220 protein-coding genes and 4 tRNA genes (2 of these 224 cut by a window edge) are annotated in these 225,473 nt (G+C 61.6%); 79 read left to right on the top strand and 145 right to left on the bottom strand.

The genetic code is table 11. The annotated features are described in order from the left end of the window. Window positions 1-292, top strand: partial view of a DUF6279 family lipoprotein gene (locus tag H621_RS0109415; protein ID WP_028943148.1) — the 3' end only. It extends 566 nt beyond the left edge of the window; only the last 292 of its 858 coding nucleotides appear in the window; its start codon lies beyond the left edge, outside the window; its stop codon occupies window positions 290-292. A gap of 59 nt (window positions 293-351) precedes the next feature. Here H621_RS0109415 and aceK read toward each other — a convergent pair whose 3' ends face one another. Further along, window positions 352-2,067 carry a bifunctional isocitrate dehydrogenase kinase/phosphatase gene (gene aceK, locus H621_RS0109410; protein ID WP_028943147.1) on the bottom strand — a complete coding sequence of 572 codons (1,716 nt, stop codon included), beginning with the start codon at window positions 2,065-2,067 and terminating at the stop codon, window positions 352-354. Between the two features lie 184 nt (window positions 2,068-2,251). Here aceK and H621_RS0109405 point away from each other — a divergent pair, with 184 nt between their 5' ends. Continuing rightward, complete coding sequence (locus tag H621_RS0109405) at window positions 2,252-3,136, top strand: DMT family transporter (protein WP_028943146.1); 885 nt, start codon at window positions 2,252-2,254, stop codon at window positions 3,134-3,136. Window positions 3,137-3,174: 38 nt separating this feature from the next. Here H621_RS0109405 and H621_RS0109400 read toward each other — a convergent pair whose 3' ends face one another. From H621_RS0109400 to cysK, 4 genes are all read right to left on the bottom strand, one after another. Continuing rightward, on the bottom strand, window positions 3,175-4,065 hold the full coding sequence (locus H621_RS0109400) for a DMT family transporter (protein ID WP_028943145.1): 891 nt from the start codon (window positions 4,063-4,065) through the stop codon (window positions 3,175-3,177). Window positions 4,066-4,174: 109 nt separating this feature from the next. Then, complete coding sequence (locus tag H621_RS29095; RefSeq protein ID WP_256585889.1) at window positions 4,175-4,306, bottom strand: hypothetical protein; 132 nt, start codon at window positions 4,304-4,306, stop codon at window positions 4,175-4,177. Between the two features lie 101 nt (window positions 4,307-4,407). Continuing rightward, window positions 4,408-5,343 carry an aspartyl/asparaginyl beta-hydroxylase domain-containing protein gene (locus tag H621_RS0109395; protein WP_028943144.1) on the bottom strand — a complete coding sequence of 312 codons (936 nt, stop codon included), beginning with the start codon at window positions 5,341-5,343 and terminating at the stop codon, window positions 4,408-4,410. A gap of 163 nt (window positions 5,344-5,506) precedes the next feature. Further along, complete coding sequence (cysK, locus tag H621_RS0109390) at window positions 5,507-6,481, bottom strand: cysteine synthase A (RefSeq protein WP_028943143.1); 975 nt, start codon at window positions 6,479-6,481, stop codon at window positions 5,507-5,509. A gap of 133 nt (window positions 6,482-6,614) precedes the next feature. Here cysK and H621_RS0109385 point away from each other — a divergent pair, with 133 nt between their 5' ends. The 3 genes from H621_RS0109385 to H621_RS0109375 all read left to right on the top strand — a co-directional run bounded on the left by H621_RS0109385 (window position 6,615) and on the right by H621_RS0109375 (window position 9,867). Next, entirely contained in the window at window positions 6,615-7,688 is a 1,074-nt protein-coding gene (locus H621_RS0109385; RefSeq protein WP_028943142.1) for a DUF748 domain-containing protein, read from the top strand. Window positions 7,689-7,825: 137 nt separating this feature from the next. Then, a complete protein-coding gene (locus H621_RS0109380; protein ID WP_028943141.1) occupies window positions 7,826-8,671 on the top strand; it encodes an AAA family ATPase in 846 nt (281 codons plus the stop codon). A gap of 17 nt (window positions 8,672-8,688) precedes the next feature. Next, window positions 8,689-9,867 carry a vWA domain-containing protein gene (locus tag H621_RS0109375; RefSeq protein WP_028943140.1) on the top strand — a complete coding sequence of 393 codons (1,179 nt, stop codon included), beginning with the start codon at window positions 8,689-8,691 and terminating at the stop codon, window positions 9,865-9,867. 148 nt (window positions 9,868-10,015) lie between these two features. On the opposite strand, the gene H621_RS0109370 is transcribed toward H621_RS0109375, so the two are convergent. Genes H621_RS0109370 through H621_RS0109355 form a run of 4 tightly spaced genes read right to left on the bottom strand, consistent with a single transcriptional unit; the run spans window position 10,016 to window position 13,695 of the window. Continuing rightward, window positions 10,016-10,933: a 5-oxoprolinase subunit C family protein gene (locus tag H621_RS0109370; RefSeq protein WP_028943139.1), complete on the bottom strand. Its 918-nt coding sequence runs from the start codon at window positions 10,931-10,933 to the stop codon at window positions 10,016-10,018. Continuing rightward, on the bottom strand, window positions 10,930-11,634 hold the full coding sequence (gene pxpB, locus H621_RS0109365) for a 5-oxoprolinase subunit PxpB (protein WP_028943138.1): 705 nt from the start codon (window positions 11,632-11,634) through the stop codon (window positions 10,930-10,932). The genes H621_RS0109370 and pxpB overlap by 4 nt, the downstream gene beginning before the upstream one ends. Further along, complete coding sequence (locus H621_RS0109360) at window positions 11,631-12,383, bottom strand: 5-oxoprolinase subunit PxpA (protein WP_028943137.1); 753 nt, start codon at window positions 12,381-12,383, stop codon at window positions 11,631-11,633. Before H621_RS0109360 ends, pxpB begins: the two co-directional genes overlap by 4 nt. 25 nt (window positions 12,384-12,408) lie before the next feature. After that, complete coding sequence (locus H621_RS0109355; protein ID WP_028943136.1) at window positions 12,409-13,695, bottom strand: MFS transporter; 1,287 nt, start codon at window positions 13,693-13,695, stop codon at window positions 12,409-12,411. A gap of 142 nt (window positions 13,696-13,837) precedes the next feature. On the opposite strand from H621_RS0109355, the gene H621_RS0109350 reads away from it, so the two are divergent. Beyond that, window positions 13,838-14,749 (top strand): LysR family transcriptional regulator, encoded by a 912-nt coding sequence (locus tag H621_RS0109350; protein ID WP_028943135.1) that lies wholly within the window; start codon window positions 13,838-13,840, stop codon window positions 14,747-14,749. On the opposite strand, the gene H621_RS0109345 is transcribed toward H621_RS0109350, so the two are convergent. From H621_RS0109345 to H621_RS0109335, 3 genes are read right to left on the bottom strand one after another with little or no spacing between them, the layout of a single operon-like run. Beyond that, the gene (locus tag H621_RS0109345) at window positions 14,746-15,267 is read right to left on the bottom strand and encodes a DUF2937 family protein (protein ID WP_028943134.1); all 522 of its coding nucleotides are present in this window, start codon (window positions 15,265-15,267) and stop codon (window positions 14,746-14,748) included. The genes H621_RS0109350 and H621_RS0109345 overlap by 4 nt on opposite strands. A 10-nt stretch (window positions 15,268-15,277) precedes the next feature. Further along, window positions 15,278-16,051, bottom strand: a complete 774-nt coding sequence (locus H621_RS0109340) for a class II glutamine amidotransferase (protein WP_028943133.1) — start codon at window positions 16,049-16,051, stop codon at window positions 15,278-15,280. 23 nt (window positions 16,052-16,074) lie between these two features. Further along, window positions 16,075-16,563, bottom strand: coding sequence for a hypothetical protein (locus tag H621_RS0109335; protein WP_028943132.1), 489 nt, complete (start codon window positions 16,561-16,563; stop codon window positions 16,075-16,077). Window positions 16,564-16,647: 84 nt separating this feature from the next. Here H621_RS0109335 and H621_RS0109330 point away from each other — a divergent pair, with 84 nt between their 5' ends. After that, a complete protein-coding gene (locus H621_RS0109330) occupies window positions 16,648-18,702 on the top strand; it encodes a S9 family peptidase (RefSeq protein WP_028943131.1) in 2,055 nt (684 codons plus the stop codon). 122 nt (window positions 18,703-18,824) lie between these two features. On the opposite strand, the gene H621_RS28010 is transcribed toward H621_RS0109330, so the two are convergent. Then, the gene (locus H621_RS28010; RefSeq protein WP_084167943.1) at window positions 18,825-19,097 is read right to left on the bottom strand and encodes a hypothetical protein; all 273 of its coding nucleotides are present in this window, start codon (window positions 19,095-19,097) and stop codon (window positions 18,825-18,827) included. A gap of 118 nt (window positions 19,098-19,215) precedes the next feature. On the opposite strand from H621_RS28010, the gene H621_RS0109325 reads away from it, so the two are divergent. From H621_RS0109325 to H621_RS0109315, 3 genes are all read left to right on the top strand, one after another. Then, window positions 19,216-19,587: a YajD family HNH nuclease gene (locus H621_RS0109325; protein WP_028943130.1), complete on the top strand. Its 372-nt coding sequence runs from the start codon at window positions 19,216-19,218 to the stop codon at window positions 19,585-19,587. 72 nt (window positions 19,588-19,659) lie between these two features. Further along, window positions 19,660-20,130: an RNA methyltransferase gene (locus tag H621_RS0109320; protein ID WP_010223125.1), complete on the top strand. Its 471-nt coding sequence runs from the start codon at window positions 19,660-19,662 to the stop codon at window positions 20,128-20,130. A gap of 67 nt (window positions 20,131-20,197) precedes the next feature. Next, window positions 20,198-20,557, top strand: a complete 360-nt coding sequence (locus H621_RS0109315) for a YgaP family membrane protein (protein WP_028943129.1) — start codon at window positions 20,198-20,200, stop codon at window positions 20,555-20,557. Here the strand turns inward: H621_RS0109315 and H621_RS0109310 are convergent. Together H621_RS0109310 and H621_RS0109305 are read right to left on the bottom strand one after the other, a co-directional pair. Continuing rightward, entirely contained in the window at window positions 20,554-21,768 is a 1,215-nt protein-coding gene (locus tag H621_RS0109310) for a hypothetical protein (RefSeq protein ID WP_028943128.1), read from the bottom strand. The genes H621_RS0109315 and H621_RS0109310 overlap by 4 nt on opposite strands. A gap of 56 nt (window positions 21,769-21,824) precedes the next feature. After that, a complete protein-coding gene (locus tag H621_RS0109305) occupies window positions 21,825-22,274 on the bottom strand; it encodes a YcgN family cysteine cluster protein (protein ID WP_028943127.1) in 450 nt (149 codons plus the stop codon). Between the two features lie 145 nt (window positions 22,275-22,419). Here H621_RS0109305 and H621_RS0109300 point away from each other — a divergent pair, with 145 nt between their 5' ends. Beyond that, entirely contained in the window at window positions 22,420-23,013 is a 594-nt protein-coding gene (locus H621_RS0109300) for a nitroreductase family protein (RefSeq protein ID WP_028943126.1), read from the top strand. A 63-nt stretch (window positions 23,014-23,076) separates the two neighbouring features. Here the strand turns inward: H621_RS0109300 and H621_RS0109295 are convergent, their stop codons facing one another. From H621_RS0109295 to H621_RS0109275, 5 genes are all read right to left on the bottom strand, one after another. Further along, complete coding sequence (locus H621_RS0109295; RefSeq protein ID WP_028943125.1) at window positions 23,077-24,009, bottom strand: D-2-hydroxyacid dehydrogenase; 933 nt, start codon at window positions 24,007-24,009, stop codon at window positions 23,077-23,079. A 77-nt stretch (window positions 24,010-24,086) separates the two neighbouring features. Continuing rightward, window positions 24,087-24,380 (bottom strand): YcgL domain-containing protein, encoded by a 294-nt coding sequence (locus H621_RS0109290; RefSeq protein ID WP_028943124.1) that lies wholly within the window; start codon window positions 24,378-24,380, stop codon window positions 24,087-24,089. Continuing rightward, entirely contained in the window at window positions 24,377-25,510 is a 1,134-nt protein-coding gene (rnd, locus tag H621_RS0109285; RefSeq protein WP_028943123.1) for a ribonuclease D, read from the bottom strand. Before rnd ends, H621_RS0109290 begins: the two co-directional genes overlap by 4 nt. A gap of 99 nt (window positions 25,511-25,609) precedes the next feature. Then, a complete protein-coding gene (locus tag H621_RS0109280) occupies window positions 25,610-27,244 on the bottom strand; it encodes a phosphoethanolamine transferase (RefSeq protein ID WP_028943122.1) in 1,635 nt (544 codons plus the stop codon). Window positions 27,245-27,400: 156 nt separating this feature from the next. After that, window positions 27,401-27,781, bottom strand: a complete 381-nt coding sequence (locus tag H621_RS0109275; RefSeq protein WP_028943121.1) for a 5-carboxymethyl-2-hydroxymuconate Delta-isomerase — start codon at window positions 27,779-27,781, stop codon at window positions 27,401-27,403. A gap of 118 nt (window positions 27,782-27,899) precedes the next feature. On the opposite strand from H621_RS0109275, the gene H621_RS0109270 reads away from it, so the two are divergent. Continuing rightward, entirely contained in the window at window positions 27,900-28,127 is a 228-nt protein-coding gene (locus H621_RS0109270) for an HP1242/YdcH family protein (RefSeq protein WP_028943120.1), read from the top strand. 66 nt (window positions 28,128-28,193) lie between these two features. On the opposite strand, the gene H621_RS0109265 is transcribed toward H621_RS0109270, so the two are convergent. Next, window positions 28,194-28,997, bottom strand: coding sequence for a phytanoyl-CoA dioxygenase family protein (locus H621_RS0109265; RefSeq protein WP_028943119.1), 804 nt, complete (start codon window positions 28,995-28,997; stop codon window positions 28,194-28,196). A 205-nt stretch (window positions 28,998-29,202) separates the two neighbouring features. On the opposite strand from H621_RS0109265, the gene H621_RS0109260 reads away from it, so the two are divergent. Beyond that, window positions 29,203-30,606: an amino acid permease gene (locus H621_RS0109260; protein ID WP_028943118.1), complete on the top strand. Its 1,404-nt coding sequence runs from the start codon at window positions 29,203-29,205 to the stop codon at window positions 30,604-30,606. Between the two features lies 1 nt (window position 30,607). On the opposite strand, the gene H621_RS0109255 is transcribed toward H621_RS0109260, so the two are convergent. The 3 genes from H621_RS0109255 to H621_RS0109245 form a co-directional block, all read right to left on the bottom strand. Continuing rightward, window positions 30,608-31,504 carry a LysR substrate-binding domain-containing protein gene (locus tag H621_RS0109255; protein WP_028943117.1) on the bottom strand — a complete coding sequence of 299 codons (897 nt, stop codon included), beginning with the start codon at window positions 31,502-31,504 and terminating at the stop codon, window positions 30,608-30,610. 92 nt (window positions 31,505-31,596) lie between these two features. After that, window positions 31,597-33,039, bottom strand: coding sequence for an alanine/glycine:cation symporter family protein (locus H621_RS27000; protein ID WP_051270488.1), 1,443 nt, complete (start codon window positions 33,037-33,039; stop codon window positions 31,597-31,599). Between the two features lie 268 nt (window positions 33,040-33,307). Continuing rightward, window positions 33,308-34,090: an AraC family transcriptional regulator gene (locus H621_RS0109245; protein WP_028943116.1), complete on the bottom strand. Its 783-nt coding sequence runs from the start codon at window positions 34,088-34,090 to the stop codon at window positions 33,308-33,310. Window positions 34,091-34,282: 192 nt separating this feature from the next. Here H621_RS0109245 and H621_RS28460 point away from each other — a divergent pair, with 192 nt between their 5' ends. From H621_RS28460 to H621_RS0109215, 7 genes are all read left to right on the top strand, one after another. Continuing rightward, window positions 34,283-34,465, top strand: a complete 183-nt coding sequence (locus H621_RS28460; protein WP_156905605.1) for a hypothetical protein — start codon at window positions 34,283-34,285, stop codon at window positions 34,463-34,465. A 124-nt stretch (window positions 34,466-34,589) separates the two neighbouring features. Continuing rightward, complete coding sequence (locus H621_RS0109240; protein ID WP_028943115.1) at window positions 34,590-36,218, top strand: APC family permease; 1,629 nt, start codon at window positions 34,590-34,592, stop codon at window positions 36,216-36,218. 17 nt (window positions 36,219-36,235) lie between these two features. Beyond that, window positions 36,236-37,249: an Ldh family oxidoreductase gene (locus H621_RS0109235; RefSeq protein ID WP_028943114.1), complete on the top strand. Its 1,014-nt coding sequence runs from the start codon at window positions 36,236-36,238 to the stop codon at window positions 37,247-37,249. A 28-nt stretch (window positions 37,250-37,277) separates the two neighbouring features. Further along, window positions 37,278-38,204, top strand: coding sequence for a 4-hydroxyproline epimerase (locus H621_RS0109230; RefSeq protein WP_028943113.1), 927 nt, complete (start codon window positions 37,278-37,280; stop codon window positions 38,202-38,204). Window positions 38,205-38,278: 74 nt separating this feature from the next. Further along, on the top strand, window positions 38,279-39,226 hold the full coding sequence (locus H621_RS0109225; protein WP_028943112.1) for a dihydrodipicolinate synthase family protein: 948 nt from the start codon (window positions 38,279-38,281) through the stop codon (window positions 39,224-39,226). 83 nt (window positions 39,227-39,309) lie between these two features. Then, a complete protein-coding gene (locus tag H621_RS0109220; RefSeq protein ID WP_028943111.1) occupies window positions 39,310-40,887 on the top strand; it encodes an aldehyde dehydrogenase (NADP(+)) in 1,578 nt (525 codons plus the stop codon). Window positions 40,888-40,890: 3 nt separating this feature from the next. Then, window positions 40,891-42,144: an NAD(P)/FAD-dependent oxidoreductase gene (locus H621_RS0109215; RefSeq protein ID WP_028943110.1), complete on the top strand. Its 1,254-nt coding sequence runs from the start codon at window positions 40,891-40,893 to the stop codon at window positions 42,142-42,144. Window positions 42,145-42,445: 301 nt separating this feature from the next. Here H621_RS0109215 and H621_RS0109210 read toward each other — a convergent pair. The 5 genes from H621_RS0109210 to dapA all read right to left on the bottom strand — a co-directional run bounded on the left by H621_RS0109210 (window position 42,446) and on the right by dapA (window position 46,139). Further along, window positions 42,446-42,535 (bottom strand) — tRNA-Ser (locus H621_RS0109210). 93 nt (window positions 42,536-42,628) lie between these two features. Continuing rightward, window positions 42,629-43,339 (bottom strand): phosphoribosylaminoimidazolesuccinocarboxamide synthase, encoded by a 711-nt coding sequence (purC, locus tag H621_RS0109205; protein ID WP_028943109.1) that lies wholly within the window; start codon window positions 43,337-43,339, stop codon window positions 42,629-42,631. A gap of 29 nt (window positions 43,340-43,368) precedes the next feature. Then, window positions 43,369-44,127, bottom strand: a complete 759-nt coding sequence (locus H621_RS0109200) for an MBL fold metallo-hydrolase (protein ID WP_028943108.1) — start codon at window positions 44,125-44,127, stop codon at window positions 43,369-43,371. Beyond that, entirely contained in the window at window positions 44,128-45,243 is a 1,116-nt protein-coding gene (gene bamC / locus H621_RS0109195) for an outer membrane protein assembly factor BamC (RefSeq protein WP_028943107.1), read from the bottom strand. Window positions 45,244-45,260: 17 nt separating this feature from the next. Further along, window positions 45,261-46,139 carry a 4-hydroxy-tetrahydrodipicolinate synthase gene (gene dapA, locus H621_RS0109190; protein WP_028943106.1) on the bottom strand — a complete coding sequence of 293 codons (879 nt, stop codon included), beginning with the start codon at window positions 46,137-46,139 and terminating at the stop codon, window positions 45,261-45,263. Between the two features lie 260 nt (window positions 46,140-46,399). On the opposite strand from dapA, the gene H621_RS0109185 reads away from it, so the two are divergent. Together H621_RS0109185 and H621_RS0109180 are read left to right on the top strand one after the other, a co-directional pair. Continuing rightward, entirely contained in the window at window positions 46,400-46,960 is a 561-nt protein-coding gene (locus H621_RS0109185; protein WP_028943105.1) for a glycine cleavage system transcriptional repressor, read from the top strand. Between the two features lie 10 nt (window positions 46,961-46,970). Further along, entirely contained in the window at window positions 46,971-47,444 is a 474-nt protein-coding gene (locus H621_RS0109180; protein ID WP_028943104.1) for a peroxiredoxin, read from the top strand. A gap of 42 nt (window positions 47,445-47,486) precedes the next feature. On the opposite strand, the gene H621_RS0109175 is transcribed toward H621_RS0109180, so the two are convergent. Together H621_RS0109175 and H621_RS0109170 are read right to left on the bottom strand one after the other, a co-directional pair. Beyond that, window positions 47,487-48,557 carry an AI-2E family transporter gene (locus H621_RS0109175; protein ID WP_028943103.1) on the bottom strand — a complete coding sequence of 357 codons (1,071 nt, stop codon included), beginning with the start codon at window positions 48,555-48,557 and terminating at the stop codon, window positions 47,487-47,489. Between the two features lie 25 nt (window positions 48,558-48,582). Then, the gene (locus H621_RS0109170; RefSeq protein WP_028943102.1) at window positions 48,583-48,822 is read right to left on the bottom strand and encodes a sulfurtransferase TusA family protein; all 240 of its coding nucleotides are present in this window, start codon (window positions 48,820-48,822) and stop codon (window positions 48,583-48,585) included. A gap of 109 nt (window positions 48,823-48,931) precedes the next feature. Here H621_RS0109170 and H621_RS0109165 point away from each other — a divergent pair, with 109 nt between their 5' ends. Next, window positions 48,932-50,362: a M48 family metalloprotease gene (locus H621_RS0109165; protein ID WP_028943101.1), complete on the top strand. Its 1,431-nt coding sequence runs from the start codon at window positions 48,932-48,934 to the stop codon at window positions 50,360-50,362. A gap of 77 nt (window positions 50,363-50,439) precedes the next feature. Here the strand turns inward: H621_RS0109165 and nadA are convergent, their stop codons facing one another. From nadA to H621_RS0109145, 4 genes are all read right to left on the bottom strand, one after another. Continuing rightward, complete coding sequence (nadA, locus tag H621_RS0109160; RefSeq protein ID WP_028943100.1) at window positions 50,440-51,498, bottom strand: quinolinate synthase NadA; 1,059 nt, start codon at window positions 51,496-51,498, stop codon at window positions 50,440-50,442. A 238-nt stretch (window positions 51,499-51,736) separates the two neighbouring features. Next, a complete protein-coding gene (locus H621_RS0109155; RefSeq protein WP_028943099.1) occupies window positions 51,737-53,236 on the bottom strand; it encodes a YdgA family protein in 1,500 nt (499 codons plus the stop codon). Between the two features lie 52 nt (window positions 53,237-53,288). Then, complete coding sequence (locus H621_RS0109150) at window positions 53,289-54,158, bottom strand: isocitrate lyase/PEP mutase family protein (protein ID WP_028943098.1); 870 nt, start codon at window positions 54,156-54,158, stop codon at window positions 53,289-53,291. A gap of 92 nt (window positions 54,159-54,250) precedes the next feature. Next, window positions 54,251-55,162 (bottom strand): helix-turn-helix domain-containing protein, encoded by a 912-nt coding sequence (locus tag H621_RS0109145; protein WP_028943097.1) that lies wholly within the window; start codon window positions 55,160-55,162, stop codon window positions 54,251-54,253. Between the two features lie 174 nt (window positions 55,163-55,336). Between H621_RS0109145 and H621_RS0109140 the strand changes: the two genes are divergently transcribed. From H621_RS0109140 to H621_RS0109065, 16 genes are all read left to right on the top strand, one after another. Next, on the top strand, window positions 55,337-56,695 hold the full coding sequence (locus H621_RS0109140; RefSeq protein WP_028943096.1) for a glutamine synthetase family protein: 1,359 nt from the start codon (window positions 55,337-55,339) through the stop codon (window positions 56,693-56,695). Between the two features lie 45 nt (window positions 56,696-56,740). Next, window positions 56,741-57,829 (top strand): polyamine ABC transporter substrate-binding protein, encoded by a 1,089-nt coding sequence (locus tag H621_RS0109135; protein WP_028943095.1) that lies wholly within the window; start codon window positions 56,741-56,743, stop codon window positions 57,827-57,829. Between the two features lie 14 nt (window positions 57,830-57,843). Next, window positions 57,844-59,139, top strand: a complete 1,296-nt coding sequence (locus H621_RS0109130) for an NAD(P)/FAD-dependent oxidoreductase (RefSeq protein ID WP_028943094.1) — start codon at window positions 57,844-57,846, stop codon at window positions 59,137-59,139. 105 nt (window positions 59,140-59,244) lie between these two features. Further along, a complete protein-coding gene (locus H621_RS0109125; protein WP_051270486.1) occupies window positions 59,245-59,655 on the top strand; it encodes a hypothetical protein in 411 nt (136 codons plus the stop codon). Window positions 59,656-59,686: 31 nt separating this feature from the next. Beyond that, window positions 59,687-61,090: a DUF1254 domain-containing protein gene (locus tag H621_RS0109120; RefSeq protein WP_036989613.1), complete on the top strand. Its 1,404-nt coding sequence runs from the start codon at window positions 59,687-59,689 to the stop codon at window positions 61,088-61,090. 27 nt (window positions 61,091-61,117) lie between these two features. Next, a complete protein-coding gene (locus H621_RS0109115) occupies window positions 61,118-62,011 on the top strand; it encodes a transporter (protein ID WP_028943091.1) in 894 nt (297 codons plus the stop codon). A 9-nt stretch (window positions 62,012-62,020) separates the two neighbouring features. Further along, a complete protein-coding gene (locus H621_RS0109110; protein WP_028943090.1) occupies window positions 62,021-62,998 on the top strand; it encodes an AAA family ATPase in 978 nt (325 codons plus the stop codon). Window positions 62,999-63,008: 10 nt separating this feature from the next. Next, window positions 63,009-63,959 carry a DUF58 domain-containing protein gene (locus H621_RS0109105; RefSeq protein WP_028943089.1) on the top strand — a complete coding sequence of 317 codons (951 nt, stop codon included), beginning with the start codon at window positions 63,009-63,011 and terminating at the stop codon, window positions 63,957-63,959. Beyond that, the gene (locus H621_RS0109100; RefSeq protein WP_028943088.1) at window positions 63,956-64,447 is read left to right on the top strand and encodes a DUF4381 domain-containing protein; all 492 of its coding nucleotides are present in this window, start codon (window positions 63,956-63,958) and stop codon (window positions 64,445-64,447) included. Before H621_RS0109105 ends, H621_RS0109100 begins: the two co-directional genes overlap by 4 nt. Then, window positions 64,434-65,438: a vWA domain-containing protein gene (locus H621_RS0109095; protein ID WP_028943087.1), complete on the top strand. Its 1,005-nt coding sequence runs from the start codon at window positions 64,434-64,436 to the stop codon at window positions 65,436-65,438. The genes H621_RS0109100 and H621_RS0109095 overlap by 14 nt, the downstream gene beginning before the upstream one ends. After that, window positions 65,428-67,005 carry a VWA domain-containing protein gene (locus H621_RS0109090; protein ID WP_028943086.1) on the top strand — a complete coding sequence of 526 codons (1,578 nt, stop codon included), beginning with the start codon at window positions 65,428-65,430 and terminating at the stop codon, window positions 67,003-67,005. The genes H621_RS0109095 and H621_RS0109090 overlap by 11 nt, the downstream gene beginning before the upstream one ends. After that, window positions 67,002-68,303, top strand: a complete 1,302-nt coding sequence (locus H621_RS0109085; RefSeq protein ID WP_028943085.1) for a BatD family protein — start codon at window positions 67,002-67,004, stop codon at window positions 68,301-68,303. Before H621_RS0109090 ends, H621_RS0109085 begins: the two co-directional genes overlap by 4 nt. Continuing rightward, the gene (locus H621_RS0109080) at window positions 68,300-69,304 is read left to right on the top strand and encodes an HAD family hydrolase (RefSeq protein ID WP_036989611.1); all 1,005 of its coding nucleotides are present in this window, start codon (window positions 68,300-68,302) and stop codon (window positions 69,302-69,304) included. Before H621_RS0109085 ends, H621_RS0109080 begins: the two co-directional genes overlap by 4 nt. Before the next feature lie 91 nt (window positions 69,305-69,395). Further along, window positions 69,396-70,982, top strand: a complete 1,587-nt coding sequence (locus tag H621_RS0109075; RefSeq protein WP_028943083.1) for an arylsulfatase — start codon at window positions 69,396-69,398, stop codon at window positions 70,980-70,982. Between the two features lie 159 nt (window positions 70,983-71,141). Beyond that, window positions 71,142-73,664: a fused MFS/spermidine synthase gene (locus H621_RS0109070; RefSeq protein ID WP_028943082.1), complete on the top strand. Its 2,523-nt coding sequence runs from the start codon at window positions 71,142-71,144 to the stop codon at window positions 73,662-73,664. Between the two features lie 66 nt (window positions 73,665-73,730). Further along, entirely contained in the window at window positions 73,731-76,082 is a 2,352-nt protein-coding gene (locus tag H621_RS0109065; protein WP_028943081.1) for a tetratricopeptide repeat protein, read from the top strand. 2 nt (window positions 76,083-76,084) lie between these two features. On the opposite strand, the gene H621_RS0109060 is transcribed toward H621_RS0109065, so the two are convergent. Further along, window positions 76,085-76,771: a peptidoglycan DD-metalloendopeptidase family protein gene (locus H621_RS0109060; protein WP_028943080.1), complete on the bottom strand. Its 687-nt coding sequence runs from the start codon at window positions 76,769-76,771 to the stop codon at window positions 76,085-76,087. A gap of 246 nt (window positions 76,772-77,017) precedes the next feature. Here H621_RS0109060 and H621_RS0109055 point away from each other — a divergent pair, with 246 nt between their 5' ends. Beyond that, window positions 77,018-79,231, top strand: coding sequence for a TonB-dependent receptor (locus H621_RS0109055; RefSeq protein ID WP_028943079.1), 2,214 nt, complete (start codon window positions 77,018-77,020; stop codon window positions 79,229-79,231). A 126-nt stretch (window positions 79,232-79,357) separates the two neighbouring features. Here the strand turns inward: H621_RS0109055 and H621_RS0109050 are convergent. The 18 genes from H621_RS0109050 to H621_RS0108965 form a co-directional block, all read right to left on the bottom strand. Next, window positions 79,358-79,433, bottom strand: a tRNA-Lys gene (locus tag H621_RS0109050). A gap of 61 nt (window positions 79,434-79,494) precedes the next feature. After that, window positions 79,495-80,169, bottom strand: a complete 675-nt coding sequence (gene queC / locus H621_RS0109045) for a 7-cyano-7-deazaguanine synthase QueC (RefSeq protein WP_028943078.1) — start codon at window positions 80,167-80,169, stop codon at window positions 79,495-79,497. A 14-nt stretch (window positions 80,170-80,183) separates the two neighbouring features. After that, window positions 80,184-80,831, bottom strand: a complete 648-nt coding sequence (queE, locus tag H621_RS0109040; protein ID WP_028943077.1) for a 7-carboxy-7-deazaguanine synthase QueE — start codon at window positions 80,829-80,831, stop codon at window positions 80,184-80,186. A 159-nt stretch (window positions 80,832-80,990) separates the two neighbouring features. Beyond that, the gene (gene ybgF / locus H621_RS0109035; RefSeq protein ID WP_028943076.1) at window positions 80,991-81,800 is read right to left on the bottom strand and encodes a tol-pal system protein YbgF; all 810 of its coding nucleotides are present in this window, start codon (window positions 81,798-81,800) and stop codon (window positions 80,991-80,993) included. Between the two features lie 6 nt (window positions 81,801-81,806). Then, a complete protein-coding gene (pal, locus tag H621_RS0109030; protein WP_028943075.1) occupies window positions 81,807-82,304 on the bottom strand; it encodes a peptidoglycan-associated lipoprotein Pal in 498 nt (165 codons plus the stop codon). Between the two features lie 52 nt (window positions 82,305-82,356). Then, window positions 82,357-83,601, bottom strand: a complete 1,245-nt coding sequence (gene tolB / locus H621_RS0109025) for a Tol-Pal system beta propeller repeat protein TolB (RefSeq protein ID WP_051270484.1) — start codon at window positions 83,599-83,601, stop codon at window positions 82,357-82,359. A 53-nt stretch (window positions 83,602-83,654) separates the two neighbouring features. Further along, the gene (tolA, locus tag H621_RS0109020) at window positions 83,655-84,731 is read right to left on the bottom strand and encodes a cell envelope integrity protein TolA (RefSeq protein ID WP_036989608.1); all 1,077 of its coding nucleotides are present in this window, start codon (window positions 84,729-84,731) and stop codon (window positions 83,655-83,657) included. Then, window positions 84,731-85,183 carry a protein TolR gene (gene tolR, locus H621_RS0109015; RefSeq protein ID WP_028943072.1) on the bottom strand — a complete coding sequence of 151 codons (453 nt, stop codon included), beginning with the start codon at window positions 85,181-85,183 and terminating at the stop codon, window positions 84,731-84,733. Before tolR ends, tolA begins: the two co-directional genes overlap by 1 nt. A 14-nt stretch (window positions 85,184-85,197) precedes the next feature. Continuing rightward, window positions 85,198-85,893, bottom strand: a complete 696-nt coding sequence (tolQ, locus tag H621_RS0109010; protein WP_010223192.1) for a protein TolQ — start codon at window positions 85,891-85,893, stop codon at window positions 85,198-85,200. Between the two features lie 2 nt (window positions 85,894-85,895). After that, window positions 85,896-86,351, bottom strand: a complete 456-nt coding sequence (ybgC, locus tag H621_RS26995; protein WP_051270482.1) for a tol-pal system-associated acyl-CoA thioesterase — start codon at window positions 86,349-86,351, stop codon at window positions 85,896-85,898. Between the two features lie 126 nt (window positions 86,352-86,477). Beyond that, window positions 86,478-87,533 (bottom strand): Holliday junction branch migration DNA helicase RuvB, encoded by a 1,056-nt coding sequence (gene ruvB, locus H621_RS0109000; RefSeq protein ID WP_028943071.1) that lies wholly within the window; start codon window positions 87,531-87,533, stop codon window positions 86,478-86,480. Then, window positions 87,534-88,142: a Holliday junction branch migration protein RuvA gene (gene ruvA / locus H621_RS0108995; RefSeq protein WP_028943070.1), complete on the bottom strand. Its 609-nt coding sequence runs from the start codon at window positions 88,140-88,142 to the stop codon at window positions 87,534-87,536. It abuts the gene before it with no gap. A gap of 108 nt (window positions 88,143-88,250) precedes the next feature. Then, complete coding sequence (ruvC, locus tag H621_RS0108990; protein ID WP_028943069.1) at window positions 88,251-88,775, bottom strand: crossover junction endodeoxyribonuclease RuvC; 525 nt, start codon at window positions 88,773-88,775, stop codon at window positions 88,251-88,253. Between the two features lie 117 nt (window positions 88,776-88,892). Beyond that, window positions 88,893-89,639: a YebC/PmpR family DNA-binding transcriptional regulator gene (locus H621_RS0108985; RefSeq protein ID WP_028943068.1), complete on the bottom strand. Its 747-nt coding sequence runs from the start codon at window positions 89,637-89,639 to the stop codon at window positions 88,893-88,895. A 122-nt stretch (window positions 89,640-89,761) separates the two neighbouring features. Then, window positions 89,762-91,537 (bottom strand): aspartate--tRNA ligase, encoded by a 1,776-nt coding sequence (gene aspS, locus H621_RS0108980; RefSeq protein WP_028943067.1) that lies wholly within the window; start codon window positions 91,535-91,537, stop codon window positions 89,762-89,764. A gap of 94 nt (window positions 91,538-91,631) precedes the next feature. Further along, window positions 91,632-91,853 carry an FmdB family zinc ribbon protein gene (locus tag H621_RS0108975; protein WP_028943066.1) on the bottom strand — a complete coding sequence of 74 codons (222 nt, stop codon included), beginning with the start codon at window positions 91,851-91,853 and terminating at the stop codon, window positions 91,632-91,634. Between the two features lie 92 nt (window positions 91,854-91,945). Next, entirely contained in the window at window positions 91,946-92,272 is a 327-nt protein-coding gene (locus tag H621_RS0108970) for a ribbon-helix-helix domain-containing protein (RefSeq protein ID WP_036989604.1), read from the bottom strand. A gap of 238 nt (window positions 92,273-92,510) precedes the next feature. Beyond that, on the bottom strand, window positions 92,511-92,984 hold the full coding sequence (locus tag H621_RS0108965) for a Dps family protein (RefSeq protein WP_028943064.1): 474 nt from the start codon (window positions 92,982-92,984) through the stop codon (window positions 92,511-92,513). A gap of 322 nt (window positions 92,985-93,306) precedes the next feature. On the opposite strand from H621_RS0108965, the gene H621_RS29090 reads away from it, so the two are divergent. Then, window positions 93,307-93,894 carry a cold-shock protein gene (locus H621_RS29090; RefSeq protein WP_028943063.1) on the top strand — a complete coding sequence of 196 codons (588 nt, stop codon included), beginning with the start codon at window positions 93,307-93,309 and terminating at the stop codon, window positions 93,892-93,894. A gap of 67 nt (window positions 93,895-93,961) precedes the next feature. Here H621_RS29090 and H621_RS0108955 read toward each other — a convergent pair whose 3' ends face one another. Beyond that, complete coding sequence (locus H621_RS0108955; protein ID WP_028943062.1) at window positions 93,962-94,168, bottom strand: SlyX family protein; 207 nt, start codon at window positions 94,166-94,168, stop codon at window positions 93,962-93,964. Between the two features lie 3 nt (window positions 94,169-94,171). Further along, complete coding sequence (locus H621_RS0108950; protein ID WP_028943061.1) at window positions 94,172-94,597, bottom strand: HIT family protein; 426 nt, start codon at window positions 94,595-94,597, stop codon at window positions 94,172-94,174. Between the two features lie 817 nt (window positions 94,598-95,414). Here H621_RS0108950 and H621_RS0108945 point away from each other — a divergent pair. The 3 genes from H621_RS0108945 (at window position 95,415) to H621_RS0108935 (ending at window position 99,543) form a co-directional block, all read left to right on the top strand. Beyond that, window positions 95,415-96,686 (top strand): OprD family porin, encoded by a 1,272-nt coding sequence (locus H621_RS0108945; protein WP_028943060.1) that lies wholly within the window; start codon window positions 95,415-95,417, stop codon window positions 96,684-96,686. Between the two features lie 169 nt (window positions 96,687-96,855). Further along, on the top strand, window positions 96,856-98,571 hold the full coding sequence (locus H621_RS0108940) for a proline--tRNA ligase (protein ID WP_028943059.1): 1,716 nt from the start codon (window positions 96,856-96,858) through the stop codon (window positions 98,569-98,571). 18 nt (window positions 98,572-98,589) lie between these two features. Next, a complete protein-coding gene (locus H621_RS0108935) occupies window positions 98,590-99,543 on the top strand; it encodes a hypothetical protein (RefSeq protein WP_028943058.1) in 954 nt (317 codons plus the stop codon). 45 nt (window positions 99,544-99,588) lie between these two features. Here the strand turns inward: H621_RS0108935 and dinB are convergent, their stop codons facing one another. Further along, entirely contained in the window at window positions 99,589-100,653 is a 1,065-nt protein-coding gene (gene dinB / locus H621_RS0108930; protein WP_028943057.1) for a DNA polymerase IV, read from the bottom strand. A 223-nt stretch (window positions 100,654-100,876) separates the two neighbouring features. On the opposite strand from dinB, the gene H621_RS0108925 reads away from it, so the two are divergent. The 4 genes from H621_RS0108925 to H621_RS0108910 all read left to right on the top strand — a co-directional run bounded on the left by H621_RS0108925 (window position 100,877) and on the right by H621_RS0108910 (window position 105,299). Next, window positions 100,877-100,953: transfer RNA gene (locus tag H621_RS0108925), tRNA-Met, on the top strand. Between the two features lie 133 nt (window positions 100,954-101,086). Continuing rightward, window positions 101,087-101,163, top strand: a tRNA-Met gene (locus H621_RS0108920). A gap of 198 nt (window positions 101,164-101,361) precedes the next feature. After that, window positions 101,362-104,004 (top strand): bifunctional lysylphosphatidylglycerol flippase/synthetase MprF, encoded by a 2,643-nt coding sequence (gene mprF / locus H621_RS0108915; protein WP_028943056.1) that lies wholly within the window; start codon window positions 101,362-101,364, stop codon window positions 104,002-104,004. After that, window positions 104,004-105,299, top strand: a complete 1,296-nt coding sequence (locus H621_RS0108910) for a virulence factor family protein (RefSeq protein ID WP_028943055.1) — start codon at window positions 104,004-104,006, stop codon at window positions 105,297-105,299. Before mprF ends, H621_RS0108910 begins: the two co-directional genes overlap by 1 nt. 80 nt (window positions 105,300-105,379) lie before the next feature. Here the strand turns inward: H621_RS0108910 and H621_RS0108905 are convergent, their stop codons facing one another. Then, window positions 105,380-107,278 (bottom strand): potassium transporter Kup, encoded by a 1,899-nt coding sequence (locus H621_RS0108905; protein WP_028943054.1) that lies wholly within the window; start codon window positions 107,276-107,278, stop codon window positions 105,380-105,382. A gap of 201 nt (window positions 107,279-107,479) precedes the next feature. On the opposite strand from H621_RS0108905, the gene rimO reads away from it, so the two are divergent. The 5 genes from rimO to tsaA all read left to right on the top strand — a co-directional run bounded on the left by rimO (window position 107,480) and on the right by tsaA (window position 111,425). Beyond that, a complete protein-coding gene (gene rimO / locus H621_RS0108900; protein WP_028943053.1) occupies window positions 107,480-108,817 on the top strand; it encodes a 30S ribosomal protein S12 methylthiotransferase RimO in 1,338 nt (445 codons plus the stop codon). Between the two features lie 89 nt (window positions 108,818-108,906). Then, a complete protein-coding gene (locus H621_RS0108895) occupies window positions 108,907-109,377 on the top strand; it encodes a GNAT family N-acetyltransferase (protein ID WP_028943052.1) in 471 nt (156 codons plus the stop codon). Window positions 109,378-109,507: 130 nt separating this feature from the next. Continuing rightward, a complete protein-coding gene (locus H621_RS0108890) occupies window positions 109,508-110,218 on the top strand; it encodes an rRNA pseudouridine synthase (RefSeq protein WP_028943051.1) in 711 nt (236 codons plus the stop codon). A 48-nt stretch (window positions 110,219-110,266) separates the two neighbouring features. Continuing rightward, window positions 110,267-110,728 (top strand): YehS family protein, encoded by a 462-nt coding sequence (locus H621_RS0108885; protein ID WP_028943050.1) that lies wholly within the window; start codon window positions 110,267-110,269, stop codon window positions 110,726-110,728. 7 nt (window positions 110,729-110,735) lie between these two features. Beyond that, a complete protein-coding gene (tsaA, locus tag H621_RS0108880; protein WP_028943049.1) occupies window positions 110,736-111,425 on the top strand; it encodes a tRNA (N6-threonylcarbamoyladenosine(37)-N6)-methyltransferase TrmO in 690 nt (229 codons plus the stop codon). Between the two features lie 76 nt (window positions 111,426-111,501). Here the strand turns inward: tsaA and fpr are convergent, their stop codons facing one another. Then, on the bottom strand, window positions 111,502-112,281 hold the full coding sequence (gene fpr / locus H621_RS0108875; protein ID WP_028943048.1) for a ferredoxin-NADP reductase: 780 nt from the start codon (window positions 112,279-112,281) through the stop codon (window positions 111,502-111,504). A 119-nt stretch (window positions 112,282-112,400) separates the two neighbouring features. Between fpr and H621_RS0108870 the strand changes: the two genes are divergently transcribed. Continuing rightward, entirely contained in the window at window positions 112,401-113,327 is a 927-nt protein-coding gene (locus H621_RS0108870; protein ID WP_028943047.1) for a LysR family transcriptional regulator, read from the top strand. Here H621_RS0108870 and H621_RS0108865 read toward each other — a convergent pair. From H621_RS0108865 to H621_RS0108855, 3 genes are all read right to left on the bottom strand, one after another. Then, entirely contained in the window at window positions 113,324-113,689 is a 366-nt protein-coding gene (locus H621_RS0108865; protein WP_028943046.1) for a diacylglycerol kinase, read from the bottom strand. The two genes, H621_RS0108870 and H621_RS0108865, sit on opposite strands and share 4 nt — an antisense overlap. 76 nt (window positions 113,690-113,765) lie before the next feature. After that, a complete protein-coding gene (gene erdR / locus H621_RS0108860; protein ID WP_028943045.1) occupies window positions 113,766-114,416 on the bottom strand; it encodes a response regulator transcription factor ErdR in 651 nt (216 codons plus the stop codon). A gap of 264 nt (window positions 114,417-114,680) precedes the next feature. Beyond that, the gene (locus tag H621_RS0108855; RefSeq protein WP_028943044.1) at window positions 114,681-115,391 is read right to left on the bottom strand and encodes a tRNA-uridine aminocarboxypropyltransferase; all 711 of its coding nucleotides are present in this window, start codon (window positions 115,389-115,391) and stop codon (window positions 114,681-114,683) included. A gap of 237 nt (window positions 115,392-115,628) precedes the next feature. On the opposite strand from H621_RS0108855, the gene H621_RS0108850 reads away from it, so the two are divergent. After that, window positions 115,629-116,045 (top strand): quorum-sensing-regulated virulence factor family protein, encoded by a 417-nt coding sequence (locus H621_RS0108850; protein ID WP_028943043.1) that lies wholly within the window; start codon window positions 115,629-115,631, stop codon window positions 116,043-116,045. A gap of 2 nt (window positions 116,046-116,047) precedes the next feature. On the opposite strand, the gene H621_RS0108845 is transcribed toward H621_RS0108850, so the two are convergent. Continuing rightward, window positions 116,048-116,248, bottom strand: a complete 201-nt coding sequence (locus H621_RS0108845; RefSeq protein WP_028943042.1) for a hypothetical protein — start codon at window positions 116,246-116,248, stop codon at window positions 116,048-116,050. 400 nt (window positions 116,249-116,648) lie between these two features. Here H621_RS0108845 and H621_RS0108840 point away from each other — a divergent pair, with 400 nt between their 5' ends. After that, window positions 116,649-117,767 carry an LOG family protein gene (locus H621_RS0108840; protein ID WP_028943041.1) on the top strand — a complete coding sequence of 373 codons (1,119 nt, stop codon included), beginning with the start codon at window positions 116,649-116,651 and terminating at the stop codon, window positions 117,765-117,767. Window positions 117,768-117,780: 13 nt separating this feature from the next. Here the strand turns inward: H621_RS0108840 and recX are convergent, their stop codons facing one another. From recX to H621_RS0108715, 23 genes are all read right to left on the bottom strand, one after another. Beyond that, window positions 117,781-118,248 (bottom strand): recombination regulator RecX, encoded by a 468-nt coding sequence (recX, locus tag H621_RS0108835; protein WP_028943040.1) that lies wholly within the window; start codon window positions 118,246-118,248, stop codon window positions 117,781-117,783. 8 nt (window positions 118,249-118,256) lie between these two features. After that, window positions 118,257-119,327, bottom strand: a complete 1,071-nt coding sequence (gene recA / locus H621_RS0108830; RefSeq protein ID WP_028943039.1) for a recombinase RecA — start codon at window positions 119,325-119,327, stop codon at window positions 118,257-118,259. 103 nt (window positions 119,328-119,430) lie between these two features. Next, window positions 119,431-119,913: a CinA family protein gene (locus H621_RS0108825; RefSeq protein ID WP_028943038.1), complete on the bottom strand. Its 483-nt coding sequence runs from the start codon at window positions 119,911-119,913 to the stop codon at window positions 119,431-119,433. A gap of 59 nt (window positions 119,914-119,972) precedes the next feature. Beyond that, window positions 119,973-120,473, bottom strand: a complete 501-nt coding sequence (locus tag H621_RS0108820; protein WP_028943037.1) for a lysis system spanin subunit — start codon at window positions 120,471-120,473, stop codon at window positions 119,973-119,975. Beyond that, window positions 120,470-121,021 (bottom strand): glycoside hydrolase family 19 protein, encoded by a 552-nt coding sequence (locus H621_RS0108815; RefSeq protein ID WP_028943036.1) that lies wholly within the window; start codon window positions 121,019-121,021, stop codon window positions 120,470-120,472. The genes H621_RS0108820 and H621_RS0108815 overlap by 4 nt, the downstream gene beginning before the upstream one ends. A 22-nt stretch (window positions 121,022-121,043) precedes the next feature. Then, the gene (locus tag H621_RS0108810) at window positions 121,044-122,087 is read right to left on the bottom strand and encodes a phage late control D family protein (RefSeq protein ID WP_028943035.1); all 1,044 of its coding nucleotides are present in this window, start codon (window positions 122,085-122,087) and stop codon (window positions 121,044-121,046) included. A gap of 68 nt (window positions 122,088-122,155) precedes the next feature. Beyond that, window positions 122,156-122,362 carry a tail protein X gene (locus H621_RS0108805; protein ID WP_028943034.1) on the bottom strand — a complete coding sequence of 69 codons (207 nt, stop codon included), beginning with the start codon at window positions 122,360-122,362 and terminating at the stop codon, window positions 122,156-122,158. Beyond that, window positions 122,337-123,182: a phage tail protein gene (locus H621_RS0108800; protein ID WP_028943033.1), complete on the bottom strand. Its 846-nt coding sequence runs from the start codon at window positions 123,180-123,182 to the stop codon at window positions 122,337-122,339. Before H621_RS0108800 ends, H621_RS0108805 begins: the two co-directional genes overlap by 26 nt. A gap of 10 nt (window positions 123,183-123,192) precedes the next feature. After that, entirely contained in the window at window positions 123,193-124,755 is a 1,563-nt protein-coding gene (locus H621_RS0108795; protein WP_028943032.1) for a hypothetical protein, read from the bottom strand. 141 nt (window positions 124,756-124,896) lie between these two features. Next, the gene (locus H621_RS0108785) at window positions 124,897-125,199 is read right to left on the bottom strand and encodes a phage tail assembly protein (protein WP_028943031.1); all 303 of its coding nucleotides are present in this window, start codon (window positions 125,197-125,199) and stop codon (window positions 124,897-124,899) included. 9 nt (window positions 125,200-125,208) lie between these two features. Further along, entirely contained in the window at window positions 125,209-125,718 is a 510-nt protein-coding gene (locus tag H621_RS0108780) for a phage major tail tube protein (RefSeq protein WP_028943030.1), read from the bottom strand. Window positions 125,719-125,730: 12 nt separating this feature from the next. Continuing rightward, the gene (locus tag H621_RS0108775; protein WP_028943029.1) at window positions 125,731-126,897 is read right to left on the bottom strand and encodes a phage tail sheath subtilisin-like domain-containing protein; all 1,167 of its coding nucleotides are present in this window, start codon (window positions 126,895-126,897) and stop codon (window positions 125,731-125,733) included. Window positions 126,898-127,361: 464 nt separating this feature from the next. Further along, window positions 127,362-127,826 (bottom strand): hypothetical protein, encoded by a 465-nt coding sequence (locus H621_RS0108765; protein ID WP_028943027.1) that lies wholly within the window; start codon window positions 127,824-127,826, stop codon window positions 127,362-127,364. Window positions 127,827-127,835: 9 nt separating this feature from the next. After that, entirely contained in the window at window positions 127,836-128,606 is a 771-nt protein-coding gene (locus H621_RS0108760; protein WP_156905604.1) for a hypothetical protein, read from the bottom strand. Between the two features lie 6 nt (window positions 128,607-128,612). Continuing rightward, window positions 128,613-129,299: a phage tail-collar fiber domain-containing protein gene (locus tag H621_RS0108755; RefSeq protein ID WP_028943025.1), complete on the bottom strand. Its 687-nt coding sequence runs from the start codon at window positions 129,297-129,299 to the stop codon at window positions 128,613-128,615. After that, window positions 129,296-130,018 carry a phage tail protein I gene (locus H621_RS0108750; protein ID WP_028943024.1) on the bottom strand — a complete coding sequence of 241 codons (723 nt, stop codon included), beginning with the start codon at window positions 130,016-130,018 and terminating at the stop codon, window positions 129,296-129,298. Before H621_RS0108750 ends, H621_RS0108755 begins: the two co-directional genes overlap by 4 nt. After that, complete coding sequence (locus H621_RS0108745; protein ID WP_028943023.1) at window positions 130,015-130,995, bottom strand: baseplate assembly protein; 981 nt, start codon at window positions 130,993-130,995, stop codon at window positions 130,015-130,017. Before H621_RS0108745 ends, H621_RS0108750 begins: the two co-directional genes overlap by 4 nt. After that, window positions 130,992-131,318, bottom strand: a complete 327-nt coding sequence (locus H621_RS0108740) for a GPW/gp25 family protein (RefSeq protein ID WP_028943022.1) — start codon at window positions 131,316-131,318, stop codon at window positions 130,992-130,994. Before H621_RS0108740 ends, H621_RS0108745 begins: the two co-directional genes overlap by 4 nt. 4 nt (window positions 131,319-131,322) lie before the next feature. Then, window positions 131,323-131,526 (bottom strand): hypothetical protein, encoded by a 204-nt coding sequence (locus H621_RS26990; protein WP_036989599.1) that lies wholly within the window; start codon window positions 131,524-131,526, stop codon window positions 131,323-131,325. 43 nt (window positions 131,527-131,569) lie between these two features. After that, window positions 131,570-132,130: a phage baseplate assembly protein V gene (locus H621_RS0108730; protein WP_028943021.1), complete on the bottom strand. Its 561-nt coding sequence runs from the start codon at window positions 132,128-132,130 to the stop codon at window positions 131,570-131,572. Further along, window positions 132,127-132,645 carry a hypothetical protein gene (locus H621_RS0108725; protein WP_028943020.1) on the bottom strand — a complete coding sequence of 173 codons (519 nt, stop codon included), beginning with the start codon at window positions 132,643-132,645 and terminating at the stop codon, window positions 132,127-132,129. Before H621_RS0108725 ends, H621_RS0108730 begins: the two co-directional genes overlap by 4 nt. Window positions 132,646-132,647: 2 nt before the next feature. Next, window positions 132,648-133,007, bottom strand: a complete 360-nt coding sequence (locus H621_RS0108720; protein WP_028943019.1) for a phage holin family protein — start codon at window positions 133,005-133,007, stop codon at window positions 132,648-132,650. Between the two features lie 470 nt (window positions 133,008-133,477). After that, on the bottom strand, window positions 133,478-134,221 hold the full coding sequence (locus H621_RS0108715) for a LexA family transcriptional regulator (RefSeq protein ID WP_028943018.1): 744 nt from the start codon (window positions 134,219-134,221) through the stop codon (window positions 133,478-133,480). A gap of 159 nt (window positions 134,222-134,380) precedes the next feature. On the opposite strand from H621_RS0108715, the gene mutS reads away from it, so the two are divergent. Then, window positions 134,381-136,948 carry a DNA mismatch repair protein MutS gene (mutS, locus tag H621_RS0108710; protein ID WP_028943017.1) on the top strand — a complete coding sequence of 856 codons (2,568 nt, stop codon included), beginning with the start codon at window positions 134,381-134,383 and terminating at the stop codon, window positions 136,946-136,948. Between the two features lie 140 nt (window positions 136,949-137,088). After that, window positions 137,089-137,412 carry a ferredoxin FdxA gene (gene fdxA, locus H621_RS0108705; protein WP_003252355.1) on the top strand — a complete coding sequence of 108 codons (324 nt, stop codon included), beginning with the start codon at window positions 137,089-137,091 and terminating at the stop codon, window positions 137,410-137,412. Between the two features lie 529 nt (window positions 137,413-137,941). Here fdxA and rpoS read toward each other — a convergent pair. The 8 genes from rpoS to H621_RS0108665 form a co-directional block, all read right to left on the bottom strand. Then, window positions 137,942-138,949 (bottom strand): RNA polymerase sigma factor RpoS, encoded by a 1,008-nt coding sequence (rpoS, locus tag H621_RS0108700; protein ID WP_028943016.1) that lies wholly within the window; start codon window positions 138,947-138,949, stop codon window positions 137,942-137,944. A gap of 106 nt (window positions 138,950-139,055) precedes the next feature. Continuing rightward, window positions 139,056-139,874 carry a peptidoglycan DD-metalloendopeptidase family protein gene (locus H621_RS0108695; RefSeq protein WP_413694608.1) on the bottom strand — a complete coding sequence of 273 codons (819 nt, stop codon included), beginning with the start codon at window positions 139,872-139,874 and terminating at the stop codon, window positions 139,056-139,058. Between the two features lie 238 nt (window positions 139,875-140,112). Next, complete coding sequence (locus tag H621_RS0108690) at window positions 140,113-140,769, bottom strand: protein-L-isoaspartate(D-aspartate) O-methyltransferase (RefSeq protein ID WP_371919697.1); 657 nt, start codon at window positions 140,767-140,769, stop codon at window positions 140,113-140,115. 20 nt (window positions 140,770-140,789) lie between these two features. Then, window positions 140,790-141,539 (bottom strand): 5'/3'-nucleotidase SurE, encoded by a 750-nt coding sequence (gene surE / locus H621_RS0108685; RefSeq protein WP_028943013.1) that lies wholly within the window; start codon window positions 141,537-141,539, stop codon window positions 140,790-140,792. After that, on the bottom strand, window positions 141,527-142,585 hold the full coding sequence (truD, locus tag H621_RS0108680; protein WP_028943012.1) for a tRNA pseudouridine(13) synthase TruD: 1,059 nt from the start codon (window positions 142,583-142,585) through the stop codon (window positions 141,527-141,529). The genes surE and truD overlap by 13 nt, the downstream gene beginning before the upstream one ends. Continuing rightward, complete coding sequence (gene ispF / locus H621_RS0108675; RefSeq protein ID WP_028943011.1) at window positions 142,582-143,055, bottom strand: 2-C-methyl-D-erythritol 2,4-cyclodiphosphate synthase; 474 nt, start codon at window positions 143,053-143,055, stop codon at window positions 142,582-142,584. The genes truD and ispF overlap by 4 nt, the downstream gene beginning before the upstream one ends. Window positions 143,056-143,131: 76 nt before the next feature. Next, the gene (gene fghA, locus H621_RS0108670) at window positions 143,132-143,980 is read right to left on the bottom strand and encodes an S-formylglutathione hydrolase (protein WP_028943010.1); all 849 of its coding nucleotides are present in this window, start codon (window positions 143,978-143,980) and stop codon (window positions 143,132-143,134) included. 8 nt (window positions 143,981-143,988) lie between these two features. Then, the gene (locus H621_RS0108665) at window positions 143,989-145,101 is read right to left on the bottom strand and encodes an S-(hydroxymethyl)glutathione dehydrogenase/class III alcohol dehydrogenase (RefSeq protein ID WP_028943009.1); all 1,113 of its coding nucleotides are present in this window, start codon (window positions 145,099-145,101) and stop codon (window positions 143,989-143,991) included. A 109-nt stretch (window positions 145,102-145,210) separates the two neighbouring features. Between H621_RS0108665 and H621_RS0108660 the strand changes: the two genes are divergently transcribed. Further along, the gene (locus H621_RS0108660) at window positions 145,211-146,104 is read left to right on the top strand and encodes a LysR substrate-binding domain-containing protein (RefSeq protein ID WP_167332100.1); all 894 of its coding nucleotides are present in this window, start codon (window positions 145,211-145,213) and stop codon (window positions 146,102-146,104) included. Between the two features lie 45 nt (window positions 146,105-146,149). Here the strand turns inward: H621_RS0108660 and ispD are convergent, their stop codons facing one another. The 23 genes from ispD to rpsB all read right to left on the bottom strand — a co-directional run bounded on the left by ispD (window position 146,150) and on the right by rpsB (window position 172,056). Next, complete coding sequence (gene ispD, locus H621_RS0108655; protein WP_028943007.1) at window positions 146,150-146,854, bottom strand: 2-C-methyl-D-erythritol 4-phosphate cytidylyltransferase; 705 nt, start codon at window positions 146,852-146,854, stop codon at window positions 146,150-146,152. After that, complete coding sequence (ftsB, locus tag H621_RS0108650; RefSeq protein ID WP_028943006.1) at window positions 146,851-147,129, bottom strand: cell division protein FtsB; 279 nt, start codon at window positions 147,127-147,129, stop codon at window positions 146,851-146,853. Before ftsB ends, ispD begins: the two co-directional genes overlap by 4 nt. A 163-nt stretch (window positions 147,130-147,292) precedes the next feature. After that, on the bottom strand, window positions 147,293-148,582 hold the full coding sequence (eno, locus tag H621_RS0108645; RefSeq protein ID WP_028943005.1) for a phosphopyruvate hydratase: 1,290 nt from the start codon (window positions 148,580-148,582) through the stop codon (window positions 147,293-147,295). A 154-nt stretch (window positions 148,583-148,736) separates the two neighbouring features. Further along, on the bottom strand, window positions 148,737-149,582 hold the full coding sequence (gene kdsA, locus H621_RS0108640) for a 3-deoxy-8-phosphooctulonate synthase (RefSeq protein ID WP_028943004.1): 846 nt from the start codon (window positions 149,580-149,582) through the stop codon (window positions 148,737-148,739). A gap of 3 nt (window positions 149,583-149,585) precedes the next feature. Next, a complete protein-coding gene (locus tag H621_RS0108635) occupies window positions 149,586-151,214 on the bottom strand; it encodes a CTP synthase (RefSeq protein WP_028943003.1) in 1,629 nt (542 codons plus the stop codon). 271 nt (window positions 151,215-151,485) lie between these two features. Further along, on the bottom strand, window positions 151,486-152,778 hold the full coding sequence (tilS, locus tag H621_RS0108630; protein ID WP_028943002.1) for a tRNA lysidine(34) synthetase TilS: 1,293 nt from the start codon (window positions 152,776-152,778) through the stop codon (window positions 151,486-151,488). Window positions 152,779-152,830: 52 nt separating this feature from the next. Then, window positions 152,831-153,778 carry an acetyl-CoA carboxylase carboxyltransferase subunit alpha gene (locus tag H621_RS0108625; protein WP_028943001.1) on the bottom strand — a complete coding sequence of 316 codons (948 nt, stop codon included), beginning with the start codon at window positions 153,776-153,778 and terminating at the stop codon, window positions 152,831-152,833. A 98-nt stretch (window positions 153,779-153,876) separates the two neighbouring features. Beyond that, window positions 153,877-157,398, bottom strand: a complete 3,522-nt coding sequence (dnaE, locus tag H621_RS0108620; RefSeq protein ID WP_028943000.1) for a DNA polymerase III subunit alpha — start codon at window positions 157,396-157,398, stop codon at window positions 153,877-153,879. 99 nt (window positions 157,399-157,497) lie between these two features. After that, complete coding sequence (gene rnhB, locus H621_RS0108615) at window positions 157,498-158,127, bottom strand: ribonuclease HII (protein ID WP_028942999.1); 630 nt, start codon at window positions 158,125-158,127, stop codon at window positions 157,498-157,500. Next, entirely contained in the window at window positions 158,128-159,255 is a 1,128-nt protein-coding gene (gene lpxB, locus H621_RS0108610; protein ID WP_028942998.1) for a lipid-A-disaccharide synthase, read from the bottom strand. A 1-nt stretch (window position 159,256) separates the two neighbouring features. Next, window positions 159,257-160,033: an acyl-ACP--UDP-N-acetylglucosamine O-acyltransferase gene (gene lpxA, locus H621_RS0108605; protein WP_028942997.1), complete on the bottom strand. Its 777-nt coding sequence runs from the start codon at window positions 160,031-160,033 to the stop codon at window positions 159,257-159,259. Beyond that, a complete protein-coding gene (gene fabZ, locus H621_RS0108600) occupies window positions 160,030-160,470 on the bottom strand; it encodes a 3-hydroxyacyl-ACP dehydratase FabZ (protein ID WP_028942996.1) in 441 nt (146 codons plus the stop codon). The genes lpxA and fabZ overlap by 4 nt, the downstream gene beginning before the upstream one ends. Before the next feature lie 111 nt (window positions 160,471-160,581). Beyond that, window positions 160,582-161,637 carry a UDP-3-O-(3-hydroxymyristoyl)glucosamine N-acyltransferase gene (gene lpxD / locus H621_RS0108595; RefSeq protein ID WP_028942995.1) on the bottom strand — a complete coding sequence of 352 codons (1,056 nt, stop codon included), beginning with the start codon at window positions 161,635-161,637 and terminating at the stop codon, window positions 160,582-160,584. A 2-nt stretch (window positions 161,638-161,639) separates the two neighbouring features. Further along, window positions 161,640-162,143, bottom strand: coding sequence for an OmpH/Skp family outer membrane protein (locus H621_RS0108590; protein WP_010224837.1), 504 nt, complete (start codon window positions 162,141-162,143; stop codon window positions 161,640-161,642). 41 nt (window positions 162,144-162,184) lie between these two features. Next, window positions 162,185-164,533 (bottom strand): outer membrane protein assembly factor BamA, encoded by a 2,349-nt coding sequence (bamA, locus tag H621_RS0108585; protein WP_028942994.1) that lies wholly within the window; start codon window positions 164,531-164,533, stop codon window positions 162,185-162,187. Between the two features lie 74 nt (window positions 164,534-164,607). After that, on the bottom strand, window positions 164,608-165,960 hold the full coding sequence (rseP, locus tag H621_RS0108580) for an RIP metalloprotease RseP (RefSeq protein WP_028942993.1): 1,353 nt from the start codon (window positions 165,958-165,960) through the stop codon (window positions 164,608-164,610). Window positions 165,961-166,014: 54 nt separating this feature from the next. Continuing rightward, on the bottom strand, window positions 166,015-167,205 hold the full coding sequence (gene ispC, locus H621_RS0108575) for a 1-deoxy-D-xylulose-5-phosphate reductoisomerase (protein WP_028942992.1): 1,191 nt from the start codon (window positions 167,203-167,205) through the stop codon (window positions 166,015-166,017). Then, window positions 167,202-168,017, bottom strand: coding sequence for a phosphatidate cytidylyltransferase (locus H621_RS0108570; protein WP_028942991.1), 816 nt, complete (start codon window positions 168,015-168,017; stop codon window positions 167,202-167,204). The genes ispC and H621_RS0108570 overlap by 4 nt, the downstream gene beginning before the upstream one ends. After that, entirely contained in the window at window positions 168,017-168,772 is a 756-nt protein-coding gene (uppS, locus tag H621_RS0108565) for a polyprenyl diphosphate synthase (RefSeq protein WP_028942990.1), read from the bottom strand. The genes H621_RS0108570 and uppS overlap by 1 nt, the downstream gene beginning before the upstream one ends. A 17-nt stretch (window positions 168,773-168,789) precedes the next feature. Next, a complete protein-coding gene (frr, locus tag H621_RS0108560) occupies window positions 168,790-169,347 on the bottom strand; it encodes a ribosome recycling factor (RefSeq protein ID WP_028942989.1) in 558 nt (185 codons plus the stop codon). Then, window positions 169,344-170,087: a UMP kinase gene (gene pyrH, locus H621_RS0108555; protein WP_008094912.1), complete on the bottom strand. Its 744-nt coding sequence runs from the start codon at window positions 170,085-170,087 to the stop codon at window positions 169,344-169,346. The genes frr and pyrH overlap by 4 nt, the downstream gene beginning before the upstream one ends. Before the next feature lie 181 nt (window positions 170,088-170,268). After that, window positions 170,269-171,132, bottom strand: a complete 864-nt coding sequence (gene tsf, locus H621_RS0108550; protein ID WP_028942988.1) for a translation elongation factor Ts — start codon at window positions 171,130-171,132, stop codon at window positions 170,269-170,271. A 189-nt stretch (window positions 171,133-171,321) separates the two neighbouring features. Then, complete coding sequence (gene rpsB, locus H621_RS0108545; protein ID WP_028942987.1) at window positions 171,322-172,056, bottom strand: 30S ribosomal protein S2; 735 nt, start codon at window positions 172,054-172,056, stop codon at window positions 171,322-171,324. A 340-nt stretch (window positions 172,057-172,396) separates the two neighbouring features. On the opposite strand from rpsB, the gene map reads away from it, so the two are divergent. Genes map through dapC form a run of 3 tightly spaced genes read left to right on the top strand, consistent with a single transcriptional unit; the run spans window position 172,397 to window position 177,116 of the window. Beyond that, window positions 172,397-173,179: a type I methionyl aminopeptidase gene (gene map, locus H621_RS0108540; protein ID WP_028942986.1), complete on the top strand. Its 783-nt coding sequence runs from the start codon at window positions 172,397-172,399 to the stop codon at window positions 173,177-173,179. Window positions 173,180-173,200: 21 nt separating this feature from the next. Further along, complete coding sequence (locus H621_RS0108535) at window positions 173,201-175,900, top strand: [protein-PII] uridylyltransferase (protein ID WP_028942985.1); 2,700 nt, start codon at window positions 173,201-173,203, stop codon at window positions 175,898-175,900. A gap of 22 nt (window positions 175,901-175,922) precedes the next feature. Further along, complete coding sequence (gene dapC, locus H621_RS0108530) at window positions 175,923-177,116, top strand: succinyldiaminopimelate transaminase (protein WP_028942984.1); 1,194 nt, start codon at window positions 175,923-175,925, stop codon at window positions 177,114-177,116. Window positions 177,117-177,168: 52 nt separating this feature from the next. Here the strand turns inward: dapC and H621_RS0108525 are convergent, their stop codons facing one another. Further along, complete coding sequence (locus H621_RS0108525; RefSeq protein WP_028942983.1) at window positions 177,169-178,815, bottom strand: Na+/H+ antiporter; 1,647 nt, start codon at window positions 178,813-178,815, stop codon at window positions 177,169-177,171. Window positions 178,816-179,045: 230 nt separating this feature from the next. On the opposite strand from H621_RS0108525, the gene H621_RS0108520 reads away from it, so the two are divergent. The 4 genes from H621_RS0108520 to H621_RS0108505 are packed head-to-tail and all read left to right on the top strand — an operon-like array spanning window position 179,046 to window position 182,152. Next, the gene (locus tag H621_RS0108520) at window positions 179,046-179,408 is read left to right on the top strand and encodes an ArsC family reductase (protein WP_028942982.1); all 363 of its coding nucleotides are present in this window, start codon (window positions 179,046-179,048) and stop codon (window positions 179,406-179,408) included. 42 nt (window positions 179,409-179,450) lie between these two features. Continuing rightward, on the top strand, window positions 179,451-180,485 hold the full coding sequence (gene dapD / locus H621_RS0108515) for a 2,3,4,5-tetrahydropyridine-2,6-dicarboxylate N-succinyltransferase (protein WP_028942981.1): 1,035 nt from the start codon (window positions 179,451-179,453) through the stop codon (window positions 180,483-180,485). A gap of 54 nt (window positions 180,486-180,539) precedes the next feature. Further along, the gene (locus tag H621_RS0108510) at window positions 180,540-181,745 is read left to right on the top strand and encodes an aminotransferase class V-fold PLP-dependent enzyme (RefSeq protein WP_028942980.1); all 1,206 of its coding nucleotides are present in this window, start codon (window positions 180,540-180,542) and stop codon (window positions 181,743-181,745) included. Continuing rightward, the gene (locus H621_RS0108505; RefSeq protein ID WP_028942979.1) at window positions 181,742-182,152 is read left to right on the top strand and encodes a SufE family protein; all 411 of its coding nucleotides are present in this window, start codon (window positions 181,742-181,744) and stop codon (window positions 182,150-182,152) included. The genes H621_RS0108510 and H621_RS0108505 overlap by 4 nt, the downstream gene beginning before the upstream one ends. Here the strand turns inward: H621_RS0108505 and tcdA are convergent. Beyond that, a complete protein-coding gene (gene tcdA, locus H621_RS0108500; RefSeq protein WP_084167946.1) occupies window positions 182,131-182,955 on the bottom strand; it encodes a tRNA cyclic N6-threonylcarbamoyladenosine(37) synthase TcdA in 825 nt (274 codons plus the stop codon). The genes H621_RS0108505 and tcdA overlap by 22 nt on opposite strands. 290 nt (window positions 182,956-183,245) lie before the next feature. Here tcdA and H621_RS0108495 point away from each other — a divergent pair, with 290 nt between their 5' ends. The 4 genes from H621_RS0108495 (at window position 183,246) to H621_RS0108480 (ending at window position 188,382) form a co-directional block, all read left to right on the top strand. Then, window positions 183,246-185,837: a glycosyltransferase gene (locus tag H621_RS0108495; protein ID WP_028942977.1), complete on the top strand. Its 2,592-nt coding sequence runs from the start codon at window positions 183,246-183,248 to the stop codon at window positions 185,835-185,837. Between the two features lie 186 nt (window positions 185,838-186,023). After that, window positions 186,024-187,175 (top strand): succinyl-diaminopimelate desuccinylase, encoded by a 1,152-nt coding sequence (gene dapE, locus H621_RS0108490; protein WP_028942976.1) that lies wholly within the window; start codon window positions 186,024-186,026, stop codon window positions 187,173-187,175. After that, the gene (locus H621_RS0108485) at window positions 187,175-187,987 is read left to right on the top strand and encodes a putative RNA methyltransferase (protein WP_028942975.1); all 813 of its coding nucleotides are present in this window, start codon (window positions 187,175-187,177) and stop codon (window positions 187,985-187,987) included. The genes dapE and H621_RS0108485 overlap by 1 nt, the downstream gene beginning before the upstream one ends. A gap of 17 nt (window positions 187,988-188,004) precedes the next feature. Beyond that, a complete protein-coding gene (locus H621_RS0108480) occupies window positions 188,005-188,382 on the top strand; it encodes a hypothetical protein (RefSeq protein ID WP_028942974.1) in 378 nt (125 codons plus the stop codon). 88 nt (window positions 188,383-188,470) lie between these two features. Here the strand turns inward: H621_RS0108480 and H621_RS0108475 are convergent, their stop codons facing one another. Continuing rightward, a complete protein-coding gene (locus H621_RS0108475; RefSeq protein ID WP_028942973.1) occupies window positions 188,471-188,680 on the bottom strand; it encodes a cold-shock protein in 210 nt (69 codons plus the stop codon). A 222-nt stretch (window positions 188,681-188,902) separates the two neighbouring features. On the opposite strand from H621_RS0108475, the gene plsB reads away from it, so the two are divergent. The 3 genes from plsB to H621_RS0108460 all read left to right on the top strand — a co-directional run bounded on the left by plsB (window position 188,903) and on the right by H621_RS0108460 (window position 192,594). Beyond that, window positions 188,903-191,389 (top strand): glycerol-3-phosphate 1-O-acyltransferase PlsB, encoded by a 2,487-nt coding sequence (gene plsB, locus H621_RS0108470; RefSeq protein ID WP_028942972.1) that lies wholly within the window; start codon window positions 188,903-188,905, stop codon window positions 191,387-191,389. Window positions 191,390-191,473: 84 nt separating this feature from the next. Beyond that, window positions 191,474-191,872, top strand: a complete 399-nt coding sequence (locus H621_RS0108465) for a YbaY family lipoprotein (RefSeq protein WP_028942971.1) — start codon at window positions 191,474-191,476, stop codon at window positions 191,870-191,872. Window positions 191,873-191,904: 32 nt separating this feature from the next. Next, entirely contained in the window at window positions 191,905-192,594 is a 690-nt protein-coding gene (locus tag H621_RS0108460; RefSeq protein WP_028942970.1) for a DUF4197 domain-containing protein, read from the top strand. Window positions 192,595-192,636: 42 nt separating this feature from the next. Here the strand turns inward: H621_RS0108460 and H621_RS0108455 are convergent, their stop codons facing one another. Together H621_RS0108455 and H621_RS0108450 are read right to left on the bottom strand one after the other, a co-directional pair. Then, window positions 192,637-195,702, bottom strand: a complete 3,066-nt coding sequence (locus H621_RS0108455; protein ID WP_028942969.1) for an efflux RND transporter permease subunit — start codon at window positions 195,700-195,702, stop codon at window positions 192,637-192,639. Window positions 195,703-195,708: 6 nt separating this feature from the next. Beyond that, complete coding sequence (locus H621_RS0108450; RefSeq protein WP_028942968.1) at window positions 195,709-196,809, bottom strand: efflux RND transporter periplasmic adaptor subunit; 1,101 nt, start codon at window positions 196,807-196,809, stop codon at window positions 195,709-195,711. A gap of 192 nt (window positions 196,810-197,001) precedes the next feature. Here H621_RS0108450 and H621_RS0108445 point away from each other — a divergent pair, with 192 nt between their 5' ends. Beyond that, a complete protein-coding gene (locus H621_RS0108445) occupies window positions 197,002-197,637 on the top strand; it encodes a TetR/AcrR family transcriptional regulator (protein ID WP_028942967.1) in 636 nt (211 codons plus the stop codon). Here H621_RS0108445 and H621_RS0108440 read toward each other — a convergent pair whose 3' ends face one another. Further along, entirely contained in the window at window positions 197,638-198,420 is a 783-nt protein-coding gene (locus H621_RS0108440; protein ID WP_028942966.1) for a class I SAM-dependent methyltransferase, read from the bottom strand. 95 nt (window positions 198,421-198,515) lie between these two features. Between H621_RS0108440 and H621_RS0108435 the strand changes: the two genes are divergently transcribed. Further along, window positions 198,516-199,136 (top strand): hypothetical protein, encoded by a 621-nt coding sequence (locus tag H621_RS0108435; protein WP_028942965.1) that lies wholly within the window; start codon window positions 198,516-198,518, stop codon window positions 199,134-199,136. Between the two features lies 1 nt (window position 199,137). Here H621_RS0108435 and H621_RS0108430 read toward each other — a convergent pair whose 3' ends face one another. From H621_RS0108430 to ppc, 7 genes are all read right to left on the bottom strand, one after another. Further along, window positions 199,138-199,827 (bottom strand): extensin-like domain-containing protein, encoded by a 690-nt coding sequence (locus H621_RS0108430; RefSeq protein ID WP_028942964.1) that lies wholly within the window; start codon window positions 199,825-199,827, stop codon window positions 199,138-199,140. Between the two features lie 6 nt (window positions 199,828-199,833). Continuing rightward, window positions 199,834-200,664, bottom strand: coding sequence for an isocitrate lyase/PEP mutase family protein (locus tag H621_RS0108425; RefSeq protein WP_028942963.1), 831 nt, complete (start codon window positions 200,662-200,664; stop codon window positions 199,834-199,836). A gap of 33 nt (window positions 200,665-200,697) precedes the next feature. Continuing rightward, a complete protein-coding gene (locus H621_RS0108420; protein WP_028942962.1) occupies window positions 200,698-201,567 on the bottom strand; it encodes a DUF72 domain-containing protein in 870 nt (289 codons plus the stop codon). Between the two features lie 3 nt (window positions 201,568-201,570). Beyond that, a complete protein-coding gene (locus tag H621_RS0108415; RefSeq protein ID WP_028942961.1) occupies window positions 201,571-201,858 on the bottom strand; it encodes a hypothetical protein in 288 nt (95 codons plus the stop codon). A 130-nt stretch (window positions 201,859-201,988) separates the two neighbouring features. Next, a complete protein-coding gene (gene tsaB, locus H621_RS0108410; RefSeq protein ID WP_028942960.1) occupies window positions 201,989-202,663 on the bottom strand; it encodes a tRNA (adenosine(37)-N6)-threonylcarbamoyltransferase complex dimerization subunit type 1 TsaB in 675 nt (224 codons plus the stop codon). An 87-nt stretch (window positions 202,664-202,750) separates the two neighbouring features. After that, complete coding sequence (gene adk / locus H621_RS0108405) at window positions 202,751-203,401, bottom strand: adenylate kinase (protein WP_028942959.1); 651 nt, start codon at window positions 203,399-203,401, stop codon at window positions 202,751-202,753. A gap of 254 nt (window positions 203,402-203,655) precedes the next feature. Further along, a complete protein-coding gene (gene ppc / locus H621_RS0108400) occupies window positions 203,656-206,283 on the bottom strand; it encodes a phosphoenolpyruvate carboxylase (RefSeq protein ID WP_028942958.1) in 2,628 nt (875 codons plus the stop codon). Window positions 206,284-206,417: 134 nt separating this feature from the next. Here ppc and H621_RS0108395 point away from each other — a divergent pair, with 134 nt between their 5' ends. The 3 genes from H621_RS0108395 (at window position 206,418) to lptF (ending at window position 208,287) form a co-directional block, all read left to right on the top strand. After that, window positions 206,418-206,762, top strand: coding sequence for a hypothetical protein (locus H621_RS0108395; protein ID WP_028942957.1), 345 nt, complete (start codon window positions 206,418-206,420; stop codon window positions 206,760-206,762). A 272-nt stretch (window positions 206,763-207,034) separates the two neighbouring features. Beyond that, window positions 207,035-207,448: a DUF4398 domain-containing protein gene (locus H621_RS0108390; RefSeq protein WP_028942956.1), complete on the top strand. Its 414-nt coding sequence runs from the start codon at window positions 207,035-207,037 to the stop codon at window positions 207,446-207,448. 50 nt (window positions 207,449-207,498) lie between these two features. Continuing rightward, window positions 207,499-208,287 carry a lipotoxin F family OmpA-related lipoprotein LptF gene (lptF, locus tag H621_RS0108385; protein ID WP_028942955.1) on the top strand — a complete coding sequence of 263 codons (789 nt, stop codon included), beginning with the start codon at window positions 207,499-207,501 and terminating at the stop codon, window positions 208,285-208,287. 71 nt (window positions 208,288-208,358) lie between these two features. On the opposite strand, the gene H621_RS0108380 is transcribed toward lptF, so the two are convergent. The 15 genes from H621_RS0108380 to H621_RS0108310 all read right to left on the bottom strand — a co-directional run bounded on the left by H621_RS0108380 (window position 208,359) and on the right by H621_RS0108310 (window position 224,354). Continuing rightward, on the bottom strand, window positions 208,359-208,685 hold the full coding sequence (locus H621_RS0108380) for a PA3694 family proteiin (RefSeq protein ID WP_028942954.1): 327 nt from the start codon (window positions 208,683-208,685) through the stop codon (window positions 208,359-208,361). Continuing rightward, window positions 208,682-209,605: an alpha/beta hydrolase gene (locus H621_RS0108375; RefSeq protein WP_028942953.1), complete on the bottom strand. Its 924-nt coding sequence runs from the start codon at window positions 209,603-209,605 to the stop codon at window positions 208,682-208,684. The genes H621_RS0108380 and H621_RS0108375 overlap by 4 nt, the downstream gene beginning before the upstream one ends. Beyond that, entirely contained in the window at window positions 209,577-210,854 is a 1,278-nt protein-coding gene (locus H621_RS0108370; RefSeq protein WP_028942952.1) for a flavohemoglobin expression-modulating QEGLA motif protein, read from the bottom strand. The genes H621_RS0108375 and H621_RS0108370 overlap by 29 nt, the downstream gene beginning before the upstream one ends. Before the next feature lie 24 nt (window positions 210,855-210,878). Then, entirely contained in the window at window positions 210,879-211,424 is a 546-nt protein-coding gene (locus H621_RS0108365) for a hypothetical protein (RefSeq protein WP_028942951.1), read from the bottom strand. Between the two features lie 28 nt (window positions 211,425-211,452). Then, on the bottom strand, window positions 211,453-212,157 hold the full coding sequence (locus H621_RS0108360) for a TetR/AcrR family transcriptional regulator (RefSeq protein ID WP_028942950.1): 705 nt from the start codon (window positions 212,155-212,157) through the stop codon (window positions 211,453-211,455). Between the two features lie 102 nt (window positions 212,158-212,259). Beyond that, window positions 212,260-213,762 (bottom strand): lysine--tRNA ligase, encoded by a 1,503-nt coding sequence (gene lysS, locus H621_RS0108355; RefSeq protein ID WP_028942949.1) that lies wholly within the window; start codon window positions 213,760-213,762, stop codon window positions 212,260-212,262. Window positions 213,763-213,869: 107 nt separating this feature from the next. Continuing rightward, window positions 213,870-214,965, bottom strand: a protein-coding gene (gene prfB, locus H621_RS28455; RefSeq protein WP_105641187.1) for a peptide chain release factor 2 whose coding sequence is annotated in 2 segments (ribosomal slippage) — window positions 213,870-214,892 and window positions 214,894-214,965 — 1,095 coding nt in all. Because the reading frame shifts where the segments join, the coding sequence is not laid out codon by codon here. 102 nt (window positions 214,966-215,067) lie between these two features. After that, window positions 215,068-216,072, bottom strand: coding sequence for a response regulator (locus H621_RS0108345; RefSeq protein ID WP_028942947.1), 1,005 nt, complete (start codon window positions 216,070-216,072; stop codon window positions 215,068-215,070). Window positions 216,073-216,123: 51 nt separating this feature from the next. Next, window positions 216,124-217,137, bottom strand: a complete 1,014-nt coding sequence (cheB, locus tag H621_RS0108340) for a chemotaxis response regulator protein-glutamate methylesterase (RefSeq protein WP_028942946.1) — start codon at window positions 217,135-217,137, stop codon at window positions 216,124-216,126. Beyond that, window positions 217,134-219,425 carry a hybrid sensor histidine kinase/response regulator gene (locus H621_RS0108335; protein ID WP_028942945.1) on the bottom strand — a complete coding sequence of 764 codons (2,292 nt, stop codon included), beginning with the start codon at window positions 219,423-219,425 and terminating at the stop codon, window positions 217,134-217,136. The genes cheB and H621_RS0108335 overlap by 4 nt, the downstream gene beginning before the upstream one ends. Further along, the gene (locus tag H621_RS0108330) at window positions 219,422-220,084 is read right to left on the bottom strand and encodes a chemotaxis protein CheW (RefSeq protein ID WP_028942944.1); all 663 of its coding nucleotides are present in this window, start codon (window positions 220,082-220,084) and stop codon (window positions 219,422-219,424) included. The genes H621_RS0108335 and H621_RS0108330 overlap by 4 nt, the downstream gene beginning before the upstream one ends. After that, window positions 220,081-221,331 (bottom strand): CheR family methyltransferase, encoded by a 1,251-nt coding sequence (locus H621_RS0108325; protein WP_028942943.1) that lies wholly within the window; start codon window positions 221,329-221,331, stop codon window positions 220,081-220,083. The genes H621_RS0108330 and H621_RS0108325 overlap by 4 nt, the downstream gene beginning before the upstream one ends. Beyond that, complete coding sequence (locus tag H621_RS0108320) at window positions 221,328-221,864, bottom strand: chemotaxis protein CheW (RefSeq protein WP_028942942.1); 537 nt, start codon at window positions 221,862-221,864, stop codon at window positions 221,328-221,330. Before H621_RS0108320 ends, H621_RS0108325 begins: the two co-directional genes overlap by 4 nt. Window positions 221,865-221,870: 6 nt before the next feature. After that, entirely contained in the window at window positions 221,871-223,493 is a 1,623-nt protein-coding gene (locus H621_RS0108315; RefSeq protein WP_028942941.1) for a methyl-accepting chemotaxis protein, read from the bottom strand. Window positions 223,494-223,622: 129 nt separating this feature from the next. Further along, window positions 223,623-224,354 (bottom strand): tellurite resistance TerB family protein, encoded by a 732-nt coding sequence (locus tag H621_RS0108310; RefSeq protein WP_028942940.1) that lies wholly within the window; start codon window positions 224,352-224,354, stop codon window positions 223,623-223,625. Between the two features lie 216 nt (window positions 224,355-224,570). On the opposite strand from H621_RS0108310, the gene ydcS reads away from it, so the two are divergent. Beyond that, on the top strand, window positions 224,571-225,473 hold the 5' portion of the coding sequence (gene ydcS, locus H621_RS0108305; RefSeq protein WP_028942939.1) for a putative ABC transporter substrate-binding protein YdcS. 249 nt of this gene lie beyond the right edge of the window; only the first 903 of its 1,152 coding nucleotides appear in the window; the start codon lies at window positions 224,571-224,573; its stop codon lies off the right edge, out of view.

Raw genomic sequence — 225,473 nt, 5'->3', positions numbered from 1 at the left:
ACAGAACCGCCAGTGGATCGCCAACCGGGCCAACTGGCAGGCGCACTTCAGTGCCGCGATGGACCAGCGCCACACTGACGCCTTCGAGCCACAGTTGGTACGCCTGCTCAAGAACCGGGAAAGCCTGTGGACACCGGAATACCGCCAGGCCTACCAGCGCACGGAAAAAGCTGCCCGGCAATTGCTTGTGGACCTGATGGCCCAGAGCAGCGAGCAGCAACGTACGCACCTGGAACAAAAGCTGGACCAGGTGCGCAAGGACTTCAGTGAGTTGAAGTGCATGAAAGGCTGATTGGGGAGGTGGTTTGCTGCAGGAGCGGCGGTGCGACGTCTCCTACAGTAAGCCAGCGCCTACCGGGCCTTGCGCCGGTAGGGGAACACGTCGATCACCTTGCCGCCGCGAATCGCGTCCTGCAGGCTTTTCCAGTAGTCGGCGTCGTACAGTTCGCCATGTAACTGGCTGAACAACCGCCGCTGGCCGCCGTCGGCAAACAGGAACGGCGGAAACTCCTCGGGGAACACGTCGTGCGGCCCGATCGAATACCAGGGCTCACCGGACATTTCGTCCTCCGGATAGCGAGGCGGCGGGATGTAGCGGAAGTTGACCTCGGTAAGAAAACAGATTTCGTCGTAGTCGTAGAACACCACCCGACCATGGCGGGTAACGCCGAAGTTCTTCAGCAGCATGTCGCCCGGAAAGATGTTCGCCGCCGCCAACTGCTTGATGGCCAGGCCGTAGTCTTCCAGGGCCTCGCGCACCTGGGCATCGTTGGCATTCTCCAGATAGAGGTTCAGCGGCGTCATGCGCCGCTCGGTCCAGCAGTGTCGCACCAGCACCGTGTCGCCATGCACTTCCACCGTCGAGGGCGCCACCTCCAGCAACTCGGCCAGGCATTCGGGCTCGAACTTGCTCAAGGGAAAGCGAAAGTCGGAGAACTCCTGGGTATCGGCCATGCGACCGACCCGGTCGACACTTTTCACCAACCGGTACTTTTCGATCACCGTGGCTCGGTCGACGGTCTTGGACGGCGAGAATCGGTCCTTGATGATCTTGAACACGGTATTGAAACCCGGCAGGGTAAACACGCTCATCACCATGCCACGCACTCCGGGGGCCATGATGAAGCGATCGTCGGTTCCAGCCAGGTGATTGATCAGCGCCCGGTAGAACTCCGACTTGCCATGCTTGTAGAAACCGATCGAGGTGTACAGCTCGGCAATGTGCTTGCCTGGCAGGATGCGCTTGAGAAAACCGACAAACTCGGCCGGCACCGGCACATCGACCATGAAATAGGAACGGGTGAACGAGAAGATGATCGACACATCGGCTTCGTCGGTGATCAGCGCATCGATCTCGATCCCATGGCCTTCGCGGTGCAGCAGCGGGATCACCAGTGGCCATTGCTCGTCCTGGGTGAACAGCCGCCCCACCAGGTAGGCCCCCTTGTTGCGGTAAAGCACCGGCGAAAACAGTTCCACCGCCAGGGCCGGGTCCTTGCAGACCCAGTCGGGCAGGCTTTCGCGCAGCTGCGCCTGGAGGCGGACCAGATCGCCTTGCAAGTCACCGTAGGGCACATCGAAACCGTAGTCGGCAAAGATCTGCCCCAGCACGCTGCCCAGGCTGCCCTGGGGGCGGTAAGTGCGGGTTTGCGCCGCGCGCTCGTGACTGCGCAGCGACGGCCGAGTGGTGTGGATGAACATGCAGCCGTCGCTGATCAGGTCATGGCTGAACAGGCTGCAGAAGATCGAGTTGTACCAGGTTTCCGACAGTTCATCGTCCAACCGTGGGTCGATGAGGCTGATGTAGGCGCTCTTGACCAGCGGCCAGAGCGACACGTCCAGCAGCACGTCGGCCTCGAATGCCTGGCGTAGCCAGCCACTGACCTCGCTGACCTTTTCTTCGTAGAGGTTGATCCGTGCGGCCGAAGCACTCTGGATCTGCTGCCACTGCGCCTGCTCGAAGCGGGCGCGGGCGCCGATGGTGATCTGGCGAAAATGCTCACGGTAATCGTCGAAGCCATCGAGGATCATCCGGGCGATATCGGCGGCCGGCCATTGCTGGGGCATACATCAGACCTCTGCGGGAATGTCGAAGCCTGAGCTTAGCCAGTCGCCGATGCCAGGGAAAGCCTGTTGGCCCGTCTGTATCGGCCAAATTCTCCCCGGCGCAATTCAAGCGCAAGAAAGGGAGAGAGGCGGCCAAAGGTTCTGGCGTAAACTCGCGCCCTGCCCAAAAGGACCCGGATAGCCCATGACCCCCATCGCCATTACCCGCCTGTTGATTCTTGCCGCTGTCTGGGGCGCAAGTTTCCTGTTCATGCGCATCATCGCACCCGTGCTCGGCACACTGCCCACGGCCTTCTTTCGCGTGTCCATCGCCTGCGCCGGGTTGATGGTGATCCTCGCCCTGCTGCGCGTGCGTTGGGACTTCAACGGCAAGCTCAAGGCCTGCCTGGTGCTGGGCATGATCAATTCGGGGATTCCGGCCACGCTGTATTCCGTCGCGGCGCAAGTGCTGCCAGCCGGTTACTCGGCCATCTTCAATGCCACGACGCCCTTGATGGGCGTGTTGATTGGCGCGCTGTTCTTTCGTGAACCCATGACTCTGGCCAAACTCTGCGGCATCTTCCTCGGTCTGTTCGGCGTCGGCATTCTCAGTGGCGCGGGGCCGGTGGCATTTGACCAAAGCCTGCTGCAAGGCGCGATCTCGTGCCTGGCGGCGACCACCTGTTATGGCTTTGCCGGCTTTCTGGCCCGGCGCTGGCTTGACCAGGCGGGCGGCCTGGACAGTCGCCTGTCGGCGTTGGGCAGCATGTTGGGCGCAACCCTGCTGCTGTTGCCGTTGTTTGGCTACAGCGTGCTGACTGCCCCGCCTGCGAGCTGGGGTGGCTGGGATGTATGGCTATCGCTACTGGGGTTGGGGCTGGTCTGCACGGCGTTTGCGTACATTCTGTACTTCCGCCTGCTCAGCGAGATTGGTCCGGTCAAGGCCACCACTGTAACCTTCATGATTCCGGCCTTTGGTGTGTTGTGGGGGGCGTGGTTGCTGGATGAACCATTGTCGATGGCACACCTGTGGGGTGGGTTGTTGATTGCGGTGGCGCTTTGGTTGGTGCTCAAGCCAGCCAGTAAATGAAGATCGCGGGGCAAGTCGATACCTGCCCCGCGAACAGCTCAATCGGCCTGCAGTTGCCCGGCACTCAGCGCCGACTTGCGAAACACAAACAGCAAGCCGATCACGATCAGCGCCATCCCCAGCACGCTCAATGCCGCCAGGCGGTTACCGAAGATCAGGTAGTCCTTCACCGCCGTCACCGCCGGTACCAGGTAGAACAGGCTGGTGACATTGACCAGGTTGCCTCGGGCGATCAGCCGGTACAACAGCAAGGTCGCCAGCAACGACACCACCAGCCCCATCCACAGCAAGGCGCCAATGAAGCCGGCCGTCATTTCCACCTGCAGTGGCTGGAAGGGTGCAAACAACGAACACATCAGCAACCCGGCCATGTATTGCAACGGCAAGGTGCCCATCGGGTTGTCGGTGATGCGCTTCTGCATGATCGAGCCAAACGTCATGCTCACCAGCGCCAACAAGGCAAACAGCATCCCGGCCAGGGAAATGCCGCCCAGGCCGATGCCCTGGTAGACCACCATGATCAACCCGCTCAATCCCAGACCCAGGCCGAACAGCCGGCTCCAGGAACGCTGGCGCTCCATCAGTACCACGGTGAGGATCGGCTGCACGCCCATGACCGTAGCCATGATGCCGGGGGTCACCTGGGTGTTCAGCGCCAGCAGGTAGAAAATCTGGTAGGCGCCCAGCAGTACGGCACCGGTGGCCAGTGCCTGCAACACCCCGCCCCGTCCGCGCGGCCAGCGCAGTTTGAGCAACGGCGCCAGCAGCAACAGGCCACACAGGGCCAGGGCCGAACGCAGCAACAAAAAGGCAAAAGGACTGGCATGGGCAAGGCCCAACTTGGAAACGATCGCCCCGCTACTCCAGAGCAGGACAAACAGGCTGGTGGTGGCCGCCGAGGCCACGGATTCTTTCGATAGAGCAAACATGAGTGCCACCTGTAATTCGGGCAGAAAAGCCGAACGGTGCTGCCCGCTACGGGCAGTCAACCGTGTTCAGTAGAGGATGCAGGTGTGATGGGACGCAGCGATTGGCCGCTCAGCCCAGCACTACCACGCTACTGACAGGTGGTGGGTAGTGGCTGATCATGGCCGGCTGCTGATTCCCACGCACGACTACAACCGCGTCGGGCGCGGTGGCAAATACAGTGGTGAGCGGGGAAGCTGGCATGGGCAGGTCTTCGGTGAGGTGAACTGTGTCTGAATATAACGGCGACTTCATCGCGGGGCAAGCCCGCTCCCACAGTGGGAACGGCGTGCCCCGCGATGCGATCAGAACAACCAGTGATACAGCAGGTAGGCCACCACCACCGCCAACACCGGACGCAATACCCGGTAGGCCTTTGGATTGGCACGTTTGAACTGCTTGACCCGGCTGCTGATGACAGTGCTGAAGCGCTTGCTCCAGGCATAGGCCTGGTTGATCCCGCCGACGCGCTCATCGTCGGTGTTCTGCGGCGCCGTGGCACGGCCCAGGAAAGCACTGACCTTGCGGTTGATACGGGTCATCAGCGGGCTGCTGAGCGGGCGTTCGACGTCACAGAACAGGATCACCCGGGTAGTCTCGGTTTCGTTCTTCACCCAGTGAACATAGGTTTCATCGAACATCACGTCTTCACCGTCGCGCCAGGCATAGGGCTGGCCGTCGACGTAGATCCTGCAGTGATCGGAGTTGGGCGTCGAAAGCCCCAGGTGATAGCGCAGGGAGCCGGCAAACGGATCACGATGCGGGTTCAGGTGGCTGCCACCCGGCAGCAAGGCAAACATCGCACCCTTGACGTTGGGGATGCTGTTGACCAGCTCGACCGTCCTGGGGCACAACGCCTCGGCCGACGGTAGCGCTTTGTCGTACCACTTGAGGTAAAAGCGCTTCCAGCCCTTCTTGAAGAACGAGCCAAAGCCTGCGTCGTTGTCTTTCTCCGCAGCGCGGATGTAACCCTCGTCGAACAGGTGCATGGCCTCTTCGCGGATCACTTGCCAGTTGTCCTTGAGCACATCGAGCTCGGGAAAGCGGGTGCGGTCCAGGTAAGGCTTGGACGGTACGCCGGAGAACAGGTACATCAAGGCGTTGTACGGGGCGAACAGCGCCGAATGATTGACGAATTGGCGCAACATTGGCAAACGCGCCTTGCCGCGCAGGTGAACATACAGCGTACTGCCGAAAAACAGCAGCAATACACCTGCCTTGGCGACAAAGGAAACAGTCATGCAACACTCCTTGGAATTTCGATCAGGCCATCACTGCCGGATTAATCGAGCATCATAAACCGATCCAGCCCCGGTAAAAATAACCGGGGCCAGCATTCAGTGTTAAGGATTGTGCAACAAAGCACGCGGGGCACTTATTGTCCCGAGTCAGCGCCAAGGCGCTTTATTGCTGGTTCTCCTGGTCGGTGAACAGGTCACTGAAGAGCATGCTCGACAAGTAACGCTCACCCGAGTCGGGCAGGATCACCACGAGGGTCTTGCCCTGCATCTCGGGTTTTTCCGCCAGGCGCACGGCCGCTGCCATCGCCGCACCACTGGAGATACCACAAAGGATCCCCTCCTCCTGCATCAGGCGCAGGGCCATGGCCTTGGACTCATCGTCACTGACCAACTCGACCTGGTCGACCAGCGACAGGTCGAGGTTCTTCGGCACGAAACCGGCACCGATACCCTGGATCTTGTGCGGGCTGGGCTTGATCTCTTCACCGGCGCGGGCCTGGGTGATGACCGGCGACGTGATCGGCTCCACGGCCACCGACAGGATCGCCTTGCCCTGGGTCTGCTTGATGTAGCGCGACACACCGGTGATGGTGCCACCGGTACCGACGCCGGCCACCAGCACATCCACGGCGCCGTCGGTGTCGTTCCAGATCTCGGGGCCGGTGGTTTTCTCGTGGATCGCCGGGTTGGCCGGGTTATCGAACTGGGCAGGCATGAAGTACTTGGCCGGATCGTTGGCGACGATCTCGCCAGCCTTTTCGATGGCACCTTTCATGCCCTTGGCCGGATCGGTCAGCACCAGGTCGGCACCCAGCGCCTTGAGCACTTTGCGGCGCTCGATGCTCATCGAGGCCGGCATGGTCAGCTGGAGCTTGTAGCCACGGGCGGCGGCGACGAAGGCCAGGCCAATGCCGGTGTTGCCCGAGGTCGGCTCGACGATGGTCATGCCTGGCTTGAGTTTGCCGCTGCTTTCGGCATCCCAGATCATGTTTGCGCCGATCCGGCACTTGACCGAGTAGCCCGGGTTACGGCCCTCGATCTTAGCCAGGATGGTCACGCCACGAGGGGCGATGCGATTGATCTGCACCAGCGGCGTATTGCCGATGGAGTGCGCGTTGTCAGCGAAGATACGGCTCATGGCAGGGGTCCTTAATTATGCAGCGGACGGAAAACTTCAAGGGTAAGCCCGCCGCGCCAGTGCGTCCACATACAACGAACCGACGCGATCGACAGGAGTCAATCGATCTATACCCCTCATGGAAATACCGCCAATGAAACGCCGCTATCGCTGGCCCTTGTGGGGGCTGCTCGCCATTGTGCTGTTGCTGGTCAGCCTGCACTTCGCCCTGCCCTGGCTGGTGCGCGACTACCTCAACGACAAGCTCGCCGACATGGGCGACTACCGCGGCCAGGTCACCGACGTCGACCTGGCCTGGTGGCGCGGCGCATACAAGATCAACGGCCTGACCATCGTCAAGACCACGGGCAAGGTACCCGTACCCTTTCTCCAGGCCCCCTTGATCGACTTGTCGGTGAGCTGGCGGTCGCTATGGTATGACCACGCAGTGGTCGCCGAGGTGGCGTTCATGCGCCCGGAACTCAATTTCGTCGACGGCCCCAGCAAACAGGCATCCCAGACCGGCCAGGGCACTGACTGGCGCCAACAGTTGGAAAAGCTGGTGCCCATCACCCTCAACGAAGTGCGTATCGACAACGGTACCCTGACCTTTCGCAATTTCAATTCCAAGCCGCCGGTCAACCTCAAGGCCACACAGCTCGATGCCAGCATCCGCAACCTGACCAACGTCCAGGACCACAAGGGCCGGCGCGATGCCCGCTTCGAGGGCAAGGCCAGGGTGTTGGGCGATGCCAGTGTGCAAAGCAGCGCCACTTTCGACCCGTTCAGCGACTTCGACGATTTCCAGTTCCGCCTGCGCGCCAGCGGTATACAGCTGCGCCAACTCAATGACTTTGCCAGTGCCTACGGCAAGTTCGACTTCAATGCCGGCCACGGTGACCTGGTTATCGAAGCCGAAGCACAAAAAGGCCGGCTCAACGGCTATATCAAGCCCTTGCTGCGCGACGTCGATGTGTTCAACTGGCAGCAGGACGTCAAGGAGGAAGACAAAGGCTTGTTCCGGTCGATCTGGGAGGCGTTGGTGGGCGGCAGCGAAACCGTCCTCAAGAACCAGCGCAAGAACCAGTTCGCCACCCGGGTGGAATTGAGTGGCAGCGTGCATAAAAGCGACATCAGCGCCTTCGAAGCGTTTTTGCAGATCCTGCGTAACGGCTTCATCCAGGCATTCAACGCACGCTATGAACAACCGCCGCCCAAGTCTGACTGAGTCACGACGTGACGCCTCATTCAGAGACTGAATGAGGCGCCTGCGTTCCCAGCCAGCCAGAGCCCGCGTTATAGTCGTGCATGACAATTTTTCCGCCAGGGGCCATGTACCCCGGCGCTACGTTAGAGGATCGGTTCATGAAGTTCGAAGGCACCCGCGCATACGTCGCCACAGACGACCTGAAACTGGCAGTCAACGCGGCGATCACCCTGGAGCGACCGCTACTGGTCAAGGGCGAGCCGGGCACCGGCAAGACCATGCTCGCCGAACAGCTGGCCGAGTCCTTTGGCGCCAAGCTGATCACCTGGCACATCAAGTCCACCACCAAGGCTCACCAGGGCTTGTACGAGTACGACGCGGTCAGCCGCCTGCGTGACTCGCAGCTGGGCGTGGACAAAGTCCACGACGTGCGCAACTACCTGAAGAAAGGCAAGCTCTGGGAGGCGTTCGAGTCCGAGGAGCGGGTCATCCTGCTGATCGACGAAATCGACAAGGCCGACATCGAGTTCCCCAACGACCTGTTGCAGGAACTGGACAAGATGGAGTTCTACGTTTACGAGACCGACGAGACGATCAAGGCCAAGCAGCGCCCGATCATCATCATTACCTCCAACAACGAAAAAGAACTGCCCGACGCCTTCCTGCGCCGTTGTTTCTTCCATTACATCGCCTTTCCCGACCGCGACACCCTGCAGAAAATCGTCGATGTCCACTACCCCAACATCAAGAAAGACCTGGTCAGTGAAGCGCTGGACGTGTTCTTCGACGTGCGCAAGGTACCGGGCCTGAAGAAAAAGCCGTCTACCTCCGAGCTGGTCGACTGGCTCAAACTGCTGATGGCCGACAACATCGGCGAAGCGGTGCTGCGTGAACGCGACCCAACCAAGGCTATCCCGCCGCTGGCCGGCGCTTTGGTGAAGAACGAACAGGATGTGCAACTGCTTGAACGCCTGGCGTTCATGAGCCGTCGCGGTAACCGCTGAGCCTGGGGGCAATTGCCATGCTGCTCAATCTGTTCAATGAAATGCGCGCCGCCAAGGTGCCGGTATCGGTGCGCGAGTTGCTTGATCTGCTCAATGCGCTCAAGCAGCGAGTCACCTTTGCCGACATGGACGAGTTCTACTACTTGTCACGGGCGATCCTGGTCAAGGACGAGCGGCATTTCGACAAGTTCGACCGTGCTTTCTCGGCCTACTTCAAGGGCCTGGAAAACCTCAACCAACACCTGGAGGCCCTGATTCCGGAAGACTGGTTGCGCAAGGAATTCGAGCGCTCCCTGACCGATGAGGAGCGCGCGCAGATCCAGTCCCTGGGTGGCCTGGACAAGCTGATCGAAGAATTCAAGAAGCGCCTGGAAGAACAGAAGGAACGCCATGCCGGTGGCAACAAGTGGATCGGCACCGGCGGCACCAGCCCGTTCGGTTCGGGTGGTTTCAACCCCGAAGGCATTCGCGTCGGCGATGCCGGCAAGCGCCAGGGCAAGGCGGTCAAGGTCTGGGACCAGCGCGAGTACAAGAACCTCGACGACCAGGTCGAGCTGGGCACACGCAACATAAAGCTGGCCCTGCGCCGCCTGCGCAAGTTCGCCCGCCAGGGCGCGGCCGAAGAACTGGACATCGACGGCACCATCGACCACACGGCCCGCGATGCCGGCCTGCTCAACATCCAGATGCGACCGGAGCGGCGCAACAGCGTCAAGTTGCTGCTGCTGTTCGACATCGGCGGCTCGATGGACGCCCACGTGAAGATCTGCGAAGAGTTGTTCTCGGCCTGCAAGACCGAGTTCAAACACCTGGAGTACTACTACTTCCACAACTTCGTCTACGAGTCGGTGTGGAAGAACAACCTGCGCCGCACCTCCGAACGTACCTCGACCATGGACCTGCTGCACAAGTACGGCGCCGACTACAAAGTGGTCTTCGTCGGCGACGCAGCCATGGCGCCCTACGAAATCACCCAGCCGGGCGGCAGCGTCGAGCACTGGAACGAAGAAGCCGGTTATGTGTGGATGCAGCGCTTCATGGAGAAGTACAAGAAGCTCATCTGGATCAACCCGTACCCCAAGGAAACCTGGAACTACACCGCCTCGACCAACATCGTGCGCGAACTGGTGGAGGACCGGATGTTCCCGTTGACCTTGCGCGGACTGGAAGAAGGGATGCGGTTCTTGTCCAAGTAGCCTCGTCGGGCAATGGCGACTGCTGCGCAGTCGATCGCAGCCCCATACCTCGGCAAGCGGCTACAGATTACCGATGTAGCCGCTGGCAATAGCCTGCGATCGGCCGCACAGCGGTCGTGGTTCCACAAGGTGCGGGCCCGCCCCGCAATCACTCTGCGAAGCGCTGCAAAAATGCCCGTTGTTCTTGCCAGGCCAGGTCCTGAACCACTGGCACAAACCGCACCACGCTCCCCGGCAACATCTGCGCCAGCCGCGCCAATGCCAGCGGCGTCAACGCCCCCAACCGCGGATACCCGCCAATGGTCTGGCGATCATTGAGCAACACGATCGGCTGCCCGTCCGGCGGCACCTGCACGGCGCCCAACGGAATCCCCTCGGAAATCATCGGCGCCCCTTGATACTGCAAGGCCGGTCCCAGCAAGCGCATACCCATGCGATCCGCGCGGCTGTCCAACGTCCAGTCGCGATTGAACACTTCGAACAGGCTCATGCCGCTGAAATCACCCGCCTGAGCACCCAGCACCAGGTCCAGGCTGTTGCGGGTGAAGTCCACACGCATTGCCTGGGGCACTTCCCGCCCGCCGGCTGCCTGGCCGCTGTAAGCCAGGTGCTGTCCCTTGAGCAGGGTCGAACCCAGGCCGTCCAGCCCACCCAGCTCCTCACGTACCACGCTGGCACAACTGCCCAGCACCTGGGGTGCGTGAAAACCACCGGGCGCCGCCAGGTAGGCCCGCGCGCCCTGCAACGGCTGGTTCAGGCGCAAGCGCTGGCCCTTGCCGAGTACGAAACTGGACCAGGGCTTGAGCGGCTCGCCGTCGATGCGTGCATCCAGGTCGGCACCGGCCAGGGCCAGGCAGCAGTCCTGCTCCGCCACCAGGCTGAAACCACCCAAGGTTATCTCTACCACAGCGGCATCGGCGGCATTGCCCAGCAGCCAGTTGGCCCAGCGCATCGACACCCAGTCCAGCGCGCCGCCCTGGGTCACGCCCAGGTGACGCACGCCAAAGCGCCCGGCGTCCTGCAACAGGCACAGCGGCGTGCTGGCCTCGATCATCAAGCGGCTCATGGCTGCGCCTCCAGTGGCGTATCGTCGCCGCCCTGATTGATGAAGGTGGCGCGATCCACCGCCACGAAGCGCACCCGGTCGCCCGGCTGCAGCAAGCTGTAACCGTCACGCTCGCGGTCAAACAGTTTGCTCGGGGTGCGGCCGATCAGGTTCCAGCCACCGGGCGACACCGCCGGGTAGGCTGCCGTCTGACGCTCGGCGATGCCCACACTGCCGGCGGCAACGCGCTTGCGTGGCGTGGCCAGGCGCGGCGCCGCCAACGCCTCTTCGACCAGGCCCATGAAGGCAAAGCCTGGGGCGAAGCCCAGGGCGAACACCTGGTACTCGCGCTCGCTGTGGCGGCGCACGATGTCGGCCACCGAAGTGTGGCAACGCTCGGCCAGCAGGCTCAGCTCCGGCCCGACGCTGGGGTCGTACCATACCGGGATCTCGTGCTGGCGCCCGCCGCTGCCGTTGTCCGGCTGCAGGTTTTCCAGTGCCTCGCGAACCAGCACCCGGGCCTGCCCTGGCGACAACTGCAGCAGGTTGAAATGCACCATTGCCGTGGTATACGACGGCACCAGGTCGATCAGGTACTCGCCGAATACCGCCCGCAGGCGCTGGCTGGCGGCAAGCATCCACGGCATGTTGGTTTCATCGATGGCGTCGAACAGCCGCACCATCAGGCAGTCAATGGCCACCGTTTCAATGCGATAGGTCATGACGCCACCTGCGCATCGAGGGCCTGGCGGATCTGCTGGACCGCGGCCACTGAACTGTCGTTGTCACCGTGTACGCAGAGGGTCTGGGCTTGCAGGCGCAGTTCGCTGCCATCGACCGCGACCAGGGGCTCGCCACGGGCCAGGCGCAAGGCCTGGTCGACAATCGTTGCCGGATCGTGGTGTACCGCACCCGGCAGGCGCCGCGACACCAGGCGCCCGGCGGCGTCGTAGGCACGGTCGGCAAAGGCCTCGAACCACAGCGGCACGCCGTACTCGTCGCCCAGCGTCTGGGCCGCACTATTATCGGCGGTGGCCATCAGCATCAGCGGCAGTTGCCGGTCGTACTCGGCCACGGCCTGGAGCACCGCACGCAGCTTCTGCGGGTCGGCCATCATGTCGTTGTACAACGCGCCATGGGGTTTGACGTAGGTAACGCGGGTGCCCTGGGTACGGCAGATGCCGTCCAGCGCGCCGATCTGGTAGTGCAGCAGGTCGCGGATTTCTTCGGCGCTGCAGGCCATGGAACGACGGCCGAAACCGACCAGGTCCTGATACGCCGGGTGCGCGCCGATGCGCACCTTGCTGGCCACGGCCAGGCCCACGGTGTGACGCATGATGCCAGGGTCGCCTGCGTGAAAACCGCAGGCAATGTTGGCGCAATCGACAAACGGCATGACCTGGGCATCCAGGCCCATGGTCCAGCTGCCGAAACTTTCACCCATGTCGCAATTCAATAGCAGGCGGCTCACGTGTGGCACTCCTTCAGGCTCGGCCTTATTGGGCTTCAAGTTCTTTGCCGCGGGTTTCCGGCAGGCTCAGTGCCGCCAGAATTACCACACCGTAACTGACTGCCGCAAAGCCGCCGATACCCAGCCCCAACGGGACCTTCTGGCTGAGCATGCCGATCAGCAGCGGGAAGAGTGCCGCCACGGCGCGACCGATGTTGTAGCAAAAGCCCTGCCCCGAACCACGAATACGAGTGGGGAACAGCTCGGTCAGGAATGCCCCCATGCCGCTGAAAATGCCCGAGGCGAAGAAGCCCAGCGGGAAGCCCAGCCACAGCATCACGCCATCGCTGACCTGCATCTGGGTGTAGAGCAGCACGATGATGAACGAGCCCACGGCGAATAGGATGAAGTTCTTTTTGCGCCCCAACAGGTCGGTGAGGTAGGCACTGATCACGTAGCCGACGTATGAGCCGACGATCACCATGGCCAGGTAGCCGCCCGTGCCCAATACGCTCAGGCCACGTTCGTTGGTGAGGAAGGTCGGCAGCCAGGAGGTGATGGCGTAGTAACCGCCCAAGGCGCCAGTGGTCAGCAGCGAGGCGCGGACGGTGGTGAAGAGCATGCCAGGGGCGAAAATTTCATAGAAGTGCGACGGCGCTTCGGTTTTTTCCGCCGCCTTGGCCAGTCGATAAACTTCCGGGTCCTTGACCAGGCGACGGACAAAAATCACGAACACCGCCGGCACGATACCCAGCAGGAACAGGGCGCGCCAGGCGTCTTCAGGCGGCAGCCAGGTGAACAGCACCGCGTACAGAATCGCCGTCAGGCCCCAGCCAATGGCCCAGCCGGACTGCACCATGCCCACCGCCTTGCCGCGGTCCTTGGCACGGATGACTTCACCGATCAGCACGGCGCCGGCAGTCCACTCGCCGCCGAAGCCGAAGCCCATCAGAGTGCGGGCGATCAATAGTTGGTCGTAGGTTTGGGCAAAGCCGCAGAGGAAGGTGAAAAAGGCAAACCACAGCACGGTCAATTGCAGGGTGCGTACCCGGCCGATGCGGTCGGAGAGGATGCCGGCGATCCAGCCGCCCAGCGCCGAAGCGATCAGAGTGCTGGTGTGAATCAGCCCGGCCTCGGCGGTGGTGATGCCCCACAGGGCGATCAGGGTGGGGATGACGAAGCTGAGCATCTGGGTGTCCATGCCATCGAGGCCGTAGCCGATCTTGCAGCTCCAGAAGGTCCGTCGTTCTTGCTTGTTGATGTTGCGGTACCAGTCGAAGGGACCCGCCACCGATCTGGTTTTGACCTGTTGCTGCACGCCCGATGGGTTCATGGTTGCCTCAGCTTGTTGGTATTGTTTTAAAGGCGACGATCTTTGTCGCAACCTGACTGTCATTTTTCGATGGGTGCGCATCGCCGTCCAACGAGAAAAACCAGCGGTCTGGCATAAGAAAAATTTGATCAGTGAGCGCACCATGAACCTCAAGTTCCTCGAAACCTTCGTCTGGGTCGCCCGGCTCAAGAGCTTTCGCCTGACCGCCGAAAAGCTCTTTACCACCCAGGCCTCGATCTCCAGCCGCATCGCTGCGCTGGAGGCCGACCTTGGGGTCAAGCTGTTGCTGCGCGATTCCCGTGGGGTCAGCCTGACGCCCGAAGGCAGCAAGGTGCTCGAATACGCCGAGCAGATGCTCGACACGGCCAAGGCGCTCAAGCAATCGCTGGACAGCGACCGGGCCAAGGTCGGCAGGATTCGCCTGGGTGTAATGGACACGGTTATCCATACCTGGATGAGCCCGCTGGTGTCGGAACTGATGGAGCGCTACCCGCAGGTTGAAATCGAATTGATCGCCGATACTGCGCTCAACTTGCGCGAACAGCTGCAAAAAGGCTTTCTCGATGTAATTCTGCAAACCGACCTTCTGCGCCAGGAATCGATCCGCAGCCTGGACTTGGCGCGCTACCCCATGGGCTGGATCGTGGCCAGCCAGTCGATCTACAACCGCGACTATGCCTCCCTCGCCGAGCTTGCCCGCGAGCGCATCGTGACCTTCTCGAAAAACTCCCGGCCACACCAGGAGGTGCTCAGCCTGCTCCAGGCCGAAGGCGTCAGTGCGCCACGGCTGAACTGCGTGAACTCGGTGGCGGCGATTACCCGTCTGCTGCGCGATGGCTTCGGCATCGGCGCCCTGCCCCCGGCGCTGGTCAGCGAGGAACTGGCGCGAGGGGAACTGACCCTGCTGCCGCTAGCGCAGCAACCGCCGAGCCTGGAGTTGGTGGTGGCCTGGCAGACCGGGGTCGAACTGGTAGACGAAGTGGTGGCGCTGTGTCGCAACGTACTGGAGCGTTATGCCGCAGATGCTGGTCCCCAGCGCATCAAGCTGGTTTAGCGCCAGCTCTCTTTCACCGCTTTGCGCCGCCCGCCGAGGGCCACCCAGCCGAACAGCAGCAAGAGGCTTTCAATGCTCAGGGCCAGCAACAAGGCGAAGCTCAGGCCCCAGGCCAGGGCTTCGGGTGCCAGGAGGATCTGGTAGTTGTAGCCCTTGAGGGTTTCCTCGCGCAGCTGGCTGTCGGCCTGTACCAGCACATGCCAGGTGCGCTCCAGCCATGGCCCCTGGAGGATTTGCCATTCCCGTTCGAGCAGGCGATTGCGGATCAGCAGGCTGTCGATGCTGTTGGCGTCGCTGTTGAACACCGGGTCGTCACTGCTGCGGTAGTGGCGCACCAGCGCTTGCAGGTCTCCATTGAAAAAGCGCCGGGCGGTGTCCTCGAAGCCCTTGAGACCCTCGCGCGATTCAAGCAGTTTCGCTTCGACCCGCTGGCTGTAGTCGTTGATCAGGCCAGGTACCTGCACCCCCACCAGCAACCCGAAGGTAAACAGCAACAACCGCAGGTAACTTCTGAACATGGGCTATCCCTTAGCGTTGTCCCTGGGCGATGCATTCACCACGGCGCCACAGCGCCCACTGGCCCGGCTCGTAGCGCTGCCACGTCTCGTTCTCGGTCAGCGCTTCGGTGGCGATCACGGTGACCACGTCGTTGGGGGTGGTCTCGGCCTGGAAGTCGACGATCATGTCGACATCCTTGAGCCGCGCCGGCCCGAACGGTGCGCGCCGGGTGATATGCACCAGCTTGGTCGAGCAGAAGCAGAACAGCCAGTCGCCATCGCTGAGCAGGCAATTGAACACACCCTTGCCACGGTATTCGGCGCAGGCCTCGACCAGCACCGGCAACAACACTTCAGCCTCCACCGGCTCCGGGAACGCCTCGCGGATGCGGTTGAGCAGGTCGCAGAAGGCCGCTTCGCTGTCGGTGTCGCCAATGGGGCGGTAGAACGTGGCCTGGCCCTTGAATTCACCCAACTGGCCGTTGTGGGCGAAACACCAGTTGCGTCCCCAAAGCTCGCGTACAAAAGGATGGGTATTGGACAAGCAGACCTTGCCGACGTTGGCCTGGCGAATATGGCCGATCACCACTTCGCTCTTGATCGGGTAGCGTTGGACCAGATTGGCCACTTCCGATTCGCAACTGGCTGCCGGGTCCTGGAACAGACGCAGGCCACGGCCTTCGTAGAATCCGATGCCCCAGCCGTCGCGGTGCGGGCCGGTACGTCCACCGCGCTGCATCAGCCCGGTGAAACTGAAGACGATATCGGTGGGTACATTGGCGCTCATGCCCAACAGTTCACACATTCTGGCTGCTCCCGGGCAAATGGCTACAAGCGCGGCTCGACCCGCGAACGGCTACCGCCCAACGGTGCTTCGGGCGGGTTGCGATAACGGTCGCGTCTCTCGGCGGCCATCGGTGCATCGGCCACGGCCTCTTCGGCATCGCGCTTGGCGGCGGCCTCGGCCTGCTCACGACGGGCCTTGGCGCGTTTCTCGAGCGGCCAGCGCAGCACCACGAACACTCCGTAGAGCGCGAAGGCGATCATGCCATACATGGCAAGGTCGGCCGCGGCGCGCAGCATGTTGTTGCCGACCTTGAACAGCAGGTCGAGAGCAGCAATGGCGATAGCCGGGGCGAATTTGTCTTTGACGGGATCGATGATGGTCGGGGTCAGCAGCAGTACTGCCATCAGCACCCGCAGCGGTTCGCGCAGCCAGCGCCACATCCAGCGGGTCAGGCGAAAGCCCACCGCCAGGCACCCCAGGGCGGCCAGGGCGTAGAGGCCCCAGGCGAGCAGATAGTCGTTCTCGGTCATGGTGTCCGTGGCAAGCTAGGCAAATAGACGCTTATGATAAACACATTTGAGCGCGCAGGCGCCCCCCAGCCAAGAGAACCCCGCATGTCCGCAGACGTCACCGTCCCCCGCGCCCCGATTGCCCGCAAGGCCGAAGGCGCCGATCCCTATGCCTGGCTGCAGGAGCGCGACAGCCCCGACGTGATCGCCTACCTGAACGCCGAGAACGCTTACCAGGAGGCGCAACTGGCCGACCAGGCCGAACTGCGCGACCAGCTGTTCGAAGAGATCAAGGGCCGCATCCTCGAAACCGACCTGTCGCTGCCTTCGCCCTGGGGCCCGTACCTGTACTACAGCCGCACCACCGCCGGCGAAGAGTACCCACGTCACTACCGCTGCCCGCGCCCGGCCGACGACTCCAACACAGTCGATGAAAGCCGGGAAGAACTGCTGCTGGACCCCAACCAGCTGGCCAATGGCGGCTTCCTCTCGCTGGGCGCCTTCAACGTCAGCCCCGACCACCAGCGCCTGGCCTACAGCCTTGATACCACGGGCGACGAAATCTACACCCTATATGTCAAGGAACTGGCCAGCGGTGCCATCGAGCAACTGCCGTTCGAGCAGTGCGACGGCAGCATGACCTGGGCCAACGACAGCCAGACGCTGTTCTTCGCCGAACTGGACGACACCCATCGGCCGCACAAACTGCTGCGCCACCGCCTGGGCCGCGAAGGTTGCCAGGCCATTTTCGAAGAGACCGACGGGCGATTCTTCCTGCACTGCTACCGCGCCAGCTCCGAGCGCCAACTGATCCTGCTGCTCAACAGCAAGACCACCAGCGAAGCCTGGGTGCTGGACGCCGAGCAGCCGGACGGCGATTTCACCTGCCTGGCGCCACGGGTCGAAGGCCATGAATACTTCCCGGACCACGGCCAGCTCGACGGGCAGTGGCACTGGTTTATCCGCACCAACCAGGACGGCATCAACTTCGCCCTGTACCACGCCGGCAGTGAGCAGGTTCCGACCCGCGCGCAGTGGCAACTGCTGGTGCCGCACCGCGACGCCGTCATGCTCGAAGGCCTGAGCCTGAACGCCAGCGCCCTGAGCCTGAGCCTGCGCGAAGGCGGCCTACCGATCATCGAAGTGCGCCCACAAGGGCTTGCCCCGTACCGGGTGGAGCTGCCGGATGCGGCCTACAACCTGTATGTGCAAGACAGCCTCGAGTTTGAAAGCCAGCGCATCCGCCTGCGCTACCAGGCCCTCAATCGCCCGGCCCAGGTGCGCCAGCTGGAGCTCGCCAGTGGTGCTCAGCAGGTTCTTAAAGAGACTCCGGTGCTGGGCCCATTCGACCCCGATGAGTACGTGAGCCAGCGACTCTGGGCCACTGCCAGCGACGGTACCCAAGTGCCGATCAGCCTGGTGCAACGCCGCACCGACCTGGGCAAGCCGGTACCGCTGTACCTCTATGGCTACGGCGCCTACGGCGAAAGCCTCGACCCATGGTTCTCCCATGCCCGCCTGAGCCTGCTGGAGCGCGGCGTGGCCTTTGCCATCGCCCATGTGCGCGGCGGTGGCGAGCTGGGTGAAGCCTGGTACCGGGCTGGCAAACAGGAGCACAAGACCAACACCTTCAACGACTTCATCGCCTGCGCTGAACACCTGATCGCCCAGGGCGTGACCCGCGCCGACCAACTGGCAATCAGTGGTGGCAGCGCCGGTGGCCTGCTGATTGGCGCGGTGCTCAACCAGCGCCCGGAGTTGTTCAAGGCGGCCATTGCCGAAGTGCCGTTCGTCGACGTGCTCAATACCATGCTCGACCCAGACCTGCCGTTGACCGTCACCGAGTACGACGAGTGGGGCAACCCTGAAGAACCTGAAGTGTACGAGCGCATCAAGGCCTACGCGCCTTACGAGAACGTCAAGGCCCAGGCCTACCCGGCGCTGCTGGTGGTGGCGGGCTACAACGACAGCCGCGTGCAGTACTGGGAAGCGGCCAAGTGGGTGGCCAAACTGCGTGTGACCAAGACCGACAGCAACTTGCTGCTGCTCAAGACCGAGATGGATGCCGGGCATGGCGGCATGAGTGGGCGGTACCAAGGGCTGCGGGATGTGGCGCTGGAGTATGGGTTTGTGTTCAAGGTGCTGGGTGTGAATGCCTGACACACAACACGCCTGCAGGAGCGGGCTTGCCCCGCGATGGCCAGTACAGCCTGCACATCCTGGGTTGTCTGAATTGCGTATCGCGGGGCAAGCCCGCTCCTGCAGGTTGTGGATCTGCCCCCCTAATCCGACCTCGGCTTCTCCTGCTGCGGCGTCAACCCCGGCAAGGGCTGGTCCCTTGGCGGCGAAGGCACCGGAATCGACGGCAACAACGGTGAGCCGGGCGTCGCATCACCGGCCCGGGGTGGCGTACTGGGGGTAATCTGCGGATACGGCGTCGGCGTCGCCGTTCCTGGTGCCCCTGGCACCGGCGCAATGGGCCGCGGCTGCAGCTCGGCGGCCACAGCCGATTGCAAACACACCAGAATCAAGGCGGCGATGGTCAAATAACGCATACGCAGGCTCCTTGGTAACGACCCGACAGCCTACTCCCAAGCGTAGCCTGTCCGAAACGCCCGCCATCGGGCTAAACTTCAAGGCATAACCGTAACAAGCCCGAGAAAAGGTAATCCCATGAGTTCGGCATCCACTGCCTCCGCCACCGCACGGCTCGACCGCATCCTCGCCGACGCCAAGCGCGACAAAGAAATGGGCTATCGCGACAAAGCCCTGAAAATGTACCCGCACGTCTGCGGTCGCTGCGCCCGGGAGTTCTCCGGCAAGCGCCTGAGCGAACTGACCGTGCACCACCGTGACCATAACCACGACAACAACCCCCAGGATGGCTCGAACTGGGAGTTGCTGTGCCTGTACTGTCACGACAACGAACATTCCCGCTACACCGACCAGCAATATTTCAGCGAAGGCTCGACCAGCAGCCCGAGCATCGCCAAGGCCACCCACAACCCGTTTGCGGGACTGGCGGGCCTGCTGAAAAAAGACTGAGCGCAAACCCGCGCCCCACCCGCGCCGGCAAGCCCGTATAATCGCGTTCTTTTTTGCGAAGGGCCCCGGCACGTGGCGAACAAACGGTACAGCTGCATTGGTCTGTTCAACCCCAAGTCAGCGGAGAACGTCGGTTCAGTAATGCGCGCGGCGGGTTGCTACGGCGTCAACTCGGTGTTCTACACCGGCAAGCGCTATGAGCGTGCCCGCGACTTTGTCACAGACACCAAGCGCGTGCATTACGACATCCCGTTGATCGGCATCGACGATCTGCAAAAAATCATTCCCCTGGGCTGCACGCCCGTGGCCGTTGAGTTGGTCGACGGCGCCCGCCCCCTGCCCGAGTACACCCACCCCGACCGCGCCATCTACATCTTCGGCCCCGAGGACGGCTCCCTCGATCCAAGCGTGCGGGCCTGGTGCGAAGAGACCATCTACATCCCGACCAACGGCTGCATGAACCTGGCCGCCACGGTCAACGTGGTGCTCTACGACCGACTGGCCAAAGGCCTGAACACTCGCTCTGGCCCCAAGTTCAAGTAAATCCGAAGGAACAGTCCGTCGACTGCGGTGGTCTGCTGCATATCATCGCCCCCACTGGAGAATGACCATGTCCGAGAACAAGACGTTGATCCCTGCCCTGCAAGACAAGCCCGAACACAACGTGCACGGCTGGGAACGCGCCGGCTCCGTGGCCGGCGGTGTGATCATGGTGGGCAAGGGCTTGCGCCGTGGTGGGCTGTTCGGCCTGATCCAGATGGCCATCGGCGGCGTGGCCCTGGCCCGTGGCATTACCGGTCACAGTTCGATGAAGAGCCTGATGGAGCGCGGTCGCAGCGACCTCGACAACCTGCGCTCGACCATCGAGCGCAACGGCGCCGAACTGCGCGCTCTCAAGGCCAGCGCCGACGCCGCTACCCGCAGCGCCACGGTTACCGGCAACGACTCGCTGACTAACCCCAAGCCCTAACGCAGCAGCTTGCTCGCCAGCACCTCGGATTCGCGCCCCAGCACACTTTCACTGAGCTGGACGAACTCTTCGGTGCTGACGCTGTTGAGCCGCATCATTGCGCGGGTGACGTCGTCCAGCGAACGCTGGTTATGGCTGTGCAAGCGAATCTCCCGGTCCAGTGCCTGCAACAGCAGTACACCCCGGGCCGTGGTCGCGCTGTCCACCTGTTCACCGCGCAAGCTGCTGACCTTGGCACCGTTACGCTCAAGGCCGGCCAGCACGGCCTGGTAGCGATCCTCGGTGATGCCCCCGGCACGTCGCAGCAATTCGATGGCGTAGTAATCGGCCAGGGACTCGCCAATCCAGTCACTGGCCTGACGGTCGTTGATCTGTGCGAAGACATGTACCAGCTCCCGCAACAGCGGGCTTGAGCCGTTCTCGCTGACCAGCGGCCTGCTACTGTGCAGGTAGATCGAATTGTGCCCCGCTCGGGCACCGCGCCAGAGTTGATCCTTGGCCCCCACCAGTAACAGCTTTGGCGGATTGCGCGGGAACACCGCTTGCAACTGCGGCCACACGAACGTCAGCAACGTCAGGTTATCCAGCCGACGCATGCCTTGCCCTTGCGGCGCAGCCACGCTGAGGTCGGTTTCGCCCAGGCGCGCACGACGGGTGCCGATGGTGCCCGCGACCATCCAGCCGGTCGGGCGATCGAACAGGCGCGAGACATTGTCGATGCGAAAGCGCTGCTTGCCGATGCGCGGCCAGGGCGTCTCGACACTCTTCCAGCCGCTGGGCAATTCAAAACTCAGGCGGGCGACCAGTTCGGTACCGTCCTGCTGGTCGAGGCGTGCCGGGGGTACCAGGTCATCACCGCGAAACAGCGCCCAGTGGGGCGTCATGCGGGTCTCGTAACTGCCGTTTTTAAGCCGTTGGGACAAGCGCACACGGTACGTCAGCTGGCTCTTGCCCGCTGCCGGCTGCCAATGCCCACGCTGGCCGTCGCCCCGCAGCAGCCATTGGCCGTCGGCCTTGAAATCGCTGTAGACCCCCGCCTTGCCCAGGTCGAAATCCAGGCTGCGCACCGCCGCCCCTTCAGCCAGGGTCAGAAGTACTTCGGCCTGTTCACTCTGGGGCAGCAGGCGAACGTGATAGTCCAGGTCGACTTTCTTGGCAAAGGCCGGCGAACAGGCCAACAGACTCAGGGCCAGCAACCAATGGCAACGCACACGCATACAGAAACTCCTTGTTCCCCCAGACGCGATACCCGGCAAACCCGGGCGGCTCAGCCGGCGCGGAAAATCAGATAATCTTCCCAGTCATCCTCGTCCACGCTCTCTTCGCTGAGCATGCGCCCGGACTGGGAAATTCGCTGTTTGTGTACCTGTTGACGGTCACCGCATACCAGGTGGTGCCAGCTTGGCAGGTCCTTGCCTTCGCTGATCAGGCGGTAACCACAGGTGGTTGGTAGCCATTTGAACTGGTCGGCCTTGCCCGGCGTCAGCTGGATGCAGTCAGGCACGATCTTCAACCGGTTGGGATAGTCGCTGCACTGGCAGGTCTTCAGGTCCAGCAGCTTGCAGGCAATGCGCGTGTAATAGACGCTGTTGTCGTCTTCATCTTCAAGCTTTTGCAGGCAGCACAGGCCACAGCCGTCACACAGCGACTCCCATTCCTGGGGGTCCAGCTGTTCGAGGGTCTTACGCTTCCAGAAAGCGTCGGCGCTGGCAATCATGTAACGGGTGTCCTGTTCAAAAGAGGCGCCGCGGTGCGGCGGCGCCAGTCTAGGGCGAGTCTTGCAGCAATGCCAGACCGCTTGTCAGTGCCGAGTCGACACAGTAGTTTTACCGACGGTCCCCACCTACTTTCAGGAACTCGCCATGAGTGCTAATCCTCGCATTGCCGAACATGCCATCGACGAACAGTTCATCAAGCGTTGGTCGCCACGCGCCTTCACCGCCGAACCGATCAGCGAAGCCACCCTGCTGAGCTTCCTCGAAGCGGCGCGCTGGGCCCCGTCGGCCTACAACTCGCAGCCATGGCGCTTCCTCTATGCCCGCCGTGACACGCCGAACTGGGAGCGCTACCTGGGCCTGCTCAACGAATTCAACCGCAGCTGGGCGCAACACGCCTCGGCCCTGGTGATCGTGATCTCCAAGACCACCTTCGCCGCCCCGGGCTCCAGCGAAGAAAAACCGGCCCTGTGGCACACCTTCGACACCGGTTCGGCCTGGGGCCACCTGGCCCTGCAAGCGAGCATCAGCGGCTGGCATACCCACGGCATGGCCGGCTTCGACCAAGAGCTGACCCGCCAGGAGCTGAAGATTCCCGAGGGCTACGCACTGCACGCCGTGGTGGCGATCGGCAAGCTGGGTGACAAGGCCAGCCTGGCAGAAGCCCTGCAGGCCCGCGAAGAGCCTAGCCCGCGTCGTTCGCTGAGCGAGCTGGCGGCTGAAGGTGATTTCTCGCTGTAATCAATCGCGGGGCACGCCCGCTCCTACAGCGCTAGGAGCAGGCGTGCCCCGCGATTCCATTACTCAATAGCCACGCACAAAATCCACTTCCCCGCGCAACGCCTCTCCCGCCTGATACGCCCGCAGATTCTCGACGAACAACCGCACCATCGCCGTCGGTGAGGTGGGCGCCGAGCTGTGTCCGGTCAGCAGCAGCCCCCAGGCCGTCCAGAACGGATGACGCGCCGGCAATGGCTCCTGACGACAAACGTCGATCACCGCGCCGGCCAAATGCCCCTGTTTCAAGGCTTCGACCAGATCACCATCGACCACCGCCACACCGCGACCGGCGTTGATGAACAACGCCTCGGGATTGAAGCGAGCAAATAGCGCAGCATCGTACAGGTCGTGGGTGGCCGGGGTGTCGGGCAGCAGGTTGATCACGTAGTCGACTTCGCCGACCAGGCGCCCCAGCTCGCTGATGGCTGCCACTTCGATGAAAGGCGATTGCTCACGAGCCTCGCTGGCGATGCCGTAGAGCTTGATGCCAAAGGGCAGGAGAAACTCCGCGACACGCTGGCCGATATCACCGGTGCCGACGATCAGCGCCCGTCGCCCTTCCAGGGTACGTCCGGGGCGATCATCCCATTTACGTTCGACCTGGCTGACCAGGCGCGCCATCACCTCGCGCTCATGACCGAGCATGTAGGTCAGCACGTACTCGGCCATCACCTGGCCGAAGATGCCCACTGCGCGGGTCAGGCGGTAGTCGCGCTGCAAGCCGTCGGCCAGCAGCGGCGTGATGCCGGCCCAGGTCGACTGCAACCACTGGGGCTGATGCCCCTGGCGCAGCAACGTTGCCAGCAGGTCTGGCTGGCCCAGCCACACATCGCAATCGGCGGCCTGGCGGGTCAGTTCCGCCGAGTCGCCACTGGTGAGGACGTTCAGGTCCGGTGCCGCCTCGCGCAGCAGGCGAGCGTAGAGGGCATGGTCCTGTTCGGCGATCAAAACGCGCATGTTCGTTACAACCTTGGCAGAAACTTCGAAGGCCGCCAGGCCATCCGGCGTGGCGGCATCACATCAGGCAGGCGGGCTCAGACCGGGTCGTTGCGGCGCAGCAGCTCTTCAGGCAGGTGCTCAATGTACTCATCCTCAAGCGGCGGCATCTGCAGGTGATAGCCCTGCTGCTCGAGGTTTTCCAGCACCTTGGCTATGTCTTCGCGGGCCAGCTTGCGCTCAGGGGTCAGCACCAGGTCAAAGGCATGTACCGGCGTACCAAAGAACGGCAGCAGGCCTTCGGGAACACGCTCAAGGCCGTCGGCCTTGAGCACGTAGAGGTACATTTCGTTCTTGCGTGGGCTCTTGTAGATCGAGCAGATGCGTTTCATGGTTGTTCTCCAGCGCCGGCCAGACAATCGAGCAGCGCTTGCCCCATCCGCTCACGGCGCCAGCCACGCAGCGAATCGGGCAGTTGATAAGGACCGTTGGGGTAGCCGCTTTTGAGCAGAAACTCGAGGATTTTCTTGCGCAGCATCAGCTCGGGGGCGATGTTCAGGCGCTCGCCTTCGGCCTGGCCAATGGCGCGCAGCTGCTTGAGCAGCGCCGAGGCTTCGATCGGCAACGGCTCGGGCAGGGCCGCTGGCCACTGCTCGGCCGGCAGGCTGGCGGCCTGCTTGATCAGGTTGAGCAGGAACTCGCCGTCCTGGCGGATGGTACGCGGGTGCATGTCTTCGATTTTCGCCAGCGCCGACAACGTCTGCGGCTGGGTCTTGGCCATGGGCCACAGCGCGTTTTCGCGCAGGATGCGGTTGCGCGGCAGGTCACGGGCACGGGCTTCGCGCTCGCGCCAGGCGCACAGTTCACGCAGCACCGCCAACTGGGCGCGGGACAGCTTCCAGGCCAGCTTGGCGTCGCGGTACAACTCGTTGGGGTCGGTCTCGCGGCGCAGCTGGGCGACCAGCTCGGCGCCATCTTCCAACACCCAGGCATTTTTTTCGTCCGACAACTGCGGGCGCAGGCGCTCGTACAGCTCGGCCAGGTGTACGGCGTCTTCAGCGGCGTAGCTGACCTGGGTCTCGGACAACGGACGCTGCAGCCAGTCGGAGCGGGTTTCGCCCTTGGGCAGCTCGATGCCAAGCACTTCGTGGACCAGGCGCGAGTAGCCCATGGAGAAGCCCAGGTTCAGGTAGCCAGCGGCCAGTTGGGTGTCGAACAACGGCGCCGGCAGGCTGCCGGTCAGGCGCGACAGCACTTCGAGGTCTTCGCTGCAGGCATGCAGCACCTTGATCACCTGGCTGTCTTCGAGCAGCTCGGCCAGCGGCTGCCAGTTGCTGACGCGCAGCGGATCGATCAGGTAGGCACGTGCCCCGTCGCCGACCTGGATCAAACCGGCAATCGGATAAAAGGTATCAACCCGCATGAACTCGGTGTCGAGTGCCACGAAGGGCAGCTTGCGCCACTGCAGACAGTGTTCAGCCAGGCTGCTGTCGTCGCAAATCCAGTGAATATCGATGGCCACAAGGCTCTCCCACAAACAATGGCGCGCAGTATATACGGCGCAGGCCACTGCCGGGAAACCACTCGACTGCTACAACGGCCTGCGCGCCTGCGCAGGTTCTCAATGGCTGGCCAGTGCCGGGCGGCACGAGGCAAACAGGTCCAGTTGCGGCTTATAGACCGCGGTATGCACCTGCAGCAGGCCGAGCATGGAATGAAACAGGTTGTCCTGGCTCAACGGCTTGTTGCGGTTCCTGTTCAAGCAGTCTGTGTCGACGCCGAATGCCTGGAGGTAGTGGTCGGAAAACCAGGCCAGCATCGGCACGTGCTTCTGCTGTTCCGGCGCCAGCATGTACGGAGTGCCATGCAGGAACAGGTTGTACTCGCCCAGGGATTCACCATGATCGGACAGGTAGAGCATCGCGGTGTCGACCTTGTCCTGCTTGCTGCGCAGGATGTCGATCAGCGACGCCAGCACATGGTCGGTATAGACCAGCGTGTTGTCATAAGCGTTGACGATGCTCTGCTCGCTGCACTGGTTCAAGGCGTTGCTCGGGCACACCGGGGTGAAGCGCTCGTACTGCATCGGATAACGCTTGAAGTAATCGGGGCCATGGCTGCCCATCTGGTGCAAAACCACCACGGTGTCCTGCTGCAGGTTGTCGATCATCTCGGCCAGGCCCTTGAGCAGGATCTCGTCGTGGCATTCGCTGCTGGTGCACAGCGCAGGGTCCTTGAGGTTGCTGACATCCTCGAACTGCACCCGGTCGCAGGTGCCTTTGCAGCCGGACTGATTATCACGCCAGCGCACCGCCAGGCCAGCGCGCTGCAGGATGTCCAGCAGGCCTTCCTGGTTCTTGGCCTGGGTGGCCTGGTAGCCCTTGCGAGTGAGATTAGAGAACATGCACGGCACCGACACGGCAGTTTCGGTCCCGCAGGAATGCACATCGCTGAAGGCGATCAGCCCGGCTTCCTTGCTCAGTTCCGGGGTGGTGTCGCGGTCGTAGCCAAGCAAGCCGAAGTTCGCAGCCCGCGCACTCTCCCCCACCACCAGCACGGTCAGGGATTTGCGCGAATGCTGCTGCCAGGCCAGATCGCGCCGGGCGTCCTCGCCTATTGTGGCAAATGGCTTGGCCGCAGTACCGATGCGCTCGCCGACATAGCCGAACGAAGCGCCAACCACATTGCTGGGTACCAGCATCAGGCGGATCTCGTGATGGTTGCGAAACAGCGAGGCGAGCCCCTGGTAATTGGCCAGCGCCACCACACCGAGCAATGCCACCGACGCGCCGCCAGCAAGTAACTTGAACAACAACTCGCGGTACCAGGTCCGGTACTGGATGGGCGTGTTGTAAAGCAGCACCGACGGCAACACACCCACCATGAAAAGATAAGCAAATAACTTAATCGACAACAAATCCATTACTTCAGCAGTATTGGTTTCTGCGGTATTTCTCAACATACCCACATCCATCAACACGCCATACTGGCTCATGAAGTAAGCGGTACCGGCACTGACCATGAACAAGGTAATCAATAGTGGTTTTAAAACACCCTTGAAGGCGAGCAAGGTCAAGATCACGTTGAACGCACAGACGATCAGTACACCAAAGGCCAGCCGCAGGAATATTCCCGCCACACCGGGCTGAACAACGCTGGACAAATGGTGCCAAAGTACCGAGTTGACGCCGACAAGCAGATAAAGACTGGCACACAACGTAACCCATTCGGCCCGCAGTGGTTTGACCTTGAACATGGCGCTTCACTTGATTGATCGTCGGAAACAGTGCCCTTGCGGCACCCCCTTGAAACAATCAGAACTTTAAGTAGCACACCCTCAATTTTTCGTGAAAAAGACGCCAACGTTTAATGCATTGGCGTCTTTTTTATCATGACATTTTTTTCACGTTACTTATGTCACTTGCACGTAACCCGGCACATGAACCTTTGCATAGGAACCCCGATCGATATCCAGCACTTCGACGCACAGCTGGATATCCAGCCCGGCGCGCGCCGGGATAGCTTCCTTGAGCACCTCCAGCAAGCTGGCGGACAACTGGCGCTTGACCTCGGGCGAACGCCCACTGAGGATCGACAGCCTGGCATGGGCAAACGCCCGCTCGCTCGGTGCAATACCGACTCGAAAGCCCGCAAAGGCGGCAGCGCGGCTCTTGATGTCCAGCTCGTCGGCGAACTGGCCACTGCCCACCAGCGCATGGTTCAGGCGCAGCAGCAGCCGGTCGACGTCCAGGTCACGCAGGTTGTCGCTGTATTCCACGTTCAGGTGAGGCATTGCTCTGAATCCTTGGCGGGCAAATGATGCGACAGACTACCGCAGCCCCGAAACCTGGCAAAGACGACTATCCTCTAAGTTCATGACTTCCACCCCAAACCCCCGGAGAGGTGAAGAAATGCCGGTCAAGCACGATTTGCTCGCAGACTTGAACATGACCAAGGAGGCGTTCGACGCCAAGAAGACCACTGACAAGAGGCTCAGCGAGCTGCACGAGAAGTACAACGCCATCGACACCGAGGTGCTCAAGGCAGAGAGCAGCAGCGCCACTGACGACCAGATCACCCAACTGCGCAAAAAACGCCTGATGATCAAGGATGAAATCGTCGCTCACGTAAAATCGTAGCGCCCCGCCGAACAGTAGAAAGCCCCGCAGCTCGCTGCGGGGCTTTTGTTTGCGCGGTTGTCGGTGTCAGTTGCGCGACCAGACCACCGGGAACCAGTCTTCGCGCATGCGATCGCCGGTCTTCAGGTTGATACCGGGAAACGGCGGCGAGGTACGCCCCGGGCGCTGGACATAGCGCACATCGTCGCCCATGAAACGGGTCGAAAACGCCCGCCGGCGGTTGCCGCCAATGTTCCCGGCAGCACCATGCACGGTGCGAAAATCGAACACCACTGCATCGCCCGGCTCAAGCTCGGGCGAGAGGATTTCAAATTCGCCGCTCTCCACATCCGGCATATCCATGAACAGGCTTTCACCCGAGCCTGCATCGGTTGCGCCGTAAAAATCCTTGTTGCTGGCCCAGCTCTTGGGGCGCACCGGCTTCGGCCAGCGATGCGACCCCAGCACCACACTCAATGTGTTGTGGCGAGTGACCGGGTCCAGCGGAATCCAGTAGCTGGCCGTCTGCTGGCCGTCCACGCAGTAATAGGGCAAATCCTGATGCCAGGGCGTGGGCTTGGAGGTACCCGGCTCCTTGACCAGGATGTGTTCATGGAACACCTGTACTTCCCGAGACTGCATCAGCCCCCCGGCAATCCCCGCCGCCGGAGAATTCAGGACAAAGTCGGTGAATGCCGGAATACGCTGCCAGTTGCAGTAGTCCTCGAAGAAGCGCCCGCCTTCGCCACTGCCCACGTTCTCGATGGCAAAGGCGCTGGGGGCTGCCAGGTTTTGCTCGAACCCTTCGCGCAAGCGCTCGATCCAGTCGCGAAACACACCGCGCAGCACGATTGCACCGTCGCGTTGAAATTGTTCGATATCGGCATTCATCGGGGGCAGTCCTCTCTTGTTGTAATGGCCAAAAGTATTGAACCCGTGCCCGCCGCCGGTAAACGACACTTTGCCTATTCGCCACTATCAGCATTCTGTATGGCCTGCCTTATTGTCACCCCCGCCAATTGGCCGGTTAATAGCCCTGCCTGTCTCCTTCGGCGCCTTGCCACTGAACAATAAGAACAATGAGGAGTTACCTGGGATGAATGATAACAACACCGCCTTGCGGCGAGGTCTGAGTACCCGCCATATCCGTTTCATGGCGCTCGGGTCGGCCATCGGCACCGGGCTGTTCTATGGCTCGGCCTCGGCCATCAAGCTGGCCGGGCCGTCTGTATTGCTGGCGTACTTGATTGGTGGCGCGGCCATTTACATGATGATGCGCGCCCTGGGTGAAATGGCCGTGCGCAACCCGGTATCCGGCTCCTTCGGCCAGTACGCCAGCCAGTACCTGGGACGCTTTCCGGGCTTTCTCACCGGTTGGAGCTATGCCTTTTCGATGCTGGTGGTGTGCCTGGCGGACGTCACCGCCTTCGGCGTGTACATGAGCTTCTGGTTCCCGGAGACGCCGCGCTGGATCTGGGTGCTGGGCATCGTGTTCTTCATCGGCGCCTTGAACCTGTGCAGCGTCAAGGTGTTCGGCGAGCTGGAGTTCTGGCTGTCACTGCTCAAGGTCACCGCCATCGTGTCGATGATCCTGGCCGGGGCGGCGGTGCTGATGTTCGGCATTCAGCTGGGCGGTTCCGCCGAACAGGTGGCGACAATCAGCAACCTGTGGACTCATGGCGGTTTCTTCCCCAACGGCGTCAGCGGCATGATTGCCTCGTTTGCGGTGGTGATGTTCGCCTTCGGCGGCGTCGAGATGATCGGCATTACGGCAGGCGAGGCCAAGGACCCACAACGGGTGATCCCCAAAGCAATCAACTCGGTGCCGCTGCGTATCCTGCTGTTCTATGTGTTCACCCTGTTCATCCTGATGTCGATCTACCCCTGGACCCGCATCGGCAGCGAAGGCAGCCCCTTCGTTCAGATCTTCAGTGGCCTGGGCATCGGCTCTGCCGCCACCTTGCTGAACATCGTGGTGATCTCTGCCGCCGTATCGGCGATCAACAGCGATATCTTCGCTGCCGGCCGCATGATGTACGGCATGGCCCAGAACGGCCAGGCACCCTCAGGCTTCTCGCGCCTGTCACGCTTCGGGGTGCCATGGATGACCGTGGTGGTGATGGGCGCGGCGTTGCTGTTCGGTGTAGTACTGAACTACCTGGCGCCAGAGAACCTGTTCCTGATCCTGGCCGCGGTGGTGACTTTTTCGATTGTCTGGGTGTGGCTGATGATCCTGCTGTCGCAGATGGTGATGCGCCGTGGCATGAGCCGAGAAGAAGTGGCCAAGCTGCATTTCCCGGTGCCTTTGTGGCCTGTAGGCCCGGCTTGCGCGGCAATCTTCATGCTGTTCATCTTCGGCGTGCTGGCCTGGTTCCCGGACACCCGCATGGCGCTGTATGTGGGCATTGGCTGGCTGGCCTTGCTGTCTCTGGGCTACTGGTTATTCGTGGCGCGCCAACCCAAGGCGCTGGTCGCGGCGCCTGGGCCGGTCAACGGCTGATCTAGGCAGGAAACTGCTGCGTGGCCCAGTCCAGGAATGCCTGCGCTGCCGCCGACGGGCGCATGGCACTGGACTGGGCCAGTACCACCGGCTGCGGGCTTACCGTCTCCAGCAACGGGCGGCAGGCCAACGGTTTGCCGTCGTAGCTGCAATCACTCACCGGTCGCGTACACGATAACGCCACGCCATAACCATGGGCCACCAGCCCGCGCTGCATCTCGAAGGTCTGGGTCAGTTGCAGGGCGGCAGGTTGCAGATCGTGAGCCCAGAACAACGAGAGAAAGTACTCACGGGTCCTGGAGATGTCTTCGAGGATCAGGCATTCGGCGGCCAGGTCTACCAGCGACACCTTGTCCTGCAAGGCCAGGGGATGATCGGCCGGCAGCAGTGCATAGGGCGTCAGTTGCGCCAGCACGCGTTTCTCGATCGGTGAGTCGAGCCCCACGTCGTACGTCAGCGCAAGCTCTGCCTTGCCATCGCCCAACCTGCGATTCACCTCGGCAAGATCGGCCTCGAACAAGGTGATGCTGACGTCGGGATAACGCTGGCGAAAGCCGCTCAACAGCCGTGGTGCGTAATACGGCCCCAAATCCTGGAAGCAGATCAGGCTCAAGGCTCCGCGCAGGCTGGTTTGCTGCTCGCCTGGGCCAGTGATGGCGGTTGCCATGTCGAGGATACCGCGCGCCTGTTCCAACAGCTTGCGCCCGGCCGGGGTCAGTTCCAGGCCTCGGCTGACCTGGCGATGGAAGAGCTTTTCACCGAGGATCGACTCCAGCTGCGACAGGGCCAGGGACACTGAAGGCTGGGAGATGTGCTTGGCCCGCGCCGCCGCACTGACACTGCCCTGCTCGGCGGCAGCGACGAAATACTCAAGCTGGCGGAAAGTGAAACCGATCATCGCAATGCCCCGGGTGATGGTGTCGGGGCATTATGGCCTATCGCGGGGCAAGCCCGCTCCTACCGTAGGAGCGGGCTTGCCCCGCAAAGCGACTAGCGTTCCTTCAACACTTCGACCGGATCGGCACGCCCGCCATCGGCCGCCCCCCAGATCTCGGCATCGATCTTGCCCGACAACTCCGGATAGTCCTTGGCATTGAACTCCGGCGTGCCCACCGCCCGTTGGGCGAAGTAGTCGCGGGTCAGCTTGACCACCACGCCCGACAGCAGGCAGATGGCAATCAGGTTGATAGTCGCCATCAGGCCCATCGCTGCGTCGGCCGCATCGAACACCGTGGCAACGCTTTCATAGGCGCCCCACACCACCATCAGCAGGGCAGCGGTACGCAGCACGGTCAGGCCCACGCGGGTGTTGAGCTTCAGGTACACCATGGCGTTTTCGGCATAGGTGTAGTTGCCGATGATCGAGGTAAAGGCAAAGAAGAAGATCGCAATGGCAATGAAGTACTGCCCTGCCGAGCCAATGTGCTCGTTCATGGCCGCCTGGGTCAGCGGCGTGCCGGTCATGTCGGGGCCAGGAACCACGCCCGACAGCAGGATCATGATCGCGGTGGCGGTACAGATCAGCAGGGTATCGATGAACACACCCAGCGCCTGCACAAAACCTTGCGACGATGGGTGGTGGGGATTGGGAGTCGCAACGGCCGCGATATTCGGCGCCGAGCCCATGCCGGCCTCGTTGGAGAACAACCCGCGTTTCACGCCGTTGAGCAGGGCCCCGGCTACACCGCCTGCCGCCGACTCGATGCCGAAGGCACTCTTGATGATCAGCATCAGCACGCCCGGGACTTCACCCAGGTTGGTGAGGATCACATAGACCGCTACCAGCAGGTAGGCGCCCGCCATGAACGGCACGACCCATTCAGCGAAACGGGCAATCTTCTTGATGCCGCCGAAGATCACCAGGCCGGCCAGCACCGCCACCACTACACCGGTGGTCAGCTTGGGCACGCCGAAGGCGCCCTGGGTGGCATCGGCAATGGAGTTGGCCTGCACGGCGCCAAATACCAAGCCGAAGGCGATGATCAAGCACACTGAGAAAATCGCCGCTGCCCAGGGTGCGTTCAGGCCCTTGGCAATATAGAACGCCGGGCCGCCGCGGTACTCACCCTTGTCGTTGCGTACCTTGTACAACTGAGCGAGGGTGCTTTCGGCATAGGCCGTGGCCATGCCCAGTGACGCCACTACCCACATCCAGAACACCGCACCCGGTCCACCGAGGGTGATGGCCACGGCCACACCGGCAAGGTTACCCGTGCCTACCCGGGAGGCCAGGCTGGTGCACAGCGCCTGGAACGGCGTAATACCACTGGCATCCTTGGCCGGTGCGCGCAATACCGAGCGAAAGAATTCGGGCAGATGGCGAAATTGCAGAAAGCCCAGACGGACAGTGAAGTAGATACCTGCGGCCAGCAGGCCATAGATCAGGACATACCCCCAGAAGAAGGTATTCAGTGCGTTGATCACGGCTGTCATCGTATGTTCCCAAGTAAAGCGCAGGGCCTTGGTAAGGCGCTGCTCAGTCTGTAAAGCAACCGGCGTGCACGCACGACCAGTGCCTTCTTCAATATGAATGGCCTGTAACGATGGGAGACGCCCACAGTTTCAGCAACGCCGTCGGCCTGGTCAGTGTAGTGACAATTGATGCCGAGGGTCGGGGCTCGCATTGGCCAGGCTGCGCTGGCTCTTTTTCTGAGGGGCGGCATAGTAGCAGATCTGGCCGTGGGCTTCTTGCAGAGTATCCCTAACCCACCATCCCCCCTGTAGCCTGCCGATACTGCCTCGGCGTAAACCCCGTCAACACCTTGAACTGCCGCGTGAACGCACTATGGTCCGTATACCCGCAGCGCAACGCCACCTCGGTAATTGGCAACGCCGTATGCAACAACTGATGCGCATGCTCAAGCCGCACTTTGTGGATCATCTGCCGCGGCGTCAGGTGGAACACCCGCTTGCAGTAGCGTTCCAGTTGCGCCACGGAAATCCCCGCCACACGGGTCAACTCGCGCATGGTCACCGGCTGGTGAAAATTCGCCCGGATGTACTCATCCACTGCCGCCAGCCGCTGATACGCGGGGTGTGAATCGCTGGCCGACTGCAAGTCCACGGACACCCCGGCCAGGCCGATGATTTCACCGCGCCGATTGTATAACGGGCGCTTGTGGGTCAAACACCAGCCCGGTTCGCGCGAGCCATACAAGTGCAACTCCAGTTGATCTTCCAATACCCGGCCTTCTTCCAGCACCCGGCGATCCTGTTCGGTATATCCGGGGCCCAATTGCGCCGGAAACACCTCGGCGCTGGTTTTACCCAACAATGGCTTCAACTGTTTGAAACCACAGCGCTGTATCAACGCCTGATTGGCCAATAGATAACGCGCCTGAACATCCTTGATGAATATCGCCACATTGGAAATGGCATCGAACAACGGCAATAAGAACGCCATGCCGGATAACAGCTCTTCAATGCTTTCAGGACGGCACTGATCGTTGTTCTGGCAAAGGATGGCAAATGCACTGGGGGTCATGGGCCGGGCTCTCGTTCTTGACCGGTTGGTAAAAATCCACAAGCAGGCTCTCACCAGGCGGACACTTTGCCGCACCCTCTGCGAGCTGTCGAGCCTCGATGGACGCCAAAGAGTGCGTGGCCTGTAAGGGTTTAGCAGTTTTCCGAAGACGAACAGGAAAATTTACTGACTATGCCGATTTCGTCATTCCCCATGAAGAAAACCATCAAGCGCCAGGGCGCCGATGCGTCCACTGTATTGGCATTGCCTGAGTCGTCGAAAGCGTTGTGGCGAAGTACAGGCAAGACCCAAAGCCGCGCCTTGAAATGTATGGGCGAGCGTGCGCGGGGTAGCGAGGAAGTGTGTCTTCGCTACCGCAACGCGGTGACGCCATGAATACAGATTTCTTATAAGAGCGCGGTTGCCCACAACCGTAAACATTGCATCGGGGATCCCCGAAACAGTGAATTCAAAGTGACATCACTTCTGCCTATCCAATAACCCACAAGAAGGCGACGCCATGTCAGGCAAAGGCAAGTTCAAAAAACAACTTTCATTGATGGACCTCACCTTTATCGGACTGGGGGCCATCTTTGGTTCGGGCTGGCTGTTCGCCGCCAGCCATGTGTCCGCCATCGCCGGCCCCGCGGGGATCTTTTCCTGGTTGCTGGGCGGCTTCGCCGTTCTGCTGCTGGGCATCGTCTACTGCGAACTGGGCGCTGCCCTGCCCCGCGCCGGTGGCGTGGTGCGTTACCCGGTCTATTCCCACGGCCCGCTGCTGGGCTACCTGATGGGCTTCATCACGCTGATCGCGTTTTCCAGCCTGGTGGCCATCGAAGTGGTCGCCGCGCGCCAGTACGCCGCGGCCTGGTTCCCGGAGCTGACCAAGGTCGGCTCCAGTGACCCGACCGTGCTCGGCTGGCTGGTGCAGTTCGGCCTGCTCTGCCTGTTCTTCGCCCTCAACTACTACAGCGTGAAGACCTTCGCCAAGTCCAACAACCTGATCAGTGTGTTCAAGTTCATCGTGCCGCTGCTGGTAATCGGCGTGTTGTTCACCTTCTTCAAACCGGAAAACTTCACGTCGCAGGGCTTCATGCCGTTCGGCCTTTCCGGAGTGGAAATGGCGGTGTCCGCAGGCGGCATCATCTTCGCCTACCTGGGCCTGACCCCGATCATCTCGGTGGCCTCGGAAGTGAAGAATCCGCAACGCACCATCCCGATCGCACTGATTCTCTCGGTGCTGCTGTCCACCGCCATCTACGCCTTGCTGCAGATCGCCTTCCTCGGCGGCATTCCTACCGAAATGCTGGCCAACGGCTGGTCCGGCATCGCCAAGGAACTGGCCCTGCCATACCGCGACATCGCCCTGGCACTGGGCGTGGGCTGGCTGGCGTACCTGGTGGTCGCCGACGCGGTGATCTCGCCAAGCGGCTGCGGCAACATCTACATGAACGCCACCCCGCGCGTGGTCTACGGCTGGGCCAAGACCGGCACTTTCTTCAAGGTGTTCACCCGCATCGACGAACAATCCGGCATCCCGCGCCCGGCGCTGTGGCTGACCTTCGGCCTGTCGGTGTTCTGGACCCTGCCATTCCCGTCCTGGGAAGCGCTGATCAACGTGGTTTCCGCCGCGCTGATCCTCAGTTACGCCGTCGCCCCGGTGTCGGTCGCCGCGCTGCGCCGCAACGCCCCTGACCTACCGCGTCCGTTTCGCGTCCGCCGCATGGCGCTGCTTGGTCCGCTGTCGTTCATCATCGCCGCGCTGATCGTCTACTGGTCCGGCTGGAAGACCGTGTCGTGGCTGCTCAGCCTGCAAATCCTGATGTTCGTGATCTACCTGATGTGCGGCCGCTTCGTGCCGACCGAGCACCTGAGCCTGGCCCAGCAAGTGCGCTCGTCGGCCTGGCTGATCGGTTTCTACGCCGTGACCATCCTGCTCTCCTGGCTCGGCAGTTTCGGCGGCATGGGTGTCATCGCTCATCCATTCGACACCCTGGTCGTGGCCGCGTGTGCCCTCGGCATCTACTACTGGGGCGCGGCCACCGGCGTACCGGCGCACCTGGTGCAACTGGAGGCCGACGACGCTGAAAGCGACGTCGAGCACAGCACCCAGTTCGCCCCGGCCGGCGCCCGCACCCAACTGTCCTGAGCCAACGGAGACCCGCCATGAGCACGCGCATCAACCTCAGCCTCGACCAGGTGTTCGACCTGGCCCACCGCGCCCTGACCCACAACGGCATGGCCGACGACCATGCCCGGGCGATCGCCGAGGTGATCACCCAGGGCCAGCGCGACGAATGTCACTCCCACGGCCTCTATCGGGTGCTGGTATGCGTGCGCTCGCTGCGCTCGGGCAAGGTAGATCCAGCGGCGCAACCGACCCTGAGCCAGCCCGCGCCGTCCATCGTCAAAGTGGATGCGCACTTCGGCTACTCGCTGCTGGCCTTTCAACACGGCTTGCCGCGGCTGGTTGAAGCGGCGCACAAACAGGGCGTGGCGGCGCTGGTGATCCGCAACTGCTTCCACTTCTCGGCGCTGTGGCCGGAAGTGGAAGCCATCGCCGCCCACGGACTGGTGGGCATGGCGATGACGCCGAGCCATGCCTGGGTGGCGCCGGAAGGCGGCAACCGGGGCGTGTTCGGCACCAACCCGCTGGCCTTCGCCTGGCCACGGGCGGGACAGGAGCCATTCGTCTTCGACTTCGCCACCAGCGCCATCGCCCGCGGCGACATCGAGCTGCACGCCCGCCAGGAAAAAGCCATCCCGCTGGGCTGGGGCCTGGATGCCGACGGTGTACCGACTACCGACGCCCGCGCCGCGCTGGACGGTGCCATGCAGACCTTCGGCGGGCACAAGGGCTCGGCACTGGCGGCCATGATCGAGTTGCTGGCCGGGGCGCTGATCGGCGACCTCACCAGCGCCGAGTCCCTGACCTTCGACGCCGGTGCCGGCGCCACGCCGTGCCATGGCGAGCTGCTGCTGGCGTTCGATCCGCAGCGCTTTGGCGCAGACGATTTCGAGCAGGGTCAGCAGCGCGCCGAGCAATTGTTCCACGCCATCACCGGCCAGGGCGCGCGCCTGCCCTCGCAACGCCGCTTCACTGCGCGCCAGCGCTCGCAGGCCGAGGGCGTCTGGGTGGAGCGCAGCCTGCTGCGCGATATCGAAGGCCTGCTGACCTGACAACAACGCATTCTTGAAGGAAAGACTGATGAAACAGCTCCGCGTGATCGATTCCCACACCGAAGGCGAACCCACCCGCCTGGTGCTGGACGGTTTTCCGCAACCGGTCGGCCAGACCATGGCGCAAAAGCGCGATGCCCTGCGCCAGCAGCATGACCAGTGGCGCCGCGCCTGCCTGCTGGAACCCCGCGGCAACGACGTCCTGGTGGGCGCGCTGTACACCCCACCGGTGTCGGAAGACGCCACCTGCGGCGTGATCTTCTTCAACAACGCCGGTTACCTGGGCATGTGTGGCCACGGCACCATCGGCCTGGTCGCCTCGCTGCACCATCTGGGCAGGATCGCCCCCGGCGAGCACAAGATCGACACCCCGGTCGGCCAGGTCAGCGCCACCCTGCATGGCGACGGCGCGGTCACCGTGGCCAACGTGCCGTCCTATCGCTACCGCAAGCAGGTGCCAGTGGACGTGCCGGGTTACGGCCGCGTCTTCGGCGACATCGCCTGGGGCGGCAACTGGTTCTTCCTGGTGTCCGAGCACGGCCAGGAACTGCACCTGAGCAACGTCGAGCTGCTCACCGACTTCACCTGGAAGATGCTTCGTGCCCTCGAAGACCAGGGCATCCACGGCGAAGACGGCGCGTTGATCGACCATATCGAACTGTTCGCCGACGACACCGAGGCCAACAGCCGCAACTTCGTCATGTGCCCGGGCAAGGCCTACGACCGCTCACCCTGCGGCACCGGCACCAGCGCCAAGCTGGCCTGCCTGGCCGCTGACGGCAAGCTGGCCGCGGGCGAACGCTGGGTGCAGGCGAGCATCACCGACAGCCGCTTCGAAGGTCGCTACGAATGGGACGGCGAACGTATCCGCCCGTTCATCACCGGCCGCGCCTACATGACCGCCGACGCCACGCTGCTCATCGACGAAAACGACCCCTTTGCCTGGGGCATCTGAAAAAGCGTCGCTGGCTTGCCGGCGATGAGGCCCTCAAGGGCAACCCTCTAACTGAACCGATAAGGACAAGACTCATGACTACCAACATCTTCACCGGTACCATCCCCGCCCTGATGACCCCTTGCACCCCGGAGCGCAAACCGGATTTCGACGCGCTGGTAAAAAAAGGCCGCGAGCTGATCGAAGCCGGCATGAGCGCCGTGGTTTATTGCGGCTCCATGGGTGACTGGCCGCTGCTGACCGAAGCCGAACGCCAGGAAGGCGTGGCACGCCTGGTGGCCGCCGGCATTCCAACCATCGTCGGCACGGGTGCGGTCAACTCCCGCGAAGCCGTGTCCCACGCCGCGCACGCCGCCAAGGTCGGCGCCCATGGCCTGATGGTGATTCCACGCGTATTGTCCCGTGGCGCCTCGCCGGCGGCCCAGGAAGCGCACTTCGCGGCAATCCTTGAAGCCGCGCCGAAACTGCCAGCGGTTATCTACAACAGCCCTTACTACGGCTTCGCCACCCGCGCCGACCTGTTCTTCAAACTGCGCCGCCAGTACCCGAACCTGATCGGCTTCAAGGAATTCGGCGGTGCCGCCGACATGCGCTACGCCGCCGAGCACATCACCTCACAGGACCAGGACGTGATCCTCATGGCCGGCGTCGACACCCAGGTCGTGCACGGTTTCGTCAACTGCGGCGCCACCGGTGCCATCACTGGTATCGGCAACGCCCTGCCGCGTGAAGTGCTGTTGCTGGTCGACCTGAGCAAGAAAGCCGCCAAGGGTGACGCCGTCGCCCGCCGCCAGGCATTGGAGCTGTCGGACGCCCTGCAAGTGCTGTCGAGCTTCGATGAAGGCTGTGACCTGGTGCTGTATTACAAGCACCTGATGGTGCTCAATGGCGACACCGAGTACAGCCTGCACTTCAACGAAACCGACGTACTCAGCGAGGCCCAGCGCAACTACGCCGAGACGCAATACACGCTGTTCCGCCAGTGGTTCGCCACCTGGTCGGCGAGCAACAACGTCGCCTGATCCCACGCGGCGCCTTGTGCGCCGCTTCCGTTTCTTGCCGGCTGTACGCAGCCGGCCCCTTCGAATTCATTTCAGGAGCTGACATGACCCTGACAGGCAACATGCTGATCGGTCAGCACACCGTAACCGGCAGCCGCGAAGCCATCCGGGCGATCGATCCGGCCACCAACCTGGTGCTCGAACCCGCTTATCCGGGCGGCACCACCGAGCAGGTGGACCAGGCCTGCGCCCTGGCCTGGTCGGCATTCGACAGCTACCGGGAAACCTCGCTTGAAGCCCGTGCGCACTTTCTTGAAAGCATCGCCAGCGAGATCGAAGCGCTGGGCGACGAACTGATCGATCGCGCCGTGGCCGAAAGCGGCCTGCCCCGCGCCCGGATCCAGGGCGAACGTGGACGTACCTGCGGGCAATTGCGCACCTTCGCCCGCACCGTACGCGCCGGTGAATGGCTCGACGTACGCGTCGACAACACACAACCGCAACGCCAGCCGCTGCCCCGCGCCGACCTGCGTCAGCGCCAGGTACCGCTAGGCCCGGTGGCCGTGTTTGGCGCCAGCAACTTCCCCCTGGCCTTCTCCGTCGCCGGCGGCGATACCGCCTCGGCTCTGGCCGCTGGTTGCCCGGTAATCGTCAAGGCCCACAGCGCCCATCCGGGCACCAGCGAACTGGTCGGCCAGGCGCTGGCCCGCGCGGTGAAAGCGTGCGACCTGCCGCCAGGGGTGTTCTCGCTGCTATACGGCTCGGGCCGTGAAGTGGGCATCGCCCTAGTCTGCGATCCGCGCATCAAGGCGGTGGGTTTCACCGGCTCGCGCAGCGGCGGCATCGCCCTGTGCCAGGCGGCCGCGGCGCGCGCCGAGCCGATTCCGGTGTACGCGGAAATGAGCTCGATCAACCCTGTGTTCCTCTTCCCCTGCGCCCTGCAGGCGCGCGCCGAAGCGCTGGCCCAGGGCTTCGTCGCCTCGCTGAACCAGGGCGCCGGGCAGTTCTGCACCAACCCCGGCCTGGTGATCGCCCGCCAGGGTGCCGACCTCGACCGCTTTATCGACACCGCCGCCCAGCACATTCTGCGGAGCCCGGCGCAGACCATGCTCACCCCGGGCATCTTCAGCGCCTACCGCAACGGCATCGAAGCCCTGGCCGGCAACCCCAAGGCCGACACCGCCGCCGCCGGCCTCGCCGCGGAAGGCCCCAACCAGTGCCAGACGCACCTGTTCGTCACCCAGGCGCGGGACTTCCTCACCGATCCGAGCCTGCAAGCGGAAGTGTTCGGTTCCGCGTCGCTGGTGGTGACTTGCGCCGATGACGAACAGGTCCGCCAGGTGGCCGAACACCTAGAAGGCCAGTTGACCGCAACCCTGCACCTGGACGACGGCGACCTGGACAACGCCCGCGCCCTGCTACCGACGCTGGAACGCAAGGCCGGACGCCTGCTGGTCAATGGCTGGCCGACCGGGGTGGAAGTCTGCGATGCGATGGTTCATGGCGGCCCCTTCCCGGCCACCTCGGATGCCCGCAGCACCTCGGTGGGGACCGCGGCGATCCTGCGCTTCCTGCGTCCGGTGTGCTACCAGGACTTCCCCGACAACCTGCTGCCCACCGCGCTGCAACACGGCAACCCGCTGCACTTGCGGCGCCTGCTCGACGGCCAGAGAGAAGCCTGATCGATGGCCACGACCTTTACCCCCAACGTGGACATCGCTGTGGTCGGCGCCGGCATCGTCGGCGTCGCCTGCGCGCTACAACTGGCCCGCCAGGGCCAGCGGGTGTTGTTGGTGGACCGCCAGGCGCCGGGCATGGGCGCCTCGTTCGGCAACGCCGGCCACCTGGCGACCGAGCAAGTCTTTCCCATCGCCGACCTGTCGATTCTCAAGCGCCTGCCGGCCATGCTCATGGACCCCATGGGCCCGCTGCGCCTGGACTGGAAATACCTGCCACGGGCCTTGCCGTGGTTTACCCGCCTGCTGCTCAACCTGCGCCCGGCACCGTTCCGCCGCAGCGCGGCCGGCATCCGCGCCCTCAACGAAGGCAGCCTGTCGGCCTGGCGGCGTCTGCTGGACTCCATTGGCCGGGCGGAAATGCTCAAGCAGGACGGTTCGCTGCTGGTCTTCGAGCGCGCCGAATCACGCCCGGCCATCGACGCCCTGCAAGCGCGCATGCGCCAGCAGAATGTCGAGGTAGAACTGTGGCAAGCGGACGCCGTGCGCGCCGCCGCGCCACAACTGAGCGAGCACGTGTTGGGCGGCCTGTTCTTCCCGGCCACCGGGCATTTCCTCGATCCGCACCAGGCGGTGGAGGCGTTGTTCGACGCCGCCATGGCCGCGGGCGTGCAGTTTGCCCGGCGTGACGTGCAGGGTGGACAGCTCAAGGCCGACGGCGTCGCGTTGCGCACCGATCAGGGTCAACTGGTGGTGCCTCGCGTGCTGATCGCCTGCGGCGCCCATTCGGCCCACCTGACCGAAGCGCTGACCGGCACGCGGGTACCGCTCGACACCGAGCGCGGTTATCACCTGATGCTGCCCCGCGAGCACAACCGGCTGCCGTTCGCCGTCACCTCGCTGGAGCGCAAGTTCATCATGACCCCCATGTCCGGCGGCCTGCGCCTGGCCGGCACCGTCGAATTCGCCGGGCTCCAGCGCCCGGCCAACATGGCCCGGGCCTGGCAGTTGCAGCGGCTGAGCCAGGGCCTGTTCAAGCGCGAATTGAATGCCGACGCGGCGACGCCGTGGATGGGCTTTCGGCCCTCGCTGCCGGACTCATTGCCGATCATAGACCGGGTGTGTGATGGCCGCGTGCTGCTTGCCTTCGGTCATCAACACCTGGGGCTGACCCAGGCGGCGGTGACGGCGGAGATGGTGGCGGGGCTGATGGAGGCGCGGGCTGTCGAAGGGATCGAGGCGTATCGGTTGGGCCGGTTTTAGGGCGCCGTGATCGCGCCCAACTCGTCATTTCATCGCCGTCGCCGAAACTGGATCGAATTCCGCCAGATGAAGGGTTCAAGACGGAATAGGACAGCCTACGGAACCTCCGATCAACGTGCCGCACCGTGCGGCACGTTGATCGGAGGTTCCCTAAATGAGTGTCCGGAATCATTAGACCACTACAAGTTCAAGCACATACCGGTGAAGGGCGTGTAGGGTTGGGTCTCAGGACTAAATTGTTACGTACAATCCAGAAACGAAAAAGCCCCGCAGACCTTAGTCTGCGGGGCTTCTCGATGTATGGCGGAGAGATAGGGATTTGAACCCTAGGTACTGTTGCCAGTACAACGGATTTCGAATCCGTCCCGTTCGGCCACTCCGGCATCTCTCCAGTGGCGCGCATGATACCAGCAGTTTGCCTAAAGGCAAAGCCTGTTTGCGAAAAAAATTCGCGTGGTATCAGGCGCTTGCGTGAACTTGCCGCTTACAGCGGCACGCCCAGGCGTTTGGCAACTTCTTCGTAGGCTTCGATCACGTCGCCCAGACCCTGGCGGAAGCGGTCCTTGTCCATCTTCTTGCGGGTCTCTTTGTCCCACAGGCGGCAGCCATCCGGGCTGAACTCGTCGCCCAGGACGATTTCGCCGTGGAATACACCGAACTCCAGCTTGAAGTCGACCAGCAGCAGGCCGGCGTCGTCGAACAGCTTGTTCAGTACTTCGTTGACCTTGAGCGACAGGGCTTTCATTTTTGCCAGTTGCTCGGCAGTGCCCCAGCCGAAGGCGACCACGTGGGATTCGTTGATGAACGGATCGCCCTTCTCGTCGTTCTTGAGGAACAGTTCGAAAGTCGAAGGCTCAAGCTTGATGCCTTCTTCCACACCCAGGCGTTTTACCAGGCTGCCGGCGGCGTAGTTACGCACGACGCATTCAACCGGGATCATGTCGAGCTTCTTGACCAGGCATTCATTGTCGCCCAGCAATTTGTCGAACTGGGTCGGGATGCCGGCTTCTTCAAGCTTTTGCATGATGAAGGCGTTGAACTTGTTGTTCACCATGCCCTTGCGGTCGAGTTGTTCGATGCGCTTGCCGTCGAACGCCGAGGTGTCGTTGCGAAACAGCAGGATCAAGCGGTCGGCGTCGTCGGTCTTGTAAACCGACTTGGCTTTGCCGCGGTAGAGTTCTTCACGTTTTTCCATGATGGGCTCCGCTTGCTAAATAAGATGGGCTAGGCGATTTCGCGCCAGTCGAGCCCGCAATCCTGGTTGGCCACTTGCAGCCAGTCCGGGTCGCACCCGAGGGTGTCGACGAAACATTGCCGGGCCAGCTGTGGCTGGTTGTTCTTGCTGCTGAGGTGGGCCAGCACCAGGTGTTGCAGGTTCTGCCAGCCCAGCTCCGACACCAGGCGCGCGGCCTGGTGGTTGTTCAAATGTCCGTAGTCGCCGCCCACCCGTTGCTTGAGGAACATCGGGTAAGGCCCGCGTCCGAGCAGGTCGCGACAGTGATTGGCCTCGATCATCAAGGCATCCAGGCCCTGGTAGCTGTCGAGCAAGGCGCAATCGTAGGAGCCAAGGTCTGTCAGCACGCCAAAGCGCCGGCTACCGTCGTCAAACACATACTGCAGCGGCTCCAGTGCGTCGTGGGTGACCCCGACAGCGCTGATGGTCAAGCCACCGATCTGCAGTGTGTCGTTTGCAGCCAGAAATCCCGCTGCCTCGACCGGCTTGCGCATGCCGCGCAAGGTGCCACGACTGAGGTAGACCGGTACATTGTAGCGCCGCGCCAGCAACCCGACCCCATGCACGTGGTCGGCATGTTCATGGGTGACCAGTACGGCACTCAATTGCTGCGCAGAAACGCCGAGCAGCGCCAAGCGCCGCTCGGTTTCACGCAGGGAAAAGCCGCAATCGACCAGGACAAGGGTGTTGTCACTGGCGATCAGCGTGCCATTTCCCTGGCTTCCACTTCCAAGTACGGCGAAGCGCACTTAACCCAGGTTGTCCTGAATCACGCTCAGCACGCGGCGAGCGACGTCAGCCGGGGCCACGGTGTTGATGTTCTTCTCGACGGTCACCTGGACGCTGTCACCGACCTTGCTCAGGCGAACCTGGTAACGCTCGGCACGGGCTTCACGCTCTTCCTTGCTCGGCGCACTGCCGAACAGGCGACTGAAGAAGCCAGGCTCCTGGTCCTTGGTCTCGGCTTTTTCGGCCAGGTTGATGTAGTACAGGCCCAGGCTGCGGTTGATGTCTTCGACACGCCATTCGCCCTGCTCCAGGGCACGGCCAACGCTGGACCAGGCGCGATCGAGGTCGGCACCCAGGTTGAGCACCGGGTTGCCGCTGCCGTCTTCGCTCAGGCTGACGCGGCTCGGGGCGTCGAAGTCGCGGGCAGCGAGCAGCGACACCGAACCGCCCTTCTCGGCGCTGCGGGTCATGCTGGCGAGCATTTCGTCAACCAGGATAGCGTCGACACCGGTGTTGTTCGAACGCTCCGGGAACGCTTGCTCGGCAGTGCTGCCGGCCGGACGCTCGACGGTCACGATGTAGACTTCACTGGTGTTGCGCTGGACGCCCGGCTCGATACGCACACGGGTACGCACTTCGTTGTCGCTGCTGCTCGAGGCACTGCCCAGGCGCTTGGCCATGGAGGCGGAAAGCTCGTCGAAGCGCTGCCAGGTAGTGTTGAACTCACCGGTTTGCGGACGCTCTTCGGCAATGCGGAAACCGTTGTCTTCAAAGAACTGTCGGGCCACCGGCCAGACTTCGGCGGGCGAGCGCTGGGCCAGGACCCAACGGGCACTGCCGCTTTTCTGCAGGCTGAAGTCGCTGATATCGGCACCGGCACTCAGCGGCTGCGGGCGTGGCACTTCGAACTCGCCCTTGACGTTGTCGTCGGCGACGTTACGCGGGATCGGCAGCAGCGGGTCCAGGCGCTTGACGTTGGCAACGTCAGGTGGCAGTTGCATCGGCGCCTTCTGAGTGGCCTCCAGATAGTCGCTGCCACGGTCACGGAAGTAACCCTCTTCGCCCCACAACCAGCCACAACCACTGGTACTGGAGATGATCAAGGCAAGGGCGGAAAGACCAGCCAATCGCTTCATGCGGTGTACGTCCTCAATTAAAACTGCAGGCCGCACTGGCGCATGGCCTGGCGTACCGTATCGTGACAGGATTCGCTCAGCCAGGTCAGCGGCAGGCGGATGCCCTTGTGCATCAGGCCCATTTCAACCAAAGCCCACTTCACCGGAATCGGGTTGGCTTCGACGAACAGGTCTTTGTGCAAAGGCATGAGTTTTTCGTTGATGGCGCGGGCTTTTTCGGCATCGCCTTCAAGCGCGGCTTCGCACAGGTCGGCCATTTCGCGCGGGGCGACGTTGGCGGTGACGGAGATGTTGCCTTTGCCGCCCATCAGGATCAGCTCAACGGCAGTCGGATCATCGCCGGACAGTACGATGAAGTCCTTGCTCACGCCGTCGAGGATGGCCTTGGCGCGCTTCAGGTCGCCGGTAGCTTCCTTGATGCCGATGATGTTCGGCACGGTTGACAGGCGGATCACGGTCTCGGCCTGCATGTCGCAGGAGGTGCGGCCGGGAACGTTGTAGAGGATCTGCGGGATGTCGACGGCTTCGGCAATGTGCTTGAAGTGCTGGTACAGGCCTTCCTGGGTCGGTTTGTTGTAGTACGGGACGACCAGAAGGCAGGCATCGGCGCCGGCGTCCTTGGCGTTCTGGGTCAGGTGTACCGCTTCGCTGGTAGAGTTGGCACCGGTACCGGCGATCACCGGGATACGCCCGCCGACCTGCTTGACCACGGCCTTGATGACTTCAATGTGCTCATCGACATCCAGGGTTGCCGACTCGCCGGTGGTACCGACCGCAACGATGGCATGGGTGCCGTTTTTCAGGTGGAAGTCCACGAGTTTGCTGAGGCTGTCCCAGTCCAGACGCCCTTGTGCATCCATGGGTGTGACCAATGCCACCATACTGCCCGCAATCATGAAACTGCTCCTGCCGGAAAAAGAGAGCGGTAATGGTACTGGCGCCACCGGGCTTGCACAAGCGAAGCAGAAGGCCGGAGCATTCCCCTCGGCGGCCATTTTCGCTACCCTTCTCTCTTTGATCGGTACACAGCGGCCCGCCGGGCTGCCGACAACCTGCGCAGGCAGTGCCCAAAGCCTCGATCCTGAGCCCCGGGACCACGCCCTCCCGCCGATTTGCCCCGTCAGGTACCGACCGCTCATCGCTTTAGGAATGCTGCATGTCCACCCCCACCGTTCGCGAACAATTCCTTGTCATCAGTGCCCTGGGCGCCAATCCCATGGAGCTGACCAACATTCTGTGCCGGGCCAGCAACGATAATCGCTGCTCGGTCGTGACCTCGCGCCTGACCCGCCATGGCGAGTGCAGCGCCCTGGTCCTGCAGGTTGCCGGCAGCTGGGATGCCCTGGCGCGTTTCGAGGCAGCCCTGCCGGGCCTGGCCAAGAAACACACCTTCACCGTGAATGTGGTCCGCAGCGCCGAACTTGAAGTGCGCCCGCTGGCCCTGCCGTACGTGGCCTATGTCAGCGCCGCCTATCGCCCGGACATCATCAACGAGCTGTGCCAGTTCTTCATCGACCACCATGTGGAACTCGAGAACCTGACCTGCGACACCTACCAGGCGCCACAGACCGGCGGCACCATGCTCAACGCCACCTTCACCGTGACCCTGCCGGCCGGCACGCAGATCAGCTGGCTGCGCGACCAGTTCCTGGACTTCGCCGACGCCCTGAACCTGGACGCTCTGATCGAACCTTGGCGCCCACAAAACCCATTGTAAGGAAGCCCTCATGGCCGTAGAACTCGACCAACCCGTCGCCGATTTCCAGGCCCAGGCCACCAGTGGCCAGAGCATCAGCCTGGCGAACCTGGCGGGCAAGCAAGTGGTGCTCTACTTCTACCCCAAGGACAGCACTCCGGGCTGCACCACCGAAGGCCAGGGTTTCCGTGACCAGTACGCAGCCTTCCAGGCGGCCAACACCGAGGTGTTCGGCGTGTCCCGTGACGGCATCAAGTCGCACGAGAACTTCAAGGCCAAGCAGGCCTTCCCCTTCGAGCTGATCAGCGACAAGGACGAGACCCTGTGCCAGCTGTTCGACGTAATCAAGCTGAAGAAGCTGTACGGCAAGGAATACCTGGGCGTGGACCGCAGCACCTTCCTGATCGACAAGGACGGTGTGCTGCGCAAGGCGTGGCGTGGTGTGAAGGTGCCGGGGCACGTGGATGCCGTGCTGGCTGAAGCGCAGGCGCTGAACGACAAGTAGACCGATCGCGGGGCACGTCGAGACGTGCCCCGCGATGCCTGTTCAAAGCAACGGTGCTACCACCGGCTCCTGCCTTGGCCAGGCATCCAGCACGGCCTTGAACAAGGTTGCCAGCGGAATCGCGAAGAAGATCCCCCAGAAGCCCCACAAACCACCAAACAACAACACCGCACAGATGATGGCCACCGGGTGCAGGCTCACTGCCTCGGAGAACAACAGCGGTACCAGCACGTTGCCATCGAGCGCCTGAATGATTGCGTACACCGCCATCAAGTAGATGAACTGGTCGCCCCAGCCCCACTGGAACAGCGCGATCAAGGTCACCGGCACCGTCACCACCACGGCGCCGACATACGGCACCACCACCGACAGCCCCACCAGCAAGGCCAGCAATGCCGCGTAGTTGAGCCCCAGGGTGATGAAGGCGATGTAGGTCGCTACGCCGCAGATCAGAATCTCGATACCCTTGCCACGGATGTAGTTGGCGATCTGGCGGTTCATTTCTTCGGCCACCCGGGTCATCAATGCACGCTCGCGCGGCAGGTAGCCACTGACCCAGCGGGCAATCAGCTCGCGGTCCTTGAGGAAGAAGAACACCAGGATCGGCACCAGCACCAGGTAGATCATGATGTTGACCAGCAACGGCAGGCTGGACAACGAGAAGGTCAACGCCCACTGGCCGAACTTGCCTATCTCCCCGCGCATGGCCTCGATGGCCCGCAGTACCTGCTCATCAGACACCAGGTGCGGATAGCGCTCAGGAAGCAACAGCAACAGCGACTGCCATTTGCCGAGCATGCCTGGCAGTTCATTGAGCAGGGTAATCAACTGATGCCAGAGCAACGGCACCAGCACCAACAGGAAGACCCCAAGCGCCGCCATGAACAGGGCGAACACCAGGCCGACTGCGTAGCGGGTCGGCACCCGCAGACGTTCCAGGGCATTGACCAGGCCCTGCATGAGAAACGCCAGGACCATACCCGCCAGCACCGGCGCCAGCATGCCGCCCAGGGTAAGGACGGCGGTAAACGCCAGAAACAGCAAGACCGCCAGCACCACGGCTTCTTCGTCAGAGAAGTAGCGTTGCATCCAGTCGCGAAGCACCTTGAACATTGACGATCCTTAAGGGGAGAAAAACTCAGGCCTTGCGCAGCCAGTAGGTGTACACGCCACCCTCGGCTGTTTCGAGCAGCAGCGTATGACCGGCCAATTTGGCAAAAGTGCGGAAGTCGCGCTGGGATCCTGCATCGGTCGCCACCACCTTGAGCACTGCGCCGCTGCCCAGGCGATTGAGCTCCATCTTCGCCTTGAGCAGCGGCAGCGGGCAGTTCAGGCCGCTGGCGTCGAGTTCGGCATCAAAGGTCGGGTTATCGCTCATCGGGGTTCTCCAGGCAGGCACGTTCAATCGAGCCCGCTAGAATACCGCCACTGGTCGCCGACGTGTGAGCGGGCTACAGTAAGGCTCTTTGTCGACCAGAGCTTCGTGCATGAATTTACTGCGCCCTACCCTGCTGACGCTGGCCTGTTTGATGGCGCTACCCAGCCATGCCGACGACCTGCCGTCACTCGGCGACGCCAGTTCTGCGATTGTGTCCCCCCAACAAGAACACCAGCTGGGCCGCGCCTGGCTCAGTTTGCTGCGGGGCAACGTCAATCAGCTGAACGACCCCCAGCTCAAGGATTATGTCGAGACCAGCGTCTATCGCCTGGCCGAAACCAGCCAGCTGCAGGACCGCCGCCTCGAATTCATCCTTATCGACAGCCGAGAACTCAACGCCTTCGCCGCCCCCGGCGGGATTGTCGGGGTCAACGGCGGCCTGTTCCTCAACGCCCAGACCGAAGGCGAATATGCCTCGGTACTGGCCCACGAACTGGCTCACTTGTCGCAACGCCACTTCGCCCGGGGCGTCGAGGCCCAGCAGCGCATGCAACTGCCGATGATGGCGGCACTGCTCGCGGGCATCGTCGCTGCCGCAGCCGGCGCAGGCGACGCGGGTATTGCCGCGATTGCCGGTACCCAGGCTGCCGCCATCCAGGAACAACGGCGCTTTTCCCGACAGAACGAACAGGAAGCCGACCGCATCGGTATCCTCAACCTGGAAAAAGCCGGGTACGACCCGCGCAACATGCCCAGCATGTTCGAACGCCTGATGCGTCAGTACCGCTACGATGCCAAGCCGCCGGAGTTCCTCCTCACTCACCCGGTGACCGAATCGCGTATCGCCGATACCCGCAACCGCGCCGAGCAGGCACCCAAAGGCGGTACCGAAGACAGCCAGCGCTATCAACTGATTCGCGCCCGCGTTGCCCTGATCTATGAAGGCACCCCGGGCCTGGCCGCCAAGCGTTTCCGTGCCCAGCTGGACGAAAACCCGAACATGGATGCAGCCCGCTATGGCCTGGCCTTGGCCCTGATCAAGGGCGGCCAGCTCAACGAAGCACGCGAAAGCCTCAAGCCGCTGCTGGCCAAGGCCCCCAACGACATCACCTACAACCTGGCGCAGATCGACCTGGAGATTACCAACAACCGCCTGGCCGATGCCCAGCAGCGGGTTGATCGCATGCGCGCCCTGTACCCGGCCAACTACCCGCTGCAACAGGCGCGGATCGACCTGCTGCTCAAGCAGAACCGCCCCGCCGAAGCGGAGAAGGCGCTGGATGCGTTGCTCAAGAATCGTCCGGAAGACCCGGATGTCTGGTATGACGTGGCAGAAGTGCGAGGACTGGCCGGCAACACGGTCGGCCTGCATCAGGCGCGTGCCGAGTACTTTGCCCTGGTGGGTGACTACGACCAGGCGGTTCAGCAGCTCGACTACGCCAAGCAGCGGGCAGGCAACAGGGTGCTGAAGGAGAAGATCGACGCGCGTCAGCGTGAGCTGATGGAGCAACAGCGCATGGTCAAGGAAATGATGCGCTGAGGTCCTCAAATGCATCGCGGGGCAAGCCCGCTCCTACCATGATCCGGTAGGAGCGGGCTTGCCCCGCGATCTGTGCATCAAGCGTTACCGGACAACTTCATCCGCGCCGCCTGGGTAAAGTCGAGCATGCGCTTGAGCGGCTTGATTGCCTGGGGAATCAGCGCAGGTTCCACGAAGATCTCATTGCTACCTTCACGCAAGCACTGCAAGGTGCGCTCCAGCGTGTTCATCGCCATCCACGGGCAGTGGGCGCAGCTGCGGCAGGCCGCACCGTTGCCGGCCGTAGGCGCTTCGATGAAGATCTTGTCCGGGCACAGCTGCTGCATCTTGTAGAAGATGCCGCGGTCGGTCGCCACGATGAAGGTCTTGTTCGGCAGCGTTTGCGCCGCGGCAATCAGCTGACTGGTCGAGCCCACGGCATCTGCCAGATCAATCACCGCCTCAGGCGACTCCGGGTGTACCAGGATCGCGGCATCGGGGTACAGCGCCTTCATGTCGGCCAGCTGGCGCGACTTGAACTCTTCATGAACGATGCAGGCACCGTCCCACAGCAGCATGTCGGCGCCGGTCTGCTTCTGGATGTAGCGACCCAGGTGCTGGTCTGGCCCCCAGATGATGGTCTCGCCGTTGTCCATCAGGCTCTCGACGATTTCCAGCGCGCAACTGGAAGTCACCACCCAGTCGGCCCGGGCCTTGACCGCCGCGGAAGTGTTGGCATAGACCACCACGGTGCGCTCCGGGTGCTGGTCGCAGAACGCCGAAAACTCGTCCACCGGGCAACCCAGGTCAAGCGAGCAGGTCGCTTCCAGGGTTGGCATCAGCACGCGCTTTTCAGGGTTGAGGATCTTGGCGGTTTCGCCCATGAAGCGCACGCCGGCGACGATCACGGTGCTGGTTTCGTGCTTGTTGCCAAAGCGGGCCATTTCCAGCGAATCGGACACGCAACCGCCGGTTTCCTCGGCCAGGGCCTGGATCACAGGATCGCAGTAGTAATGGGCAACCAGCACCGCATTCTGCGCCTTGAGTTCGGCGGCGATGGCGGCGCGGTAGTCGGCCTCTTGCTCGGGTGTCAGCGGCTTGGGCTGCTTGGCATCGAGGTGGGCTTGGACCAAAAGGCGTTCGGAAATCTGGGTCATGATCGCTGGACCTGCAGGCGCCTGTGCGCGTAAGTCGAGTGTATCACCGAGCCCTGGCAAATCGGCTACAGGCTCTGCGAGCAAGGCGCTGAACGGCGCTGCAGGCAGAACCAAAGACCTTCTGCGGCCTCGGGTTTTTATGGGATGCCGAAGGCTACAGTTAATCGGATGAATTCAAAAGGTTTTTTTAGTGAAACAAGCCCCGGTGCGACAGACCTGCCGCACCGGGGCTTGTTTTTCAGCCTCGTGGCTGGAGCGCCCCGAGGTTGGCCATGATCAGGTGGGCGAATTGCTCGACGGTCATCTTCTGGCCGTTCAAGTCCACCATCCCATCGGCGTAATGCACGCTGGACAGGATGTCATTGCCCTGCACCGTGGCCATCTGGCTTTGCAGTGCAATCATGCCGACCATTTCGCCGGTCTGGGCGACTTGCTGGGCCTGGATCTGCGCCTCGCTCTGGCCCTGCAGACGCGCCTGCAAGGCAGCCAGGTCGCCGATCATCGGCTTGGACAACTGCAGCTTGCTCTGCACCTGGGTGATCATCTGCCGGTACAGCTCATCCTGTGGCAGTTCCAGTGAAGCCGGTTTGTCCAGGTCGACGCTCAAGCTGAAGCGGCTTTCACCGTTGGCCGTCTTGAACGACAGGTTCTCCAGGGCGAACTGCGGCTTGGCGGCCAGCACCTTTTGTACATCGGCACTGACCTGGGCCTTCTCCGCCTCGGTCATCGGCACCGATGGCATTGCCTGGCCCCGGGCCTGGGCGGCCTGCAATTCCGGCAGGCGCTTCTGGTACCAGGCGATCAGTGATTGCATGGCTGGCACGTCGATGCGCTTGAAGCTCAAGAGCATTTCGCTGGACCCCACCGGCTTGGCGTCGAAATTGATATCGCCCACCTTGTAGGCCACTTTTCCGGTCAGGGTATCGCCATTGATCTCGGAGGCGGCGTTCTGTTCAAGTTGCTTGATCACCAGCACTTTCTGCTGCTCGCCCAGCACCGCCTTCGTCTCAGCCACTCCCAGCGCGCTGGTACCGACGTAGTAGCCAAATTCGGTCTTGCTCATATCCCCCGTCAGTTTCAGCCCGGAGACCTCCACGTTCCACGGCGCGCGCCCCGGCTCCAGCACATTCAGGCTCACGTTCGCGGAATGGCCATTGAAGGTGACCTGCCCGGCATCCTTGGTACCCGTGGCACGCACCTCCAGCCCCGAGAACTTCAGCACCGAACCGCCCGCGTCTGTCCATTGCATCGGCGGCATGGTCACCGTGCTGTCGGTCGAACCGTCGTAGCCCAGGCTGGTCTGGCCCTGCAACGGCGCCACCCCACCACTGACAACGAACAACTCGGCGCTGCTGGCGTCCTTTTCCAGGGTGTAGTTGCTGGCAGCCATGACCGGCATGAGTTTCAACGCCTTGAGCCGCGTCCAGGGCAACGGACCATGCTCGATACGATCGACAAAGCCCAGCTCGAAACTGTGCGGCTCATCGCCGACCATCAGGTCGTTGACCTTGATCCGGTAACGAGCGGTGCTCGAATACAGATGCGACTCCAGCGATATCAGCTCCAGGTTTGCGCTGCCACCGACCCCAACCATCGACTGCTTGAGCTGGACGTTGGATTGGGCAATGGCATTGTCGAGCACCTCAGGCAATTGCTTGCCGGTGTACCAGGCGCCTGCCGTACATACTGCGGCCACGGCGACGACGAGCCCTGACAGTACACCCACTGTTTTCTTCATGAATTATTTCGCTTGTCCATTTGTAGGGAATTGCTGCTGCAAGGCCTGTGGCCTATTCGTTGACGTCCATGTACTCGCGGGCCCAGACGATGTAGTCGCCAGGCACCGTGTAGGTATGGGTAAGTTCGGTAGCGCTGAGGTCCGAGGCGCTGCTGGTGATCCGGCGTTGTTCGCGCAGGCAGTCGTAGGTGGCCTTGATCGCGGCAAAGTAGGCTCCGTGGCCGTCCACGGCAATGCGCACACCCAATTGCGCCAGGCGCGCATCATCGTGCAGTTGCGGGTTGCCGTAGGTCACCAGCATCAGCGGCACGCTCAGGTGCGAGGCGATTTGCTCAAGGTGCTCGAAGTCACGGATGCCGACCATGCACAGTGCGTCGGCACCAGCGTTCTGGTAGGCCACGGTACGCGCGATCACCTCTTCGACCGGAATCAGTGCGGCGTTGGTGCGGGCGATGATCGCAAGCTCCGGATCGACACGCGCCTCCAGGGCCGCGCGGATCTTGCCGACGCCCTCGGCAACGCTGATCAGGTCGGTGGACTTGCGCCCGAATTGCGCTGGCAGCAGGGTGTCTTCGATCGTCAGCGCGGCGATACCGGCGCGCTCGAGCTCGGTCACCGTGCGCATCACGTTCAATGCGTTGCCATAGCCGTGGTCGGCGTCGGCGATCACCGGCAACTGGGCCACCCGGCCAATCCGTGTGGCCTGCTCGGCGAACTCGCTCAAGGTGATAAGGGCGAAATCAGGTGCGGCAAGCACCTGCAGGGAAGCGACCGATCCACCCAGGATGCCCACTTCGAAACCCAGGTCGGCAGCGATACGCGCCGACATCGGGTCGAACACGGAGGCCGTGTGGTAGCAGGCAGGAGAAGCAAGGAGTTTACGAAACGCGCGACGCAGGTCTTGGTGGGAGGCTCTTGGCATGGTCTTTCCAATCTATCGACTTCATTTATTGGAGAGAACATACCACTGCGGCCCGGTTGCCCGACAGGGTCAGATAGATGGCTATTTGTGTCTCAGGTGTGTCGATGTGCTCGTTTGAGTGTTTCGCTGGGCAATTCCTTGAACAATTGCTGGTAGCTGCTGGAGAACCGTCCGAGGTGCCAGAACGACCAGTGCATGGCGACTTCGGCGACCGTACTGTCCCCCGCCTTGCAACTCAACAGCTCGCGCCGGGCGCTGTTCAGGCGGCGCAGGCGCAGCCAGTGGGCAGGGGTCATCCCGGTGTAGGTCTTGAAGGCTTGCTGCAATTGACGCAGGGGGACTTCGGCGACCTGCGCCAGCTCCAGCAGGTTGAGGGTTTCTTCCGGGCAGTCACCGGCCCATTGGCCGATCCGACGCATGATCAGGCGCTCTTCGGAACGGCGCCACAAGGCGCTGCGATCCAGGCAGACACTCGCGCTGTCGAGAATGAACAGGCAATCCTGAAGCAACTGCTCGGCCAATCCTTCGCGGCTCGGCGGGTCGACCTCCTGTCCCAGGCGCGTCAGGGTGCCGCTCAACCAACGGCTGAACAGTGCGTTCTGCATGGAATTGAGCGGAGCCATGAACAGCCCCTCCAGGCGCGCGATGTCGACCCGGTGGCGTTGAACGAACTCAGGCCCGAACACCACGGCCACTTCCTGGTAGTTCTCCGGGGTGATCCAGATGTTGCGGCTTTCGCCATTGAGCAGGTACAGGCTGTTGTCCGTGCGGTCGAAGCAGAATGTCAGGGCGCCGGGCGGGGCACGAAAGCTCTGCTCTACCCGTGTGTTCATGGATTCTTCGTAGATCTCCACGCCTTCAAGTTCCAGGCAACGGATGCGGCCGGCGAAATGCCCTGGCGACATCTGCTGGTAATGCACGGTCCAGTTCGGCGACGCGCGCTCTTGCTCAATCACGGTGGCGGTGCTGAAAGCCTGGACCTGAAACGGATTTGGCACTGTCATGAGCTGCTCTTTATGCACTCTTTTGGTGCATTTTATTCTGCGAAAAGTGGATAGATCGAATGCGCAAGCGTCACCCAAGATAGCCCTCAACGCGCTGCAGGGGAAGTCGTCCAGACGGCATACCAGCCTTGATCGCTGGTCCTGGCGCGTAATAAAACCAATAACGAGGTCTTTATGAATGCCCCTTTCGATCAGCTGTCTGCGTGGCTGAAAGAACACAAGATTACCGAAGTCGAGTGCGTGGTCAGTGACCTGACCGGTATCGCCCGCGGCAAAATTGCACCCACCAACAAGTTCCTGCATGAGCGAGGCATGCGCCTGCCGGAAAGTGTGTTGTTGCAGACGGTAACCGGGGATTTTGTCGACGACGATATCTACTACGACCTGCTCGATCCCGCCGACATCGACATGGTCTGCCGCCCGGACTCCTCGGCGGTGTACATGGTGCCGTGGGCTCTGGAACCCACCGCCATCGTTATCCACGACACCTTCGACAAACAAGGCAACCCCATCGAGTTGTCGCCGCGCAACGTGCTTAAAAAGGTCCTCAAGCTTTACGCAGACAAAGGCTGGCAACCCATCGTCGCCCCCGAGATGGAGTTCTACCTGACCCAGCGCTGCGACGACCCTGACCTGCCGCTGCAAGCGCCGCTGGGCCGTTCGGGCCGCGCCGAAAGTGGCCGGCAGTCGTTCTCCATCGATGCTGCCAACGAATTCGACCCACTGTTCGAAGACGTCTACGACTGGTGCGAAGCCCAGGGCCTGGACCTGGATACGCTGATCCACGAAGACGGCCCGGCACAGATGGAAATCAACTTCCGTCACGGCGACGCGCTGGACCTGGCGGACCAGATCACCGTGTTCAAACGCACCATGCGTGAGGCTGCGCTCAAGCACAACGTCACCGCCACCTTCATGGCCAAGCCGGTGGGCGATGAGCCAGGCAGCGCCATGCACCTGCACCAGAGCGTGATCGACATCGCCACCGGCAAGCCGATCTTCGTCAACGAAGATGGGCAGATGAGCGAACTGTTCCTGCACCACATCGGCGGCCTGCAGAAGTACATCCCCAAGGTGTTGCCGATGTTCGCCCCCAACGTCAACTCGTTCCGCCGCTTCCTGCCCGATACCTCGGCACCGGTGAACGTCGAGTGGGGCGAGGAGAACCGCACCGTGGGCCTGCGCGTACCGACGTCCAGCCCCGAGGCCATGCGCGTTGAAAACCGCCTGCCCGGCGCCGACGCCAACCCCTACCTGGCCATTGCCGCCAGCCTGTTGTGCGGCTACCTGGGCATGGTCGAGAAGATCAACCCCAGCGCCCCAGTGCAGGGCCGTGCCTACGAGCGTCGCAACCTGCGGCTGCCGATCACCATCGAGGATGCCTTGGCAAACATGGAAGACTGCCCGAGCATCGAGCAGCACCTGGGCAGCAAGTTCATTCGCGGCTACGTGGCGGTCAAGCGTGCCGAACATGAGAACTTCAAGCGGGTGATCAGTTCGTGGGAGCGCGAGTTCCTGCTGCTCAGCGTCTGAGCCCCGTAGCAAACATCGAAAAAAACAATTCGAAGAGGTGTCGACATGCGTTCATTGAAAACAGTTGCAAGTGCAACCCTGGCGCTGCTGGTCAGCGCCGCGGCCCAGGCCCAGCCCAGTGTCAGCGTGTACAACTGGACCGACTACATCGGTGATACCACCCTGGCGGACTTTCAGGGCAGCACCGGTATCAAGGTCATCTATGACGTGTTCGACTCCAACGAAACCCTGGAAGGCAAGTTGCTGGCCGGTCGTACCGGCTACGACGTGGTGGTGCCTTCCAACCACTTTCTCGCCCGCCAGGTAAAAGCCGGCGCGTTCCTGAAGTTGGACCGCGAGCAACTGCCGAACTGGAAGAACCTGGACCCGGTGCTGCTCAAGGCCCTGCAAGAGAACGACGCCGGCAACCAGCATTCGGTGCCCTACCTGTGGGGCACCAACGGCATCGGCTACAACGTCGACAAGGTCAAGCAGGTACTGGGCGTCGATCACATCGACTCGTGGGCGGTGATGTTCGAGCCTGAGAACCTCAAGAAACTCAGCAAGTGCGGCGTGTCGTTCATGGACTCGGCCGATGAGCTGTTCCCCGCAGTCCTCAACTACATGGGCATGGACCCCCGCAGCAACAGTGTCGAAGACTATAAAAAAGCCGAGGCCAAGCTGCTGACCCTGCGCCCGTACATCACCTACTTCCATTCCTCCAAGTACGTCTCGGACCTCGCCAACGGCGACATCTGCGTAGCCTTCGGTTACTCCGGCGACGTGTTCCAGGCGGCCAACCGCGCCAAGGAAGCCAACAACGGCGTCAATATCGCCTATGCCATTCCCAAGGAAGGCGCCAACCTGTGGTTCGACCTGCTGGCCATTCCCGCTGACGCCAGCAACCCGAAAGAGGCCTATGCCTTCGTCAACAACCTGCTCGATCCAAAAGTGATTGCCAAGGTCAGCACCTCCGTCGGTTATGCCAACGCCATTCCAGCGTCCCAGCAGTACATGGACGCCGACCTGGTCAAGAACCCCGAGGTGTATCCACCGCAGGCGGTGCTGGACAAGCTTTACGTTTCCAACACCCCGACCCCGCAGATCATGCGGGTGATGACCCGCTCCTGGAGCAAAGTGAAGTCGAACAAATGAGCCAGGGAGCCTCTATGAATCCTGCTGCGCAACATGCCAGCTCCTACTACCGGGCATCGGTCGGACCGATGCCTGAACACCCAGCACTGATTGGAGAACTGAGCGCCGATGTGTGTGTCATCGGCGGCGGCTTCACCGGCGTCAACACCGCCATCGAACTGGCCCAGCGCGGCCTCTCGGTGATCCTGCTCGAAGGCCGGCGCATCGGCTGGGGAGCCAGCGGTCGCAACGGCGGCCAGTTGATCCGTGGCATTGGCCACGAGGTCGAGGGCTTTGCCCGCTATGTTGGCCAGGAGGGAGTCAAGTACCTGCAGCGGGCCGGAATCGAATCGGTCGAGGTAGTGGCCGATAGAATCCGCGCGCACAACATCGATTGCGACCTGCGCTGGGGCTTTTGCGAACTGGCCAACACTCCGGCGCAGTTCGCCGCCTTTCGCAGCGAGCAAGAGAGCCTGGCAGCGCTGGACTATCGCCATGAAACCCAACTGATCGGCCCCGAGCGGATGCACGAGGTCGTGGCGTCCTCGGCGTATGCCGGCGGGTTGATCGATCGTGGCTCGGGCCATCTGCATCCACTCAACCTGGTGCTGGGCGAGGCCCGGGTGGCCGCCTCCCTTGGCGTACGCATCTTCGAACACAGCCCGGTGCTGGAGATCAACCACGGCGCGACCGTGCAAGTACGCTGTGCCCACGGCAGCGTGCGAGCCGGCAGCCTGGTGCTGGGCTGCAACGCCCATCTGGACGAGCTGGAGCCACGCCTGAGCGGCAAGGTGCTGCCCGCCGGCAGCTACATCATTACCACCGAGCCGTTGAGTGCCGCACAAGCCAAGGCGCTGATCCCGCAGAACCTGGCACTGTGCGACCAGAAAGTCGGCCTGGACTACTACCGGCTCACGGCAGACAACCGCCTGCTGTTTGGCGGCGCCTGTCACTACTCCGGACGCGACCCGCTGGATATCGCCGCCTACATGCGACCGAAGATGCTCAAGGTGTTCCCGCAACTGGCCGACACCCGCATCGCGTTCCAGTGGGGCGGCAAGATCGGTATCACTGCCAACCGCTTCCCGCAGGTCGGGCGCCTGTCCCAGCACCCCAACGTGTACTACGCCCAGGGCTATTCCGGCCACGGCCTGAACGTCACCCACTGGACTGCCCGCCTGCTGGCGGAAGCCATCGATGCTGGCCACAGCCAGGGCATGGATGTGTTCAGCGCCGTGCCGCACATGACCTTTCCGGGCGGCAAGGCGTTGCGCTCGCCGCTGCTGGCACTGGGCATGATGTGGTACCGGCTGCGCGAAGTGCTGGGGTGACAGCGGTAGGTAATTCGATTTGCCAACTTGCGACAGACGGATTTGCAGCTACTTTCAGTTAAGTATTTGTTTCAGCGTATGACTGGCCTCGGAGGGAATCGGAGCATGGCTGCAGTTCAGATGTTGTACCGCCCAGGGACCTGGCTGCTTGGCACACTGCTGCTGGCCCTGGCTGGCTGCAGCAGTATCGACGCCCGCACCACCGAATATGTTGGTGCCCCCCATGCTGCGCCCAGCAGCGCCGCCAATGTCGAAGTGCTCCGTCGCGAGCCACTGCGCGCCCATGATCGCCTCGGCGAGATCGTGGTCGACGCCAGTGTCGAGCCGGCGCCACCGATTGCCGAGGTCGAACAGAAACTGCGCGAGGAGGCAGCGAAGATCGGCGGTGATGCGGTGGTCGTGGTCTACGACCGCATCGCGCCGGTTTCGGCCTATGTCAGCGGGCCGCTCTGGGACCGGGACATCCGCACCATTGAAGGGCGCAAGCTCAAAGGCATCGTTATCAAGTACCGCTAGTGCATTGATTTATTGATCAGGCGTTATTGCTATGCAACGGATTACTGCTGCTCACGTCATCTTTCCCTGTGTCTTGCTACTCAGCCAGGCCGCTCAGGCCGAGTTCAACGCCAGCCTCGACGAAGCCCGGCAGATTGCCAAAGAAGCCTATCTGTACGGCTTTCCGGTGGTAGAGATGTACAAGACCCTCTACACCCAGGCGGTAGACAGCGGTAGCCCTGACTACAAGGCGCCCTTCAACCAGATCGGCAACAGCACCAAGGTCTTCACACCCAAAGACACCGCTTTCATCACCCCCAACTCCGACACGCCCTACTCGTTCGTGTGGATGGACCTGCGCAGCGAACCGTTGGTTCTGACCCTGCCAGCCATCGGAGAAGATCGCTACTACTCGACCCAGTTGATCGACATCTACACCCAGAACTTCGACTACCTGGGCACCCGCAGCACCGGCAACAAGGGCGGCAATTTCCTGATAGCCGGCCCTGGCTGGCAAGGGCCGGCCCCGGAAGGCATCGACAAGGTCATCCACAGCGAAACCCAGGTTGTCTACGCCCTGTACCGCACCCAGTTGTTCAACGAGGCAGACCTGGACAACGTCAAAGCCATCCAGCTGGGCTACAAGGTCCAGCCGCTGAGCGCCTTTCTCGGTCAGTCGCCACCTCCGGTCCTGCCGGCCGTGGCCTGGCTCAAACCTCAACCGGACATGACCGAGACACCCGCGCTGTTTCGCTACCTGAATTTCATGATGGCCTTCGCCCCGCCGGTGGAAAGCGAAAGCGAGTTGCTGCAGCGTTTCAGGAAAATCGGCATCGACCCCAACAAGCCGTTCGAAGAAAGCGTGCTGAACGCCGAACAACGCCAAGCCCTGCAAGCCGGCATTGAAGATGGCAAGGCCGAGTTCGCCGCGTTCAAAAAGTCCGACATCGATAGCCACAAGATCAGCAGCGGTGACCTGTTCGGTACCCGGGAACACTTGAACAACAACTACCTGTACCGCTATGCCGGAGCCAGGCTCGGAATTTTTGGCAACTCTGCCGAAGAAGCCAACTACATGGGCTATTTCACCGACAGCAGCGGCAGGCCGGTCGATGCCGGCAAGCAGAACTACACCCTGCACTTCGACAAGGGCCAGTTACCTCCAGCTCGAGCGTTCTGGTCGCTGACAATGTACGACGGCAAAACCCGCCTTTTGGTCGACAACCCACTGGACCGCTACCTGATCAACTCGCGGATGCTCAATCAATTGAAGCGCGACGCCGACGGCGGCCTGACCCTTTACCTGCAGCATGTCTCCCCCGGCACAGCCCGTGAGAGCAACTGGCTGCCGGCACCCAACGGTCCGTTCTACGGCGTACTGCGCCTGTACATGCCTGGCCCGCAAGTGGCCAGCGGTCAGTGGAAACTGCCATTGCTCACGCCAGTGGCGAAATAACCAGATGTCGGCCCCAGGAGCCTCAGCATGAGGATGCGCACAACCGCCACAGCACTGCTGGCCCTGACGCCCTTGATGGCGCAGGCCGACAACGCCCGCGACTGGCAGAACATCCCAACCGACCTGAACATGGTCTTTGGCTACTACAACCGTATCGACGCCAACACCCCTATCGACACCTCGCTGCCGATCGACGGCCTGTCGCTGGATGCCGACCTGTATCTGTTCCGCTATGCCCGCACCTTCGGTATCGACGGGCGCAGCAGCGGTATCCAGTTGCTGCAGACCTATGCCGACGTCTCGGCCTCGTTCGACGATGCGCGCTTTTTCAGTGGCACCAAACACAACGGCGGCATGGGCGACACGCAGATCGTGTTCGCCCACAACTTCTTCGGTGGCCCGGCACTCACCACCGAGGAATACGCCAACTGGACACCGGAAACCTTCATGACCGGTGCGGTCTGGCTGACCATTCCCAACGGCGACTACGACAAGGACCGGGTGATCAACATCGGCGCCAACCGCTGGGTGGTCAAACCGGAAATCGGCTTTGGCACCCCCTTCGGCCCGACCTGGCTGGAGATCAATACCTGGGTCTCGCTGTTTGGCGATAACGACGACTACCAGGGCAGCGGCAAGCTGGAGCAAGACCCGCTCTACGCCGTCGAAGGCCATTACAGCTACACCTTCAACCGTGCGCTGTGGGCCTCGCTCGATGCCACTTACAGCGCCGGCGGCGAAACCAAGATAGACGGTGTGGGCCAGGACAACAAGCAAGAGAACGTAATGCTCGGCGCCAGCATGGGCTTCATGCTTTCGCCCCAGTTCGGCGGCTTGATCGCTTACAGCGACACCGTGTCCGAGCGCAACAAGTCACCAGACGTCAACACCTGGACGTTGCGCCTTAACTATGCGTGGTAGGGGGAAAGGATGAGCGCACTGACAGATATCAAGGCCTTGCACGCCGCCATTGCCGAAACGGTGTTGGGTCAGGACGAGGTGATCCGGCAAATCCTGGTAGGCCTGCTGGCCAACGGGCATGTGCTGCTGGAAAGTCTCCCGGGCCTGGCCAAGACCCGCACGGTCAAGGCCCTGGCCCGGCACCTGGATGCCGACATGAGCCGTATCCAGTTCACCCCCGACCTGCTGCCTTCGGACATCACGGGTGCCGAAGTGCTGCAACAGGTCAACGGCCAGCACCAGGTGCAGTTCCAGGCCGGGCCGTTGTTCGGCAACCTGATTCTGGCCGATGAAATCAACCGGGCCCCGGCCAAGGTCCAGGCAGCACTGCTCGAAGCCATGGAAGAGCGGCAGATTACCGTGGCCGGCAACAGCCACAAACTGCCTGACCTGTTCATGGTCATCGCCACCCAGAACCCCATCGAGCAGGAAGGCACCTACCCCCTGCCCGAAGCACAGATGGACCGCTTCTTGATGAAGGTGCTGCTCGACTATCCGGCCCCCGACAACGAAACCCGTGTGTTGCAGCTGCTGCGCGAAGAAGAACAGAACAGCACCGCCCACGCGGCAGCCAGCACGTTCAGCCTGACCCAGGACGTGGTGTTCCAGGCCCGCCAGGAGATCGCGGCGATCCACGTTTCACCTGCCATCGACCGCTACATGATCGACCTGATCAACGCCACCCGCCACCCCGCCGACTACGACGAAGACCTCGCCCGCTGGCTGCAATTGGGCTCAAGTCCGCGCGGCGGCATCAGCCTGGATCGCTGCGCGCGTGCCGACGCCTGGTTGCAAGGGCAGGATTTCGTTTCGCCCGACAACGTCCGCGCGATGGTCCACCCGGTGCTGCGCCATCGCCTGCAACCCAGCTACGACGCGGTGGCCGATGGTGTCGGCAGCCAGCAGATCCTCGACCGGCTGCTGGACAAGGTCGCCATCCCGGCATGAGGAACAGAGCATGGCATTGAAGGCGCAGGCACCTGACGGGCTGGTGTACGTCTCGCTGGCCCAGCTCATGGCCCTTGAGGCCGATGCCCAGGGCTTGAGTTTTCTGGCCCGGCAACCACGTGCCAGCGTGCTTGCCGGCAGCCATGCTTCGCGGGTGCGTGGGCGCGGCCTGAACTTCGACGAGTTGCGCCGCTACCAGCCGGGGGACGACCTGCGCCACCTGGACACCAAGGCCTCGCTGCGCAGTGGCACGCCGATCGTGCGCACCTATACCGAGGAGCGGGACCGCCCGGCGCTGATGGTGATCGACCAGCGCATGTCGATGTTCTTCGGCAGCCAGCGCAGCTTCAAATCCGCCCTGGCCGCAGAACTGGCAGCCCTGGCCGCGTGGATGGCCCTCAAGGGCGGCGACCGGGTCGGCGCGCTGGTGTTCGACGACAGTCGTATTGAAAGCATCTCCCCCTTGCGCAGCCGTAGCCGGGTCCAGGCCATTTGCGCGGCGATCGCCCGCTTCAACCAGGCGCTGGATGCCAGGGCTGAAGAAAGCGACTCGACCAGCAGCCTGGATAACGTGTTGCAACGCTGCCTGAGCGTGGCTGCCCACGATCACTTGATCTGCATCATCAGCGATTTTGCCGGGGCAACTGAACGCACCCTGCACCAGTTGCGCCAACTGCGCGCGCACAACGACGTCATCGCCCTTCAGGTCTACGACCCCCTGGCCCTGGAGCTGCCGCGCGAAGGCCGGATCATGGTCAGCCAGGGCCAGTTGCAGGTGGAGCTCGCCGTGGAGCGCCGCCAGGTACACACGCCCCTGAGCGATTTTCTCAAGGGCCGTTTGCAGGAGGTCGCCGTGCTGCTGCGCCGCAGTCAGGTGCCCCTGATGATGTTCAGCACCGCCCTGCCCGCCGCCGAGCAACTGCGCCTGGAACTGGGCAAGCGTCAGGGGTACCACCCATGACTGCCCATGTGCCCAATATCGACCAACTCAAGGAACTGGCCTTGCCGCCTGCGCCCAGCTACCTGCCACAGACCTGGGGCTGGGCCGCATTGGGCGTCGTATTGGTACTGGCCGTGGTGCTCTATGGTGCCTGGCGCTACCGACGCTGGCAGTTGAACCGCTACCGGCGCGAAGCATTGCAGCAGCTGGCGACGCTGGAGGCTGCTCTGACCGACCCGCACCAACGCCTTGCAGCCCTGCGCGCATTGCCGGAACTGCTCAAGCGCGTGGCGCTGTCGATGCCTGCACGCCCTGCGGTCGCGACCTTGCACAACAGTGACTGGCAAGCCTTTCTCAGTGCCCACAGCCGCACCCCGTTGCCAGCAGACTTCGCCGAGCAACTGGCGCATCTCGCTTACGCCCCCGAGCGCACCCTGGCGGCGGTCGATGCACAGGCGCTGGTACAACAGTGCAGAACCTGGGTGGAGCATCATCATGTGGCAGTTTGACTATCCCTGGTTGCTGATCCTGCTGCCGCTGCCCGTGCTGGGCTACCGCTGGCTGCCACCCTACATCGAGGCGCGCAGTGCCATCCGCGTGCCATTCTTCGAAGCCATCAGCCGTGTCAGCGGTCAAGAGCCCGGCGTACCCGGCACACGTCACAACACCTGGCAGTTGATCCTGCACTGGCTGGTGTGGGCATTGCTGGTGGTGGCCATCGCCCGCCCGGTACTGGTCGAGCCACCGCAGCAGCATGAAGAGCCGGTGCGCGACCTGATGCTGGCCATCGACATTTCCCAATCCATGCAGACGGTCGACCTCAAGGGCGCCGACGGCAACCCGGTGTCGCGCATGAGCGCGGTCAAGGCGGTGGTCCAGGACTTTATCCGCCAACGCCCGAAAGACCGCCTGGGCCTGGTGGTGTTCGGCAGTGCCGCCTACCCCCAGGCACCCTTGACCCTCGACCACGCCAGCCTGTCGATACTGCTCCAGCAAACCGACGTCGGTATGGCCGGCCCCAATACCGCCATCGGCGATGCCATCGGCCTGAGCCTGAAACTGCTGGAGCAAGCCAAGGAACCAGAAAAAGTGGTGATTCTGCTCACCGACGGCAACGACACCAGCAGCGCCATCACGCCCGCCCGGGCCGCCGCCATGGCCGCAGATCGAGGCGTAGTGATCCACACCATCGGTATTGGCGACCCGCAGGCCGAAGCCGAGGCCAAGGTCGACCTCAAGAGCCTGCAGCAGATCGCCGAACAGACCGGCGGCCAGTTCTTCCGCGCCGCCGACCGCGACGCGTTGCAGCAGGTCTATGCCACCCTCGACAAGCTGACCCCGCACCAGGTCAAGACCCTCACCCACCAACCCAAACGCGACCTGTTCTGGATGGCGCTGGGCGCTGCCCTGCTGCTGTATGGCGGCTATCACCTGCTCGCATTGGCGCTGTCTTACCGGCCGCGCAGCACGCCAGTGGAGGTCGCCGAACATGGACATTGACCTGCAGGCGTTTCACTTTCTGCGCCCGGCCTGGCTCTGGCTGCTGGTGCCCGGTGTGCTGCTGCCGTGGATCTGGCGTCATCGTCGCCAGCAACTGCGCAGCTGGAGCAATAATATTGCCCCCCATCTGCTGGCACACCTGCGCCTGGACGGTGAAGACCAGCACCGCCTGCGCCCCGTTCACCTGGCCAGTGCGCTGTTGATCCTCGGTGCCGTCGCTGTTGCCGGCCCCACCTGGGAGCAGGACCGCCCGGCCTTCCTCGACAACCGTGCGCCACTGATTCTGGCCCTGGACCTGTCCAGTTCCATGGACGCCAGCGACATCGCCCCCACTCGCCTGGAAGCAGCCAAGCACAAGCTGCACAGCCTGATCCAGCGTCGCCAGGGCGCCGCCACCGGCCTGATCGCCTATGCCGGCAGCGCTCACCTGGTACTCCCCCCAACACGCGACCCGGCCCTGCTGGACGGCTTCCTGCAAGCCCTGTCCAGCACCCTGATCCAGAAACCCGGCAAGAACGCCCTGGCGGTGGTAGAGCAGGCCAAGACCCTGGTCGCCGCCGAGGGCACACCCGCTACAGTGGTGCTGGTCAGTGATGGCGCCGACAAATCACAGCTGTCGCAGCTGGACAAGGTGCTCGATGGCAGCCGCCTGCAAGTGCTGGTGCTGGCCGTAGGCAATACCGATGGCGGGATGATCAAAGGCGCCGACGGCCAACCGTTGATCGACAGCCAGGGTCGACCACAGCTGGGACGTTTCGACAAGGACGGTCTCAAGCAACTGGCTTCGGCGCTGGATGCCCCGCTGGGCAGCCTGACCCTCAATGACGATGACCTGGACTGGATCGAAGCCCATGCCCAGCAGCACTTCGAAAGCGCCAATCAGGACAATCAGCCCCTGCACTGGAAGGACGCCGGCTACTGGCTGTGCTGGCCGCTGCTGCTGATCGCCTTCCTGTGTATCCGTCGTGGCTGGAGCCTGAACTGGAGCGCCTGCCTGCTACTGGGCTTGTTGCTGCCGGTGGACGATGCCCGTGCCAATGCCCTGGTCGATGCCTTCATGACACCCGACCAGCAAGGCCGCTGGGCCTTCGAGCACCAGCATTACCCGGCAGCGGCAGCGCACTTTACCGATCCTTACTGGAAAGGCATTGCCGCCTACAACGCCGCCGACTACGACCTGGCGTTGGCCAGCTTTGCCCAGCTCGATACCGCACAGGCCTATTTCTACCTGGGCAATATCTACACCCGGCGCTTCAAGTTCGACCAGGCCATCGCCGCCTACACCCAGGCATTGAAACTGCAGCCAGACTTTGCTGAAGCAAAGGCCAACCTGGCATTGGCCCAGGCACTGGCCAAGGACTACGACTCGGCCCAGGACAACACCCCCGAGGTCAAACCCGACAAGGTGGTCTTCGACAAGCCGGCCGGCAAAGGCAAGAGCAAGCCGGTGGAGAAGGCCCAGGCCGGTTCCGATGAACTGTGGCTGCAGAACCTCACCACCTCGCCCGCCGATTTCCTGCGACGCAAATTCAGTCTGCAGGACCAGACTGTGCAGGGGGCACCATGAAACTACTCGCGCTCGTACTCGCCCTGTTCAGTACCTCCCTTCTGGCGGCCGACCCGCAACTGCGCGTACAGGCAACACTGGTGCCCGGCGACACGGCGGTGGTCGGCGAAACCGTGCAACTGCAACTGGACCTGTATACGGACACCTGGTTCAGCAGCGCACCTAAGCTTCCCGACTTGACCCTACCCGGCGCCGTGGTCACGCCCCCTGGCGACCAGGCCCAGCACCTGACCCAACGCCTGGACGGCACGAACTTCTACGGCATGCGCTACCTGTTCCAGATCACCCCGCAACAGACCGGTGACCTGCAGATCCCGGCATTGACGGTGAGCGCAACGCCAGGCACGGCCCAGGCGCCGCTGAGCGCCACCAGCCAGCCACTGACCCTTCATGCCCAACTGCCGGCAGGTGTTCCCGCCGGCCAGCGGGTGCTGGTGGCCCGCCAGCTCAGCCTGACCCAGCAGACCAGCCCCGATCCCGCGGCGCTCAAGGTGGGCGACAGCCTGACCCGTACTGTGACCCTCAAGGCCGAAGGTGCCATGAGCCTGATGCTGCCGGTCACCCCGCTGGGCGATGTGGACGGCCTGAGCCGTTACCTCAAGACCCCGCAGGTCAAGACCCTCGACAACGGTCGCGGCTACACCCTCGGCGGGCAACGCATCGACGCCGCTTCCTATCGCATCGAAAAGCCCGGCAAGTACCAGTTGCCCGCCCTGCAGGTGCAATGGTGGAGCACCCAGGACAAAACCCTGCACAGCGCCACGCTACCGGCCATCAGCTTCACGGCCAGCGCCAACCCGGCCTACCAGCCCCCCTTTTCAGTGACCGAGGACCTCCAGCGGCTCGGCCAGCAGACCCGCCTGCACCTGTCTCGCCATTGGCTGACGGCCGGGCTGATCCTGGCCGTGCTGGTGCTGCTGGGATTGCTGCTACGCCGCTTTGGCGCGCAATGGCGAACGTCCTGGCAGCATTGGCAAGCCACCCGCAAGGCTCGCCGCGAAGCATCGGCCGACTACGCCTGGCAGCAGGTACCGGGCCAGCTCAGGCAACGCCCGCCACAGCTCACGGCGTTGTACCAATGGTGGCGCCGCAGCCGAGGCAGCCTGCGTCTGGCCGGCGCCGATCCGGATGTGCTGCGCCAGTGCTACAGCGCCAACGCACAGGCTGACGCGTCGCCGGAGGCGCTCCTGCCCCGCCTCACTACCCTGCACCATGAAACCGTCAGGCAGGCCCGTGGCGCCCCCCGGCCCCACAGCTTGCGCCCGCTGAACCCTGGACACGACAAGGAGTTGCCATGATCGCCAAGTTTCGTCAGCCACTGTGGCTGGTGCTGTTGCTCTTGCTGCACTGGTCACTGCCGTTGCAAGCCGCCGAGCCATTGCCGAGCTGGCGTGAGGGAGCGACCCGAACGGCCGTGTTGAACTTCGTCGAGCAAGTGACGACCCAGGGTTCGAAAACCTACGTGCCAGTCGATGAACGTATTGCCGTATTCGACAACGACGGCACCCTGTGGAGCGAGCAACCGGCCTACTTCCAACTGTTGTTCGCCCTCGCTGAAGTCAAGCGCATGGCCCCTGAGCATCCCGAATGGAAAGACCAGCAACCCTTCAAGGCCGTGCTGGAAGACGACCAGAAGACCCTGGCAGCGAGCGGCATGGAGGGCCTGATGAAAATCGTCGGTGCCACCCATACCGGTATCACCACCGAGGCGTTCATGGCCAACGCCGAGGCCTGGCTGGCCAAGGCCAGGCACCCCAAGACCGACAGACCGTTCACCGAAATGGTCTACCAGCCGATGCTCGAGCTGCTCGACTACCTGCGCAGCCAGGGCTTCAAGACCTACATCGTATCCGGTGGCGAAACCGCTTTCATGCGCACCTTCGCCCAGGAGGTCTACGGCATCCCGCCGGAACAGGTGATCGGCACCTCGTTCGTCAGCCAGTTCCAGATCATCGACGGCCAGCCGTCAATTCTGCGCACGCCAAAACTTGCCCACAACGACGATGGCCCCGGCAAGCCGGAAAGCATCGACGCCATCATCGGCCGTCGCCCCATCCTGGCCTTCGGCAACTCCGATGGCGACTTGCAAATGCTGCAGTGGACCGCCGCCGGCAAAGGCGCGCGCTTCATGGGCCTGGTACACCACACCGATGCCGAGCGCGAGTGGGCTTATGACCGGGGATCAAAAATTGGACGTCTGGACAAGGCCCTGGATGAGGCCAAAAAGCAGGACTGGACTACTGTGGATATGGCTAAGGACTGGGCACGAGTATTCCCTTTCGAGAGCGCCTCGAAATGAGCATGCACAGTGAAGTGGTGAAAGAGCAACGCAGTGAGCAACTCATTGATCGTCGAGTGGCGGTCTTGATCGTGAAAGGGAGGCAAGTCGAATGACTGGCAAACGCAGATGGATACCGAAGCTCGCGATGGTCGCGGCGTCGGTGATAGGTATTACCGCAGGCGCGGTCAGCGCTGCTGAAAAGCCCAATATCCTGGTGATCTTCGGTGATGATATCGGCCAGACCAATATCAGTGCCTATGCGCTGGGCGTGGTCGGCTACAAGACCCCGAACATCGACCGAATCGCCAAGGAAGGCATGATGTTCACCGATTACTACGCGGAGAACAGTTGCACTGCAGGGCGCTCCTCGTTCATCACCGGCCAGACGGTACTGCGTACTGGCCTGTCAAAAGTGGGTTTGCCCGGCGCAACCGTCGGTTTGCAAAAGCGCGACATCACCATCGCCCAGGCACTCAAGTCGATGGGCTACGCCACCGGGCAGTTCGGCAAGAACCACCTGGGCGACCGCGACGAGTACTTACCGACCGCCCACGGTTTCGACGAGTTCTTCGGCAACCTTTATCACCTCAATGCCGAGGAAGAGCCGGAACGTGAAAACTGGCCCAAGGACAACCCGGAATTCACCAAGGCCTTCACTCCGCGTGGCGTGATCCACAGCTTCGCCGATGGCAAGATCGAAGACACCGGCGCGCTGAATACCAAGCGCATGGAAACCATCGACGACGAAACCACAGCAGCGGCGCAAGCATTCATCGAGAAGCAGGTCAAGGCCGACAAGCCATTCTTCGTCTGGATGAACACCACCCGCATGCACTTGTTCACCCACGTGCGTGACTCGATGAAGGGCCAGAGCGGAATGTCTGGCAACGAGTACGCAGACGGCATGCTTGAGCACGACGGAGACGTCGGCAAACTGCTCAAGACCCTGGACGATCTGAAGATCGCCGACAACACCATTGTCGTCTACACCACCGACAACGGTCCGAACCAGTTCTCCTGGCCGGATGCGGCGACCACGCCGTTCCGCAACGAGAAGAACTCCAACTGGGAAGGCGCCTACCGCGTACCGGCCATGGTTCGCTGGCCAGGCAAGATCAAACCGGGCGAAATCTCCAACGAGATGTTCTCGGGCCTGGACTGGTTCCCAACGCTGTTGGCGGCCGCTGGCGATTCCGATGTGAAAAACAAGCTGCTCAAGGGTTGGGCGCCGGTCTCTGGTGGCACCAACTTCAAAGTACACCTGGACGGCTACAACCAACTGCCATACCTGACCGGTCAGCAGCCTAAAGGCGAGCGCAAGGAGTTCTACTACTTCAACGACGACGGCGTGCTGGTTTCCATGCGTTACGACAACTGGAAAGCCGTGTTCTGCGAACAACGCGCACCGGGCGGTTTCAAGGTGTGGAGCGAGCCCTTCGTGTGCCTGCGGGTACCGAAGATCTTCAACCTGCGCATGGACCCGTACGAGCGTGCTGACGTGGTGTCCGACCAGTACTACGACTGGACCACCAAGAACGTTTACCTGACCGAAGTGGCCGTGATGAAGTCCGCTGCATTCCTGCAGACCTTCGTCGAGTACCCACCAAGCCAGCGTCCGGCAAGCTTCAGCATCGACCAGATCCGCGCCGATGTGGATGCGAAGATCGAAGAGAAGATGAAGCAGAACAAGCAGTAACTCCACCCCCGCCCGCCCGCGACCCTCAGGTTGCGGGCGGGCTTTTTTATGGCTGGGCCAGCGTATCTGGCGCTCTAGTTGGCACTTGAGCTGCTAGGCTCAAGCACGCGCAATGCGCTATACAGAATGTTTCGCAGACCAATACAAGGCCTTCGCCCGATGCCGGTAGCCAGTACCTCCCGACGCAGCAAAGCCACCACCCGATCCACGTCCCAATCGCGGTCCAGCGTCACCCTGGCAGCCCTGCTGCTAGTGGCTTCCGGCGCTGCAGCGCTGATCTACCAGGTGTTGTGGATCAAGCAGCTATCACTGGTGGTGGGTGTCGAGGTGTACGCCATTACCGCGGGCATCAGCGCTTTTTTTGCCGGCCTGGCCCTGGGTGGCTTGTGGCTGGGACGACGGGCTGACCGCCTGCAGCGACCCATGCGTTTCTACGCCGTGCTTGAACTGGCCGTGGCAGTAGTCGGGGTCGCCGCCACCTGGGCACTGGGCATGGCCGCCGGCCCCTTCGCGCGGATGGAAAACAGCATCGGTTTGCTGGCGTGGGTTCTGCCCTTTGCCCTGGTCGGGGTACCGGCCGTATTGATGGGCGGCACCTTGCCGGTGCTGGTGCGTGCGGTAACCCGCGACGTCGAAAGCATCGGTCGTGCCGGGGGCCAGTTGTATGCAGCCAACACCGCAGGCGCCATTGTCGGCACCCTGCTCGCCGCTTTCCTTTTGATTCCGGCGCTGGGTATCTTTGGCAGTGCCTGCGCCGCTGCCGTGCTCAACCTGGTGGCTGCTGGCGGCGCCTTCTGGCTGGCCCAGGGCAGCCCTGCCAGCGACGCGCCTGTGGCCACCGTTCAATCACGTAAAGGTGCGGCCTACCTGGCGCTGGTGTTGTATGCCATCGCCGGCGGTATCGCCCTGGGTTACGAAGTGGTCTGGTCCCAGGCCATCGTTCAATTCATGAGTACCCGCACCTTCGCCTTCGCCGTGGTATTGGCCACCTACCTGGGCGGGCTGGTACTGGGCAGCGCGTTGTATGCCCGGCGTGCCGACCGGATCAGCGATCCGTGGGGCGCCTTCGCCCTGCTGATTGCCGGCGCAGGGTTGCTGGCCCTGCTGGAAATTGCCGGCCTGGGTCGCTGGCTGATTCAACTGCAGACCCAGGCCGAAGCTGCTGTGCTGGCAATGGGCGGCAGTGCCCTGGCAGGCATGTGCGCACGCTTTGCCGTAGTGGCCCTGAGCATTGTATTTTTGCCCACCACCTTGCTGGGAGCGGCATTCCCGCTGGCCTTGCGGTTGGTCAGCGAACAAGGGCATGTGGGCCGTGATGTCGGTTCGGTGGTGGCCTTCAACACGTTGGGCGGTATCGTCGGGGTGATGCTCTGCGGCTTCGTGCTGGTGCCTCAATTGGGCCTGGTTCGAACGCTGGGTGTGCTAGCCGTACTGGCGGCGCTGGTCGCGTTGCTGGCGGTGCTGCGCGGCGAGCAGGTCGCCATTGGCAAACGCCGGGCGGTGATCGCCCTGGGCATCGCGAGCCTCGCCGTGGCCCTGCTCACCCCTGCGGATCGCCTGGCAAAGTTGCTGCCTGGCGCACGCGGCAGCGACCTGGTGTTCTACCAGGAAGGCCGAGGCGGCACGGTGGCCGTGGTCGAGCAACACAAGCGCCAGGGCAATTTTCGCCGCTTGTACATCCAGGGTGTGTCCAACACCGGCGATGCCATGCCATCGCTACGCTACATGCGCCTGCAGGCCTTGCTGCCCCTGCTGATCCACAATGGCGAGCCGCGCTCGGCACTGGTCATCGGCCTGGGCACCGGGATTACCGCCGGGGCCTTGTTGCGCTATCCGGGGCTTGAGCATCGGGTGGTCGCCGAACTGCTGCCCGGGGTGGTCAGCGCCTCGGCGCTATTCCAGGGCAACTACAACGCCGCCAGCGATCCGCGCCTGCAGGTGCGCCTGCGCGATGGTCGCCGCGAACTGCTCGGCAACCCGCAAACCTACGACCTGATTACCCTGGAGCCGCCACCCCCTTCGGCAGCCGGCGTGGTCAACCTGTACTCCCGTGATTTCTATCAATTGGCTTCAAGCCGCCTGAATCCTCAGGGTCTGGTCGCCCAATGGCTGCCGCTGCCTACGCAGAACAACGATGACAGCCGCGCGCTGGTGCAAAGCTTTCTCGACGTATTCCCGCATGCCTCGCTGTGGACCACCGAGTTCCACGAAATGCTGCTGGTGGGCTCTCAGCAACCGGTGCAGCTGGATTTGGCGCGCATCAGCCAGCGTCTTCAGCAACCTGACGTCCTCAGCACCCTGAGCGCGGTGGGCATCGATTCACCGGCAAGCCTTTTGGCCACCTGGGTGACCGACCGTGCAGGCCTTGAGCGTTACGCAGGCACTACCCCGGCAGTCACTGATGACCAGCCACGCATCGAATACGCACCCTGGGTGCGCAGCGATGAAATCATTCGAGTGCTGCCCGAGTTGCTGGCCTTGTACAGCCCACCGCCGCTTCAGGGCGATGACAGCCTGTTCCGCCTGCGACTGAACGAGCAGCGCCAGCGCTTGCTGCGGTTCTATCAGGTTGGCCTGACGGCCTACCGGGGCCAACGCGAAACCTGGGCCCGGCAAGTGCGCGAAGTGGCTCGTGACGACGGCCAGAATCCTTACTTGCGCTGGTTCCTCGGCATGCCCTGAAACCTTTGACAGCCAATCATTGCCTCACCCAAGCTGCCCTCAGTTCATCGGATCACGGAAGTCTGCATGTCCAAGCCTCATCGCAAGCGTACCGATACCGCCACACCTGCCGCCCCCACCCGCCAATGGTTCTGGCCTGTACTGGCCGGCCTGGCACTGCTGTTGAGCGTGATTGCCTGGGTGCTGGTCGACCAGTCAACCCCCATCACCGCCGTGACCACGACCGCTGCGCCCCCTGCTCCGGTCGCCGCGCCCCCGGCACCTCCTGCAACACTGGTCGATGAAGCCCAGTGCCAAGGCTGCCACAAGGCCCAGACCGACCACTGGAAAGGCTCACACCACCAACTGGCCATGCAGGATGCCAGCGAACAATCAGTGCTCGGCGATTTCGCCGACCGCCAGTTCAAGGCTGAGAACGAGACCACCCGGTTCTTCCGCCAGGGCGAGCAGTTCTGGGTCAACACCGTTGGTGCCGACGGCAAGAACAAGGATTTTCGCGTGGCCTATGCCTTTGGTGTGGAGCCCCTGCAGCAGTACCTGATCGATACCGGCGAGGGCCACTTGCAAGCCCTGGGCGTTGCCTGGGATACCCAGAAAAAACAATGGTTTCACCTCTACCCGGGCCAGGGCGTGGACTTCAAAGACCCGCTGCACTGGAGCAAGCCACAGCAGAACGCCAACTTCATGTGCGTGGAATGCCATACCACCGGATTCAAGCGAAATTTCGACGCCGAAAGCGGCGCGTTCGACAGCCAGTGGAACAGCCTGGGCGTAGGTTGCCAGGCCTGCCATGGGCCGGCGTCCAACCATCTGCAATGGGCCGCCAAACCGGGCAAGCAAGCCAATGTAGGCTTCAGTCGAAGCGCGCACCAGAGCGACAACCTCAGCGAAGTGGAGACCTGCGCCCGTTGCCATGCCCGCCGTGCTCCGCTGGGTGATGGCTTTCACAATGATCGTCGTCTGATGGATGACTACCTGCCAAGCCGCCTGACCCGCGAGCTGTATGCACTCGACGGCAAGATCAAGGACGAGGTGTTCGAATACGGCGCCTTCACCCAGAGCAAGATGTTCGCCAAGGGTGTGCGCTGCAGCAATTGCCACGACCCGCACAGCACCCAGCTCAAGGCCCCCGGTGATGGTGTATGCCTGCAATGTCACAACACCGCCGGCAAGATCACCATTGCCGGTGTCGATGGCGCGGGCCTCAAGGCCAAGGACTACACCTCGACCGAGCATCATCGGCACACCCCTGGCCAACCCGGCTCGCAGTGTGTGGATTGCCACATGCCGGGCAAGTTCTACATGGTCAACGACTGGCGTCACGACCACGGCTTCAGCATTCCTGCACCGGCCCAGGCGTTGCAGCTGGGTACACCCGATGCCTGCCTGAGCTGCCACCAATCCACCAAGGGGCAACAGATCGCCGATCAGTTCCGCCTCTGGTATGGCCAGGACGGCGACAGCACCTATGCCTCCAGCCTGGACCTGCTGCGTGGTGGCAAGCCCGGCGCGGTGCAATCGTTGCTCGAACAACTGCAGGGCAACGCATTGCCCGCCATTCGCCGCGCCACCCTGCTGGCTGAACTGGCCAACTACCCGAGCGAACAGACGTTCAATGCCGCCACCCGCGACCTCAAGCACAAGGACGCGCAAGTGCGCCTGAGCGCCCTGGAAGCTGTCGCCGCGCTGCTGCCACCGGAACAACGCCAACGCCTGCTGGCGCCCCTGCTGCGCGACCCGGCGCTGGCTGTGCGCATCGCAGCCGCCTACGCCCTGTTGCCGGTAGGTGCAGTCGGGCTTGGCAACGATGAGGCGGCCTTCAACAAAGCGATTGGCGAATACGAACATGTGCAGATGAGCCTGCTGGAGCGCGCCGAAGCCAACCTCAACCTGGCGCTGCTGTATCAGGCCAACGGCCGCGACGCCGAGGTGGAGAAATACCTGCGCACCGCGATCAAGCGCGATGCCGATTTTCTCCCGGCACGGGTAGCGCTAGTGCAGTGGCTCGGCCGCCATGGCCGCGGTAGCGAAGCCCGCAGCGAACTGACTCAGGCACTGGCAGAACATCCCGAAGCCGCCTTGCTGCACCAGGCCAATGGGCTGGCCCTGATCCGCGAGGGGCAACGCGAAGCGGCGCTAAAAGCATTGCAGAAGGCGGTGCAGTTGGAGCCGGAAAATACCGGCTACGGCTATGTGCTGGCCGTAGCGTTGCATGATCAAGGCCAGCGAGAGAAAGCCCGCGAACAGCTCTGGCGCAATCTGCAACAGCAACCGTACAACCGTGATCTGCGCCTGGCCCTGATCCATTACCTGCAACAGAACCAGCAACCCGGCGAGGCCAACAAGGTGCTGGAAGCACTGCGCCAGATCAACCCGCACGATCCGTTGCTGCAGCCAAGGCCGGCCAATCGTGGCTGACTTCAGCTGGCTGCGGGCAGTACGCTCAACGGGTCGATGGGCTTGCCGTTCTGGCGGATCTCGAAGTAGAGCTGCACGCGGTCAGTATCCAGGTCGCCTGCCTCGGCAATCTTCTGGCCCTTGCTGACCGTTTGCCCTTCCTTGACCAGCAACTTGCTGTTGTGGCCATAAACGCTGGCATGCGAAGGACCATGCTGGAGGATGATCAGGTTGCCGTAGCCGCGGATGTTCACCGCGAACGCCACCTTGCCGCCCAGGCTGGCGTAAACCGGCTGGCCCCGGGTGGCGGCGATGCGGATGCCCTTGTTGAGTTTGTCGGCCGATGAGTAGCGGCCGATCACCGCGCCCTCCAGCGGCCACGCCCAGCCACGCAGGGTAACCTTGGTGGACGGGGCCACGGGCTTGCCCTTGCTGGCAGTCGTGGTGGTCGTGCGGTTGGAAGCTTTCGAGCCACCAAAGCGAATGGTCTGGCCGACATTCACCGCATAAGGCGCGCTGATGCCGTTGTAGCGTGCCAACGCCTTGAAGTTCCAGCCGTGGCGCGTGGCAATCGAATACAGGGTGTCGCCGCGCTTGACCTTGTATACGCCGCTGACCACTTTATTGGCCGCTGGGCCCGGGCTGGGGGAGTGGGAACTGCACGCCGATATCGCCAACACGAAGGCGATCAGAATTAACCTGAAAAACACACCACTTCCTTTCCCGCAGGCGCCATTTTGAAGGCCGCTACTATAAAGCAGTCAGACGCTTCGCACGGCATTGTGCATCACGGATTACGACGCTTTTCGTATCTGTGAATGTGGCAATAATCTCTGCAATATTTGCTCACACATACAGTTTCTGTAAATCATTCTCACCCGAGGTGCCTCAGGCGTACACTTGTTAATGCTTCTCAATAACAAATGTAACTTCTGCCTTCTCAGGTTTCCTTGCCCATGACAAGCTCCAACGCCTCCACCCGCTCCCCCCGCCCTTTCAAGGCCTGTGCACTGGGTCTTGCCGTTGCTTCCTCAAGTGGTTACGCCATTGCCGAACAGGCCGGACAAAAAGCCCTGCAACTGGACAATATCAACGTCGACGCCCAGTCCGGCAGCCCCTACAAAACCGAGCACTCGGCCTCCAGCAAATTGGCCAAGCCCCTGCTCGATATGCCGCAGACCATCACTGTGGTCCCTGCCCAGGTCATTCAGGAGCAACAAGCGCTGAGCTTGCGCCAGGTGCTGTCAAACGTCTCGGGCATCACCTTCAACGCCGGTGAAGGGGGTGGCGGCTCTGGCGACAGCATCAACATCCGCGGCTTCTCGGCCAACAGCAACATCCAGATCGACGGCCTGCGCGACAGCGCCCAGACCAACCGCACCGACACCTTCAACATCGAGCAAGTCGAAGTCATCAAAGGACCCAACTCGGTGTTCGGTGGTGCAGGCACCACCGGCGGCAGCATCAACATCATCAGCAAGCAGCCACAGGACCGGGCGTTTACTCGCCTGGGGGGCAGTGTCGGTACCGACAACTACTACCGCATGACCCTGGACAGCAACCAGCCGCTCGAAGGCGTAGGCGAGAACAGCGCGTTCCGGGTCAACCTCATGGGCCACCAGAACGATGTGGCCGGGCGCGAAGAGATCGACCGCGAACGCTGGGGGCTTGCGCCTTCCTTGCGCCTGGGTTTCAGCGAGTCCACACGCCTGACCCTGAGCGCCTTCCACCAGGTGGACGACAATCTGCCCGACTACGGCGTACCGGCCCTGGATGGCAAGAAGCTGGGCGGGGTCAGCCGTGAAGATTATTTCGGCTGGAAGAACCTGGACAAGGAGGAGGTCGAGCAAAGCTCCTTCACCGCCAACTTCGAGCACGATTTCAACGACAACCTGCGCCTGCAGAACCTCACCCGCTACAGCCACATTGCCCGCGACACCATTGTGTCTGCTTCGCATGTCAACACAACCGGCGTGCCGGCTGGCCGCTACCGCCCTGCCGGCCCGCAAGGCTACGGCCGAGACGCGACAACCGAAATGTGGATCAACCAGACGAACCTGGTGAGCAATTTCAACCTGCTGGGCATGCGCCACGACCTGGTCACCGGCGTTGAGGTCTCGCGTGAAACCCTGGACCTGAAAACCTACGGACATGGCCTGGGCAACGCCCTGTACCCCACCGATGGCTACGACCTGAGCAACCCGCCCGGGAAATGGACCGGGCCGAGCAACAAGGCCACCAGCGGCTATACCGAGACCGAACTGACCAACCAGGCCCTCTATGTCTTCGACACCATCGCCCTGCACGAGCAGTGGGACCTGAACCTGGGCCTGCGCTACGACAAGTTCAAAGGCGAAGCCCAAGGCTACGGCGCCGATCACGTGAAAACCTCTGACGTCGACTCTACCGATGAAAAACTCAGCGGCCGCGCAGGCCTGGTCTACAAGCCCACCGAGAACGGTCGCATCTATGTCGCCTGGGGCAACTCCTTCAACCCCTCGACCGAAAGCCTGGCCTCCACCGGCGGCGGCTTGACCACTGCCACTGCAGACTTGTCGCCCGAGAAGAACGAAACCTGGGAACTGGGCACCAAATGGGAGTTGCTGGACAAGCGCCTGGAGCTCGATGCAGCGTTGTTTCGTGTAGAGAAGACCAACGCGCGCGAAACCATGGCCGATGGCTCCACCCAATTGGCGGGCAAGCAGCGGGTACAGGGGCTTGAAGTAGGCGTGACCGGCCACATCACCGAGCAGTGGGACGTGTTCGCCAACTACACCTTCCTCGACAGCGAAACGCTCGATGCCGCCGATACTGCCGCCGGCATCGCCCGTGAAGGCCAGGCGCTGGGCAACACTCCGCCGCGCTCGCTCAACCTGTGGACGACATACAAACTGCCGGCCGACTGGACGGTCGGCTATGGCGCGCGCTACGTCAGCGAGCGCAACGTGACCTCCAGTACCACCGCCAAGCTTGATGCCTACTGGGTACACAACGCCATGGTTGCCTACCGGGTCAACGAACAGCTGGACCTGCAGCTGAACGTCAACAACCTGTTCGACGAGGACTATGTGGAGCGGGTGCGCCAGCAGAACGGTACGGATGCCCGTTCGTCGGCCATTGAGTATGGGGATGCGCGGTCGGCCATTCTTTCGGCCACGTACGCGTTCTAACGTGTGATCGCGGGGCAAGCCCGCTCCTGCAGATGCTGTGGGAGCGGGCTTGCCCCGCAATGCTTTTATCCCGAAAACGAAAAAGCCCGCGACCTTTTCAGGTAGCGGGCTTTCTCTTACAGCGTATGGTGGGTCGTGTAGGATTCGAACCTACGACCAATTGGTTAAAAGCCAACTGCTCTACCAACTGAGCTAACGACCCGTTGGATGGCGCGTATAATACTGATTTCTAACAGGAAATCAACACCCCATCGCAAAATAATTTAAAAATATCGTGTCGGGTCCTCTACACCCGCCGCCTTGAAGCCGTCGGCGCGCAGGCGGCAGCTGTCACATTTGCCACAGGCACGGCCTTCATCGTCGGCCTGGTAGCAGGAAACAGTAAGGCTGTAATCCACACCACGGGCTATCCCGGCCAGAACGATCTGCGCCTTGCTCAGGTTCTGCAGCGGCGCCTGGATACGGAAGCCCTGCCCTTCGACACCGGCCTTGGTAGCCAGGTTCGCCATGCGCTGGAAAGCCTCGACAAACTCGGGGCGGCAATCCGGGTAACCGGAATAGTCCACAGCGTTGACGCCAATGAAGATATCCCGTGCATTCAGTACTTCAGCCCAGCCCAGTGCCAGCGACAGGAACACGGTGTTGCGGGCCGGCACGTAGGTAACCGGAATGCCTTCACTTGGCGCTTCAGGCACATCGATGCTGCTGTCGGTCAGGGCCGAACCACCGATACCGTCCAGGTTCAGGCCGATGACCTTGTGCTCGACCACGCCCAGGTCGCGGGCAACTCGCGCAGCGGCATTGAGCTCAGCACGATGGCGCTGGCCGTAGTCGAAGCTCATGGTGTAGCAGCTGTAGCCCTCGGCCTTCGCCATGGCGACCACGGTGGCCGAATCAAGGCCACCGGACAGCAGGATTACCGCGCGTTTCTCAGTCATTGCATTCACTCCTTTCAGCGGCCGGGCTCGTCATTCCAGAGCAATTTGTGCAACTGCATCTGCAAGCGCACCGGTAGGTTGTCAGCCACGATCCAGTCGGCAAGGTCGGTTGCCCGCAGCTCGTGATGGCTTGGCGAAAACAGCACCTCGCCCGCTCGCTGGTCCAGTCCATACTGGATCAGCTTGGACACCGCCCAGTCATAGTCTTCCCGCGAACAGAGGACGAACTTGACCTGGTCGTTGTCGGTCAGCAGCTCAATGTTCTCGTAGCGATTGCGAGCGGCTTCCTTGGAACCCGGGGTCTTGAGGTCGAGCACGCGACTTACCCGCGGGTCGACCTTGGAAATATCCAGGGCGCCGCTGGTCTCGAGCGACACCTCGTAACCGGCGTCGCAGAGCTTTTCCAGCAAAGGGATGGCATTGGGCTGGGCCAACGGCTCGCCACCGGTGACGCAGACGTAGCGCGGCTTGAAAGCTGCTACCTGCTCAAGGATCGAATCAAGTGTGCGAACGGTGCCGCCACTGAATGCGTATTCGCTGTCGCAATACTGGCAGCGCAACGGGCACCCGGTGAGACGGACAAATACCGTGGGCAGGCCAGCGGTACGCGTTTCACCCTGCAAAGAGTAAAAAACTTCGGTGATACGTAATGTGTCTTGCATAATCGCCACGGGCGTAACAGCTAAACAGGCTGTCCGCCTCCGTCAGGCACCGCTGAAAACCCGTCATCGCGTAGTTCACAGCAGCGTAGATCAATAAAAGGGCTGAGATTCTAACGAAAAAACCCGCGACTAGCGCGGGTTTCTTTTAAAGCGACCGGTTTAGAGCTTTTGCAGGTCGCGCTGGGCCAGTTGTGCAGCAGAGGTTCCCGGATATTGGGTAATGACCTGCTGCAAAATGCCTTTGACCCGGTCAGTGTGCCCCAGGCGGCGCTCTACGTCGGCCAGCTTGTACAGTGAATCCGGCACCTTGTTGTGCTTGGGATACACTTGGCTGACCTTGGCGAAGGCTTGTCCGGCGGCTTGCAGATCACCTTTGGCCAGGTTGACTTCACCAAGCCAGTACTGGGCATTGCCGGCGTACTGGCTATTCGGATACTTGCGCAGAAAGGCATTGAACGCCTGGCTGGCCTTGTCGAAGTCCTTGGCCTTGATCAGGTCAAAAGCCGCATCGTAGTAGAGCTTCTCTTTGGCCGGATCACCAGGTTCGCTACTGGCTGCAGGTTGTTGCGCGGCGGCAGCACCTGCAGCGGCACCGGCGCCACCGGTTGCGGAATTCTCGGGAGCTGCGGCAGGAGCACCGCCAGTTCCAATACGCCGATCCAGGTCCTGGTATCGCTCCAGGCTTTCCTGCTTCATGCGCGCAACATCGTTTTGCAGCTCTTCGATGATGCCTTGTTGACGCGACAGCTGATCCTGCATCTGCTGCAGTTGCATGAACAGCTGACCCTGCGCCGAGGCAGGGGCCGTAACCCCTCCCCCGGCGTAGGCGCCGTTCGTACCATAACCCGCAGGTGGATAGCTGCTAGCGCCGCTATAGCCTGCGTTGTCATCAACAACAGGAACCTCAGCCAATGCCACGAGTGGCAGGCTGAGCGCCAGGACGGTTACAGCACGGCGGCACATTCGCATATCGAATTACTTACGCAGTTCGACGCGACGGTTCTGAGCCCAGGACTGCTCGTCGTTGCCGGTGGCAACTGGACGCTCTTCGCCGTAGGAAACCAGTTCCAGTTGGGCAGGAGAAACGCCTTGCAGGACCAGGTAGCGCTGAACGGCTTTCGCACGACGCTCGCCCAGAGCCATGTTGTATTCGCGAGTACCACGCTCGTCGGTGTTACCTTCCAGCACGACGCGAGCGCCGTTGCCTTTCAGGTCCTTGGCATGAACGTCCAGAGCGCGCATGGCTTCTGGCTTCAGGTCCGAGCTGTCGTATTCGAAGTAGAAGGTGGTGATTGCGCGCAGAGCAGCTTCTTCGCTCAGGCTGCCGTCAACAGCGCCAGTGTTGGCACCGTAACCAGCGTTAGGATCAACAGCGCCTTGACCAGCGTCGTCGCCGCCTTTGGAAGAGCAACCTACGGCTACGGCCATGGCCAGAGCCAGCGCAGCAAACTTACCAAACTTCAGCATTTCCATCGTGAAACTCCTAATGAACCCCAATGTGTTAAGTAAAACGTAAAGCGCCGCGTCAGTTCAGGTAAGGGGACCAGGACGGTTCTCTGACTTCGCCTTGAGCGGTAGGAAGCGGGAGCCTCACGCGTCCGTTGAGAGAGACGAGCATCAAGACTCCCCGGCCCTGCTGGCGGGTGGCGTAGATTAGCATGGTGCCGTTAGGCGCAACAGTGGGGGACTCATCAAGACTTGTTTCAGAGAGAATCTTTACACTGCCGCGTTGCAAATCTTGCGCAGCCACTTTGAAGTTGGTGAAACCTTGTTGACGATGAATCATCACCAGGGTCTTTTCGTCCGCCGACAGTTTAGGGTTGGCGTTGTAGTTACCAACGAAAGTTACACGCTCGGCACCGCCGCCCGAAACATTGGTTTTATAGATCTGTGGTTTGCCACCGCGATCAGAAGTGAAGTAAATGGTCGAGCCATCCTTACCCCAGAACGGTTCGGTGTTGATGCCAGGACCTGCAGTGACACGCGACAGCTGACGCGAGCCCATGTTCATCACATAGATGTCCGGGTTGCCGTCCTTGGACAGCACGAACGCCAGGCGCGAACCATCCGGCGACCAGGCTGGCGCACCGTTGAGGCCTTCGAAGTTGGTGATCTGCTCGCGACGGCCAGTGTCGATGTGCTGAACGAAGATGCGCGGACGCTTCTGCTCGAACGACACATAGGCGATACGCTTGCCATCGGGGGCAAAACGTGGCGACAGGATCGGCTCGCGCGATTGCAGCAGGGTCACGGCGCGTGCGCCGTCATAGTCCGAACGCTGCAGGGTGTAGCGAGTGTTGTTGGTGGAGAAGCGCTCGGCAGTCACGTACAGCATGCGGGTGGAGAATGCACCCTTGATGCCGGTGAGCTTCTCGAACGACTGGTCGGCGATGTAGTGCGACATGTCGCGCAATTGATCGACGCTGCCCGAAACGCTGCCGGTCAGCACTTGCTGCTCGGTGGCGACGTTGAACAGCGCGTACTGCACCTGCAGGCGGCCGCCCGCTGGCACGATGCTGCCGACCATGACGTACTGGGCGCCCAGGGCTTTCCAGTCGCGGAAGATCACTTCGCTGGCCTGGCTAGGCTGGCTGATCATGTTCTGGCGCGGGATCGGCGAGTAATAACCGGAGTTGCGCAGGTCATTACCGATGATATCCGCCATGTCTTCCGGCAGCACGCTACCGCCCTGCAGACCGAACGGCACGACCGCAATAGGCGTTGCCCGGTCACTGCCACTGGTGACCAGAATGTTCTTTTCCTCTGCCATGGCGAACCCTGCTGCGCAGCAGAGAACGACCAGCAGTCCTCGAAGAAGTTTAATCACAAGGCTAGATCCTCAGGTGTGAAAGTCATCTTGAATGAACGATAGGGATTGAACTCGCTCGGTTTCAAGCCCTGCATTTCGGTTAGACGGCCAATGTTCTTGACCGCGGCAACGGCCGAGCTGTCGAACGGACCATCGCCACTGGAGCGGGCTACGCTCACCGAGGTAATGGTGCCATCGGGCAACATGCCGATTTGCAGAACCACCGTCATGTTCTTGCGCGCAGAAGGTGGACGTGCCCAGCCTTCGGCTGCACGTGCACGGATCAGGTCGTCGAAGTCGCCGGCCACCTGGGCGCCCTGCTCGTCAGCCAGTGCCTGCTGCCGCTCGGTGGTGTCCGACAGAAGCTCGGCCAGGGCCTGGGCCTTCTTGTCTTCAGCCGCCTTGCGGGCTGCATCCTGTGCCTTCTTCTTGGCCGCATCAGCTGCAGCTTTCTTCTTGGCGTCCTCAGCGGCTTTCTTCTTCGCCTCTTCAGCCGCCGTTTTTTTCTTGGCATCCTCGGCCGCCTTCTTCTTGGCGTCCTCGGCAGCTTTCTTCTTGGCTTCTTCAGCCGCTTGTTTCTTGGCCTCTTCGTCAGCCTTTTTCTTGGCTTCTTCCTCGGCCTTTTTCTTGGCGATATCAGCCTGCTGCTTTTCAGCAGCCTTCTTCGCCTCTTCGGCTTTTTTGGCCTCGGCGGTTTTCTTCGCCTCGTCGACCTTCTTCGCTTCCTCGGCTTTCTTCGCTTCGGCAGCCTCACGGGCCTCTTCGGCCTTTTGAGCAGCCTCTTCCTTCTTTTGTTCCGCAGCTTTCACAGCCTGCTGCTCGACCTTCTTCTGCTCCATCTGCTCTTCTTCGGTCTGGCGCGAAGCCGTCTTCTTGGCCTCCCCGGCAATCTTCTGATTGGTCTGGGTGGTCGCCTGACTTTTAGATTTCAGCTGGTACAGGGTTGCCTGGACAATAGGCTTGGCCGGCGGCAGCTCCGGGGTCATGGCAAAGCTGACGAACAGCATGCCGAACACCAGGACGTGCAGCGCAATGGCCCAGACACTGGGCCAGAAATAGCTTTCCGAGGCGGATGGCTCTCGCTGTTGCATCAGGGCGCCTCGGTAATCAGGCCAACGTTACCGACACCTGCCTTCTGCAACCCGCCCATGGCACCCATGACCGCGCCGTAGTCAACGGACTTGTCGCCACGAATGAAAACCTGGGTCTGTTTGCCCTGGTCGCGTCCGGCGGCAATGATCTTGGTTACGGCGTCGGTCATTTGCGGCAAGGTCATGGCCTTGTCCATCTGCTTTTCGGTATCGACTTCGCTGCCAAGGTTCCAGAAGTAGGTCTTGTCAGCCTTGATCGAAATGGTCAGGACCTGGACGTTGTTGTCCTGCGGCAAGGCTTCGCTGGAAACCTTGGGCAGGTCGACCTTCACGCCCTGGTTGAGCATCGGTGCGGTCACCATGAAAATGACCAGCAGTACCAACATCACGTCGATGTATGGCACCACGTTCATCTCGGCGACCGGCTTGCGTTTGTGGCGAACTCGGGCCATGGGCTTTTACCTGATCACTCTTCGCTGGTGTGCACTTTACGGTGCAGGATGGCCTGGAACTCGTCGGCGAACGTGTAGTAACGGCCGATCAAGACTTCACTGCGAGCAGCGAAACGGTTGTAGGCAATAACCGCTGGAATCGCGGCGAACAGGCCGATGGCGGTGGCGATCAGCGCTTCGGCGATACCCGGTGCCACGGTGGCCAGAGTGGCCTGCTGGGCGCTGGCCAGGCCGCGGAAGGAGTTCATGATGCCCCACACGGTACCGAACAGACCGATGTACGGGCTGGTGGAACCTACGGTGGCCAGGAATGGCAGGCTTTGCTCAAGCTTCTCTTCTTCGCGGGAGATGGCAACGCGCATGGCGCGACCAACACCTTCCATCACCGCATCTGGATCGACGCCTGGTTGCTGGCGCAGACGGGAAAACTCCTTGAAGCCTGCGCGGAAGACCTGCTCGACACCCGAATCCGGGTCCGGGTTGCTGCCGGCCTGACGGTACAGCTTGGACAGGTCGATCCCCGACCAGAAGCGCTCTTCGAAGCTGTCCAGGGCTCGACGACCGGCGCGCAACATGGTGCTGCGCTGAAAAATCATGATCCATGACGTTACCGATGCGGCAACCAGAATCAGCATGACCAGCTGTACCACGATGCTGGCATTGCTGACCAGGCTCCACATGGAGGTATGGTCGACGACGTTAGCTTCCACGCTTAATCTCCTGCATTTGAATGAGTACCCGGATCGCCCGCCTCGGCAAATGCCGTACGTAGCGCTGGGGGAATGGCCCGGGGTTTGAAAGTATCGGCGCGCACACAGGCCACCAGGAACTGCCCTTCGCAGAGCAGCGTTGCATCTTTTTCGCGCCAGACCTGCTGTACGAAACGCAGACTGGCCCGGTTCAATTCAAGCACTTGCGCGGTGACCCGCAATTCGTCGTCCAGTCGCGCAGGCGCGTGATAGCGCGCCTCGCTGGAGTGGACCACGAACAGCAGGTTCTCCTGCGCCAATGCCGACTGGGCAAAACCCAGTGCGCGTAACCGCTCGGTGCGGGCACGCTCCATGAATTTCAGGTAGTTGACGTAATACACCACGCCGCCCGCATCGGTATCTTCGTAGTAGACCCGACAACGGTGTGCGAACGGCTCAAGCCCATTTTGCGCGCGCATACTCTAGTGCTAACTCCTCAGCTTGCCAATCCGCCCCGACAACTGTTTTTTCATCGATTATGTCGTATTGCCAGCGTGGTCCTTCCATGCCAGCCGATAGGACCACAAAATCACTGGATAAATCTGTCATTCATCGGTCTGGGCGGAAAAACCTTCGCTGCTGCTCGACTCGCCCAGTCGATTGGGGATGTTCAAACCAAAATGCAGGTAGGCATGGCGGGTAACAACTCGCCCTCGTGGCGTACGCATGATGTAGCCCTGCTGGATCAGGTAGGGCTCGAGCACGTCCTCGATGGTGTGGCGCTCCTCGCTGATGGCCGCCGCCAGGCTGTCGACGCCCACCGGACCGCCGTCGAACTTCTCGATCATGGTCAGCAGCAAGCGCCTGTCCTGATGATCGAAGCCACGTTCGTCGACATCCAGCAAGTTGAGCGCCATGTCGGCGATGGGCTTGGTGATATGGCCCTTGCCACGTACTTCGGCAAAATCACGCACACGGCGCAGCAGGCGGTTGGCAATTCGCGGCGTACCCCGCGCACGCCGGGCGATCTCGAAAGCTCCATCATCTTCGATCGGCAAGCCAAGAATGCCGCCCGAGCGACTGACAATGGTGGCCAGGTCTTCGGTGTTATAGAACTCAAGACGCTGGACGATGCCAAAGCGGTCGCGCAGGGGGTTGGTCAACATGCCTGCACGTGTGGTGGCGCCGACCAAGGTAAAGGGGGGCAGGTCGAGCTTGATCGAGCGGGCTGCCGGGCCTTCGCCGATCATGATGTCGAGCTGGAAATCCTCCATGGCCGGGTACAGCACTTCCTCGACGATCGGTGACAACCGGTGGATTTCGTCGATAAATAGCACATCATGGGGTTCAAGATTGGTCAGCAAGGCAGCCAGGTCACCCGGGCGCTCGAGAATCGGCCCCGAGGTACTTTTGATGGAGACGCCCATTTCCTGGGCAATGATGTTGGCCAGGGTGGTCTTGCCAAGCCCCGGCGGGCCGAAGATCAAGGTGTGATCCAGCGATTCGCTGCGCCCGCGGGCGGCCTGGATAAACAAGGCCATCTGCTCGCGCACCACCGGCTGGCCGATGTACTCGGCCAGGCGCAGGGGACGAATCGCCCGGTCCTGGACCTCTTCGCGGTCACGCCCGGTGGCGGCTATCAGTCGGTCGGCTTCAATCACTTAGATCATTCCCTTCAGGCTGCGACGGATCAGCTCTTCGCTGCTCAAGCCCTTGGCGTCAACGGCGGCAACCGCCTTGCTGGCCTCCTGGGGCTTGTAGCCCAGCGAGATCAGGGCGCTCACTGCATCGGCTTCGGCACTGGATACGGTGGCAATCGGCGAGGGGCCGTTCGGCACCAGGGCGAACATCGCCGGTGAAGTTTCCCAGGCCTTGAATCGGTCCTTGAGCTCAACCAGCAGGCGCTCTGCGGTTTTCTTGCCGACGCCTGGCACCTTGACCAGGGCCGAGGCGTCCTGTGCCTGGACACAGCGTACCAGCTCATCGACATCCAGCCCCGACATCAGCGCCAGGGCCAGCTTGGGGCCAACGCCATTGAGCCGGATAAGCTCACGGAACAGCTCTCGCTCGCGCTTCTCATGGAAGCCATAGAGCAAGTGGGCATCCTCGCGCACCACCAGGTGGGTATGCAAGGTCACCGCCTCACCGACCTTGGGCAGGCGATACAGGGTGGTCATCGGCACTTCGAGCTCATAGCCCAGGCCGTTGACATCGACAATCAGGTGCGGCGGCTGCTTTTCAGCCAGTGTTCCGCGCAAACGTCCAATCACGTTGCAGTCCTTCCTCATGGGCGCCGGCAAACAACCGGTCAACCCTAACAGCAAATGCAATGGCCGAAGGCATTGCCCGGTCAAAATTTGTTTCAACGCATGATGCTATCAAAGCCGCAAGCGTCCGCCGCGGCTACGAGCAGTGCCCAGGCCATGCGGCACCAGACTGGAGCGTGTGTGTGCATGGCACAGGGCAATGGCCAGGGCATCGGAAGCATCAATTTGCGGCTTCTGGGTCAGTTTCAGCAGGTGCATGACCATCATTTGCACTTGTTCCTTGTTGGCCCCACCAGTGCCGGCAACCGCTTGCTTGACCTGTGTCGCACTGTATTCGGCAATCTCCAGCCCTTCTTCGACAGCCGCCACGATCGCCGCGCCGCGGGCCTGGCCGAGCTTGAGCGCCGAGTCGGCGTTGCGCGCCATGAACACGCGTTCGATGCCCATGGTCACCGGGCCGTACTGGTGAATGATTTCGCGCACGCCGCGAAACACGATCTGCAAGCGCTCGGGCAACTCGCCGCTGCCGGTCCGAATGCATCCGGAAGCCACGTATTCGCAGCCCCGCGCCCCCTGGCGCACCACACCGTAACCGGTGATGCGCGAGCCGGGGTCGATGCCAAGAATCAGAGTCATATCGCCTGCGTATCCATTGACGCCTGTAGGCGTCGTTCCAAAGACAGAAGCCGGACCCGCTTGCAGTCGCATCGCAACTGCAGGCGGGCCCGGCTTCCAACCAGCCAGGGCTGTACCTTAGCCGAGTTTTTCCATCACTTCGTCGGGAATCTCGGCGTTGGAGTAGACGTTCTGCACATCGTCGAGGTCCTCAAGCATGTCGATCAGCTTGAGCACCTTCTGCGCGCCGTCCAGGTCCAGTTCGGCACTGGTAGTCGGCTGCATCACGATCTCCGCGTCCGCCGCCTTGAAACCGGCTTCTTCCAGTGCATTGCGCACGGCATAGAAACTGGCAAACGAGGTGAAGACATCGAACGAGCCGTCATCATTACTGACCACGTCATCGGCATCGGCTTCCATGGCCGCTTCCATCAGCGCGTCCTCATCGATGCCAGCGGCAAAGGATATCTGCCCCTTGCGCTCGAACAGGTAAGCCACGGAGCCATCCGTCCCCAGGTTGCCACCGCACTTGCTGAACGCATGACGCACGGCAGCAGCCGTACGGTTGCGGTTGTCGGTCATGGCCTCGACCATGATCGCCACACCACCTGGGCCGTAGCCCTCGTAGCTGAGTTCTTCGACGTTGTCGGCTTCGGTCGCGCCAGCACCACGGGCAACCGCCCGGTCGATGATGTCGCGGCTCATGTTGGCACCCAAGGCCTTGTCCAGGGCCAGGCGCAGCCGCGGGTTGGAGGTTGGGTCGCCACCGCCCTGCTTGGCGGCGACGGTCAGCTCACGAATCCACTTGGTGAAGATCTTGCCCCGCTTGGCGTCTTGACGCTCCTTGCGGTGCTTGATGTTTGCCCATTTGGAATGACCAGCCATAACGCACTCCGAATCCTTTGAAACAATGCTACGCACCTGCTCGACATGACGCCGGGCAGGAACCATGAAATCTGTACAGCTGAACGCAAAGGCGCATCCATGTGGATGCGCCCGGGGTCCGCTTATTCAGCCTTGGGCTGTTCGCGCAGACGGATGTGCAACTCACGCAGAGCCTTGGCATCGACCAGGCCTGGGGCCTGGGTCATGACACAGGCAGCACTCTGGGTTTTCGGGAAGGCGATGACTTCACGAATCGACTGCGCGCCGGTCATCAGCATGACCAGGCGATCCAGGCCGAAGGCCAGACCACCGTGAGGTGGTGCACCGAACTTCAGTGCGTCGAGCAGGAAGCCGAACTTCTCTTCCTGTTCGGCCGCTTCGATGCCCAGCAGGCGGAACACCGCCTGTTGCATTTCCTTGCGATGGATACGGATCGAACCGCCACCGAGCTCGGTACCGTTGAGGACCATATCGTAGGCACGCGACAGGGCGGTGGCCGGATTGGCCTCCAGCTCTTCGGGGCTGCACTTCGGCGCCGTGAACGGGTGGTGCAATGCGGTGAAGCTGCCGTCGTCGTTCTCTTCGAACATCGGGAAATCGACAACCCACATCGGTGCCCACTCGCAAGTGTGCAGGTTGAAGTCGTTGCCGACCTTGATCCGCAGGGCGCCCAGCGCCTCGCTGACGATCTTGGCCTTGTCGGCACCGAAGAACACGATGTCGCCATCGACCGCGCCAACGCGATCGAGGATCACATTGAGGTTGGCTTCAGGGATGTTCTTGACGATTGGCGACTGCAGGCCCTCGACGCCCTTGGCACGCTCGTTGACCTTGATGTACGCCAGACCCTTGGCACCGTAGATGCCGACGAACTTGGTGTACTCGTCGATGCGGCTGCGCGGCATGCTGGCAGCGCCAGGCACACGCAGGGCGGCAACGCGGCATTTCGGATCGTTGGCCGGGCCACTGAAGACCTTGAACTCGACATCCTTGAGTTGATCGGCAACGTCGACCAGCTCCAGCGGAATGCGCAGGTCTGGCTTGTCGGAACCGTAGCGGCGCATGGCTTCTTCGAAGGTCATGTGCGGGAACTCGCCGAACTCCAGGTCCAGGACTTCCTTGAACAGCTTGCGGATCATGTTTTCGGTCAGGCCCATGATCTCCGACTCATCGAGGAAGCTGGTCTCGATGTCGATCTGGGTGAATTCCGGCTGACGGTCGGCACGCAGATCTTCGTCACGGAAGCACTTGGCGATCTGGTAGTAGCGATCAAAGCCAGCGACCATCAGCAACTGCTTGAACAGCTGCGGCGATTGCGGCAGGGCAAAGAAGCTGCCGGCGTGGGTACGACTAGGCACCAGGTAGTCACGCGCACCTTCAGGGGTAGCACGGGTGAGGATCGGCGTTTCGACGTCCAGGAAGCCGTTTTCGTCGAGGTAGCGACGGATGCTGGAAGTGATCCGCGAGCGCAGACGCAGCTTCTCGGCCATTTCCGGACGACGCAGATCGATGAAGCGATAGCGCAGGCGGGTCTCTTCGCCGACATCGGAGTACTCGTTGAGCGGGAACGGCGGGGTTTCCGCCTCGTTCAGCACGGTCAGTTCGTAGCCCAGCACTTCGATGGCACCGGAAGCCATGTTGGCGTTCACCGCACCCGCCGGACGCGGACGCACCTTGCCGGTAATCTGCACCACGTACTCGCTGCGCACGCGGTCGGCAGCGGCGAAGCTGTCTGCGCGGTCCGGATCGAAGACGACCTGGGCCATGCCTTCGCGATCACGGATATCGAGGAAAATCACCCCGCCGTGGTCGCGGCGACGGTGGACCCATCCGCAAAGGGTAATTTCCTGACCTTCCAGGCTCTCGTTCAGTTGGCCGCAATAATGGCTGCGCATCATGATGGTGGTTTCGCTTCTCGTCATTCGTATGTTCAGTGGAGGCCTTGGCGCCACAAAGGGCTAATAGTGCAAGACCCTGCCGGTGCAATTCAACTCAGTCAGCCTTGTCGCCGCCTGCGAGGTTCTTCTTGGCACCGGTCTTGAAATCGGTTTCGTACCAACCTGTACCCCCCAGGCGAAAACCCGGGGCAGAAATCAGCTTCTTGAGCTCGGGCTTCTGGCACGCCGGGCAATCGGTCAACGGCGCGGCGCTGATCTTCTGGAGGACTTCCATATGGTGGTCACAGGAAGCACATTGATAGTCGTACATGGGCATAGGCGCGTCTCGTTAACCACAGCACAGGCTGGTTCAGGCAGTAAAGCGCGGGATTATATATGGTTAAGGAGTGCTGTGCAGCCCGGCACTGACTAGCGTGTCACTTGCGCCCCCAGCAGATGGGCCACGCAGACCACTCGGATCAGGCCGCTGAAATTTTTTACCCCGCCATGACGCAGGTGCACCTCCCGATCCACGTAGGACAGCACGGCGCTGACCGAGCACTGGTTGGCTTCGGCGATGCGCTCCAGGATCCGCCAGTAGACTTGTTCGAGGCGCAGGCAGGTGGAAAACCCATTCAAGCGCACCGAGCGGGACAGTGGCTGCGCCAGGCTCATGTTGAAGCCTGCATCGAACGGATCGACACCTTCCTCGCCGGCTCCACCCACACGCTTGTTACGATTCATCCATTCAGACATAGCTGGCACCACGCGCTTTGATTGACAGGGAAACCATCCCGAGTACATCCATCCACTCAGGAGTTCGCCCTAATAAAGCGCCGCCGCACTGTTTGATTCCAGCAGACCTGCTCACTCTCGCCGTAGGATTACTCAGCAAGACAGCGGGAATAATGAAACTGCAGAAACCCTTCCCCTTCACTGTCAAACGCCCGAACCTGATGTTCGGTCCGGGCGCTTTTTCAACAACGTGCTTCTATTACTTGTCTTCGAGCAACGAGCGCAACATCCAGGCTGTTTTTTCATGCACCTGCATGCGCTGGGTCAGCAAGTCGGCGGTGGGTTCGTCACTGACTTTGTCGAGCAGCGGGAAAATGCTGCGGGCCGTACGGGTTACGGCCTCCTGACCGTCCACCAGTTGCTTGATCATCTCATTGGCAGCCGGCACACCTTCTTCCTCTTTGATGGAAGACAAGCGCGCGTAGATCGAATAGGCGCCTGGCGCCGGAAAGCCCAGGGCACGGATGCGCTCGGCAATGGAGTCCACAGCCAGCGCCAACTCGTTATATTGTTCTTCGAACATCAAGTGCAATGTACGAAACGCAGGCCCGGTCACGTTCCAGTGGAAGTTATGGGTTTTCAGATAAAGAACATAAGTATCCGACAACAGTCGCGACAAGCCATCGACGATGGACTTGCGATCTTCTTCGCTTATACCGATATCAATTGCCATATCATTCCCCTTTCCATGATGCTTGATCATCAAGCAGGTGCCCCCACTGTATCAAGACTAGCCACCCCCTGCAGCCTCCCACCTGCGTCACAGTGCAGCAGGTTGCCGACACTCCGGCCAAGGCCAAGCGACACGCGGCTTGCCGATCATTTGAGAAGCCTTGGCCTTTGCTGTTAAATAGGCAACGTGCCGCCCCTGAGGATTGTCAGTGCAGGGGCGCATAGGCTGGCCTTCTTCTCACGTTTTTGCGCTTCTTACACCCAACGCGCGCCGTGACGTCAGCTCTTCCTGTGATCTGCCTTATCAATGTGAGCCAACCAACATGTTCAAGATCGTCCACCTGTTGACGGGCGCTGCAGCTTTGCTGCTGTCCTTCATACCCAGCCTCAGAGCTGATGCCGTAACACTCCTACAGCAACCGGAAGCTGTCTACCTGGCACTTTTCGGCCTGCTCAACCTGGTGCTTGCCCCCGTTGTCCCCCAGCACTACAAAGGCGCCCGCCTGCACCTGCAACGCCTTTCCAGCGCCCTGCTGGTCATCGCTGTCGTCCTGCAGACCCTGACCCTGCTGGCCCGCCCGGAACTGGGCAACCTGCCAGCGCTTGCCTGCACCGTACTTGCGGTATTACTCCACTTGGCCGCTGCATTCATCAAAACCGGCACTGCCCGCAATCAACACACCCAGTACGACATGAGCAACCGCGATACCGGCACGGTGAAGTGGTTCAACACATCCAAGGGCTTTGGCTTCATCTCCCGCGATTCGGGCGATGACATCTTCGTTCACTTCCGCGCCATTCGTGGCGAGGGCCACCGCGTCCTGGTCGAAGGCCAGCGCGTGGAGTTCTCGGTCATGAACCGTGACAAGGGCCTGCAAGCCGAAGATGTAATCGCCGCCCCGAGGCGCTGATCCGCAGCAAACAAAAAACCGCGGCGCCTGAGCGACCGCGGTTTTTTTGTACTTGCCTCTCCCCCTCTTAATAATGAGGCGGCGGCGCCTCTTCTTCGCTGCTCTGGTACTGCCCGACCATTTCCTCGTAGCGCTTGAGCAGTGCCGCCATCTGCAATTGCAGGCGCTCCACCACTCGCTGCTGGTCGACCAGAACATCATTGAGAGCCTGCAGCGTATCGTCCTGAAAGGCCAGACGGCTTTCCAGCTCGGTTATCCGCGTTTCAAGCGTCATGATTCACTCCTCGGCAAACGTGAAGTCATCATCCAGCACCGTTTTCAGACGCTGGCGAATGTCCGCGACCTGCTGGGCGGTGTAAGCAATCGCCGGCTTGTTTCCCCACACAGGTGCGGGCCAGGCCGGATCATTACGTCGACGCACAATAACGTGCATATGCAATTGGCTGACGACATTACCCAGTGTTGCGACGTTCATCTTATCGGCAGCAAAACTGTCCTTGAGGGTTTCGGCCAAGGCAGTAGTTTCGCTCCAGAGTTGTCGCTGGTCGTGGTCATCAAGTTGAAACAATTCACTGATGTCAGTACGACGCGGCACCAGAATAAACCATGGATAGTTGGCGTCCTTGCTCAGCAATAGACGACTAAGGGGAAAGTCCCCCAGAACGAAGGTGTCTTCCTGCAGACGCGGATCCATAACAAACACAGATAAATCTCCTACAACTGTTTAATACCTTGCCCACTCGCACCTGACCTGTGCTGCAGACCGCTAGCTGCAGGATACCTCCGATCGCTCGCCAGAGCATTGCCGACCTGCCATTGAAAATGCACTGCACTGCTTTGGTTCACACGCCCAGCCCTTCTCTTTCCGCCTCCAAAGAGCAGGGTAACGACCCAGCCGGTTACGAAGCGCTACTTTTCGCACCAAAATGAAGCCGATCGGCACCATCAAGCTTGCAAAGCATCCGCAAACTACTCAGCCCCCACCCACCCCGGTAACGCTTTGACCTTCAAGGCAACTTTTTCGCTTATTCCAGCGCTGACCCTCCGATCGAACCAAAGGTTCTTAGCCCCCGGTTTTACGGGGGTTCTCCGACCACCTGCGCGATCGAAGTGAAAATTTCGTGAACCACCCCACGTTTTGAGCACGGTTATTGCTTTCTCATCCGCCACAGTCGGCACGACACCTGCATCGCTGCGGTGGAGCGCGACAAATAACAACAGCTGCATGGGTGAGCCAGGGAGTTCGGGAATCGGGGGATAGCGTGTTCTGGCCTACCCCTATGCCGTCCGGAACAGCGCTGGAGTTGTACGACCCGTAAACTCGGGACGTAATTTGCGACAGGGACATAACAGTTAGCGACATGACCGTAAAGTTACCGAAAGGATCTTTCTCCCCATATCGCAAACAACAGTCTGCGTGATATACATTTCCGCCGACACAAAAAGAAAGAGCCGCGCCGCATAAAAAAACCAATCGGCGACGGCAGTACTCTTCCTAAAAACCAAAGGAGCAAATCACGATGCGCGTGATGAAGTGGAGCATTATCGCCCTGGCTGTTGCAGCAGGCACCTCGCAGATGGCTGTGGCCTCCTCTCAGGATGAGTCCAAAGGTTTTATCGAAGACAGCAAGCTCAATGTCAAAACCCGCATGCTGTATTTCAGCCGTGACTTCCGCAACGTTCCTAACGGTTCGCAAAGCCGCGTAGAAGAAACAGGCCTAGGCTTCCTCGGCACCTACGAGTCGGGCTTCACCCAAGGCGTCGTCGGCTTCGGTGTCGACGCCATCGGCATGCTGGGCCTGAAACTGGACAGCGGCAAGGGTCGCGCCGGCACCGGCCTGTTCCCTGAAGGCTCCGACGGTCGCTCGCAAGATGACTACTCCGAGGGTGGCGGCGCGGTCAAACTGCGCATCTCCGACACCGTCCTGAAAGTCGGTAACCAATTCACCGCCCTGCCGGTCCTGGCCACTGACGACAGCCGCTTGCTGCCAGAAGTTGCCGAAGGCGCACTCATCACCATGGATGAGATCAAAGGCCTGACCCTGCACGCTGGTCACTTCACCGGCCTGAACGCTCAAGCCCAGACCTTCCGCGACAGCCTGCACCTGACCAAGGCTGACGTGTTCGGCGGTACCTACGCCTTCACCGACAACCTGAGCACCAGCCTCTACTACTCGAAAGTAGAAGACTACTGGCGCAAGTACTACGCCAACATCAACTGGGCACTGCCTATCAGCGATGATCAAGGCCTGGTCTTCGACGTCAACTTCTATGACACCAAGAGCGACGGTGATGGCAAGGTTCGCACCTTTGACGGTGAAACCGAGCTGGACAACCAGGCGTACAGCCTCTCGGCTGCCTACAACATCGGCGCCCACACCTTCACCATTGCCCACCAGCAAATTACCGGTGACGGCGACTACGCCTACGGCGTGGATGGTGGCGGCACCATCTTCCTGGCCAACTCCGTGGCCCGCTCCGACTTCAACGCCGAAGACGAAAAATCCTGGCAGGCTCGCTACGACCTGAACATGGCCAGCTACGGCGTACCAGGCCTGAGCTTCATGGCCCGTTACGTTACCGGTGAAGGCGCCAACGTCGAAGGCACCACCAACGGCAAGGAATGGGAACGCGACATCGAGGCCAAGTACGTCCTGCAAGAAGGCCCAGCCAAGGACCTGAGCTTCCGCGTCCGTCAGGCTACCTACCGCTCCGCAGACGGCGTTTACTACGGCTCGCCGTCCATCGACGAACTGCGTCTGATCGTCGAGTACCCACTGAGCATCCTGTAAGCCCTGGGCTTTCTGTATCCTCAGTACGAAGAAGCCCGGCACCGCCGGGCTTTTTCTTGTCTCGATTCGGGCTGACAACACCTTCGTGCTCCGGCATCCTGTACGCCACCGAATCGCCCCCGTACAATGCGGGGTCATTTAAAGTCTAAGCAACCGACAACGGCCTACCATGCGCACCAGTCAATATTTGCTCGCTACCCAGAAAGAAACCCCGTCCGACGCGGTGGTGATCAGCCACCAGCTCATGCTGCGCGCCGGCATGATCCGCAAACTCGCCTCCGGCCTTTATACCTGGCTGCCGATGGGCCTTCGGGTGATGCGCAAGGTCGAAACGGTGGTGCGCGAGGAAATGAACGCCGCCGGTGCACTGGAAGTGTTGATGCCCAGCATCCAGCCTGCCGAGCTGTGGCAGGAGTCTGGCCGCTGGGAGCAGTACGGTCCTGAGTTGCTGCGCCTGAAAGACCGTCACGGTCGCGACTTCTGCGTGGGCCCGACCCACGAAGAGGTGATTACCGATCTGGCCCGCAACGAGCTCAACAGCTATAAACAGCTGCCGTTGAACATGTACCAGATCCAGACCAAATTCCGCGACGAAATCCGTCCACGCTTTGGCTTGATGCGTGGCCGCGAGTTCATCATGAAGGACGCCTACTCCTTCCATGCCGACCAGGCTTCCCTGCAGGAAACCTACGACCGCATGCACCAGGCCTACAGCAATGTCTTCACCCGCCTGGGCCTGGATTTCCGCCCGGTGCAAGCAGACACCGGCTCCATCGGTGGCAGCTACTCCCACGAATTCCATGTATTGGCCGAGTCCGGTGAAGACGATGTGATCTTCAGCGACAGCTCCGACTACGCCGCCAATATCGAGAAAGCCGAAGCGATTCCTCGGGAAACCGTGCGCCCTGCGCCGACCGAAGAACTACGCCTGGTCGATACCCCCGATGCCAAGACCATCGCCCAGTTGGTGGAAAATTACGGTCTGCCGGTCGAGAAGACCGTCAAGACCCTGATCGTCCGCGCGGCTGAAGAAGGCAAGCTGATTGCCCTGATCGTCCGTGGCGACCACGAACTGAACGAAATCAAGGCCGCCAACCTGCCACAGGTTGCCAGCCCGCTGGTCATGGCCACCGACGAAGAGCTGCGTACCGCCATTGGCGCCGGCGCAGGCTCCCTCGGCCCGCTGAACCTGCCACTGCCTTGCATTATCGACCGCTCCGTAGCACTGATGAGCGATTTCGGTATCGGCGCCAACATCGACGACAAGCACTATTTTGGCGTCAACTGGGAGCGCGACCTGCCCGTTCCTGAAGTTGCCGACCTGCGCAATGTCGTTGAAGGCGACCCAAGCCCGGACGGCAAGGGCACCCTGGTGATCAAGCGCGGCATTGAAGTCGGGCATATCTTCCAGCTGGGCACCAAGTACAGCGAAGCACTCAAGTGCCAGGTACTGGGCGAGAACGGCAAGCCGGTAACCCTGAGCATGGGCTGCTATGGTATTGGCGTATCCCGCGTGGTGGCTGCCGCCATCGAGCAGAACTACGACGAGAACGGCATCATCTGGAGTGACACTCTGGCGCCGTTCCAGATCGCCCTGGTTCCGCTGCGCTACGAAACCGAACAGGTTCGCGAAGCCACCGATACGCTCTATGCCGAGCTGACCGCCGCCGGTTTCGAAGTACTGCTGGACGACCGCGACAAGAAAACCAGCCCAGGGATCAAGTTTGCCGACATGGAACTGATCGGCATTCCACATCGGATCGTGATCAGCGATCGCGGCCTGGCCGAAGGCAACCTGGAATACAAGCACCGCAAGGAGCGTGACGCGCAACCGCTGCCACTGGCCGAGGTGCTGTCCTTCCTGCAAGCCCGAATCCGCCGCTAAGCTAACGCAAGAGTAATCATGTTCAAGCGAAGTACCTTTACCCTGGGGGGCGCCGCACTGTGCGGCGCCCTGTTGCTCAGCGGCTGCGCCAACCAGATGTCCCAGCGCAGCGAGCATGAGGAACGCATCGAGCGCAAGCTGCTCGAACACAGCCTGCAGATCGATGTCGGGGACCCCAAGGTACTCGAGCTACCGCAACGGCGTGTGCGCATCAACGAACAGAAAAACTTCGAAGTTACCGAGTTCGAAGTGACGCGTCGCTATGATCGCTACACGCCTTACCAGCCCTGGCGGGAAGTCTACGAGATCCCCCTGGGCGCGGTGGCCGTGGTCGCCGGTGTAGGCGCCAACGTGGTCAACATCTTCGCCTTGGGCAACCTGCCTGAAAGCGTGACGCATGACTGGTTGAGCTATGGCGTCGACGGGCTTAACCCGCTCATGAATACCCAGTCCAACGGCCGCGCCCAGCAGAACCTTGCCGGGATCACCGAGGTGCAGAAGGACAAACGCCAGGAATACACCAGCCTGCCGTGGAGCGACCGCCCGGTCGAAGTCAAGGCTGGCAAGGTCAGCCATACGCTGACCACCGACCGCAATGGCGTGCTGCACCTGAACTTGCTCGACAGTCCATTCACCGAGCAGAACCTGACCCATATTGGCACCCTGCACCTGCAAGTGGCCGATGAAGACAATAACGTGCGCGGTGACTCCAGCCTGCTGATCAGCAGCGCTTTGCGCGGCAAGCTGGTTGAAGCTCATGACCTGATCTTCGACGATCTGGAAGACGATGAAGTCAGCCAGTGGGTGCATCGGGTCAAGCGACTGTCGGAACTGGGCCTTGAAGAAGAAGCCAGTGAACTGGAGCAGAGCCTGATCGAGCTGACGCGCAACGATCCTGAACTGCAGCAGGAGTTTCTGCAGTCCCTGACCAAGGATGCCGGCCGCCTGGTCGCCGACCCAGGCGTACACTGAGTTACCCCAACCTTGAAAAACGCCAGCTTGCTGGCGTTTTTTTATTCAATCGCGGCCAAACAACTCCAGTTGCTCATGAGCGCCACGCAAATCCTGCAAGCGCACGCCGATCCCCAACAGCCGTACCGGCTTACTACCCCGGGCAAACGCCTGGCTCAGCAATAATTGGTAACTGCCGAGGTCCCGCCCTGCCCCGGCTTGCTCCAGGGTGGTCTGGGTGAAATCGTGAAACTTCACTTTGACGAACGGCTTGCCCGGGCGGTAACTGTCGTCGATACGGGCCATGCGCCCTGCCAGGGTTTCCAACAGCTCAGGCAATTTCTCCAGGCAACTGGCCAGGTCGGGCAAGTCTGTGTCGTAGGTGTTCTCGACACTCACCGACTGCCGACGACTGTCGTTGTGCACCGGGCGATCATCGACTCCTCGCGCTAGCCCCCACAACCGCTCGCCGAAACTGCCAAATTCACGGGCCAGGGCCAGACGAGTCCAGTCCCGCAGATCCAGGCAACTGACAATTCCGAGGCGCCCAAGCTTGTCCGCAGTGACTTTGCCCACGCCATGCAGTTTGCTGACCGGCAATGCGGCAACAAAGTCTTCTACTTGATCCGGTGTAACCACAAACAAGCCATTGGGTTTTCGCCAGTCACTGGCGATCTTGGCCAGGAACTTGTTCGGCGCCACACCGGCCGAGACAGTAATGTGCAGTTGCTGGGCCACCCGGCGACGGATGTCGGTCGCAATGCGTGTTGCACTACCGGCAAACCATGAACTGTCCGACACATCCAGATAGGCCTCATCCAGCGACAAGGGCTCGATCAAGTCGGTGTAGTCGCGGAAAATCGTGTGGATCTCGCGGGATGCTTCTTTATAGGCATCCATGCGCGGTTTGACGATCAACAGGTCAGGGCAAAGATTGAGAGCATGCCGGGACGACATCGCTGAACGCACGCCATAGGCACGCGCTTCATAGTTGCAGGTAGCAATGACCCCACGCCGCTCAGCCGACCCCCCCACTGCCAACGGACGCCCGGCCAGACGCGGGTCGTCGCGCATTTCAATGGCGGCATAGAAGCAGTCGCAATCTATGTGGATGATCTTGCGCTGGGACATCGTCAATCGTAGGCACAGTTAGAAGGCTATGTAGGCAGTATCTCACTCCGATACGCCCAACGCACCACAGGCACTGGATAAACATACATATTTTCACTCTGCAAGCCACGGCGCAGCTGCCCTCCAGCACCCAGAGACAGCGCTAAGCATTTGAAGAAAAAAGGATTTCTTTTAATCAGTGCTTGACACCCCAGCGAATAACTGTAGAATCTCATCTCACAGGCGCGGGATGGAGCAGCCTGGTAGCTCGTCGGGCTCATAACCCGAAGGTCGTCGGTTCAAATCCGGCTCCCGCAACCAGATTCAAAGAAAGGCCACTCTAACGAGTGGCCTTTTTCTTTGCCTGAAGAAAGTGCCCAGGCATAAAATTATTGTAAATCAACAATTAAGCGTTGACAGCTTTGCCAAACGCTGTAGAATCCGCCACATCAGACGCGGGATGGAGCAGTCTGGTAGCTCGTCGGGCTCATAACCCGAAGGTCGTCGGTTCAAATCCGGCTCCCGCAACCAAACAACAGAAAAGGCCACTTTGAAAAAAGTGGCCTTTTTTGCATCTGCGATTCAGCCCCTTTCCAGCGACAACATAAATATTCTTTAACTATCCTCAATGCAGGCAGCGGCCCGATCATAGCGGCCACTACTTTCCATAGGGATTGGTACCTTGGCTGGATACGTTCATCCTGGCGCTCACCACCCACGAGGTGATTGATGCGCACCCAAACGCCTGAAACAGAAGCCCCCGTCACCACTGCATTGCCTAATGCCATCCAGCACCTGCGCTGGCTCGACCGCTTGAGCCGCTACCGGCAACCCATTGGCCTGGCGGTCACCTTGTTGCTGTTCACCATTGCGCTTATCGCCTGCCGTCACCTGCTCAGCGAGCTGGACATTTACGCCCTGCATGACTCGCTGCTCAGCGTCCCCTCCACTGCCCTGGCCGGGGCAGTGCTGGCAACGTTCGTTGGCTTCATTATCCTGCTGGGTTATGAGTGGTCGGCCAGCCGCTACGCCGCTGTCGATCTACCCACTCGAACACTGATCATGGGCGGTTTCAGCGCCTTTGCCATTGGTAACGCCATTGGCTTGTCCCTGCTCTCAGGTGGCTCGGTGCGCTATCGGCTGTACGCCCGCCAAGGTGTCGGTGCGACCGAGGTTGCGCGCATGACCCTGTTCGCCAGCTTGTCTCTGGGCTGCGCGCTACCACCACTGGCCGCCCTGGCGACGTTGAGCAACCTGCCCGCGGCTTCTATCGCACTGCACGTGCCCCAGCCCCTGCTGGCCAGCATTGCACTGTCGGTCCTGGGCCTGGCAGCACTGTTGGTTTACGGCCTCTATCGCCGGCGCCTGCCGGAACAACCTCGGGCAGACAGCCTGCTGATACGCGTTGGGCGACGCACCTTGAGCCTGCCAGGCACCCGCCTGACCTTCTTGCAACTACTCATCACTGCCCTGGACGTTGCCGCTGCCGCGACCGTGCTGTACCTGCTGTTGCCTGAAGCGCCGCCCTTCGGTGCCTTCTTGCTGGTGTACCTGCTGGCTCTGGCCGCTGGCGTGCTCAGCCATGTTCCAGGGGGCGTCGGGGTGTTTGAAGCGATCCTTCTGGCCGCCTTCGCCGATCAGCTTGGCGCAGCGCCGCTGGCTGCCGCATTGTTGCTGTACCGCTTGATCTACGTGGTCATGCCATTGCTGTTGGCCTGCGTAGTACTGCTGGTGAATGAAGCCCAGCGCTTTATCGCTGCTCGCCAGGCCATCAAGGCTGCTTCCGGATTGGCGGCGCCAGTGCTGGCGGTGCTGGTGTTTCTCTCCGGCGTGGTCCTGCTGTTTTCCGGCGCCACGCCGGAAATCGACGGGCGCCTGGAGCACCTGGGCTTTCTTATCCCCCACCGGCTGATTGACGCCTCGCACTTTGGCGCCAGCCTGATTGGCGTGCTATGCCTCCTGCTGGCCCAAGGCCTGCGCCGACGCCTGTCTGCCGCCTGGATACTGACCACCATCTTGCTGCTGGTGGGCGCCCTGCTCTCGCTGCTCAAGGGGTTCGACTGGGAAGAAGCCACCATCCTCACATTCACGGCGTGCCTGCTGGCCTTGTTTCGCCGTTCTTTCTATCGTCCCAGCCGCCTGCTGGAGCTGCCGTTCTCACCGGTTTACCTGGCCGCCAGCGCGTGTGTCATTGGCGCCTCGATCTGGCTATTGTTGTTCGCTTATCAGGACGTGCCCTACAGTCATCAACTGTGGTGGCAATTCACCCTGGATGCCGACGCGCCACGCGGGCTGCGCTCGGCGCTGGGGAGCGCGGTACTGCTGGTGGTGGTTGCACTGACCTGGTTGCTGCGTACCGCACGCCCGGTGATCCACTTGCCAAATGTCGATGAGCTGCAACGGGCCAGCCGTATTCTGCAGGCCTCGGACCAGCCCGACGGCGGCCTGGCCCTGACAGGCGACAAGGCCCTGCTGTTCCACCCCGATGACGATGCCTTCCTGATGTATGCCCGGCGCGGCCGCAGCCTGGTCGCCCTGTACGACCCGATCGGCCCGCCCCACAAACGCGCCGAAATGATCTGGCAGTTTCGCGACCTGTGCGACGTCCACCATGCCCGCCCCGTGTTCTATCAGGTGCGCGCCGAAAACTTGCCGTTCTACATGGACATCGGCCTGACCGCGATCAAGTTGGGGGAGGAAGCCCGGGTCGACCTCAACCGTTTTGACCTGGAAGCCAAGGGCAAGGAGATGAAGGACTTGCGCTACACCTGGAATCGCGGCGGGCGCGACGGCCTGAGCCTTGAAGTACATGAGCCGGGGCAAGCACCGCTCGAAGAACTCAAGGCGATCTCCGATGCCTGGCTGAGCGGCAAGAACGTACGCGAGAAAGGCTTTTCCCTCGGCCGCTTCAGCCCCGAGTACCTACAGCACTTTCGCATCGCACTGATCCGCTTCGAGGGACGCCCGGTGGCCTTTGCCAACCTGCTGGAAACCCACAGCCGGGAGCTGGCCAGCCTCGACCTGATGCGCGCCCACCCTCAGGCTCCGAAGCTGACCATGGAGTTCATGATGGTCGGCCTGATCCAACACTATAAGACCCTGGGCTATGCCCGTTTCAGCCTGGGCATGGTGCCCCTGTCGGGCCTGCAACCACGCCGTGGCGCCCCGCTGACCCAACGCCTGGGCTCGATGGTGTTCCAGCGAGGCGAACAGCTCTACAACTTTCAGGGCCTGCGCCGCTTCAAGGACAAATTCCAGCCCGACTGGGAACCCCGCTACATGGCCGTGCCTGCCGGACTCGATCCACTGGTGGCACTGGCCGATACTGCCGCCCTGATCGCAGGCGGCCTGACCGGATTGGTGAAACGCTGATGATTCGACGCTACTGGCTGTACCTTCTGGTAATTCTGACCCTGGGTCTGCTCGCTTCCGCCCTGGTCTTCTGGTTATGGACGCGCCCGGCGCCCGAGCCCAGTCTTGAGCACCTGGCCTTGAGTGATGGCAGCGGCCTGACCCGGGTCAGCCCTGGCTCGCGTGCCAAGGCCCTCGTCGCCATTGCCGTTCCACAGGACCAGGCCCTCACGGACAAACAACTGCTGAATCTCAGCCAGAGTGGCGAAGCGCAGATGGTCCAGGTCATTCTGCCCCCAGCCGATTGCGCCTTGCAGCAAACCGCCCTGCAGCAAGCCCTGCAACAGCTCAATGGCCCTGCGACCCTGGTAGCAGGTATCGGCCCGGGTGCGGCACAAGCCTGGAGCTGGCTGGCAAACCAGAGTAACGACAAGGCCCAGGCCATCTCGGTGGATTTCAACGTCGAACGCCCCGGTTGTACCTCCCCTCTGCCCAAGTCGGCCGCCCATGGTCACTGGAGCGTGGCCTGGAACGACAACCCGGATGACGCCAGTGCCGCCTTCGTACGCGACCAGCCCAATGCCGAAACCAGTATCAGCGACTACGACATTCACCTGCCGCAGGTTCTCAAGGCACAATTGACCCAGGCGCTGGTGGGTGAAGACGGCAACGCCATGAGCATCCCGGTGGTGGAGGTCCCAGCCGGCCAGACCACCGACACGGTCACCCTGTTCTTGTCAGGTGATGGTGGCTGGCGAGACCTTGACCGCGACGTGGCAGGCGAAATGGCCAAGCTGGGTTACCCGGTGGTCGGTATCGACACCCTGCGCTACTACTGGCAACACAAGACGCCTGAGCAGAGCGCAATCGACCTGTCGGAGCTGATGCAGCACTACCGGCAAAAATGGGGCACCAAGCGCTTTGTGCTGACCGGCTACTCCTTCGGAGCCGACGTGTTGCCGGCCATCTACAATCGCCTGCCGGCCGAAGACCAGCAGCGTATCGACGCGGTGATCCTGCTGGCTTTTGCCCGCAGTGGCAGCTTCGAGATTGAAGTCGAGGGCTGGCTGGGCAATGCCGGCAAAGAGGCCCCTACAGGACCGGAAATGGCCAAGCTGCCAGCTTCCAAGGTGGTGTGTATCTATGGCGAGGAAGAAGCCGATGAAAGCGGCTGCACCGACCACACGGCTGTCGGCGAGCGCCTGAAGCTGCCGGGTGGGCATCACTTCGACGAAAACTACCCGGCCCTGGCCAAACGCCTGATCGGCGACATCGAGAACCGCCAGGGCAAAACCAGCGTTGCCACACAAAACTGACCTTCACGTAGAAGCGGGCTTGCTCCGCGATGATGAATTGGCTTTGAAGGCCTCATCGCGGGTCAAGCCCGCCTCTGCGATCAGATTTCGACCTGGGTGCCCAGCTCGATCACCCGGTTCAACGGCAGGTTGAAGAAACGCAGGTTGCCGTTGGCATTCTTCAACAGGAACGCAAACAGCATCGCCCGCCAATGGGACATGCCGACCAGACGCGAAGGGATGACCGTCTCGCGACTCAGGAAGAACGTGGTTCGCATCGGACTGAAATCCAGCCCCTCCAAATGGCACAGCTTCAACGCCGCTGGGACATCGGGCTCGTCCATGAAGCCAAAGTGCAGAAGCACCCGGTAGAACCCTTCACCATACGCCTCGACCTCGAAACGCTGCTGCGCCGGCACCCGCGGCATGTCTTCGCTGACCACCGTCAGCAGCACCACCTGATTGTGCAAGACCTGGTTGTGCAGCATGTTGTGCAACAAGGCGTGGGGGACGGCATCCGGGCGCGCCGTGAGGAACACTGCAGTGCCCTCGACTCGGTGCGGCGGCTGCACGCGAATGCTGCCGATAAACAGTGGCAGCGGCAGACTGCCTTCATCCAGACGTTCGACCAGGATTTGCTTGCCGCGCTTCCAGGTGGTCATCAGCACGAACAACGCTAGCCCCGCCAACACCGGAAACGCCCCGCCCTGCACCACTTTCGGAACGTTCGCAGCAAAGAACAGGCCGTCGACGAACAGGAAGCCGAGCAAAACGGGCACCGCCAGCACCGGTGGCCACTTCCACAGCAACAGCATGACTGTGGACACCAGAATCGTCGTCATCAACATGGTGCCAGTCACCGCCACCCCGTAGGCCGAGGCGAGCGCCCCTGACGACTCGAAGCCCAGTACCAGCAAGACCACGCCGACCATCAGCGCCCAGTTTACCGCCCCGATGTAGATCTGCCCCTGCTCGTCACTGGAGGTGTGCTGGATCTGCATGCGCGGCACGTAGCCAAGCTGGATCGCCTGGCGGGTCAGGGAGAAGGCGCCGGAGATCACTGCCTGGGAGGCGATCACCGTGGCCAGGGTGGAAAGGCCGACCAGCGGTATCAACGCCCAGACTGGCGCCAATAGATAGAAGGGATTGCGCGCCGCTTCCGGGTTCTGCAACAGCAAGGCACCCTGACCGAAATAGTTGAGCACCAGGGCTGGCAATACCAGGATGAACCACGCCCGGGCAATCGGCTTGCGGCCAAAATGGCCCATGTCGGCGTACAGTGCCTCGGCGCCGGTCAGGGCCAGGACGACAGCACCCAGGATCGTCACCCCCATGCCCGGATGGACAATAAAGAAGCGCACGGCCCACATCGGATTGAGCGCCTTGAGCACTTCAGGGCTCTGGAGGATGCCATGTACGCCCAGGGCCCCCAGGACCACGAACCAGGTAACCATCACAGGCCCGAAAAAAATACCGATGCGTGCTGTGCCGTGCTTCTGGATCAGAAACAGGCCCACCAGCACGATCAAGGCCACCGGCACCACCCAGTGATCGATGCCATCGAACGCCAGCTCCATCCCCTCCACGGCCGACAGTACCGAAATGGCCGGAGTAATCATGCTGTCGCCATAAAACAGCGCCGCGCCGATCAAGCCGCACACCACCATGACCGCGCGCAGCTTGGGATAAGGCGCCGAGGCACGCCTGGCCAGGGCCGTGAGCGCCATGGTGCCCCCCTCGCCCTGGTTGTCGGCGCGCAGGATGAAGACCATGTACTTGATCGAGACCACCCAGACCAGTGACCAGAAGATCAGGGCCAGGATGCCCAGCACACCGTCGTGGTTCACCGGTACACCGTAGTCACCGGAGAACACTTCCTTGAGGGTGTACAAGGGGCTGGTGCCGATATCGCCGTAAACTACCCCCACCGCAGCCACCAGCAGGCCAATCGGCTTTGCCACCGATTGCGCGGATTCTGCCTGATTGCTTGCCTGAACCATCCATTACTCCTGCAATCTAGACTCTTGAGACAAACACAGGCCCATCGCCGCGAAGCATAGCTGAGCGTTCGTCGCATTTCTGCTGGTCAAGTGACTTTGCGCTCGCTAGAATTGCGCACTTTTTGATCAGAGGCGCCCCAAACGCCCGCCAAAGGTTGCTCGGCCCTGTGGCCTGCAAGCTCTTCAATACCGAGGTTAGTCATGTCCACCACCCCTACGCCCACCACGCCCAAGGTCGGCTTCGTATCCCTGGGTTGCCCCAAGGCCCTGGTCGATTCCGAACGCATCCTGACCCAGCTGCGCATGGAAGGCTATGAAGTCGTGCCCACCTATCAGGATGCCGATGTGGTGGTGGTCAACACCTGCGGCTTCATCGACAGCGCCAAGGCAGAGTCCCTGGAAGTGATCGGCGAAGCCATCAAGGAGAACGGCAAGGTCATCGTCACCGGCTGCATGGGTGTCGAAGAAGGCAATATCCGCGACGTACACCCAAGTGTATTGGCTGTCACCGGCCCGCAGCAGTACGAGCAAGTGGTCAATGCCGTCCACGAAGTGGTACCGCCGCGCAAGGACCACAATCCGCTGATCGACCTGGTGCCACCACAGGGCGTCAAGCTGACTCCGCGCCACTACGCCTACCTGAAGATATCCGAAGGCTGCAACCACAGCTGCAGCTTCTGCATCATCCCGTCGATGCGCGGCAAGCTGGTCAGTCGTCCGGTCGGAGAAGTGCTCAGCGAAGCCGAGCGCCTGGTCAAGGCTGGGGTCAAGGAAATCCTGGTAATCTCCCAGGACACCAGCGCCTATGGCGTGGATGTCAAGTACAAGACCGACTTCTGGAACGGTCGCCCGGTCAAGACCCGCATGCTCGAGCTGTGTGAAGCCTTGAGCAGCCTGGGTGCGTGGGTGCGCCTGCACTACGTCTACCCTTATCCGAACGTCGACGATGTGATCCCGCTGATGGCGGCCGGCAAGATTCTGCCGTACCTGGATATCCCGTTCCAGCACGCCAGCCCCAAGGTGCTCAAGTCGATGAAGCGCCCAGCCTTCGAAGACCGCACCCTGGCGCGCATCAAGAAATGGCGCGAACAGTGCCCGGACCTGATCATTCGCTCCACCTTCATTGTCGGTTTCCCAGGCGAGACCGAGGAAGACTTCCAGTACCTGCTCGACTGGCTGACCGAAGCCCAGCTCGACCGCGTCGGCTGCTTCCAGTATTCGCCAGTGGAAGGAGCCCCGGCCAATGACCTGGGCCTGGACGAAGTACCGGACGACATCAAGCAGGATCGCTGGGACCGCTTCATGGCCCACCAGCAGGCCATCAGCAGCGCTCGCCTGCAACTGCGTATCGGCCGGGAAATCGAAGTGCTGATCGACGAAGTCGAAGAGCAAGGTTCGGTAGGCCGCAGCTTCTTCGATGCACCTGAAATCGATGGCAACGTGTTCATCGACGGTGACCACGGCTTCAAGCCCGGCGACAAGGTCCGTTGCAAAGTCGTCGATGCCGACGAGTATGACTTGTGGGCAGAACCCGTCTGAGGCCGCGCCGCTGAAAAATAGCCCCGTCGTCCCTGGCGGGGCTTTTTTTTGCAACTATCGTTCTGTCTGTTGCCCAAGGAGAGCACGCGATGTACAGGCACAATGGCATCCATACCCCCAGGTTTGATGACTATCCGGAGCTGGCTCGGGTCTGGGAAGCGTCCGTTCGCGCTACCCACGATTTTATTCCCGACAGTTACATCTGCCTGTTACGCGAGCTGCTGCTCAACCAGTACCTGGACGCGGTGATGTTGATCTGTTGTCGCGATGCCCGCCAACGGATCACCGGCTTTGCCGGAGTTTCCGCCGGGCGCGTGGAAATGCTTTTCGTCGATCCGGCGATGCGCGGCCAGGGCCTGGGCAAGCGTTTGTTGCGCTATGCCATCGACGAACTCAACGCCGTTCAACTCGACGTCAACGAACAGAACACCCAGGCAGTAGGCTTCTACTTACATCAAGGATTCGAGGTTGTCGGACGCTCGGAAACGGACGGCATGGGTCAACCTTACCCCTTGCTGCATCTGAGGCTAATTCAGACAAAGACGGCGCAGATTGGCTGACAGAAGACGTCATACTTTTCTGAAATGCTGCGAAATCGCAGATTAATGGCCCGATGGGCGAATGTAGCCGGCCCAGGCCCTGCCCAGGCGGTTACAATGGGCGCCTTTCCCTGCGCCTACGGCTATCGTCATGTCTGAACCCATTCGCCTTTCCAAACGCCTCATTGAACTGGTCGGCTGCTCCCGACGGGAGGCCGAGCTGTACATCGAAGGCGGCTGGGTCACCGTGGATGGTACGGTGGTCGACGAGCCGCAATTCAAAGTAGCCGGGCAAAAGGTTGAACTGCAGGCCGGCGCCCGTGCCGAAGCCCTGGAGCCGGTCACCCTGCTGCTCAACCAGCCCACCGATCTCGATATCGACAGCGCCTGCAACAGCATCAGTGCCGACAGCCTGTCTGAAGCCCATCGTGATGGCCGGCGCCCGCTCAAGGGCCACTTTGCCCGCCTGAGCTGCGTGGCCCCCTTGCAACAAGGTGCCAGCGGCCTGCAGGTGTTTACCCAGGACTGGCGAGTCACCCGCAAGCTCAGCACCGACCTGGCCAAGCTCGAGCAGGAATACATCGTCGAAGTCAGTGGCCAGATGATCGCCCACGGCCTGGAGCGACTCAACCGCGGGTTCAACTGGAAAGGCAACGAGCTGCCGAAGATCAAGGCCAGCTGGCAGAACGAAACGCGCCTGCGCATGGTCCTGAAAAACCCGCAACCCGGCCTGATCGCCCTGCTGTGCAGCAGTGTCGGCGTCACCCCGGTGAGCATGCGACGAATTCGCCTGGGCGGCGTCGCCATGAGCAAGCTGCCCCTGGGCCAGTGGCGCTACCTGGCGAGCACCGAAAAATTCTAAGCAACAAGGCGCCGCCACCCGGGCGGCGCCCCGAACAGGATTGTCACCATGATTCACAACGATGTACTGCGCAGCCTGCGCTACCTGCTCGACGTCAACGACGCCAAGCTGACCGATATCATCAAGCTGAGCGGCTACGAAGTCGCCATCGACGACATCGCCTCCTACCTCAAGAAAGAAGATGAAGAAGGCTTCGTACGCTGCCCTGACGAAGTCATCGCACACTTCCTCGATGGCCTGGTGATCTTCAAGCGTGGCAAGGACGACAGTCGCCCGCCGCTGCCGGTCGAACTGCCAGTAACCAACAACATCATCATGAAGAAGCTGCGGGTGGCTTTTGAACTGAAGGAAGACGACCTGCATGCGATCCTCAAGGCGGCCGACTTCCCGGTGTCCAAGCCGGAGCTGAGCGCCCTGTTCCGCAAGGTCGGCCACAACAACTACCGCCCCTGCGGCGACCAGTTGCTGCGCAATTTCCTCAAGGGGCTGACCCTGCGAGTCCGTGGCTGAGCCAACGATGAACTACAGCGTCGCACCGGTCGGCTTCGTCCGCTCCTGCTTCAAGGAAAAGTTCGCCATCCCGCGCCAGCCGCAACTGGCACCCGCCGCGCGTGGCGTACTGGAGTTGGTACCGCCCTTCAACAGCGGTGACGCCGTGGCGGGGCTTGAGCAGGTCAGCCATGTCTGGTTGCTGTTCCTGTTCCACCAGGCCCTGGAAGACAAGCCCCGGCTCAAGGTGCGCCCGCCGCGCCTGGGCGGCAACATCTCCATGGGCGTGTTCGCCACGCGCGCGACGCATCGCCCCAACGGCATTGGCCAGTCCGTGGTGCGCCTGGAAAAAGTCGAAGCCGGTCGACTGCTGCTGTCGGGCATCGATTTGCTCGACGGTACACCGGTCATCGACATCAAGCCCTATGTGCCCTACGCCGACGCGGTCGCCACGGCGACCAACCAGATGGCCAGTGCGTCTCCTGAGCCAATTTCAGTGACGTGGCGCGACAACGCCCTGCTCCAGGCCCATGAGCATGCCCTTCGCCTTGGCGAACCGCTGGTGGAACTGATCGAACAATGCCTGGCACAAGACCCACGCCCGGCCTACCAGCTCCCACCACCCGAGCGCGTGTACGGCGTCAAGCTGTGGGATGTGCAGGTGCGCTGGCACTACCCGCAACCCGACCAGATCACCGTACTGGAAGTAGTGCTGTAGGAGACGTCGCACCGCCGCGCCTACCGATGGGCACAAAAAAAGCAGGCCTGGGCCTGCTTTTTTGCTTCAGCGTCGATTACTTCTCAACGAACGCACGCTCGATCAGGTAGTCACCCGGCTCACGCATACGGGCCGAGATTTTCAGGCCGAAGCTGTCGAGCACTTCGCTGGTTTCGTCGAGCATGCTTGGGCTACCGCAGATCATCGCACGGTCGTCCTGCGGATTGATCGGTGGCAGGCCGATGTCGCTGAACAGCTTGCCGCTGCGCATCAGGTCGGTAAGACGCCCCTGATTCTCAAACGGTTCACGGGTCACGGTTGGGTAATAGATCAGCTTTTCACGCAGCGCTTCGCCGAAGAACTCGTTCTGCGGCAGGTGCTCGGTGATGAATTCACGGTAAGCGACTTCGTTGACGTAGCGAACACCGTGAACCAGGATCACTTTTTCAAAGCGCTCGTAGGTTTCCGGATCCTGGATGACGCTCATGAAGGGCGCCAGGCCTGTGCCGGTGCTCAGCAGGTACAGATGCTTGCCCGGGTTCAGGTCATCGAGTACCAGGGTACCGGTAGGCTTCTTGGAGATGATGATCTCATCGCCTTCCTTCAGGTGCTGCAGCTGCGAGGTCAGCGGGCCGTCCGGCACCTTGATGCTGAAGAACTCCAGATGCTCTTCCCAATTCGGGCTTGCGATCGAGTAGGCACGCATGAGCGGTCGACCGTTGTCCTGTTGCAGACCGATCATCACGAACTGACCGTTCTCGAAGCGCAGGCCCGGATCGCGGGTGCACTTGAAGCTGAACAGGGTGTCGTTCCAGTGGTGAACACTGAGGACACGTTCGTGGTTCATGTTGCTCATGTACGGGCTCCTGAAATAAAACGCAGCGCTAACCTAGAGCGCGATTGCGCGATAGTTTAGTGCGAGCGACAATATCTGTTAAATGAATTATCAAGATATGTCTTATCGGTTATATAGATATGCGATTTACCCTTCGTCAGCTCCAGGTGTTCGTCGCCGTAGCCCAGTACCAAAGCGTCTCACGCGCTGCGGGCATACTGGCGCTATCGCAGTCGGCCGCCAGTACATCGATCACCGAACTTGAGCGTCAGTCCAGTTGCCAGCTGTTCGATCGCGCTGGCAAGCGCCTGAGCCTCAACGCCCTGGGCCACCAACTGCTGCCCCAGGCCGTGGCCTTGCTCGACCAGGCCAAGGAAATCGAAGACCTGCTCAACGGCAAATCCGGCTTTGGCTCGCTGGCGGTCGGCGCCACCCTGACAATCGGCAACTACCTGGCCACGCTGCTGATTGGCAGCTTTATGCAGGTCCACCCGGAAAGTCAGGTCAAGCTGCATGTGCAGAACACTGCGCATATCGTGCAACAGGTTGCCCACTATGAAATTGATCTGGGTCTAATCGAAGGCGACTGCAACCACCCGGACCTGGAAGTGCAACCCTGGGTCGAAGATGAACTGGTGGTGTTCTGCGCGCCGCAGCACCCGTTGGCCAGTCGAGGCCAGGCGAGCATGGAGGAACTGACCCGCGAAGCCTGGATCCTGCGCGAACAAGGCTCCGGTACCCGCCTGACCTTCGACCAGGCCATGCGTCATCACCGCTCCAACCTGAACATCCGCCTTGAACTGGAACACACCGAAGCGATCAAGCGCGCAGTGGAGTCCGGGCTGGGCATCGGCTGCATCTCGCGGCTGGCCCTGCGCGATGCTTTTCGTCGCGGCAGCCTGGTGGCAGTGGAAACACCGGACCTGGACCTGGCCCGGCAGTTCTACTTCATCTGGCACAAACAGAAGTACCAGACTTCTGCCATGCGCGAGTTTCTCGAGCTGTGCCGCAGCTTCACCGCCGGGGTACAGCGCAGCGATGAAATCGTCCTGCCGACTATTGCCTAGAGCAGGATCACCGCCCAGACCAGTCCCACCATGGTGAGGGCCACGAACTGGGCGGCACTGCCCATGTCCTTGGCATTCTTGGACAACGGGTGGCGGTCGAGGGAAATCCGGTCGATCGCCGCTTCTACGGCCGAGTTCAACAGCTCGACGATCAATCCCAACAGGCACACGGCAATCAGGATCGCGCGCTCAGCACGGCTGACATCCAGCCAGAAGGCCACCGGAATCAGTATGACGTTGAGCAGTACAAGCTGGCGAAACGCCGCTTCGCCGGTAAACGCGGCACGCAAGCCGTCAAACGAATAGCCGGCAGCATTGAGGATACGCTTGAGGCCGGTCTGGCCCTTGAAAGGCGATGACATAGAGAGTTAGTTCGTCCACTGAAAAGCGCTGAAGCCTACGGGAAGCCGAGTAAAAAAAGCGTGAAGGCCATTGGCCTCAACTTGAGGAAACCGATTCCAATTGTTGCAGCAGCAAGGCCGCCTGGGTCCGGGTTCGTACGCCCAGCTTGCGGAATATCGCAGTGACGTGCGCCTTGATCGTGGCTTCCGACACACTCAGCTCATAGGCGATCTGTTTGTTCAGCAGGCCTTCACAGACCATGGTCAGCACCCGGAACTGCTGGGGCGTCAAGCTGGCCAAGCCCTCACTGGCGGCCTTGGCTTCGGCAGACACATCCACCTTTTCAAATGCCTGTGGCGGCCACCAGACCTCGCCATCCAGCACTTTTCGCACCGCATCCTGAATGTCTTCCAGCGGACTGGATTTGGGGATGAATCCACTGGCACCAAACTCGCGGGACTTGACCACCACCGAGGCTTCTTCCTGAGCCGACACCATCACCACCGGAATCTGCGGGTACTGGCCGCGCAACAGCACCAGCCCGGAAAAACCGTAGGCGCCAGGCATGTTGAGGTCCAGCAACACCAGGTCCCAGTCGGACTTCTCGGTGAGGCGCGTTTCCAGTTCGGCGATGCTCGCTACCTCAACCAGGCGTACATCAGGCCCCAGGCCCAGGGTTACAGCCTGGCGCAGAGCGCTGCGAAACAGTGGGTGGTCATCGGCAATCAGGATTTCGTACGTGGCCATCGATCTAATGATCCTGTTCTGTGCAGGCGCAGGGAGGAAGAATAGGCGCCTGGCGGGCAACTCAAGGTGCTGGCGGCACTACCGCGCACCCAAAAGGCATCTCAAGGTCGGGAAAACAGTGTTTCAAACCTTGTACCGGCCTGAATCGGCGCCAAGAATGCCCAGCCACGACCGGGTGGTCAAGTTGATTGCCCGGTCATGGCAGGCACGTCTGGACGCCATGCCTGCCTATTATGACCCAATGAGCAGCACCTGCCCCTTGTACTATAGGAAGGTATGCAAGCGCTGATGCACTGCATCCCCTTCATCAATGGCCCATTGGTGCTTGGCACTGAGGTAGTGGGTGCTGAACACATCCAGGTAGGCATCCAGCGCTTCGGCGGCGCGCTGGTCACCGGCCAGCTCCAGGCACATGGCGGCGACTTCGGCGGTGCAGAAGTGATCGTCGCGCTTGGAGCGACGCAGGCGATAACGCGAGATCTGCTCGGGTTGCAGGCTGAGCACCGGGAATCGCTCCAGGTAAGGGCTCTTGCGAAACATCTTGCGCGCCTCGGTCCAGGTGGCATCCAGCAAGATGAACAACGGCCGCTTGCCAGGCTCACGCACCACTTCACTGACGACCCGCTCTGGTGCGACAAATTCGCCGGGGAACACAATGTAGGGCTGCCAATGGGGCTGCTCCAGCAGCGCCAGCAGCGCCTCGTCCACCGAGGTGCGCTGCCAGCCGAATGCCGACGTATCGGCAATCAGGTCAGCGATCAACCAGCCAGTGTTGCTTGGCTTCAAAGGCTCGGTGTCATGCATCAGCAGGCACATGGCTGAATCGGCCGGTACACGAGGCCGCCAGGCACACAGGCAGTGGCTGAACACCACCCGGCAGTGCGGGCAGCGTGGCGCCCGTGAACCGCGAGCTAGAAAAGGTTTGACGCTGCGCGCCAGGCGCTCGGCGCGCAGTCGGGATACGGCATGGCTCATAACAGCGGACTACATAGGTAGGAAACGGATGGCACTGCACAGACTCAGCAAGACAGAAAAACCGGACTAGTTTATCAGAGCCTGCCTACAGGCAGACGGTAATTGCCGTGCAGCGACAGTGCTGACTCCCCTATAATCCACGTCCTGTCGCTACCCACTGGCACCGCCACTACGCCGTGACGGAACACCGAGCGCAGTTGCCGGTCCAAACGCCAGTTACCGAACCAGGAGAAATTCATGCTGCGTTTCATCGCCCCGTCCTTGAGCCTGTTGCTCGCCCTGCCCCTGGCGGCCAATGCTGCCTCCAAGCAGGAGTACGAACTGAGCAAGATGCTGCAAAAAGTAGCTACGGAAAGCAGCGTGGGCACGCCGCGAGCGATCAATGAAGACATCCTCGACCAGGGTTATACCGTCGAGGGCAAACAACTGATCAACCACTTGAGCGTGCTTCCCAGCCACGCCGAGAAGATGAAGGCCGACCCGAATCGGGTACGCAGCCAACTGGGTGACAGCGTGTGCAAGAACACCGGCTTTCGCCAGTTGCTCGCCAAAGGTGCAGTGCTGACCTATCGCTTTACCGAGTACAAGACCAATCGCCCGGTCAGCGAGCAGGCCTTCAATGCCGCCAGCTGCGGTATCAAGACAACCAAGTAGGCCTAGGCCACTTGCTCACTATCGCGCCGCTGTTTTTCATCGGCGCGCAGCTCTGCCACCAGGGCCTGGATGTAACGTGAGTGCCGATCCCCTCCCCCCAGGCGACGCAGGCACTCCTCTTCAATACTCAGGTTGTTGGCGTGCGCCGCACGTTCGAGCAACTCGAACAACTGTGGTTCCAGCTCCAGATTCAGCCGTTGCATGTGCCATGCCTCCCGCACCGCTACAGTCGCTGTGAACTCCAGTTAACCAGACCCTCGCCCAGGTTGGATCCCGGCTGACGAATGGTGCTCCGCGCCCCGCCAACCCTGCCTGTCATCCAGGATAACCTTTAGGCACAAACACCCCGCAGGGTCTAGATTGATAGCAGGTGCCAGCTGCTTTCCAGGCACGCAACGGAGGGGGGACGACTGCCGACGGGCCGTATCTGCATTACCGAATAATAACGACTGAACACTCATCATCACTGCATTGAGACCTTGCAGGTCTACTGCAATGCTCGGGGCGCACACTCGAGCCACGGCAGCCAGCGACACATGCAGTGTCGCGGCCGGACAACACATTGTTTCCGGTCAGAGGTTTTGCTGCAGAAGGAGACGTTGAATGCCTTATCAACCGAATGAATTACTCTCGAGTCACTTCAAGAACAACGGAATTGACCTGAGCAAACTGGAAGAACAACTGACGCAGGTTGCCCCCGATAGCCCCAACCTGCCGCTTTACCGCGACATGATGCTGACCGTTTTGCGCATGGCCCATGACGATAGCAACCGCTGGAACGCGAAGATCACCCTGCAGGCCCTGCGCGAACTGGACCATGCGTTTCGTACCCTGGAACAGTACAAGGGGCGGCGCAAGGTCACTGTCTTCGGCTCGGCCCGTACCCCGATCGAACACCCCATGTATGCCTTGGCCAGGGAGCTTGGCGCGGCACTCGCACGCTCCAACCTGATGGTCATCACCGGCGCTGGCGGCGGGATCATGGCCGCAGCTCACGAAGGTGCAGGGGTTGATCACAGTCTGGGGTTCAACATCACCCTGCCGTTCGAGCAGCACGCCAATGCCACGGTGGACGGCACGGACAAGCTGCTGCCCTTCCACTTTTTCTTCATTCGCAAGCTGTTCTTCGTCAAGGAGGCCGATGCACTGGTGCTCTGTCCTGGTGGCTTCGGCACCCTGGACGAGGCGCTGGAAGTACTCACCCTGATCCAGACCGGCAAAAGCCCGCTGGTGCCTGTGGTGCTGCTGGATTCACCGGGTGGCAACTTCTGGCAGGAGGCCCTGAACTTCATTACTCGGCAACTGGAAGAAAACCGCTACATCCTGCCCAGCGACATGAAGCTCCTGCGCCTGGTGTACAGCGCCGAAGAGGCGGTGGAAGAGATCAACCAGTTCTACAGCAACTATCATTCAAGCCGCTGGCTAAAGAACCAGTTCGTGATTCGTATGCATCACCCACTAAGCGAAGCTGCGCTCTTCGACTTGCAGGAAGGCTTCGCCGATCTGCGCCTGAGCGGCCACTATCACCAGCACGCTTATGCCGGCGAACACCACGACGAAGCCCGGTTCAGTCACCTGACCCGCCTGACGTTCGCCTTCAACGGTCGTGACCAGGGGCGTCTACGCGAACTGGTGGACTTCATCAACTTGTCGGAAAATTGGGCCAAGCCAGAGCCGATGCACACCACACAACGCGCCCGCGAAGCACTGAAGGTCACCTGAGACCCACGCGTAGCTAGTCGTCGAAGCCTCGGCCGCTCAGCAGGCGGCCGATCATCTCCATGGAGAAGCCACGGTAGACCAGGAAACGGGTTTGCTGTGCGCGGGCGCGCGGATCGACGGGGCGTTGCCCCGAAAACTTGCGCTGCCAGACATCCTGCAACTGAGCCGCCCAGTCCACCCCGCATTCACTCAGAGCCTGATCGATATCACCACGTTGCAAGCCGCGCTGGCCCAGCTCTTCGCGTATACGTGCCGGGCCGTAGCCAGAGCGCGAGCGATAGCTGATGAAGCTTTCCAGGTAACGGGATTCACTGAGTAGGCCCTCTTCCGTCAGACGGTCGAGCTCCTGGTCAATCAATTCGGGGGGAGCGCCGCGCTGACGCAACTTGCGCGTCAGCTCGACTCGACCATGCTCGCGGCGTGCGAGCAGGTCCATTGCTGTCCGCCTTACGGCGACGGGGGTGTCGAGTACGACGGACATGGGAGGGATCAGTAACCGGCTTCGGCGTCTGCCAGATCGTCTTCAGGCTCGGCGTTGGCCTCTGCAGCCTTGCCAGCAGCCTGGACAGCACCGGCATTGAGCAGCTTGTCGCGGATCTGCTTCTCGAGGGTCGCGGCGATCTCCGGGTTTTCCTGGAGGAACTTGGCAGAGTTGGCCTTGCCCTGGCCAATCTTGCTGCCCTGGTAGCTGTACCAGGCGCCCGATTTCTCCAGGAAGCCGTGCAGCACGCCCAGGTCGATGATTTCGCCGTTGCGGTAGATACCCTTGCCGTAGAGGATCTGGAACTCAGCTTGACGGAAAGGTGGCGCCACCTTGTTCTTGACGATCTTGACGCGGGTTTCGCTACCGACCACTTCGTCGCCTTCCTTCACCGCGCCGGTACGGCGGATGTCGAGACGAACCGAGGCATAGAACTTCAGCGCATTACCACCGGTAGTGGTTTCAGGGCTACCGAACATCACGCCGATCTTCATGCGGATCTGGTTGATGAAGATCACCAGACAGTTGGCGTTCTTGATGTTACCGGTGATCTTACGCAGCGCCTGGGACATCAGACGGGCCTGAAGGCCCACGTGCATGTCGCCCATCTCGCCTTCGATCTCGGCCTTCGGTACCAGGGCGGCGACGGAGTCGACGATGATCACGTCAACAGCGTTGGAGCGCACCAGCATGTCGGTAATTTCCAGGGCCTGTTCACCGGTGTCAGGCTGCGAAACCAGCAGGTCGTCGACATTGACGCCCAGCTTGCCAGCGTACTCGGGGTCGAGCGCGTGCTCGGCGTCGACGAAGGCACAGGTAGCGCCCATTTTCTGAGCCTGGGCGATAACCGACAGAGTCAGGGTGGTTTTACCCGAGGATTCAGGACCGTAGATCTCGACGATACGGCCTTTTGGCAGGCCGCCAATGCCCAGGGCGATGTCCAGGCCCAGGGAGCCGGTGGAAATGGCCGGGATTGCCTGGCGCTCGTGGTCGCCCATGCGCATGACCGCGCCTTTACCGAATTGACGTTCGATTTGCCCCAGGGCCGCAGCCAAGGCGCGCTTCTTGTTGTCGTCCATTGAAGTCCTCACGTAATCGATAGGGCCTGACGGCCAGAACACCTGTATAAGTAGCCAGTATTATTCCACAGGGTTTTCTTTCCGCCTACCCCCGAATTGCGATTTACTCCGCGCCAAGGTGTAACAAGCCCTCTAGCGCGGCGATTACCGTTTGTCGGCGCACCTCGTCGCGGTCGCCATCGAAGTGCCGGCGCTCGCTGCTTACATGGCTGCCATCGGCCCAGGCCAGCCACACGGTGCCCACCGGTTTTGCCGGCGAGCCGCCATCGGGGCCGGCCACGCCACTGACCGCCACGGCAAATCGTGCGCCACTGGCAGACTGGGCGCCACGCACCATGGCCTCGACCACCTCCTGGCTGACCGCTCCCACCTTGGCAAACAAGGCCTCGGGAACAGCCAACTGACGGGTTTTCTGCTGGTTGGAATAGGTCACGTAACCAGCCTCGAACCAGGCCGAGCTACCCGGAATCCGGGTAATGGCTTCTGCAATACCGCCGCCAGTGCAGGATTCGGCCGTGGTGACGTGGGCGTTGAAACGGCGCATGTGCTCACCCAGCCGGGCAGAAAGCGCTGTGATCGGGTCCATGGCAAGCTCCTTGAAAGACTGCCGCCTACCCTACACCAGCTCCGCCCGGCCACACATCCTCAATGCGCCAATGCCCGCACATAGGCCTGGCACGCGCGCAAGGCGATCAATCCCTGGTCGCCCCGATCGGTGATGGCGATAATTCGTCGAGCATGCGCCGGCTCAAGTCGGGCGCGTACGGCATCATGATCCAGGCGGCCGGCGCCGGCGGCGGAGGGCAAAGTGGTGCAACCGGCAGCGTTACGCTCGACCACGACCGACAGCCGCAGATCAGCAGTAGCCAGACGGTCACGCAAACGCGCCTGATATTCGCGAGCATCGACAAGCTCCTGATAATGAAGTTGATCACTGGCCTGCATCTGCTGCTCAAGCCCCACGCGTTGCTGGCGCTCGGCAAGCAGTTGCGCACTGGCGGACTCGGCCTGGGCCTGCCGCTGCCGCGCGCAGGCATGTGCCTGCTGCGCCAACTGCCGCTCCAGGTGCCAGCCCTGAACCTGCCAGGTCAGCGCACAAGCCAGCAGCATCAACGCCAGCACTCCACCCAGTTGCACGCGGCTCAACCCAACACCTCACGGGCCCGCGCCCAAAGCTTCAACCGCTCTTCGAGGCCATTGAGCCCGCCATTGATGTGCCGGGTAATGCGGTTGAACTCGCCGCGATCAGCCAACGGGTTCAACCCCCGCGAATGCCAGAACCACGCGGCAGACTCCGCGGCCCATTGCGGCTGCTCAAGCAACTGCGGTTGACCCAGCAGGCGATCATCGCCGAACAGCGCCACGCTGCAGGCCCGGTAGTTGTTGCGCCCGGTGATCTGGATCAGTCCTCGCCCACAGTACAACTGGCCATCACCATCGGCTTCGACGGTGTTGCCCAGGCGCAATGCCAGGTTGCCGGTGTCGTACCGCGCCAGGTAGCGCTCACTCCCCAGTTCCTTGACGTAGCGCAGCTGGCCGGATTCGTGCCCCACCTGGGCCAGGAAGGCTGCGACCCGCCGAGGAGTGTTGATCTCCCAGCGAGTCATGGCCTGATTCAATGCCGGTAAGAAAACGCCCGCGTTCAGGCGGGCGCTCGGGAACACGGCAGCAAGTTGTTCCAATGTCATATACATCCTCCATGTCCAGGTATGGCGATCAACGTTGCTCTGCCTTCAATGACGCTGCCCGGCTGGCTTGACTGCCCTTGGCCCGGGCCTTGCCCTGCTTGCCGCCGTTGCACTCGACGATGGTGCTCCAGCCGGATGCGGTGAACGTATGCGCCACCGACTCGATCAGAAACTCGCCATCCAGGCCGTTCTTGAACCCTTGGGTATTGATGATCCGTTCAACGAACAAGTCTGTGCGCCCGGCCATTTCCAGGCGTACCTGGGCGGTACTTCGGTTGAATGCGGCCAGACGTGCCCGGGCCGCCTGCTCCGCGGCTGTCTTGTTCGGGTAAAGATGCCGGTCGATATGCACCGGCTGCAGGCCATCGGGAGAGGCGCCATTGCTCAGGTCTATGGCCCTCACCTGGCCGCTGCCGGCGTCCTGATAGCGAGTTCGCACAGCCTTGTAGGCCCCCTTGTCAGCCAGGTGAATGTGCCAAAGGCTCACGTCACCACGCTCCAGGGTGACGATGCCAAGCGTTTTGCCGCTGCCGCTGTGCCCGCCTTGACGCGGGAGAACCAACAGGCTGCCATCTCCGATCTTCGCGGTGCAGTCGAACTGCCTGGCCAGGCGAGTGATGAAATGGAAGTCCGATTCATTCAACTGATCGACCCGCGACACGGGCGTAATGACCGGACACAACGGTTGCCAACCATTGCGTGCGGCGATGTCACGCACGATCTGCTGCAAGGTCACGCCCTCCCAGCTGCCACTGCGTATCGCCTTGCCCGTGCCACGCATGTCACTGGCCTTGCCCCGGATAACAATACTGTCCGGCGGACCCGCCAGCTCGACCTCATCCACGGTGTAGCGCCCCAGCCGCGTCAACGTCTGCCCCGAGTACCCCAGATGCACCTCGATCGTGGCGCCGCGAGCGGGCAACACCACGGCCCCGTCGCGATCATCGATACGCAGTTCGAACTCATCGGACTCCATGCCGGGTTTGTCCGTAGTGCGTAACAGCAGCAGCCGGTCATTGATCAGGCTGGTGATGTCCTTGCCATCCGCGACAAGGCGAAACACAGGTTGCATGACTCACGCTCCTGAAAAGGCAGACCCCGCACGTGGCGGGGTCTGGTCGTAATTTGAATTGCCGGAGATCAGTCCCACAGCTGCACCGTGGCCTCTGCCGCGGGGGGCAACGCAGGCAACGCGATCAACACACCGGCACGAAAGGGTTGCGGCTCATCGGACAACCCCTGGTTGGCATCGAGCACAGCCTCGACGCTGCCGTTCAAGTGGCCGTAATAGTGCTGGCACAAGGTGTCGAGCAGATCCCCGTCAGACGTCCTGCATATCGTTGCCATAACTTGCAAACTCCAGTGAAAAGGCTTGTTTTCGCGGTATACCACCGGCCAGGAAACGGCTCTGGTCTTCCTCGATGCGGGTAAGGCACCAGGTCCCCAGCACCTCGCCGTAGCCGGTGGTCAGTGTCATCGGCTGGAGTTGCCGCCCGATACTGCGCAACGCCTGCAATTGACCAAGTCCACCTTTGAATATCGGAAAAATCGCCCCTTTGATGCTGATCGTCTCGTCCCCCAGCCCCACGGCCTGCTGCGCCGTACTTCGTGCCAGCCGCTCCTGTGCTGCCCAGCGGAAGCGACTCTCACGGCGCAACGTATCGAAAGCTGCCGTATCGAGATTGAAGTAAAACGCCGGGGCCTGTGGCGCCAGTGGCTGGAGGATCAACAGGTGAGGAAACGGCTTCACCGCGTTACCCGCTGGTGACGCCTCGAAGGCAAAAATACGGGCCGGCAGAATATCGCCCAAGGCTGGGTTGACCCTGCCTGCCACCCGGTTTATCGCGGCGCTGGCCCTGGCCACCTGAGTGCGTACCTCGCTTATGCGCGCTTGCACCCGTGCCACGACCGCCACCGCTCGATCGTACTGTGCCAATACGTTGCCGGCGGTTGCCTGCGCCGAAGTGATCGCGCGCAGGGTCCGTTGCAGCCTGGCGCCAATGGCCGGGCCAATGTATGGCAGGCCCTCCAGCGCCGATGCGGCTTCACGGATATCCTCCAGGGCGCCACTCACCGGCGCCAGCATCTGCTCGACACTGTGCCGGCCCGCCTCCCCGGCCGCGACCAGGGACTTGAGTGCGGCTTGCAGCTGGTCCATGTACGTCATGGATTGCTCCTTAAGCTACGTGTGGTACGTCATACAACTGTCGGCTGGTTGCCTGGCGGATCAGCGCTTCGAATTGACGACGGACCATGGGTTCGATGGTCTGGGCAAGTTGGACAGGGTCTGTCATGCAGCCTTGTACGGTGATGGGCATGTTCGAAGTGAAGTTGAACTGCTGATTGATCGGCGGGGGCGGAACACTGGCCTGGGCTGTGGCAGGGGAAGGCAATGCGTTACCCGCCGTGGCAGGCGGAGCCATCGAACCCATTCGCGTCAGCAGGGGCATCAGCCTCGGTACAGGCGCCATGGGTGCCTGGGCCCGCACAAGCGCACCCGGCTCCACCCTGTCGGCCTTTGCTGTCTCGTTCGTCCTGCCTGCTGCAGGCTTTTGCTGATCGGAACCTGCAAACCAGCGCTTGGCCAGGTTGCTGCCGAGTTTATCGCCTGCCATCCCGAATAGCAGCGCACCAATGGCAGCCCCCACCGGCGGACCGATCACCGGAATGACCGAGCCCACCGCAGCGCCCAACAGCGCCCCGCCCAGTCCTCCAATAGCACCACCATAACCTTCGGCTTTTTGCTCCCGGGTCTCGGCTGTCATGAAGGTATCAACCACCTTGATTCCAGACTCGAGCAATGCCAAAGGAGCTGCGCCCAGCATTGTTCGACCAACGGCTCGCGCAGGTCGTGCAGGTCGCGCTGCTTCGGCGGGCGTTGACTCGGGTGGTGCCGGAGCATCCTTCACCTTGTGCGGCGGCACTCCTGCATCGGCCTCACCGGGCCCAGTCTTCGATTTGATAACCGCAGCACCCAACGCAGCACTTGCCAGCAGCAATGGAACGGCAGGATTGGCAGGTAATGCTGCTGTGGCGGCTGGCGCTGGGCAGGCTACGCACGGCACTTCCTCATGTGGTTTGAACGTGCAACAAGGACCTTTATCAGTGTTCCCGCCGCGAGGTGCAGGGGCACCCACCTCGGTGAACCAACGCTTGGCCACTGCCGAGCCAACCCCCTCACCCGCCAGACTGCCAACCATTTCACCCGCTGCCGTACCCGCCGCCCCTCCTCGCCGCCCGATGGCAGCCCCGACGCGCGCGCCCAACAGGCCGCCCAGCGCCCCGCCGTAACCCTCGGCTTTCTCTTCTGGCGTCTTTGCCGTAAGCCATGTGCCAACGGCCTTGATACCGGCCTCGGCAAATGCAACACGCCGTTCCAGCTTGCCGACGCCCTTGGCAGACAGGGCCGTTGATTGACTGGAAGTCATCTGCCTGACACCCACAGCGCGCCCGGAGGCCTGCCCTCTTAAACCCAGGAAAAATGCTGCCACCGTCGCAAGGCCGTGATTGAGCTGCTTGTTGTAATGCGCCTGCTCAGGTGCAGGCGACGCCACGTGTCCCGCCTCTGCAGCTTCAACCGCCTTGCACAACGCTTCAAAGTCCAGCCGATGCATCGCATCCAGGGTTCCAATCATCCGCTGCAACCGCTGGATACGGTCTTCGATTGCAACAAAAACGGCACCTAGCACCGGTTTGACGGCGGCACCTATCACCCGCTCAAACATCAGTTTGCTCGCCATCCGATCCCCCCTCTGCCTTCAAAATGGGCTCAGTCCGTAAGCCACCAGACCATGTCGGGATACGACATGCTCATGATCTCGGCAGCGGTAAAGTTCAGCTCTTTGGCGAGCCGCTTTGCCGCTGCCTTCTGCAAGGTGGGATCAAACTTCGTCGTCTTGCACCAGGCGAAAATAGCCGGCCTGCAGGCGCCCATAATCCTTGAGCGACAGCCCTTCCAGGTCCTTGGCACCGATCTCGGCCAGGGAGGCAAACAGGTTCAGCTCGCGCTGCTCGTCATCACCACCGGCTGCCGACTGCGCAGTGCGGATATCACGCACCGTCGGCGCACGCATCGACAGGCTGTCGACCTGCAAACCATTGGCCTCGCAAGGCTTGCTCAGGTGAACGACTACGCGATCGGCGCTCAGCGTCAGCCAGCCGGGATTTTTCGAAACTTGAGTCATGATCGCTCCTTACAGGCCCAGGGCCGAACGTTGTGCCGCGAGTTGATCGACGCCATCGATGACCCGCTTCATGCCCAGCGGATCGATTTCATAGACCAGGCGACCATCCACCTCCAGCTTGTAGTAGGTCAGCGCCACATTGTGTTTGATTTCGGCCTTGTCGCCGGGCTTCCAGTCGCCCATGTCGACCTCTTTGAGCGCCCCACGCAGGGTGACGATCACCGGCGTGATGCGGCCCTTCAGCCCCTTGAACGCCCCCCGGAAGGTGCCGTTGAAGGCCGAGCCATCGGCCAGGCCAAAGAACTTCAGCGACTCGCGGCGCACACCGGTGGTGACGAAACCGGCCTCCTGCTTTTCCATCCCCTGGTCGATCTCGATGGGCATGTCCATGCCGCCGGCACGATGCTCCTCCATCTTCAGGGTCAGCTTGGGCAGGGTCAGACTCGGTACGTCACCTTGAAAGCTGACGCCATCGACGAACAGGTTCAGGTTGGCCAGGGTTTCGGGAATCATTGCCATGGTTGTTGCTCCTTAGGCGGCTTGGTCGAGGACTTCGGTCAACCACTGGTTGGTGACCTCGACACGGAAGTTCGGGTTTTCTGCAGGCGGCACATCGGTGAAACGGATGTTCCAGTACACCTTGCCCTGCTCCAACTGACTGGCGGTGTTGAGCTCAGGATCGGCAAACACCTCGAAATTGATGATCGCGCCCTGGGCCTTGAGGTCGCGCATGAAGGCCTGCAGGCCTTCGGTCACGTCCTTGACGTAAGTGGCGGTGATCGAGCGGTCGACCGCCCATTTGTGCCCGTACAGGATCGCGTCCATGACGATGTCCATGGTCCGCACGCGAGTGACGAACGCCCACTTCGGATCGCTGCTCAAGGTACGGTTGCCCCACAGGCGATAGCCGTCGTCGCGGATCACCGTGGTGATATTGGCGTTGTTGAGCAGGTTGGCCCGGCAACTGGCGTCACCGTCCAGGTACTCGATGGCACGGCCGGTACCGGTGATGCCAACAAACTCCTTGTTCGACGGCGAGGCCCAGAAGCCGTACTCGCTGTCGGTCCAGGCAAACAAGCCGGCGACCCAGGCAGAGGCTGGGGCATCGACCGTGGCACTGGCCTCGGTGTCCCAGTACTTCACGCCGGGATCGACCAGGAACGCACGCTTGGCGCCGAAATTCTCGGCATAGGCGATGGCGGCTTCATCGGTGGTGTTCGGGCCATCGAGAATAGCCAGGCCGCGCAGCTTGTCGGCCAGTGCGACCAGCGCGGTGCCCACCGCTTCGCTGGCGCTGTGCTTGGGGGTGACCAGCAGGCGCGGCTGGGCGTTGAAACGGCTTTTACCGTCGAGCAGCGCCTGCAGGCCGGTGCGGGTACCGTCGGCGAGGACGCCGCCGATGATGGCGGAGGTTTGCTCTGCCGCGTCCGCAACCTTGGGCACGCCACAGGCAACAATCACAGCCCTGGCACGTCGGTATACGGCGTGGCAGGCCCGAGTGATCGCCGAATCAGGACCAAATGCCGCAATGGCTTCGCGTTCACTGGTGATAAGCATCAGATCATTGGCCTTGGCACTGGTCGCTGGGCCAGGGGTAAACGTGTCGACCAGACCAATGATCGAAGAAGAAGGCAGCGCGAGGGTGCGCGCGCCGGTGTCGACGTTGGTTACGGTAACGCCGTGAAAAAATCCAGTCATGTAGGAACTCCAGAATGCACAAGGCCGCGACTCGCGCGGCCAGGTATAGAAGGAAGTTGGCTCGAATCAGGCTGCAAGCAGCCCAGGCCAGTCAAAGTAGCGGCACTAACGGTGTGGCCAGCCGTTAGGCGACCAGAGAGAACAGAAGATCGATACGGCCGCCTGGCCCCAACATCAGGCGCGTAAACCGTCGTACCAGCGCAGGTGACTCAGGTTCAGCGCCAGATCGTGGGCCAGCTTGCACTCGCCGTGGGTGTACTCACGGCCCAGGAAAAAGAAGACGCCGGCAGCGGCGCCGACCCACTGCCCGGACGGAACGCCGAACAGCGCCAGAAAGCCCTAGACCAGGGCCATGATGAGCAGGCCCGCCAGGGCTTGCTGCCAGCTGGTTGGACTCAAGGTGCTTTCTCCAGGCACAAAAAAACCGCTCTAGGCGGCCTTGGGTTGACTTTGTGGGGGAAGGATCAGGCGGCGTTGCCGACGCCCTGAATACCTGCACGGATCGCGGCAATGGCCTCGTCAGCGATTACCTCGGCCTCTGCATGGCTCGACGCCTGCAGCACTTCATGCTTGCCCTTGAGGCGTGCTGCGCGGATTTTGTGCAACGCGCCTTCCCAGTCGCTGGCCTCGGCCAGAATGTCGGCGGTGGCCGATTTCGCGTCCTTACCTACGGCATCCATCCAGGCTTGCACGGTCGGCGGCACTGCCCTTTCGTAGTTCGCCGCCATGAATGCCCGAGCCTCCTGCGCGGTAAGCTGGTACTCAAGAGCACGCAACGAATCCCCTAGGACTGAGCGGCGGGCCTGATCGGCGACCTGATCAATCTGAAAGGCAGCCGACATACGGGCAGCACCGAGGGGAAGCCCGTCGAAGTCAAAACCTGCGTAGACGCTGTCGCCATAGGTGACGTTCAGGTTGGTGGTTTGCATAGCTGCTCCTTACAAAGTGCCCAGATTGGTCATTACGTTGGTGAGGATTTTCAGGTCTGTAGCAGCGGCCACGGTATTGATGTATTTGCCAGCCATATCGCTTGGGAACGTGCAATTGACCGCCTGAAAAATTACCGCGCTGGAGGCCTGGCCGACGAGCGCGCCAATAAAATCGGCGGCCTTGTTGACCTTGACGGACTGCAGGGTCACACCAATGACAGGTGGCAGCAACGAACCGGCATTGGTCTTGAACGCCGAGCAGATACGGGTGGTAACCGGCTGCGGACTCATACCGACAGGAGATGGCAAGTCCATGTCCACGCTGCGAAGCTCGATGTTGGCCGCCTGACTGTAAAAAATGAAACTGGAGAGCTGGGTACTGGGCGTGCCGGCTGCATCCGTCGAGACCTGATATTTGAACTTGATCTTTGGGGTAACCCCGCTGGAAACGGCGTAGATTCCGTAGACCACGAGGTAATTCACCGTGAGGGGAATGTTGGCCTCAATCGTGTAATCGTTCATCAGGTTGACGTTGCATTGCCCCGCGTTCGGGGTTGCTGCCATTGCCTTGTTAAGGGATTTGAACGCCGTTGTAGAAGTCTTACCATCGTTTGAGTCATTCCCTGTCACGGGGTCTACCCACCAAGTGCGGGTAGTGTCAGGCACTGCCGCAATAGCACTGGCGACAGCACTGTCTATGCTAGCTTTGCGGCCGTTGAAGTAGTCGATCAGCTTGGTGGTTTGCGTTACCAGGCTGGCAACATCAGTTTCAAGACTCATAGCGTCTTATGCTCCGTGGATGTGTTGGACAACAAGGGTTTGCAGGGCTATCAGCCCAGCCGCGTTACTGACCGCCGCACTTAGCAAGCCGTCGCGGTCTTCGTTCTGGCGCTTCTCGGCGGCTTTCATCCGCAACATCAGGTTGGCGATCTGCTCGCCAGCGATGCGCTGTCGGGCCGCCTGATCAACGATCTGGTCTTGCTGCTGCAGACCGCGCAGCTGCTCGGCGATCAACGCCGATGCCTGAGCGGCAAGCGGCGCGGCCAAGGTCAGGTTGAGCCCGCCCGGGATACTGTTGATGGTTACGCTGTCGGCCGGAAGCGCCGCCAGCGACACGTCATAGGCCAGCAGCAAGTCCGCATCGGCAGGCTTGTAGGTCAGCGCCTCAGTGGGGTGCGACCACACCGCCAACAAGGTGCCGTCACTCAGCAGAAAACCGACCTCGCGGACCCAAAAGGCGCGCTCACCATCGGCGACAGCGGTCAGGTGAATTTGCGTGCTGCTCAGCCGCTCGCCGCCGGCAATGGGGTACTTGGCGACTTGCGCCTGCAGGCTCTTCTGGTCGGTTCGTGGGGTATAACCCGCCGTGCCCAGGACGACGTGGGTAATTTCAGCCGCCACGCCGGTGTTATCGGCCCGCCAGATCGCGGCCAGGCCGGCCTTGGTAATGACGGGTTGTAAGGGTGTACTCATAGAACAGCCTCCATCGTGCCACGCACGACAATGCGGAGCCGTACCGCGTTAGCGATCTGCAGGCCCTGTTCAGCGTTGATCGGAATGCCCTGCGCCTCGACAGACCGTCGAACCACGCAGCGCAGGTGGGTAGCGTTGCCCAGTTGCAGGCCCTGCAGCGCCGGATCGAGCGGCACGCCCTGAGCCTCCACCGAACGGCGGTAGACGGTGCGCACCTGAGCGGCGCTGCCCAGATGCAAACCACCATCGAAGCCGGCCCCCAGACGAAAGTCATAATGGCTTCGCTCATTCTTGACGGCGTCTACCAGGGCTCGCAACCGAGCGTACAACTGCGGTGAAAGAATCGAACCCTCACCGGGTCGGTTGTTGTTGACCCACGCAGTGAGCTGGAAGGTGAAGGGCGCGGCACCGGGGATCTGGTGCCATTCCTTGTATTGAGAGTTGACCCGTACTGCCTTCAGCACCCGACGCACTGCACCGACCGTACCTTTGGTCTTGTGTACCGGGATCGCGTCACGAATCAGGGCGCGCTGCTGCTCTTCGGTTTCAGCCGCGCCCCAACCATCGACCTTCATGGCCCACGCCAACCAAGGCAGAAAGTCGGCCGGACAGCGCTCCGAGTCAGCCACACCACGGATGACCTGCGGGTCAATGCTCAGGTCGCAAGCCGCGGCCAGGGCCCTCTCCAAGTCGGTCGCATTCAGTGGCAGCAGACTCATGAGAGCACCTCAGAGGACAGCGTGACGCCATTGCAACTGGGGTAATGTCGCTGGTCGCAGACCACATCTTCTGCCGGTTGAATCAACCGGACCCGGCGTACACCGGTTACATGCAAGGCGGCATAAATTGCCGACAACGACAATTGCCCCTCCAGGCGCCGCGCGGCACTCAGCACACTGTCCAGGCTGGCCCGCGATGCGGCCTTGACCACCAACGGGTCTGGTCCGGTATCGAGCTCCAGGGTAGCAACCACATTGAACTCGACAGGCTGGGCCAACTGGACACGGGGCCGGTCCGTCAACGGCCGCACCTCCTCGGCCGACAGCACCGCCTGCACCGCTTCCACCAGTTCGATCCCCGGTACCGCGCTGGCGGGTCGTGACAACACGGCCAGCGACACGTCCCCCGGCAACGGCTTGTCCAGACCGGCTGAATAGTCGCAAACCAGTACGATCGCTCCTGCTGGCAACTGTGTCTGAATGGCCGTGCTGATCGGTACGCCCTTGAAGGTCGGTGAATCCACCGACACGCTGGCTACGTTGGCTGATGCGCTCAGGCCGTGAAACTCATAAGCGCCACGACTGCCAGCGACGGACAGCGCCTCCAACGACAACCGTGTGCGGTATCGCAATGCATCGTCGTCTTCCATGACCGCATGCACCGGTGGCAACGCGTCCGGATCAGCCGGGGTAATGGTCAGCCGTTGCACGCCGAAATCGGCGGCGCGGTTGTCCAGGTCTGCACCCTTGGCATAGGCCAGCAAGCTGGCTTTCGCCGCGTCATTGACCCGAGCCCGCCCGAGCATTTTTTGAAAAGCCGCCAACTCCAGCAACTTGACGATGGGGTCCGACTCCAGTTGAGCAGTCCACTGCTCGCCCATCTGCAGACGAAAATCGGCCAGCACATTCTGGTACAGCGTTTCAAACTCCAACGTCTCTACCACCTCTGGTGGTGGCAACAGGGACATATCAATCATGCGCTGACCTCCAGAGTCATGGGTTGCGTCAGGTAGCGTCCTGTCAGTTGCAGCGTGATCTGCCCGTCAATCACGGCGGTGACCGTCACTCGCTCAAGCGTCAGACGCGGTTCCCAACGACCCAGTGCTCGGGCAACCTCTGCCTGTACCGCACTCTTCCAGCCCTCATTCACCGGCAGATCGACAAAACGGCGCAGTTTGCTGCCGTAGTCCGGCCGCATGCGCCGGCTGCCCAGCGGCGTGGTCAGAATGTCTTCAATGGATTGGCGCAAATGCGTGGTGGCCGATATCGGCAGACCTGTCCGGCGATCCATTCCGATCATGGCGCTACTCCGTTGGCTTGAAGTGCGGATGCTCCTGTAGGTACACCAGGGCGACGTCATCGTCAGGCGATGCAGTTACCTGCCCGCTGCTGACGATCAATTGTCGGTTGTCTGGCAAGATCAGAACCCGTGATGTGTAGAGCGCATCGCGAAACACCAAGGCGTTGGCCGCAGGTGGTGAAGCAGTGTGCTTTCTCGAAGTACCCATGATGTCTCCAGGCATAAAAAAGCCCGCAGGTGGCGGGCTGGTTTCAGTGTTTGTGGTTGGCAGTATTGCCGCCGGTGTCGATGATCCTGGCGGCGCCAAAAATGTCGCCGGTGACTCGTAGGGAGCCGTTGATCTGCACCTCGCCGGTTACGGTAACTGTGGCTGCGGTTGCTTGAATGGCATCGGCGCTGATCACTGCCGAACTGCTGCCGACCCGAAGAGTGACCGTGCCGCTGGGCAGGTCGATGCTGTAGCTGCTGGACTGCCAGTCGTAGATCAGCGAGCCACCATCCTCAAAGCGCCAGACCTCGACGTGGTCACGGTTGTCCGGCGGATCACCGGCGTTGCCGTACAGGCCCGGCACAAAGGTACCCTGGGCCGGCTCGCCACTGGCACTGATCAGCACGCCCTGCTCGCCGAGACTGGGGGCACGCCAGTGCCGCGCCTTGCCCGCACCCAGGCTGTGCCAGCGTAACCAGGCACTGGTCCAGCCGGCACCATCAGATACACGCACCCTGGCGGCTGCCAGGTCCACCGCCACCACGTAGCAGGGGATGACCAGGCCGGCGAGCATGCGATCATGCATGGCACTGGCATAACTCATGAGAGGTCCTCCGGCGACTGGTAATCGGCTTCATGGCCGGGGCCGGTGTCTGGGCTGAAGGCAAAAGCCACCGGGCCTGGCTCATCAGGCCAGGGCCATTGCATGGTGCCAAGGCGTAGAACCTGCTCCCACTTCACTTGCCAGGTGACTGGGGCTGGTAAGACCGGGTCGGCTACAACCGGTACCGCTTGAACGTTGTTCGCTTCTTCAACGAAGTCGACCCCCCAGAACTGCTTGCGCAAGAGCACCGCCAACTGGGTAGCCAGCGTGACAGCGCGCAGAAGCGCCTGGGTATCGCCGACATCCACAAGGATCCGTGCCTCGATGGTCGCCAGGATGCATGAGCGACCATCGCCAGGGTCGACAGCGGGCCTCAAGGCGGTAATGGAATGAAACAGCGCCGGCATGGCCGTGCTGCTATCGGCGCCCCCATAGGCATCGACCGTTGCCAGTTCTGGCATGGCTGTCTTGATGGTCGCGGTGATAGCCTGGTGCAAGGTCGTCAGTTCGCACATGATCACTCCCTCTTTTTATGACCCCGGTGGTGAATATCCGGCCGTTGCATTTCCATACCCAACCGCCTCGCCGCCCACCGCTCATAAAGGCCGATCGCCATATCAGCCCCGGCCATGGCCGTCAGGCAGCCAAAGGCACTGGCGCTCCAGATCGACATGCCGCTGGCATACAACAGCATTACCGTGGACACACCGCAGACCATGCAGGCCCCCGAGCGCAGCAGCAGACGCCGGACCAGTGCCCAGCCACGGGCGCCCTCCTTATCTGCACGCCACATTTCGCCGCTCAAGCCGCCCAGCAAAGCCAGGACGATCACCAGCCAGATCGGCATTTCCAGCAACGTCTGTTGCTCGTTTGTCACTGTCCTGTCTCCTTTGGTAAGTCCGCTCGGCAGATTGCCTGCGGCGTCTGTTGTAGAGCCGGTCACTCGGCATTCCAAAAAGCCCGGGGCTGCCCAGGCTTTTCAGTAATGCGTTGTTCAGTTGCCAGCCACGTCTGGTGCCCTGTGCAACTGCGCTTCAAATTGTTCCTCCGACCGCGGCCGCCTGCCCGCCGGATAACTGCTTGTGGTGCTTTACGCTGCACACCCGGGCCAGTTGCCAACCCTCTGAATCGTTGAGGCCGATCCATCGCTGCCTTTTCTGCTACCGGTGTCGGCCGGCTTGAGACAAAGATTATGCATTGATGCATATGCAGTCAATGCATTTGTGGAAATATTTATGCGCGCCGATATGCGCATATGCATTGGAGCCTTGCCTGGTAAGGGCTTACGGGTTTTCAGCAGGCGAAAAAAAACCCGCCAAGGCGGGTTTTTCACATCGCGTAGACACTTCAGCGGGCGTACATGCCCCACCAGAAGACGTGGCCGAGGATGCTGATCTGCTCTTCCTGCATCTGCTGGAAGCTGTAGTCTTCATCCGGATGCTCGTCGCGGTTGAAGCTGCGCAGGCGGATGCCGGTAGGTAGGCGATAGAGCTGCTTCACGCGCAGCTGACCATTGTGATTGATGGCATAGAGATCACCGTCGACGATGTCGCCAATGCCGCTCTTGCCGGCATTGACCCCCACCGTGGCGCCATCGCGCAGCACCGGCAGCATGCTGTTGCCACGTACGGTGACGCATTTGGCCTGGTCGAATTGCACGCCGTTGTGGCGCAGGCTGCGCTTGCCGAAGCGCAGGCTGGCCTTCTCGCTTTCCTCGATGACGAATCGTCCTGATCCTGCTGCCAATTCGACCTCGCGAAGAAACGGAATGGACACCTCGTCGTCCTCGATCGGGGTGTCGTCATCCCACAGGCTGATGTCGTGCAACTCGGCATGGCTGCGGGCTGGCACCGCCTCGCGGCTCTCGCCCAGGTCGACACGACCACGCAGTTGATCGGTACTTACCCCGAAGTACTCGGCGATTTTTGACACATGCTTATCGGACGGATCGACGATTTTCTCGCTGAGGATGCGCGACAAGGTGGATTGCGGCACGCCGGTACGCCGGTGAAGCTCCGTGGGGGAGATACCGTGGCGGTCGAGCAGTGCTCTGAGGACGGATGCTACATTGCGTTTTTGCATAAACTGCATAATGCAGAGCGATTGGGCAAATTGCAATTGCTCCAATGCACGAAAGTGCATGGACAAAAGGTCGCGGCGCGGCCGATGGCCTCGGCATCCAGGGCAAAATCCCTGTACCATTGCCCGCTTGCCTTTGGTCTAAACGACACTGCGAGCCAAGTTTCTGTAATGAGCGATCTTTCCGCACACACTCCGATGATGCAGCAGTACTGGAAGCTGAAAAACCAGCACCCGGACCAGCTGATGTTCTACCGCATGGGCGACTTCTACGAGATCTTCTATGAAGATGCGAAGAAAGCCGCAAAACTCCTGGATATTACCCTGACTGCCCGCGGGCAGTCGGCGGGCCAGTCGATCCCCATGTGTGGTATCCCCTTCCACGCAGCCGAAGGGTACCTGGCCAAGCTGGTAAAGCTGGGCGAGTCGGTGGTGATCTGCGAGCAGATCGGCGACCCGGCCACCAGCAAAGGGCCGGTCGAGCGCCAGGTGGTGCGGATTATCACGCCGGGCACCGTCAGTGATGAAGCGCTGCTCGATGAGCGCCGCGACAACCTGATCGCTGCCGTGCTGGGAGACGAACGCCTGTTCGGCCTGGCAGTGCTGGACATCACCAGCGGCAACTTCACCGTGCTGGAGATAAAAGGCTGGGAAAACCTGCTGGCCGAGCTCGAACGTATCAATCCGGTGGAGCTGTTGATTCCGGACGACTGGCCTCAAGGCCTGCCGGCCGAGAAGCGCCGTGGCGCCCGTCGTCGCGCGCCTTGGGACTTCGACCGTGACTCGGCACGCAAGAGCCTGTGCCAGCAGTTCGCAACCCAGGACCTCAAGGGTTTTGGCTGTGAAAAGTTGACCCTGGCCATTGGCGCTGCGGGCTGCCTGCTCGGCTACGCCAAGGAAACCCAGCGCACCGCCCTGCCCCATTTGCGCAGCCTCAAGCATGAGCGCCTGGACGACACAGTGGTGCTCGACGGCGCCAGCCGTCGCAACCTGGAGCTGGACGTCAACCTGGCCGGTGGGCGCGACAATACCCTGCAGTCGGTCATCGACCGCTGCCAGACCGCCATGGGCAGCCGTTTGCTGACCCGCTGGCTGAACCGTCCGCTGCGTGACCTGAAAGTGCTTCAGGCTCGCCAGGGGTCGATTCGCTGCCTGCTCGACAGCTACCGCTTCGAGAAGCTGCAACCACAACTCAAGGAAATCGGCGACATCGAGCGGATTCTCGCCCGTATCGGCCTGCGCAATGCTCGCCCACGGGACCTGGCCCGCCTGCGAGATGCCCTCGGCGCCCTGCCCGAGTTGCAAAATGCCATGGCCGAACTTGAGGCGCCGCATCTCGCCCGCCTGGCAGCCATCGCCGGTACCTATCCGGAGCTGGCCGATCTGCTGGAAAAAGCCATCGTCGATAGTCCACCCGCGGTAATTCGTGACGGCGGCGTGCTCAAGACCGGCTACGACGGAGAGCTGGACGAGCTGCTGGCCATGAGCGAGAACGCCGGCCAGTTCCTCATCGACCTGGAAGCCCGGGAAAAAGCGCGTACCGGCCTTGCCAATCTCAAGGTCGGCTACAACCGTGTTCACGGTTATTTCATCGAACTGCCGAGCAAACAAGCCGAGCAGGCACCTGCCGACTATATCCGGCGCCAGACCCTAAAAGGCGCCGAGCGCTTTATCACTCCGGAGCTGAAAACCTTCGAAGACAAGGCACTGTCGGCCAAAAGCCGCGCCCTGGCTCGAGAGAAGATGCTCTATGACGCGCTGCTCGAAACCCTGATCAGCCATCTGGCACCGCTGCAAGACACCGCCGCCGCCCTGGCCGAACTGGATGTGCTGAGCAACCTGGCCGAACGTGCGCTGAACCTGGACCTGAACTGCCCGACCTTCGTCGACGAGCCGTGCATGCGCATCAACCAGGGTCGCCATCCTGTGGTCGAGCAAGTGCTGACCACTCCGTTTGTGGCCAACGACCTGTCGCTGGACGACAACACTCGCATGCTGGTGATCACCGGTCCGAACATGGGCGGTAAATCCACCTACATGCGTCAGACTGCCCTCATTGTCCTGATGGCACATATCGGCAGCTTCGTGCCGGCCGCCAGCTGTGAGCTGTCGCTGGTCGATCGAATCTTCACCCGAATCGGCTCCAGCGATGACCTGGCGGGCGGACGCTCGACGTTCATGGTCGAGATGAGCGAAACCGCCAACATCCTGCACAACGCCACCGACCGCAGCCTGGTGCTGATGGACGAAGTGGGCCGCGGCACCAGCACCTTCGACGGCCTGTCGCTGGCCTGGGCGGCAGCCGAGCGCCTGGCCCAGTTGCGCGCCTACACGCTGTTCGCCACGCATTACTTTGAATTGACCGTACTGCCGGAAAACGAGCCGCTGGTGGCGAACGTCCACCTGAACGCTACCGAGCACAATGAGCGGATCGTATTCCTGCACCACGTACTTCCCGGGCCTGCCAGCCAGAGCTACGGCCTGGCCGTTGCCCAGTTGGCCGGTGTGCCGACTCCGGTTATCCAGCGTGCCCGTGAGCATCTGGGGCGCCTCGAAACGGCCAGCCTACCCCATGAAACACCTGTCTTGACCAAGGGTGCGGCAGATATCCCGCACCAGAGCGACCTGTTTGCCAGCCTGCCACACCCAGCCATCGAGAAGCTCGGGAAGCTGGACCTGGACAATATGACGCCACGCCAAGCTATCGAAATGCTCTATACACTGAAGACTCTGTTATAACGCGCGCCCGCACAAGCTGATAGAATCCCGCGCGGTTTGGCGATGCTGCAGGTTACTAGCCTGGCCTGCAGCCGAACGACCAAACCGCGCGACCCTGTCTGGAAGGGTATCGCTGCCGTCGCCTGAGGAGAGAATTAGAAATGACCTTCGTCGTCACCGACAACTGCATCAAGTGCAAGTACACCGACTGCGTAGAAGTCTGTCCGGTGGACTGCTTCTACGAAGGCCCGAACTTCCTGGTCATTCACCCGGATGAGTGCATCGATTGTGCACTGTGCGAGCCTGAATGCCCCGCCCAAGCCATTTTCTCGGAAGATGAAGTGCCAAGTGGCATGGAGAACTTCATTGAGCTCAATGCCGAGCTTGCGGAAATCTGGCCGAACATCACCGAGCGCAAAGACGCTCTGCCAGATGCCGAAGAGTGGGACGGCAAGCCAGGCAAGATCGCCGATCTGGAACGCTAGGCGTTTGAAGATCAAAAAAAGGCCCCTAGGGGCCTTTTTTTCATGTTTGGGCCGGGCAAAAAAAGGGGCGGTTTGACCCGCCCACATTTTTTCCGTAGTCCCTTTGATCCCTTTCATCATCCTGATGAATCGCATCCTGCGATGTCCTGACCTTCATCCTTGAAAGCCTGTGTCAGTCCGTAGACACAGTTCAAATACTAGCGCCTGCAGCGTTACAAGCAATAGCACCCAACGCTGGCGATGTAGCTTGAACTTAGTGGCTGCATTTAAAAAATGCATTTTAAATCAATAGCTTAAATAAAAGACCACACTAAAAACGACAACCATTTACTTAAACTCACAGCAATGGCTTACATGATGCGTAAGCTAAGTCTTACACAAACAAGAACAGTACCAACGGCGTGAGGACGCTTTTATCCAGAACCGGATGTTTCCGCTGCAACAGCAGGAGAGGTTTCCCCTTCAAGCGGTGAAGTCACATACAAAAACGCCCCGACAAAGTCGAGGCGTTCTTTGCTGCAAGGCGTTGTTACTGGAACAGCGACTCGCTGGACAAACCGTTTTTCTCGAGGATCTCACGCAGGCGCTTGAGGCCCTCGACCTGGATCTGGCGAACCCGCTCACGCGTCAGGCCAATCTCCAAACCTACATCCTCCAGGGTGCTGCTCTCATGCCCCCTGAGGCCGAAGCGGCGAATCACCACTTCACGCTGCTTGTCGGTGAGCTCGCTCAACCACTGGTCGATGCTCTGGGACAGGTCATCATCCTGAAGCAGCTCGCAAGGGTCGGTTGGGCGGTCATCGGTGAGGGTATCGAGTAGCGTCTTGTCAGAATCCGGGCCCAGGGACACATCAACCGACGACACCCGCTCGTTCAGCCCAAGCATGCGCTTGACTTCACCCACTGGTTTTTCCAGCAGACTGGCAATCTCTTCCGGGGACGGTTCGTGATCGAGCTTCTGGGTGAGTTCCCGTGCGGCGCGCAGGTAGACGTTCAGTTCCTTGACCACGTGAATGGGCAAGCGAATGGTACGGGTCTGGTTCATGATCGCCCGTTCGATGGTTTGCCGAATCCACCAGGTAGCATAGGTAGAGAATCGGAAACCACGCTCAGGGTCGAACTTCTCGACCGCGCGAATCAACCCAAGGTTGCCCTCTTCGATCAGGTCCAGCAGTGAAAGCCCTCGATTCACATAGCGTCGGGCGATTTTCACTACCAGGCGCAAGTTGCTTTCGATCATCCGCTTGCGACCGGCTGGGTCGCCACTTTGCGACAGCCGTGCAAAATGGACTTCTTCCTCTGGCGAGAGAAGAGGCGAGAAACCGATTTCATTGAGGTAAAGCTGGGTTGCGTCAAGTGCCCGAGTGTAATCGATGTACTTGTGTTGCTTTAGCGAAGAGCCTTGCTTGGCCCTTGTCCGAACCGAAGATACAGCAGGTTCGTCTGACACCACATCCGTTTCCAAAACGATGCCCGTCTCCATCAGGAGCACTTCATCGTCGATGTCAAACTCCGGCACTTCTTTGTTGAGAGCCATTGTTATAGTCCTTTGCTGAGTTCGAACTCAGACTCAAGCGACGCCTATATCCCTGGCAACGCTGGAGCCTGTCCCCTCTACGCGAGGAACAGGCCGGGTCTAGCAATCAACGACGCGGCAGGAATTGCAGCGGATCAACAGGTTTGCCCTGGCGGCGAATCTCAAAATGCAGCTTCACCCGGTCCGTGCCCGTGGAACCCATTTCGGCAATTGTCTGCCCAACTTTGACCTGCTGTCCCTCCCGAACCAATAGCCTGCGGTTGTGACCGTAGGCGCTGACGTAGGTATCGCTGTGCTTGATGATTACCAACTCGCCGTAGCCCCGCAAGCCACTCCCGGCGTAGACAACTGAACCATCAGACGCAGCAAAAACAGGCTGTCCCAAATCACCGGCGATATCAATGCCTTTATTCAAACTACCGTTTGAAGCGAATTTTCCAATCAACACGCCATTGGCCGGCCAGGCCCAGCCGCCCACCGAACGCTCTGCAGCAGGTACCTGGGCGGGCGCTGCAGGTGTGGCAGGCGTAGCAACCGGAGGGGGCACAGGGGTCGCCGGGGTCGCCGCCTTGGCAGGCGTACCGGCAGGCCGGGTGGTGACGGTGGTCTTGCTCGACGGCGAGGACGAACTGGTGACAACGGTCGTCGTTCCCCCGGCAGGCGCACCGGAGCGACCGTCGAAACGGATCGCCTGCCCGACGCGAATGGTATAGGGCGCCGTGATGCCATTGCGCGCGGCCAGGTCTTTGTAGTCCCAGCCATAACGGAACGCGATGGAGTACAAGGTATCGCCCGGACGCACGACGTACTGGCCACTGGTAACTGCAGGGCGCTTGGCTACAGGCGCATTGCGATCGACAACTCGCGCACTATTGGAGGACGTGCTTGAACAACCGGAAATCAGCGTACCCAGGGCAAGTGCAATCACCAGAAGCTTGTAGCTCGAAAAGTCCCTGCGCTGCCGACTGATTGTGTGACCCACCCGCCGCTCCCTCTGATGGTGACTGCTGTGAAAATGCAATATTGTTGCAATTATACCCGAGCACCTACACCTTGCGGATCACAGGCATACGCAAAATGTGACACCCGACAAACCAAGATAGCCCGCCAGATAGACAGGGCAATGTCGGTGAAATTCTGCCGCGGCAAAAAAATAGATTCGATCAGGCCAGCGGGCCGCTGAGCAGGGGCACAAAGCGCACGGAGCCCATTACCCGCCGCGAGAACCCTTGTTCTTCACGCACGATGAGCATCAGCTGCTGCGACTCCCCGGTCGACCCCACCGGAATGACCATGCGCCCGCCCGGCGCAAGCTGGTCGAGCAAGGCCTGGGGAACTTCGGGCGCCACGGCGGTGACAATGATGCCGTTATACGGTGCCAGCGCCGGCCACCCTTCACAGCCATCACCCCAGCGAAACACCACATTGCGCAGGTTGAGTTCGGTCAGGCGCTCCTTGGCGCGATCCTGCAAGACCTTGATGCGCTCCACGGAAAAAACCCGCTCTACCAGTTGAGCAAGGATGGCTGTTTGATAACCGGAGCCGGTACCAATCTCCAGCACCTTGTCCAATGGGCCGGCCTCGAGCAGCAGTTCGCTCATGTGCGCAACCATGAACGGCTGGGAGATGGTCTGGTTGTTGCCGATAGGCAGCGCGGTATCTTCGTAGGCGCGATGAGCCAACGCCTCGTCGACAAACAGGTGACGTGGCGTGCGCCGCAGCACATCGAGCACCTGGGGGTTGGATACACCTTCTTCGATCAAACGTTGAATCAGCCGTTCACGGGTTCGCTGCGAGGTAAAACCGATACCGTGGCGCATCAGATCCTCCTGTTCTCGCATCAGAGCAACCCCTCCAGCCAGCCATCCAGGCGCTCGAAAGCGTCATTGAAGGTACGGTCCAACTGTAATGGAGTGATCGATACATAGCCCTGCATCACCGCATGAAAATCCGTGCCTGGTCCGCCATCCTCGGCATCCCCGGCCACGGCAATCCAATAACCCTCCTTGCCCCTGGGATTGACCACCTTGGTCGGTGCCGCGGCGCGTGCACGATGCCCCAGGCGAGTCAGCTGGATACCCCGGATATGCTCAAGCGGCAGGTTGGGGATGTTGACGTTCAACACCGTACGAGGTGGCAATGCCAGGCTCTCGTGAGCTTCAACCAGCTTGCGTGCAATATAGGCAGCCGTCGGCAGGTTGTCAGGCAAACGTGAAAGCAGCGAAAAGGCAAAGGAGGTGCCACCCAGGAAGCGCCCCTCCAATGCTGCTGCCACTGTCCCGGAGTACAGCACATCATCGCCCAGGTTGGCACCCAGGTTGATCCCCGACACCACCATGTCCGGCGTTTGCTCCAACAACCCGTTGAGCCCCAGGTGCACGCAGTCGGTCGGTGTACCGTTGAGGCTGATGTAGCCGTTGGCCAAGGTTTGCGGGCACAGCGGCCGATCGAGCGTCAGCGAACTGCTGGCACCGCTTTTGTCTTGGTCCGGGGCGATGACCACACAATCAGCATAATCCGCCAGCGCAGCATGCAGCGCTGCAAGTCCGGGTGCGGTGACGCCGTCGTCGTTCGAAATCAGAATACGCATGGGCTATCCGTCTGCCCTGCCGCCACCAGATCAACAAGCTCGCGCACCACGACGGTGGCAAAGCATCCGGCCGGAAGGACGAATTCCAGTTGCAGAATATCAGGCTCGGGATAATGCCACGTCAGGCCGCCAATGGGCAGTCGCAGGATACGACGCTCCTGATTCAGGCCTGCTCGCGCCAACCATTGGCACAACGAAGCGTGTTGCTCGCCAATGCCCTGCTCGAGCTCGCCGGTAGCACCACCGGTGCCCGGTGCTCCTTCGCCCCACAGCGGGCCGGTGGGGTGCAGGTCCAGAATGGCCAGGCGAGGATCGGAACACTCCGCTTCGCCGGCCGGGAAAAAGCTGCGACTGTCGGTGAACGCCAGCAGGTCACCGACCTGGGCCGTTTGCCAGCTGCCGTCGGCAACACGCGCTGCCAACACCTGGTTGAACAAATAACTGCGGGCACTGGAGAGCAGCCGTGAACGCACGTTGCGTTGCTCCGGCAATGCCTGGCGGGAAGCCCAATCCCGGGCATCATGAACGTTGCCGCCGGCGTGACCGAAGCGCTGGGTGCCGAAATAGTTCGGCACGCCCTGACAACGCAGCAGTTCAAGTCGCGCATCCAGGGCCGCCTGGTCGGCGACCAGGCCTGTCAGGCGCAGGGTGAAGCCATTGGCCGAATGCGCGCCGCGCTGCAGTTTGCGTGAGTGCCGGGTGCGCTTGAGGATGCTGAGGGTCTCGTTCTCGGCTGCGCCGAAGTCAGGATCGGCCTTGCCGGGCAAGTGCAGGCTGAACCACTGGCGGGTCAGCGCCTGACGGTCCTTGAGGCCGGCATAGCTGATGCTGCGCAGCGGTACGCCTGCTGCCCGAGCCAGGCGGCGTGCCGCCTCTTCGGTGTTCAGGTCGCGTTTTTCGACCCACAGCCACAAGTGTTCACCATTGCCCGAGAGCGGAATATCCAGGACTTCGTCCACCTGGAAGTCTTCGGCAGTAGCCTTGAGAATCGCGCTGCCCAGCGCCTGGCCCGATGCGCGCGGGCCCAGAAGTTCCAGTTCGGTCATGCTGACAACAACATCGCCACGGCGTGGACGGCAATGCCTTCTTCACGACCTGTGAAACCAAGCTTCTCAGTGGTCGTCGCCTTGACGTTGACCTGGTCGAGCTCGACCTGAAGGTCCTGGGCGATCAGTTGGCGCATGGTTTCGATATGCGGTGCCATCTTCGGCGCCTGGGCCACGATGGTGGCGTCGACGTTACCGACCTTCCAGCCCTTGGCCTGGACGATCTTCACTACGTGGCGCAACAGTACGCGGCTGTCAGCGCCCTTGAACTGCGGATCGGTATCGGGGAAATGCTTGCCGATGTCCCCAAGCGCAGCGGCGCCCAGCAAGGCATCGCTCAAGGCATGCAGCACGACGTCGCCATCGGAATGGGCCAGCAGCCCGAACTTGTGCGCAATGCGCACCCCACCCAAGGTGATGAAATCGCCTTCCGCGAAGCGGTGCACATCGTAGCCGTGGCCAATACGCATAAAAAAACGCCCTGATTGAGTCAGGGCGTGATTCTACCTGCTTTGCCGGGCCTTGGGCTTATTTGTAGGGCAGCGCCTACAACAAACCCAGGGCCACGCCATGGTGGCGCAAGTGCTCATCAATGAAGCTGGCGATAAAGTAATAGCTGTGGTCATAGCCTGGCTGCAAACGCAGCTCCAGCGGATGACCGGCCGCCTTGGCCGCCTGGATCAATGCCTGGGGCTTGAGCTGATTGTCGAGAAAATCGTCGCGATCGCCCTGATCCACCAACAACGGCAGACGCTCCTGTGCCTCGGCCATCAACACCGTGGCGTCCCATTCGCGCCAGCGCGCCCGGTCTTCCCCCAGGTAACGGGAGAAGGCCTTCTGGCCCCAGGGACAGTCCATCGGATTGCTGATCGGCGCAAAGGCCGACACCGAACGGTAGCGCCCGGGATTGCGCAGCGCGCACACCAACGCACCATGCCCGCCCATGGAGTGGCCGCTGATACCGCGACGATCAGACGCCGGGAAATGCGCCTCGACCAGCGCAGGCAGCTCCTGTACCACGTAGTCATGCATACGGTAGTGCTGGGACCAGGGCTGCTCGCTGGCATTGAGGTAGAAACCGGCTCCCAGCCCGAAGTCCCAGGCACCCTCCGGGTCGCCCGGGACCTGAGGCCCGCGCGGACTGGTATCGGGGGCGACGATGATCAACCCGAGCTCCGCGGCAAGCTTGTGTGCCCCGGCCTTCTGCATGAAGTTTTCATCCGTGCAGGTCAGGCCGCTGAGCCAATACAGCACCGGCAGTTTTTCGCCCTGCTCGGCCTGTGGTGGCAGGTAGACCGCAAAGACCATGTCGCAACCGAGCACCTGGGAACGGTGTCGGTAGCGCTTGTGCCAGCCGCCGAAGCTTTTCTGGCAAGAGATGTTTTCCAGGCTCATGGCAAACCTCAGAAATGAATGACGCTACGGATACTCTTGCCTTCATGCATGAGGTCGAACGCTTTGTTGATGTCTTCCAGACCCATGGTGTGAGTGATGAAGGTATCCAGCGGGATCTCGCCTTTTTCCGACATTTCGACGTAGCTTGGCAGCTCGCTGCGGCCACGCACGCCACCAAAGGCCGAACCACGCCAGACACGACCGGTCACCAACTGGAACGGACGCGTAGAGATTTCCTGGCCGGCACCGGCCACTCCAATGATCACCGACTCACCCCAGCCCTTGTGGCAACACTCCAGCGCTGCTCGCATCAGTTGCACGTTACCCACGCATTCAAAGGAGAAGTCCACGCCACCGTCGGTAAGGTCGACGATGACCTCCTGGATCGGGCGATCGTAGTCTTTCGGGTTGACGCAATCGGTAGCGCCCAGCTGCTTGGCAATCTCGAACTTGCCCGGGTTGATGTCAACGGCAATGATTCGCGAAGCCTTGGCTTTTACCGCGCCAATGATCGCCGACAAGCCGATGCCACCCAGGCCAAAGATGGCCACCGTATCGCCCGGCTTGACCTTGGCGGTGTTGAGCACGGCGCCGATGCCCGTCGTGACGCCACAACCGAGCAGGCAGACTTTCTCCAGGGGGGCTTCTTTCTGGATCTTGGCCACGGAGATTTCCGGGAGCACGGTGTACTCGGAGAACGTCGAGGTGCCCATGTAGTGGAACAGCTGCTGACCTTTGTAGGAGAAGCGCGTGGTGCCATCAGGCATCAGCCCTTTGCCCTGGGTGGCGCGAATGGCCTGGCACAGGTTGGTCTTGCCGGAGCGGCAGAATTTGCACTGGCCGCATTCGGGGGTGTACAGCGGGATCACATGATCGCCGACTGCGACCGACGTGACGCCCTCGCCCACCGCTTCGACGACCGCACCGCCTTCATGGCCGAGGATCGATGGGAAGATGCCTTCAGGGTCTGCACCGGAGAGCGTGTAGGCATCGGTGTGGCAGACGCCACTGGCGACCACGCGAAGCAGCACTTCACCTGCCTTGGGCATGGCCACGTCGACCTCGACGATCTCCAGCGGTTTCTTGGCCTCGAAAGCAACGGCGGCACGGGACTTGATCATCAATCTTCTCCAACAAGGGGTCAGTTCAAGTCCGCAGTGTAATTCATCCGTATTTGATGAATAATCCGGCCGAAGACAAAACATTATTGCCATACAGGGATAATCAATGATCAGCCGCTGGGAAGGCATCGACGAGTTCGTCGCTGTCGCCGAATCGGGTCAGTTCACTGCCGCCGCCGAGCGCCTGGGCGTTTCTTCATCCCACATCAGCCGCCAGATCGCGCGCCTGGAAGACCGCCTGCAAACACGCCTGCTCTACCGCAGTACCCGCAAGGTTACGTTGAGCGAAGCCGGGCAGACGTTCCTGCAACATTGTCAGCGCCTGCAAGATGGCCGCGAAGAAGCCCTGCGCGCGATGGGCGACCTCACCAGCGAGCCCAAGGGCTTGCTGCGCATGACATGTGCAGTGGCGTATGGCGAGCGCTTTATCGTTCCACTGGTGACCCGCTTCATGGCGTTATACCCGCAGTTGCGGGTCGACATCGAGTTGAGCAATCGCACCTTGGACCTGTTGCATGAAGGACTGGACCTGGCCATTCGCCTGGGCCGCCTGCAGGACTCGCGGTTGGTGGCCACCCGCCTGGCGCCCAGGCGCATGTACCTGTGCGCCTCACCGGCCTACGTGAAGCGCTATGGTCGACCGCACAGCCTGTCGGAACTGGCGCGACACAACTGCCTGATCGGCAGCACGGATACCTGGCCACTGCAGCAGGATGGCCGCGAATACGGCCTGCGGGTACAGGGCAACTGGCGCTGCAACAGTGGCCAGGCGGTGCTGGATGCCGCACTGCAAGGGATAGGCTTGTGCCAGTTGCCGGATTACTACGTTCTGGAACACCTCAAGAGCGGTGCCCTGGTATCGCTGCTGGAAACCCACCAGCCGCCCAACACCGCGGTGTGGGCGCTGTATCCGCAGCAGCGGCATCTGTCACCCAAGGTGCGCAAACTAGTGGACTTTTTACGAGAGGGGTTGGCGACGTTACCGGAGTACCGAGGTGCTTAGCCCAGCATCACGGGGCAAGCCTGCCCCTACAGTGCAGGTTTCACGTCAGCGCTTGGCCCAGCGTTGGCGCAACCACTCCAGGTCTTCCGGCCGGGTCACCTTGATGTTGTCACTGCGCCCTTCAATCAAACGAGGCGCCTGCCCAGCCCACTCGATAGCCGAAGACTCATCGGTGATGGCCACATCGGCCACCAGGCTGTCGGCCAACGCCCGATGCAAGGCACCGAGACGAAACATCTGCGGCGTGTAAGCCTGCCACACAGTGCTACGGTCAATGGTTGCACTGACCCGACCCTTGGCATCGGCGCGTTTCAGGGTGTCACGTGCAGGCACGGCCAGCAGGCCTCCGACCGGATCGTCGGCAAGTTCGGCCAACAAGCGATCCAGATCGCTGCGCGCCAGGTTTGGCCGCGCCGCATCGTGAACCAGCACCCAGTCACTGTCGGCGGCGCCTTGGGCATGCAGCAACAGCAGGGCATTGAGCACGGAGTCGGCGCGTTCCTGACCGCCAGCTGCATGCTGGATGCGCGGATCATGGGCGCAACGCAGGCCGGGCCAGTAAGGATCGTCAGCAGCAACGCTGACAACCACCCCTTTTACACAAGGATGGTCGAGAAAACAGTCGAGGCTATGCTCGAGAATGGTCTGCCCGCCCAGTTGCAAATATTGCTTGGGGCGGTCGGCAGCCATGCGGGCACCAACGCCCGCGGCGGGAATCACGGCCCAGAAGGCCGGCAAGTTCTGGCTCATTGGGCCAACTGGTAGAGGGTTTCACCCTCCTTGACCATACCCAATTCATGGCGTGCCCGTTCTTCGACGGTTTCCATACCTTTCTTCAACTCCAGTACTTCTGCATCAAGCACACGATTACGTTCCAGCAAGCGCTCATTCTCGGCGTGCTGGTCGGCAATCTGCTGCTGGAGTTCGGTGACATGGGCCAGGCTGCCATTGCCCACCCACAAACGATACTGCAGGCCACCGAGCAGCAGAAGCAAGACGAGGAACAACCAATAGGGACTGCGCATCAGGGTATCCAGTGGAAAAAGACCGCCACTTGTGCAGGGCGCTGATGGCACGAAGCCTGGCCGAAGCCAGGCTTTGTGTTCACAGACCTGCGGCAAAAAGCGGCTGAACAGTCAGTATGACTGCTCGGCGCGCTTGGGCTGCTGTCTTTTTACCATCTCTTGCTTAGCCGCGAAACTCGGCACGACCACGGTACACAGCCTTGCTGCCCAGTTGCTCTTCGATACGCAGCAGCTGGTTGTACTTGGAAACGCGGTCGGAACGGCACAGCGAACCGGTCTTGATCTGGCCAGCAGCGGTACCCACGGCCAGGTCGGCAATGGTCGAATCCTCGGTTTCGCCCGAACGGTGCGAGATCACCGCGGTGTAACCGGCAGCCTTGGCCATCTGGATGGCTTCCAGGGTTTCGGTCAACGAGCCGATCTGGTTGAACTTGATCAGGATCGAGTTGCCGATCTGCTTGTCGATACCTTCTTTGAGGATCTTGGTGTTGGTCACGAACAGGTCGTCACCGACCAGCTGTACCTTGTCGCCGATCTTGTCGGTGAGGATCTTCCAACCAGCCCAGTCGGACTCGTCCAGACCGTCTTCGATCGAGATGATCGGGAAGCGCTCGGTCAGGCCTTTGAGGTAGTCGGCAAAACCGGCAGCGTCGAACGACTTGCCTTCGCCGGACAGGTTGTACTTGCCATCTTCGTAGAACTCGCTGGCCGCGCAGTCCAGGGCCAGGGTCACGTCGGTACCCAGCTTGTAGCCAGCGTTGGCAATGGCTTCGGCAATGGCCGACAGGGCGTCTTCGTTGGATGCCAGGTTAGGAGCGAAACCACCTTCGTCACCCACGGCGGTGTTCAGGCCACGAGCCTTCAATACAGCCTTGAGGTGATGGAAAATCTCGGTGCCCATGCGCAGCGCGTCGGAGAAGGTCTTGGCGCCTACCGGCTGAACCATGAACTCCTGGATGTCGACGTTGTTGTCGGCGTGCTCGCCGCCGTTGATGATGTTCATCATCGGGACAGGCATGGAGTACTGGCCAGGGGTACCGTTGAGGTTGGCGATGTGCGCGTACAGCGGCAGGTCCTGGTCCTGGGCAGCGGCCTTGGCGGCAGCCAGGGACACGGCGAGGATGGCGTTGGCACCCAGCTTGGCCTTGTTCTCGGTACCGTCCAGTTCGATCATGGCGCGGTCCAGGGCTTTCTGGTCAAGTGGATCCTTGCCCAGCAGCAGGTCGCGGATCGGGCCGTTGATGTTGGCAACGGCCTTCAGGACGCCCTTGCCCATGTAACGGCTCTTGTCGCCATCACGCAGCTCCAGCGCTTCGCGCGAGCCAGTGGAAGCACCGGACGGCGCGCAAGCGCTGCCGATGATGCCGTTGTCGAGCAGTACGTCCGCTTCTACGGTGGGGTTACCACGCGAATCGAGAACTTCACGACCTTTGATGTCGACGATTTTTGCCATTGTTGTAAGCACTCCAGAATTGACGAAAACAACGCAGCTGAGAAAAATCCTTGCCGCTCGCCTGGCTGTTGATAGTGGGCAGGCCTGACGATGGCAAACCCCTGACCCACGGGTCAGGGGTTGAACGGGCGGTACTTTACCGGAGAAATGAGCTTTACGCGGTTTCTACCGTCGGAAAACTTTTCACCAGATCGTCCAGTTGCTTGAGCTGGGCCAGGAATGGCTCCAGTTTGTCCAGGCGCAGGGCGCATGGACCGTCACACTTGGCGTTGTCCGGGTCGGGGTGGGACTCGAGGAACAGCCCCGCCAGCCCTTGACTCAGGCCGGCCTTGGCTAGGTCGGTAACCTGGGCGCGGCGGCCACCGGCGGAGTCGGCACGACCGCCCGGCATTTGCAGGGCGTGGGTCACGTCGAAAAACACCGGGTACTCGAACTGCTTCATGATCCCGAAACCGAGCATGTCCACCACCAGGTTGTTATACCCGAAGCTGGAACCACGCTCGCACAGGATCAATTGATCGTTACCGTTTTCCTCGCACTTGGACAGGATGTGTTTCATCTCCTGGGGTGCGAGGAACTGAGCCTTCTTGATGTTGATCACCGCACCGGTCCTGGCCATGGCCACGACCAGGTCAGTCTGGCGCGACAGAAACGCCGGCAACTGGATGATATCGCAGACGTCCGCAACGGCTTGCGCCTGATGCGGCTCGTGGACATCGGTGATCACCGGAACCTTGAAGGTCTGCTTGATCTCTTCGAAGATCTTCAGCCCCTCTTCCAGGCCGGGGCCGCGGTAAGAGTGGCTCGACGAACGGTTGGCCTTGTCGAAGCTTGCCTTGAACACGTAGGGGATACCGAGCTTCTCCGTAACCCTTACGTACTCTTCGCAGATCTGCATGGCCAGGTCACGAGACTCCAGCACGTTCATGCCGCCGAACAGGACGAACGGCTTGTCGTTGGCGATCTCGATGTTACCGACGCGGATGATCTTCTGGGTCATGGATCAGGCCTTGTTCTTTTGAGCCAGTGCCGCCTTGACGAAGCCGCTGAACAGCGGATGGCCGTCACGCGGGGTCGAGGTGAACTCAGGGTGGAACTGGCAAGCGACGAACCATGGATGATCCTGGGACTCGACCACTTCAACCAGCGCGCCGTCACCGGAGCGACCGGAAACCTTGAGGCCGGCTTCGACCAGCTGTGGCAGCAACTTGTTGTTCACTTCGTAGCGGTGACGATGACGTTCGACGATCACATCCTTGGCGTAGCAGTCATGGACCTTGGAGCCGCTTTCCAGCTGGCACTCCTGGGCACCCAGACGCATGGTGCCGCCCAGGTCGGACGCTTCGGTGCGGGTCTCGACCGCGCCAGTGGCATCTTCCCACTCGGTGATCAGACCAACGACCGGGTGACCACTGTTGCGATCGAACTCGGTGGAGTTGGCGTCTTTCCAGCCCATGACGTTACGAGCGAACTCGATGACCGCCACTTGCATGCCCAGGCAGATACCCAGGTAAGGGACCTTGTTCTCGCGAGCGTACTGCACGGCAGTGATCTTGCCTTCGACACCGCGCAGACCGAAGCCGCCCGGTACCAGGATGGCATCGGCGCCTTCGAGCAGGCTGGTGCCCTGGTTCTCGATGTCTTCGGAGTCGATGTAGCGCAGGTTGACCTTGGTACGATTCTGGATGCCGGCATGGCTCATCGCTTCGATCAACGATTTGTAGGCGTCCAGCAGTTCCATGTACTTGCCGACCATGGCGATGGTCACTTCGTGCTCTGGATTGAGCTTGGCATCGACGACCTTTTCCCACTCGGACAGGTCGGCGCCATTGCACTGCAGGCCGAAACGCTCGACGACGAAGTCATCGAGGCCCTGGGCGTGCAGCACGGCCGGGATCTTGTAGATGGTATCGACGTCTTCCAGGGAGATCACCGCACGCTCTTCGACGTTGGTGAACAGGGCAATCTTGCGACGCGAGGAGACGTCGACCGGATGGTCGGAACGGCAGATCAGCACATCAGGCTGCAGGCCGATGGAGCGCAGCTCCTTGACCGAGTGCTGGGTTGGCTTGGTCTTGGTCTCGCCAGCGGTGGCGATGTACGGCACCAGGGTCAAGTGCATCAGCATGGCGCGCTTGGAACCCACTTCAACGCGCAACTGGCGAATCGCCTCGAGGAACGGTTGCGACTCGATGTCACCCACGGTGCCACCGATCTCCACCAGGGCCACGTCGGCATCGCCGGCGCCCTTGATGATGCGGCGCTTGATCTCGTCGGTGATGTGCGGAATGACCTGGATGGTCGCGCCCAGGTAATCACCACGGCGCTCCTTGCGCAGCACGTGCTCGTAGATACGGCCGGTGGTGAAGTTGTTGTTCTGGGTCATGGTCGTGCGGATGAACCGCTCGTAGTGGCCCAGGTCCAGGTCGGTCTCGGCGCCGTCGTGGGTGACGAACACTTCACCGTGCTGGAACGGGCTCATGGTGCCCGGGTCGACGTTGATGTACGGGTCCAGCTTGAGCATGGTGACCTTGAGCCCCCGCGCCTCCAGGATGGCCGCCAATGAAGCCGAGGCAATGCCTTTCCCCAATGAAGAAACAACACCGCCCGTGACGAATATGTAGCGCGTCATGAAAAACCCTAGAAGTCTGCGTTAAAGCGGTCAGTGCCGCCGGGGAAAGCGAAGGAAGGCCGAAGCCCCCGATCACCTGCGTCAATCACAGTGCATCTTAAAAAACTGCCGCGTCTGGACACACCAGGGGTTGGAATCCCGGTTAGGAGCTCGCTAAACATTTTTAGAATCGCCCAGCAAAAAACTGCTTGGTAATCGGCAACTGCTGTGATTTCGGGGAAGCCACAGAAGCTGTATCAAGAAGGGAGCGTAGTCTACCCGAATGTGCCTTTCATCTCAAACCTTGCTCGCTCGTCGGTACACACCAATGCAATTGCCATTCGCCCTGGCTCAAGCCGGGCAGGTTGGCCACGGCCAGCAACTGCTCGCCACGATAGAGCAGCGGCAGGCGCGAGCGGACGAACGGCGGCATCTGGTGCTCGTTGAGCAAGCGCTTGAGGTCTCGGCGACCGCGACCCGCAACCTGCAAGACCTCGCCACCCTGGCGGTAGGCAATGTGCAGCGGCCCCTGCGGCAAGATGCCGCTCAACTGCACACGGCCATTGTCGGCCAACTCCAGCGCCTGACCCGGGCAATCCCAGCTTTGCACCTGTGGCGTCTTCAGCCAGTCGTCGGCCAACCACCAGATACGGCTGTGACTGCGATGCAGTTCGCCGTCGGTCAGTTGCCAGCAGGGCTGCCCATCCCCCACTGCGTCGCGCAGGCTTTCCCAACCAGCCCAGTGTCGCGCATCGGGCAAGCGCGTGCGCGGGGCCAGCCAGTACTGCAGTGCATTGCGCTGGCGCGCCGGCGAAAGCCCGCGCAGCACGGTCAAGTCCAGCGAAGCCAGGGTCAGCCAGTCAATCCCACCTGGGGTCGAGGCCCGGGCAAGATCTTGAACGGCCAGTTCATCGAGCAACCCTTGCGCCTCGCCCAGGTGCTCGGCGCTTCGCGCCAGGTTTTGCGCCACCTGGGGCCAGCGTTGCTGTAGTACGGGGAACACTGCATGACGCAGGTAGTTGCGAGAAAACCGGGTGTCGCTGTTGGACGGGTCCTCCACCCACTGCAACTGCTGCTCGCGACCATAAGCTTCAAGAACCTGACGTGGTACATCGAGCAATGGCCGCAGCAACACCCCCTGCCCCAGCGCACGGACCTGTGGCATGCCCGCCAGGCCACGGACTCCTGCACCACGGAGCAACCGGAACAGCAGGGTTTCCGCCTGGTCTTCGCGGTGCTGGCCAGTCAGCAAGACCTCACCTGCCTGCAAGGATTGCGCGAAGGCCGCATAGCGGGCATCACGCGCGCCTTGCTCGAGGCTCGCCCCTGGGGCGACCTTGACATTGACGACCTGCAGCCTGACACCCAAGGCGTCGCACAGGCGCTGGCAATGCGCCGGCCAGCTGTCAGCGCTGGCTTGCAGGCCATGATGGATGTGAATCGCTCGAATGGGCGGGAGTGGCTGGTGATGCGAGGCGTGGACGAGCACGTGCAGGAGGACGGTGGAGTCCAGGCCGCCGGAGAGGGCGACGCACCAGGAAGGGGCTTGAAGCCAGGGGGATAGTTGGCGGGTGATGTCGATCATTGGCGATCGCGGGGCAAGCCCGCTCCTACAGGGTGTGGGAGCGGGCTCGAGATCAGAGCCCGTAGCTCATCAGGCGATCATAACGGCGCTTGAGCAGCGCGTCGTTGTCGAACTTCTTGAGCATGGCCAACTGCTCGACCAGTTCGCCACGGATGCTTTCCGACATTTTCGCCGGGTCGCGGTGCGCACCGCCCAGTGGCTCGGAAATCACCTTGTCGACAATACCCAGGCCCTTGAGGCGCTCGGCAGTGATACCCATGGCTTCAGCAGCATCGGACGCCTTGTCGGCGGTCTTCCACAGGATCGAGGCACAGCCTTCCGGCGAGATCACCGAGTAAGTGGAGTACTGCAGCATGTTCAGCTGGTCGCACACACCAATGGCCAATGCGCCGCCAGAGCCGCCCTCACCGATGACAGTGGCGATGATCGGGGTTTTAAGGCGCGCCATGACACGCAGGTTCCAGGCAATGGCTTCACTCTGGTTGCGTTCTTCAGCGTCGATGCCGGGGTAAGCACCTGGGGTGTCGATGAAGGTCAGGATCGGCATCTTGAAGCGTTCGGCCATTTCCATCAGGCGACAAGCCTTGCGGTAGCCTTCCGGACGCGGCATGCCGAAGTTGCGACGCACCTTCTCGCGGACCTCACGGCCTTTCTGGTGACCGATCACCATCACCGGTTTGTCATCCAGACGGGCGATACCACCAACGATCGCGGCATCGTCGGAAAAATGCCGGTCGCCGTGCAGCTCGTCGAATTCGGTGAAAATATGGTCGATGTAGTCCAGGGTGTACGGACGACGGGGGTGACGGGCCAGGCGGGCGATCTGCCAACTGGTCAGGTTGCCGAAGATGCTTTCGGTCAGAGTGCTGCTCTTGTCTTGCAGACGGGCGATCTCATCGCCGATGTTCAGCGAGTTGTCATTGCCCACCAGGCGCAGCTCTTCGATCTTGGCTTGCAGGTCAGCAATCGGCTGTTCGAAATCCAGGAAATTCGGGTTCATAGGCATCCGTCTTGGGTCTACGGCCAGGCGGCCGGCCGGTTGATCCGTTTGGCGCCCTACCTTAAGGGATCAGGCGCATTCAGGTCGAGATTAAAAATTCATCGATATTGCAAAAAGACGTTCTCACGTCCGAACTGGTCACGCAGTGCCTGAATCAGGCCATCGGCCGGGTCGATTCGCCAACCTTCGCCGAACTGCAGCATGGCCTTCGCATCACTGCCGGTGTACTCCATGGTGATCGGGCACGCGCCACGATGGCGCTTGAACAACTCGCCCAGCCAGTTCAAGCGATCGCCCTTGAGGGCATCGCTGTGCACCTTCAGGCGCAGGCTTTCGGCAAGGTTGGTGCGGGCATCTTCCATGCTCATCACCCGCTTGACCCGCAGTCGCAGGCCGCCGGAGAAGTCATCGTTGCTGACCTCGCCCTCGACCACCACCATCGCGTCGGTCTGCAACAGCGCCTGGGCCGCCATGAAAGCGTCGGCGAACAGTGAAGCCTCGATACGCCCGGAGCGGTCGTCGAGGGTGACAAAACCCATCTTGTCACCCTTTTTGTTCTTCATCACCCGCAGGGCGATGATCATGCCGGCCACCGTCTGGGTATCGCGGGCCGGCTTCAGATCAATGATGCGCTGACGGGCAAACCGGCGGATCTCGCCTTCGTACTCGTCGATCGGGTGACCGGTGAGGTACAGGCCCAGCGTGTCCTTCTCGCCGCGCAGGCGCTCTTTGAGCGTCAGTTCGCGGGCCTTGCGGTGATTGGCATAGACATCGGCATCTGCTTCGACGAACAACCCGCCAAACAGGTCGGCATGACCGCTGTCGGCGGTACGCGCGGTTTGTTCGGCCGCCTTGATCGCCTCTTCCATCGCTGCAAGCAGCACCGCGCGATTGCGGTCGATATTGGCCTGGTAGGCCTTGAGCTCGTCATGGAAATACGGCCCCAGGCGATCCAGCGCGCCGCTGCGGATCAGGGCATCGAGGGTACGTTTGTTGATGCGCTTGAGGTCGACTCGTTCGCAGAAATCGAACAGATCCTTGAACGGCCCGGCCATCCGCGCCTCGACGATCGCCTCGACCGGCCCCTCGCCCACGCCCTTGATCGCACCCAGTCCATAGACGATCCGACCGTCATCATTGACCGTGAACTTGAAGTCGGAGGTATTCACATCCGGCGCATCGAGGCGCAGCTTCATGCTGCGCACTTCCTCGATCAAGGTCACGACCTTGTCGGTGTTGTGCATATCCGCCGACAGCACCGCAGCCATGAATGGCGCCGGATGGTGGGTTTTCAACCAGGCGGTCTGGTACGAGACCAGGCCATAGGCGGCGGAGTGGGATTTGTTGAAGCCGTAGCCGGCGAATTTCTCTACCAGGTCAAAGATGTTACCGGCCAGGTCGGGGTCGATATTGTTGGACGCACAACCCTCGATGAAACCGCCCCGCTGCTTGGCCATCTCCTCGGGCTTTTTCTTACCCATTGCCCGGCGCAGCATGTCTGCGCCACCGAGGGTATAGCCGGCCATGACCTGGGCGATCTGCATCACCTGTTCCTGATACAGGATGATGCCGTAGGTCGGTGCCAATACGGGCTTGAGGCCTTCGTACTGGTAGTCCGAGTGCGGATAGGCCAGCTCTGCGCGGCCGTGCTTGCGGTTGATGAAGTCATCCACCATGCCGGACTGCAAAGGGCCCGGACGGAACAGTGCCACCAGTGCAATGAGGTCTTCCAGGCAGTCGGGCTTGAGCTTTTTGATCAGCTCCTTCATGCCTCGCGATTCAAGCTGGAATACCGCCGTGGTTTCGGCTTTTTGCAGCAGGTCGTAGGTTTTCTTGTCATCCAGCGGGATGAAGTCGATGTTCAGGTCATCCAGGCCTTTCTTGGCCTGTTCGCGGTTGATGGTCTCCATCGCCCACTTGATGATGGTCAGCGTGCGCAAGCCGAGGAAGTCGAACTTCACCAGGCCCGCCGCCTCGACGTCATCCTTGTCGAACTGGGTTACCAGGCCACCGCCCTCTTCATCACAGGCGATAGGCGAGAAGTCGGTCAGTTTGGTCGGCGCGATAACCACGCCACCGGCGTGCTTGCCGGTACCCCGACAGACACCCTCGAGCTTGAGCGCCATGTCCCAGATTTCTTTGGCGTCCTCGTCGGTCTTGAGGAAGTCGCGGAGCATTTCCTCTTGCTCGTAAGCCTTCTCCAAGGTCATGCCGACTTCAAACGGGATCATCTTCGACAGGCGATCGGCCAGGCCGTAGGACTTGCCCTGGACCCGCGCAACGTCACGCACCACCGCCTTGGCGGCCATGGTGCCGAACGTAATAATCTGGCTGACCGCGTTACGGCCGTACGCGTCTGCCACGTACTCGATCACCCGGTCGCGACCGTCCATGCAGAAGTCGACGTCGAAGTCGGGCATCGAAACCCGCTCGGGGTTGAGGAAACGCTCGAACAGTAGGTCATAAGCCAGCGGGTCGAGGTCGGTAATCTTCAGTACATAGGCCACCAGCGAGCCTGCACCCGATCCCCGGCCCGGGCCCACCGGCACGCCGTTGTTCTTGGCCCACTTGATGAAGTCCATAACGATCAGGAAGTAACCCGGGAAGCCCATCTGGATGATGATATCCAGCTCGAACTTCAGGCGGTCGAGGTAGACCTGGCGCTTCTCTTCATAGTTGGGCGTGGTGTCCTTCGGCCAAAGCACCGCGAGGCGCTCTTCGAGGCCCTCGTGGGAGACATGCCGCAGGTAATCGTCGATGCCCATGCCGTTGGGCGTGGGGAAGTCCGGCAGGAAGTGCTTGCCCAGCTGAACCTGGATATTGCAGCGCTTGGCAATCTCGACGGTGTTTTCCACCGCATCGGGCAGGTCGCTGAACAGCTCGGCCATTTCCTCCGGGCTTTTGAGGTACTGCTGGTCGCTGTAGTTGCGTGAGCGCCGCGGGTCATCCAGGGCGCGGCCTTCACCGATGCATACCCGGGTCTCGTGGGCGTCGTAGTCCGACTGTTTGATGAAGCGCACATCGTTGGTCGCCACCAGCGGCGCACCCAGCTTGTCGGCAAGCGCCACTGCCGCATGCAAGTACTCTTCGTCGCCTGCGCGGTTGGTGCGCTGTACTTCGACATAGAAGCGATCGGGGAACATCGCCATCCAGTCGCGCAGCAAGGCCTCGGCTTCATCAGGGTTGCCGTTGAGCAGGGCGAGGCCGATATCACCCTCCTTGGCGGCCGACAGGGCGATCAGGCCCTCGCTGGCCGGGGCAATCCAGTCACGCTCGATAATCACCAAGCCGTTGCGCTGCCCGTCAACCCAGCCCCGCGAGATCAACTCGGTCAGGTTGCGATAGCCCTTCGGGTCCATGGCCAGGAAGCAAATGCGCGCCAGCGGAGCATCCGGGTCGCCGTTACTCAACCACAGGTCGGCACCACAGATCGGCTTGATGCCGGCGCCCATGGCGTTCTTGTAGAACTTGACCAGCGAACACATGTTGCTCTGGTCGGTGACCGCTACGGCCGGCATGTTCATCGCGGCCAGCGCCTTGGCCAGCGGCTTGATCCGCACCAGGCCATCGACCAGCGAGTATTCGGTGTGCAGGCGAAGATGAACGAAAGAAGCCGACATGATGATCCTATAGCAGCACAAAACAACAAGGCCCGGATTGTACCGGGCCTTGATCAAAACATCAGCCAGCGCAGGGCTGCTGATACCTGTCCGAAGCCATCAGGCCCCGACGAACTCGCTACCCAGGGCCTCTCGAGCTTCATAAGCGGCGCGCACTGGCGCGAAGGAGCGCCGATGAATAGGCGTCGGCCCCAGGCGCGCCAAGGCTTCGAGATGCACCGGCGTCGGATACCCCTTGTGTCCGCCGATGCCGTAGCCTGGGTAAATCAACTCAAAGGCGGCCATTTCACGGTCTCGGGTGACCTTGGCCAGAATCGACGCGGCAGCGATTGCCGGCACCTGGCTATCGCCCTTGATCACCGGCTCGGCCGGAATCGACAGCTTGGGACAGCGATTGCCGTCGATCAGGGCCAGTTTTGGCGTAATGCTCAGGCCTTCGACTGCCCGCTGCATGGCCAGCATAGTGGCATGCAGAATATTCAGTTCATCGATTTCTTCGACTTCGGCACGAGCAATACAGAAGCTCAGGGCTTTTTCGCAGATTTCGTCGAACAGCCTCTCGCGACGGGCCTCGGTGAGCTTCTTCGAGTCGTTCAGGCCAAGGATCGGCCGCTGCGGATCGAGAATCACGGCGGCAGTCACCACCGCACCGCACAACGGCCCACGGCCGACTTCGTCAACCCCGGCCACCAGGTCTTCGACCAGGGTGAAGTCCAGTCCCATTTGCATCTATCGGGCTTCCAGCAAGGCCAGCACCGCGTCAGCTGCCTGGTTGGAGGCATCGCGGCGCAGGGTACGGTGAATCTGGTCAAAACTTTCGGTCTGCTGTTCGCCACCTTCTACCAATGGCGCCAGGGTCTGGGCCAGGACTTCGGCGGTGGCGGCTTCCTGCAGCAGCTCAGGCACTAGCATGCGCTGTGCCAGCAGGTTGGGCAGGGAGACGTAAGGGCTTTTGACCAGTCGTTTGAGAATCCAGTAAGTCAGCGGCGCCATGCGGTAGGCGACCACCATCGGGCGCTTGAACAGCAAGGCTTCCAGGGTGGCAGTACCCGAGGCGATCAGCACCGCGTCACAGGCCGCCAGCGCCTGGTGGGAGCGGCCATCGAGCAGGGTCAGGGGCAAATCGCGGCCTACCATCATCTGCTCAAGCTGCGCGCGACGCTCGGCATTGGCGCACGGCGAAACGAAGCGAACACCGGGAACCAGCGCCTGCAAGCGATGCGCAGCATCGAGAAACAATGTTCCCAGACGCCCCACTTCTCCGCCACGACTGCCTGGCATCAAGGCCACCAGGGGCCCATCGCCCAGGCCAAGCTGCTCTCGAGCCTGAGCTCGGTCGGCCTGCAGTGGAATGCTGTCGGCCAGCGGATGACCGACAAAACGCACCGGCACACCCTTCTCTTCGTAGAACCTGGCCTCGTAGGGGAACAGTGTCAGCACCAGGTCGCAGCCTTCACGGATTTTCAACACGCGTTTCTGCCGCCAGGCCCAAACCGAGGGGCTGACGTAATGCACGGTCTTGATCCCGGCCTTGCGCAGGTTCAATTCGATGTTGAGGGTAAAATCCGGGGCGTCGATGCCGATGAACACATCCGGTCGTGCCTCGATCAGCGTCTGGATCAGCGCCTTGCGCCGCTTGAGCAACTCGCGCAGGCGCCCGAGCACTTCGACCAGGCCCATGACCGCCAGACGCTCCATGGGAAAGTAGGAGACCAGGCCTTCAGCCTGCATCAGCGGGCCGCCGACGCCAATGAAGCGCACCTGAGGATGGCGCGCCTTGAGCGCGCGCATCAACCCGGCACCGAGGATGTCACCGCTGGCCTCACCCGCCACCAGCGCTACACAGAGTTCAGCCATATCAGCGGGTGATGCCGCGGGTGGAGTTCTGGATCGACTTGAGGAACACGTCGACTTCAGGGAATTGGGTCGCAGGCTCCGCCAGTTCGGCAATCGCTTGCTCGACCGTCAGGCCCTGGCGGTAAACCACCTTGTACGCGCGACGCAGGGCATGAATGGCATCTTCGCTGAAACCCCTGCGACGCATGCCCTCGAAGTTCATGCTGCGAGCTTCGGCCGGGTTGCCGAACACCGTGACATAGGCCGGAACATCCTTGCCGATCGCCGTTCCCATGCCGGAAAAGCTGTGCGCACCGATATGGCAGAACTGATGGACCAGGGTGAAACCGGACAGGATCGCCCAGTCGTCGACGTGTACATGACCTGCCAGCGCCGTGTTGTTGACCAGGATGCAATGATTGCCAATGACGCTGTCGTGACCGATATGGGCATAAGCCATGATCAGGTTGTGATCACCCAGCGTGGTCTCCGAGCGGTCTTGCACGGTGCCACGGTGGATCGTCACGCCTTCGCGAATCACATTGTGATCACCGATCACCAGGCGCGTGGCTTCACCCTTGTACTTGAGGTCAGGGGTGTCTTCACCTACCGAGGAGAACTGGTAGATGCGGTTGTGCTTACCAATACGGGTCGGGCCTTTGAGTATCACGTGCGGACCGATGATGGTCCCCTCGCCGATCTCAACCCCGGCACCGATGATAGACCAAGGGCCGACCTCGACGCCGTCGGCGAGCTTCGCCGATGGATCGATGATTGCCCGAGGGTCAATCAAACTCATAGTTTACGTTCCGCGCAGATGATCTCGGCCGAGCATACCGGCTTGCCGTCGACCGACGCCTGGCACTCGAACTTCCAGATCTGGCGCTTGCAACTGATGAACTTGGCTTCGAGGATCAGCTGGTCACCCGGCAATACAGGCTGACGAAAGCGTAGCTTGTCGGAGCCAACGAAGTAGTAAAGAGTGCCATCGGCCGGTTTCACATCGAGCATCTTGAAGCCAAGGATACCGGCTGCCTGAGCCATGGCTTCGATGATCAGCACGCCCGGCATGATCGGGTGCGCCGGGAAGTGACCATTAAAGAAAGGTTCGTTGATGCTGACATTCTTGTAGGCACGAATGCGCTTGGCCTCGACGTCCAGCTCCGCTACACGGTCCACCAGCAGGAACGGGTAACGGTGAGGCAGGTATTCGCGAATCTCGTTGATGTCCATCATTTCGGGGGGAAGCCTGTAGTAAAGATAGGGAGCGCCCGTATTCGCCAGGCGCTCCTTTTGCAAAATCAAAGAGTCAGCCTGCGGCTATTCACTCTCGATCAGGAAATGGTATCAGCCTTCAGATGAAGGCTGGCTGCCTGAGGTCACGGCCTCGACACGCTTTTCCAGCTGTTGGAGCCGTTTGGCCATCTCGTCGAGTTGACGAATCCGGGCGGCACTTTTACGCCACTCGCCCAGTGTCTGCATCGCCGTACCGGAAGAATAGGCTCCTGGCTCGGTAATGGAGCGAGTGACCATGGTCATGCCGGATACGAATACGCCATCACAGACATCGATATGCCCCACCATGCCGACACCGCCGGCGATGGTGCAATGCTTGCCGATCTTGGTACTGCCGGAAATACCGACGCACGCAGCCATTGCCGTGTGATCACCGATCTGTACGTTATGGGCGATCTGGATCTGGTTGTCGAGCTTGACCCCGTCTCCGATCCGGGTGTCGGCCAGGGCGCCACGGTCTACCGCGGTGTTCACGCCGATCTCGACATCGTCACCGATGCTCACGCCGCCAATTTGGGCGATCTTCTGCCAGACGCCTTTATCGTTGGCAAAGCCAAAGCCTTCACCACCGATCACCGCGCCCGACTGGATCACCACGCGTTTGCCAATGCGCACATCGTGGTACAGGGTTACTCGCGGCGCCAACCAGCCACCCTCTCCGATCACGCAGCGCGCGCCGATGAAACACTGGGCACCGATGGATACCCCCGGACCGATCTGCGCACCACTCTCGATTACCGCAAAGGCACCAACGCTGGCGCTGGCATCTACCTGAGCATCACTGGCAACCACGGCGCTGGGATGAATTCCCGCTACAGCCCTGGGCTTTGGATCGAACAGGTGGGAGATGCGCGCGTAGGCAAGGTACGGGTCGGCGACAATCAGTGCATGACCGGCAAAGCCTTCGGCATCGGCAGCCTTGAGCAGCACGGCGGCCGCATGGCTATCACCGAGGTACTTGCGGTACTGCGGATTGGCGAGGAAGCTCAACTGACCCGGCCCAGCTTCCTGAAGGGTTGCCAGGCCGGTGATTTCCAGCTCCGCGGGGCCACTCAAGGTAGCCCCGAGGAACTCGGCCAACTGACCGAGTTTCATAGTCACAGTCATACTCAACGGGACTGATTCATGCGCTCGATGACCTGGCGGGTGATGTCATACTGAGGCTTGACATCAATGACCGCGCCACGCTCGAGAACCAGATCAAAACCGCCTTTCTTGATGACTTCTTCAACAGCGCCATCGAGCTTCGGCTTCAGCTGCTTGAGCATTTCGCGGTCAGCCACGGCCTTGGACTCGTTCAATTCCTTGGACTGGAACTGGAAGTCACGGGCTTTCTGCTTGTATTCAAGCTCCAGACGCTCACGCTCTGGCTGGGCCATCTTGTCGCCACCGGCACGAATGCGGTCGGCGATGCCCTTGGCACTGCTTTCCAGGTTTTTCAGCTTGGTCAATTGCGGGCCGAATTTTTTCTCGGCATCGACGGCGTATTTCTTGGCCGCGTCCGATTCAAGCAGGGCCATCTGATAGTTCAGCACGGCAATTTTCATTTCGGCGAAAGCCGGGGTTGCGACCAGGGCCGCAGCCAGTACTGCCAGTTGGGTCAACTTACGCACGATGCACTCCTACAGAATCCGTTGTTAGCAAGGGGCAGACCTTAGAAGGTCTGGCCCAGAGAGAATTGGAACACCTGGGTATCGGCTTCGTCCGGCTTCTTGACCGGCATGGCCAGGCTGAAGCTCAACGGGCCCAGCGCAGTGATCCAGGTAACGCCCAGGCCGACGGAGCTGGCCAGACCCGACAGGCCGACATCTTCGCAATCAGGCTTGGAACCGCAGTTGGTGTCGAACACGTTACCCACATCCCAGAAGACCGAGGTACGCAGCGAACGCTGATCCTTGACGAACGGCAGCGGGAACAGCAGCTCTACACCGCCCTGCACGAGGACGTTACCACCGAACGGCAGTGGATCCTGGTCCGGGTCGGCAATGGTGCCCGGGTTGTGACCGTTGCTTGGGGTACTGCGTGGGCCCAGGCTGCTGTCCTTGAAACCACGGACCGAGTTGAAACCACCGGCATAGTAGTTCTCGTAGAACGGCAGGCCCGATGTACCACCGAAACCATCACCATAGCCCAGCTCGGTGTGCAGTCGCAGGGTGTAGTCGTTGGTGATCGGCTTGAACAGTTGGCCACGGTAGTCGAGCTTGAAGAACGACAGGTCGCTGCCCGGCGTGGTCGCTTCGAGCACCAGGCTCTGGGAGTGACCACGGGTCGCCAGCACACCCTTGTTCAGGGTCGACTCGGACCAGCCGGCCGAAGCCTTGAAGTTCAGGTACTTGTCACCCTCTTCGTTGACGAAGTCGAAGATCTCGTCAACGGTGTACTTACCCGTCTTGATTTCGTCCTGCTGCACGGTCAGACCGAAGGTCAGGCGCGAAGTTTCGCTGATCGGGTAGCCAACGCTGACACCGGCACCAAGGCTGTCTACCGCATAGCTGGCCACGTCGACGTCGAGGTCATCGTAGTCGGTGGTGCGATAGAAGGCGTTGTAACCCAGGCTGACGCCATCGGCAGTCCAGTAGGGGTCGACGAAGCCGAAGTTGTAGCGGCTCTGGTATTCGCTTCGAGTCAGGCCGATGGACACCTTGTTACCGGTACCCAGGAAGTTGGTCTGGCTGATCGAGCCACCGAGGATCAGGCCCGCGCTCTGGGCGAAACCAACGCTGGCGGTGATCGAACCGGAAGCCTGCTCCTCGACGCTGTAGTTGACGTCGACCTGGTCGTCGGTCCCTGGAACAGCCGGGGTCTCGACGTTGACTTCCTTGAAGAAGCCCAGGCGCTCCAGACGGGTCTTGGACTGGTCGATCAGGTAGGTCGAAGCCCAGCCGCCTTCCATCTGGCGCATTTCGCGGCGCAGCACTTCGTCTTCGGACTTGGTGTTGCCACGGAAGTTGATACGGTTGACGTAGGCACGTTTGCCCGGATCGACCACGAAGGTGATATCGACAGTGTGATCCTGGTCGTTTGGCTGAGGTACGCCGTTGACGTTGGCGAAGGTGTAGCCCTCGTTACCCAGGCGGCGGGTGATCAGCTCGGAGGTCGTGGTCATCACCTTGCGCGAGAATACCTGGCCTGGCTGCACCAGCATCAGCGACTTGACCTGGTCTTCCGGCACCTTGAGGTCACCAGAGAGCTTGACGTCACGAACGGTGTACTTCTCGCCTTCGTTGACGTTGACAGTGATGTAGACGTGCTTCTTGTCCGGGGTGATGGATACCTGGGTAGAGGCGATGTCCATGTTGATATAGCCGCGGTCCAGGTAGTAGGAACGCAGGCGCTCAAGGTCGCCGGAGAGTTTTTCGCGGGCGTACTTGTCATCGTTCTTGAAGAACGACAGCCAGTTGGTGGTCTTGAGCTCGAACAGGCCGATCAGGTCTTCGTCCGGGAAGACGGTATTGCCGACCACGTTGATGTGCTGGATGGCAGCGACGGTGCCTTCGTTGATCTTGATCTTCAGGCCGACGCGGTTGCGCGGTTGCGGCACCACTTCGGTCTCGACCTCGGCCGAGTAGCGGCCCTGGGCAACGTACTGGCGCTGCAGTTCGTTACGCACACCCTCGAGGGTGGCGCGCTGGAAAATTTCGCCTTCGGACAGGCCCGACTGCTTCAGACCTTTCATAAGGTCTTCAGTGCTGATGGCCTTGTTGCCTTCGATCTCGATGCTGGACACCGAAGGACGCTCGACCACGGTAATGATCAGGACGTTACCGTCACGGCCCAGTTGGATATCCTGGAAGAAACCGGTCTTGAACAACGCGCGGGTGGATTCCACCAGGCGACGGTCATCGGCCTCATCCCCGACGTTCAATGGCAAAGCGCCGAAAACGCTGCCCGCGGAAACCCGCTGCAGACCATTGACACGAATATCGGAGATGGTGAAGGACTCGGCGTGAACTTCAGCGATCATCAGTACGGCGAGAACCGCAGTTAGCAGCAGACGTTTCATGAAGTCCTTTCTTATTCCAACTGGCAATAAACGACCCGCCGCGGGACGCGGCAGGTTCGCAATTGAGCGAAGCTTTACAGTCGACCCAAATCGTTTATCAGGGCAAGCAACATCACCCCGACTACCAAACTGATACCGATCTGGATCCCCCAACCTTGCACCCGATCCGAAAGCGGGCGACCACGCGCCCACTCGATCAGGTAGAACAGCAAATGCCCCCCATCCAGTACAGGAATGGGCAGCAAATTAAGAACCCCCAGGCTAATGCTCAAGTAGGCGAGGAAATTCAGGAAATCTCCAACACCCGACTGGGCCGAAGCGCCCGCCACTTTAGCAATGGTTATCGGTCCGCTCAAGTTTTTTACCGAGAGCTCGCCGAACAGCATTTTCTTCAAGGATTCGAGGGTCAGGACGCTCATGCTCCAGGTCCTCGAAACCCCCTCGCCAACAGCCTCCAACGGCCCATAGCTGACCTCGCGAAGCATGGCATCTGGCCACTTCACCGGCTTCACCCCTGCTCCCAGGTAGCCACTGGCCGATTTACCTTCGCCACGGGTGGCCAGGGTAACCGGTATGTCCAGGCTGGCGCCGTCACGCTCGACCTGCAGCACGATCTTGCTGCCGGCACGGCTGCGCACGGTATCGACCACCTGCTGCCAGTCGCTCAAGGCTTTTCCATCCAGGCTCAGCAAGCGGTCGCCGGTTTTCAGGCCAGCTGCCTTGGCAGGGCCTTTAGGATCGAGCTCCGCCAGCACCGGGGGCAACGCCGGGCGCCAGAGGCGCAGCCCCAAAGAGCGGATCGGGTCGGGCTCATCGGCACCCTTGAGCCAGTTATCGAGCGTCAGTACATGGGCGCTGTCGACGGTCGCACCCTCCTCACGCACATTGATGTGCAACTGGCCACTCTCACCCAGGCGGCGAATCAGCTGCAGGTTGACGGCAGCCCAGCCACTGGTCGGCTTACCATCGATGGACATGATTTCCTGGCCCGCCTTCAGGCCCGCCACTTCAGCCACACTGCCCGGCTCAACCCCACCAATGACCGGGCGCTCCTGCTGGGTGCCCAGCATTGCCAGCACCCAGAAGAACACAATGGCGAGGAGAAAGTTGGCGATAGGCCCAGCCGCGACGATCGCGATGCGCTGGCGTACCGATTTGCGATTGAAGGACTGCTCTGCCTGGCCTGGCGGTACGTCACCTTCACGCTCATCGAGCATCTTGACGTAGCCACCCAAGGGAATGGCCGCCACCACGAACTCGGTGCCGTGGCGGTCATGCCAGCGCAGCAACGGCATGCCGAAACCGACGGAAAAACGCAGGACCTTGACACCACAACGCCGGGCCACCCAGAAGTGACCGAATTCGTGAAAGGTGACCAGCACACCCAATGCCACCAGGGTGCCGATAATCATGTAGAGCGCACTCATGTCTTTCTCCGAATGACGTTCAGCGCAGCCGGGCCTGACGCAGTGCGCCTGGCCTCAGCGCCCGTGATGACTCAACCATTGCCCGGCCAGTTGCCGCGCACGCTGGTCGGCGGCAAACACCGCGTCGAGCGTCTGCACCGCCACGACCGGCTCCTGATCAAGCACTTGTTCGATCATACTCGCGATCTCCGGGAAGCGGATGCGCCGCTGGAGAAATGCCTCCACCGCCACTTCGTTGGCGGCATTGAGCATCGCCGGCGCACTGTTGCCCGCTTCAGCGGCCTGGCGCGCCAGGCGCAAGCACGGAAACCGCTGCTCATCGGGGGCCTGGAAATCCAGGCGCGCGATGGCGAACAGGTCCAGCGGCGCGACACCGGAATCGATCCGCTGCGGCCAGGCCAGCGCATTGGCAATTGGCGTGCGCATGTCCGGGTTACCCAACTGGGCCAGCACCGAACCGTCGACGTAGTCAACCAGCGAGTGAATGACACTCTGGGGATGTACCACCACTTCAACCTGGCTCGGCCGCGCATCGAACAGCCAGCAGGCCTCGATCAGCTCCAGCCCCTTGTTCATCATGCTGGCCGAATCGACCGAAATTTTGCGGCCCATCGACCAGTTAGGGTGGGCACAGGCCTGCTCCGGACTGACCTCGGCCAGGGCCGACAATGGCGTTTCGCGAAACGGCCCGCCCGAGGCGGTCAGCAGGATGCGCCGCACACCGACCTGGGACAGACCGCGCGCATAGTCGCTTGGCAAACACTGGAAAATCGCGTTGTGCTCACTGTCGATGGGCAGGAGTACGGCGCCACTGCGCTGCACTGCCTGCATGAACAGCGCACCGGACATCACCAATGCTTCCTTGTTGGCCAGCAAGACCTTCTTGCCAGCCTCGACTGCCGCCAAGGTCGGACGCAAGCCCGCTGCCCCCACAATGGCCGCCATCACCGTATCGACCTCAGGTGCCGAGGCGACCTGGCACAACCCGGCTTCGCCTTCGAGCACTTCGGTGGCCGACCCGGCCGCCGCCAGGCCTGCGCGCAACTGCTGCGCCGCCTCGGCGCCGGGCACCACGGCAAAGCTCGGCGCATGCCGCAGGCAGAGCGCAAGCAGCTCCTGGAGCCGTGAGTAACCACTCAGCGCGAACACCTGATAGCGCTCGGGATGACGACCAATGACATCCAGGGTGCTCATGCCGATGGAGCCGGTAGCCCCAAGTACGGTAATACGCTGCACGCTGCTCACATCACGCCCCAGTTGGCTGCCCACAGCAGCACCGCAAACAGCGGAATGGCCGCGGTCAGGCTGTCGATACGATCCAGAACGCCACCATGACCCGGCAGCAGGTTGCTACTGTCCTTGATCCCGGAGCGACGCTTGAACATGCTTTCGGTCAGGTCACCGACCACCGACACCAACACCACGACAGCAGCACCCAGCAGGCCAAGCAGCAGCTCACCGAAACTCCAGTCGCGGCTCACACCTACGACTGCGGTGATCACCAGGCTCAGCGCGAGGCCGCCGTAGACACCCTCCCAGCTTTTGCCCGGGCTGACCTGTGGCGCCAGCTTGCGCTTGCCGAAGGCCCGGCCGGAGAAGTAGGCGCCAATGTCAGCACCCCAGACCAGCACCATGACCGCCATGATCAGCCAGTTACCCAACGGCCAGTGCTTGAGCAGCACCAGGCCTTGCCAGGCCGGCAACAGGATCAACAAGCCGATCAGCAGGCGGCAGGCAACACTGGACCAAAGCTCGCTGGTTCGCGGATAGGTCAGCACCAGCCAGGTCGCCCCACCCCACCACAGCACCGAAGCACCCAGCACCCAGGGCGCAAGGTCTGGCATCAGGTAAAGCAGCATGAGCAAGCCGGCCACCACGGCGGCGTAGGCGACACGAAACGCTTGAGCTGCCAGGCCTGCCAGACGCGCCCACTCCCAGGCACCAAGACTCACCACCAACCCGATGAACAGGGCAAAGTCCCCCCCATCGAGGAGAAAGAAGCCGCCCAGGGCAATCGGTAGCAGGATCAGCGCAGTGATGATGCGTTGTTTAAGCATTAAGCACGGGCTCCAGCCTCGACCTGCTCGCTGGTTTTACCGAAGCGGCGCTGGCGCGAAGCATAATCGGCCAGCGCTTTGCGCATGGCCTCGTGTTTGAAGTCCGGCCAGAACAGGTCGGAGAAGTACAGCTCGGCGTAGGCCAGCTGCCACAACAGGAAGTTGCTGATGCGATGCTCGCCACCAGTACGGATGCACAGGTCAGGCAACGGCAGGTCGCCAGTCGCCAGACAGGTTTGCAACAGTTCCGGGGTGATGTCGTCAGGACGCAGATGACCGGCCTGAACTTCGCGCGCCAGGCGCTGGGCGGCCTGGGCAATATCCCATTGTCCGCCGTAGTTGGCGGCGATCTGCAGGATAAAGCGGTTGTTGCCTGCGGTCAGCGCCTCGGCCTCACGCATGGCAGCCTGCAGCTCGGGATGAAAGCGTGAGCGATCACCAATGATACGCAGGCAGATGTTGTTGTCGTTGAGGCGCTTGGCTTCCCGGCGCAAGGCCGAGAAGAACAGCTCCATCAACGCACCGACCTCGTCGGCCGGTCGTTGCCAGTTTTCGCTGGAGAAGGCGAACAGGGTCAGTACCTCGACCTTGGCCTCGGCGCACACCTCGATGACCGCGCGCACCGCATCAACGCCTGCCTTGTGCCCGGCTACACCGGGCAACAGGCGCTTTTTCGCCCAGCGATTATTCCCATCCATGATGATCGCGACATGGCGCGGCACCGATGGGGATACACCCTGCTTGGTCTTTTCCATCAAAAAAGTCCCGACCCTTAAACGGCCATCAGGTCCTTTTCTTTCTGCTTCACAGCAACTTCGATGTCAGCCACGAACTTGTCGGTCAGCTTCTGGATGTCATCGGCGGCGCGACGTTCTTCGTCTTCGCTGATTTCTTTCTCTTTGACCAGGTCTTTGAGCTGGCTCAACGCGTCACGACGAATGTTACGCACGGCAATGCGGCCATCTTCGGCTGCGTCACGGGCCTGCTTGGTGAAACCCTTGCGGGTTTCTTCAGTCAGTGCCGGCATCGAGATCAGCAGCAGCTCACCCAGGTTGGTCGGGTTGAAACCCAGGCCCGAATTGAGGATGGCTTTCTCTACTGCGGCCAGCATGTTGCGCTCGAAAGCGACCACTTGCAGCGTGCGGGCGTCCTTTACAGTGACGTTGGCAACCTGATTGATCGGGGTGTCGGCACCGTAGTAAGGCACCTGGACGCCAGCCAGGATCTGTGGGTTGGCCGCGCCGGTACGAATACGGCTGAAGGCCTGCGCCAGGGACTCCAGCGATTTCTGCATACGCTCTTGGGCGTCTTTCTTGATTTCGTTGATCATTTTTGAACTTCCTCGATCAGAGTTCCTTCAGCGCCGCCATGCACGATGTTCAGCAGGGCGCCAGGCTTGTTCATGTTGAAGACGCGCAGCGGCATCTTGTGGTCGCGGCACAGGCAGATTGCCGTCAGGTCCATCACGCCCAGCTTGCGATCCAGCACTTCATCGTAGGTCAGATGATCGAACTTCTCGGCATGCGGGTCTTTGAATGGATCTGCAGTGTATACACCATCGACCTTGGTTGCCTTCAATACCACGTCGGCATCGATTTCGATGGCGCGCAGGCAAGCGGCGGAGTCAGTGGTAAAGAACGGGTTGCCGGTGCCGGCAGCGAAGATTACAACTTCTTTGGCGTTCAGGTGGCGCATGGCTTTGCGGCGATCGTAGTGATCGGTCACGCCTACCATGGAAATTGCCGACATGACGATAGCGGTGATGTTCGCGCGTTCCAGCGCATCACGCATGGCAAGACCGTTCATGACGGTGGCCAGCATACCCATGTGGTCGCCAGTGACGCGATCCATGCCGGCTGCACTGAGCGCCGCGCCACGGAACAGGTTGCCACCACCGATCACCAGGCCTACTTGAACACCGATGCCGACCAGCTGGCCGACTTCCAGCGCCATGCGATCCAGGACCTTGGGGTCGATCCCGAATTCTTCCGAGCCCATCAGGGCCTCGCCGCTCAGTTTGAGTAGAATGCGTTTATAGCGAGCTTGATAACCACTGCCCTGCTGAGCCATTGCGAATCTCTCCTGCGGCGTTTGTAAAAATCTTGCGGGCTGTTCTCAGCCCGCGCGTAACTCTAAGCGTGGCGCAGCGACTGCGCCAGCGAAAGGCGGTCTCGTAAACCACTCCCGCTTTGACAAAGAGGCTGCGCGCGTGAGCGGGCAGCCTCTTCGGGGCGACAGATTTGACTCTGTCTTACTGCTTGGCAGCAGCCAGTTGAGCAGCAACTTCTTCAGCGAAGTTGTCGACTGGCTTCTCGATGCCTTCGCCTACTTTGAAGTAGGTGAAGGAAACGATTTCAGCGCCGGCTTTCTTGGCCAGTTCACCGACCTTGATTTCCGGGTTCATGACGAACGCTTGCTCGACCAGGCTGGCTTCGGCCAGGAACTTCGAGATACGGCCTTTGACCATGTTCTCGACGATGTTCTCAGGCTTGCCCTTGATCTTCTCTTCGTTCAGGGTCAGGAAGACGTTCTTCTCACGCTCGATCGCCTCAGCCGAGACTTCCGATGGCAGCAGGAACTCTGGGTTGCTTGCCGCTACGTGCATGGCGATTTCTTTGGCCAGCTGGACGTCGCCACCCTTCAGGACAACAGCAACACCGATCTTGTTGCCGTGCAGGTAGGTACCGACAACGTCACCCTCAACGCGCACCAGGCGACGGATGTTGACGTTCTCGCCTACTTTGGCGACCAGTGCTTCACGAGCCGATTCGCGAGCAGCGATCAGCGGAGCGGCATCGGTCAGCTTCTCGGCGAAAGCTTGTTCAACGCTTTCAGCGACGAAGTTCTTGAAGTCGTCTTGCAGGGCCAGGAAGTCGGTCTGCGAGTTGACTTCCAGCAGGACAGCGGCCTTGTCGTCGGCCTTGATGGCGATAGCGCCTTCAGCGGCAACGTTGCCAGCCTTTTTAGCGGCCTTGATGGCGCCCGAAGCGCGCATGTCGTCAATGGCTTTTTCGATGTCGCCGCCGGCCTTTTCCAGGGCCTTCTTGCAATCCATCATGCCTTCGCCAGTACGCTCACGCAGTTCTTTGACCAGCGCTGCAGTAATTGCTGCCATTTCAAATTCCTCTTGGATAGGTTTTCAACCATTCCACCCGATACTTGACGGGCGTTCAATTCTGTAAATCCACTCACCAGCACTCATGCCCTGACAAGGTTGCAACGGCGATGCTGACAAGAGGATTTCAAGGTGGCAAAAAGGGGGCCTAGCCCCCTTTTTGCGTGCCGAGTAGACGCCAGGCGTCAATTACTCAGCAGCTGGTGCTGCTTCTTCCGCGTAAACTTCGGTGCCGCCGGCAACATTGTTACGACCACGGATAACGGCGTCAGCCATCGAACCCATGTACAGCTGGATAGCGCGGATGGCGTCATCGTTACCTGGGATGATGTAGTCAACGCCTTCTGGGCTGCTGTTGGTATCGACAACGCCGATGACCGGGATGCCCAGCTTGTTGGCTTCGGTGATAGCGATGCGCTCGTGGTCAACGTCGATCACGAACAGCGCATCAGGCAGGCCGCCCATGTCCTTGATACCGCCCAGGCTGCGATCCAGTTTTTCCAGATCACGGGTGCGCATCAGGGCTTCTTTCTTGGTCAGCTTGGCGAAAGTGCCATCTTCGGCCTGGGTTTCCAGGTCGCGCAGACGCTTGATCGAAGCACGGATGGTCTTGTAGTTGGTCAGCATGCCACCCAACCAGCGGTGATCGACGTACGGCGAACCGCAACGTGCTGCTTCTTCAGCAACGATCTTGCCAGCGGAACGCTTGGTGCCGACGAACAGAATCTTGTTTTTGCCCTGGGCCAGACGCTCGACGAAAGTCAGTGCGTCGTTGAACATTGGCAGGGTTTTTTCAAGGTTGATGATGTGAATCTTGTTGCGCGCGCCGAAAATGTACTTGCCCATTTTCGGATTCCAGTAACGGGTTTGGTGACCGAAGTGCACACCGGCCTTCAGCATATCGCGCATGTTGACTTGGGACATGATAGTTCCTTGATAAGTCGGGTTGGGCCTCCACGTATCCCAATGACCAACCCCGGACCTGTGATCCGAAGCACCCAGGTCATCGTGTCGACACGTGTGTGGGTTTAAGCTTTCGGGGCTATCCCCGCAAAGCGGCGCATTTTATATCACAGAAGCAGGGCAAACGGAACCCGAAATAACATCGGTCGTCAGCGCCTTTTGCACCGGCGCCACAATCGCGCCAGAATGCCTCTATATAAAGGCTGTATCAGCGCCATAGCCGCCTGAGTGGGCAGTGCTCTGGTAGAATCCGGCCTTTCCTCAGTTTATTCGCGCATCCCAGCGCCGTAGAGAGCCTGCAATGACCGTAACCATCAAAACCGCCGAAGACATCGAAAAGATGCGTATCGCCGGCCGCCTGGCCGCCGAAGTCCTGGAGATGATCGAAGAGCACGTCAAGCCCGGTGTCACCACCGAAGCGCTCGACCGCCTGTGCCACGACTATATCGTCAACGTCCAGAAGGCCATCCCGGCGCCGCTGAACTACAAGGGCTTTCCCAAGTCGATCTGCACCTCGGTCAACCACGTGGTATGCCACGGCATCCCCGGCGACAAGCCGCTCAAGGACGGTGACACGCTGAACATCGACGTGACCGTCATCAAGGATGGCTACCACGGCGACACCAGCCGCATGTTCCACGTCGGCAACGTGCCGGTCTGGGCCGAGCGCCTGTCCCAGGTCACCCAGGAATGCATGTACAAGGCCATCGAGCTGGTCAAGCCGGGCTGCCGCCTGGGCGACATCGGCGAAGTGATCCAGAAGCACGCTGAAAAGAACGGCTTCTCGGTGGTTCGCGAGTTCTGCGGTCACGGTATCGGCAAGGTGTTCCACGAAGAGCCGCAGATCCTGCACTATGGCCGTGCCGGCACCGGCATGGAGCTCAAGGAAGGCATGACCTTCACCATCGAGCCGATGATCAACCAGGGCCGCGCCGACACCAAGGTATTGGGCGACGGCTGGACCGCCATCACCAAGGACCGCAAGCTCTCGGCGCAGTGGGAACACACCCTGGTGGTGACTGCCACTGGCTACGAGATCTTCACCCTGCGTAAAGACGACACCATTCCCCGCACGTCGGCCTGATTCAAACAGGAAAGTGACTCGATGCCCCAGGTGGATCCCGAGCTGTTCGATCGCGGCCAGTTCCAGGCGGAACTGGCCCTCAAGGCTAGCCCCATCGCTGCCTTCAAGAAGGCCATCCGCCAGGCGGGCGAAGTGCTCGACAAGCGCTTTCGCGACAACCGCGAGATCCGCCGGCTGATCGAGGACCGCGCCTGGTTCGTCGACAACATCCTGCAGCAGGCCTGGAACCAGTTCACCTGGAGCGAAGACGCCGATATCGCCCTGATTGCCACCGGTGGCTACGGGCGCGGCGAACTGCACCCGCACTCCGACATCGACCTGCTGATCCTGCTCGACAGTGCCGACCATGAAGTGTTTCGCGACTCGATCGAACGCTTCCTGACCCTACTCTGGGACATCGGCCTGGAAGTGGGCCAGAGCGTGCGCTCGGTCGAGGAATGTGCAGAGCAAGCGCGTGCCGACCTGACCGTGGTCACCAACCTCATGGAAAGTCGCACCATCGCCGGCCCCGAGCACTTGCGCCAGCGCATGCTCGAGGTCACCAGCACCGCGCACATGTGGCCGAGCAAGGAGTTCTTCCTGGCCAAACGCGCGGAACAGAAGGCCCGGCACCACAAGTACAACGACACCGAATACAACCTTGAGCCCAACGTGAAGGGCTCACCAGGCGGGCTGCGCGACATCCAGACCGTGCTTTGGATCGCCCGTCGCCAATACGGCACCCTCAACCTGCACGCCCTGGCCGGTGAAGGCTTCCTGCTGGAAAGCGAGAATGCCCTGCTGGCCTCCTCCCAGGAGTTCCTGTGGAAAGTGCGCTACGCCTTGCACATGCTGGCGGGCCGCGCCGAGGACCGCTTGCTGTTCGACCACCAGCGCAGTATTGCCAGCTTGCTGGGTTTTACCGATGAGAACCCCAAGCGGGCCATCGAGCAGTTCATGCAGCAATACTACCGGGTGGTCATGAGCATCGCCGAGCTCAGCGACCTGATCATCCAGCACTTCGAGGAGGTCATCCTCGACGACGACAGTGGCAATACCCAGCCACTGAACGCTCGCTTCCGCCTGCATGACGGCTACATCGAGGCGGTCAGGCCGAACGTGTTCAAGCGTACGCCATTCGCCATGCTGGAAATCTTCGTGCTGATGGCGCAACACCCGGAAATCAAAGGTGTGCGTGCCGACACCATTCGCCTGCTGCGCGAACACCGGCACCTGATCGACGACGACTTTCGCAACGACATTCGCAACACCAGCCTGTTCATCGAGCTGTTCAAGTGCGAGATCGGCATTCACCGCAACCTGCGGCGCATGAACCGCTACGGCATCCTCGGCCGTTACCTGCCGGAGTTCGGCCTGATCGTCGGGCAGATGCAGCACGACCTGTTCCACATCTATACGGTCGACGCCCACACCCTGAACCTGATCAAGCACCTGCGCAAACTACAGTACACCCCGGTGTCCGAGAAATTCCCGCTGGCCAGCAAGCTCATGGGCCGACTGCCCAAGCCTGAACTGATCTACCTGGCCGGGCTCTATCACGACATCGGCAAGGGGCGCCAGGGCGACCACTCCGAGCTTGGCGCCGTCGACGCCCAGGCCTTTTGCGTACGCCACCAGTTGCCGGTGTGGGACAGCCGCCTGATCGTCTGGCTGGTGCAGCATCACCTGGTGATGTCGACCACCGCCCAGCGCAAGGACCTCTCCGATCCACAGGTGATCCACGATTTTGCACAACTGGTGGGTGACGAAACCCGCCTGGATTACCTCTACGTGCTGACCGTGGCCGATATCAACGCCACCAACCCGAGCCTGTGGAACTCATGGCGTGCAAGCCTCTTGCGCCAGCTCTACACCGAGACCAAGCGCGCCTTGCGCCGCGGCCTTGAGAACCCACTGGACCGCGAAGAGCAGATCCGCCAGACCCAGAGTGCCGCCCTGGACATTCTCATCCGCGAGGGCACCGACCCGGACGACGTCGAGCAGCTCTGGGCGCAACTGGGTGACGACTACTTCCTGCGCCATACCGCCGCCGACGTGGCCTGGCACAGCGACGCGATCCTGCAGCAGCCGGCCGACGGCGGCCCGCTGGTGCTGATCAAGGAAACCACCCAGCGCGAGTTCGAAGGCGGCACGCAGATCTTCATCTATGCCCCCGACCAGCACGATTTCTTCGCCGTGACCGTAGCGGCCATGGACCAGCTCAACCTGAACATCCACGACGCCCGCATCATCACCTCCAGCAGCCAGTTCACCCTCGACACCTATATTGTGCTCGACAACGATGGTGGCTCGATCGGCGACAATCCGCAGCGGGTCAAGGAGATTCGCGACGGCCTGACCGACGCCCTGCGCAACCCGGATGATTACCCGACCATCATCAAGCGTCGCGTGCCGCGCCAGCTCAAGCACTTCACCTTTGCGCCGCAGGTCACCATCCACAACGACGCCCAGCGGCCGGTCACCATCCTCGAGCTCAGCGCCCCCGACCGCCCGGGCCTGCTCGCGCGGATCGGCAAGATCTTCCTGGAGTTCGACCTGTCGCTGCAAAATGCCAAGATTGCCACCCTCGGTGAACGGGTCGAAGACGTTTTCTTCATTACCGACGCCGACAACCAGCCGCTGTCCGACCCCCAGCTGTGCAGCCGCCTGCAGGATGCCATTGTCGAGCAATTGCGCGTCGACCAGGCCGCCGCGGCACCGATTTCCCGCCTGACCATTTAACGTTTGACGAGACCTTGCGCCGATGAACACCGATTTGCTTCAGCTTCAGCCTTACCCGTTCGAGAAACTGCGTGCATTGCTCGGCAGCGTTCAGCCAGCCGCCGACAAACGCGCCATTGCCCTGTCGATCGGTGAGCCCAAGCATGAATCGCCGGCCTTCGTCGCCCAGGCACTGGCCGACAACCTGCAGCAGATGGCCGTCTACCCCACGACTGCTGGCCTTCCAGCCCTGCGCCAGGCCATCACCCGCTGGTGCGAGCGTCGCTTCAAGGTGCCCAGCGGCTGGCTGGATGCCGACAAACACGTGCTGCCGGTCAACGGCACCCGTGAAGCCCTGTTCGCCTTCACCCAGGCCGTGGTCAACCGCGACGCAGACGGCCTGGTGATCAGCCCCAACCCGTTCTACCAGATCTACGAAGGTGCGGCCCTGCTGGCCGGCGCCACCCCGCACTACCTGCCCTGCCTCGACAGCAACGGTTTCAACCCGGACTTCGACGCCGTCTCGGCGCAAACATGGAAACGCTGCCAGATCCTGTTCCTGTGCTCGCCCGGCAACCCCACCGGCGCCCTGGTGCCGATGGAAACCCTGAAAAAGCTCATTGCCCTGGCTGATGAGCACGATTTCGTGATTGCTGCCGATGAGTGCTACAGCGAACTGTACTTCGATGAGCAAACTCCGCCGCCTGGCCTGCTCAGCGCCTGCGTCGAGCTGGGTCGCAGCGACTTCAAGCGTTGCGTGGTATTCCACAGCCTGTCCAAGCGTTCCAACCTGCCGGGCCTGCGCTCGGGCTTCGTCGCCGGTGACGCCGAGATCATCAAGCCGTTCCTGCTGTACCGCACCTACCATGGCTGCGCCATGCCCATCCAGACCCAACTGGCGAGCATTGCGGCCTGGAACGATGAGGAGCACGTACTGGCCAACCGCGACCTGTATCGCGAGAAGTTCGATGCGGTATTGGAAATTCTGGCGCCGGTGCTCGACGTGCAGCGCCCGGACGGCGGCTTCTATCTCTGGGCCAGGGTGCCGGGTGACGATGCCGAGTTCTGCCGCGACCTGTACAAGACCCAGCACGTGACCGTCGTACCTGGCTCTTACCTGTCCCGTGAAGTGAATGGCATCAACCCAGGGGCCGGCCGCGTGCGCATGGCGCTGGTTGCGTCGCTGGCCGAATGCGTGGAAGCCGCTGAGCGGATTCGCGACTTCTTGAAGAAGTAAGTTATCGCGGGGTACGCCCGCTCCTACCGTAGGAGCGGGTTTGCCAAGCGAATCATTTAACTGCCCCCAGGTTCGCCTCGCTCAAGTCCAGCTCCCCCAGCACTTCGCGCACTACATCATCACCCACCTGGTGATGCCGGTGCAGCCTGTACAGCTCCAGCCGCTGCGCCCGCAGCGCACGCAACCGCAAGCGCCGCTCCAACTGGTCCATCTGTTCGGCCAGGGCCTGGGCCTCGGCATTGTCATTGAAGGTGTCCAGTTGATGCCGGTACTCGGCCATCAAACGCGCCTTGAGTTCTGCCGCCAGCGCTGCCTGAGCCGCATCCTGCGGGGACCCGGGCTCGGCCAGCTCTTCGGCTTCCAGGGCATGGATTGCAGCTTCAGCCGTGCGCCGCCAGGCATCCTTGGCTTCCTGACGCAACGTGTCATCCGGACTCTTGGGCACCCCACGCAACAAAATCGGCAAGGCGATACAGGCCGAGACCAGCGACAGCAAAATGACCCCCGCGGCGATGAAGATCAGCAGGTCCCTTTCCGGGAATGCAGTGCCGGCGCTGATCAGCAGCGGCACCGACATGACACCGGCCAGCGTCACGGCCCCGCGTACACCGCCAATGGTCAGCAGCCAGCAGGAACGTGCATTGGGTACCTCCACCAAGTCCTTCTTGCCGCGCCAGCGGCGGACCATGCCGATCAGGCGCCACACGCCCTGCACCCAGACAAAACGCAGCACCACCAGCACCGCAAAGATCGCCACCACATCCAGGCAGCGCCACAACAGGGTCGGCCACAGCGACGCCTCATGGCTGGTGACGGCCTTGATGATGTCCGGCAATTGCAGGCCCAGCAGCAGGAAGATCAAGCCGTTGAAACTGAACTCCAGCAGCGACCAGACACTGCGGTTGAGCAACCGGGTGCTGGTCTGGCGCGGCAGCAGGTCGAGCCAGCTCTGCATCATCCCCGCCGCCACCGCCGAGAGAATCCCGGAGGCGCCAAGGCGCTCGGCCAGCACATAGGCGGCAAACGGCAGCAGCAACATGAACACTACGTGGGTGGCCGGATCATCCCAACCGCGCGCGATCATCCAGGCGCGCAAGCGCCCTACCAACCAACTCAGCGCAACACCAATCGCCAGGCCACCCACCGCCACCAGAACGAAGGTAAGACTGGCCTGCGCCAGCGAGAACGCCCCGGTAATCGCCGCCACCAGGGCGAACTTGAAGGTCACCAGGCCGGTGGCATCGTTCATCAAGGCTTCGCCCTGAAGCATGTGCATCAGCGGGGTTGGCAAGCGATCCTGGGCAATGGCCGATACCGCTACGGCGTCGGTCGGCGACAATACAGCCGCCAGGGCAAAAGCCACCGGCAGCGGAATGCTCGGCAAGATCCAGTGAATGAAATAGCCGGCCCCCACCACAGTGAACAGCACCAGGCCAACAGCCAGTGTCAGGATCGGACCCCGCAAGCGCCACAGGTCACGCTTGGGCATGCGCCAACCATCGGCAAACAGCAAAGGCGGCAGGAACAGAAAGAGGAAAAGTTCTGGGTCCAGGGCCACGTGCAACCCCAGGGTCGGCCATGCCAGCAAGGCGCCGGCGCCGATCTGTACCAGCGGCAGCGGCAGTGGAATTACCCGACCCACGAGCTTGGAGACACTCACCAGCATCAGCAGGATGAGAACGGTGTAGGCTGATTGCATACGGCGTGTTCCTGTTCAATTCATGCGCAATCAACGGCATACATGGCCCGGGCAGGGCTTGCCATTGAAACGACATAGTAGCCGTTCAGGCTGCTGGCACACCGCTGCACAAAAGTCGCAGAGGCTGCCGAAACCTGTAACACAATGCTACAAAGTGCCTAGGCAAGGCCAACCCAAACCGGTTGACCGTGGCATAATCCTTCACCATTTTTTCCCAGGAGGGGCAAGACATGATCAACCGCGACAAGCCATTGCACCTTTATGGAATCAAGGCCTGTGACACCATGAAGAAAGCCCGTACCTGGCTGGAAGACAAAGGCCTGGGCTACGACTTTCACGACTACAAGACCCAAGGCATTGACCGTGACAGCCTGACCCGCTGGTGTAACGAACACGGCTGGGAAACCGTCCTCAACCGTGCCGGCACTACCTTCCGCAAGCTCGACGACGCTCAGAAGGCCGACCTCGACCAGGCCAAGGCCATCGAACTGATGCTGGCCCAACCGTCGATGATCAAGCGCCCGGTGCTCGACCTCGGCGCGCGGACCCTGGTGGGCTTCAAGCCCGACCTGTACGCAGCCGCCCTTAAATAACGCGGCGCCAAGCTTTCATTCAAATTCGCAAGAGGTAACTGCATGTCCACTTCCCTGTTCAGCCTGGCCTTCGGTGTCGGCACCCAAAACCGTCAGGGCGCCTGGCTGGAAGTCTTCTACGCACAGCCACTGATCAATCCGAGTGCCGAGCTGGTTGCCGCCATCTCGCCCGTACTGGGTTATGAAGGTGGCAACCAGGCCATCGCCTTCAGCAACACCCAGGCCGCACAGCTGGCCGATGCCCTCAAGGGTGTCGACGCCGCCCAGGCCGCCCTGCTGACCCGCCTGGCCGAAAGCAACAAGCCGCTGGTTGCCACCCTGCTGGCCGAAGACGCCGCCCTGACCTCCACCCCGGAGGCCTACCTCAAGCTGCACCTGCTCTCGCACCGCCTGGTCAAGCCGCACGGCCTGAGCCTGGCCGGCATCTTCCCGTTGCTGCCGAACGTGGCCTGGACCAGCCAGGGTGCCGTCGACCTGGCCGAACTGGCCGAACAGCAGCTCGAAGCACGCCTGAAGGGCGAACTGCTCGAAGTGTTCTCGGTCGACAAGTTCCCGAAAATGACCGACTACGTAGTACCTGCAGGCGTGCGCATTGCCGACAGCGCCCGCGTACGCCTGGGTGCCTACATTGGTGAAGGCACCACCGTCATGCACGAAGGCTTCGTCAACTTTAACGCCGGCACAGAAGGCCCAGGCATGATCGAAGGCCGCGTTTCGGCGGGCGTGTTCGTCGGCAAGGGCTCGGACCTGGGCGGCGGCTGCTCGACCATGGGCACCCTGTCGGGCGGCGGCAACATCATCATCAAGGTCGGCGAAGGCTGCCTGATCGGCGCCAACGCCGGTATCGGCATCCCGCTGGGTGACCGCAACACCGTCGAAGCCGGCCTGTACATCACTGCAGGCACCAAAGTGGCACTGCTCGACGAGCAGAACCAGTTGGTCAAAGTGGTCAAGGCGCGCGATCTGGCGGGCCAGACCGACCTGCTGTTCCGTCGTAACTCGGTAACCGGCGCAGTAGAGTGCAAGACGCACAAGTCGGCGATCGAACTGAACGAAGCGCTGCACGCCCACAACTAAGTGGTACCATCGGGCCTGGCCTAACGCCAGGCCCGATATTCAGGTCCGATCATCATGTTCCAGCCCTCCCCGTGGCGTACTGACTTCCCAGCCATCGCCGCCCTGCAACGCCAGCACCAGACCTACCTGGACAGCGCTGCCACCACGCAAAAGCCACAAATCCTGCTCGATGCCCTGAGCCATTATTACGGCCACGGCGCCGCCAATGTGCATCGTGCCCAACACCTCCCCGGCGCCTTGGCTACCCAGGCTTTCGAGCGTAGCCGGGAAAAGGTTGCCAGCTGGCTGAATGCCGGTGACACCCAGAGCATCATCTTCACCCATGGCGCCACGTCGGCACTCAACCTGCTGGCCTATGGCCTTGAAGGACAGTTCGAGGCCGGTGACGAAATCGTCATCAGCGCCCTGGAACACCACGCCAACCTTCTACCCTGGCAACAGCTGGCCCATCGTCGCGGCCTCAAGCTGGTGATCCTGCCCCTGGATGGCCGCGGCCTGATCGACCTTGAAACTGCACTCCAGCTGATTGGCCCGCGCACCCGCTTGCTGGCGGTGAGCCAGCTGTCCAATGTTCTGGGCGCCTGGCAGCCCCTCGCACCGCTGCTGGACCACGCCCGCGCCCAAGGCGCGCTGACCGTTGTCGACGGCGCCCAAGGGGTGGTGCATGGTCGTCAGGACATGCAGCAACTGGGCTGCGACTTCTATGTGTTTTCCAGCCACAAACTCTATGGCCCCGACGGCGTCGGCGTGCTTTACGGCGGCAGCGAAGCCCTGGCACGCCTGCGCCATTGGCAGTTCGGCGGCGAAATGGTCCAGATCGCCGACTACCAGAGCGCAAGCTTTCGTCCGGCGCCCCTGGGTTTCGAGGCTGGCACACCGCCTATTGCGAGCGTCATCGGCCTGGGGGCCAGCCTCGATTACCTGGCCGGGCTCGACCCGAGCGCTGTGATCGAACACGAAGCCGGCTTGCATCGCCATCTGTTGCGCGGCCTCAATGATCGCGAAGGCATCCGCCTGCTGGGTCAGCCGCAGCTGGCCCTGGCCAGTTTCGTGGTCGAAGGCGTCCACAACGCTGACCTCGCGCATATGCTGACCGAACAAGGCATTGCTGTACGCGCCGGACATCACTGCGCCATGCCGCTGCTCAAAAGCCTCGGCCTGGACGGTGCCATCCGCGTTTCCCTTGCCCTGTACAACGACTCCGCCGACCTGCAGCGCTTCTTCGAGGCACTGGATCAAGCCCTGGAGCTGCTGCGATGAGCCTGCCCGATAGCGCACAAGAAGCCCTTGCCAGCTTTGAGCAGGCGGCCGGCTGGGAACAACGGGCCCGCCTGCTGATGCAATGGGGTGAGCGCTTGGCACCGTTGAGTGACGAGGAAAGATCCGAGGCCAACCGGGTTCATGGCTGCGAAAGCCAGGTGTGGCTGGTCGCCGAACAACACGATGGCCAATGGCGATTCAAGGGTGCCAGCGATGCACGGATCATTCGCGGCCTGCTGGCACTGCTGCTGGTGCGGGTCGAGGGCCTGTCCAGCGCTGAACTTGTGCAGCTCGACCTGCCCGCCTGGTTCCTTCGTCTGGGCCTGGGCCGCCAGCTCTCCCCCTCGCGCAGCAACGGCCTGAACGCCGTGCTGCAGCGCATGGCTCAGCTCGCCGCCGACGCCTGAGCCTTGTTGCGCTCGGAGGGGCGACGGGCACCCGCTACCAGCTTTTCCACCGCCTTGCTGGCGGCGACCATGCCGAAGGTCGCCGTCACCATCATCACCGCGCCGAAGCCGCCGGAGCAATCGAGCTTGACGCCCTCGCCGACAAAACTCTTCTGCAGGCAAACACTGCCGTCCCCCTTGGGGTAGCGCAGCTGCTCAGTGGAAAACACGCACGGCACGCTGTAGTTGCGGGTGACCGTACGCGAAAAGTTGTAGTCCCGGCGCAAGGTCGAACGCACGCGAGAGGCCAGCGGGTCGTTGAAGGTCTTGTTCAGGTCGGCCACCTGGATCTGGGTCGGATCGATCTGCCCACCGGCGCCGCCGGTGGTGATGATGGTGACCTTGTGCCGCTTGCACCAGCCGATCAACGCCGCCTTGGCCATGACACTGTCGATGCAGTCGATCACACAGTCGATGTCCTTGCCGATGTATTCGGGCAGGGTTTCCTTGGTCACGAAGTCCACCACCGCATGCACCTTGCACGCAGGATTGATCGCCCGCAGGCGTTCGGCCATGACCTCGGCCTTGGCGCGACCGATAGTGCCTTCCATCGCATGCAACTGGCGGTTGGTGTTGCTGACGCAGACATCGTCCAGGTCAAACAGCGAGATTTCACCGACGCCACTACGGGCCATCGCCTCGGCCGCCCACGAACCGACGCCGCCGATGCCGACGATTGCCACATGGGCTTCGCGCAGGCGCTGCAGGCCGTTATCGCCATACAACCTTGCAACACCGGCAAAGCGTGGATCATCTGTACTCATGGCCATACCCCGAAAAAACCGGCGCGCATTATAGGCCTCTTGCGGCCCGATGCCATCCCGCTTCAGACCGGACGCCACGCCGGAGTTGGTAAAGTCGGCGCTAATCCTGCTTTAATGTCCGATGCAATCTTCAGTCTTGGACGACAACAGCACGGGCCCAAGAACTTCAATACGTGGAGTCTATCTAACCTACAGCCGCCAACCTGTTCCTACACAGCATAGGCGGGCTAAGAGCAGGATCCGCGCCGTGTGGCGCTCGCCCGTTCCACCCTTCGGAACCCGAACTATCTATGTCATCGCGTAAATTTGGTATCAACCTGGTGATAGTCATGGCGATTGCCGCACTATTCACCGGGTTCTGGGCACTGATCAACCGCCCCGTATCTGCACCCGACTGGCCGGAGCAGATTTCCGGCTTCTCCTACTCGCCGTTTCGTCTAGGCGAAAGCCCGCAGAAGGGCCAGTACCCCAACGAAGACGAGTTGCGCCAAGACCTGGAGCAGTTGAGCAAGCTCACCGACAGCATTCGTATCTACACCGTCGAAGGTACCCAGGCCGAGATACCGCGCCTGGCCGAGGAGTTCGGCCTGCGGGTGACGCTCGGGGTATGGATCAGTCCGGACCTCGAACGCAACGAACGGGAAATCCAGAAAGCCATCGAACTGGCCAACAGCTCGCGCAGCGTCGTGCGCGTGATGGTCGGTAACGAGGCCCTGTTCCGCGAAGAAATCACCCCCGAGGCGTTGATCCAGTACCTGGACCGGGTCCGGGCCGCCGTGAAAGTACCGGTGACCACCAGCGAACAGTGGCACATCTGGAAGGAACACCCCGAGTTGGCCAAGCACGTCGACCTGATTGCAGCTCACATTCTGCCGTACTGGGAGTTCATCCCGATGAAAGAAGCCGGTCAGTTCGTGCTCGACCGTGCCCGCGACCTCAAACAGCTCTTCCCGCGCAAGTCGCTGCTGCTTTCCGAGGTCGGCTGGCCCAGCAATGGCCGCATGCGCGGAGGCGCCGACGCCACCCAGGCCGACCAGGCAATCTACTTGCGCACCTTGGTCAATACCCTCAACCGCCAGGGCTACAACTACTTCGTCATCGAGGCCTACGATCAACCCTGGAAAGCCAGCGACGAAGGTTCGGTGGGTGCCTACTGGGGCGTGTTCAATGCCGCTCGCCAGCAGAAATTCAATTTTGAAGGGCCGGTCGTGGCCATCCCACAATGGCGCGTACTCGCGGTAGGTTCAGTGGTGCTGGCGATGCTGTCGCTGACCCTGCTGCTGATCGACGGCTCGGCCCTGCGCCAGCGCGGCCGCACCTTCCTGACCTTCATCGCCTTTCTCTGCGGCTCGGTACTGGTGTGGATCGGCTATGACTACAGCCAGCAATACAGCACCTGGTTCAGCTTGACCGTAGGCTTTCTGCTCGCCCTGGGTGCCCTTGGGGTATTCATCGTGCTGTTGACCGAAGCCCATGAACTGGCCGAGGCAGTATGGATTCACAAACGTCGCCGGGAATTCCTGCCGGTGCAGGCCGACAGCGCCTACCGGCCGAAAGTGTCGGTGCATGTGCCGTGCTACAACGAGCCGCCGGAGATGGTCAAACAGACCCTCAATGCCCTCGCCGCCCTCGATTACCCGGACTACGAAGTCCTGATCATCGACAACAACACCAAGGACCCGGCCGTCTGGGAGCCGATCAAGGCCCACTGCGAGATGCTCGGCGAGCGCTTCAAGTTCTTCCATGTCTCGCCCCTTGCCGGGTTCAAGGGCGGTGCGCTGAACTACCTGATCCCGCATACGGCCAAGGACGCCGAGGTAATCGCAGTGATCGACTCGGACTACTGCGTGGACCGCAACTGGCTCAAGCACATGGTGCCGCACTTTGCCGACCCGAAAATCGCCGTGGTGCAATCGCCGCAGGACTATCGCGACCAGAACGAAAGCACCTTCAAGAAGCTGTGCTACAGCGAGTACAAGGGCTTCTTCCATATCGGCATGGTGACTCGCAACGACCGCGACGCGATCATCCAGCACGGCACCATGACCATGACCCGCCGCTCGGTGCTCGAAGAACTGGGCTGGGCCGACTGGTGCATCTGTGAAGACGCCGAACTGGGCCTGCGGGTGTTCGAGAAAGGTTACTCGGCGGCGTACTCCCATGAGAGCTATGGCAAGGGCCTGATGCCCGACACCTTCATCGACTTCAAGAAGCAGCGCTTCCGCTGGGCCTATGGCGCCATCCAGATCATCAAGCGCCATTCCGCGGCGCTGCTGCGCGGCAAAGATTCGGAACTCACCCGTGGCCAGCGCTATCACTTCCTGGCCGGCTGGCTACCTTGGATCGCCGACGGCATGAACATTTTCTTCACCGTGGGCGCCCTGCTCTGGTCGGCAGCGATGATCATCGTGCCGCAACGGGTCGACCCGCCGCTGCTGATCTTCGCCATTCCGCCGCTGGCGCTGTTCGTCTTCAAGGTCGGCAAGATCGTGTTCTTGTACCGCCGCGCGGTCGGGGTCAACCTCAAGGACGCCTTCGCCGCGGCCCTGGCGGGCCTTGCGCTGTCGCACACCATTGCCAAGGCGGTGCTGTACGGGTTCTTTACCAGCAGCATTCCGTTCATTCGCACTCCCAAGCATGCCGATAGCCATGGTCTGCTGGTGGCTATTTCCGAGGCCCGCGAAGAGCTGTTCATCATGGTCTTGCTGTGGGGCGCTGCGGCCGGGATCTACCTGGTCCAGGGCCTGCCGAGCAATGACATGCGCTTCTGGGTGACCATGCTGCTGGTGCAATCGCTGCCGTACCTGGCGGCCTTGATCATGGCGATGCTGTCGTCGCTGCCAAAACCCGTGGATGCCGTCCAACCTGCCCAGGCATCTTGACCGGTCTTTTGTAGCCGCGGCCGCCAGGCTGCGATCGGCCACAATGTGGCCGCCAAGATTGAATGGCGACTGCTATGCAGTCGATCGCAGCCCGACGGCAGCGGCTACAGATCGTCGCTCCAGTAGTTTTGCTATAAGATAACGCCCCTCGAATTCGTGCCCTGCCTTGCCCCCGGAGTTCCTTCAATGACGGCCCCAGCCGACCTCTCGCCTACCCTTGAACTGGCCTGCGACCTGATCCGTCGCCCCTCGGTGACCCCAGTGGACGCCGATTGCCAGAAACAAATGATGCAGCGCCTGGGCGATGCCGGCTTCATGCTCGAGCCGATGCGCATCGAAGACGTCGATAACTTCTGGGCCACCCACGGTACCCAGGATGGTCCGGTGCTGTGCTTTGCCGGTCACACCGATGTAGTGCCGACCGGCCCGGTGCAGGCCTGGCAGAACGATCCGTTCGACGCCCTGATCGATGCCGACGGCATGCTCTGTGGCCGCGGCGCCGCCGACATGAAAGGCAGCCTGGCGGCCATGGTAGTGGCCACCGAGCGCTTCGTCGCCGACTACCCCGACCACCGCGGCAAGGTCGCCTTCCTCATCACCAGCGACGAAGAAGGCCCGGCCCACCACGGTACCAAGGCGGTCATCGAGCGCCTGGCCGCGCGCAAGGAACGCCTGGACTGGTGCATCGTCGGCGAGCCGTCGAGCACCAGCCTGGTGGGTGACGTGGTCAAGAACGGCCGTCGCGGCTCCCTCGGCGCCAAGCTGACCGTACGCGGTGTGCAGGGGCATGTGGCCTACCCGCACCTGGCCAAGAACCCGATCCACCTGGCCACCCCGGCCCTGGCGGAACTGGCGGCCGAGCACTGGGACGAAGGCAACGCATTCTTCCCGCCGACCAGCTTCCAGATCTCAAACCTCAATTCCGGCACCGGTGCCACCAACGTGGTGCCGGGCGAGCTCACCGCGCTGTTCAACTTCCGCTTCTCGACCGAGTCGACGGTCGAAGGCCTGCAGCAGCGTGTCGCCGCAATCCTCGACAACCACCAGCTGGACTGGCATGTGGACTGGGCGCTGTCGGGCCTGCCGTTCCTGACCGAGCCCGGTGACCTGCTCGATGCCGTCTCGGCCAGCATCAAGGCCGTGACCGGCCGTGAAACCCAAGCCTCGACCAGTGGTGGCACTTCCGACGGGCGCTTCATTGCCACCCTCGGTACCCAGGTGGTTGAACTGGGCCCGGTCAACGCGACCATCCACCAGGTCAACGAGCGGATCCTGGCCAGCGACCTGGATGTGCTGACCGAGATCTACTACCAGACCCTGACCCGGTTGCTTGCCTGATGCTCACCTGCCCTATCTGCAGCGCTCCGCTGAGCACTCTCGACAACGGTGTGGCCTGCCCGGCCGGGCATCGTTTCGACCGTGCCCGTCAGGGTTACCTGAACCTGTTGCCGGTGCAGCACAAGAACAGTCGCGACCCCGGCGACAACCAGGCCATGGTCGAAGCCCGCCGCGACTTTCTCAACGCTGGGCACTACGCCCCGGTGGCCCGCCGGCTGGCGGAGCTTGCCGCACAGCGTGCGCCTGAGCGCTGGCTGGATATCGGCTGCGGCGAGGGTTACTACACCGCCCAGATCGCCGAGGCGCTGCCCGAGGCCGACGGCTACGCGCTGGACATCTCCCGCGAGGCGGTCAAGCGTGCCTGCCGGCGCAACCCGGCACTGACCTGGCTGGTAGCAAGCATGGCGCGGGTGCCCCTGGCCGATGCCAGCTGCCAGTTCCTGGCCAGCGTGTTCAGCCCCCTGGACTGGCAGGAGGCGCTGCGCCTGCTCGCCCCTGGCGGCGGCCTGATGCGGGTCGGCCCGACCAACGAGCACCTGATCGAGTTGCGCCACAAGCTCTACGATGAAGTGCGCGACTACGCCGACGACAAGCACCTGGCGCTGGTCCCGGCAGGCATGCAGCATGCCCACAGTGAAACCCTGAGATTCCGCCTGAGCCTTGTCGATGGCAAGTCCCGCGCCGACCTGCTGGCCATGACCCCTCATGGCTGGCGCGCCAGCGCGGAAAAACGAGCCGGCGTCATCGAACAGGCCGAACCTTTCGAGGTCACGGTATCGATGCGTTACGATTACTTTGTGCGCCAAGACTGAGCACACCCGGAGCCCCCATGCGCCAACCCGATATCGAGATTTACCTCAAAGACGCCGACGTCGACCACAAGCAGATCGCTGACTGGCTGACCCAGGCATTGGGCCCTTGCAGCGAATGGCAGCAAAAAGGCCAGACCTGGAAATGCACGGCCGGTAACATTCCAGTTACCTGGTTACCGAAGGCTGTAGGCAAATGGAACAGTCTCTACCTGGAAAGTGACCAGACCCCGTGGGACGATGACATCGCCTGCGCCCGCGCCGCCTTTGCCGCACTGAACGTCGAAGTACGCTGTGCGCCGGGTACCTGGGTCGAGGAAGAAGGTGAGGACGATGCCGATCGCTGGATCCGCATCAGCGCCGACGGTGAAGAGGAAATCACCTGGCGTACCAGCTGAGCCGGCTTCTACGAAAAGGCCCGCCCCGGTCGTCCGGCGGCGGGCCTTTTCGCTGGTGGGCCCAGGCTCAAGGCTTGTGACCCGGTGCTTACAGCCCGATTACATCTTCCGCCTGCAGGCCTTTCTGGCCCTGAGTCAGACTGTATTCGACCTGTTGCCCCTCGATGAGGGTGCGATGCCCCTCACCACGAATGGCACGGTAGTGAACGAACACGTCCGCGCCACCTTCACGCTGAATGAAGCCATAACCCTTGGCGTCATTGAACCACTTCACACTTCCAGTTTCACGAGACGACATCTGAACTACTCCGAATTTTTATTTTGGAATCGCCTTGCTTGCAGAGGGGTCACCACCCTCCACCGACGCAGCTTGCAGAAAACTCCTGCAAGCGGCGGACCGAGTATAAGACACACTTAAATTAAATTTCATGACCGGAGTGCTTTTTGCTGAACTTGCGCAGATACGGCACACTAACCGACTGAGCAATCACTCGAAAATCTCATCCAGAGCACACACCGTATGACCCGTTCCCCCCTGCGCCGCCTGATCTTTGGCGCCCTGCGTCGCCTGTTGTACCTGTGGGTTCGCTCCGAGACCATCAACCAGTCAGCCTTCACCCTGAACCTGGACCGCAGCCGTCCGGTGTTCTATGCCCTGCAATCGCCCTCCCTGACCGACCTGGCCGTGCTCGACCGCGAGTGCACCAAAGCGGGGCTTCCGCGCCCGGTACTGCCGGTGTCGGTGGGCACCCTGCACGAGCCTGCCGCGTTCTTCTACCTCACACCCGAGCCCGACTGGCTTGGCCGCCAGGACAAGCGTGGCGCACCGCCGACCCTCGCCCGTCTGGTCAATGCCATCAGCCAGCATGCCGAGGAAGACGCAAAGATCATTCCGGTCAGCGTGTTCTGGGGCCAGTCACCGGCCAGCGAGTCCAGCCCCTGGAAGCTGCTGTTCGCCGACAGCTGGGCCGTCACCGGCCGCTTGCGGCGACTGCTGACCGTGCTGATCCTGGGCCGCAAGACCCGCGTGCAGTTTTCCGAGCCGATCCACCTGCGTGAGCTGGTGCAGCACAACAAAGGCCACGAACGCACGGTGCGCATGGCCCAGCGCATGCTGCGGGTACACTTTCGCAACCTCAAGACTGCAGTCATCGGCCCGGACATCTCGCACCGACGCAACCTGGTCAAAGGCCTGGTCCACGATCCGCTGGTTCGCCAAGCCATCGCCGACGAAGCCGAACGCCAGAGCATTCCCCTGGCCAAGGCCGAGGCCCAGGCCCTGCGCTATGGCAACGAGATTGCCTCGGACTACACCTACACCGCCATCCGTTTTCTCGAAGTGGTGCTCAGCTGGTTCTGGAACAAGATCTACGACGGCATCAAGGTCAATCACATCGAGCAGGTGCAGGGCATCGCTCCGGGTCACGAGGTGATCTACGTACCTTGCCATCGTAGCCACATCGACTATTTGCTGCTGTCCTACCTGCTGTTTCGCAACGGCCTGACACCACCGCACATCGCCGCCGGCATCAACCTGAACATGCCCGTGATCGGCGGCCTGCTGCGCCGTGGCGGGGCGTTCTTCATGCGCCGCACGTTCAAGGGCAACCCGCTGTACACGGCGGTGTTCAATGAATACCTGCATACCCTGTTCACCAAGGGCTTCCCGGTGGAGTACTTCGTCGAGGGTGGCCGTTCGCGCACTGGACGCATGCTGCAGCCAAAGACCGGCATGCTGGCCATTACCTTGCGCAGCTACCTGCGTTCCTCGCGCACGCCAATCGTCTTTGTGCCGGTGTACATCGGCTACGAGCGCGTGCTTGAAGGCCGTACCTATCTGGGTGAGCTGCGCGGCGCGAGCAAAAAGAAGGAGTCGATCTTTGACATCTTCAAGGTCCTGGGCGCCCTCAAGCAGCGCTTCGGCCAGGTGGCGGTCAACTTTGGCGAACCGATTCGCCTGGGCGCCTTCCTCGACCAGCAGCAACCGGGCTGGCGCGAGCAGGCCCATGCGCCCCAGTTCCGCCCAGCCTGGTTGAACGAAACCACCTCGCGCCTGGGTGAAAAGGTCGCCCGCCACCTCAACGAGGCCGCAGCCATAAACCCGGTCAATCTCGCTGCCCTGGCCCTGCTCTCCACCAGCCGGCTGGCCCTGGACGAGCGTGCCCTGGCGCGTGTGCTGGACCTGTACCTGGCCTTGTTGCGCCAGGTGCCCTACTCACCGCACACCACCCTGCCCGAAGGTGACGGCCTGGCATTGATCAGCCACGTCAAGGGCATGGGCCTGCTGGCCGAGCAGAGCGATGCGCTGGGCAGGATCCTGTACCTGGACGAACAGAACGCGGTGCTGATGACCTACTACCGCAACAACGTCCTGCACATCTTCGCCCTGCCGGCGCTACTGGCAAGCTTCTTCCAGAGCAGCTCGCGCATGAGCCGCGAGCTGATCCTGCAATACACCCGGGCGTTGTACCCGTACCTGCAATCGGAGCTGTTCATTCGCTGGGAGCTGGACGAACTCGACGGCGTGATCGACCAGTGGCTGCAGGCCTTCGTCGACCATGGCCTGCTGCGCTTCGAGAACGGCGTGTACCTGCGCCCGGCACCCAGCTCACGCCAGTTCGTGCTGCTGACCTTGCTGGCCCGGGCCATCACCCAGACGCTGCAGCGTTTCTACATGGCCACCGCGCTATTGCTCAACAGCGGCCAACACACCCTCAGCGCCGAAGAGCTGGAAGACCTGTGCGTGGTCATGGCCCAGCGCCTGTCGATCCTGCATGGCCTCAACGCCCCGGAGTTCTTCGACAAGACCCTGTTCCGCCATTTCATCCAGACCCAGATCGAACAAGGCGTCCTGCGCCCGGACACCCACGGCAAGCTGGGTTACCACGAAAAACTCAGTGAACTGGCCGAAGGTGCGGCCAAGCGCGTATTGTCGGCCGAAATCCGCCTGTCGATTCGCCAGGTTGCCCTGCACCGCAGCGAAGAGCACCCCGAAGTACCGGCATAGTCCCTACTGGCCTGTGCCCTGGAGCAACACGACTTAACCTGGGTTGGTCGCCGCCTTGGCGGCTCCACCCACAAGGAGCTACTGATGAAAAAACTGTCCCTGATCCTGCTTGGCAGCCTGCTCGCCGCCTGCAGCAGTACCCCGCCCGCTTCCAAAGCCAGCCTCGACGGTGAGGTGTTCTACCTGCAGCGCATTGCCCTGCCACCGGCCGCGACCCTTAGCGTCAGCCTGCAGGATGTCTCGCTGATGGACGCTCCGGCGGTCACCCTCGCCAGCCAGAGCGGCCCAGTCAAAGGCCAGGTGCCGCTGCCCTTTCATCTGAGCTACGACCCAGCCCAGGTCAAGCCTGGCCACCGCTACGCCGTCAGCGCGCGGATCGAACTCGACGGCAAGCTGTTGTTCATCAACACCGAACACCACGGCGTGCAACTCGATGGCACCGACCCGCAATCGGTACGCATCAAGGTTGATGCCGTTCGTTGATTGATTGCCCGCTTTTGGATAAGGATGCTCCCATGTTACGCCCTGCCCTCACCTTCACCGGCCTGTGCGCCGGCCTGCTGTTCTCGGCCAGTGCCCTGGCACTGTCGCTGGGTGATCTCACGCAGAAAGACGCCTCCGTCGGCCTCAAGGATGCCCTGACCCAAGGTGCGCAAGTTGCAGTCAAGCAGTTGGGCACGCCCGGTGGCTTCAGTACTAACCCCGAGGTACGCATTGAACTGCCTGGGAAACTGGGCAAGGCTGCCAAGACCATGAAGAAGTTCGGCATGGGTGCCGAGGTCGAGCAGCTAGAGACCAGCATGAACAAGGCGGCCGAAGCGGCCGTTCCCCAGGCCCAGGCCCTGCTGGTCGATGCCGTGAAGAAAATGACCGTCGACGATGCCAAGGGCATCCTCGCCGGCGGCAACGACTCGGCCACCCAGTACCTGAGCAAGACCAGCCGTGAGCAGATCCGCGCCAAGTTCCTGCCGATCGTCAAGCAGGCCACCGACCAGGTGGGCCTGGTCCAGCAGTACAACAGCTTTGCCGGGCAGGCAGCGGCGTTGGGCGTAGTGGATGCCAAGAGCGCCAACGTGGAAGGTTATGTGACCGAGCAGGCGCTCAACGGGTTGTTTGAAATGATTGCCAAGCAGGAAGAAAGCATTCGCCAGAATCCTGCCGCGGCAGCAACCAGTGTGGCCAAGAAGGTATTCGGGGCCTTGTAAAGGCATCGCGGGGCGACGTCTCGACGTGCCCCGCGATCAACCTCAAGCCTTCTTCACTCTGAACCACGCTGCATACAACGCCGGCAAGAACAACAGCGTCAACGCAGTGGCCACGATCAAGCCACCCATGATCGCCACCGCCATCGGCCCGAAGAACACGCTGCGCGACAGCGGGATCATCGCCAGTACCGCCGCCAGCGCGGTCAGTACAATCGGCCGGAAACGTCGCACGGTCGCCTCGATAATCGCCTGCCAACGATCCAGCCCCGCCGCAATGTCCTGCTCGATCTGATCCACCAGGATCACCGAGTTACGCATGATCATCCCCGACAGCGCGATCGTCCCGAGCATCGCCACGAAGCCGAATGGCTGGCGGAACACCAGCAGGAACAAGGTCACCCCGATCAACCCCAGGGGCGCGGTGAGGAACACCATCACCGTGCGCGAGAAGCTGCGCAGTTGCAGCATCAGCAAGGTCAACACCACCACGATGAACAGCGGCACGCCAGCGTTCACCGACTTCTGTCCGCGGGTAGAGTCTTCCACCGTGCCACCGACTTCCAGCAGGTAGCCATCGGGCAATTCGGCACGCACCGGGTCAAGGGTCGGCAGGATCTGCTTGACCAGAGTCACCGGCTGTTCCTTGCCATAGATATCGGCACGAACGGTGACGCTGGGCAGACGGTTGCGGTGCCAGATGATCCCTTCCTCGAAGCCGTATTCGAGTGTTGCTACCTGCGACAGGGCCACACTCCGGCCGTTGTCGGTCGGTACTGCCAGGCTCGGCAGGTTGGCAAGCTCGGTTCGCTCCTGCTGGGTACCGCGCAGGAGGATTTCGATCAGTTCGTTGTCTTCACGGAACTGACTGACCGCCGACCCTGTGAGCGAGCTTTGCAGGAACTTGGCTAGGTTGGCGGTACTCACGCCCAGGGCCCGGGCACGGTCCTGGTCGATGTTCAGGTACACCACCTTGCTCGGCTCTTCCCAGTCGAGGTGGACGTTGACCACATGGGGGTTCTCGCGCACCTTGATCGCGACCTTGCGTGCCAGGGCACGCACCTGCTCGATATGCTCGCCAGTCACCCGGAACTGCACCGGATAGCCCACGGGTGGGCCGTTCTCCAGGCGGGTAACGCGCGAGCGCAGGTCCGGGAACTGCTCGTCGAGGGTGGCGATCAACCAACTGCGCAGGGCTTCACGTTCTTCGATGGTATTGGCCAGCACCACGAACTGGGCAAAGCTTGCCGCCGGCAATTGCTGGTCCAACGGCAGGTAGAAGCGTGGTGAACCCGTGCCGACATAGGCCACGTAGTTGTCGATACCCGCACGGTCCTTGAGCATGGCCTCCAGGCGCTTGACCTGTTCAGCGGTATTGCTCAGCGAGGCACCTTCAGCCAGCTTCAGGTCGACCATCAGCTCCAGTCGGCCGGAAGCCGGGAAGAACTGCTGGGGAACGAAACGGAACAACAGGATGCTGCCAATGAACAGCGCGATGGTTGCGATGATGACGGTTTTGCGCCGCTCGACGCACCAGCCCACCACTCGCCGCACACGCTGGTAGAACGGCGTGCCATAGGGGTCCGGCCCGCCTTCGGGGGTGCCATGCTTGGCGGCATGCAGCTTGGCCAAGTCAGGCAACAGGCGTTCGCCCAGGTACGGCACGAACACCACGGCGGCAATCCAGGAGGCGATCAAGGCAATGGTGACCACCTGGAAGATCGATCGGGTGTACTCGCCGGTGCTGGACTGCGCCGTGGCAATCGGCAAAAAGCCTGCGGCGGTGATCAGGGTACCGGTGAGCATCGGGAAGGCCGTGCTGGTCCAGGCGTAGCTGGCGGCCTTGATGCGGTCGAAGCCCTGTTCCATCTTGATCGCCATCATCTCGACGGCAATGATCGCATCATCCACCAACAACCCCAGGGCCAGCACCAGCGCACCCAGCGAAATCTTGTGCAGGCCGATGCCCAGGTAGTACATGGTGGCGAAAGTCATGGCCAGCACCAGCGGAATGGCCAGGGCCACCACCAGCCCGGTGCGCACACCGAGGGAAAAGAAGCTCACCAGCAACACGATAGCCAGGGCCTCGACCAGCACCTGAACGAACTCGCCCACCCCGGTTTTCACTGCCGCAGGCTGGTCCGACACCTTGCGCAGCTCCATGCCGGCCGGCAGGTTGTGGGAGATACGCTCGAACTCGGTTTCCAGGGCCTTGCCCAGCACCAGGATGTCGCCACCGGCTTTCATCGACACCGCAAGGCCGATGGCATCCTGGCCCATGAAGCGCATGCGTGGCGCGGGAGGATCGTTGAACCCACGGCGGACCTGGGCCACATCACCGATACGGAAAGTGCGGTCGCCAACACGAATGGGGAACTGCTCGATCTGCTCGACAGTATCGAAGCGGCCGCTCACCCGCAGTTGCAAGCGCTCGCTGGGGGTCTCGAAGAAGCCGGCGGTGCTGACGGCGTTCTGTTCCTCCAGGGCCTGCTGAACAGCCGCCAGGGGCAAGCCGAGGGTTGCCAGCTTGACGTTGGACAGCTCGATCCAGATCTTTTCGTCCTGCAGCCCCAGCAGCTCGACCTTGCCCACGTCCTTGACGCGCTGCAGCTGAATCTGCACGCGGTCGGCGTAATCCTTGAGCACGGCGTAATCGAAGCCTTCGCCGGTCAGTGCATAGATGTTGCCAAAGGTAGTGCCGAACTCATCGTTGAAGAACGGCCCGTGAATACCAGGCGGCAAGGTATGCCGGATGTCGGCGACCTTCTTGCGGATCTGGTACCACAGCTCGGGGATATCGGCCGAATGCATCGAGTCGCGGGCCACGAAGGTGACCTGCGATTCACCCGGGCGCGAGAACGACACGATTTTCTCGTACTCGCCGGTCTCCATCAGCTTCTTTTCGATGCGCTCGGTGACTTGGCGCGAGACTTCCTCGGCGCTGGCGCCGGGCCAGATAGTGCGGATCACCATGGCTTTGAAGGTGAATGGCGGGTCTTCGCTCTGCCCCAACTTGGTGTAGGACAGCGCGCCGACCAGCGCCAGGAGAATCATCAGGAACAGCACGATCTGCCGATTGCGCAGGGCCCAGGCGGAAAGGTTGAAACCCATCGGGACTTACTCCTTGGCCGCCAGATTCACCACACGATTGGAACGATCCACCGGACGCACCTGTTGCCCCTCCTGGAGCACATGCACGCCGGCCGCCACTACCCAGTCCGAGGCATTGAGCCCTTCAAGCACTGGCACACTGTTCTCGCCATAGGCGCCCACCCGTACTGGCACACGCTTGAGGGTGTTGTTGGCGTCCACACGCCATACGTAGGTCTGACCGTTTTCGGCGGTCAGGGCCGACAGCGGCACCGCCAACGGCACCTGCTCATCGTGCTGGATGTACACCCGGGCACTCTGGCCCAGCTCTGCGGGCACCTTGCCCGCGGTGAAGGCAATGCGCGCGGCAAAGGTCCGCGAGCGCGGGTCTGCCGATGGCGACAGCTCACGAATGCGTCCGGTAAAGCGTTCATCGGGTTGCGACCAGAGCTCAACCGACACCGGCTGACCGACTTTGAAGCGGCCGAACTGCTGTTCCGGCAAACCGATCAGCACTTCGCGTTCGCCATCGGTGGCCAGGGTAAATACGGTCTGGCCGGCGGATACCACCTGCCCGACCTCGACCTGGCGCTTGGCGATCACACCGTCCTGAGAGGCGCGCAACACGGCGTATTCGGCCTGGTTGCCAGCCACGTCGTATTCGGCACGCACCTGCTTGAGCCGGGCCAGACCGGCGCGATAGAGGTTTTCGGCATTGTCATACTGGGAATGGCTGACCATCTGACGGTCAAGCAGGGTCTTGTAGCGGTCGCGCTCGGCCTTGACCAAGGTCAGGTTGGCTTCAGCGGCGGCCAGTTGGGCGCGACTGGCCTCCAGTTGCAGGCGTACATCCTGCGGGTCGAGCTGTGCCAGCGGCTGCTCGGCCTTGACCCGCTGCCCCTCTTCGACCAGGCGCTTGCTGACCTTGCCCCCGATGCGGAACGCCAGCTCCGGCTCAAAGCGCGCACGCACCTCGCCCGGGTAGCTGTCGGCAGCGGCGCTGGCCGGTTGCGGCTGCACGACCATGGCAGGACGCAGGGAAGTCTGCGGTGCACCCTCCTGCCCGCAGGCAGAGAGCAGCATGGCAAGGCCGATGGGCAGAGCGAGGGGCAAGGCATGGCGCAACATGATGAATGACCTTTCGCGAGTGACGCTTTGAATATTTATACTGGCGGGTATATTAAATCAGGGAACCACAGCCGGGAAGCCGCGGCCCAAGAGAAAAATCGTATTAACGCGATTCCTTTATGACGATATCTGCCAGCCACGGACAGGTCGGCGATGTACCATGTGCACCAACCGGAACCTGTACACGTACTCATGCCCAACGATCTCACCGCTCCCGTCGGCCCCGGCCGGCCCAAAGACCTGGTCAAGCGCCAGGCCATACTCGAGGCGGCGAAGCAGCTGTTTCTGACCCTTGGCTATGCCAGCACCAGCATGGATGCGGTCGCGACAGCGGCAGGTGTTTCAAAACTCACGGTCTACAGCCACTTCACCGACAAGGAGACGCTGTTTACCGCAGCCATCTCGGCAACCTGCACGGCACAATTGCCGGAGTTGATCTTCGAGCTGCCTGACGGTGCGCCGCTGGAGCAGGTATTGCTCAATATCGGCTGCGGCTTCCAGGCGCTGATCAGCAGTGAGCAGTCAGTGCAACTGACACGCCTGATCATGACCCTGGGCACTCAGGACCCCAAGCTCAGCCAGATTTTCTTTGAGGCCGGCCCATTGCGGGTGTTGCGGGAGATGGAAGCCTTGCTGCGACGCGTCGATCAGCGCGGACTGCTGCGCATCGAGCATCCGGACAAAGCAGCAGAACACTTCTTCTGCCTGCTCAAGGGCGCGCCGAACTATCGCCTGCTGCTCGGCTACGCCCCGGCCCTGGACGCCGAGGCCACGCAGGCCCATGTCGAAGAAGTGGTGAGGATGTTCCTGAACGCCTATCGGCCCTGATCAGGCCTTGAGGGCCTTTTTCGGGTAGATGTCATAGCGGCTGGACTTGCCTTCCAGGCTGTGGCTTGGCTTGGGCCCTTCGATGATCGGCGCCTTGCGCGGGCGCTTGACCACCACCCGGTGGCTGGCCAGGGCCAGCGCCGCTTCGAGCAGGGCCGGTGCATCCAGGTCGTCACCGACCAGCGGGCGGAATACGCGCATTTCCTTTTTCACCAGGGCGCTCTTGTCGCGATGGGGAAACATCGGGTCGAGGTAGATCACCTGCGGCGGCTCGCCCTGCCAGTTGCGCAGGTGCTCGATGGCATTGCCGACAAGCAGCTGCATCCGCGCGACAATCGGGCCGGCTTCGGCATCGCTGGCCGCCCGGGCCAGGCCATCCTGCAGCAGCGCGGCAACCAGCGGCTGGCGCTCGATCAGGGTCATCCGGCAACCCAGGCTGGCCAGCACGAACGCATCCTTGCCCAGCCCCGCCGTGCAGTCGAGCACTTGCGGGCGAATGCCCTGGGCAATGCCCACCGCCTTGGCGATCATCTGCCCGCTGCCGCCGCCGAACACCCGCCGGTGCGCCGCCGCGCCTTCGACGAAGTCGACCCGCACCGGGCCCGGCGCCTGTGGGCCCAACTGCTGGATCTGCAGCCCGCTGGCACCAACCTGCACGGCAAAGCCTGCGTTATCGTCCGCCAGCGGCAGCTCCAGGCGCTGCGCCCACTCATTGGCCTGGGCCTGATAGTCGGCCGTCAGTGCCTCGACCCGGATGCCGCCGTCCGCCAGTAGCTCCACCATCACATCCTGTACTCAAAAAAATTAAATGATCGTCGGCCACGGCCGATATACGAAGTATTCGCTATTTTGCCAGACCTTCAGCGCCTGCGACTGCCATGACCGATATTCTTCAGCTCAGCTCAGGTTATTTATCGCCCGTCGGCAACTACGGGCGGCATAACACCCAGGCATTGGGTGGCGTCAGCCACCTGTGGCAGGACTTCTTCGCCCGTGCCCTGGCCGAGCAACAGGGTGAAGACGGCAAAACCGGCAACCTCACCCTCGAACAGTACGACAAGGCAACAGGCGAGCCACTGGGTGGTAGCCAGGTACTGGCACACATTCACAGCCAGCGCCTGTGCAACGTGCTGGACACCGAAATCGCTCCGCCCGAGCCTCTGTTCCTGCCGATTGCCGAATTCGAGCCGGAACTGCTGGAAAAGCTCGCCCCACCCTATAGCGATGCCGAACTGATCGAGCAGCAGCGCCAACTGGATATCAGCAACACCTGGGTGCGCCCGGTGGTCATGAGCCAGGGGCATCCGATTGCAGAACCGAGCCCAGGCCCCACGCCAAAGCCGCTGTACTTGCCGATCGCCGAGTTCGAGCTGGACCTGCTGGACAAGGCCCCCGAGCCCTTTGACGAACCGATCCTGGCGGCCCAGCAATCAGCCCTGGACTTCGACAACCGCTGGGCGCGCCCCGTAGTGCTGAACAACGTGCGCATCGCCGCCTGAGTCAGCGGCACACCTGCCAGAAGCCCATGTCCAGATGGAAGTGGTTATGGTGGGCGGCGTTATAGTCCGGCCCCAACACCGTATTGAAGCTGTCGCAAGCCCGCGCATGCACCTCACGTAAAAACTGCGCCTTGGCGCCCTCGCCGCCCCAGTCCTTCAACAGTGTGATCCGCTGCCCATCCGCCAGCCGAAACCCGGCGATATCTAGGGCATTGGCCGTCGCGTGCTGGCTGAGCCGACCGTCCTTGCGGTTGTAGACGTTGCGACAGGCAAAGCTGCCCAGGTGATCGACCTGCACCACCGGCTGGGCGAACGCGCGCTGTGCCGCCGGCTGCAAGGCATGGTGCTCGAACAGTGCATAGGCCACCGCCAGCGGGCAACTGGCCAGAAAACTGCTACTCAGGCGCACCGCACTGCCTTCCACACGCAGCACATTTTCCAGCGGACAGGGCGCCTGCGCCGGGCTGTCGGCCTGCTGGCGATAACGTAGACCCGAAGTGGCCAACGCTTGCGCGCAGCGTTGTGGGTCATCCTGCAAACGCCCAAGCTTGTACGCCGTCAGCAGATTGGGGGGTTGGCGTACGTCGAGCACCGCCCACGGGTTCCAGGCGTCCGGCACACGCACACCCTGGTACCAGGCAACTACACCTGCCGCCACCAGCAACAGACACAGCAGCAGGCCCTTGCCCACGGCAGGTCAGCGCCTGAACAACTGGTTCAACTGGTCAAACGGCAGCGCCTGCTCGCCAAAGGTGAAGCTGCCCTGATCCTGGATCTCTTGCGCTGCGCGGTAGAACGCCCCGTAGGCGGCCCGCGCCATGGAAGAACCGACACTGATGCGCCGCACGCCCAGGTCCTGCAATTGGTTGACGCTCAACTGCACGCCGCTGAGCCCCATCAGCACGTTCACAGGCCTGGGCGCCACCGCCTGGACCACCGCTCGAATTTCTTCGGCCGTGCGCAGGCCCGGGGCATAGAGCACGTCGGCCCCAGCTTCGGCGAAGGCCTGCAGGCGGGCGATAGTGTCGTCCAGGTCCAAGCGCCCGTGCAGCAGGTTCTCGGCGCGGGCACAGAGCATGAAAGGGAAGTCCAGGCTGCGGGCCGCGGCCACGGCGGCTTCAACTCGCTCAACTGCATGATGGAAGCTGTAGATGGGCTCATCGGGATTGCCGCTGGCATCCTCGATAGAACCCCCCACCAGGCCGGCCTGTGCCGCTTGAAGAATCGTCTCGGCGCAACCTTTGGGGTCATCACTGAAGCCGTTCTCAAGGTCAGCGGCCACCGGCAAGGCGGTGGCATCGACAATGGCGCGCGCATTGTCCAGGGTTTCACCCAGGTTCATCGCCCCTTCGGCATCCGGCCGCCCCAACGAGAACGCCAGGCCTGCACTGGTGGTCGCCAGCGCCTCGAAGCCCAGGCTCGCCAGCAGCTTGGCGGAGCCGGCATCCCAGGGGTTGGGGATGACGAAGGCGGTGTCACGCTCATGCAGGGCTTTGAAGGCTTCGGCACGCAGGGTTTGTACATCCATGATCACGGCTCCCGGGCAGGCGGCAGGACGTGTTCAAAGCAAGCCGAGTTGTTCGGCCTCAGGCGTCCTGTCCAGTTCAGGCAAGGCCGCAAGCCCCGGCAGGCGCTCCATCAAACCGCGATGAAAACGCTGCGCCAGCGCCGCGGCCAGGCGGTTGTCAGCAGTATGCAGGAAAACATAGGGGCTGCGCCCTTCCTCGATCCAGGCAGCAACCTTGTTCAGCCAAGGCAGTAGAAAGGATTCATTGGCCGCCAGTTCCGGGTGGCCGATGAAGCGCACCTGAGGGTGTTGGCTGAAGGCGGTGGGACGCGGAGGCACACGGGGTTTTTTCGACTGGGCATGGAGCACACCCGGATCACGGGATGTGCAACTGAACAGTGCCCGTGGGTCCAGGCAGATACGCTCCACACCACGGTCAAGCAGCAGCCGGTTGAGCAACCGCTCCTCATTGCCCTTGGCAAAAAACGCCTGGTTGCGCACCTCGACGGCGATGGGCACGGTGATTTCATCGAGAAACGTCACCAGTTCGCCCAGGCGCGCAGGCCCGAAGGTCGCCGGCAGTTGCAGCCAATAGGGGGCAACCCGTGCCCCCAGGGGCTTGAGCAGCTCGATGAAGGCCTGCGCCGCAGCCAATTGCCCGTGCAGGTCGCCGCCATGGCTGATATCGCCGGGAAACTTGGCGGTGAAGCGAAAGTGCGCGGGCATTATTTGAGCCCAACGCTCGAGGGTCGCCGGGGACGGACGGGCATAAAAGGTAGTGTTGCCTTCTACGGCGTTGAACACCTGGCTGTAGAGGCTTAGAAAATCGCCGCTTTTAGCGTCAGCGGGATACAGGTACTCGCGCCAGGCGTTTTCACTCCAGGACGGGCAACCAAGAAAATAGGGAAGCGTGGACAGACTCATCCATCAAATGTACAGGTCCAGCCCCAGCACTTCCATCTCCCAATCCACGAAGCCTGCAGTCGTCAGGTAGCTGGTCAGGGCCTGGGCTGTGCGCTTGTTGCAGGCACGGGGGAAGATCATGTCCTGCGGGCGGGCCGGCAATCCACCGGTGCGCGCCTGGCCAGTACTGGCCTGGGGTTGTACCTCGTACTCGCCGGGCAGATCCTCGTCCACGTCATCGCTGCGAGCCGGCGCTTTGCGCGCGGTACGCTTGATTGGATAGGGCTGCGAGGAAAAACCGTCGATACGCATGGCGATCTACTCAGGACCATTGATGGCAATTTAGCAGCATCAGAGATCCTTCGCTAATGCCCGACTGATAACTGGACCACAGTCTAGGCAAAAGGTTTTATTTACCCTGGGAATAACCGACGAGATGCACTCAACGTGCCTTGGGCGTAGCTACGTTGTCGCGCAGGTACACAGGCTGCGCTTGGTCGGCGGGGATGGCTTCGCCACGCTGCCAGGCGAAGGTGGCCAGGGCCAGCAGGTCCTGGGCATGGGGCAGGAGGCTTGCATCCTGGCCGCTCAGCGCCACCGGGATACGTTCGGCGTAACCCCAGCCGGTGCCGGCACCGAACCAGTCGCCTTTGGCGTCAGCTGGCAAACCGGCTTGCTCCGGAGGCAGTACCGCTTCGCTGCCCACCAGGCGCATTTCACCACCAACATCCTGATAGCAGCCCCAGTACACCTCATCCATTCGCGCATCAATGGCAGCGGCTACCTGATGCACACCTTGCTCGCGCAGGGCCCGCTGGGCCAACACGGCCAGGTTGGACACCGGCAACACCGGACGCTCGAGCGCAAAGGCCAGGCCCTGGACCACGCCAATGGCGATACGCACACCGGTAAAGGCGCCTGGCCCACGGCCAAAGGCAATGGCATCGACCGCAGCCAGCGTAGTGCCGGCATCTGCCAGCAGTTGCTGGATCATCGGCAGCAGCTTTTGCGCGTGCAGGCGCGGGATCACCTCGTAGTGGCTGGAAACCTTGCCGTCATGCAGCAAGGCGACAGAGCAGGCTTCAGTGGCGGTATCCAGGGCCAACAAGGTGGTCATCGGTGTATCCAGGCGTAAGAAAAAAGAGCGGCATTATAAACAACAACGGCCCGCAAGCGGGCCGTTGTCTGCACTACCGAGCGTCAATCAGCTCAATGCAGCCAGCACCTTGGCGGTGATGGCTTCGACCGAACCAACGCCTTCGATGTGTGCGTAGGCAGGTTTGCCGCCATTGGCAGCCGACAGCTTCTGGTAGAAGTCCACCAGTGGCTTGGTTTGCTCGTGGTAGACCGCCAGGCGATGACGCACGGTTTCTTCGGTGTCGTCTTTACGCTGAACCAGCGCTTCGCCGGTGACGTCGTCCTTGCCTTCTACTTTCGGCGGGTTGTAGACCACGTGGTAGACGCGGCCCGAACCTTCGTGAACGCGGCGGCCAGCGATACGCTGGACGATTTCTTCGTCTTCGACGGCGATTTCGACCACGGCATCCAGCTCGACGCCATTGGTTACCAGGGCTTCAGCCTGAGGAATGGTGCGCGGGAAACCGTCGAACAGGAAGCCGTTCGCGCAGTCAGGCTGGGCGATGCGGTCCTTGACCAGGTTGATGATCAACTCGTCGGAAACCAGCTTGCCAGCGTCCATGATCGCCTTGGCTTCCAGGCCCAGCGGGGTGCCGGCCTTGACAGCGGCGCGCAGCATGTCGCCAGTGGAGATTTGTGGAATGCCGAATTTTTCGGTGATGAACTTTGCCTGAGTACCTTTACCGGCCCCGGGAGCTCCCAGCAGAATCACGCGCATCTTGTGCTCCTCATTTTTGTAAGCAAATCAATGGAGTCGGCGCAGAGGGCCAAGTCCGGAATTTGGGTAATGACCACAAATCGGTCAAAAGGCTGCTCAAGATACACAGCGCCTTCAAGCCACACAAGCGGTCGAAAGTCGGAAAAAACCACACACATCGGCCGCACAAAGCACAGGTTGCGCCGAGCGCAACCTATTGCTTTGCAAGCAATCTCCCCTCCTTCTATCACCCATCGGCGACCTTGCGGCCCTCTTCAACCGGTATTGCGCAAACCCGCTGCGATACCGGCCACCGTGACCAGCAAGGCCTGTTCCAGCGGGCTATCCAGAGCGGCTTCGCGCACTCGGGAGCGGGCCAGCAACTCCGCCTGCAATAGATGTAGCGGGTCCAGGTAGGTGTTGCGCAAACGGATGAATTCCAGGGTCTCGGGGCTGTGCGCCAGTAGCACCGGCTGCCCGGTCAGGCCCAGCACCACTTGGCACGCCTGCGACAATAGGTCGCGCAAATGTGCACCTAAAGGTCGCAGTTGTGGTTGCACCAGACGTTCGTCGTAGGAGCGGGCAATGTCGGCATCGGCCTTGGCCAGGACCATTTCCAGCATGTCGATGCGCGTGCGGAAGAACGGCCACTGCTCACGCATTTGCGCCAGCAGCTCGCCCTGGCCCCGTGCCAGGGCGTTGCTCAGTGCCGCCTCCCAGCCTAGCCAGGCCGGCAGCATCAGGCGGGTCTGGGTCCAGCCGAAAATCCACGGGATTGCCCGCAGGCTTTCGATGCCCCCGGCACGTCGCTTGGCCGGGCGACTGCCCAGCGGCAGGCGGCCCAGCTCTTGCTCCGGGGTGGACTGGCGAAAGTACTCGACGAACTCGGGGTTGTCGCGGACCACGCCACGGTAGGCCTTGACTCCGTCGGCGGCCAGTTGGTCCATCAGCTCGCGCCAGGCCGGTTGTGGCGGTGGCGGCGGCAACAAGGTCGCCTCGAGCACGGCAGCCAGGTACAGGTTGAGGTTCTGCTCGGCAATGTCCGGCAAGCCGAACTTGAAGCGGATCATTTCACCCTGTTCCGTGGTGCGGAAGCGTCCGGCCACCGAGCCTGGTGGTTGCGACAGGATCGCCGCATGGGCCGGGCCGCCGCCTCGTCCGACGGTACCGCCACGGCCGTGGAACAGCAGCAACTCGACCTGTTGCTCGCGACAGATGCGCACCAGCGTCTCCTGGGCGCGGTACTGGGCCCAGGCAGCGGCCGTAGTACCCGCATCCTTGGCCGAATCGGAGTAGCCGATCATCACTTCCTGCGGGCCATGCAACGCACTGCGATAACCTGGCAGGCCAAGCAGGCGCTCCATTACCGGGCCGGCGTTGTCCAGGTCAGCCAGGGTCTCGAACAGCGGTACCACGCGCATGGGGCGCAGCACGCCGGCTTCCTTGAGCAGCAATTGCACTGCCAGCACATCGGAGGCGGCACCCGCCATGGAGATGACATACGAGCCCAACGACGCCGCTGGCGCCGCTGCGATCTCGCGGCAGGTGGCTAGCACTTCGGCGGTGTCGGCCTGGGGTTTGAAGTAGCTGGGCAGCAGTGGGCGGCGGCTGTTGAGTTCCTGCTGGAGAAAGGCAATGCGCGCCTCCTCGTCCCAGTCGCCATAGCGGCCCAGCCCGAGGTAGTCGGTGATTTCGCTCAGCGCGGCGGTGTGGCGCGCTGCATCCTGGCGCACGTCAAGGCGCACCAGGAACAGGCCAAAGGTCACCGCCCGGCGCAAGCAGTCGAGCAGCGGCCCGTTGGCGATCACCCCCATGCCACAGGCATGCAGCGACTCGAAACACAGGTGCAGGGGCTCGAACAGGTCGTGGTTGTCGTGCAGCACCTGGGCAGACGGTGCTTGTGGCGCTTTCAGGGCACTGTGTGCCCAGGCCCGGGTTTCGCGCAACCGATCACGCAATAGCTTGAGCAGCACCCGGTACGGTTCGGCACACTCGCCTACCCTGGCCCGCAGCGCCTCGCTGGCCTGCTGCATGGACAGCTCGGCGGCCAGGGCGTCGATGTCGCGCAGGAACAGGTCGGCGGCCATCCAGCGCGCCAGCAGCAGCACCTCTCGGGTGACAGGTGCGGTGACATTGGGGTTGCCGTCGCGATCACCGCCCATCCAGGAAGCGAAGCGAATCGGTGCGGCCTCCAGTGGCAAGTGCAGCCCGGTGGCGGTATGCAGGGCCTTGTCGACCTTGCGCAGGTGATGAGGAATGGCTTGCCAGAGCGAATGCTCGATCACTGCGAAGCCCCATTTGGCTTCGTCCACCGGCGTCGGTCGGGTACGGCGGATTTCTTCAGTGTGCCAGGCTTCGGCGATCAGCCGTTGCAGGCGTTCGCGGATCTGTTCGCGCTCGGCCGGAATCAGGTCGCGGTGGTCCTGGGCAGCCAATTGAGCGGCGATGGCATCGTACTTCTGGATCAGCGTACGGCGTGCCACTTCGGTAGGGTGCGCAGTCAGTACCAGCTCGATGTTCAATTTGCCCAACTGACGCGCCAGGGCATCGTCGCTGTGCCCCTCGGCCTTGAGCCGCGCCAGCAGTTCGGGCAGCACCCGGTCCTCGAAGGGCTCGGCCTGGCCGGCATCGCGGCGGCGTATCAACTGGTATTGCTCAGCGATATTGGCCAGGTTGAGAAACTGGTTGAAGGCGCGTGCCACCGGCAGCAGTTCGTCTTCAGCCAAGTCATCGAGCGTCGAGCTCAACTGCTCGGCGCTACCACTGCGGTCAGCCTTGGCACTGCGGCGAATGTCCTCGATCTTTTGCAGGAACGCTTCACCGTACTGCTCGCGCACGGTGTCCCCCAACAACTCACCCAACAAATGAACATCTTCACGCAAGCGCACATCGATATCAGTCATCAGCCTTGTCTCCGGCATTCCTGGAAAACCGCTCTAGGTTCAGAGTGCCCCACTACCGGTCGTGCTTTCAAGGCAGACCAAAGCCTGCACAGTAGCTACGCTCAAATCAGGTACATAGCGTTGATGAGGTGATCATGAAAATCCGCGAGCTTGCCCAGCACTGGGAACAGAACGCCAAAGGCCGCCTGAGCCCCACCGGTCACGTCCTGCATCTGGATGTGGAGTCCGCGGCACGCCTGGCCGCCCTCACCGAGATGTACCCCAAGCGCCGCCCTGAAGAGCTGCTGGGCGAACTGCTGGGCGCAGCCCTTGAAGAACTGGAAGCGAGCTTTCCGTACGTGCAGGGTCACCAGGTGATCGCCACCGATGAAGAAGGCGACCCACTGTATGAAGACATCGGCCCAACGCCGCGTTTTCTCGCTCTGTCACGCCGTTATCTACACGACATGAGCAGCCGCAAGGACGAATCAACCCACTGATTTCCCCCGCCTGCTTGCTGGTATCGGGCGCCGCGCAGGCGCCCGCGTACCGCTGCCTGCCTGCAAAGTTTCGAGAAAAACCGGCTGACCGATCAGTCAGTAAAAACCGCGATCGTGCGGGAATTTTTTCTGAACTATTGAAAAAACGCCTCGGTCACACCCAGTAACCATCATGGCAAAACCCTCCAGGACTCGGGTTGATGGCTGTCTCGAGACCGGCGGGTCGCGCCAATGGAATGTTACGGAATTCGTTGTTCATCAGGAGTGATCCAATGGAGTTGACCACTATGAAGACCCGCACCGCTAACACCTCATCCTCCCCTTTGCGCGGGCTCAAACTGGCCGCGCTGGCACTGGGCAGCAGCCTGGTCCTGGCCGGTTGTGCCGGCAACCCGCCTACTGAGCAGTTCGCCGTGACCCAATCGGCGGTCAATTCTGCGGTGAGCTCCGGCGGTACCGAGTTTGCCGCCGTGGAAATGAAAGCCGCTCAGGACAAGCTCAAGCAAGCCGAAATCGCCATGCACGACAAAAAGTACGACGACGCCAAGATGCTCGCCGAGCAGGCCGAGTGGGACGCCCGTGTCGCCGAGCGCAAGGCCCAGGCCGCCAAGGCCGAGAAGGCTGTGAAAGATGCCCACGAGGGCGTTCAGGACTTGCGTGAGGAAGGTATGCGCAGCACCCAGTGAGGCTGCGCTGTCGACCCGTGCATCTGCTAATCGATCAAAGGACGAACACTATGCGTAAACACATCTTTATCCCCGCCCTTCTGGCCATTAGCGTTGGCCTGGCCGCCTGCTCCACGCAGCCGAACGCCAACCTGGAATCGGCCCGGACCAACTTCTCGACCCTGCAGAGCAACCCGCAGTCGAGCAAAGTCGCCGCCCTGGAAACCAAAGAGGCCCAGGACTCGCTGAACCAGGCCGACAAGGCCTACATGGACAAGGAGGACGAGAAGAAGGTCGATCAGCTCGCCTACCTGACCAACCAGCGTATCGAGGTGGCGAAGCAGACCATTGCCCTGCGCACGGCCGAGGCCAACCTCAACGACGCCTCCGACAAGCGCGCTCAGGCAAGACTCGATGCCCGCGATGCGCAGATCAAAAAGCTGCAGGACAGCCTCAACGCCAAGCAGACTGACCGGGGTACCCTGGTGACCTTTGGCGACGTACTGTTCGACTTCGACAAGGCAAACCTCAAGAGCAGTGCCTTGCCCAACGTCACCAAACTTGCTCAGTTCCTTCAGGAGAACCCCGACCGCAAAGTAATTGTCGAGGGCTATACCGACAGCAAGGGCAGCGCCAGCTATAACCAGTCGCTATCCGAACGCCGCGCTGCCGCTGTGCGCACCGCACTGGTCCGCGCCGGCGTCGATCCGGCGCGCATCGTGTCCCAGGGTTATGGCAAGGAGTTCCCGGTGGCCGACAACGCGAGCAACTCGGGCCGGGCGCAGAATCGTCGGGTGGAAGTGACGATTTCCAATGACAACCAGCCGGTGGCACCGCGTTCGGTAAGCCAGGCGCATTGACGGCGCAGTGGGGTGAGCTTTCCCGCGATGGCGGTGTGTCATAAACAACGCATCGCGGGACAAGCCCGCTCCTACTGTTGTTGTTGCGGTGTTTCCTGCCCCATGCACCGCACCGCCTGCTTCTTGCTGTCTACCAGCACACCCGTCAGGCCTTTCTGCGACATATCAAACAATACCAACACGCCATCCACACACTGCGCGACCTGGTTGGCCGGCTTGAGCGAGATCTTGTAGTCCTCCCCTGGCACGGTCTTGAGCATGGTGAAGTCACTCAATAGCAGTGCATCCTCAGGCTTGGCAAAGTGCAGGTACCCGTAATACCACAAGGCGCAGACAGTACCGATGATGCTGCATACACCAGTAATGATCAGGGGAATCGCGTTACGTTCTTCACTCATTGTGACGTCTCGTCAGGGTAATTGGGGACCTCGGCCAGGCGCCGCAATCCATTGAAGTGTTCGGGGTCGTCGAGAAACCGCACCATCACCTGGCGCCAGGTGCGGTCGGCAAAGGTCTGTACATGGCCGCCTCGAGTCAACTGCAGCACCCGTGGTGGTGGCGCAGCCTGATACAACTGGATGCCGTTGACCAGTGGAACAATAGGGTCGTCGATGCTGTGGAAGAACAGTTTGGGCGGTGTCTTGATCCGGGCAATCGAACGAATCGCGCTGTCGCCATCCGGCACCAACCATGACAGCGGCACCTGCAATGGCCAGGTCAACCACGAGGTGCTCAGTGCAAAGCGCCCGACCTGACGGTAACTGGCCGGTACGCCGTCGAAGACCATAGCCTTGAAGCGACGGGCCTGCTGAGGATGCTGGGCCAGGTAATGAATGGCCATGGCGCCGCCCAGGCTTTGCCCGAGCAGCACCTGGGGCTTGCCTTGCACTTCGGGGGCTTTGTCCAGCCAGTCCAGCGCGGCGGCAATGTCCTGGTAGACCTCGGGCAACGCCGGTTCGCCCTGGGACAGGCCATACCCGCGGTAGTCCACCATCAGTACCTGATAGCCCTGCTTGGGCAACCACCAACTGCCGCCCAAGTGCCAGGCCAGGTTGCCGCCGTTGCCATGCAAATGCAGCACTGTGCCCTTCACTTCCACGCCCGGCTTGGCAGGCAACCACCAGCCGTGCAGGCGCGTGCCATCGGCCGCCGTCAGGGTGACGTCGCGGTATTCAAGCTTGGCTTTCTCAGGTGTGAACGGCTGGCCCGGCTCCGGATAGAACAGCAGCGAACTGCAGCCGCCCAGACTCAGCATCACCAGCAGCATGCCCAAGGGCCTGCGCCATGCTTCAGAGAATGTTCGAGTAGTCGGCTTCAATCCGGTCCAGGCTCAGGTGGTTGAGGAAGTTGGAGAAACACATCCAGGCCGACAGCGCATTGAGGTCGCGAAACTGCTCCGGCAGGTACTTGGGCGGTTCCACCAGGCCTTCATCGACCAGTTGGCGCAGCGTGCGCATGTCTTCCAGCGTGGTCTTGCCGCAGAACAGCAAAGGGATCTGTTCAAGCTTGCCCTTGCGCACGGCCAACTGAATATAGTTGTAAACCATGATGAAGCCCTTGAGGTAGGACAAGTCTTTGGTGAACGGTAGCCCGTTGGGCACCGACCCACGGAAGACCCGGCTGGCATTGCCGTAGCTTTCCGGCATGCCGAAGCCCTGGGCGCGGAAGAACTCGTACACCTGCATGAAGTCGGCACCTTCCTCGACCATATGGATGGCCCGGGTACGATTGGTCAGCTTGCGCAGGCGGCTGGGGTAGGAAGCAAAGGCAATCACCTCCATCAGGATTGCCAGGCCTTCCTGAGTCACGGTCGACGAGGGCGGGCCCTTGGCCAGGAAGGTGCAGATCGGCTGGTTCAGGCCGTTGAGGGTGGTGCCCACATGCACTAGCCCCTCATGGACTTCGAGGGCGCGCACGTCACGGCTGTTGAACATGGCATCGGCGCGGATCTTGATGTAGTCGGCGCCTGCGGCGGCATCGGCGACGATACCGTCGGACTCGAACACCCGGATGGTGTCCTCGGCCTCGTTGAACACCTTGTTCAGGCGCCCCTGAAGCATCTCCACGGCCTGCTTGGCAGTAAGGTCCTTGGGTTCGTCCTTCAGGTCGCCACGGCCGTCGATGTTGTTCAGATAATCCGAGAGCATCAGGCCCAGGTCAGCCAGGGTCGGATCACCGGCATGGAAGGCATCGGACGCCGCCCCGTACAACTCCTGGGAAATCAGGCCGAAATCCTCGGTGCCGCGCGCTTCGAGCATACGCACCACCATGCGGTACTCCTTGCACATGCGCCGCATGATCTGCCCGACCGGATTGAACTGCCCCAGTTGGCGGGTGATATCGCGTTCGATGTTCTGGAACTCGAGCTTGACCGCACTGGAATCGAACGAGAGTGGCCGCCCCTGGTAATAGGCACGGTCCACTGCCGGCATCTCCTTGCCCTTGGCCTTGAGAAAGCCCTGGCGGATATTGTCGTCCCACTTCACCGCATCGAGTACGCGAATCGGGGTTTGTGCCAGGACAATGCGGTCAGACAGGGCACGTATCGTCTGCTGGTACTCGTCCACCCTACTCTCCTTGAATGATCTTGATTACTTGCCGGCCCGCTGGAACCGCGCCACTTCGATAAACAGGTCGGAGTTGGCCGGGTCGTCCAGATAAGCCAGGACACGCTCGGCCGGGCTGTCGATCAGCACGCCCTCGCCGTTGTCCTCGGGCACCTCGTAGGTGCGGCCGCTGAGTTCTTTCTTCTCTACGGCCTGGTTGACCTGTTCGACATCGAGGTTGTAGAGCACCAGTTCCTTGCCGTCGATGACCTCGAACCCGCCGATCAGGAAGTTGCCGCCCAGACGCTTGGGAACGCCTGCCGAGAGGTACCAGCGGTTGCCGTGCCTGGAGACGGTAAAGGCGTATTCATCGCGTTTTTTATCCTTGCCGATGGCCACTGCTTTATAAGCATTGCCACCGCTACGGCTGATCTGCAGGGTCAGGGGTTCGCCCCAGGCGTCCTTGCTCGACCATTTGCCGAGCAAAACCTTGGGCGCCGCTTCATTGGCCGGCATCGGCTCGTTGAAGGTCACCAGACAACCGCCAAGCAGCAGGAACGACAGCGCCAACAGCAGACTTCTGGCTTTCATCGGGTTCTCCTTGAAATGGGGCTGCGCCTCACACGTCGGCCAGCACCAGGTGCATGTACCGGGTAAGGATAGCGAGCATCTGCGCTTGCGCATCGGCGCGTGAGCCGTCGAGCAGGCCCTGATATTCCATCTGCTCGATAATCGCCGTCAACACCAGCGCATCCTGTTGTGGCTGGCGCGAGCCCCCGACCTGAAGCAGTTGGCAGGTGCCACGTAACAGAATCTGCTCGTGCAGCTTGACCAGTTCGGCCAGGCGCGGGCACAACAGGGCCTCTTGGCGAAACGCCTGCTCTGCCATGAGGAAGTCGCGCCGGTTGTGCAACTGGCGCTGCACATAATCGGCGGTCATCTTCGCCACCTCATCGGCCAGCCGTGCCCGCCACTGCGGGCTACCGTCCCCCTGGGACAAGAGCTGACGCAGCACCACCTCGGTGTTTTCCCATAGCTTGGCCATGTACGCCGCACTGCGCTCCACGTACTGGGCGAAGGTGTCGGTGAGCAGGTCTTCGATGTCCTTGAAATAATAGGTGGTGGCCGACAACGGCACGCCCGCCTCGGCTGCCACCGCACGGTGGCGCACCCCTCGCACACCATCGCGCACGACAATCCGCATGGCCGCGTCGAGGATGTCCTGGCGACGCTGTTCACTGCCCAGGCGACTGGCCTTGCGCCCTTGGTACTGCACGCTTTCGGCGACCGCCGTGGCAACGTCGGCCGCACCTTGTTGAGCCATTGCAGGAGTCACTGCTGGTTCTCTCCCCATGAATTGGATCCGATGGCTGCGTTTTCTACAGGCATGAAAAAGCCGCCTCGTGAGGCGGCTTGTTCAGAACGCTCAGGCCTGAGGACGCATGTGCGGGAACAGGATCACGTCGCGGATCGACGGCGAGTTGGTCAGCAGCATCACCAGGCGGTCGATACCGATACCTTCACCGGCGGTCGGCGGCATGCCGTACTCCAGCGCACGGACGAAGTCGGCGTCGTAGTGCATGGCTTCGTCGTCACCGGCGTCCTTGTCGGCCACCTGGGCCATGAAGCGCTCGGCCTGATCTTCCGCGTCGTTGAGCTCGGAGTAGGCGTTGGCGATCTCGCGGCCACCGATGAACAGTTCGAAGCGGTCGGTTACGTTCGGGTTCTCGTCATTGCGACGGGCCAGTGGCGACACCTCGAACGGGTACTGGGTAATGAAGTGCGGCTGCTCCAGCTTGTGCTCGACCAACTCTTCGAAAATCATCACCTGCAGCTTGCCCAGGCCTTCGAAGCCGAGGACCTTGGCACCGGCTTTCTTGGCGATTTCGCGGGCCTTGTCGATGTCGTTGAGATCGTCAGCGGTCAGTTCGGGGTTGTACTTGAGAATCGAGTCGAACACCGACAGGCGCACGAACGGCTCGCCGAAGTGGAACACCTTGTCGCCATACGGCACGTCGGTGCTGCCCAGGACCAACTGAGCGAGTTCGCGGAACAGCTCTTCGGTCAGGTCCATGTTGTCTTCGTAGTCGGCGTAGGCCTGGTAGAACTCGAGCATGGTGAACTCGGGGTTGTGCCGGGTCGAAACACCTTCGTTACGAAAGTTGCGGTTGATCTCGAAAACTTTCTCGAAACCACCGACCACCAGGCGCTTGAGGTAGAGCTCCGGCGCGATACGCAGGAACATGGCCATGTCCAGGGCGTTGTGGTGAGTCTCGAACGGCTTGGCTGCGGCACCACCGGGGATGGTCTGCAGCATCGGCGTTTCCACTTCCAGGAAGTCACGCTTGATCAGGAAGTTGCGGATATGGTTGATGACCTGCGAGCGCACGCGGAAGGTGTCGCGCACTTCTTCGTTGACCATCAGGTCGACGTAGCGCTGGCGGTAGCGCTGCTCGGTGTCGGTCAGGCCGTGGTGCTTGTCGGGCAGCGGGCGCAGCGACTTGGTCAGCAGGCGCACGTTAGTCATCTCGACGTACAGGTCACCCTTGCCGGAACGGGCCAGGGTACCTTCGGCGGCGATGATGTCGCCCAGGTCCCAGGTCTTGACCGCGGCCAGGGTTTCTTCTGGCAGGGTCTTGCGGTTGACGTAGACCTGGATGCGGCCGGTCATGTCCTGGATCACCATGAACGAGCCACGGTTGAGCATGATGCGGCCGGCAACCTTGACCGGAATCGCTGCAGCTTCCAGCTCTTCCTTGGTCTTGTCGACATACTGTTTCTGCAGGTCGTTGCAGTAGCTGTCACGGCGGAAGTCGTTGGGGAAGGCATTGCCCTTGGCACGCTCGGCTGCAAGCTTTTCCTTGCGCAGCGCGATCAGGGTGTTTTCTTCCTGTTGCAGGTCTTGCGGATCGAGTTTGAGGTCGCTCATGTCGTCACATTTTCCATCACGGGTTCATTGTCCCAGGCCGGGGCCGGGATCGCGGGGCAAGCCCGCTCCTACGCAGGAGCAGACTGCCCGCGGCATCTTTGTCGCGGTTACAGCCCCTGCTTGAGGCTGGCTTCCAGGTATTCGTCGATATCGCCGTCGAGCACCTTGTCGCAGTCGCTGCGCTCGATGTTGGTGCGCAGGTCCTTGATCCGCGAGGCGTCGAGCACGTACGAACGGATCTGGTGACCCCAGCCGATGTCCGACTTGCTGTCTTCCAGGGCCTGGGACGCGGCACTGCGTTTCTGCATTTCCAGCTCGTACAACTTGGCCCGCAGCATTTTCATGGCGGTGTCCTTGTTGGCGTGCTGGGAGCGTTCGTTCTGGCAGCTGACCACGGTGTTGGTCGGCACGTGGGTGATACGTACCGCCGAGTCGGTGGTGTTCACGTGCTGGCCACCGGCGCCCGAGGAGCGGTAGGTGTCGATGCGCAGGTCAGACGGGTTGATCTCGATCTCGACCTTGTCATCGATCTCGGGCGATACGAACACAGCCGAGAACGAGGTGTGGCGGCGGGCGCCGGAGTCGAACGGGCTCTTGCGCACCAACCGGTGCACGCCGATCTCGGTACGCAGCCAACCGAAGGCGTACTCGCCCTTGATGTGTACCGTGGCGCCCTTGATGCCGGCGACTTCGCCTTCGGACAGTTCCATGATGGTGGCGTCGAAGCCACGCTTGGCCGCCCAGCGCAGGTACATGCGCAGCAGGATGTTGGCCCAGTCCTGTGCCTCGGTGCCGCCGGAACCGGCCTGGATGTCCAGGTAGGCGTTGTTCATGTCCATTTCGCCGCTGAACATGCGACGGAATTCCAGCTTGGCGAGCGAGGCCTCAAGGCCTTCGAGCATCTCGACAACATCGTTGACGGCGCTTTCGTCGTCCTCTTCAACGGCCATGTCGAGCAGTTCGCGCGCATCGGTCAGGCCGCTGGACATCTCGTCCAGGGTCTCGACGATCTGTGCCAGCGCAGAACGTTCGCGGCCCAGTTCCTGGGCGTATTCGGGCTTGTTCCAGACGTTTGGATCTTCAAGCTCGCGGTTGACTTCGATCAGGCGCTCATGCTTTTGATCGTAGTCAAAGATACCCCCGAATTGATTCGGAACGCTCGGTCAGGTCCTTGATGGTATTCAGGATCGGGTTGATTTCCATGGTCGGCAGCTCTCGTGCGTATTCTGTAGAAAAGCCGCAGAGTATAACCGAGTATGTATCGGCACGGCAGCCCGTCGGGCGGCAGATCGCCGCCCCCACGGGTCAGGCTACGCCCACCTGGTTGCGGCCGTTGTTCTTGGCCAGGTACAGGCCTTTGTCTGCCGCCGAAATCAGCTGCCGGCAATGGCTGCCGATGCTCGGGGTGTAAGTGGCCAGGCCGATGCTCACGGTCAGGCTGGAGCCTGCATCGGGCATGTTGTGGGGAATCTGCATCGCCTCGACGCTCTGGCGCAGCTTTTCAGCCACCAGGCGCGCACCACCCGGCGACGTGTTCGGCAGCACCAGGGCGAACTCTTCGCCGCCGTAGCGGGCCGGCAGGTCGCTTGGGCGAGCACAGGAGTTGCGGATGGCCTCGGCCACCTTGCGCAGGGCTTCGTCACCGGCCAGGTGGCCGAAGTTGTCGTTGAACGACTTGAAGTAGTCGACGTCGATCATCAGCAAAGACAGCTGGGCCTGCTCACGCATGGCACGCCGCCACTCCAGTTCCAGGTACTCATCGAAATGACGCCGGTTGGAAAGCCCGGTCAAGCCGTCGGAGTTCATCAGGCGCTGCAGTACCAGATTGGTGTCGAGCAGCTGTTGCTGGCTGACACGCAGGGCACGATACGCCTCGTCGCGCTGCAGCAGGGTCATGTACGAACGTGAGTGGTAACGGATGCGCGCCACCAGTTCGATGTTGTCCGGCAACTTGACCAGGTAATCGTTGGCGCCCGCGGCAAAGGCGGCGCTTTTGACCAGCGGGTCTTCCTTGGTGGACAGGACGATGATCGGAATGTCCTGGGTGGCCGGGTTGTTGCGGTACTCGCGCACCAGGCTCAGGCCGTCCAGGCCAGGCATGATCAAGTCCTGGAGAATCACCGTGGGCTTGATCCGCATCGCCTGCGCCACCGCCTGGTGCGGGTCGGCACAGAAGTGGAAGTCGATGTTTTCTTCGTGAGCCAGGCCACGGCGCACCGCCTCCCCAATCATCGCCTGATCGTCGACCAACAGGACCATGGCCGAGTTTTCGTTCATGGTCGGAAAACCGTCGAGCGGTAAATCATTCATGCGCTGTCACCTGGTCACTGCCGGCAGGCCGGCGTGGCTCAATACATATCGTCATTTCGGAAAAATTTCCATCAATCGTGCAGCGATCCGCTCCAGTGGGCGTATCTCCACCGCAGCGTCTATCGCGGCCGCGGCTTTTGGCATGCCGTAGACGGCGCTGCTGTGTTGGTCCTGAGCAATGGTCAGGTAGCCTTGTTGGCGCATCAGCTTCAAGCCCTGGGCGCCATCGCGCCCCATGCCCGTCAGCAGCACGCCCACTGCGTCGCCACGCCAATAGCGGGCCACGCTTTCAAAAAATACGTCGATCGAAGGCCGGTAGATTTCATTGACCGGCTCTGCGGTGTAGGCCAGGGTGCCGTTTTTCAACAAGCGAATATGGTGATTGGTGCCGGCCAGCAACACCTGCCCCGGCTGTGGTGGCTCGCCTTCGCACGCCAGGCGAACCGACAGGCCCGAGGCGCTGCTCAGCCAGTCAGCCATACCGGCGGCGAACACCTGGTCAACATGCTGGACCAACACGATGGCGGCAGAAAAGTCACGGGGCAGCCCCTTGAGCAATATTTCCAGCGCGGCCGGGCCGCCGGCCGACGAGCCAATGGCAACCAGGCCCTGGCGCTGCGCAGACTCACGCAACGGCGCGGCCAATGGCCGCGGGGTGTTGTTGCGCTGCTGGCCGATCAACCAGCCGATGTTGAGGATTTTGCGCAACAGCGGCGCGGCCGCTTCCTTCGGATCGCCGGCACCCAGGGCCGGGGTATCGACCACATCCAGAGCGCCGTGCCCCATGGCCTCGAACACCCGGTGCACGTTCTGCTTGCGGTCTACCGTGACAATCACGATGGGACAGGGCGTCTCGGCCATGATCCGTCGAGTCGCCTCGACGCCATCCATGACCGGCATGATAAGGTCCATCAGAATCAGGTCCGGCAACTGCTCGGTGCATAGCCTCACTGCCTCGGCCCCGTCGCTGGCTACCCAGATGACCTGGTGTGCCGGTTCAAACGCCAACGCACGGCGCAAGGCCTCCACGGCCATGGGCATGTCGTTGACGATAGCGATCTTCATCCCTGGGCTCCCCCGATCAACTCGACCACTGCATCTAGCAAGGCATCATCGTGGAAACTGGCCTTTGCCAAATAGTAGTCGGCTCCAGCGTCCAGTCCACGACGACGATCTTCTTCTCTGTCTTTGTAGGAAACCACCATGACCGGTAGTGACTGCAGGCGACTGTCGCGGCGCAACAAGGTCACCAGTTCAATACCGTCCATGCGCGGCATGTCGATGTCGGTGATCAGCAGGTCGAAATCCTCGCTGCGCAAGGCATTCCAGCCGTCCATGCCATCGACCGCCACGGCGACGTCGTAACCTTTGTTGCTCAGCAGCTTGCGCTGCAGCTCGCGCACGGTGAGCGAGTCGTCGACGACCAGCACGCGCTTGCGCGCCGCCTCGCGGGTATTGCGCTGACCGCGCTCGATTCGCTCCAGGCGACCGGTGCTGAGCAGTTTGTCCACCGAACGCAGCAAGTCTTCGACATCGATGATCAGTACCACCGAGCCGTCATCCAGCAAGGCGCCGGCAGAAATGTCCTGAATCTTGCCGAGTCGCGCATCCAACGGCATCACCACCAGCACCCGCTCGCCGATCAGGCGCTCGACCGCTACGCCATAGAGCATCTCGCGCTCGCGAATGACCACCACCTTGATGGTCTGGCCATCCGTCTGGCTGGACGGACGGTTGAGCAACTGGCTGGCAGCAACCAGGCCGATATGACGCCCGTCATGCCAGAAATGCTGGCGCCCCTCGATCTGCACGATGGCCTCGGCCGGCAGCTCCAGGGTGCGCTCGATATGGGCCAGGGGGAAAGCGTAGGCCTCACCGCCGACTTCCACCACCAGGCTGCGCACCACCGAGAGCGTCAGCGGCACTTCGAGGTGAAAACAACTGCCCTGGCCTGTGGTCTGGGTCAGCTCGATGGAGCCACGCAGCTGACGCACCATGTGCTGCACAGCATCCAGGCCGACGCCACGCCCCGAGACCTCGGTGACCTGGTCGCGCAGGCTGAAGCCCGGCAGGAACAAGAACGTCAGCAATTCGGCTTCACTCATCTGCGCCACGGTTTCGGCCGGTGACAGCTGGCGTTCGACAATGCTGCGGCGTAGACGCTCAAGGTCAACGCCTCCACCGTCGTCGCTCAACTCCAGCACCAGCAGGCCGGCCTGGTGCGAGGCACGCAGGCGGATCTGCCCTTCCAGCGGCTTTCCGGCCAACAGCCGCCGCTCCGGCAGTTCGATACCATGATCGACCGCGTTGCGCAGCAGGTGCGTCAACGGCGCTTCAAGTTTTTCCAGTACATCGCGGTCGACCTGGGTCTTTTCGCCTTCGATGTCCAGCCGCACCTGCTTGCCCAGCGAACGCCCCAGGTCACGAACCATGCGGCTCTGACCCGTCAGCACATCGGCAAACGGACGCATGCGGCAGGCCAGGGCCGTGTCGTAGAGCAACTGCGCCCGTTGGCTGGCCTGCCAACCGAACTCATCAAGATCGGCAGCCTGCTGCAGCAACATCTGTTGGGTTTCGCCCAACAGTTGCTGGGCCTGGGCCAATGCCTCCCGAACTTCCGAGCTGTGGCCGCTGGCCTCAAGCTGGCTTTTGAGCCCGTCCAGGGCGCGAATGCTCTGGCCATGCATGCGCTTGAGGCGCTGCAGGGTGGCGAGGTAGGGCTTGAGCCGCTGGGTTTCGACCAGCGACTTGCTCGACAGATCGAGCAGGCTGTTCAGGCGCTCGGCCGTGACCCGCAGCACCCGCTCGCCCCCTTCACCGCCACGCATGCCCTTGGGCGCAGCCACAGGCTCAGGTTCGGGCTCGGTTTCAAGCGGCGGCACGAACAGAGCGTCGGTCATTGGCGGCAACGGAGCAGGCGGCGGCGCCTGCAGCGGTGCGGGCACCGCTGCGGCGGCCATTCCAGCAGGATCGAGCAAGCCCGCCATCTGCACCAGAAAGGCCTGTACCGCCGAATCGAGGGTAGGGTCCCCAGGGGTGGCGACACGCATCAACAGATCGGTGCCCTGCAACAAGGCATCGATATGCTCGGGGCGCAACAGCAGTCGACCTTCCTGGGCACCCACCAGGCAATCTTCCATTACATGGGCGACGCTGACACCGGCATCGACACCAACGATGCGCGCCGCCCCCTTGAGCGAGTGGGCTGCGCGCATGCAGGCTTCAAGCTGATCGGCCTGGGTCGGATTACGCTCCAAGGCCAGCAGCCCGGCACTGAGCACCTGGGTCTGGGCCTCGGCCTCCAGGCTGAACAGCTCGAGCAAGGAGGCATCGCGCATTTGCTCTGGTGTCATGAAAGGCTCCGGTTCACGGCAGACAGCACTTGTTCTTCGTCCAGTACCCGAACGCTGCGTCCGCGCCATTGCAGGACCGCTGCGGTAAAGCGTGCTTCACCCTGCTCGTGCACCACCCGCGCCGGGTCCAGGCCATGGATTCCATCCACTTCATCCACCCGTACCACCACCGAGCCTCCGGCTGCCGCGATGATCAACATGCGTGGCATGACCCGGGCCGAGGTGACGCCGTCGCCGAGCACCTCCAGGCCAAGCAGGTCTGCCAGCGACAAACACGGCACCAGGGAGCCGCGTACATTAGCCACGCCTTGCAGCATGCGTGCGCGCTGGTGCGGCAACGAATGCACCGGCTGCAGCGGCGCCACTTCGACCAGGCAACGGGTGGCCAGCGCCAGCCACTCCTCGCCCAGACGAAACAGAAGCATCGAGCGGCCAACACCCTCCTCCTGCACATGGACCTGCTCATGCACGGTCTGGCTGAGTGAGTAGCGATCCAACAACCGGGTTGCAGCGGTCGCGTATACGGCGCAGTTACGGCAGTGGACATGTTCGACCAGCAAAGGGCAGCTCTTGTCGCCCTGCACGCCGATACGGTTCCAGCAATCGTCGATGGCGGCGGCATCGGAGGCAACCAACTGCACATCATGCTCTCCCATCATTGTTCAGACTCCCGATCGGCCCGGCGTGCGGCGCGCTCCTGCAGGCGCCTGGCACCGGCGCTGTCGCCCTGGGAGGCCAATAACGCGGCCAGGTGCACCAGCGCCTCATGATGCTGTGGATCGAGGTACAACGCCTTGCGGTAATGATTCAACGCCTGCGCGCTGTCACCGGCGGTATCGCTGAGCAGGCCCAGCCAATAGAACACCTGGGCATTGGGCGGATAGAGCTGCAGGTAGCGTGCGCAGGCTGCGGTGGCCTCAGCACTGCTGCCGGCGTTGGCCAACCGGGCGATTTCTACCAACAGATCGGCGCCCGTATCGACAGGCGCAGGACGGGAAAGCGGTTTCGCTGGGGCGCTGGTGGCCCTGCGCACAGGTGGCGGCAACGGCCGGGAAAGGCTGACAGCCGGCGGCGCAACAACCGGCTTGCTGACGACCAGCGGCTCGACGGGCGCTTGGCGAACGTAGGCGAACGACTGGGCGATCCCCAGCGGCCGCATACCCATGCGCGCCAGCAGACTGCCCTCGGCCGGGCCGATGAACAGCACACCATGCTCATGGACCAGGCCCTTGAGCACCTCGAACACCCGCTGCTGGGTGGGCACGTCGAAATAGATCAGCAGGTTGCGGCAGAAGACAAAATCGTAGGCGCCTTCACGGGACTTCAACGCAGGATCGAGCACATTGCCCACTTGCAGATTGACCTGCCGGCGAACCCGTTCGTGCAGGCGTTGGCCGTCGCCGGACTCATCGAAATGCCGCTGGCGGAAATCCAGGTGCGAGCCGCGAAACGAGTTGCGCCCATACAGGGCGTGCTCGGCACGGGCGATCGAGTTGGGACTGATGTCTATCCCGTCGACCTGAAAGGCCTGCCCGGGGATTCCCGCATCGAGCAGGGCCATGGCAATGGAGTAAGGCTCCTCGCCCGTGGAGCATGGCAGACTGAGAATGCGCAACGGGCGCGTTCCAGCCAACTCCGCCAGGCGTTTGCTGGCGAGGCCTGCCAGTGCGGTGAACGATTCCGGGTAGCGGAAAAACCAGGTTTCCGGAACGATCACCGCCTCGATCAATGCCTGCTGCTCGTCCCGCGATTGCTGCAACTGCAGCCAGTAATCATCCAGGTCACGGGCATTGAGCGCCGTGCAGCGCTGGCGCAAGGCACGCTCGATCATTGGTGCGCCAACCGAGGCGACATCCAGGCCGATACGGTCCTGCAGGAAACGGAAGAAGCGCTGCTCGCTGCTCATCGAGGCTCCCACGCGTCAGGGGCCTGGGAGTCGGGCAACGGAAACAGCAACGCACGCACCTCGTCGTTGAGCAGGTCCTGGACACTGATGCGCTGCACCAGCCCCCGGGCATCCTCGCGCACCGGCCCCAGATAAGGCGCCTGATGATTGTCCAGCCCATAGGGCTGGAACTCCTCGGTGCGACAACGCAACGTGTCGGTGGCCTGTTCCAGAATCAACCCCAGCAGTAACTCCGGGCGCTGCGGGTCGACCCGGTAGTGCACCAGCACCAGGCGGGTACTGGTACGCACCGGGGCCGGCTGGCCGAAACTCAAGGCACCTACATCAATCACCGGCACCACTGCGCCACGATGGGTCAACACCCCGGCCACCCAGGCAGGTGTCTGGGCGATCGGCTTGAGCGGCAAGCGTGGCAACACTTCGGCGACTTCATGGGCATCGATGGCAAAACGCTGGTCGCCGACCCGGAACAACAGGTGCAGCGTTGCGTTGCTGGCCGCATCCTGGCGGCGGTGAACGTTAAGGTCGTCCATCGGCGGTCAGACTTTGAACCGCGAAACGCCGCCACGCAGCCCGGTCGCCACCTGGCTCAGCTCGTCGATGGCAAAGCTGGCCTGACGCAGCGACTCCACGGTCTGGCTACTGGCATCACCCAGTTGTACCAGGGCGTGATTGATCTGCTCGGCACCGGTGGCCTGGGCCTGCATGCCTTCGTTGACCATCAGCACGCGGGGTGCCAGGGCCTGGACCTGATGGATGATCTGGGTCAGTTGTTCGCCCACCTGCTGCACTTCGAACATGCCGCGGCGCACTTCTTCGGAGAACTTGTCCATGCCCATGACCCCGGCGGAAACCGCCGACTGGATCTCGCGGACCATTTGTTCGATGTCGTAGGTGGCCACGGCGGTCTGGTCGGCCAGGCGGCGCACTTCGGTCGCGACCACGGCAAATCCACGGCCATATTCGCCGGCCTTTTCCGCCTCGATGGCGGCGTTGAGCGACAGCAGGTTGGTCTGGTCGGCAACCTTGACGATGGTCACCACCACCTGGTTGATGTTGCCGGCCTTCTCGTTGAGGATCGCCAGCTTGTTGTTGACCAGGTCGGCTGCGCCCATCACCTGGTGCATGGTCTCTTCCATGCGTGCCAGGCCCTGCTGGCCGGAACCGGCCAGGATCGAGGCCTGGTCGGCGGCCGAGGTAACCTCGGTCATGGTCCGTACCAGGTCCCGGGAAGTGGCGGCAATTTCACGCGAGGTGGCGCCGATTTCCGTGGTGGTGGCGGCGGTCTCGGTGGCGGTGGCCTGCTGCTGCTTGGAAGTGGCGGCGATCTCGGTCACCGAGGTGGTGACCTGCACCGAGGAACGCTGGGCCTGGGAAACCAGGTTGGTCAGTTCGCCCATCATGTCGTTGAAGCCGGTTTCCACGGCACCGAACTCGTCCTTGCGGTCCAGCTTCATGCGCACGCTGAGGTCGCCGCTGCTGAGCTTGTCCAGGGCATGCACGATGCGCTGCATCGGTGCGGTGATGGCGCGCATCAGCAAAAGGCCGCAGATGGCGGCTGCGATGATCGCCAGGACGAGGGAAATGATCATGCTGAACTTGGCGGTGATCACCGCACTGACAATGGATTCGGCCGCCATTTCGGCCGACTTGCGGTTGTGCTCGATCACGCCGTTCAAGTGTTTGCGGCCCGCGATCCAGGCCGGGGTCAGCTCATTGTCGATCAACAGGCGGGCTTGGGCGAAGTCCTTGCGTGCGTAGGCGTCCAGCACTGCGTCGATGGACTTGTCATAGGCGCTTTCCAGACGTCCGAACTCATCGAAGCTGGCCTGGTCGCTCGGGTCCTGGATGGTTGCCTGGTAGCTGGCCATGTGCTGTTTTAGGCGATCGTCGAATTCCTTGTACTGCAGCTTGTCGGCTGCAGTGAGCTCGCGGTCGCCACTGAGCCCCACCAACTGTTGGGTCAACACATAACTGTCGACCCAGGCGCTGCGGATCATCGAGCTGTAGTAGACGCCCGGGATGCTGTCGGTGCGAACCGCTTCCTCGTCGGTCTCGATCGCCTCGAGGCGCGAATAAGCGGCAACCACCATCAACAGCATGATGGCGATTATCACGGCGAAACTTGCCAGGATCCGTTGGCGCAAGGTCCAGTTTTTCACAGTCAGCCCTCAAATATTCTACGCGCGCAGAAAAATGGGCAGAGTATAGCCCAGGTGTTACGCGGTTTTGCGGGCGACATTCGCACAGGTACCAGCCACCAGGTCGCCCTGGTGGCCATTAGCCCGGAATCATTGGTTGGCGGCCAGTTTCACCTGATTTTCAAGCTCGGTTTTAAGCGCTGGATCAAGCTTGAGCTGGCGAGCCAGTTCATCGAGATAGGCGCGCTCCATGAAGTGTTCCTCATCCACCAGCATCACGCTGGCGATGTACATCTCGGCAGCCATCTCCGGGGTTCTGGCAGCACGAGCCACATCGGCTGGGTCCAGCGGTTTGTTGAGCTCGTCGTGCAGCCAGTGCTGCAGCTCCTGGTCGCTGGAGAGCTTGACGAACTCGCCCTCGATCAGTGCCCGCTCGCGCTCGTCGACATGCCCGTCGGACTTGGCGGCGGCCACCAGTGCCTTGAGGATCGCCTGACTGTGCTGCTCGACCTGGGCAGGCGGCAGGCGATCCAGCGTTTGCGGTTCGACCTGGCTGGTAGCGCCCTGCTTGGCCTGCCAGTTGCCATAGGCCTTGTAGGCCAGTGCGCCGAGTGCCGCCAGGCCACCATAGGTCAGGGCCTTGCCGCCATACTTGCGGGCTTTCTTGTTGCCCATCAGCAAGCCCATTACGCCGGCAGCCAGTGCGCCACCGCCGGCGCCTGACAGCAGGCTGCCCAGGCCACCGCTGCCACCTTTACCGCCCAGCAGGTCGCCGAGCCCGCCGGCTGCGCCGGATTTGCCGGCAGGGGTTTTGCCTGACTGGTTCTGCAGCATGTCCTGGCCGGATTTGAGCAACTGATCGAGCAAGCCACGGGTGTTCATCGAGCATCTCCATGGGGAGGAAAGAAACCCCAAGAGTACTGCCGCTGGCTGAAGCGAAGCTGAATGCATTTGCTTCCAGATGTTGCTCGAAGCAGTCAAAAAACGACATGCCCGGATACGCCCCCGGGATGGACCCGAATATCGGCACTACGCTTATGGGGATGTGTCACTGCCGCCATGACTGCCTCGATCATAATTTGAACAAGAGGGAACACCATGTTCGTGAACAAGACCGCCACATTCTGTGCCTTGGGCACCGCCCTGCTGGCGAGCGCCAGCGTGCAGGCTGCAGAACTGCTCAAAGCCGTGGGGGCCGGCGAAGGCCAGTTGGATATCGTCGCCTGGCCCGGCTACATCGAGCGCGGTGAAAGCGACAAGGCCTATGACTGGGTCAGCGGCTTCGAGAAGGACACCGGCTGCAAGGTCAGCGTCAAGACTGCCGCCACTTCGGACGAAATGGTCAGCCTGATGACCAAGGGTGGCTACGACCTGGTGACTGCATCAGGCGACGCCTCGCTGCGTCTGATCGCCGGCAAGCGGGTACAACCGATCAACACGGCCCTGATTCCCAATTGGAAGAACCTCGACCCACGCCTGGCCAACGGGGCCTGGTACGTGGTGAACAAGCAGGCCTATGGCACCCCGTACCAGTGGGGCCCCAACGTACTGCTCTACAACACCAACGTCTTCAAGGAAGCACCCACCAGTTGGGGCGTGGTGTTCGAGCCGCAGAACCTGCCCGACGGCAAGCCGAACAAGGGCCGCGTACAGGCCTATGACGGCCCGATCTACATTGCCGATGCGGCGCTCTACCTGAAATCGGCCAAGCCCGAGCTGGGCATCCAGAACCCCTACGAACTCAACGAGACCCAGTACAAGGCGGTGCTTGACCTGTTGCGTCAGCAGCAACCGCTGGTCCACCGCTATTGGCACGATGCGACGGTCCAGATGAGCGACGTGAAGAACGAAGGGGTGGTGGCCACCAGCTCCTGGGGCTACATGGTCAATACCCTCAAGGCCGACAAGCAGCCGGTGAGTTCGACCATTCCCAAGGAAGGCGCCACCGGCTGGGCCGACACCACCATGCTGCATGCCGATGCCAAACACCCCAATTGCGCC

It is taken from the genome of Pseudomonas vranovensis DSM 16006 (assembly GCF_000425805.1).
GTDB classification, from domain to species: Bacteria; Pseudomonadota; Gammaproteobacteria; order Pseudomonadales; family Pseudomonadaceae; genus Aquipseudomonas; species Aquipseudomonas vranovensis.
This window is presented reverse-complemented; position numbering and strand designations above follow the sequence as displayed.

What these genes read in the sequence shown, in the direction of transcription:
- aceK (WP_028943147.1), bottom strand. Translation starts at nt 2,067, where the DNA reads ATGCCCCAGCAATGGCCGGCCGCCGATATCGCCCGGATGATCCTCGAT.
- H621_RS0109405 (WP_028943146.1), top strand. Translation starts at nt 2,252, where the DNA reads ATGACCCCCATCGCCATTACCCGCCTGTTGATTCTTGCCGCTGTCTGG.
- H621_RS0109400 (WP_028943145.1), bottom strand. Translation starts at nt 4,065, where the DNA reads ATGTTTGCTCTATCGAAAGAATCCGTGGCCTCGGCGGCCACCACCAGC.
- H621_RS29095 (WP_256585889.1), bottom strand. Translation starts at nt 4,306, where the DNA reads ATGCCAGCTTCCCCGCTCACCACTGTATTTGCCACCGCGCCCGACGCG.
- H621_RS0109395 (WP_028943144.1), bottom strand. Translation starts at nt 5,343, where the DNA reads ATGACTGTTTCCTTTGTCGCCAAGGCAGGTGTATTGCTGCTGTTTTTC.
- cysK (WP_028943143.1), bottom strand. Translation starts at nt 6,481, where the DNA reads ATGAGCCGTATCTTCGCTGACAACGCGCACTCCATCGGCAATACGCCG.
- H621_RS0109385 (WP_028943142.1), top strand. Translation starts at nt 6,615, where the DNA reads ATGAAACGCCGCTATCGCTGGCCCTTGTGGGGGCTGCTCGCCATTGTG.
- H621_RS0109380 (WP_028943141.1), top strand. Translation starts at nt 7,826, where the DNA reads ATGAAGTTCGAAGGCACCCGCGCATACGTCGCCACAGACGACCTGAAA.
- H621_RS0109375 (WP_028943140.1), top strand. Translation starts at nt 8,689, where the DNA reads ATGCTGCTCAATCTGTTCAATGAAATGCGCGCCGCCAAGGTGCCGGTA.
- H621_RS0109370 (WP_028943139.1), bottom strand. Translation starts at nt 10,933, where the DNA reads ATGAGCCGCTTGATGATCGAGGCCAGCACGCCGCTGTGCCTGTTGCAG.
- pxpB (WP_028943138.1), bottom strand. Translation starts at nt 11,634, where the DNA reads ATGACCTATCGCATTGAAACGGTGGCCATTGACTGCCTGATGGTGCGG.
- H621_RS0109355 (WP_028943136.1), bottom strand. Translation starts at nt 13,695, where the DNA reads ATGAACCCATCGGGCGTGCAGCAACAGGTCAAAACCAGATCGGTGGCG.
- H621_RS0109350 (WP_028943135.1), top strand. Translation starts at nt 13,838, where the DNA reads ATGAACCTCAAGTTCCTCGAAACCTTCGTCTGGGTCGCCCGGCTCAAG.
- H621_RS0109345 (WP_028943134.1), bottom strand. Translation starts at nt 15,267, where the DNA reads ATGTTCAGAAGTTACCTGCGGTTGTTGCTGTTTACCTTCGGGTTGCTG.
- H621_RS0109340 (WP_028943133.1), bottom strand. Translation starts at nt 16,051, where the DNA reads ATGTGTGAACTGTTGGGCATGAGCGCCAATGTACCCACCGATATCGTC.
- H621_RS0109335 (WP_028943132.1), bottom strand. Translation starts at nt 16,563, where the DNA reads ATGACCGAGAACGACTATCTGCTCGCCTGGGGCCTCTACGCCCTGGCC.
- H621_RS0109330 (WP_028943131.1), top strand. Translation starts at nt 16,648, where the DNA reads ATGTCCGCAGACGTCACCGTCCCCCGCGCCCCGATTGCCCGCAAGGCC.
- H621_RS28010 (WP_084167943.1), bottom strand. Translation starts at nt 19,097, where the DNA reads ATGCGTTATTTGACCATCGCCGCCTTGATTCTGGTGTGTTTGCAATCG.
- H621_RS0109325 (WP_028943130.1), top strand. Translation starts at nt 19,216, where the DNA reads ATGAGTTCGGCATCCACTGCCTCCGCCACCGCACGGCTCGACCGCATC.
- H621_RS0109315 (WP_028943129.1), top strand. Translation starts at nt 20,198, where the DNA reads ATGTCCGAGAACAAGACGTTGATCCCTGCCCTGCAAGACAAGCCCGAA.
- H621_RS0109305 (WP_028943127.1), bottom strand. Translation starts at nt 22,274, where the DNA reads ATGATTGCCAGCGCCGACGCTTTCTGGAAGCGTAAGACCCTCGAACAG.
- H621_RS0109300 (WP_028943126.1), top strand. Translation starts at nt 22,420, where the DNA reads ATGAGTGCTAATCCTCGCATTGCCGAACATGCCATCGACGAACAGTTC.
- H621_RS0109295 (WP_028943125.1), bottom strand. Translation starts at nt 24,009, where the DNA reads ATGCGCGTTTTGATCGCCGAACAGGACCATGCCCTCTACGCTCGCCTG.
- H621_RS0109290 (WP_028943124.1), bottom strand. Translation starts at nt 24,380, where the DNA reads ATGAAACGCATCTGCTCGATCTACAAGAGCCCACGCAAGAACGAAATG.
- H621_RS0109280 (WP_028943122.1), bottom strand. Translation starts at nt 27,244, where the DNA reads ATGTTCAAGGTCAAACCACTGCGGGCCGAATGGGTTACGTTGTGTGCC.
- H621_RS0109275 (WP_028943121.1), bottom strand. Translation starts at nt 27,781, where the DNA reads ATGCCTCACCTGAACGTGGAATACAGCGACAACCTGCGTGACCTGGAC.
- H621_RS0109270 (WP_028943120.1), top strand. Translation starts at nt 27,900, where the DNA reads ATGCCGGTCAAGCACGATTTGCTCGCAGACTTGAACATGACCAAGGAG.
- H621_RS0109265 (WP_028943119.1), bottom strand. Translation starts at nt 28,997, where the DNA reads ATGAATGCCGATATCGAACAATTTCAACGCGACGGTGCAATCGTGCTG.
- H621_RS0109260 (WP_028943118.1), top strand. Translation starts at nt 29,203, where the DNA reads ATGAATGATAACAACACCGCCTTGCGGCGAGGTCTGAGTACCCGCCAT.
- H621_RS0109255 (WP_028943117.1), bottom strand. Translation starts at nt 31,504, where the DNA reads ATGATCGGTTTCACTTTCCGCCAGCTTGAGTATTTCGTCGCTGCCGCC.
- H621_RS27000 (WP_051270488.1), bottom strand. Translation starts at nt 33,039, where the DNA reads ATGACAGCCGTGATCAACGCACTGAATACCTTCTTCTGGGGGTATGTC.
- H621_RS0109245 (WP_028943116.1), bottom strand. Translation starts at nt 34,090, where the DNA reads ATGACCCCCAGTGCATTTGCCATCCTTTGCCAGAACAACGATCAGTGC.
- H621_RS28460 (WP_156905605.1), top strand. Translation starts at nt 34,283, where the DNA reads ATGAAGAAAACCATCAAGCGCCAGGGCGCCGATGCGTCCACTGTATTG.
- H621_RS0109240 (WP_028943115.1), top strand. Translation starts at nt 34,590, where the DNA reads ATGTCAGGCAAAGGCAAGTTCAAAAAACAACTTTCATTGATGGACCTC.
- H621_RS0109235 (WP_028943114.1), top strand. Translation starts at nt 36,236, where the DNA reads ATGAGCACGCGCATCAACCTCAGCCTCGACCAGGTGTTCGACCTGGCC.
- H621_RS0109230 (WP_028943113.1), top strand. Translation starts at nt 37,278, where the DNA reads ATGAAACAGCTCCGCGTGATCGATTCCCACACCGAAGGCGAACCCACC.
- H621_RS0109225 (WP_028943112.1), top strand. Translation starts at nt 38,279, where the DNA reads ATGACTACCAACATCTTCACCGGTACCATCCCCGCCCTGATGACCCCT.
- H621_RS0109220 (WP_028943111.1), top strand. Translation starts at nt 39,310, where the DNA reads ATGACCCTGACAGGCAACATGCTGATCGGTCAGCACACCGTAACCGGC.
- H621_RS0109215 (WP_028943110.1), top strand. Translation starts at nt 40,891, where the DNA reads ATGGCCACGACCTTTACCCCCAACGTGGACATCGCTGTGGTCGGCGCC.
- purC (WP_028943109.1), bottom strand. Translation starts at nt 43,339, where the DNA reads ATGGAAAAACGTGAAGAACTCTACCGCGGCAAAGCCAAGTCGGTTTAC.
- bamC (WP_028943107.1), bottom strand. Translation starts at nt 45,243, where the DNA reads ATGAAGCGATTGGCTGGTCTTTCCGCCCTTGCCTTGATCATCTCCAGT.
- dapA (WP_028943106.1), bottom strand. Translation starts at nt 46,139, where the DNA reads ATGATTGCGGGCAGTATGGTGGCATTGGTCACACCCATGGATGCACAA.
- H621_RS0109185 (WP_028943105.1), top strand. Translation starts at nt 46,400, where the DNA reads ATGTCCACCCCCACCGTTCGCGAACAATTCCTTGTCATCAGTGCCCTG.
- H621_RS0109180 (WP_028943104.1), top strand. Translation starts at nt 46,971, where the DNA reads ATGGCCGTAGAACTCGACCAACCCGTCGCCGATTTCCAGGCCCAGGCC.
- H621_RS0109175 (WP_028943103.1), bottom strand. Translation starts at nt 48,557, where the DNA reads ATGTTCAAGGTGCTTCGCGACTGGATGCAACGCTACTTCTCTGACGAA.
- H621_RS0109170 (WP_028943102.1), bottom strand. Translation starts at nt 48,822, where the DNA reads ATGAGCGATAACCCGACCTTTGATGCCGAACTCGACGCCAGCGGCCTG.
- H621_RS0109165 (WP_028943101.1), top strand. Translation starts at nt 48,932, where the DNA reads ATGAATTTACTGCGCCCTACCCTGCTGACGCTGGCCTGTTTGATGGCG.
- nadA (WP_028943100.1), bottom strand. Translation starts at nt 51,498, where the DNA reads ATGACCCAGATTTCCGAACGCCTTTTGGTCCAAGCCCACCTCGATGCC.
- H621_RS0109155 (WP_028943099.1), bottom strand. Translation starts at nt 53,236, where the DNA reads ATGAAGAAAACAGTGGGTGTACTGTCAGGGCTCGTCGTCGCCGTGGCC.
- H621_RS0109150 (WP_028943098.1), bottom strand. Translation starts at nt 54,158, where the DNA reads ATGCCAAGAGCCTCCCACCAAGACCTGCGTCGCGCGTTTCGTAAACTC.
- H621_RS0109145 (WP_028943097.1), bottom strand. Translation starts at nt 55,162, where the DNA reads ATGACAGTGCCAAATCCGTTTCAGGTCCAGGCTTTCAGCACCGCCACC.
- H621_RS0109140 (WP_028943096.1), top strand. Translation starts at nt 55,337, where the DNA reads ATGAATGCCCCTTTCGATCAGCTGTCTGCGTGGCTGAAAGAACACAAG.
- H621_RS0109135 (WP_028943095.1), top strand. Translation starts at nt 56,741, where the DNA reads ATGCGTTCATTGAAAACAGTTGCAAGTGCAACCCTGGCGCTGCTGGTC.
- H621_RS0109130 (WP_028943094.1), top strand. Translation starts at nt 57,844, where the DNA reads ATGAATCCTGCTGCGCAACATGCCAGCTCCTACTACCGGGCATCGGTC.
- H621_RS0109125 (WP_051270486.1), top strand. Translation starts at nt 59,245, where the DNA reads ATGGCTGCAGTTCAGATGTTGTACCGCCCAGGGACCTGGCTGCTTGGC.
- H621_RS0109120 (WP_036989613.1), top strand. Translation starts at nt 59,687, where the DNA reads ATGCAACGGATTACTGCTGCTCACGTCATCTTTCCCTGTGTCTTGCTA.
- H621_RS0109115 (WP_028943091.1), top strand. Translation starts at nt 61,118, where the DNA reads ATGAGGATGCGCACAACCGCCACAGCACTGCTGGCCCTGACGCCCTTG.
- H621_RS0109110 (WP_028943090.1), top strand. Translation starts at nt 62,021, where the DNA reads ATGAGCGCACTGACAGATATCAAGGCCTTGCACGCCGCCATTGCCGAA.
- H621_RS0109105 (WP_028943089.1), top strand. Translation starts at nt 63,009, where the DNA reads ATGGCATTGAAGGCGCAGGCACCTGACGGGCTGGTGTACGTCTCGCTG.
- H621_RS0109100 (WP_028943088.1), top strand. Translation starts at nt 63,956, where the DNA reads ATGACTGCCCATGTGCCCAATATCGACCAACTCAAGGAACTGGCCTTG.
- H621_RS0109095 (WP_028943087.1), top strand. Translation starts at nt 64,434, where the DNA reads ATGTGGCAGTTTGACTATCCCTGGTTGCTGATCCTGCTGCCGCTGCCC.
- H621_RS0109090 (WP_028943086.1), top strand. Translation starts at nt 65,428, where the DNA reads ATGGACATTGACCTGCAGGCGTTTCACTTTCTGCGCCCGGCCTGGCTC.
- H621_RS0109085 (WP_028943085.1), top strand. Translation starts at nt 67,002, where the DNA reads ATGAAACTACTCGCGCTCGTACTCGCCCTGTTCAGTACCTCCCTTCTG.
- H621_RS0109080 (WP_036989611.1), top strand. Translation starts at nt 68,300, where the DNA reads ATGATCGCCAAGTTTCGTCAGCCACTGTGGCTGGTGCTGTTGCTCTTG.
- H621_RS0109075 (WP_028943083.1), top strand. Translation starts at nt 69,396, where the DNA reads ATGACTGGCAAACGCAGATGGATACCGAAGCTCGCGATGGTCGCGGCG.
- H621_RS0109070 (WP_028943082.1), top strand. Translation starts at nt 71,142, where the DNA reads ATGCCGGTAGCCAGTACCTCCCGACGCAGCAAAGCCACCACCCGATCC.
- H621_RS0109065 (WP_028943081.1), top strand. Translation starts at nt 73,731, where the DNA reads ATGTCCAAGCCTCATCGCAAGCGTACCGATACCGCCACACCTGCCGCC.
- H621_RS0109055 (WP_028943079.1), top strand. Translation starts at nt 77,018, where the DNA reads ATGACAAGCTCCAACGCCTCCACCCGCTCCCCCCGCCCTTTCAAGGCC.
- queC (WP_028943078.1), bottom strand. Translation starts at nt 80,169, where the DNA reads ATGACTGAGAAACGCGCGGTAATCCTGCTGTCCGGTGGCCTTGATTCG.
- queE (WP_028943077.1), bottom strand. Translation starts at nt 80,831, where the DNA reads ATGCAAGACACATTACGTATCACCGAAGTTTTTTACTCTTTGCAGGGT.
- ybgF (WP_028943076.1), bottom strand. Translation starts at nt 81,800, where the DNA reads ATGCGAATGTGCCGCCGTGCTGTAACCGTCCTGGCGCTCAGCCTGCCA.
- pal (WP_028943075.1), bottom strand. Translation starts at nt 82,304, where the DNA reads ATGGAAATGCTGAAGTTTGGTAAGTTTGCTGCGCTGGCTCTGGCCATG.
- tolB (WP_051270484.1), bottom strand. Translation starts at nt 83,601, where the DNA reads ATGGCAGAGGAAAAGAACATTCTGGTCACCAGTGGCAGTGACCGGGCA.
- tolA (WP_036989608.1), bottom strand. Translation starts at nt 84,731, where the DNA reads ATGCAACAGCGAGAGCCATCCGCCTCGGAAAGCTATTTCTGGCCCAGT.
- tolR (WP_028943072.1), bottom strand. Translation starts at nt 85,183, where the DNA reads ATGGCCCGAGTTCGCCACAAACGCAAGCCGGTCGCCGAGATGAACGTG.
- ybgC (WP_051270482.1), bottom strand. Translation starts at nt 86,351, where the DNA reads ATGCGCGCGCAAAATGGGCTTGAGCCGTTCGCACACCGTTGTCGGGTC.
- ruvC (WP_028943069.1), bottom strand. Translation starts at nt 88,775, where the DNA reads ATGACTCTGATTCTTGGCATCGACCCCGGCTCGCGCATCACCGGTTAC.
- H621_RS0108985 (WP_028943068.1), bottom strand. Translation starts at nt 89,639, where the DNA reads ATGGCTGGTCATTCCAAATGGGCAAACATCAAGCACCGCAAGGAGCGT.
- aspS (WP_028943067.1), bottom strand. Translation starts at nt 91,537, where the DNA reads ATGATGCGCAGCCATTATTGCGGCCAACTGAACGAGAGCCTGGAAGGT.
- H621_RS0108975 (WP_028943066.1), bottom strand. Translation starts at nt 91,853, where the DNA reads ATGCCCATGTACGACTATCAATGTGCTTCCTGTGACCACCATATGGAA.
- H621_RS0108970 (WP_036989604.1), bottom strand. Translation starts at nt 92,272, where the DNA reads ATGTCTGAATGGATGAATCGTAACAAGCGTGTGGGTGGAGCCGGCGAG.
- H621_RS0108965 (WP_028943064.1), bottom strand. Translation starts at nt 92,984, where the DNA reads ATGGCAATTGATATCGGTATAAGCGAAGAAGATCGCAAGTCCATCGTC.
- H621_RS29090 (WP_028943063.1), top strand. Translation starts at nt 93,307, where the DNA reads ATGTTCAAGATCGTCCACCTGTTGACGGGCGCTGCAGCTTTGCTGCTG.
- H621_RS0108955 (WP_028943062.1), bottom strand. Translation starts at nt 94,168, where the DNA reads ATGACGCTTGAAACGCGGATAACCGAGCTGGAAAGCCGTCTGGCCTTT.
- H621_RS0108945 (WP_028943060.1), top strand. Translation starts at nt 95,415, where the DNA reads ATGCGCGTGATGAAGTGGAGCATTATCGCCCTGGCTGTTGCAGCAGGC.
- H621_RS0108940 (WP_028943059.1), top strand. Translation starts at nt 96,856, where the DNA reads ATGCGCACCAGTCAATATTTGCTCGCTACCCAGAAAGAAACCCCGTCC.
- H621_RS0108935 (WP_028943058.1), top strand. Translation starts at nt 98,590, where the DNA reads ATGTTCAAGCGAAGTACCTTTACCCTGGGGGGCGCCGCACTGTGCGGC.
- dinB (WP_028943057.1), bottom strand. Translation starts at nt 100,653, where the DNA reads ATGTCCCAGCGCAAGATCATCCACATAGATTGCGACTGCTTCTATGCC.
- mprF (WP_028943056.1), top strand. Translation starts at nt 101,362, where the DNA reads ATGCGCACCCAAACGCCTGAAACAGAAGCCCCCGTCACCACTGCATTG.
- H621_RS0108910 (WP_028943055.1), top strand. Translation starts at nt 104,004, where the DNA reads ATGATTCGACGCTACTGGCTGTACCTTCTGGTAATTCTGACCCTGGGT.
- H621_RS0108905 (WP_028943054.1), bottom strand. Translation starts at nt 107,278, where the DNA reads ATGGTTCAGGCAAGCAATCAGGCAGAATCCGCGCAATCGGTGGCAAAG.
- rimO (WP_028943053.1), top strand. Translation starts at nt 107,480, where the DNA reads ATGTCCACCACCCCTACGCCCACCACGCCCAAGGTCGGCTTCGTATCC.
- H621_RS0108895 (WP_028943052.1), top strand. Translation starts at nt 108,907, where the DNA reads ATGTACAGGCACAATGGCATCCATACCCCCAGGTTTGATGACTATCCG.
- H621_RS0108890 (WP_028943051.1), top strand. Translation starts at nt 109,508, where the DNA reads ATGTCTGAACCCATTCGCCTTTCCAAACGCCTCATTGAACTGGTCGGC.
- H621_RS0108885 (WP_028943050.1), top strand. Translation starts at nt 110,267, where the DNA reads ATGATTCACAACGATGTACTGCGCAGCCTGCGCTACCTGCTCGACGTC.
- tsaA (WP_028943049.1), top strand. Translation starts at nt 110,736, where the DNA reads ATGAACTACAGCGTCGCACCGGTCGGCTTCGTCCGCTCCTGCTTCAAG.
- fpr (WP_028943048.1), bottom strand. Translation starts at nt 112,281, where the DNA reads ATGAGCAACATGAACCACGAACGTGTCCTCAGTGTTCACCACTGGAAC.
- H621_RS0108870 (WP_028943047.1), top strand. Translation starts at nt 112,401, where the DNA reads ATGCGATTTACCCTTCGTCAGCTCCAGGTGTTCGTCGCCGTAGCCCAG.
- H621_RS0108865 (WP_028943046.1), bottom strand. Translation starts at nt 113,689, where the DNA reads ATGTCATCGCCTTTCAAGGGCCAGACCGGCCTCAAGCGTATCCTCAAT.
- erdR (WP_028943045.1), bottom strand. Translation starts at nt 114,416, where the DNA reads ATGGCCACGTACGAAATCCTGATTGCCGATGACCACCCACTGTTTCGC.
- H621_RS0108855 (WP_028943044.1), bottom strand. Translation starts at nt 115,391, where the DNA reads ATGAGCCATGCCGTATCCCGACTGCGCGCCGAGCGCCTGGCGCGCAGC.
- H621_RS0108850 (WP_028943043.1), top strand. Translation starts at nt 115,629, where the DNA reads ATGCTGCGTTTCATCGCCCCGTCCTTGAGCCTGTTGCTCGCCCTGCCC.
- H621_RS0108845 (WP_028943042.1), bottom strand. Translation starts at nt 116,248, where the DNA reads ATGCAACGGCTGAATCTGGAGCTGGAACCACAGTTGTTCGAGTTGCTC.
- H621_RS0108840 (WP_028943041.1), top strand. Translation starts at nt 116,649, where the DNA reads ATGCCTTATCAACCGAATGAATTACTCTCGAGTCACTTCAAGAACAAC.
- recX (WP_028943040.1), bottom strand. Translation starts at nt 118,248, where the DNA reads ATGTCCGTCGTACTCGACACCCCCGTCGCCGTAAGGCGGACAGCAATG.
- recA (WP_028943039.1), bottom strand. Translation starts at nt 119,327, where the DNA reads ATGGACGACAACAAGAAGCGCGCCTTGGCTGCGGCCCTGGGGCAAATC.
- H621_RS0108825 (WP_028943038.1), bottom strand. Translation starts at nt 119,913, where the DNA reads ATGGACCCGATCACAGCGCTTTCTGCCCGGCTGGGTGAGCACATGCGC.
- H621_RS0108815 (WP_028943036.1), bottom strand. Translation starts at nt 121,021, where the DNA reads ATGTATATGACATTGGAACAACTTGCTGCCGTGTTCCCGAGCGCCCGC.
- H621_RS0108810 (WP_028943035.1), bottom strand. Translation starts at nt 122,087, where the DNA reads ATGCAACCTGTGTTTCGCCTTGTCGCGGATGGCAAGGACATCACCAGC.
- H621_RS0108805 (WP_028943034.1), bottom strand. Translation starts at nt 122,362, where the DNA reads ATGGCAACGATATGCAGGACGTCTGACGGGGATCTGCTCGACACCTTG.
- H621_RS0108800 (WP_028943033.1), bottom strand. Translation starts at nt 123,182, where the DNA reads ATGACGTACATGGACCAGCTGCAAGCCGCACTCAAGTCCCTGGTCGCG.
- H621_RS0108795 (WP_028943032.1), bottom strand. Translation starts at nt 124,755, where the DNA reads ATGGCGAGCAAACTGATGTTTGAGCGGGTGATAGGTGCCGCCGTCAAA.
- H621_RS0108785 (WP_028943031.1), bottom strand. Translation starts at nt 125,199, where the DNA reads ATGACTCAAGTTTCGAAAAATCCCGGCTGGCTGACGCTGAGCGCCGAT.
- H621_RS0108780 (WP_028943030.1), bottom strand. Translation starts at nt 125,718, where the DNA reads ATGGCAATGATTCCCGAAACCCTGGCCAACCTGAACCTGTTCGTCGAT.
- H621_RS0108775 (WP_028943029.1), bottom strand. Translation starts at nt 126,897, where the DNA reads ATGACTGGATTTTTTCACGGCGTTACCGTAACCAACGTCGACACCGGC.
- H621_RS0108765 (WP_028943027.1), bottom strand. Translation starts at nt 127,826, where the DNA reads ATGCAAACCACCAACCTGAACGTCACCTATGGCGACAGCGTCTACGCA.
- H621_RS0108760 (WP_156905604.1), bottom strand. Translation starts at nt 128,606, where the DNA reads ATGAGTCTTGAAACTGATGTTGCCAGCCTGGTAACGCAAACCACCAAG.
- H621_RS0108755 (WP_028943025.1), bottom strand. Translation starts at nt 129,299, where the DNA reads ATGAGTACACCCTTACAACCCGTCATTACCAAGGCCGGCCTGGCCGCG.
- H621_RS0108750 (WP_028943024.1), bottom strand. Translation starts at nt 130,018, where the DNA reads ATGAGTCTGCTGCCACTGAATGCGACCGACTTGGAGAGGGCCCTGGCC.
- H621_RS0108745 (WP_028943023.1), bottom strand. Translation starts at nt 130,995, where the DNA reads ATGATTGATATGTCCCTGTTGCCACCACCAGAGGTGGTAGAGACGTTG.
- H621_RS0108740 (WP_028943022.1), bottom strand. Translation starts at nt 131,318, where the DNA reads ATGATCGGAATGGATCGCCGGACAGGTCTGCCGATATCGGCCACCACG.
- H621_RS26990 (WP_036989599.1), bottom strand. Translation starts at nt 131,526, where the DNA reads ATGGGTACTTCGAGAAAGCACACTGCTTCACCACCTGCGGCCAACGCC.
- H621_RS0108730 (WP_028943021.1), bottom strand. Translation starts at nt 132,130, where the DNA reads ATGAGTTATGCCAGTGCCATGCATGATCGCATGCTCGCCGGCCTGGTC.
- H621_RS0108725 (WP_028943020.1), bottom strand. Translation starts at nt 132,645, where the DNA reads ATGTGCGAACTGACGACCTTGCACCAGGCTATCACCGCGACCATCAAG.
- H621_RS0108715 (WP_028943018.1), bottom strand. Translation starts at nt 134,221, where the DNA reads ATGCAGTTTATGCAAAAACGCAATGTAGCATCCGTCCTCAGAGCACTG.
- mutS (WP_028943017.1), top strand. Translation starts at nt 134,381, where the DNA reads ATGAGCGATCTTTCCGCACACACTCCGATGATGCAGCAGTACTGGAAG.
- fdxA (WP_003252355.1), top strand. Translation starts at nt 137,089, where the DNA reads ATGACCTTCGTCGTCACCGACAACTGCATCAAGTGCAAGTACACCGAC.
- rpoS (WP_028943016.1), bottom strand. Translation starts at nt 138,949, where the DNA reads ATGGCTCTCAACAAAGAAGTGCCGGAGTTTGACATCGACGATGAAGTG.
- H621_RS0108690 (WP_371919697.1), bottom strand. Translation starts at nt 140,769, where the DNA reads ATGCGCCACGGTATCGGTTTTACCTCGCAGCGAACCCGTGAACGGCTG.
- surE (WP_028943013.1), bottom strand. Translation starts at nt 141,539, where the DNA reads ATGCGTATTCTGATTTCGAACGACGACGGCGTCACCGCACCCGGACTT.
- truD (WP_028943012.1), bottom strand. Translation starts at nt 142,585, where the DNA reads ATGACCGAACTGGAACTTCTGGGCCCGCGCGCATCGGGCCAGGCGCTG.
- ispF (WP_028943011.1), bottom strand. Translation starts at nt 143,055, where the DNA reads ATGCGTATTGGCCACGGCTACGATGTGCACCGCTTCGCGGAAGGCGAT.
- fghA (WP_028943010.1), bottom strand. Translation starts at nt 143,980, where the DNA reads ATGAGCCTGGAAAACATCTCTTGCCAGAAAAGCTTCGGCGGCTGGCAC.
- H621_RS0108665 (WP_028943009.1), bottom strand. Translation starts at nt 145,101, where the DNA reads ATGATCAAGTCCCGTGCCGCCGTTGCTTTCGAGGCCAAGAAACCGCTG.
- ispD (WP_028943007.1), bottom strand. Translation starts at nt 146,854, where the DNA reads ATGAGCCAGAACTTGCCGGCCTTCTGGGCCGTGATTCCCGCCGCGGGC.
- ftsB (WP_028943006.1), bottom strand. Translation starts at nt 147,129, where the DNA reads ATGCGCAGTCCCTATTGGTTGTTCCTCGTCTTGCTTCTGCTGCTCGGT.
- eno (WP_028943005.1), bottom strand. Translation starts at nt 148,582, where the DNA reads ATGGCAAAAATCGTCGACATCAAAGGTCGTGAAGTTCTCGATTCGCGT.
- kdsA (WP_028943004.1), bottom strand. Translation starts at nt 149,582, where the DNA reads ATGACCCAGAAGATCATCCGCGTCGGTAACATCGAGATCGCCAACGAC.
- H621_RS0108635 (WP_028943003.1), bottom strand. Translation starts at nt 151,214, where the DNA reads ATGACGCGCTACATATTCGTCACGGGCGGTGTTGTTTCTTCATTGGGG.
- tilS (WP_028943002.1), bottom strand. Translation starts at nt 152,778, where the DNA reads ATGATCGACATCACCCGCCAACTATCCCCCTGGCTTCAAGCCCCTTCC.
- H621_RS0108625 (WP_028943001.1), bottom strand. Translation starts at nt 153,778, where the DNA reads ATGAACCCGAATTTCCTGGATTTCGAACAGCCGATTGCTGACCTGCAA.
- dnaE (WP_028943000.1), bottom strand. Translation starts at nt 157,398, where the DNA reads ATGTCGGCTTCTTTCGTTCATCTTCGCCTGCACACCGAATACTCGCTG.
- rnhB (WP_028942999.1), bottom strand. Translation starts at nt 158,127, where the DNA reads ATGCAAATGGGACTGGACTTCACCCTGGTCGAAGACCTGGTGGCCGGG.
- lpxB (WP_028942998.1), bottom strand. Translation starts at nt 159,255, where the DNA reads ATGGCTGAACTCTGTGTAGCGCTGGTGGCGGGTGAGGCCAGCGGTGAC.
- lpxA (WP_028942997.1), bottom strand. Translation starts at nt 160,033, where the DNA reads ATGAGTTTGATTGACCCTCGGGCAATCATCGATCCATCGGCGAAGCTC.
- fabZ (WP_028942996.1), bottom strand. Translation starts at nt 160,470, where the DNA reads ATGATGGACATCAACGAGATTCGCGAATACCTGCCTCACCGTTACCCG.
- lpxD (WP_028942995.1), bottom strand. Translation starts at nt 161,637, where the DNA reads ATGACTGTGACTATGAAACTCGGTCAGTTGGCCGAGTTCCTCGGGGCT.
- bamA (WP_028942994.1), bottom strand. Translation starts at nt 164,533, where the DNA reads ATGAAACGTCTGCTGCTAACTGCGGTTCTCGCCGTACTGATGATCGCT.
- rseP (WP_028942993.1), bottom strand. Translation starts at nt 165,960, where the DNA reads ATGAGTGCGCTCTACATGATTATCGGCACCCTGGTGGCATTGGGTGTG.
- H621_RS0108570 (WP_028942991.1), bottom strand. Translation starts at nt 168,017, where the DNA reads ATGCTTAAACAACGCATCATCACTGCGCTGATCCTGCTACCGATTGCC.
- uppS (WP_028942990.1), bottom strand. Translation starts at nt 168,772, where the DNA reads ATGGAAAAGACCAAGCAGGGTGTATCCCCATCGGTGCCGCGCCATGTC.
- frr (WP_028942989.1), bottom strand. Translation starts at nt 169,347, where the DNA reads ATGATCAACGAAATCAAGAAAGACGCCCAAGAGCGTATGCAGAAATCG.
- pyrH (WP_008094912.1), bottom strand. Translation starts at nt 170,087, where the DNA reads ATGGCTCAGCAGGGCAGTGGTTATCAAGCTCGCTATAAACGCATTCTA.
- tsf (WP_028942988.1), bottom strand. Translation starts at nt 171,132, where the DNA reads ATGGCAGCAATTACTGCAGCGCTGGTCAAAGAACTGCGTGAGCGTACT.
- rpsB (WP_028942987.1), bottom strand. Translation starts at nt 172,056, where the DNA reads ATGTCCCAAGTCAACATGCGCGATATGCTGAAGGCCGGTGTGCACTTC.
- map (WP_028942986.1), top strand. Translation starts at nt 172,397, where the DNA reads ATGACCGTAACCATCAAAACCGCCGAAGACATCGAAAAGATGCGTATC.
- H621_RS0108535 (WP_028942985.1), top strand. Translation starts at nt 173,201, where the DNA reads ATGCCCCAGGTGGATCCCGAGCTGTTCGATCGCGGCCAGTTCCAGGCG.
- dapC (WP_028942984.1), top strand. Translation starts at nt 175,923, where the DNA reads ATGAACACCGATTTGCTTCAGCTTCAGCCTTACCCGTTCGAGAAACTG.
- H621_RS0108525 (WP_028942983.1), bottom strand. Translation starts at nt 178,815, where the DNA reads ATGCAATCAGCCTACACCGTTCTCATCCTGCTGATGCTGGTGAGTGTC.
- H621_RS0108520 (WP_028942982.1), top strand. Translation starts at nt 179,046, where the DNA reads ATGATCAACCGCGACAAGCCATTGCACCTTTATGGAATCAAGGCCTGT.
- dapD (WP_028942981.1), top strand. Translation starts at nt 179,451, where the DNA reads ATGTCCACTTCCCTGTTCAGCCTGGCCTTCGGTGTCGGCACCCAAAAC.
- H621_RS0108510 (WP_028942980.1), top strand. Translation starts at nt 180,540, where the DNA reads ATGTTCCAGCCCTCCCCGTGGCGTACTGACTTCCCAGCCATCGCCGCC.
- H621_RS0108505 (WP_028942979.1), top strand. Translation starts at nt 181,742, where the DNA reads ATGAGCCTGCCCGATAGCGCACAAGAAGCCCTTGCCAGCTTTGAGCAG.
- tcdA (WP_084167946.1), bottom strand. Translation starts at nt 182,955, where the DNA reads ATGAGTACAGATGATCCACGCTTTGCCGGTGTTGCAAGGTTGTATGGC.
- H621_RS0108495 (WP_028942977.1), top strand. Translation starts at nt 183,246, where the DNA reads ATGTCATCGCGTAAATTTGGTATCAACCTGGTGATAGTCATGGCGATT.
- dapE (WP_028942976.1), top strand. Translation starts at nt 186,024, where the DNA reads ATGACGGCCCCAGCCGACCTCTCGCCTACCCTTGAACTGGCCTGCGAC.
- H621_RS0108485 (WP_028942975.1), top strand. Translation starts at nt 187,175, where the DNA reads ATGCTCACCTGCCCTATCTGCAGCGCTCCGCTGAGCACTCTCGACAAC.
- H621_RS0108480 (WP_028942974.1), top strand. Translation starts at nt 188,005, where the DNA reads ATGCGCCAACCCGATATCGAGATTTACCTCAAAGACGCCGACGTCGAC.
- H621_RS0108475 (WP_028942973.1), bottom strand. Translation starts at nt 188,680, where the DNA reads ATGTCGTCTCGTGAAACTGGAAGTGTGAAGTGGTTCAATGACGCCAAG.
- plsB (WP_028942972.1), top strand. Translation starts at nt 188,903, where the DNA reads ATGACCCGTTCCCCCCTGCGCCGCCTGATCTTTGGCGCCCTGCGTCGC.
- H621_RS0108465 (WP_028942971.1), top strand. Translation starts at nt 191,474, where the DNA reads ATGAAAAAACTGTCCCTGATCCTGCTTGGCAGCCTGCTCGCCGCCTGC.
- H621_RS0108460 (WP_028942970.1), top strand. Translation starts at nt 191,905, where the DNA reads ATGTTACGCCCTGCCCTCACCTTCACCGGCCTGTGCGCCGGCCTGCTG.
- H621_RS0108455 (WP_028942969.1), bottom strand. Translation starts at nt 195,702, where the DNA reads ATGGGTTTCAACCTTTCCGCCTGGGCCCTGCGCAATCGGCAGATCGTG.
- H621_RS0108450 (WP_028942968.1), bottom strand. Translation starts at nt 196,809, where the DNA reads ATGTTGCGCCATGCCTTGCCCCTCGCTCTGCCCATCGGCCTTGCCATG.
- H621_RS0108445 (WP_028942967.1), top strand. Translation starts at nt 197,002, where the DNA reads ATGCCCAACGATCTCACCGCTCCCGTCGGCCCCGGCCGGCCCAAAGAC.
- H621_RS0108440 (WP_028942966.1), bottom strand. Translation starts at nt 198,420, where the DNA reads ATGGTGGAGCTACTGGCGGACGGCGGCATCCGGGTCGAGGCACTGACG.
- H621_RS0108435 (WP_028942965.1), top strand. Translation starts at nt 198,516, where the DNA reads ATGACCGATATTCTTCAGCTCAGCTCAGGTTATTTATCGCCCGTCGGC.
- H621_RS0108425 (WP_028942963.1), bottom strand. Translation starts at nt 200,664, where the DNA reads ATGGATGTACAAACCCTGCGTGCCGAAGCCTTCAAAGCCCTGCATGAG.
- H621_RS0108420 (WP_028942962.1), bottom strand. Translation starts at nt 201,567, where the DNA reads ATGAGTCTGTCCACGCTTCCCTATTTTCTTGGTTGCCCGTCCTGGAGT.
- H621_RS0108415 (WP_028942961.1), bottom strand. Translation starts at nt 201,858, where the DNA reads ATGCGTATCGACGGTTTTTCCTCGCAGCCCTATCCAATCAAGCGTACC.
- tsaB (WP_028942960.1), bottom strand. Translation starts at nt 202,663, where the DNA reads ATGACCACCTTGTTGGCCCTGGATACCGCCACTGAAGCCTGCTCTGTC.
- adk (WP_028942959.1), bottom strand. Translation starts at nt 203,401, where the DNA reads ATGCGCGTGATTCTGCTGGGAGCTCCCGGGGCCGGTAAAGGTACTCAG.
- ppc (WP_028942958.1), bottom strand. Translation starts at nt 206,283, where the DNA reads ATGACTGATATCGATGTGCGCTTGCGTGAAGATGTTCATTTGTTGGGT.
- H621_RS0108395 (WP_028942957.1), top strand. Translation starts at nt 206,418, where the DNA reads ATGAAAATCCGCGAGCTTGCCCAGCACTGGGAACAGAACGCCAAAGGC.
- H621_RS0108390 (WP_028942956.1), top strand. Translation starts at nt 207,035, where the DNA reads ATGGAGTTGACCACTATGAAGACCCGCACCGCTAACACCTCATCCTCC.
- lptF (WP_028942955.1), top strand. Translation starts at nt 207,499, where the DNA reads ATGCGTAAACACATCTTTATCCCCGCCCTTCTGGCCATTAGCGTTGGC.
- H621_RS0108380 (WP_028942954.1), bottom strand. Translation starts at nt 208,685, where the DNA reads ATGAGTGAAGAACGTAACGCGATTCCCCTGATCATTACTGGTGTATGC.
- H621_RS0108365 (WP_028942951.1), bottom strand. Translation starts at nt 211,424, where the DNA reads ATGAAAGCCAGAAGTCTGCTGTTGGCGCTGTCGTTCCTGCTGCTTGGC.
- H621_RS0108360 (WP_028942950.1), bottom strand. Translation starts at nt 212,157, where the DNA reads ATGGCTCAACAAGGTGCGGCCGACGTTGCCACGGCGGTCGCCGAAAGC.
- lysS (WP_028942949.1), bottom strand. Translation starts at nt 213,762, where the DNA reads ATGAGCGACCTCAAACTCGATCCGCAAGACCTGCAACAGGAAGAAAAC.
- H621_RS0108345 (WP_028942947.1), bottom strand. Translation starts at nt 216,072, where the DNA reads ATGAATGATTTACCGCTCGACGGTTTTCCGACCATGAACGAAAACTCG.
- cheB (WP_028942946.1), bottom strand. Translation starts at nt 217,137, where the DNA reads ATGAAGATCGCTATCGTCAACGACATGCCCATGGCCGTGGAGGCCTTG.
- H621_RS0108335 (WP_028942945.1), bottom strand. Translation starts at nt 219,425, where the DNA reads ATGACACCAGAGCAAATGCGCGATGCCTCCTTGCTCGAGCTGTTCAGC.
- H621_RS0108330 (WP_028942944.1), bottom strand. Translation starts at nt 220,084, where the DNA reads ATGATGGGAGAGCATGATGTGCAGTTGGTTGCCTCCGATGCCGCCGCC.
- H621_RS0108325 (WP_028942943.1), bottom strand. Translation starts at nt 221,331, where the DNA reads ATGAGCAGCGAGCAGCGCTTCTTCCGTTTCCTGCAGGACCGTATCGGC.
- H621_RS0108320 (WP_028942942.1), bottom strand. Translation starts at nt 221,864, where the DNA reads ATGGACGACCTTAACGTTCACCGCCGCCAGGATGCGGCCAGCAACGCA.
- H621_RS0108310 (WP_028942940.1), bottom strand. Translation starts at nt 224,354, where the DNA reads ATGAACACCCGTGGCTTGCTCGATCAGTTGCTCAAATCCGGCCAGGAC.